The following is a 193,284-nucleotide window of genomic DNA, read 5'->3' on the forward strand; positions in this document are numbered from 1 at the left end:
ACGCTTCCGGATGATGCAAAGGAACAGTTTGAAAAATTGATTGATGCATTAGAAGATTTGGAAGATGTTCAGCAGGTATATCATAACGTTGATTTAGGTGAGTAAGGAGTGAGCAGGCTGTTATGGCCTGCTTTTTTTGTCCTGGAAATTGTTTTAGCTGTATGTAGGCGGCCGCCTATACGATCTATAAGATATTCTCATACTCTGGACTGTAACCTATGTGAAGGAGAGAGTGAATATGACTGATACAAGACATATGTATGGCGGACCTGGTTTTGGTCATTATCAGGGCTTTGGTATTGGCCACCCGGGTTATGGCATGTATGGAGGCCACCCGGGCTTTGGCATGTATGGAGGCTACCCAGATCACGGCATACATGGAGGTGTCGGCGGCTATCCGGGATATGGAACGTACGGAGGATCCGGCGGTTACCCAAGCGGCGGCTATGGAGGCTCTCCGGGAACTGGAAGCTATCCGAACATGCACCATGAAAATGATGGGCATCACCACTATTATCACCACCATCATCATGATGGAAAAGATAATCTTCATCACCATCATCACCATGTTGGAAAGGATAATTATCATCACCATCATGATGGTCATTATGGCCACCATCACCACCATATGGGCCACTGGGGAAAAGAAGGTTATAAATAAAGAAGATGATGGTATAAAGAGGACACTCTTGCAGATCAAGAGTGTTTTTTATCTTTTTTCTTGACTGTTCAGTCTGGAAAATGGTAACATTTGTTTCAGGAGGTGATCGTCTTTTGGGGAGGAATAAAGAATTTGATACGGCACTTGTTCTTCACAGAGCGATAGAGGTTTTTGGAGAGTATGGCTACGAAGGAACGTCTCTTCAGGATCTGCTCTCTCATTTAGGGATTGCGCGCCAAAGTTTGTATGATACGTATGGCACGAAGCGTGATTTGTTTTTGTCAGCTGTGAAAACATATCTTGAAGGGAAAAACACTGCCGTTATGGAAAGGCTTGAAGCGCCAGGATCTGTAAAGGAAGCCATTCGTGATATTTTTCAGGAAGGTGTCAATGCTCTGAGGGACCCTGAACGGGCGAAGGCGTGCTATATCATTAACAGCGCGATTGAACAGATTCCGCATGACCCTGAGCTTGCCCTGTATTTTGAAAGACAATCCAAGCAGCTTGAGGACGCTTTTTATCAGGCGCTTTTAAGGGCGAAGGATCAAGGAGAATTGAATGGCGAAGATCATGATATATCTGCGCTCGCCCGGTACCTGAATCAGAGCAGGCTGTCACTGACATTTATTGCAAAAGTGACGGCAGATATGGATCGTCTTCAGGACCATGTTGACGTGAGTTTATCAGTGCTTGATTAACATGTGGTAAAGAATTCTTTGCCCATGTGTGTATTTTTTGGACTGAATGGTCTGAAAATAAAAAAAGAGGTGATGATGAATGTTGATGAATGAATTTGAAAAAGCATGTGAAACATTGAGAAAGTTTATGGCTTATATGCTTGAGAAGGACATGAAGAGCTGGACGGAGCTTTGGGATGAGAATGCTGTATTTGAGTTTCCTTATGCGCCAGAGGGATCGCCAAAAAAAATAGAAGGAAAAGCGGCTATTTACGATTATATTAAGGATTATCCTAAGCAGATCCATCTTTCTTCATTTACGGCTCCGACAGTGTACCGTTCAGCGGACTCGAATACGATGATTGCGGAGTTTCAATGTGACGGGCATGTGATTGAGACTGGACTGCCTTATCGCCAAAGCTATATCAGTGTCATCGAAACGAGAGACGGCCGCATTGTGCGTTATAGGGATTATTGGAATCCGCTTGTTGTAAAAGAGGCCTTTGGAGGATCATTATTGCAAACAGAGGAGAGTGGAAAATGATGAAACAGAATCCGATTTTAATCACGGGCGGGACCGGCACAGTCGGCAGCCGAATCGCCAGCCGTTTAATAGAGCTGGGGCACAGGGTGCGTATTGCGAGCCGGAAAAAGGGCGCGCTTGCTGATGCTGAGTATGTGTATTTTGATTGGAAGGACGCCTCCAGTTTTACGCCTGCTCTGGAACAGGTAAAACAGATCTATCTTGTTGCTCCGGTCGGTGTATTTGATCCGGCTCCCTATGTGCTCCCCTTTTTAAAGGAGGCAAAGCGTCTCGGTGCAAAGCGTGTAGTGATGCTAAGTGCGTCTGTTGTCCCTGAGAATGGTCCCGTGTTTGGCGCGCTTCATCAGGCAGTGCGTGAGTTTCCAGAATGGACGGTGCTGCGGCCTTCATACTTTATGCAAAATTTCATCAATGTCCAGCATCGAATGTCGATTCAAACTGAGGGGCGCATCATCACGGCTTCGGGCGAGGGAAAGCTAGGATTCATTGATGCTGATGACATTGCAGAAACAGCCGTGCGTGCTTTGACTGATGCCGTCCCTCATCAGACACATCATATCCTGACAGGACCCGAGGCGCTGAGCTATGCCGAAGCGGCAGAGATGATCAGTGCAGCGGCAGGACGCCGGGTGGAGCATGTCAGCATTTCTCGTTCCGAGCTGCAGCATAAAATGGAGGCAGGAGGTTTGCCCGCGGATTATGCCCATTTTATGGCGAAGCTTGATGAGGCAATCAGCCATGGTGCGGAACATCGGGTAACGGATACAGTGAAGCGTGTGACGGGAAAAGAACCTCGTTCGCTGTCAGAGTTTGCGGCTGCTCATGCTGCATATTGGAAACACTGACCTCATTTTGGACTGAATAGTCTAGAAAGACCTTCGGCTTTTCCGAAGGTCTTCTTATTGAAAAAGCTAAGCCGTGTTTCAGTCATAATCATGCCCCCTGCCTCATACCTATTAAGGTCATTGTTTTTGAGAAAGGAGGAGCCGGAATGAAGGATATGCAGCCGTTTACGCCTGTCAAATCATATACGCCCTTTCACAGCCGTTTTGATCCCTGTCCGCCTATAGGGAAGAAATATTACAGAACGCCCCCTAACCTTTATATGACCTTTCAGCCTGAGCACATGGAGCAGTTTTCGCCGATGGAGGCTTTGAGGAAAGGCACCCTTTGGAAGGATCTCTATGATTTTTATGAAAACCCTTATCGAGGGGGAGACGCACATGGCAAAAAAGGTTGATGCCGAATATTATCGTCAGCTAGAGCAAATACAGGCTGCTGATTTTGTGCTTGTTGAGCTGAGTCTTTATTTAAATACACATCCTCATGATGAAGATGCGCTGAAGCAATTCAATCAATATTCCGGCTATTCAAGGCACTTAAAAAGACAGTTCGAATCCTCTTACGGACCGCTTCTGCAGTTCGGCAACAGCCCCGCGGGCAAGGATTGGGATTGGGGAAAAGGGCCATGGCCGTGGCAAGTATAAGGAGGAATGCCTGAATGTGGGTGTATGAAAAGAAGCTGCAATACCCTGTCAAGGTCAGTACGTGCAACCCGACGCTGGCGAAGTATTTGATTGAGCAGTATGGCGGAGCGGACGGCGAGCTGGCCGCAGCTCTCCGGTATTTGAACCAGCGTTATACGATTCCTGATAAGGTTATCGGCCTTTTAACAGATATCGGCACGGAGGAGTTTGCCCATTTGGAAATGATTGCGACCATGGTCTATAAGTTAACGAAAGACGCCACACCGGAGCAGCTGCGTGAAGCGGGGCTTGGCGATCATTACGTCAATCACGACAGCGCGCTTTTTTATCACAATGCGGCGGGCGTGCCGTTTACCGCGAGCTATATCCAAGCGAAGGGCGATCCGATTGCCGATTTATACGAAGATATTGCCGCAGAAGAAAAGGCGCGGGCGACGTATCAATGGCTGATTGATATTTCGGATGATCCTGATTTAAACGATTCCCTGCGTTTTTTGCGTGAGCGTGAAATCGTACACTCTATGCGCTTCAGGGAAGCGGTTGAAATTTTAAAAGAAGAACGGGATAAAAAGAAGATTTTCTAATAGGCAGATTGGCCTCTCTTTCATACACCCTTTTACATACAGAGAAAATGGTCTGTTTTTGCAGTTTGGTCTGCATTATAATCAAGGGTGTGTGCAAGCTTACTTTTTGATTGGGAGGCCTTTATGTCAGCTTTTAAGATTGAGAACGAAACGATTGCAGATGGATTTTACGCGTGTCCGGCCGTCTATGAGGATGCAGAATCGATTACCGGGTTGCTCGTCCGAACAGCTGAATGGCTCCGAGATCGGGGTTCTAACCAATGGAGCGGACTTCTGAAAGGGCAAGATATACATGATATCACGGGGTCAATTGAAAAGGGACATGTGTTTGTGTTTAAAAAAGATGAAGAGCTTGCGGCTGTCGTGATGCTGCTGCCTGAACCGAGCGAGTGGGACCGGACGCTTTGGGGAGACGATGGGCATGAGGAGTCCATTTATTTGCATCGCCTCGCAGTAAGCCGCCGGTTTGCGGGACAGGGGCTTGGAGCCCGCGTCCTTCAGTGGGCGGAGACGGGCATACACTTTCCGGGAAAAACACGGATCCGGCTTGACTGTGTCGCTGATAGCGACGCCCTGCATTCCTTTTATCGGCGTATGGGATATGAATTCATGGGTGCTGATGCGTCCGGATATCATTTGTTTGAGAAAGAGATTACGTCAGAATAAGCGTCCTTTGCAGGGGGCTTTTTTGTCTTTTCTAAAAGGGAGGGCAGGCGATGTTGTGGTCAATTTTATTTGTGACAGGGATTGTGACGGCTTGTCTGTTTGCTGGCGTATCCGTTTTGATGCGGATGAGATTTCCTGACAAAAGTCGGCCGGAATGGATGTTGGCCGGGCTGATCGTCCTTGGTGTGTTTGCGATCTGGTACAGCCTCGTATATGTACGCGGCTGGGAAGGGGCTGCGCTCGGAATGCTTGGATTCAATGTCATTTTCGGAGCCATTGCCGGATATTTGATCGATAAGGCCATTCGGCGTTACAGGAAAAGATAGGGCTGCTGCCGTCTCTCATCATGTCGAAATTTTCACAGAACGGCAGGAATTTTCTTTCGAAAGGAGAAATACATATTACTTTAAAATGAAAGCGTTTTCCAAGGCGGGAAGGTGATGTTGATGATACACAGTGTGACAAATGGGCTGAATCATTTTTGTACGTGGGTGATGAGACTGGCCTATTTGAATGTGCTTTGGATTTTGTTTTCTCTTGCAGGCCTGGTTGTGTTTGGGCTGATGCCCGCTACTGCCGCAATGTTTACAGTGGCGAGAGAATGGGCGAAGGGGAATACAGATGCCCCGGTGTTTTCTGTCTTTTTTCGGGCGTTTAAAAAAGAATGGCGGGCATCACAGATCCTTGGGCTTATCGTTGTGACGGCTGCCCTGTTTCTGTTTGCGGATATGCGGATAGCGGCTCAGATGGACCAGCCTGTGCTCGTCAATGTATTCCTGAGCATTAGTTTGATTTTCGCGTTTGTTGTGCTGTATGTGTTCCCGGTGTTTTCTCATTTTGATGTAAAAATCAGAGAGGTGCTGAGCATCAGCTTTTTGATTGCTTTCAGCCGTCCGGCGGTGACGCTTTTGATGGCAGCGGGCGCTGTCGGTGTGCTTTGTCTCGTTCTGTTTCATGTCACGTTTCTATTGTTTTTCAGCGGGAGTTTACTCAGCCTGATCTTAACGAAGCTGTCCTTTAAAGCGTTTCGGTCAATGGATCAGCGGCAGGAGAAAGAAAAGGCGGCATGAAGAAAAGAGTTGCTGGCTGGTACAGGCGGATGAAGATTAAGGATAAGCTGTTTGTGTTTCTATCGTTGATTATGGCCGTATCCTTTCTGTTTGTATACAGCGGGGTCCAGTATGCCTTTCATGTGTATGATGAGCAGATTTACCGCAAGTCCTCGGAGGTGCTTCGGATGTCTTCTGAAAGGATCGAAGACGAGCTGAAGAAGATAGAGGATGTGTCATATGAAATCATTACAGACGAACAGATTCAGCGCATCCTGAGCATGCAAAATCGGGATGATACGTATGATCAATATCAAATGAAGCAGGAGCTGTGGGATCAGCTTGCGGGATATGCCAGCGATGAAAAGTACATCGATTCCATTCATTTGATTGATGCCCGCGGCTCAGAGTATTCAGCCGGAAGCAGTTCTTCAGATCTTTTGCAGCAGGAGCAGGAAGAGGTATTTAAGCGAGCGAAAGCGAAAAATGGAAGAAATCTTTGGATGACGCTCGGCGGGTCAGATCCTATCCTGATTTCAGCACGGCAGATCAGGTCCTATCACCAGCTGAGTCTGAACGGCTTGGGCATGGTGCTGATCCAAGTCAATGTAAAACAGATGATTCGTGATGTGCCGAAGGATTGGGGCGATTCAGTCGGAGACATTATGATTGCTGACCAAGGCGGTAATTTGGTGTATACGGCACATGCATCAGCGCATGTTCCTGTGGCAGCAAAAGAGACGCTGAAGCACCCCGGTTATGACTTGATAAAAAAGAATGGCAAACGTTACTTTATTTCTTATCTTCAATCATCCTACCAAAATTGGAGCTACTATAACGTTATCCCCTTTGATCAGATGTTCGCGAAAATTTCCTTTATGAAAACAGTGATCGGCACATGCTTTCTCCTCTTTTTCTGTGTGGTTTTGCTTTTCGGAAGGAAAATCGCCAACAGTATCACGGAGCCGATTGAACAGCTTGTGACCGCGATGAAATCGGTACAGCACGGCGGCATTGAAGCGGGTGTGTCGCTTTCTCTGCCGGAACATACACAGGATGAGGCCGGCATGCTGAACCGCCATTTTACTGTCATGATGAAACGGATTAATGAGCTGATGGAAGAAAATGTGGAAAAACAGCTCATTATTAAAGAAACCGAATTGAAAGCACTGCAAGCCCAGATCAATCCGCATTTTTTATATAACACGCTCGAGTCCATCAATTGGCTGGCAAAGGCGAATCAGCAAAAGCAAATCTCAAAAATGGTGGAATCGCTCGGTTTTCTTCTGCGAAACAGCATACATATGAAAAAGGATATCGTGACCATTCAGGAGGAGGCGGACATTGTACGTCACTATATGACCATTCAGCGATTTCGATTTGAAGAGCGCCTGAATTTCACGTTGGATATTGACGATGAGGTGAAGCATTGCCTCATTCCGAAACTGACGCTCCAGCCGCTTGCGGAAAATGCGATTCAATACGCGCTTGAACCCTTTACAAGGCCATGCGCCATCCGGATTCAGGCGAAAAAGGCGAAGGAATGTGTCTGTATTACGGTCGAAGATAACGGCCCTGGCATGGATGGACGGATTCTTGAATCAACGGGCGGAAGAGGAATCGGACTGTGGAATATTCGCGAGCGCATCAGCCTGACATTCGGAGAGCCATACGGATTGCGGATTCATAGTGAGCATGAAAAGGGGACGAGGATTGTGATCACAATACCGTGCCGAAATGAGGTGGTGTGATGTATAAAATACTGCTGGCTGATGATGAGAGGATTATCCTTGATGGAATGGCGGGAATCATTGAGTGGAAGGCGCTTGGCGCTTCACTGATCGGTAAAGCGCAGAACGGACATGAAGCATATGAAAAGATTGTACATAAGCAGCCGCATATCGTCATCACAGACGTCAAAATGCCCGGCATGGACGGGCTTGAGCTGATCAAAAAGGTGTCAGCCGTCAGCCCGTCGGTGCAATTTATCGTCCTGTCCGGGTTTGGAGAGTTTGAGTACGCAAAGGAAGCCATGAAATATGGGGTGAAGCATTATTTGCTGAAGCCCTGCAATGAACAGCAGATTATCAGCTCGCTGGAGGAAATTATTGCTGAGCTGAAGCGGCAAGATGTGCACAAAAAGAAAACAGACCATCTGAAACACGAGCTGGACCATATCCGTTCCTTTGCAGCCGATCAATACTTGGAAGGCTTGATCGCCGGTGTGGCCCAGCTGTCTCCGCCGCCTTCACTTGCCGGAAAAAAGATCCGCCTCTTGATCTTAAAAGGGGAACAATCTATTGATGCCACAGCCAGAGAGGCACTCGGGTCGGCACTGACAGCGGTTTGCAGCAGCGGAGAATGGACCGTGCTCGCCGTAGAGGAGAACGCCGCTGAAAAGGCGGCGGAGGTTTTTGTAACCCGCAAGATGGCCATCAGTCAGGCGGGAGAACTCCGGCACGCGGGGCAGCTGTTTCGTGACACAGCCGAAGCGTCTGGTGACCTGCACGGGAGCGCAGTGATTTCAAAAATGATCAGGCTTATTGCCGACGAGCTCGGAAATCCGAATCTGTCCTTAAAATGGGCGGCGAAGGATATGCTGTTTATGAATCCTGATTATCTCGGGAAGTTATTTAAGCAGGAAACAGGTGAGAAATTTTCCCAATATGTTACACGAGTGCGTCTTGAACATGCGATGAAGCAGATGAAAATAAGGCGGGACGCGAGTGTATCAGAAATTGCTGAAGAAATCGGGTTTGGTGATAATCCGAAGTATTTCAGTCTTGTTTTTAAAAAATATACCGGTCTGACACCGTCAGAATTCAGAAGAAAACAGGGAGGCGCTTCCGCAGGATAGCCATCTCTGTTTTTTTGACTTTTCCCACTGTTTTTTGAGTGTTTCGCCTCATCTGAACGCTTTAAAATAAATGTAAGCACTTACATTAAAGGGGGGATTGGTTTGAAGAAGATTTGTTACGTGCTGTTATCGCTTGTCTGCGTCTTTTTTTTCAGCGGGTGTTCAGCGGGTGAAGAGGCCTCGGGGAAAAAAGAAGACATTACACTCAGAATCGCATGGTGGGGCGGGCAGCCAAGGCATGATTATACAACAAAGGTAATTGAACTTTACGAGAAAAAGAATCCGCACGTCCATATTGAGGCGGAATTTGCGAACTGGGATGACTATTGGAAAAAGCTTGCGCCCATGTCTGCCGCCGGCCAGCTTCCTGATGTCATTCAAATGGATACCGCTTACTTAGCCCAATACGGAAAGAAGAACCAGCTGAAGGATTTAACGCCGTATACAAAGGATGGAACGATTGATGTCAGTTCAATCGACGAGAATATGCTGTCGGGCGGAAAAATCGATAATAAGCTCTATGGGTTTACGCTAGGCGTCAACGTGCTGTCTGTGATTGCGAATGAAGATTTGCTGAAAAAAGCCGGTGTATCTATCAATCAGGAAAACTGGACGTGGGAGGATTACGAGAAGCTGGCGTATGATCTTCAGGAAAAAGCCGGCGTCTACGGCTCCAATGGAATGCATCCCCCTGATATTTTCTTTCCTTATTATTTGCGCACGAAGGGTGAGCGTTTTTATAAAGAAGACGGCACTGGCCTCGCGTATCAGGATGATCAGCTGTTTGTCGATTATTTTGAACGGCAGCTGAGGCTGGTGAAAGCGAAAACGTCCCCAACACCTGATGAAAGCGCACAGATTAAAGGGATGGAGGACGATTTTATCGTCAAAGGCAAATCAGCGATTACATGGAACTACTCCAATCAATATTTGGGCTTTGCCCGGTTGACAGACTCGCCGCTGTCTCTCTATCTGCCGCCGGAGCAAATGAAGGAAAAGGCGCTGACACTGAAGCCGAGTATGCTGTTTTCCATTCCGAAAAGCTCTGAGCATAAAAAAGAGGCAGCGAAATTTATTAATTTCTTCGTGAATAATGAGGAAGCGAACCAGCTGATTAAAGGCGAGCGAGGCGTTCCAGTCTCCGACAAGGTGGCGGATGCGATTAAACCGAAGCTGAATGAGGAAGAAGCCAACATCGTGGAGTATGTAGAAACCGCGTCAAAAAACATCAGCAAAGCCGATCCGCCAGAGCCTGTGGGAAGCGCGGAGGTCATCAAGCTGCTGAAGGACACGTCTGATCAGATTCTGTATCAGAAGGTATCCCCGGAAAAAGCCGCCAAAACGTTCCGGAAAAAGGCCAATGAGATATTAGAGAGGAATAATTGACGGGAAATGGGGCTGACGCTATGAAACAAAGCCGGAGTATGAGAAAAGACAATCTGGCGGGATATGCTTTTATTTCTCCGTTTATCATTGGGTTCCTATGCTTTACGGTGATCCCGATGGGGGCGTCCCTGTTTCTGTCCTTCACAAGCTATGACTTGTTTACGGCGCCGAAATGGATCGGGCTCGACAACTTTAAGGAAATGTTTACGGGTGACGAAAAGTATTGGCAGTCTCTGAAGGTGACGTTTACGTATGTACTTGCCGGGGTTCCGCTCCGCCTCGGCTTCGCGCTTTTTATCGCTGTCATTTTAAACAATGCAGCAAAAGGAACGGCCATTTATAGAACGCTCTTTTATCTGCCTTCGATCATCGGCGGGAGCGTCGCCGTGGCGATTATGTGGCGCAATATTTTTGGCAATGACGGGGTCATCAATGCGCTGCTGTTTTTTGTCGGGATTGATCAAAAAATTCTTTGGTACCAGAATCCGACAAGTGCACTGTGGACATTGATTCTGCTGTCCGTCTGGCAGTTCGGGTCGTCAATGCTGATTTTTCTGGCCGGGCTGAAAAACATTCCGTCTTCGTATTTGGAAGCGGCAAGTGTGGATGGGGCAAATCGGGTGCAGCGTTTCTTCAAAATCACGCTTCCGATCCTTACACCGATTATTTTCTTTAATCTTGTGATGCAGACGATTTCTGCTTTTATGACATTTACACCTGCCTATATCATTTCGAAGGGCGAGGGCGGGCCGCTTGACGGGACACTTCTCTATTCGCTTTATTTGTTCCAGCGGGCGTTTAACTATTTTCAAATGGGCTACGCATCGGCGATGGCGTGGGTCATGCTTGTCATTGTCGGGCTGATTACGCTCATATTGTTTAAAACATCGTCATATTGGGTTCATTACGAGTCAAAGGAGGAATGACGGATGGAGCCGGTCAACGAGCCTGTCAGGAAAGCCCCGGTTTTTGAAAGAAAAAAAGCCGGGCGCGTCAGTCCCAAACGCATACTGTTCCATGTTTGTACAGGAACACTGGCGGTGTTACTGCTGTACCCGGTCATTTGGCTGTTTGTCAGCTCGTTTAAAGAAAGCGCCAGTATTTTTACAACCTCTCATTCACTCATTCCAGACCCTTTTATTCTCAGTAACTATGCTGAAGGGTGGAAGGGGATCGCGGGACAGCCGTTTCTGACGTTTATTAAAAACTCGGCGATTATTGTCGGGCTGTCAACAATCGGTGCCGTCCTGTCATCGGCTGTCATTGCGTACGGATTTGCGCGTATTCCGTTTAAGGGAAAAAAATTTTGGTTTGCGTGCATGATGGGGACGTTAATGCTGCCTCATGAAGTGTTGATGATTCCGCAGTATATTATGTTTGCGAAATTAGACTGGCTGAATTCCTTTAAACCAATTGTCGTTCCGCAATTTTTCGGGCATGCGTTTTTTATCTTTCTGATGATCCAGTTTATCAGGACGATTCCCGAGGAGCTGGATGAAGCCGCGCGAATCGACGGATGTGGGCGCTTTGCCTGCTTTTGGCGGATCATTCTCCCGCTGATTGCCCCCGCGCTTGCGACGTCTGCGATTTTCTCCTTCTATTGGAAGTGGGAGGAGCTGATTCAGCCGCTCTTGTATTTGAATAAGCCGGAGCTTTACCCTGTTTCACTTGCGCTGAAGCTTTTTCTCGATACAGAGTCGGCTTCGAACTGGGGCGCGATGTTTGCCATGTCGGCCGTCTCGTTATTGCCTGTGATTCTTGTATTCTTTTTGTTTCAGAAATATATCGTTCAGGGCATCAGTACAACCGGATTAAAATAAAAAGGAGTGTTGCAGATGGCACAGCTTATCTTTGATGAAGAAAAGGTGACGTCCGTCATTGACCGGATCGTGAAACGGACATTTCAGATGGATTTTGCGTGGGATTGGCCGGGCGGCGTCGCGTTTTACGGCGTGGCGGAGGCCTATGAAGCGACGGAAAACGAGGAATATATCAATCTGTTAAAAACGTGGGTGGATGAACAGCTGGAGGATGGGCTGCCGCCGCTTTCGATCAACGGAGTTTCCATCGGGCATACGCTTTTGTTCCTCCACAAGGTGACGGGTGATGACGTGTATTTGGAAACAGCGGCCGAGATGGCGGAATATGTGCTGCATAAGGCGCCGCGCTTTGGCGAGGGTATCCTTCAGCATACGGTGAATGCGGCAGAATACGTATTCCCTGAACAGGCATGGGCGGATACGCTGATGATGGCTGGGCTGTTTATGCTGAGAATCGGGCGGGTCATGGAGCGTGAGGATTATTTTGAAGACGGCCTGCGCCAGTTTCACGGACATGAGGATGTGCTTCAGGACCCTGTCACGAATTTGTACTACCACGCCTGGGACAACAAAGCGCAAAATCATCTGTCGGGGATTTATTGGGGCAGGGCGAACGGCTGGGCGGCACTCACGATGGCAAAGGCGCTCCCGCTCATTGAGGTGACACATCCTTCCTTTATGATCATCGACGGATCGCTCAGAGACCAGCTGAGCGCGCTTGTCCGGCTTCAGGATGAATCAGGGCTGTGGCATACGATTTTGGATGATCCGGATTCTTATCTGGAGGTTTCGGCATCAGCGGGTATTGCTTCTGCTCTGATATCGAGCGGAAAGCTGTATACAAAATATGTGCAGAAATCGCTTGCCGCCATTTTGGATGCGGTGGAAGAGGACGGACGGGTCAGCAAGGTATCGGCCGGGACAGCCGTCATGAAAAATGCCGAAGGATACAAACAGGTGCCTTACAAACGAATACAAGGATGGGGGCAGGGACTTGCGCTGACGTTTCTTGCTGATGTTTTGAAAACGAAAAAACGCGTGTATCAGTAAAGACAGCGGCGGGGGGAAAGGGATGAAAAAACAGCCTCAACAGAAGGAACGGGTTTCTCGCTGGAAGGGAACGTATTTCAAAAGAAACTTTGTCTTCATTTTGCTGATTGCCTGTATTCCCGGATTGCTGACTGGCGGCGCAATCTACTTTCTTTCGATCGACAAGGTGGAGAAAGAGCTGCAGAGATCGCATGAAACACAGGTGGCGCGTGAGGTCAGCCGAATGGATGAGAAGCTGGGAGTGCTTGAACTGGCACTCACCCAGATGGCCTACGATTCTTCACTGATGAATGGATTGGCCGAGAGGGATTTGGAGAAAGACTTTACGTTCTCCTATCAATTAACGAAAAAGCTGTTTCTTTTGCGGGACCAGCAGCCGCTGATCGAGCAGGCTTCCATCTTTCTGAACAGCCCCCGGCCACTTGTGCTGAGCCCTGAATACAGCGCTTTGACAGAACAGGAGGCGCTTCGCAAGTATCGCTCGCTGCTTGCCTCAGACCACAGCATTTATTGGAAACGGTCGAGAAACCAAGCGATGCTGATCCAGCTCATTCCGGGCGCGGCGGAGAAACCGTTCGGCGCGATCTTGCTGGCGGTTGATCCGAAAGAAATGGAATCAATCCTGCAAAGCTTGTCCCCCTATCCTGATGGCAGTGCGCTGCTTTTAGATCAAAATCGAGAGGTGCTGTTTCATGAGGGGGAAAAAGATTTTGAAAAGACTTTACTTCATGAGATAAAAAAACAGCCTGCTGAGAACGGCCATTTTCAGATGGAATGGGAAGGCAAGGTGTATTCTGTCTCCTTTGGAGAAATGAACCGGATGCATCAGCAATGGACCTTTGTGTCAGCGGCGCCTCTTTCAGCTATTACAGCGCCGATGGTGTTTTTATCAAAAGTGATCATCGTGATGCTGGTCATTTGCATCGGTTTGGCGGTATGCATGACATGGTATGCATCAAAAAAAATCTATCGTCCCATTCAGCATTTGCTTGGCTTGTTTACCGGAGGAGAGAAGAAAGTATGGCAGGCGTCCGGGCAGGATGAATTCAAGTGGATTGAAAAGAGATGGCAGGATCTATCCCTTGAAAGCCGGAAGCTCCAAGAGCAGCTCCTGCGGCAGACGCCCCATATGAAAAAGAGTTTTTTGCAGCATCTCTTGCAGGGCGATTTTTACTATGACAACGAGGAAAGCCTCAGATTGCGGATGGAGGAGGCTGGCTGGAACATCGGCGGAAACGCGTTTCATGTGCTTGATCTACAGGTGACAGGGCTCCGTTGTGAAAAAAGCATCTTCCGTGAAGGTGATGAACAGCTTGCCGTGTTTACCCTGACCAATCTGGCTGAGGAATTGGCGGATAAACGCGTTTTTCAGCTCTCCATACTTGATATCGGCCGGCTTTCTGTCACCGTTCTTGTGATGAAAACAAACAGCTCTGATCTGAAGGCGTATATAACGGAGCTGGCACGCCAATTTGGGGATGTAACAGGACTATGCCTGACCTCGACATTGAGCAGCGAGACGGAGCGTGTCACGGAAATTCCTTCTTTATTTCAGAATGTGAAAAGCGGCAAATCCCGCAGGCAGTTTGCCAACCGGGATCAGGTCATTGATTTGCAGGCCGACTTCCCTCAGGATGAGCAGTTCGCTCCTTATTATCCTTTTGAACTGGAAAAACAAATTGTTCAGGCCATCCGGCTGGAAAGAAAACAGGAAGCCAAGGAACTGATAGATGGATGTATGAATGAACTGGCGGAAAAGGCGGTCATAGACAGGCATGTGCATTCCGCCCTGATTCAGCTGTTTTCCCGCATTCAGGAGGATATTTTACATTCTGGGCTCAATCCCAGCGAACTGTTTCAGCACCGGAATCCGTTTCTTGATATTTCAGAATTGCGCGAACCTAACGAAGCGGCGGCCTGGCTGATGGATGTAGTGGTGACGCCTTACCTTTCCAAGCTTGAGGGCAGAAAAAACAGACAGCAAAAGCAGCTGGCAGAACGTGTGATTGCGATGATTCACGAACAGTATATGGCGGATATTTCATTGGAAAGCTGTGCCGATGCGCTTGGCATGAATTCATATACGTTAAGCAAGGCATTTAAGCAAGTGACCGGCATTAATTTTATCGATTATGTGACCCAGATCAGAATCGAAAAGGCGAAAGAACTGCTGGTCAATACGAATAAAAAAATTCATGACGTGTCAGAAGAAGTCGGCTACCGCCACAATTACTTTAACCGGATTTTTAAAAAACAGGTCGGCATGCCGCCGGGTGTCTTCAGGCAAATGTATCAGGAAACGCCGTGAAAGGAGAGAACATGTGATGAAGAAACCAATTCAAGTATTTTTAGCGGGAGATTCCACTGTGAGTGACTGCCCGCCTCATGAAGCGCCGATGGCGGGGTGGGGGCAGGTATTCGGGCAATTGTTTTCTGAAGATGTGCTGGTCCGCAATCATGCCAAAGGAGGAGCGAGCACCAATTCTTTTGTGGAGGAAGGAAGGCTTCAAGCAATTGCCGAGCGCATCACACAAGGCGATTATTTGTTGATTCAATTCGGCCACAATGACCAAAAACCGCGGGGGACGAAGCCGTACTCCACATTTCAGCAGTTTCTTACCTTGTTTGCAGATACGGCACGCGAAAAGGGCGCGCATCCTGTGTTCGTCACATCGGTGCAGCGCCGCCGCTTTGATGAAAACGGACGAATCGAGCATTCCCTCGGTGAGTATCCCGATGCGATGAAAGCACTGGCGAAGGAGCTCGATGTACCTGTGATTGATCTGCTTGCGAAAACAAAGGTGCTGTATGAAGCATACGGGCCGGAGGAGTCGAAGCGATTGTTCGTTTGGTTTCAGCCGAATGAACATCCGAATTACTCGGACGGCATTGAGGACAATACGCATTTTTCGGAAGAAGGTGCAATGGAGGTTGCGAAGCTTGTGGCAGAAGGCATTGAAGAGCTCGGACTTCCGCTTAAGAACCACCTTGTGAGCCGGGAGGGGAAAGAACATGTATAAGGAAGGCGCGTGCCTGTACCGCAATCCGCTCCGGTCTAAAAGCGATGTGAAGGACTGGCGGATGGAGGGAGGCGGACAGATCTCATTTGACGATCACAGCTTGCACCTGTCACATGTTCAGGACGAAGCGCACTTTGTCTTTTGGTGTCCGGAAACCTTTCCAGACGGCATCATTGTGACATGGGACTTCTCCCCGATCGAGCAGCCGGGATTGTGTATGCTGTTTTTTTCTGCTGCGGGAATGGGAGGCGAGGATTTGTTTGATCCAAGTCTCCAGAAAAGAACGGGAAAATACCCCGAGTATCATTCGGGGGACATCAATGCGCTCCACCTGTCGTATTTCCGCAGAAAATACCCGGAGGAAAGAGCGTTCCGCACCTGCAATTTAAGAAAAAGCCGCGGTTTCCACCTCGCCGCAATGGGGGCCGATCCGCTGCCTTCTCCAGACGACGCTGATTCTCCGTATCGTATGAAGCTGATCAAAGACAAAGGCTATGTGCACTTTTCAATCAATGGTCTGCCCATTCTTGAGTGGATGGACGACGGCAGCACATATGGGCCTGTGTTAACAAAAGGAAAAATCGGGTTCCGGCAGATGGCCCCCATGAAAGCCGTTTACAGGGATTTTGCCGTGCATCAAGCGGTGAGAAGATGAAGACGACTGTAACGGATGCGCTTTATGCAGGCTGCGAAGCGGTGGTGAAAATAGCATGGCTCAACGGGCTGTGGCTGTTGTTTACACTTTTGGGCGGCGTTCTTTTCGGATGGGCGCCGAGCACAACCGCGATGTGTGCCGTTATAAGGAAATGGCTGATGGGGCAAAAGGATGTCCCGGTATTTCCGTTATTTCTCGATACCTATAAAAAAGAGTTTCTCAAGGTTAATGCGATCGGATTGGCGTTTTCGGCTCTTTTGCTCATATTGTCCGCGAACTATCATTATTTTTCTGCCAGTACGGATTGGCTGTCCTTTGCCGTAACAGGCTGCACGCTGCTTGCAGGGCTTTTGTATATCATCGCGCTGATGTATGTGTTTCCCCTTTATGTGCATTACCAGCTCCCGCTTCGGAAATATATACCGCAGGCACTGCTGTTTGGCGCCATGAGGCCGCTGACGACCGGCTGTATGCTGATCGGGTGCGGATTTGTCCTTTATTTGCTGTATACGCTTCCTGGCCTGATCCCGTTTTACGGCCCATGTTTATTTGGGCTTGTGTTGATGTTTTTTGCTCTTAGGGGATTTCAAAAGACGGAGGCCCAGCATCATCAAGCCGGGTAACAAAAAAGTGACAAATACGCAAAAAAGTGCAGTGTCTGAAATAGGCAGATGCAAAAAAGTGAAATTGAAGACAGCTCACACAGCGCATAAAATCCAATTTAAGTAAGCGCTTATAGATAAATGAGAAGGAGCTGTCTGATGATTACACGAAGGAAACGCATGTTTACCGCTGTTACGTTGCTGGTCTTGTTGGTGATGGGAACCTCTGTATGTCCTGTGAAAGCTGAAGGGGCAGCGCGGCAGATGGAAGCGCTGAACCGGGGGCTTGTAGCGGTCAAGACGGACGGGGGCATTTTTGTCAGCTGGCGGTTTCTTGGAACCGAAAACGCATCTGTTTTGTTCAATGTGTACAGAGACGGGCAAAAACTGAATGCTGCGCCTGTCAAAACCACGAACTATGTGGATAAAAACGGATCGGCGGGCTCAACGTATACGGTTCGGGCTGTTGTAAACGGTACCGAACAGCCGGCTTCTGAAAAAGCCTCCGTATGGGCGCAGCCGTATCATTCCGTCCCGCTGGATAAACCGGCTGGCGGCACGACGCCAAAGGGTGAAGGTTACACGTACAGCGCTAATGACGCAAGTGTTGGCGATGTGGATGGTGACGGGCAATACGAGCTGATCCTGAAATGGGACCCGTCTAACTCAAAAGACAATTCACAGGATGGCTATACGGGTGACGTGCTGATTGACGCGTATAAACTGGACGGCACAAAGTTATGGCGGATCAATCTCGGCAAAAACATCAGAGCGGGCGCGCACTACACCCAGTTTATGGTGTATGACCTTGATGGTGACGGAAAAGCAGAAGTGGCAATGAAAACGGCAGACGGGACAAAAGACGGCACGGGCAAAGTAATTGGAAATGCCAATGCAGATTACAGAAATGAACAGGGGCGTGTGCTTTCAGGCCCTGAATATCTCACTGTGTTTCAAGGTTCAACCGGGAAACAGCTTGTCACCGCAAATTTTGAACCGGCGCGCGGCAATGTGTCGGATTGGGGAGACAGCTACGGCAACCGTGTTGACCGTTTTCTCGCCGGCATTGCCTACCTTGATGGACAGCGGCCGAGCCTGATCATGACCAGAGGGTATTACGCTAAAACCATGCTAGTTGCCTATAACTTCAGGGACGGAAAGCTGTCAAAGCTTTGGACGCTGGACTCCTCAAAGTCAGGAAACGAAGCGTTTGCCGGACAGGGGAATCACAACCTGAGCATCGCGGATGTTGACGGGGATGGAAAAGATGAGATTATTTTCGGCTCAATGGCTGTTGATCATGACGGGAAAGGCATGTACTCGACCGGCTTAGGCCATGGGGATGCCCTCCATACAGGAGATCTTGATCCGGGCCGGCCGGGGCTTGAGGTGTTTCAAGTTCATGAGGACAAAAATGCAAAATACGGCTTATCTTTTCGGGATGCTGCAACCGGAAAAATCCTTTGGGGCGTTTATGCCGGCAAGGATGTAGGCCGGGGAATGGCTGCTGATATTGACCCGCGTTATCCGGGACAGGAGGTGTGGGCAAACGGTTCTCTTTACTCAGCGAAAGGGGTCAAAATCGGAAGCGGGGCTCCGTCCTCGACCAACTTCGGCATCTGGTGGGACGGCGATCTGCTCCGGGAACAGCTGGACAGCAACCGAATTGATAAGTGGGATTATCAATTCGGCGTATCGAAAAATGTGCTGACTGCATCAGGCGCAGCGGCTAACAACGGCACAAAAGCAACACCGGCGCTTCAGGCTGATCTGCTCGGTGACTGGCGCGAGGAAGTCGTGTGGAGAACGGAGGACAGCAGTGCTCTGCGCATTTACACGACGACCATTCCGACTGAGCACAGGCTGTATACGCTGATGCACGATCCGGTGTACCGACTTGGCATCGCCTGGCAAAATGTCGCCTATAACCAGCCGCCGCACACAAGCTTCTTTTTAGGAGACGGCATGGCGGAACAGCCAAAACCGAATATGTATACGCCTTAACTGAAAGGGGGGAAGGAACGGGCTGCGCGCAGCCCGTTCCCATCAAATGAAACCAAAAAAGAGGCAAATGGAATACTTGACCAGAGGTTTGATTGCGGTAAAGACAGATCAGGGCGTGTTTGTCAGCTGGCGTTTTCTCGGAACAGATCATGAGACGACGGCTTTTCACCTTTATCGGGATGGAAAGCGGATCACCCGCGATCCAATCGCTGAAAGCACTAATTTTCTCGATCAAAACGGAACGGCTGACTCTGTTTATCAAGTGGCGGCTGTCAATAAAGGACGGGAAGAAAAGCTTTCCAAGGAAGCTCGTGTTTGGCAGGAAAATGTTCTGGAGGTTCCGCTTGCCAGACCGGAAGGCGGTGTGACGCCGGATGGAAAGCCGTACACCTACAGCGCCAATGATGCCAGCGTCGGGGATGTGGACGGGGATGGAGAATATGAAATCATCCTGAAGTGGGACCCGTCCAATTCAAAAGACAACGCCCATGACGGTTATACCGGGGAGGTGCTCATAGATGCCTATAAACTGGACGGCACCTTTTTGTGGCGCATCAACCTCGGCAGAAACATCAGGGCGGGCGCTCATTACACGCAATTTATGGTGTATGACCTGGATGGTGACGGAAAAGCAGAAATCGCCATGAAAACAGCTGACGGCACAACAGACGGGAAAGGACATATCATCGGTGATGAGCATGCCGATTTTAGAAACGAACAGGGCAGAATTTTGTCCGGTCCGGAATATTTGACGGTGTTTAAAGGAGAAACCGGTGAGGCGCTCACAACCGTGGAATATGAACCGCCCCGCGGCAAGCTGGAGGATTGGGGAGACGGCTATGGAAACCGGATGGACCGTTTTCTCGCCGGGATCGCTTATTTGGATGGGGAGCGGCCGAGCCTTGTAATGGCACGCGGCTACTATACGAGAGCCGTGCTCGTGGCATACGATTTCAGAAACGGAAGGCTCAAAAAACGCTGGGTATTTGACTCCAACCAGCCGGGACATGAAGCGTACGCAGGACAGGGGAACCACAGCTTAAGCGTGGCGGATATCGACGGAGACGGAAAAGATGAAATCATATACGGCGCAATGGCTGTCGATCATGACGGAACCGGCCTGTACTCAACGGGGCTCGGGCACGGAGACGCGATGCATGTAGGGGATCTGGACCCGTCACGAAAAGGGCTTGAAGTGTTCCAGGTGCATGAGGACGCCACGAAGCCGTACGGACTGTCGCTGCGAGATGCCGGAACCGGTGAGATATTATGGGGCGTCCATGCTGGAACTGACGTTGGCCGGGGCATGGCGGCTCATATTGACCCAAGCTACAAAGGGTCGCTCGTCTGGGGAATTGATCCGCCGGGCAATGATGGCATGTCGTATGGGCTTTTTACGAGCAAAGGCGAAAAAATCAGCGACAAAGCACCCGCTTCAGCCAATTTCGCCATCTGGTGGGACGGTGATTTGGTCAGAGAACTGCTTGATCATGACTGGGACGGAACGATTGGCAGGCCAAAGATTGAAAAATGGGATGCTGAAAACGGCTGTCTGAAGACGATATTTCAGCCGGCCGGCGTGCTGTCCAACAACGGCACGAAAGGAAACCCGGTTCTTCAGGCCAACCTGTTCGGAGACTGGCGGGAAGAAGTGATATGGAGAACGGAAGACAGCAGCGCGCTCCGTATCTATACAACGACACATCTCACCCGCCACCGCTTTTACACGCTGATGCATGATCCAGTTTACAGGCTCGGCATCGCCTGGCAGAATACCGCCTACAACCAGCCGCCGCACACGAGCTTTTACCTCGGAACGGGAATGAAAAAACCGCCGAAGCCCGCCCTGTACATAGCGGGAAGTAAAGCGGAGGCGCCGCTGTAGGAGGACTAAGGGATAAGACGTAAAGGCTGAACGCTACGACAAGATGATTAGAGAACGGGCAGGACGAACCAATGCACAAACGCTGTACGCACCGGTTTTTTCAAGGGAAGAGCTATCCGTGATGGAAGCTGTATAAAAAACGAGGGGGAATGAAAAATGGCAAATCATATTTATCTTGCCGGCGATTCGACTGTTCAAACGTATGGAGACAGCACAAATCAAGGGGGGTGGGGGCAGTTTCTCGGCTCGCATCTGCCTGAGCATATTCAAGTGATCAACAGAGCGATCGGGGGAAGAAGCTCGAAAACATTTGTGGAGGAGGGCAGGCTTCAGGCAATCCTCGATGTGATCGAGCCGGATGATTGGCTGTTCGTGCAGATGGGCCATAATGACGCGTCGAAAAATAAGCCGGAGCGCTACACCGATCCCTACACTACTTATAAACAATATTTAAAGCAGTATATCGCAGGCGCGCGGGAAAAAGGCGCCCATCCGCTTCTCATTACCCCCGTAGCCCGCTTTCATTACGAAAACGGCGTGTTTTTGAACGATTTTCCAGATTACTGCATTGCCATGAAGCAGACGGCTGAAGAGGAGAATGTCCAGCTCATTGATCTGATGGAGAAAAGTCTCGCTTTCTTTACTGAGAAGGGCGAGGAAAAAGTGTACACCTATTTTATGATTTCAGAAGGGATTAATGATTACACGCATTTTACAAAAAAAGGCGCAAATGAAATGGCGAAACTTGTGGCAAAAGGCATAAAGGAGCTCGGCCTGCCATTGACAGAATTGATCATCAAAGAAAGGTGAAAATGGGATGAGAAAACTGTATCATGGCGCTTGCTATTATCCGGAATTATGGGATGGAGAGACGATTCAGCAGGACATTGACATCATGCGTGAAGTTGGCGTAAATGTTGTGCGGATCGGCGAATTTGCCTGGTCTGTCATGGAACCTGAAGAAGGAAAAATTGACGTCGGTTTTTTCAAAGAAATCATCGCCCGGCTGTATGAAAGCGGGATCGAAACGATTATGTGCACGCCGACGCCTACCCCGCCAATTTGGTTCTCACACGGCCGGCCCGAACGCATGCATGTCAATGAAAAAAGAGAGATCATGGGGCATGGCTCCCGTCAGCATGCCTGTACGAACAACCCGTATTTCCGAAAAAAAGCCGCCATCATCACCACAGCCATCGCCAAGGAGCTTGGCCGGCTCCCGGGGCTGATCGGATGGCAGCTAGACAATGAGTTTAAATGCCATGTTGCAGAATGCATGTGTGAGACATGTTTGCGCTTATGGCATGACTGGCTCAAAAATCGCTACGTGGTGATTGAGCGCTTGAATGAAGCTTGGGGAACCGATGTGTGGAGCGAAACCTATCAGACGTTTGAGCAAGTCCCGCAGCCGGGACCGGCCCCGTTTCTGCATCACGCTTCCCTAAGCACTATGTATCAGCTGTTTTCGATGGAGATGATCGCTTCGTTTGCGGATGAACAGGCCAAAATCATCCGCTGCTATTCAGATGCTCCGATCACGCATAACGGATCAGTCATGTTCAGCGTGGACAATGAGCGAATGTTTCAGAATCTCGATTTTGCCTCCTATGACACGTACGCTTCGCAGGAAAACGCCTCTGCCTTTTTATTGAACTGTGATTTATGGAGAAATTTGAAACAGGGGCGCCCGTTTTGGATTTTGGAAACGAGTCCGTCGTATGCCGCCTCGCTTGAAAGCTCCGCTTACCCGCACACAGACGGGTATTTGCAGGCCGAAGCCGTATCGTCCTACGCCTTAGGAAGCCAGGGGTTTTGCTACTGGCTATGGCGACAGCAGCGTTCAGGCAGCGAGATTTCCCACGGTTCGGTTCTCAGTGCCTGGGGCGAACCCACCATCGGCTACCAAAATGTGCTGGCGGTTGAGCGGGCAAGAAAGGAAATCGAGCCTGTTATTCTATCGACTGAACCCGTTCAAGCCGAGGCGGCGATGACTTACTCTGACAGAGCAAAAGCATTTATTAAAACTGAGCCTCACCGGGGACTCCGGCATCGTTCGCTTGTGACGCATTTTTATGAACGTATTCTCAACACAGGGATTCACCGTGACCTTATTCCGGAAGGCGCTCCGCTGGACGGCTACCGCTTGCTGTTTACGCCATTTGTGCCGTATTTGTCTGCTGAATTTATCAAAAAAGCTTCGGCATTCGCTGAAGCGGGCGGCATCTGGATCACAGGGCCGCTGACAGGAGGGCGCACATGCGAGCATACCATTCATACCGATTGCGGACTTGGCGAACTTGAGAAAACGTCAGGGATCAAAACACTTTTTACCTATCCGATGAATGAGAACGTGAATACAGGAAAAGCGTTTGGCATCACGGCGCCGCTCGGACTATGGAGCGCGGTGTGTGACACAGAGAGCGGAAACACCCTTGGCACGGTTGAATCAGGACCGGGGGCGGGCCATGCTTTTCTGAAGGAACGGAATTACGGCGAGGGGAAAATTGTCATGCTGGGCTCGCTTCCATCCGGGAAAGAAGGGGATGCGATGCTGGAAGCGCTCGTCAGGCATTATGCGGAGGAAGCTGTTATTTCCAGCCGGTCGGATGTGACACCCGGCACGATCGTTGCCCCGCGTATAGGCGAAAACGGCCTTGTGTGGATCGTTGTGAATATGGATGGAAAAGGCGGGAGCGTGACATTGCCGGAAGCGGGAATGGATTTGTTGACGAACTGTTTGACCAAAGCGGGGAGACTGGCAGTCGGACCGCATGAATACCGTGTGATTCAATTTGACAATCACAGCTGATTCTTTGCATCGAATCAGCTTTTTTCTATGGAGGGAGAGGCCGATGAAAAAGATCAAATGGTTATCAGAACAGCCAAAGTTGACAAGCGGCGTGACGTGGGGCGTGCCATGGAAAAAAGGAGAATTAAAAAAAGGAGACCGTCTGGCGCTTATGAATGAAAACGCGGAAACGCGATATGTGCAAAGCGAACCGTCGGCCTATTGGCGGGACGGGAGCATCAAGTGGACGAAGCACGCGGCGGTGTTTGGCGGTCAGGAAAACCAAAGCTTTACAGTTCGCAAAAGAGAAGTGCCGCAGCCAACTGAATCGCTCAGCATTCTTGAGACAGAGCATGACATCCAAGTGAATACAGGAGCACTCGTTTGTACCATTCATAAAACAGGATCTGATTTCATTCAATCATTGCAGATCAACGGAAAGCCGATCGCCGCAGGCGGGAGGCTCGTTGCAATAAGAGAAACGAGAAAGGAGTCAGCGGCGGAAACGGTTCTTTTGCATGAAAGGTCTGTCAGCTTTATCAAACGGGCGGCGATTGAGCAGAGTGGTCCTGTCAAAGCGGTGATCAAAATCGAGGGAGTGCATGTGCTCCATAAAACGAATGAAGAATGGCTGCCGTTTGTCATCCGATTGACGTTTTATGCCGGGCTGTCTGAGATCGGCCTTGTGCACACGCAGCTGATTGACAGGAGCGGTAAACAAGAATTCATAAAGGGGCTCGGCATCGAATTTGCCCTTTTTTTGGAGGGAGAGCCGTACAACCGCCATTTCCGCTTTGCGGGAGAGAAAGGGATGTACAAAGAACCCGCCCAGCTGTTTGGCACACGTAAATTCAATGAACGATATCCGCTTTATGAAAAACAAATCAATGGCGAAATGCTGTCTTCAGATGAAGAGCATAAGGAATGGTTTGCACATGGCACACAGAATGCGGTTTGGGACGATGTCAAGCTCGTGCAAGATTCCAGCGATCATTACAGCCTGTCAAAACGGACCGGAAAAGATTATGCGTGGGTTGGAATGCTGCATGGCAGCCGGGCGAAGGGGCTCTGCTATGCGGGCGGAAAAAATGGCGGTGTGGCTCTCGGCCTGCGGTATTTCTTTGAGAAATATCCTTCAGCACTGGAGATCACAGGTCTTGCCGGCAGCCGCCCCAAAATGACTATCTGGCTTTGGCCCCCGGACGGCGAAGCGATGGATTTGCGGCATTATACAGGAAACACCCACGTGGCCAGCGCGTATGAAGGCTTTGATGAAATGCGCTCTGATCCGACAGGCATTGCGAACACAAATGAAATCAGCCTGGCGTGCTTTTCGCACATGCCGTCTGACGAAGTCCTCAATGCGCTCGCTGACAAATGGCAGGCGCCGCCGCTCATTGTATGCGAGCCGGACGTTTATTACGAATCAAAAGCACTCGGGGTTTGGAGCATCATTGACACATCCCATCCGCTCAAAAAAGAGCTGGAGGAACATCTAGATGCGGCCTTTCTGTTTTATAAAAAGGAAGTAGAGCAACGCAGATGGTACGGTTTTTGGCATTATGGCGATGTCATGCATACGTATGACCCGATCCGGCATATGTGGCGGTACGATCTCGGCGGATACGCATGGCAAAACAATGAGCTCGTTCCGACCTTATGGCTGTGGCAGGCGTTTTTCCGCTCAGGCAGAGAGGATATCTTCCGAATGGCAGAAGCCATGACCCGCCATACGAGTGAAACGGACAGCTTTCACCTCGGTGAATATGCCGGGCTTGGCTCACGGCATAATGTTGTGCACTGGGGATGCGGCTGCAAGGAAGCGAGAATCAGCATGGCCGGGCTTTATAAATTCTATTATTATCTGACGGGTGATGAGCGGACGGGAGATCTTTTGACAGAAGTGAAGGATGCCGATTATGCCCTCGTCAAAACCGATCCGATGCGCGCTTTTTACGAGAAAGGCAAGCACCCGACTCACGCCAGAACGGGACCGGACTGGGCGGCGTTTTGCTCGAACTGGCTGGCGGAATGGGAGCGGACCGAAAATCCTGATTATCTCCACAAAATCCAAACAGGCATCAACTGTCTGAAGCGGCTGCCGCTCCGCTTATTATCTGGCCCGACATTTGAATATGATCCGGCGACCTCGATGCTTCATCATATGGGAGACGGCATTGCGGGCGGATATCATATGATCATTGCCTTCGGCGCGCCGCAAGTGTGGATGGAGCTGGCTGAGCTTCTTGATGACCGGGAATGGGAGGATATGCTGAGTGAATTCGGCGAATTTTACACACTCAGTGACGAGGAAAAACGGAAAAAAAGCGGAGGCGCTCTTCATGACGGGCATTTTCACTGGCCGATGTTCGCCGCCGGTATGACAGCCTACGCCGCAAGAAAAAAACAAGATCCTCATCTCGCCGCCAAAGCGTGGAATCTTTTGCTAGAAGATAAGCTCAGCCATACGCCGCTTCCGATCAAACCGGAGCGCATCGAGACATGGACGCAGCTAGAGGAGCTTCCATGGGTGACAACGAACACTGTCTCTCAATGGTGTTTAAATGTCATAGCGGCGCTGGAACTGATCGGAGATTCCCTTCCGGCAAAAAAAGAAACATCGGGCAAAAAAGGATAACAGCCGGAATTTCATAGGAGAAATGGTGCAAAAAATGAAGATTGCAAGAATTTATGTAAGCGCTTTATATTGAGAGGGGCAAAGGGGAAATGCAAATTGAAAAAAGGGGGACTTACGCAACATGAAAATAAGAATGCGAAAAAAATGGATGGCCTTGCCGCTTGCTGCCATGATGATCACCGGATGCAGCCATTCGGAAACATCCAATTCAGCAAGCGGTTCGAAAGATACGATCAAAATTATGGCGCCGCTTTTATCGCCGGAAAGCCCGAGTGATAAAAGCCCTTCATTAAAAGCGCTCGAAAAATACACAGGCAAAGAGATTAAGGTCACATGGGTGCCTGATTCATCCTACAACGACAAATTCAACATCGTCATGGCTTCAGGAGAGATGCCTCACGCGATTGTCATTAAAGATAAGTCAGCCGGCTTTATCAAGTCTGTCAAAGCAGGGGCGTTTTGGGAACTGTCTCCTTATTTAAAAGACTACAAGAATGTAAGCCAGGCAGATGAAAAGATTTTGAAGAACAGCTCGGTGAACGGCGAGGTGTACGGAATCTACAGAACGAGGGATCTGATCAGGGCGTGTATGATCATCAGAACCGACTGGCTGAAAAATGTCGGTCTGGATATGCCAAAAACGCTTGATGATTTCTATGAAGTGCTGAAAGCCTTTAAGGAAAAAGATCCTGACGGAAACGGCAAGGATGATACGTACGGCATGGTCGTGCCGAAATGGATGGGACTCGGCAACGGAAGCCCATGGGATGTTCTGCAAATCTGGTTCGGCGCTCCGAACCGCTACGGTGTTGAAAACGGAAAGCTGATTCCAGATTTTACAACGAAAGAATACATGGATGCGCTCACGTTTTTTAAAAAGCTCTATGATGAGGGCTTGATCAATAAGGACTTTGCTGTCATGGATTCTGCGAAGTGGAATGATCCGGTTGTAAAAGGAAAAGCGGGTGTCATCGTTGATACAGGCTCAAGAGCGTCTCAAATCCAAAGCGCGATGGAGGAGGCGGATGAGTCGAACAAGGATATCATTGATATCGTCGGCTCGCTTGAGGGACCGAATGGCAAGCGCACCTTCCCGACATCTGGTTATTCAGGCATGATCGCGATACCAAAATCAAGCGTCAAAACCGAAAAAGAGCTGAAAGAGGTGCTGTCCTTCCTCGATAAGATGAATGATAAGGAAGCGCAGATTCTCACGAACAACGGAGTGAAGGGCCGCAATTACGAGCTCAAGGACGGCGTATTCACCTCACTTGAAAAAAATAACAAATCTCTTCTGTATGAGCATGAAGGCTTGGCACAGTTCAGCATGTCGATTCCGAAAAGCGAGTATTACATCGAAGACCAGAAAACCAAGCTCTTCCAGCATCGCAAGGACATCATAACCGAAGGAGAAAAAATAGCCGTCTTTAACCCAGCTGAGTCGCTTGTATCTGATGTCTATACCCAAAAAGGAGCCCAGCTTGACAACATCATCCTCGACGCGAGAACACAATTTATCATTGGAGAAATTGATGAAAAAGGGTTCGCTGATGCAGTGGAGCTTTGGAAAAAAAGCGGCGGCAATGACCTGATGAAGGACTTGAACAAATTGTACCAATCGTCAAAATAAACCGATGCGCCTGCCTTTCGGCGGGCGCCCCGGTAACACGAAAGGAGAACAGATATGGAAACAGTGCCGAAGAAGGGAGATGCACCTGTTCTCACCGCTGGAAAAGGCATCAGCTGGATGGCTGCGCTCAAACGGGACAAATGGCTTTATCTTCTTCTTATTCCCGGTCTGCTTTATTTCTTGATTTTCAAATACTTGCCGATGTGGGGCGTGCTGATCGCTTTTAAAGACTACTCGCCATATCTCGGCTTCTGGAAAAGCGAATGGGTCGGCTTTGATTATTTCAAAGACTTTTTTATGAATCCGGATTTTTTCCGGCTGCTGCGCAACACCCTCATGCTGGCGAGCCTGGATCTTTTGTTTGCCTTTCCAGCGCCTCTCATTTTAGCCCTGCTTTTGAATGAGGTAAGAAAGGCCGCGTATAAAAGATGTATCCAAACCTTTATTTACGTACCCCATTTTGTATCATGGACAATTGTGGTCAGCATCACCTTCGTTTTCTTTACTGTCGATACAGGTGTGATCAACAAAATGATCATGAGCCTGACAGGTGAGCAGATTTCTTTCTTGTCGGATGCAGACTGGTTCCGGCCGATGATTGTGATGCAAAGCATTTGGAAGGAAACAGGCTGGGGAACGATTCTATTTTTGGCAGCGCTCGCTACGGTTGATCAAGAGCAGTATGAAGCGGCCATCATGGACGGAGCGGGGCGGTTCAGGAGAATGTGGCATATTACGCTGCCGGCGATCAGAAGCACCATTATCGTTTTGTTGATTTTAAGAATCGGCAGCTTTTTGAATCTTGGCTTTGAACAGGTGTATTTGATGACGAACTCACTCAACCGCAGTGTGGCTGACATCTTCGACACGTATGTGTACATGATGGGGATTACCCAAGGGGCGTATAGCTACAGCACGGCGGTCGGTTTGTTTAAATCAGTTGTCGGGATTATCTTGATTTTTGGCGCCAATTACATTGCGAAAAAGTTTGATCAGGAAGGATTGTTTTAGAGGAGGGAGAGGTATGGCTGAAATTCACACGATGCACAACACCAAAGCCGGACGGGTGTTTGACGTCTGCAACATTCTGTTTCTCGGCGGTGTCGGCGCGATTACCATTTTGCCGTTTTTATATATTATCGCCGGTTCCTTTGCGACAGAAGCGGAACTCGCCCAGCGGAGCTTCTTTATTTTCCCGAAAACCTTTACACTTGATGCTTACAAGTATGTGTTTTCGACACCGACGTTCCTTCGAAGCATGGGCGTGTCCATCTTCATCACGGTTGTTGGGACGGCTGTACAGCTGTTTTTCACCTTCACGATGGCGTATCCGCTGGCGAAGCGGCATGTGAAGGGACGGAATCTGCTGTTGAATCTGGTGATTTTCTCCATGCTGTTTTCAGGCGGCATGATTCCGACGTACCTTGTCGTAAAATCACTTGGCCTTTTGGATACGTATTGGGCATTGATTCTGCCGATGGCGATTAATCCGTTCAACCTTATTATTATCAAAAACTTCTTTCAGCAGCTGCCGCGCGAGCTGGAGGAATCAGCAAAAATTGACGGCTGTTCCGAAATCGGCGTCTTCTGGCGGATCGCCCTGCCACTGTCAAAGCCGGTCATAGCGACCTTTGCGCTGTTTTATGCGGTCGGGATTTGGAATGATTTCTTCCACGCTCTCTTATATATCAATGACAGTGCAAAATGGCCGCTGCAAATGGTGCTTCGCCAAGTCACAATTTTATCGGATTTAACGGCGACCAATGGTGATACGATGCAAAATGCAGTTCCGCCGGAGCAGGGAATTAAACTCGCTGTCATTGTCATTGCAACGCTGCCGATTTTGGCGGTCTATCCATTTTTACAAAAACACTTTGCAAAAGGAATGCTGATCGGTTCGGTGAAAGGCTGAGAAAGGGAGTGTTTCATATCAGTACATTAGATCAGATTAAGATTGCCTATATCGGCGGAGGGTCCCAAGGCTGGGCCAGAAGCCTGATGAGTGATTTGTCGATTGATGAACGGATGTCAGGCACGGTGGCGCTCTATGATCTTGATTTTGAAGCCGCTCAGAAAAATGAAGTGATCGGCAATCACAGCGGGAACGGCAGATGGAGATATGAGGCTGTTTCTACTTTGAAAAAGGCGTTATCAGCCGCTGATATCGTCATTATTTCCATTTTGCCGGGATCACTGGATGATATGGAAGTCGATGTCCACTTGCCTGAGCGCTGCGGTATTTATCAGTCTGTAGGTGATACTGTCGGGCCTGGAGGGATCATCAGGGGCTTGCGTGCTGTGCCGATATTTGCGGAAATTGCCCGGGCAATAAGAGACTACGCACCTGAATCATGGGTCATTAATTATACAAACCCGATGTCTGTCTGTACAAGAGTGCTGTATAAAGTGTTTCCCGGCATCAAAGCGATTGGCTGCTGCCACGAGGTATTCGGGACGCAAAAGTTATTGGCGGAAATGGTCACGGAAAGGCTGGGGATTGAGGTGCCGCGGCGTGAGGATATCCGCGTTAATGTGCTCGGCATTAACCATTTTACATGGATCACAAAAGCCTCTTACCGCCATATTGACCTGCTGCCTATATTCCGTGAATTCAGCGCGCACTATGGGGAATCAGGATATGAGCTGGAGGGGGAAAGCTGGAGGGACAGCGTCTTTTATTCGGCACACCGTGTTGCGTTTGATTTATTTGAAACGTATGGCGCCATCCCTGCTGCGGGAGACAGGCATCTGGCAGAGTTTCTTCCCGGCCCATACCTCAAACAGCCTGAAGTATGGAAATTTCATCTCACACCTATATCATTCAGAAAACAAGACAGAGCTGAGAAACGACAAGAAACAGAACGGTTGATCGTGCAACAACGGGGCGTTGCTGAGAAAGCTTCGGGAGAAGAAGGCGTGAACATCATAGCGGCTCTTCTCGGATTGAGTGAACTCGTCACAAATGTAAATATGCCGAATCAAGGCCAGGTCTCAAACCTTCCTATACAAGCCATCGTCGAAACAAACGCATTCATCACAAGGAACCGTGTCCAGCCGATTTTGTCCGGAGCGCTTCCGAAAGGTGTGGAAATGCTGGCGGCTAGGCATATATCCAATCAGGAGGCAGTGGCGGACGCAGGTTTAACAAAGGACACTGGCCTCGCGTTTCAAGCCTTCCTCAATGACCCGCTTGTCAAGATTGACCGCAGTGATGCAGAGCAGCTTTTCAATGACATGCTCCAATTCACCATGCAACGTTGAGCGGAGCTTTTCCGGTTTAGAAAGGAAAGCATTGACCATACTGATAGTATAATCAAGAAGTAGGTGCTATCAATATGGGAAATTATTTAAGCGTTGCGGTAGAACTGGTCTGCGGTCTAGGCATTTTATTTATCATCTTAAAGCTTCTCGGGAAAACCCAATTTTCTCAAATTACGCCGTTTGACTTTATCTCTGCTTTAATTTTAGGAGAATTGGTCGGAAATGCCGTTTACGATCATGAAATCAAAATCAAAGAAATTATTTTTGCTTCGCTATTGTGGGGCGTGCTGATTTATATTATTGAATTTATCACGCAAAAAATGAAATCATCGCGAAAGTTCTTGGAGGGCGAGCCGAATATCGTCATCCGCAAAGGGGAGCTTCAATATAAAGTATTGAAGAAAAATAAGATGGACATTAACCAGCTTCAAAGCCTTTTGAGGCAAGCGGGGAGCTTTTCGATTCAAGAAGTAGAATATGCGATTTTGGAAACAAACGGGATGGTCAGTGTGCTTCCAAAATCCGACTTTGACAAACCGACCAATAAGGATTTGCAGATTCCTTCGAAGTCCGTTTCTCTGCCGATCACTTTAATCATAGATGGAGAGGTTGTCCGGGATAATTTGAAGGAAGCAGGTGTGGATGAACAGTGGCTGAAACAAGAATTGAAAAAGAAGAACATTGATAAGACGGAGGACGTGTTATTTGCAGAATGGCATAAAAATAAGCCGCTGTATACCGTAACATACGAACAAAGCAGATCAACATGACTCTTAGAAAAAAGCTTGCAGCAAGGCGCAAGCTTTTTATTGATTGTATGTCCCTTGTTTGACAGCACGTACATGGTACATGCTCACTTCAGTGCTGATCAGATAGTCAGGCTTTGGTTTGCCTTTGTTTGCTTTATGGCCGGCGATATGCGCATCGCTTTTTTCCCATTGCTTCCAGTGATCCTCTGATTCCCAGCGAATCATGACAACAACTTCTTCATCCCCGCGGCGTACATTTTTCTCAAGCACTGTCACATCAATTAAACCTTCTTGTTTTTCAATGATTCCTTCAGCGCTGAAACGTTCTATGACTTTATCTGCAAAGCCTTCTTTAACCGTCATTTTTCTCAACTGTACAAACATTTGTCCCACTCCAATCATTCTCACATATGAATAATTGTAAATGAAATTCATTCTCAATGTCAAAGAAAGCGCAGGACGGAATCGAACCGCCGTGCGCAACAGTTTATTCTTTTAATAAAAACACATTTCCGTCTTCGTCCTTAAATTGAACGAAGGTGCCCCACTCCATTTGATTGGGCTCACCGAGAAATTCTACACCGTTTGTCTTCATTTTCTCGTATGTACCAAAGATGTCTTCGCATTCAAACACAATAGAAGCCTTCATTTGCTCTGAGCCTTTCATCATGGCTTTCGGGTAAATGACTAAACGAGTCTCGGCCCCTTTTGGCGCAACCTCCAGCCAGCTTGCTTCAGGTCCCATTGGGTGGTCCGCTGCAATATCAAAGCCTACCTTCTCTGTCCAAAATTGCTTCGCTTTCTGCTGGTCCTCGACATATACAGCAACAGTGCCAATTTGTTTGATCATAGGGAAACCTCCAAGTTGAAAAGATAATAATACTATAACCTGTTTACGGCCGAAGTAACATAAAAAAATCAGCCGGGAAACCGGCTGATTTTTAAAATGAGCAGCTTACAACATCGATGTGATTTGTATCTAAGGCGAAATAAACCCAGCGGCGACGTGAGGAATCCCAATAAAAGCCGCCGACGGATCTTCTGCCAAGGATGATCGGGTAAAACCAAAATGAGCGGCCATTGGTTAACCAAACATAGGTAAATCGGAAAAGGCAAGGACGAATGGTGATTGGTTCAACTAACAAAACGGCTCCTTGAGAACCCTGCGGTTTTGGGGGTTTTGCTGGTATTTGGGAAGGAGGAGGTCCCTGCGGCGCACCGCCGAAGCCTGGGCTGGCACCGCTGCCAATACCAGGGCCGGAGCCGCCGCCAAAGCCTGGAACAGCGCCACCGCCAATACCAGGGCCGGAGCCGCCGCCAAAGCCTGGAACAGCGCCACCGCCAATGCCAGGGCCGGAGCCGCCGCCGAAGCCCGGAACAGCGCCGCTGCCAATGCCAGGCCATGGATATCGGTATTCATATTCAAAAGCAGGCCAAGGCTCATAAAAATGCCCCGCAAACATATAAGGATCAACATAATACATGTGATAACGTCCTTTCTCATTGTAAACTGTACATTGCAGTTTATGCGGGCGGACTCTTATTGGTGCATTCGCCTAAGGATATGAAGCAGGAATGCTCTCAGAGAGCAGAATCATTTGATTTTTCTCTAGTCTTATTCACAATTCCGATTTATCATTTTATAATGAAAGTGCTTCTATTACGAAAAAGGAGACAGACCGTGAATATCGATCAATTATTATATCAATATATCATAGGCAACACTGCGGATATTACTGAGAAATGGTTCAGTTTGCGTTGCCAGCTAAAAGGCGAGCTATATTCCGCCAGCCATTTAAGTGAAGAAACGAAAACACTTTTAACCGAGCAGCATACATTTACCAATATAACAATCGCAAGCGCATTTCTGGAGGATCAAACCGATTTTCAAGAAAACATGACAAAATGGGCGCAAAACGTTGCGAAAAACAGGGTAGAGCAGGATGTTCAAGTTCATGAGGTCGTAGAAGCCATATCCAATTCAAGAATCTCATTCTGGGACGCAGTCGTCACATTTATAAAAGAGAATCAGGAGATTGTGACAAATGAGGATGCAGACCGATGGAACCGCATTGTGAATCAGTCGTTCGATAAGCTGATTATTGAATTCTCCGAGCAGTACCAAAAATTCATGCTGATGAGGCTTACATCTCAGCAGGAACTGATCTCAGAGCTTGGCTGCCCGGTCATTTCCATTGCCGATGGAATCGGGATATTGCCGCTTATCGGCTCCATTGATACAAAACGGGCACAGGTCATTTTAGAAACAGTGCCGGTCCGCTGTGTCGAGAGAAAAATCACAAGCCTCGTCGTTGATCTTTCGGGTGTTCCGATTGTGGATACCATGGTGGCTCAGCAATTGTACAACCTGTCTAAAACACTTTTCTTATTAGGCGTCAAAGCCGTATTTTCAGGGATTCGCCCGGATGTGGCCCAAACATCGATTCAATTGGGGCTTGATTTTAGTGAATATGAAACGTACGGCACGCTGAAGCAGGCATTAGAAAACATGGGTGTCCGCTGTATTGTTGAGGAATTGGAAGAAAACAAATAGGAAGTTTCCAGGCATATGATTGTCCGTCACCAGGTGATCATATGCCTTTTTGATTTGAACAGAAATCACCATTGATTTATCGAAAAAAACATAATATTATAATTCTTATAAGAATACTGTGAATTAAAACCTATTCAACAGGGGGGAAGGTCTTTTGGTTTCTAAATCAACGATTGATCCGGAAGTGATTGAAAAAATCATCAGCTCGCTGGAAACACTCGATTTCGGCACGGTTCAGATTACGGTTCATGATTCTCAGATTACCCAAATTGAGAAAATAGAAAAGCACCGTTTTTCGCTGAAAAGGAAAGAATCAAAATGATAATGTAAAGGGCGTTTGTTTTCATTAAATTCTCCTTAAAACATATACATATTTCATCCAATTTTTATATAATAGACCTTTAAGATCATTTTTTAGGAGGATTTTTGACATGCAAGCTACGGTTCACGAGAGTAAGCAATCGATCATGCAACGCATTTTGACAGTCTTTGTCTTCACATTGCTGATCGCGACTGTCGGCCTTTTTATCGGCCAATTTGTTCCTGTCGCTTTGATGCTGCCGCTTTCTATTCTTGAAGTGGCGATGATTATTCTGGCCTTCTGGATGCGCAGAAGAAAAGCGGTCGGGTATGCGTTTGTATATACATTCGCGTTTGTTTCCGGCATTACCTTATTTCCGATCGTCAGCCATTACGCTTCCATCGCCGGCGCCTATGTCGTGCTCGAAGCCTTTGGCTCTACATTTGTCATTTTTGCCGTCTTGGGCACAATCGGCGCAAAAATGAAGAAGGATTTATCCTTCCTGTGGTCGTTTCTGCTGGTTGCGGTGCTCGCACTCGCAGTGGTAGGGATTTTCAACATTTTCAGCCCGTTAAACTCAGCGGCGATGATGGCGTATTCCGTGATCGGAACCATCGTCTTTTCCCTTTACATTTTGTATGATTTGAACCAAATCAAACACCGCCACATTACGGAAGACTTGATTCCCGTTATGGCGTTATCGCTGTACCTTGACTTTATCAACTTATTCATCAACCTGCTCCGCTTCTTCGGCATTTTGAGCAGTGATGATTAATGAAAAAGCGCCTGTCATGAGATAGGCGCTTTTTTTCCATACATAAAAAGGGCAGATGGAGTGTTTATGAGTATCCTATCATTTTAAATACACTGGAGCAGGTCACAGTGCTGGAGCCATGGTACGAAGACGCGTCATCATCTGAGGAAACGCGGCTCACGCCGGCGCGCCGACCTTGGCGCAAGGAGCGGCAATGGCGATCGAGGATGTTATCGTCCTCGCCGAAGAATTCCAAAACCACGCCGATCACGAAACATCATTACAGGCATACTACAAAAGAAGAGCACCACGAGCGCTCAAAGTCCAGAACCTATCATCTGAAATCGTCCGCCGCAGGCTGAAAGGAGAGCCGGGAGCGGAAGAACTGATTGGGGAGTGCTATGCGGTGTTGAGGGAAGGATATTAAATAGGAAAAGTCCAGATAACTTGGCTTTTATATTTTCTTCTATAACTAATTAGTATATAAACTATTTTTTTCAATTGTAGTATAATTCATGTAAGATTACAAAATTTATCATATAAAAAATAATATCTAAGCTTTAAGTAAACTATAGATGTACTGTGTTACAAACACACGCACTGACGTGTTCGTTATACTTAGAAGGATTAACTTTAAAAATGTTGAAATTCAGGGATTGTAGGGGGCTATAACGTTGAATTTAATATCAAAAAGAAAGTTGTCAGAAGCTGTCGGTTGGTCAGAGAGTGGCGGGAGAAGGTGGATTAATTACTTTAGTGACTATATTCCACAAACTAAGAATGGAAATAGTATTTTATATAATGAAAGTTCAATAAAGGTTTTAAAAATTATAAAACAGCTCAGTGAAAGTGGTCTAACTCAAAAGGAAATTTTAAAATTAATCGTAGAAAAAGGACTGCCCAAGGATATTTACGAAGTTAATGAAATAACTAAGAATGTAAATTCTAACCCGAATGATATACCCTTATCAAGAGACATTATGATTCCCTTTTTGCTTGTAATTAGAGACAAAAAGCCCTACACTTCAAGCTATATAAACGAGGAGTTAACTAAATATTTTATGTTAACCGAAGAACAAAGATCGCGTTCTTACGAGAATAGTAAAGATTCTATTTTTATAACTAGGATAAGACAAGTAAGGTATGGATTAAAAAAATCCAATTACATAGAGGAAATAAGTCAATCAACCTACCAAATAACCCAAGAAGGGTTATCATTGATAAACGATAATCGTAATGAAATTCAAGAAGAAATTGAAGATATGGAGGAAGTAAAAGATCCATTTGAAGTAATGACAGAAAAGTTTGATGATATTAGAAAAGAACTGGCAAAATCAATTATTCAAAAAATTAAAAAAGCCCATTGGAAAAAACTTGAATACATTATTGTTGAATTACTAGTAGCTATGGGTTATGGTGACGGTAAAATTACCGGTAAAACAAATGACGGCGGAATTGACGGTATTATAAAAGAAGATAAATTAGGATTAGATAATATATATCTCCAAGCGAAACGTTGGGATAACCCTATTGGAAGAGAATTGGTTCAAAGTTTCTCTGGTGCACTTGATGATATGGGAGCTAAGAAGGGAGTTTTTATTACAACTTCATACTTTACGAAAAATGCAATCGAGTATGCAGAACGATTGCAAAGCAAGAAAATTGTTCTTATTGACGGTGAGACTCTTGCAAAACTTATGATTGATTATGATATTGGAGTTAATATTAAAGAAAAGTTTTTTGTGAAGAAAATTGATTTTAGTTATTTTGACGAGGAATAAAGATTTCTATTAGTTTGCTAATATAAGCATTTACTTTATTTAATTGAATCGAATCCGACATAAAGAAGGAGCCCAGTTTTTTCAAACTCCTTCTTTATTTGTGACAATCTCATTTAAACTTACGAATTGTAATACCTTTCCTAAAAACAAAATCCGTGATCCACATCAAGTATTGCTCAATGTAAAGATATACTCATAATGTTCTGTTTAGTATCAATCTCCTAAATTTTTTTTGCTTATTCTTTCTACAATCTCCCTCAAACCCTCAGGCTTATAAAACTCCACCGGCGAACTGCCCTTCTCAAACGAAATTGTCTCGGCTTCAATCAGCGCGACATAGCGCCCGTTTACTTTTGCGAGATGAATGGAATCGCCAAAATCCGCTAGCAATCCCTTAATCTCTGTTTCTCCGACTTTCATTTTCAGCTGGGCCTCTGGCGTGTGCTCGATGATTTGGGCGGAGGCTTCGATGACTTGATGGGTGTCGAGGCGCTCTTGGATTTCCCGTTTTTCGCTTGCTTCCCAAATTTCAATGTCGTGCTCGAACTGCTTGAGTTCTTCGCTGTTGTCTTCAAATGTCTCGTAGACGTGCTCCTGCACCATGTTCATGACCTGATTTTTCATGATTTCCGGCATCGATTCTCCGTACTCGACGAATTTCAGAAAGTCCTCAAAATAGCGGGCGTGCGAGGCCTGGTGGATTTTCAGTTCACCTTCCTCGACCATTCCTTCCTCTGGCATGTACGGGTATTGGATGCTTTTCATGTTTTTTGTCGTGATCGCCATTTCGACTTTTTTAATGAGAGAAGACGTGTCAGAGATGCGGGCGACCTTCGGCTCAAAATCACATTTCATAATAAAGACAAATGACTCGTCAAAGTATTTTCTCGGTACGGCCGAAGCGACGAGAAACACGCCGCCGCGAACCGCGCTTGTGTCAAGGTACGTGCGGACGAACTGCTCGCTCAGCTCATTGAAGTCTTCTTTTGTTTCTGCCAGACGCGCGCGGTTGAACATGTTGTAGTTTGGGTTGGAATCGAGCTCGTGGCCGGGCTCGACGATAAAATGGCCGATTTTCGTCGGCACCTGCTCGGACTGCGGATGGCGGTCTGCTTTCCGTTTGACGATTTTTTTCAGTTCCCCGTCGAGAAAGTCCTTCAGCTCGCTTTCTTCAAATTCGCCCGTATCAAGGGTCTGGAAGTGCTTGAACTGCTTGTTCGCCTGCTCATCTTTGCCTTCCACCTGTATGACATAAAAGGATAAAAACCGAATTTCAAAATCCATATATAAACTCACCTTATTCGCGTATTGTACAGCTTCTCAAGTATAGAAAAAACAGCGATCATGCGTCAATTGGGAGAACGGAATAATCATGACCATGAAAGGGAAATGTAGTCAAATAGAAGGCATCTCATACGGAAAGGAATGGTTCGATGAAGGAAACAAGCCCGATTCCTCAGCCGAAGACGTTTGGGCCGCTCGGCAATTTGCCTTTAATCGATAAAGACAAGCCGACGCTTTCGCTGATCAAACTGGCGGAAGAACAGGGCCCGATTTTTCAAATCCATACACCCGCGGGCACGACCATTGTAGTGTCCGGCCACGAATTGGTGAAAGAGGTTTGTGATGAAGAACGGTTTGATAAAAGCATTGAAGGCGCCTTGGAAAAGGTTCGCGCATTTTCCGGTGACGGATTGTTTACGAGCTGGACGCATGAGCCTAACTGGAGAAAAGCGCACAACATTCTGATGCCGACGTTCAGCCAGCGGGCCATGAAGGACTATCATGAGAAAATGGTCGATATCGCTGTTCAGCTCATTCAAAAATGGGCAAGGCTCAACCCGAATGAAGCTGTCGATGTCCCGGGAGATATGACCCGGCTGACGCTCGACACCATTGGGCTATGCGGGTTTAACTACCGCTTTAACAGTTACTACAGAGAAACGCCTCACCCGTTTATCAACAGCATGGTGCGGGCGCTTGATGAAGCGATGCATCAAATGCAGCGGCTTGATGTTCAAGATAAGCTTATGGTCAGAACAAAGCGGCAATTCCGCCATGATATTCAAACGATGTTTTCGTTAGTCGACAGCATTATTGCAGAGCGCAGATCGAATGGAGACCAGGATGAAAAAGATTTGCTCGCCCGCATGCTGAATGTGGAAGATCCGGAAACGGGTGAAAAGCTCGACGACGAAAATATCCGCTTTCAGATCATCACGTTTTTGATTGCCGGCCATGAAACAACGAGCGGCCTGCTTTCCTTTGCGACCTACTTTTTATTGAAGCACCCTGACAAACTGAAAAAGGCGTATGAAGAGGTCGATCGGGTGCTGACAGATGCAGCGCCGAGCTATAAACAAGTGCTGGAGCTTACATACATACGGATGATTTTAAATGAATCACTGCGCTTATGGCCGACAGCTCCGGCTTTCAGCCTTTATCCAAAAGAAGACACAGTCATTGGCGGGAAATTTCCGATCACGACGAAAGACAGAATTTCTGTGCTGATTCCGCAGCTTCATCGTGATCGAGACGCTTGGGGAAAGGACGCCGAGGAATTCCGGCCGGAACGGTTCGAGCATCAGGACCAAGTGCCTCATCATGCGTACAAACCATTCGGAAATGGACAACGAGCCTGTATCGGCATGCAGTTTGCCCTTCATGAAGCCACACTTGTGTTAGGCATGATTCTAAAATATTTCACGCTGATTGATCATGAGAATTATGAGCTTGATATCAAACAAACCTTAACACTTAAGCCGGGCGATTTTCACATCAGGGTTCAAAGCCGTCATCAGGAAGCCATTCATGCGGACGTTCAGGCAGTTGAAAAAGCCGCGTCTGATGAGCAAAAGGAGAAAACGGAAGCAAAGGGCGCATCGGTCATCGGTCTTAACAACCGCCCGCTTCTCGTGCTGTACGGCTCAGATACTGGCACCGCAGAAGGCGTCGCCCGGGAGCTTGCGGATACTGCCAGTCTTCACGGCGTAAGGACAGAGACGGCACCTCTGAACGACCGGATTGGAAAGCTGCCGAAAGAGGGAGCGGTTGTCATTGTGACCTCGTCTTATAATGGAAAACCGCCAAGCAATGCCGGACAGTTCGTGCAGTGGCTTCAAGAAATCAAACCGGGTGAGCTTGAGGGCGTCCATTACGCGGTATTTGGCTGCGGCGACCACAACTGGGCGAGCACGTATCAGTACGTGCCGAGATTCATTGATGAGCAGCTTGCAGAAAAGGGCGCGACTCGGTTTTCTGGGCGCGGGGAAGGGGATGTCAGCGGTGATTTTGAAGGGCAGCTTGACGAGTGGAAAAAAAGCATGTGGGCGGACGCCATCAAAGCATTCGGACTTGAGCTTAATGAAAACGCTGATAAGGAACGAAGCACGCTGAGCCTTCAGTTTGTCAGAGGGCTGGGCGAGTCTTCGCTCGCTAGATCGTACGAAGCCTCTCACGCATCCATTGCCGAAAATCGTGAACTCCAGTCCGCAGACAGCGATCGAAGCACCCGCCATATCGAAATTACATTGCCGCCGGATGTTGAATATCAAGAGGGCGACCACCTTGGCGTATTGCCAAAAAACAGCCAAACCAATGTCAGCCGGATTCTCCACAGATTCGGTCTGAAGGGAACCGACCAAGTGACATTGTCGGCAAGCGGCCACAGTGCGGGGCATCTGCCATTGGGCCGTCCTGTCAGCCTGCATGATCTTCTCAGCTACAGCGTCGAGGTGCAGGAAGCAGCCACAAGAGCGCAAATACGTGAACTGGCGGCATTTACAGTGTGTCCGCCGCATAGGCGCGAATTAGAAGAACTGTCAGCAGAGGGTGTTTATCAGGAGCAAATATTGAAAAAACGAATTTCCATGCTGGATCTGCTTGAAAAGTATGAAGCGTGCGACATGCCGTTTGAACGATTTTTAGAGCTTTTACGGCCGTTAAAACCGAGATACTATTCGATTTCAAGCTCTCCAAGAGTGAATCCGCGGCAAGCATCAATCACAGTCGGTGTCGTGCGCGGCCCTGCGTGGAGCGGCCGTGGCGAATACAGGGGCGTGGCTTCAAATGATTTAGCTGAGCGCCAAGCCGGTGATGATCTCGTGATGTTTGTCCGCACACCGGAATCCCGGTTTCAGCTTCCAGAAGACCCTGAAACGCCAATCATTATGGTCGGACCAGGCACAGGAGTCGCGCCATTCCGCGGTTTCCTTCAAGCCCGCGAAGTTTTAAAACGGGAGGGGAAAACGCTCGGTGAAGCTCATCTCTATTTTGGATGCAGGAACGATCGTGATTTTATATACCGCGATGAGCTTGAGCAGTTTGAAAAAGACGGAATCGTCACTGTCCACACAGCCTTTTCCCGTAAAGAAGGCATGCCGAAAACGTATGTCCAGCATGTCATGGCTGACCATGCAGAAACGTTAATATCGATCCTTGACCGCGGAGGCAGGCTTTATGTATGCGGTGACGGCAGCAAAATGGCCCCGGATGTGGAGGCGGCACTGCAAAAGGCGTATCAGTCTGTCCATGGCACCGGGGAGCAAGAAGCGCAAAACTGGCTGAGACATCTGCAGGATACCGGTATGTACGCTAAGGATGTCTGGGCAGGGATATAGATAAAGAAGACTGGAGACATCCGGTCTTTCAGCGTGTCGGCAAACCCTCGCATTCGTTGTCAGGACTGCGCTTCGGTGCTCAATGGGAAGTGGATCAACGGCTAAATTCTCAGGCGTCCTGCCTAAACGCCGTCGTCATCACATCCTGTGAATGCCCGCTCCTATGCTCGTCCTTCCTAGACTTCAAGGGTTTTCAATCACGCTGAAAAGATGACAAAATCCTAAAATGAAAACCATTTTAGGATTTTGTCAACAATCTGGAAGACTGGAGACATCCAGTCTTTTTTGTCCTTTCGAAAAAATGGTGATCGCGCTAAACATTGATGCATACAATAACTTCAGTCCGCCGGAAGGGCGGGCTGTCTGCAAAACCTATTTTTCGTTTTTGCTAGTTTATGTTATTCTTATACTCGGTATCTATTTCTTTTTTCAAAGGCACACATGACAAAAGAAATCCTTTTTTTATTTCCGAGAAAAAAATGTGAAACGAAATGAAGGTTTCTTTCGTCCAGTGATTGGTTTCCAAATGGTTGTAATAAAAATGATATGGTGCGAAACATAAATGTTCCGGCTTGCCGCGGTGTATTTATTGTTGTGTGATGCCTTGATTTTGTTTGGAAAGAAGGAATTGGAAGGCAGGATATAAAGAGCAGGTAAATATGAATGAAGAACTTAAAGTGTTTAAGAAAGTAGAGGTTGCCATGAAGAAACTTTTTTCTTACAAACTTAGCTTTTTTGTGCTGGCTGTTATACTGTTTTGGGCAAAAACGTATTTATCCTACAAGACTGAGTTTAATCTTGGGGTAAAAGGCACAACTCAGGAGATCCTCCTGATATTTAACCCATTCTCAAGCGCCGTCTTCTTTTTAGGACTGGCTTTGCTGGCGAAAGGGCGTAAATCAGCCATTATTATGCTGATTATCGATTTCTTGATGACATTTGTGTTATATGCAAATATTTTATTCTATCGTTTCTTTGACGATTTCTTGACGTTCCCGAACATTAAACAGTCCGGAAACGTTGGAAACATGGGAGACGGGATTTTCAGTATCATGGCCGGTCATGATATTTTCTATTTCTTAGATATTATCATTTTGATTGCGGTATTGATCTGGAGACCTGAATTAAAAGAATACAAAATGAAAAAACGCTTTGCGTCTTTAGTGATCCTTTCTGGGATCGCACTGTTTTTCATCAACCTGCACTATGCGGAAAAAGACCGTCCGCAGCTGCTGACAAGAACGTTTGACCGCAATTATATCGTGAAGTATTTAGGTCTTTACAACTACACCATTTATGACGGTGTGCAGACGGCTCAAACAGAAACGCAACGGGCCTATGCAAGCAGCGATGATTTAACAAGCGTCGAGAATTACACGACGTCTCATTATGCGAAACCAAACGCCGAGTACTTCGGCTCTGCCAAAGGCAAAAATATCATTAAAATTCACCTCGAAAGCTTCCAGTCATTCCTGATTGACTACAAGCTAAACGGTGAAGAGGTGACGCCTTTCTTAAATAAACTTGCGCACGGCGGGGAAGATGTGACGTATTTTGATAACTTCTTCCATCAGACAGGCCAGGGAAAAACATCTGATGCCGAGCTGACAATGGATAACTCGATCTTCGGTCTTCCTGAAGGCTCCGCGTTTGTGACGAAAGGCGAAAACACTTACCAGTCGCTTCCTGCGATTTTAGACCAGAAGGAAGGCTATACAAGCGCCGTCCTGCATGGTGATTACAAATCGTTCTGGAACCGTGACCAGATTTACAAACATATCGGATATGACAAGTTCTTCGACGCAAGCACGTATGATATGTCAGATGAAAATGTGATTAACATGGGACTTAAGGATAAGCCGTTCTTTACAGAATCGATTCCAAAGCTTGAGTCTCTTAAACAGCCGTTTTACGCGCATTTGATTACTTTGACAAACCATTATCCGTTTAACCTGGATGAAAAAGACGCGTCTCTTAAAAAAGCGACAACTGGCGATAACACAGTTGACAGCTACTTCCAGACAGCGCGTTACCTTGACGAAGCGCTTGAGCAATTCTTCAAGGAGCTGAAGGAAGCCGGCCTGTATGACAACTCAGTCATCATGATTTACGGTGACCATAACGGTATTTCTGAAAACCATAACCGAGCGATGAAAGAGATTCTTGGAAAAGAGATCACAGATTATCAAAACGCACAGAACCAGCGTGTGCCGCTGATGATCCGCGTTCCTGGCAAAAAAGGCGGAGTGAACCATACGTATGGCGGCGAAATTGACGTCATGCCGACACTTCTGCACTTAGAAGGAATTGATTCTCAGAAATACATCAACTTTGGTACTGACTTATTCTCTAAAGACCACGACGATACAGTGGCATTCAGAAACGGAGACTTCGTAACGCCGAAGTACACATCAGTCGACAATGTCATTTATGATACGAAGACTGGTGAAAAACTGAAAGCGAATGAAGAAACGAAGAATCTGAAAACAAGAGTGAACCAGCAGCTGAGCCTTTCAGACAGTGTCCTGTACAAAGACTTGCTGAGGTTCCATAAACTAAATGATTTCAAAGCCGTTGATCCGTCAGACTATCATTACGGCAAGGAGAAAGAAATCAAATAAGATGAAAAAGAGCCTTGAGCGGGCGCATTGCCTTCGCTCAAGGCTCTTTTTTTTGGTTATACAACCAACTTGAAAAAATAGATTCCATTTGGTCACCAAGGCTGGCTTTCTCTCATATCATTACAGTAGATTTTGAAACCGGTATTGAAATCGGACAAATTATCGGGGAAATGCCTTGATAGATTGTGAAGATGTACCAGGTTTCGAACTCAATATTCATAGAGATGAGGGGTAGAGATGAAAGCGGTCATTCTCTGCGGCGGAAAAGGAACGAGAATGAGTGAAGTCACGAATGACATTCCTAAACCGCTCGCCATGATAGGCGGCAAACCGATTCTATGGCATATTATGAAAATTTATCAGTACTACGGAGTAAACGAGTTTATTCTGCTGTTGGGCTATAAAGGAGAAAAAATCAAGGAATACTTTCTCGACTATGAATGGAAGCACAACAGCCTGACACTCGACAGCTCTACGGGAGAGGTACAGATCCTGGGGCAGCCTGAAACGTGGAAAATTACGTTTTTGGAGACTGGGGAAGATACGCTGACAGCCGGAAGAATCTTGCAGGCGAAAGACTATATCGGTGATGAAACATTTCTGCTCACCTATGGGGACGGGCTGGCCAATATCAATCTTTTCCATCTCATCAGCTATCATCAGACAAAAGGTGCTGCCGTGACTGTCACCGGCATTGACAAAGTCTCGCAGTTTGGCACCTTGACGGTTGAGGACGGCATGGCGAAAACATTTTCTGAGAAGACATCAAGTGACGGAATCATCAACGGCGGATTCTTCGTTCTCAGTCCAAAGGTTTTCGAGTATTTGCCGAAGGACGGGAACGCGATGTTCGAAGATGAACCGCTGAAGAACCTTGCCAAAGACGGGGAGCTTGCTGTGTACCGCCATTACGGATTTTGGACGGCCATCGATACGTATAAAAATCTCTTAGAAGTCAACAAAATGTGGAATCAAGGACAACAAGTATGGAAGGTATGGTGAATCGATTTGAGTTTCTGGAAAAATAAAAACGTATTTGTCACGGGATGCACAGGTCTTTTAGGAAGCTATTTGGTGAAAGAGCTGATCGATCAGGGCGCAAACGTGACAGGGCTTGTCAGGGATCATGTGCCTCAATCTAATCTTTATCAGGGAGAACATATCAAGAAAATGAACATCGTGCGGGGCTCTCTTGAGGACTTGGCTGTGATTGAACGCGCGCTTGGCGAGTATGAGATCGACACTGTCTTTCATCTCGCTGCACAAGCGATTGTCGGCGTGGCAAACCGCAACCCGATTTCTACCTTTGAAGCGAATATCCTCGGCACATGGAATATTCTCGAAGCCTGCCGCAAGCATCCGTTAATTAAGCGGGTCATTGTCGCTTCAAGTGATAAAGCTTACGGCGATCAAGAAAACCTTCCATACGATGAAAACATGCCGCTGCAAGGCAAGCACCCGTACGACGTCTCAAAAAGCTGCGCAGATCTGATCAGCCACACCTATTTTCACACGTACGGGCTTCCGGTCTGCATTACGCGCTGCGGAAACTTATACGGCGGCGGAGATTTGAACTTCAACCGCATCATTCCTCAGACGATTCAGCTTGTGCTGAACGGGGAAGCGCCGGAAATCCGAAGCGACGGCACATTTGTACGGGACTACTTCTATATTGAAGACGCCGTTCAGGCTTATCTGCTTCTTGCAGAAAAAATGGAAGAAAACAATCTTGCCGGAGAGGCCTTTAACTTCAGCAATGAGATCCAGCTGACCGTACTTGAACTGGTAGAGAAAATATTAAAGAAAATGAACAGTAATCTGAAACCTAAGGTGCTGAATCAGGGAAGCAATGAAATCAAACATCAATATTTATCCGCGGAAAAAGCAAGAAAGCTGCTGAATTGGACACCGGCCTACACTATTGATGAGGGACTTGAAAAAACGATTGAGTGGTATACGGAATTCTTCAAAAAGTAATGTGAAACGAGGTGAACAAGACTGTGACCAGCGCGTATTGCACCGTTTTATCAAAAGGAAGATTATATCAGGCAGTCGCTTTGTTTAAGTCGTTAGAGCAAGTTGATCAAGACAGTCCCATTTTTATACTTTGCATGGATGAAGATACGCACCGCGTGTTACAGAAGCTGAAGATGAAGCAGCTGAACCTTGTGCCGGTGGCCGCTCTTGAAAATGAAATGCTTCTAAAGCTGAAGGAAACTAGAGATCAAAGTGAGTATTGCTGGACGATGAAGCCGATCTTTCTGCAAGCTGTGCTGAACAGCAATCCTGAGCTGGAGCGCGTGACGTATATTGACGGGGATCTCTTTTTCTATGCAGATCCATCGCCGATTTTTGAAAACCAGCCGGACTGCTCGGTGCTGCTTTCACGGGGGGATATTGTAATCCCTTCTTTTGAGAAAGAGCAGATTGACATGCTGCAGCGTCTTTTAGGCAGATATAATTCCGGATTTATCAGCTTCAAGCATGATGATGCAGGCACGGATTGCTTGGAGTGGTGGAAGGAACGCTGTCTTGAGGAATGCAAAAATGCACCGGGTGAAGGGAAATTCGGTGATCAAGGCTATTTGGATTATATGTCTGAGCTGTTTCCGAATGTGTGTGACATTACGACACCCGGCGTGAACATCGGCCATTGGAATTATGGGCAGCATACCTTTTCTTGGAAAGATGGCCGGATCGTGCTGGAGGATGGCAGTCCGCTGATCTTTTATCATTTCAGCGGATACCGAATCGTCAGCATCAATGAAATCAAACAGATTCATGAAACAACCCGCACAGATCTGCCGTTTGTGCATGAACTGTATCAAGAGACACTGCCGCATATCATTCAGCACATGAAAACGTTAGACCCTGAATTTAACGGTTTTGCTTCAAAAGATGACAACAAATAAATGAGTAAATACAGGAAGTGAAAATGAAGTGAAAGCAAGCGTTATTATTCCTGCATATAATTCGAAGGAGCGTCTTTACAACAGCCTTCTGTCATTAAACCAGCAGGAGTGCGATGAAGAATTCGAAGTCATTGTAGCGGACAATGGCTCTGAGGACGGGACGCTCTCGATGCTTGAGTCATTTCAAGCTGATTTTCCGCTGATCTTTACACGGATTAAAGAAAACAGGGGCATTGCGTACGGACGAAATCAGGCGCTTCGCAATGCCAGAGGAGACATCCTGATTTTCCATGACAGCGATATGCTTGCGGCAAAGGACCTTGTGGCAAAACATATTAAAGCCCATGAGAACGAAGAGAATCTCGTCGTGTGCGGGTTGTTTTGGAAACGGATCTACAGTTTTTACTATGAACGATTTGAAGAAGAACATAAGGAACAGCTCGCAAAGCTCACAGGTGAAATGCCGAAGAAAGACAAACAAAAGCTGCTGGAGGAAGCGGACATCAAAAACGGAAGCTTTCTTGATAATAGCTTTGACCTCGATACCGACTTTATAGACGTGCTCAAGAAGATTTTAGATGAGTACGGCGATGACTTGAAAGGCTATCATATGCCATGGCGCTTTTTTATCACGAATAATTCCTCTGTGAAACGCAAGCATGTGGTTGATCTCGGTTTATTTGATGAAGGCATTGTGCGGTACGGGTTTGAGGATTATGACCTCGGGATCAGGCTTCATCAGGCCGGATTGACCTTCAGGCTTCGTCGCGATATTGTCAGTGTTCATCAGGAACATCCAAGCAATTGTAAGTCTGTAGACGATATTCGGGCAAACATTGCCTATATGTGCGATAAATACAATAACATCCGCTCCTTAGACGTTCATCTCGCATTTAATGGGCCGTTCCCGCCTGACATGACGAACAGAATCATGGCTGATATTCAAAAGCTGCTGGAATCACAGAAATATGATATGCTGCTGAATCTGTTTCTTGAGCTTCTACATGTTGTTAAAGAGCGCAACATTGATCCGGATTGGAGAAAGAAATCCCCAAGGGTGACGGCGAGAAGCTTTGATTTACAAACTGTCCGCAAGCTTCTGCCTAAGGCGAAGAAAAAGCTAGGCGTGAACGATTTTGCCAACGCACTGTATGCGCTTGTCAACGATTTGCTGCACGTGGATCTTAGATCATTGGATGTGGTATAAGTGAGTACATTTCATTTTTCAACGATAGTGTCAAGGACACATATCTTTAAGCTCATGCCTATGATTCATTCTCTCCATGAGCATTGCGGTGATTTTCATTTATATGTGCTGTGTGTCGACCAGAAAGCGTATGAATTGCTTCAGCACGTTCCATGGGAGCATGTAACCTTTGTGCAGCTGCATGAAATGGAAGACCCGGAGCTGCTGAAAGCGAAAAGCAACAGAACGTTTCATGAATATTGCTGGACGTTAAAGCCCGCCTTTTTGTTTCATGTGATGAGCAAGTGGGATGACGCTGAATACTTTGCCCATATGGATACGGATCTATTTTTCTTTTCTGATCCGGCACGTATTTTTGCAGAAAACCCAACGGCGTCTCTGTATTTGACTGATCATCGTAATTCGCCGCGCTTCATGTCCTACTACGACCGAACCGGACGCTTTAATACAGGCTTTGTCGGTGCCGGTCATACAAAGGAAGCATATGAAGCGGTGTGGCAGTGGAGACAGGACTGTATTGAATTTTGCACGGTCGAAATGGATACGGAACGAAAGACATACGGTGATCAAAGATATGTGGAGAAATGGCCGGCGCAGTTTAAGGGTGTTCATGTTGTCAAATCAATAGGAGCCAATACAGCGCTTTGGAATATCGAAAACTATAAGGTCGGGCAAAAGGACGGCCGCGTGTATATAGATGAAACGCCGCTGATTTTCTATCATTTCTCTGGGTTTACACTGGTGACAGAAAAAGAGTTTAATCTTTGCTGGTACTACCGGATTGAAGACGAAGCGACAATTGAGATGATTTATATGCCGTATATATTAAATCTGAAAAGATGGATTGATGAAATACAGTCGGCGTTTCCGGACTTTGCGGATGGCTTTATCCCGAAGCACGCAGTGCCTGACACTCATTTTATCCAGCTGGATTAAAAACCCCCTGCCGCCTGGGCAGGGGGTTTTTCAGCTATGCCATTCTCTCAGCTTCTGGTCACTTGGCAATAGGAAGGCAAGGATGCCGAGAACAGGGAGAAAGGCAATGGCGATCATCGTCGGGGTCAGTCCCGCGGCGTCAATCAGAGCGCCCAGCGCCACAGCGCCGATTGCGCCCATCCCGAAGGCAAGCCCGACGGTTAACCCGGACATTGTGCCGATTTTTCCAGGAACTAGCTCCTGTGCATAGACAACCGTTACAGAAAAGCTCGACATCAGAACCAAGCCAATCAAGGCAAGCACGCCATAGGCGAGAACCGGGCCGGCAAATGGCAGCAAGATCGCCAGCGGCGCCGAGCATAACAGCGAACCGAGGATAACGAAGCGTTTTCCAAAACGGTCTGCAAGCGGGCCGCCGAGAAACGTGCCGATCGCGCCGAACAGCAAGAAGACAAAAATATAGCTTTGTGCCTGCTGAATGCTTACGTGATAGGTATCCATCGCGTAAAACGTGTAAAAGTTACCGATCGCACTCGTATACCAAGAACGAGCAAAAATGAGAAATATAATAATAATAAGAGCAGATACAACAGATTTGGTGATGGCCGTGTTTTCAGCCGTTTTCTTTTGTTTGCCTGATTTCTGGGCAAGGCTGCCGAGACGTGAGGCGTACCATTTCGCAATATACATGAGAAACAAAACAGCAAGCGCGGCGACAAGCGTGAACCAAACAGCGCCGAATTGCCCGAGCGGCACAAGGATCAGCGCGGTGATCAGCGGGGCCATCGCCTGGCCTGAGTTTCCGCCCACCTGGTAAATCGACTGGGCGAGCCCGCGTTTTGTGCCGGCGGCCATATACGCCACACGGGAGCCCTCCGGATGGAAAATGGCCGAGCCTAATCCAATGAAAAACACACAGCATAGGATCGTTATGAATGACGGGGCAAATGCAAGGCCTAAAATGCCAAGCATGCTGGCGGTCAAACCGACTGGCAGCGCATACGGCCGCGGCCGTTTATCGGTATACCAGCCGACGACAGGCTGCATGACGGATGACACCATGTTTAATGTGAAAGCGATGATGCCGAGCTGTGTAAACGTTAGGCTCATGGAGCGTTCCAAAATAGGGAACATGGCCGGAATCACAGCTTGAAGCGAATCGTTGAGCATATGGCAAATTCCGATAATAATCAAAATCGGATAAACCGTGGTGCCTGGTTTTTGAACTGTTTTTTCTTTTACCGGGGCGGCGATAGCCAATTGAGTCTCCTCCTAACATATATAACCAAAGCATACCACCATATTATTCATAAGGTGAAGAATTTATCAAGAGGAAAAAAGATTCTTATAAATATTAGCAGCTGACGGTATTTTCGATATTCAAAATGTGATATAGCTCTTCAAGCTTACGAATCTCATAGATTGGTATGATCTCTGGCACATTCGGCTTCATGTCAGGGTTCATCCAACAAGTATCAAGTCCGGCGAGCTGTCCGCCTTTGATATCAGCAGTTAGTGAATCCCCGATGATTAATGTGTGCTCTGCTGAAAATTGAGGAATCCGTTCAAACACGTAATCGAAATATTCCTTCATCGGTTTTTGGAAGCCTGTGTCTTCAGAAACGAAAATGTCCTTGAAGAATGGACATAATCCTGAATCACGGAGACGCTTATATTGTGTGTGAGACACGCCGTTTGTCACGATGTACAAATCAAACTGTTGCTGCAGATTTGAGATGAGATCAAATGCACCGTCAATAAGCTGATGTCCTTCTTCAAGAAAGCGGCGGTATTTTTGCTCAAGCAAAGCGCCGTCCGCCTCGTAACCGTACTCCTTGAGCAAAGCGGAGAAACGTGTGTTTACGACTTCATCCCGTGTCATCTTACCTTCTTCAAAGGCTCTCCAGAGACCTTGATTGATGGTTTTATACTGCGCCTTCATGTCATTTGTTAAAGGAATGTTCTGATCTTCAAACAGCAAACGCAGGGCTGAAGCTTCTGCCGCTTGAAAATCAAGGATGGTATCATCTACATCAAATAATAAAGTGCGGTATCGTTTCATCTGTGTGTCTCCCTTTCTCATATGTATTCAAAGTATAGCACATAAAAAAAGGAAAAAGCCGGCGGGTGAGGCACCGCCGGCTGAAAAGAGATTATTTGTTTAATAAGCTGTGTTTTCTCGAATATAGGAAGTAAACCAGCGTTCCGACAGCGATCCAGATGACAAATGAAAGCCATGTGACGCCGGGAAGGCTGTACATGAACCAAAGGCAGATGCCTGCGCTGATAATCGGCACAACCGGAACGAACGGCACTCTGAAGGACGCCTTGATTTCAGGATGTTTCTTTCTTAGCACAATGACAGCAATAGATATGACTGTAAACGCGGCAAGTGTTCCCATGTTCACCAGGTGGGCCAGCGTTCCGAGGTTAATAAAGCCGGCGATTCCCGCTGCAACGATCCCTGTCAGCCATGTGTTGCGGAACGGGGTTTTAAATGACGGATGAACCTTTGCGAACAATCCAGGGAGAAGGCCGTCTCTGCTCATGGCAAATGTCAAACGAACCTGAGCGTACAGCAAAGCGAGCATCACCGTCGTAATCCCGATAATCGCACCGACAGAAATAATTCCGGCAACAGCGTCCTGTCCGACGAATTTCAGAGCAAAGGATACAGGATCTCCGACATTCAATTTGGCATAAGGCATCATGCCTGTCAGCACAAGCGATACCGCGATGTACAGAACCGTGCAGACGGCTAGAGCTGAAATAATGCCGACGGGCATGTTTTTTTGCGGATTTTTCACTTCCTCTGACGCGTTAGAAACCGCGTCAAACCCAAGGTACGCGAAGAATACTGTGGCAGCGCTAAGTATGACGCCTTTCATCCCGAATGGCATAAAAGGAGACCAGTTATCCGGTTTCACATAGCCGATGCCGACAATAATGAACAATAATATGATCGCGATTTTCATCAGTACGATGACGTTGTTAAAGCGTGTGCTTTCCTTGACGCCTCTGCTGACAATCGCAGTGATGAGGAGAATGATCATTGCAGCCGGAAGGTTAAATACGGCGCCCGGCGTGCTTCCCGGCGCTCCTGTCAGTGCAGCCGGAATATGAAGATTGAAGCCGGCAAGCAGTGATTGAAAGTATGAAGACCAGCCGGTGGCAACCGCCGACAGTGCAATGACATATTCAAGCATGAGATCCCATCCGATCAAAAAGGCGAGCAGCTCTCCAAGTGTCACGTATGAGTATGAGTACACGCTTCCCGAAATCGGAATGGAAGACGAAAATTCAGCATAACAGAAAGCAGCCAGCGCACAGGCGAGCCCCGCTAAAATAAACGATATGATGAGGGCGGGACCTGCACCGGTCGCTGCCACTGTTCCTGTAATGACAAAAATCCCTGTACCGATGACACAACCGATACCGAGCAAGGTTAAATCAAATGCGCTTAACGTACGGGCAAGGCTTTTTGACTTGCTCTGCGCACTCAATGTTTCAAGCGGTTTTTTTCTAAATAATGAACTCATCAAAAGTTCCTCCTAGAAATATTCAAAATATTCTAATCATTATATGCAGTTCTTGTTGTATTATATTGTCGAAATTTGACGCAGTCAATAAAATATTTTTCTGCTTTAAATGATAGAAGCGAAACAGCGTTGTCGTATCATAGGATAGTAATTTTTACTAATCGTATATTCAATTTTATGCAAGATGAACCGATAGAAAAAATAGATTCGCCCATATTTTGATTTGCGGTTATAAAGGAGATGCTGACCATGTTTCAATATGAAGAGTTGAATAAACAGTTTATCGGCGGGAAATGGCAGGAGGGCAGCAGCCCAAATGTATTGGAAAACAAAAATCCTTATACTCAAAAAACATTCACAACATTCCGTAAAGCGACTGCTAACGATGTAGATGAAGCGTACAGGGCAGCGGCGCTGGCGAAGAAAAAATGGGATGCGGTCAACCCGTTTGAGAAAAGGACCATTTTAGAAAAAGCCGTCACGTATATCGAAGAGAACGAAGAAGCCATCATTTATTTGATTATGGAAGAGCTTGGCGGAACAAGGCTCAAAGCAGCTTTTGAAATCGGTCTTGTCAAAAACATCATAAAAGAAGCGGCAACGTTCCCAATCCGCATGGAAGGCAAAATTCTTCCGTCAACAATAGACGGAAAGGAAAACAGATTATATCGCGTGCCTGCAGGTGTAGTCGGTGTCATCAGTCCGTTTAACTTCCCATTCTTTTTATCTATGAAATCAGTGGCGCCCGCACTCGGAGCCGGCAATGGCGTCGTATTAAAGCCGCATGAGGAAACGCCGATTTGCGGCGGTACGCTGATTGCGAAAATTTTTGAGAACGCGGGAATTCCAGCGGGGCTGCTGAATGTTGTTGTCACAGACATTGCTGAAATCGGCGACAGCTTCGTTGAGCATCCAGTGCCGCGGATCATCTCATTTACCGGTTCTACGAAAGTCGGCAGCTACATCGGACAGCTTGCGATGAAGCATTTTAAAAAGCCGCTTCTTGAGCTTGGCGGAAACAGCGCCTTCATCGTACTTGAGGATGCAGATATAGAATATGCGGTCAATGCGGCGGTGTTCAGCCGATTTACACATCAAGGACAGATTTGCATGTCAGCCAACCGCGTGCTTGTTCATTCTTCTATTTATGACAAGTTCCTTGAGCTGTACCAGGCAAAAGTGGAATCGCTGAAAGTCGGCGACCCAATGGATCCTGATACGATTATCGGGCCATTAATCAACAGCAGACAGACGGACGGGCTGATGAAGACTGTTGAGCAAGCAATTGAAGAAGGCGCTGTACCAGTGAAGCTTGGCGGATTTAACGGGACGATCGTGGAACCGACGATCTTAAAAGACGTCAAACCGTTCATGAGCATTGCCAAGGAAGAGCTGTTCGGACCAGTCGTCTCCTTTATGAAGTTTGATTCAGAAGACGAAGCGGTGGATATCGCAAACGAAACCCCGTTTGGCTTGAGCGGTGCCGTACATACGTCAAATCTTGAGCGCGGCGTGGCTTTTGCGAAACGCATTGAAACAGGCATGATTCACGTCAATGACACGACCATCAATGATGAACCGAATGTAGCCTTCGGCGGTGAAAAGCAATCAGGCCTCGGCCGTTTAAACGGTGAGTGGAGCCTCGAAGAATTTACAACGCTGAAATGGATCTCGGTCCAGCACGAAAAACGCAGCTTCCCTTATTAATGAAAAGGAGTGAATGGAATTGACCATAAATACGGAAAAAGAAACCGCAGATATTCTGGACGCATTTATCAAAGTAGCCCCTTATTTAAACAGCCTGGTTCAGGATGATATTACAATCGGCATTTATGATACGGAAAAACTGCTCGTGAATATACCGGCCAAAACCTTTTCGCTAAACGTAAAAGCCGGCGATCCGCTGCAGGAAGGGGATATCATCACAGATGCCATCCGCAGCAATCAGAAGAAGACGAGCATGGTTCCGAAAGAATTGTTCGGCTTTCCATTGATCGCGCGTGCCATCCCGCTGCACGACGAGAATGGAAGAGTCATTGGAGGCGTCGGCCTCGGAACGAGCCTTGAGGAGTCGTCAAAGCTGCATGATGTGGCGGAAAGCTTATCAGCTGTCGTTGAACAAACAGCCGCGGCTATTTCCGACATTTCTGAATCAATTAACGGGTTTTCAACTCAAATGTCGGGCATTTCTTCTCAGGCGAAAAAAGTAAGCGAAAGCGCCGGTGAAATCGCCGATATTTCAGTAACTGTTAAAGGCATCTCGGACCAAAGCAATCTGCTCGGCTTGAACGCCGCGATCGAAGCGGCAAGAGCAGGGGAGTCCGGAAAAGGCTTCTCTGTCGTCGCAGATGAGATCAGAAAGCTAGCAACGCATTCAAAAGAAAATGTCGGCCAAATTGACCAGATTACGAAAAAAATCCACAGCCTGCTGAAAGGGCTGGAGGAATCCATTGAGTCGATTAATCAGCATACAGACGGACAAGCCGCTGCCGTTGAACAAATTTCCGCCACAATGCAGGAGATTTCAGGAAGCGCACAGCATCTTGCAAAAATGGCTGAAAAAGCGCTTGAGGAAGAGTAAAAGACCGGGGACAAATGTCCCCGGTCTTTTTCTATCCTGCATTTCCATGAAATTCGTCTGACGTTTTACTAGTTTTATTCCAGCGGCTGATTTAAAATGTACACATGAACTTACGTGAGGATTGATAGGAACCATGAGCATATTAAAAGCGGAAAATCTTTATAAAACATACGGAGATAAAACATTATTTGACCATATTTCCTTTCATATTGAAGAGAATGAGAGAATCGGATTAATCGGGCCAAACGGAACAGGAAAATCAACGCTGCTGAAAGTGATTGCCGGCTTGGAATCTATCGAAGAAGGAGAAATCACGAAATCCGGAAGCGTGCATGTCGAATTTCTTCATCAAGACCCGGAGCTGCCTGCGGGGCAAACAGTGCTGGAGCATATCTATTCCGGTGAATCGGCTGTGATGAAAACCTTGCGTGAATATGAAAAAGCGCTGTATGAACTGGGGAAAAATCCCGAAAATGAACAGCGCCAGAAACACCTGCTGGCAGCGCAGGCGAAAATGGACGCGAACAACGCATGGGATGCAAACACTTTGGCAAAAACCGTATTGTCTAAGCTGGGCGTCAACGACGTAACAAAACCGGTCAATGAGCTCTCAGGCGGCCAGAAAAAACGGGTGGCCATTGCCAAAAACTTAATTCAGCCCGCTGATCTGCTCATTTTGGACGAGCCGACAAACCATTTGGATAATGAAACGATTGAGTGGCTTGAAGGGTATTTAAGCCAATATCCCGGCGCCGTCATGCTGGTAACGCACGATAGATATTTCTTAAACCGTGTCACCAACCGCATTTATGAGCTTGAAAGAGGCAGCCTCTACACGTACAAAGGCAACTATGAAGTGTTTTTAGAAAAACGCGCGGAACGGGAAGCACAGGCTGAGCAAAAGGAAACGAAGCGGCAAAACCTGCTGCGCCGCGAACTGGCCTGGCTCAGACGAGGAGCGAAAGCCCGCTCCACAAAACAAAAGGCGAGAATTGACCGGGTAGAGGCGCTTAACCAGCAGAAAGGCCCTCAGTCATCAGGTTCACTCGATTTTGCCATTGGCTCGCATCGTCTCGGAAAACAGGTTATTGAAGCGGAGAACGTCATGATCGCTTATGACGGCCGCATGCTCGTCGACCGTTTTAATGAGCTTGTCATACCAGGTGAACGGATCGGGATCATCGGGCCGAACGGCATCGGGAAAACAACGCTGTTAAATGCCCTTGCCGGCCGTCATACGCCGGACGGAGGTGATATTACGATCGGACAGACGGTCAGAATCGGCTACTATACTCAGGATCATAGTGAAATGAACGGTGAGTTAAAGGTCATTGACTATATAAAAGAAACGGCGGAGGTCGTAAAAACGGCAGATGGCGATATCATTACAGCTGAACAAATGCTGGAGCGTTTCCTCTTCCCACGTTCTATGCAGCAGACGTATATCCGCAAGCTGTCCGGCGGGGAAAAACGCCGTTTATACTTGCTTCAGGTTCTCATGCAGGAGCCGAATGTCCTGTTTCTCGATGAGCCGACGAACGACTTGGATACTGAAACATTAAGCGTTCTTGAGGATTATATTGACCAGTTCCCTGGCGTCGTCATCACCGTATCCCATGACCGCTATTTCCTTGACCGCGTCGTCGACCGTTTGATTGTATTTGAAGGAAATGGCGTCATTTCCCGCTTTCAAGGCTCCTACAGCGACTATATGGAGGAGTCAAAAGCGAAAAAAGCGGCCCCAAAACCGGCAGCTGATGAAAAACCGGCTGAAGCCGAGCCGAAGAAAAAACGGAAAAAGCTTTCTTACAAAGACCAGCTGGAATGGGATGGCATCGAAGATAAAATTGCCCAGCTGGAAGAAAAGCATGAGCAGCTCGAAGCTGACATCGCCGCAGCAGGCAGTGATTTTGGCAAAATCCAAGAGCTGATGGCCGAGCAGGCGAAAACGGCGGAAGAGCTTGAGGCTGCGATGGACCGCTGGACAGAATTGTCCCTCATGATCGAAGAACTGGAAAGCTAAAAAGCGTGGCCGCAGCAGGCCGCGCTTTTTTTCACATAATGGACAAAAACGAACCGGCCTGCTTATGTTAGGATAAAATTGTGTGTCAGCGGCACATGGAAAACTAACGGAGATGATGAAGTATGACATGGGCGATCGTGATGTTAATTCTCATGAGTCTGGTGAAAATCGTATTAACCTGTCTTCCTACAGGCGTCATAGAATGGCTGCTCGGCAAATTTGAAGTGCACGCCAAGCTGAGTGGCGAAAATGCGAGTCTCTCTCTAGATGGAAAACGCCTCGAGGGTGCAGAGAAGCAGAAAGTGATTGATCAATTTAACGAAGCTGTCTTCCTGGAAAAATATTATATCTATCCAGGTGATGAAGAGCGTTATTTACATCCGGAAAACGGCGGCACGCCGCTGGTGATAGATACAAAAAAAGGAAAAAAAGACGTGAAGCTGTTCGTGTACCGCTACGACGACCATATCGACGTCGTGAAACAGTACAAGAAGAAAGTGATCGCGTATCGAGTGCTTTCTGAAAGCCTTCAAAAAGAGTCTCTGTCAGTGGCGGGAAGTTTAGCTTAAACAGGAAAGTGAAAGACGGGTGCTGTATGCTACTCGTCTTTTTTATTGTTTTTTAAAACTTAACGTTTACGTTAAGGTTCAAAAGGTGTATAATGGTAACAGAAACGGCGAAGGGGGATTTACCTTGGAATGGATGAAGATTGATCAAGTGGCCAAAAGAAGCGGACTGACAAAGCGGACCATCCGGTTTTATGAAGAAATCGGCTTGATTCCGGCGCCGAAACGGACAGACGGCGGCGTAAGGCTTTATTCAGAGGATGATATGGAGGAGCTTGAGAAAGTCATCAGCACAAAAGAGGTGCTCGGTTTTTCCCTTCAGGAGCTTCAGCATTTCATGGAAACCAGCCGCCAGCTAGAGTTAAACAAAGAGGGGTATTTGTTGTCACTGGATCCTAAGGAACGGAAAGAAAAACTGGAGGAAATTCAGGAAACCCTGAATCACCAGCTGAGTTTGATTGATGAGAAAATCCGCACATTCCAAAGCTTTAAAGAACGCCTGCAAGGCATGAAAGGCAAAGCGGAACGCGCCATTCAATCAATCGAATGAAAAGTTTGTTAAACGCTATTTTTGTAGCGTTTCTTTTAATGGAATAAAGATGGAGGTTAGGTCAAATGGATAAGACAACACAAGTGAATCAGAAAACGGGTTTGCTCAGCCAGCCAAAAGCGGTATGGGCTGTCGCGTTTGCCTGTGTGATTTCCTTTATGGGAATCGGGCTGGTCGATCCAATTCTTCCGGCCATTGCCGCACAACTACATGCTTCACCTAGTGAAGTATCACTCTTGTTTACAAGTTATTTGCTTGTAACCGGATTTATGATGTTTTTCTCAGGAGCCATTTCCAGCCGCATCGGCGCGAAATGGACATTAATTCTCGGACTTATTTTTATTATTGTGTTTGCGGGGCTTGGCGGCAGCTCAAGCTCAATCGCTCAGTTAGTCGGCTATCGCGGCGGCTGGGGATTAGGGAATGCTTTGTTTATTTCAACAGCGCTTGCGGTCATCGTTGGTGTATCAGTCGGAGGAAGCGCCCAAGCGATTATTTTGTATGAGGCTGCGCTCGGTCTCGGGATTTCTGTCGGGCCGCTTGCAGGCGGAGAGCTTGGAAGCATTTCATGGCGCGCACCGTTTTTCGGAGTATCTGTCCTGATGTTTATTGCGTTAATCGCGATTTCTTTCATGCTTCCGAAATTGCCGAAACCGGCGAAACGCGTCGGTGTGTTTGATGCGATGAAGGCCCTCAAATATAAAGGCCTTTTAACAATGGCGGTATCGGCATTCTTATACAACTTTGGATTTTTTATTTTGCTTGCTTATTCTCCGTTCGTTCTGGATTTAGATGAACACGGTCTTGGATATGTCTTCTTCGGCTGGGGCCTTCTGCTGGCGATTACGTCAGTCTTTACGGCGCCGCTCGTGCACAAAGCGCTGGGCACAGTGCGTTCGCTCGTCGTTCTCTTTATCGCCTTTGCGGCCATTCTCGTTATTATGGGGATCTGGACAGACCATCAGACTTTGATTATTACATGTATCGTTGTCGCCGGTGCTGTCCTCGGTATGGTGAATACGATTATGACAACCGCTGTGATGGGTTCTGCGCCGGTTGAACGTTCAATCGCGTCTTCAGCCTACAGCTCAGTCCGCTTCATCGGCGGCGCGCTCGCTCCGTGGATTGCAGGAATGCTGTCAGAACACTTTACTGCAAGCACACCATATATAGTAGGCGGAATCGTCGTTTTTGTCGGCATGCTTGTCCTTCTCATGGGACGTAAACATCTTGCTGGAATTAAGGCGGGGCATTAATAACGAAAGACACTGCACAGATGCAGTGTCTTTTTTTAATCGTGGAATCTCCCCATTACTACCGTATTGTAGTGATTTCCGTCAGAAAGCAATTTCTCCTTTTTTAAGATTTCTTCTGCTTCCAATCCGTAAGTCTTATATAGTGAAATGGCTCTTTCGTTTGTTTCCAGGACATTCAGTGAGATTTTTTAAATTCCGTTGGCATCCGCTTCGGTCAGGCATTGATGCGGCTGGGATTTATCTTGCAGAAGCTGAGAATGTGTCCGTTCATTTACGATTGCCATTTCAAGTGATGGTTCATGCTGTAGAGGGGACGTTTGCCATAGATAAGGCAAAACCGACGAATATGATCAGAAATGTTTAGAAACGCTCTATCAATACATACACAGCGTCATGAAAAACAGCTTTTCGCCCGAGTGGTTTACCGCTTGGGCAGATGAGGAGGATTTTGAGCTGTCTGCCAAAAGAGAGCTGACACTTGATGAATTCACATCTCCATTGCAGCTCATTTTAAAAGACAGAGAGCTTTTGAGAATGGTTCAGAAAAAATGTCAGTAAAAAACCCGCCCTTTAGCAGGCGGGTTTTTTTATAAATTAAAGCACTTTCGTCGTCCAAGACTCGCAGTTCCATGTTTCTGTCACGATATCCATATAAAAGTCTGGCTCGTGGGAAATGAGCAGAATGGAGCCTTTGTATTCTTTGAGGGCGCGTTTGAGCTCTTCCTTGGCATCGACATCCAAGTGGTTTGTCGGCTCATCGAGCACCAGCAGGTTTGTTTCTGAGTTGATTAGCTTGCACAATCTGACTTTCGCTTTTTCGCCTCCGCTTAATACGGAGACGCGGCTTTCGATATGCTTTGTCGTCAGTCCGCATTTTGCCAGAGCGGCACGGATTTCATACTGCGTATAAGAAGGGAATTCGCTCCATACTTCTTCGATGCACGTATTGTTGTTTGTTTCCTTGACCTCCTGCTCGAAATAGCCGGTATAGATGTGCTCACCGCGTTCAACAGAGCCTTCGAGCGGCTGGATTTCACCAAGCAAACTTTTCAGCAATGTCGTTTTTCCGATCCCATTCGCGCCGTAAAGGGCAATTTTTTGGCCGCGCTCCATGCGGAGGTTGAGCGGACGGGACAGCGGGGAATCGTAACCGATCACGAGATCCTTCGTTTCAAAAATCAGCTTGCCTGACGTTCTCGCCGGCTTGAAGTGGAATTCCGGCTTTGGCTTTTCTGCCGCAAGCTCGATCATATCCATCTTATCGAGTTTCTTTTGGCGGGACATCGCCATGTTTCTCGTGCTGACGCGCGCTTTGTTGCGGGCGACGAAATCTTTCAGCTCTGCGACTTCCTGCTGCTGCTTTTTATAGGCCGCTTCAAGCTGCTGTTTCTTCACCTCGTAGACTTCCATAAACTGATGGTAGTCGCCGACATAGCGTGTCAGCTCTTGATTTTCAACGTGATAAATCAGGTTGATGACACTATTCAAGAACGGAATATCGTGGGAAATCAGGATGAACGCGTTCTCGTATTCCTGCAGGTAGCGTTTCAGCCATTCAATATGCTGTTCATCAAGATAGTTGGTCGGCTCATCGAGAAGCAGAATTTCCGGCTTTTCAAGGAGCAGCTTAGCGAGAAGGACCTTTGTGCGCTGTCCGCCGCTCAAATCGGTGACATCTCGCTCTAAACCGATATCGCTCAAACCGAGACCGCGGGCGATTTCTTCCACCTTGGAATCAATGACATAAAAATCATTGTTTGTCAGCGCGTCTTGAATGACGCCGACTTCTTCAAGCAGCTTCTCGAGCTCGTCGGGATCAGCCTCGCCCATTTTGTTGTAAATCTCGTTCATTTCCTCTTCCATCGCAAATAGATAATGGAACGCGTCTTTCAGGACGTCGCGAATGGATTTTCCTTTTTCCAGCACGGTATGCTGATCCAGATAGCCGACACGGACGTTTTTTGACCACTCGACTTTTCCCTCATCAGGTTCAAGCTTTCCGGTAATAATATTCATGAAGGTTGATTTTCCTTCACCGTTTGCGCCGATCAAGCCGACGTGCTCGCCTTTTAACAGGCGGAAGGAAACGTTATTAAAAATGGCCCGGTCCCCGAAGCCGTGGCTTAAATCCTTTACAGATAAAATACTCATGTTTACACCTCTATCGTTATCAAACACGCACAATCGGCGTGTAATATTCACCCTTTTGATTATAAAGGAGGATTCGGAATGTTGAAAGGTATAGGAAAGAAAAAGAAAAATTGCGTTCCGGGCGAGGTTTTGAGATACTATGGAATAGATTTCAGGAATTGAGGAGAACAAAATGACGCAAACTTGGCCATTTTTACATAATGCACAATCATTTATACAAGAGAATTGGAATGCTTCCGGCTTTCAAACGCCAACCCCTGTTCAAGAGCAGGCAGCCCAGCTGATCATGGACGGAAAGGATGTCATCGCGGAATCGCCGACAGGCACAGGCAAGACGCTGGCGTATGCGCTGCCGGTCTTGGAGCGGATCAAACCAGAGCAAAAGCATCCGCAGGCGGTGATTTTAGCGCCTTCCCGTGAGCTGGTCATGCAGATTTTTCAGGTGATTCAGGATTGGAAAGCGGGCTCAGAGCTGCGTGCGGTTTCCTTAATCGGCGGGGCGAATGTGAAGAAGCAGGTCGAAAAGCTGAAGAAACATCCGCATATCATAGTCGGCACGCCAGGCAGGGTATTTGAACTGATTAAAGCAAAGAAACTCAAAATGCATGAAGTGAAAACGATTGTACTTGATGAAGCGGATCAGCTTATCCTGCCGGAGCATCGCGAGACGATCAAACAAATTATTAAAACGACATTAAGAGACCGCCAGCTTCTATGTTTCTCTGCCACGCTTAAAAAGGAAACAGAGGATGTGCTCCGCGAATTGGCGCAAGAGCCTGAGGTGTTGAAGGTACAGCGAAGCAAGGCGGAGGCAGGGAAAGTGAAGCATCAATACCTGATTTGCGACCAGCGCGACAAAGTGAAGCTGCTGCAAAAGCTGTCAAGGCTTGAAGGCATGCAGGCACTCGTATTTGTGAGAGACATTGGCAACCTGAGTGTATATGCGGAAAAACTGGCATATCACCACGTTGAACTCGGCGTTTTGCACAGTGAAGCGAAAAAAATGGAGCGGGCAAAAATCATTGCCGCATTCGAAGACGGAGAGTTTCCTCTTTTATTGGCGACTGACATTGCCGCACGCGGTTTAGACATTGAAAACCTGCCATACGTGATTCATGCTGATATTCCAGATGAAGATGGCTATGTCCACAGATCAGGACGAACAGGCCGGGCCGGAAAAGAAGGCAACGTGCTGAGCCTTGTGACAAAATTGGAGGAATCTAAGCTGAAAAAAATGGCGAAGAAGCTTGGTGTTGAGCTGAGTGAAGCTGTGTATGCAGGCGGAAAACTGAAGACGAAATAAAAAGAAGGGCGAAAAGCCCTTTTTTTGTTGTAAAATAATAGAAAAAGTTTCGCGCAGGGGGTGGGAAGGTGGTTTCAATAGACAGGTTTCAAGCAGTGAAGGAGTCAGAGCTGAAAATTCTTGAACGCTGGTTTGAGAATGAGGATACCAGACGGAGAATGGATGGGATGCTGCCATTAGATGAGTGGTATGCACGAGTAAATAAAGATAAACACTATACTGTCATCATGGCATATGATGGACAGCTGCCGGCAGGGATGGCCGTGATTGAGTTCGGGGAGGAGCGGACGTATATTGGATTGATCGTCAATCCTGTGTGCCGGCTTCAAGGGTACGGAAAACGGATATTGCAAAAACTGCTGACCGAGCCTGATTTTACTAGCGTGCGGGAATGGGTGGCATGCATTGAAGAAGACAATCGAATCAGTTTGGCTTGCTTTCAAGCAGCAGGATTCACTTTGGAAGATACGGAACCAGATGAAGATGGTTTTCTTACGCTGATTCTTCGCAGCTGATCTCATCTAAACACAAAAGGAGGGCAAAAAGCCCTCCCGTTTTCATCTTCATTCAGCTCGGATCACTGACCTTGATCAGCTGTTTCCCTTTATTTTCTCCCTTAAATAAGCCGAGAAACGCGTCAGGAATGTTTTCGAAGCCTTCTGTGATGGTTTCCTCGTAATGGAGTTTACCAGCCTTCAGCCATTCGGCCAGCTGTTTTGCTCCCTCAGAAAAACGATCGGAGTAGTCGCTTACGATAAAGCCTTGCATCAGCGACTTCGTTTTAATGAGTTTTGATTGGACACGAGGGCCCATGTCATCTGCTTCGCTTTCTGCGTTATAGGAAGAAATGGCGCCGCACACCGGAATGCGGGCAAATTCATTGAGCAGATTCATCACCGCGTCTGAAATCGGTCCGCCGACATTGTCAAAATACACATCGACACCGTCAGGACAAGCGTTTTGAAGCGCTTTTTGGATATCATCCGCTGTTTTGTAATTGATGGCTTCGTCAAACTGCAGCTCCTGTTTTAAATAGTCGATTTTTTCATCAGAACCCGCGATACCGACAACTCGCGCGCCTTTGATTTTGGCAATTTGCCCGACTGTTGAACCGACGGCTCCAGCAGCTCCGGAGACAACCACGGTTTCGCCTTCCTTCGGGCGTCCGATGTCCAGCAATCCGAAGTATGCTGTTAAGCCGGTCATTCCCAAAATGCCGAGATAGGCCGAAGCGGGAGCAAGGCTTGTATCAATTTTTCGCAAGGCAGACTCGCTCACAGCGGAAAATTCCTGCCAGCTGAGATTTCCGATGACGATATCGCCTTTTTTCAGATGATTCCCGTCAGACACAACTTCACCGATAACCCCGCCAGAGAGTGCTTCATCCAAGGCGAACGGTTCAACATATGACTTCGTATCCTGCATACGTCCCCGCATATAAGGGTCAACCGATACATAAAGCGTTTTGACAAGCACTTCCCCTTGCTTGGGTTCAGGAACCGGAATGGTTTCAAAGCGAAAGTCTTCATGAACAGGAATACCTTGCGGACGTCTTGCTAATTGAATTTGCTGCTGAGATGCTGTCATTTTCATCCTCCTATCACTTGGTTGACACCACTGTAACATGGACAGGAGAGGAAATACAAAAGGTAAGCTGGTATACAAAAAAGGTTATAGATGAGCTTATGCTTTCTACAAGCTCTTTTGTTTTAAAAGTTCTCTTTAGTCATTTATCATTATTAGAAAACAGAACAGAAAAAGAGCTCCTGTACACCTAGCTAAGATTGGCTAGTGTGTATGTCGATTCTTTTTCATATTCTTGCAAGCATCTGCGAGGGGGAGCTTAGTCGTTCACATTTTGATTTCGCATCAATCTGCAATAGCAAAGTCTATGCGATTTTTATACATCAGTAAAGATTTATTCATTTTTTCCTTTTATGACGAGTTTTTCCGAAACAGATAATTGATGGCACTCAACCATTTTCTTTTGGTCAATTAAGTAATGTTTACTTATTAATTAAACACGCGAAAAAGCAAACGAAAACATAATTAAATTTTATATATTTATTAAAAGCTTATATGTTTATTTACCTTTTTTTTGAATTGTAATTGAGAAAATCCATATATTGCGGACACTAATAAAAGAATACCTGCTGAAACATAAACTAAACGAACTCCAAGGAAATCTGAAATAGCCCCTATAGCCAGAATTGAAAACATAAAAATGAACTGGACTAAAGAAGACCTTGCAGACATTATATTAATTCGAGTTTGCTCGGTTGTTATGTTCTGAATAAGTGTTTCTTGTGTAAGATCTCTTAATATATAAGCCGGCCCCATAAAGAGAACCAAAATTAGAGCTAAGTAGGAATTACTTATAAAACCATATATTAAAGTTAAACTTCCATATGAGACAGCACCAATTAACATAAAATTAATTAACTTATTTTGAAATCTCTCCGACAGCTTATATATTATAAATCCCCCTATCATCGAACCTAAATAATATGCTCCATTAATAAATCCCCACCATGATTCTCCTTTATACAAGACTTCGTTAACGAAAGCTAAAGAGACAGATCCTATCCAAATCATTCCTGCCCATGACTCAATTAAATCCATAATAATAATTGTTCTAAGTTTCTTTTGGCTAAATAAATACCGCCAACCACTTACTATACTCTTATTGGGAGAATTTTTTTCACGTATGACAGAATTAGCGTGGCCATGTGGTAGACAAAATAAAAGAGAAAGAAGAGATGTAAACAACAAAAAGATAGTAAGTATAATGGTATATCCCTCACCTAAAAATGCAATTATGAGACCACCTAAAGACCAGCCTACAAATTGAAAAGTTTGGTCCACTGTAGATAATAATCCATTTGCTTTTACTCTTTTATCAGGAGAGATTATTTCCCCTATAATTGCACTTTTTAAAGGTGAGAACCATCCATTAAAAAAGGAAATACAGCTAATAATAATAAAGACTAAAATGAGAGTTTGATTAGAGTAAGTTCTTAATAAAGCATAGAACAAACATATTAATAACAGCATTTGTATCAATTGAGAAATAATTATTGTAAGAGGCAGTTTTAATCGAATTGTTATTAACGGTAATATAGCACTTCCAAAAATACGAAAAATAATACTTATTAATGTCACCATAGAGGCGATGGTTGTCGAATTGGTCATTTTAAACAAAAACGAAATCACTACCATAGTATATAGAGAAAAACCTAAATTTGTAGTGGTCTGGCTAAATAAAATAGAATAATAACCTTTACTCATATGTATCCTCCCTTGGAATAATTTTTCTCGGTAAAGAGCTTAAACATATTTAAACACCTTAAAACAACAAAAGTAAAGGAAAAATTCCCTTGTAAACTATTTACTTTTATTCTATTTATTGTTATTGTTTATTTAAGTTCTCTGACTATTCTATCAATATTTAGGGAACCACATATCTTATTAAAGGGGGGAAAACCATGAGAAAATTAAGAAAAAACTGGAGAAAATCGATTGTTAGCCCGGTTCTTTATACTAATGAAAAATGGTAAACACTTAGGGAATAGCATTTAATGCTATTCCTTATTTCAACAAACAAATCGGGAGGTTATCGTAATTTGACTCTATTAATGCAAGATCATAAATCAATTTACAATAAAGATATAGAAATATTAATTGAAGTTGAAGAACTTATTACTTCTGTTCCAGAAAATAAAAAAAATGATTTTAAGAGTTTAATCGATAATAGAATTATGACTCTACTAAATAAAATTCAACATCCTGTAGCAGCTGAAAATGTGTTTGGGATGTGTATTGCTTATCCGAATACTTACATAAGGTATAGATTAATTGATTTCGTTGAAAAATGGGTACCTTATTTCTCTGCTGTAGAAACTATAATCAATCTAACCCAGGATCCGGATGATTTAGTTTCTTTTAAAGCTATGGATGTCTGTGCAAATCATAAAATTGAAGAATCTGTAGCATATTTGTCTTCGATCATTGATGATGTCCGGGAGAGTATAAGCTACCCTAAAAAACCTGTGGGATTAGGGGCCCAAAAAGTATTAAGTACATTATTAGATATATTCGGTGTTGAAAAACATGAAGAGCTAGTAATGCTAAAAAATTATTTTGATCAAAATGGTATCCTTCCTAATAACTTTGACTTTGAAGAAAAAATTCCTCAAAGTCTAATAGAGGAATTCGAAAAAACAGAAGAAGATGGGATGATTTTAATTCCGGGTGGCTTTTTTGAATTCGGTTTAAATGAAAATGAAATTCCTGACAAAACATTTAATTGGAAAGATGCTGTTCCTAGACAAAAAGTATGGTTACCTCCATTTTTTATCGATAAGTATCCTGTTACAAATAAAGATTATGATATCTTTACCGAGTTCATAGAGGAAAATGGGCATATATTCTGTCATCCTAATGAACCGCAGAATAAACAACATAGAAGAAATACATATTGGGATGATAGGTATTTAGATAATCATCCCGTTACAGGTATAGATTTTTATGATGCATTTGCTTACGCAAGATATAAGGGGAAAGAATTGCCAACCGAGTTTCAATGGGAAAAAGCTGCTCGAGGCGAAAAGGGTAATGTCTGGCCTTGGGGAGATAAATTTGATCCTGCAAAGGTTCAATATGCTGGAAGTCTTTATAATGAACCCATTACTTCTTTAAAGTGCTGGAGAGAAAATTTATTAAAAGCTCATGCTGATAAAGAATTAAATCATTTAACAAGTGATATTTTTGAGCAAAATGGTGAAAGTCCCTATGGAGTATGCGGTATGATCGGCGGAACATGGGAGTGGACTAGAAGTGAGCTTAAAACAAAGAGAGCTTTCCACCCTATTTTTGAGAATGTACCATTTAATAGTGTTAACTCATTTGCCGTTCTTAAAGGAGGATCATTCTTCTCTCATCCAGGCTTAATGTTCCCTTCTTTTAGAGCAAAAGATATTCCTTTCTGTCGACACAATGAAATGGGGATTAGATGCGTAAAGAATATTCCAGTATATAAAATTAGAGAATCAATTAATGGGCCAATTACTAATAAAGCAATTTATTAATCATTCTAGGTTAGAGACTTGATAAAAGTATACTAACATTGTGTAATAATGTTCAGCTTGTAGAAAAAACAATGTTTTTTCTACAAGATTTTATTTTAAATGCTTTTCATAATTATCAGGGATTGAGAATCAGAAAAAGAGCCATTAAGCTCGATCTTAGCTAGGTATTACGATCTTCTGTATATTATTGTGAGAAATATAGAAGATTCAGTTAGTTAGCATTTCGATTTTAAGCTGAGCCTGCAATAGCAAAGCATCTGTTTTGATTATTCTTTTTCTGATACATAAGCTAATTTTGTCGCTTTTCTTTTTTGTCTTTTCACGCATTTCGAGGATGACTTACTATAATTCTTTCAGCTTTTCTATGTGTTAAGATTCGAATAGATGAAATAACTTTAACAAGTTGGTCAATAAGAACAGATTTAACTTTATGTTAAAAGAGTATCTCGTATAGAACATAAGAAGAATGACGAGTTTTTTAAGATTATCATCAATTATGTGAGAATAAAATATTATAAGGGAAAATGAAGGCTGTCACGTTTCTCGACAGCCCTAGGGATTTCCTCTCCTTTTCATTTCGCCCGTAATTTCGGGCACAGTCCCGTCGGCAGGCACATTGGCTTCTGGTCGATCGGGCTTCTCATGATGCAGCATTCCAAGCCGAAGACTTCACGGAAAAATGGCTGGGTGAACACATCTTCCGGTGTTCCGGCGTTGTATATTTTTCCGTCCAGCACACTGATCAGATAGTCAGCGTATTGAGCGGCTTGGTTTAAATCATGGAGCACCATGACAACGGTGCGGCCATGGTCGCGGTTCAGCTTTTTCAGCAGTTCAAGCACTTCAATCTGATGTGAGATGTCTAAATACGTGGTCGGCTCATCAAGCAAAAGCAAATCAGTGCCTTGCGCAAGTGCCATGGAAATCCAGGCTCTTTGTCTTTGGCCGCCTGAAAGGGCATCCAGCGTCCGCTCCTTCAGTTCAATCATGCCCGTTGCTTCCAGCGCCCACTCTACCATGTCATGATCCTCTTGGGTATGCTTGGATAACAGCTTTTTGTGAGGATGTCTGCCAAAATAGCATAATTCCTCTACCGTCAATCCTTCAGGAGCCTGAGGAGATTGTGGAAGAATGGCCAGTTTTTTTGCGACTTCTTTTGATGGCTGGCGGTGGATGTCTTTTCCTTCTAGTAGCACTGTACCGCTTTTCGGAGCCATCAGCCTGGCGAGCGATTTGAGGATTGTTGATTTACCGCAGCCATTAGCGCCGATGAGCGCAGTGATTTTTCCTTCTTCTATCTTTAAGTCGACTCCGTCAATAATCACTGTACTGTCATATGAAAGAGTGAGCTGGTCTGCAGCCAGTTTTCCCATGGTATCCTCTCCCTACTGTTTCCTCGCTTCGAATTTCAATAAATATAAGAAATAAGGCGCGCCGATCACGGCTGTCAGTATTCCGGCAGGTATTTCAACCGGAGGCATGATGCCGCGCCCTAACGTATCTGCAATTAATAATATAATAGCACCAATCAATGCCGATGCAGGCAGTAAATATTTGGCTTTTTCTCCGGTAAGCCGTCTGGCGATATGCGGAGCAAGCAAGCCGATAAAACCGATTGAGCCGACGACGGCTACACAGCTTCCCGCCAGCGCCACCGCGGTGAAAATCAGGATGAATCTCAGCCGGTTTGCGTTTTCTCCGAGACCCTGTGCAAGCTCATCCCCGAGTGACATAAGATCCAGCTTCGGTATGAGTATGCAGACGATCGGAAAAAGAATCAAAAGCCATGGCGCAAGCAGGTTGACTTCTTCCCAGTTTCTTCCCCAGAGGCTTCCTGTCAGCCAAATGAGTGCAGCATTCACGTCGCCCGGAAACTTGACCATCATATATTGCATTCCGGCGTGGCAGACCGCGCCTAAAGCAATGCCTGATAAAGCCAGTGAAGAGGGCTGAATGCTCTTTTTTCGGGCTATCATTAATAATAGTACAGCAATAATGGCGGCTCCGGCAAATGCGGAGAACGGAAGCACGTATACCGGCGACTCAGGAAAGATGAGAATCACAGCCATCGCCGCAAGTCCGGAGCCTTTTGAAATGCCGACAACGTCCGGAGAAGCGAGCGGATTTCGGATCACACCCTGTAAAATCGCTCCGGCAGCGGCAAGCCCAGCACCGGCCAAAATCGCTAATATGATGCGGGGCAGACGATATTGCTGGATGATAAATTCAAAGGAATGATCCAGTCCCAGCAGATTCGTCACAACCGCATCAGGTGAAATGTATAATGCACCGATTCCAATGCTGATGACGGACAGTACGATCAAAATCACGGCCAATATGAGTATCGCCAGCAAGGGGCGTTTTTGTTTTCTGGTTGTTTTCTTCATTTCAGATGTCGCCCTTTCCTTGCCAAATATAAGAAAAACGGCGTTCCGATAATCGCGGTGACAATGCCGACCGGTGATTCATAAGGAAATGCAATCCATCTGGCCAGAACATCTGCGTACACCAGCAAAATGGCACCGAACAGTGCCGAAAACGGAAGCACGTATTGATAATGTTCTCCGATCAGCTTGCGGACAATATGCGGGACGAGCAGCCCGACAAAGCCAATCGGCCCGGCGACGGCTACGGAAGCGCCGGAAAGGATTAAAATAATCAAACTGATTAGAATCCGGATGCCGTTCATATTTTGTCCAAGCCCTTTTGCTGTTTCGTCTCCGAGACCGAGAACAGATACAGAACCGGAAAATACGAGGGCAAGCCCGATGCCAATGACAGAAAACGGAGCGATGGTTATGACATCCTGCCAGTTGCTGCCGTCGATTGCGCCTGTCATCCAGTACAGAACATCCTCACCTGACTCATTTAAAATAATGATGGCCTGTGTCATAGAGGAGAGGAACAAATGCACGGCCATTCCTGACAGCGCCAGCTTAACAGGTGTCATTCCGCCGGATGAGGCAATCATATACACAATCGCGCCGCCTGCTGCCGCACCCGCAAAAGCGAATATAACAGATGAATAGGGCGATGCCGGCAGAATGACGAGAGAAGCAACGACAAAAAGCGATGCACCCGCATTCACACCGAAAATTTGGGGTGAAGCCAGAGGGTTTCTGGTCATAGCCTGCATCAGCGCCCCTGCTACAGCTAGGCTGGCGCCGACAAAAACGCCGATTAAAGTGCGGGGAAGGCGAAGAGTAGAGATGATGAGCTGTTCCTTTGAACCGTCCCATACAAAAAGATATTTCAATGAATCTATGATGCCGATGTCTGAGGCTCCTACTGAAAGATTCAGCCCAAGCCCAAATATAAAAATAATCAGTGCAATGATGAACATCATCAGTCTTGATGATGAGCGCCGTTTGGCTGAATGATACAACAGTCTCACTTCCTTACTGCGTCTGGTTGCAAAAACGAAGAAGCAAGGATTCCCCTCGCTTCTCATTTGTCCTATTTATTATACACTTTTTTAAGCACATCTTTGGCGCTTGTTTCACTAGACTTGATGCCTCTGAATCTTGTCCAAGTGTCACGGTCCGCATCATAGACTTGTCCATTTTTCACCGCTTTGAGATTTTTCCAGAGCGGGTTCGTTTTCCACTCATCTACAATGGTTTTGCCTTCGTTGGCTGAGATGAACAAAATATCAGGATCGATTTTGCTCAATTGCTCGAGGCTGACCTCTTGATAGGCGTTATCTGACTTCACAGCGTGTGTAAAGCCGAGCATTTTAAAGATTTCTCCGTCATAGGATGATGATGTATGAAGCTGGAAGGAATCCGCTCTTGCAACGCCGAGAACGATGTTGCGGTTTTCATCTTTCGGAAGTTCGGCTTTTAGATCGTTGATGACTTTTTTGTGCTCGGCAAGCTTTTCTTTTCCTTCATCTTCTTTATTTAATGCTTTAGCAATGGTCGTAAAGCTGTCGATCGTTTCGTCATATGTCGCTTCACGGCTTTTTAATTCAATCGTCGGAGCGATTTGTTTCAGCTGTTTATAAATGTTTTTATGGCGCTCAGCGTCAGCGATGATTAAATCAGGCTTCAAGGAACTGATGACCTCAAGATTGGGTTCGCTGCGTGTGCCTACAGATGTGTAATCAATGGAGCTGCCGACAAGCTTTTTAATCATATCTTTTTTGTTGTCATCGGCGATGCCCACCGGCGTAATGCCGAGATTGTGAACGGCATCCAAGAATGAAAGCTCAAGCACAACCACCCGCTTAGGTGTGCCGCTTACTGTCGTTTTTCCTTCTTCGTCATGGATCACTCTGGAATCCTTAGACTCGCTTTTGCCGCTTCCGTTGTTATTCTGGCTTGATGAACAGCCGGATACAATGAGGCAGGCGAGCAATAAAACACTCATGATGGCAATCAACTTGTTAGAATAGGTGCGCATGTCATTCTTCCTTTTTTCAGATTTAGTAATGAGAATCATTATCACATGTAACACTATAATAGCATGGCTTATCATGTCAATATTTTTTTAGTAAAGAAAGCTGCGTTTTTACTGCTTTCTCATGAAAGCATCATCAGACACAAATAAGTGGTATGCAGCGTTACCGTGTCTTCGAGACAAAAACGCATGGGCGTTGGCTTTAGAGGTTTCGAACATATCAGCAGTGACATAAGGAAGGAGATTGCTGAGATAACCGGACAATTTCTTTTCTATTTCATCTGTTAGTGCAAATTCAATGTCGCCGATATTCATGATAATCGAGAAAACAAAGTCGATATCGATATGAAAATGTTCCTCGGCAAAAACCGCAAGCTCGTGAATTCCTGGTGAACATCCGGCACGCTTATGGAAAATCTGTTTGACTAAATCACTCACAATCCAAGCATTGTATTGCTGTTCTGGTGAAAAGTATTGCATTAGACATACCTCCTGCTCGTACGGATAAAGGCAGCGTTTCATGGTCGTGTGCTCCGTGCAGCGGCTTCTCTTTAATTTCGGATTTTTCTGAAAATAGATCCCGTTCCTATCACTTTACCATGGACGGAAAACAAATAGCTACTACCATTCTTCCTGTTTTTCTCTTTAATGTTCTGGAATCTGTTTCAGGTACAGACGATCGGGTATGAAAGAAATATAGAAAACATGAAGGAGGAATATCGACATGAAACCAGTTGTAAAAGAGTATACAAATGACGAACAGCTCATGAAGGATGTAGAGGAATTACAGAAAATGGGTGTTGCGAAAGAGGATGTATACGTCTTAGCTCACGACGATGACAGAACGGAACGCCTGGCAGACAACACGAATGCCAATACGATCGGAGCCAAAGAAACAGGTTTCAAGCACGCGGTGGGAAATATCTTCAATAAAAAAGGAGACGAGCTCCGCAATAAAATTCACGAAATCGGTTTTTCTGAAGATGAAGCCGCTCAATTTGAAAAACGCTTAGATGAAGGAAAAGTGCTTCTCTTTGTGACAGATAACGAAAAAGTGAAAGCTTGGGCATAAAGCAAGGAAAAAACCAAAAGGCTATGACGGCCTTTTGGTTTTTTTGCGGTCTTTGCGGTGGCATTTTGCAGAATGCCGCAATAGGATAGCGGAACATTTTCGGTTCTGAATGTCCCTCAATTTGCTATTATATTTTTGTGATAAATTGGAATAAAATCTCACAAAATAGAAAATGGGGGTACATAGTGGATGAAAAAAGTGATGTTAGCTACGGCTTTGTTTTTAGGATTGACTCCAGCTGGCGCGAACGCAGCTGATTTAGGCCACCAGACGTTGGGATCCAATGATGGCTGGGGCGCGTACTCGACCGGCACGACAGGCGGATCAAAAGCATCGTCCTCAAATGTGTATACCGTCAGCAACAGAAACCAGCTTGTCTCGGCATTAGGGAAGGAAACGAACACAACGCCAAAAATCATTTATATCAAGGGAACGATTGACATGAACGTAGATGACAATCTGAAGCCGCTTGGTCTAAATGACTATAAAGATCCGGAGTATGATTTGGACAAATATTTGAAAGCCTATGATCCTAGCACATGGGGCAAAAAAGAGCCGTCGGGAACACAAGAAGAAGCGAGAGCACGCTCTCAGAAAAACCAAAAAGCACGGGTCATGGTGGATATCCCTGCAAACACGACGATCGTCGGTTCAGGGACTAACGCTAAAGTCGTGGGAGGAAACTTCCAGATCAAGAGTGATAACGTCATTATTCGCAACATTGAATTCCAGGATGCCTATGATTATTTTCCGCAATGGGATCCGACTGACGGAAGCTCAGGAAACTGGAACTCACAATACGACAACATCACGATAAACGGCGGCACACATATCTGGATTGATCACTGTACATTTAATGACGGTTCGCGTCCGGACAGCACATCACCGAAATATTATGGAAGAAAATATCAGCACCATGACGGCCAAACGGATGCTTCCAACGGCGCTAACTATATCACGATGTCTTACAACTATTATCACGATCATGATAAAAGCTCCATTTTCGGATCAAGTGACAGCAAAACCTCCGATGACGGCAAATTAAAAATTTCGCTGCATCATAACCGCTATAAAAATATTGTCCAGCGCGCGCCGAGAGTCCGCTTCGGGCAAGTGCACGTATACAACAACTATTATGAAGGCAGCACAAGCTCCTCAGATTATGCCTTCAGCTATGCATGGGGAATTGGAAAGTCTTCTAAAATCTATGCCCAAAACAATGTCATTGACGTACCGGGACTGTCAGCTGCTAAAACGATCAGCGTATTCAGCGGGGGAACGGCTTTATATGACTCCGGCACGTTGCTGAACGGCACACAGATCAACGCATCGGCTGCAAACGGGCTGAGCTCTTCTGTCGGCTGGACGCCGTCTCTGCATGGTTCGATTGATGCTTCTGCTAATGTGAAATCAAATGTTATAAATCAAGCGGGTGCGGGTAAATTAAATTAAGAAAGTGAAAAACACAAAGGGTGCTAACCTTTGTGTTTTTTAATTAATTAAAATGTTTATTAACTTAGTTAAGGAGTAGAATGAAAAAGGGGATCGGAAAACAAGTATATAGGAGGAGACCTATTTATGGCTTCAGAAAAAGACGCAGGAAAACAGTCAGCAGTAAAGCTTGTTCCATTGCTTATTACTGTCGCTGTGGGACTAATCATCTGGTTTATTCCCGCTCCGTCCGGACTTGAACCTAAAGCTTGGCATTTGTTTGCGATTTTTGTCGCAACAATTATCGGCTTTATCTCCAAGCCCTTGCCAATGGGTGCAATTGCAATTTTTGCATTGGCGGTTACTGCACTAACTGGAACACTATCAATTGAGGATACATTAAGTGGATTCGGGAATAAGACCATTTGGCTTATCGTTATCGCATTCTTTATTTCCCGGGGATTTATCAAAACCGGGCTCGGTGCGAGAATTTCGTATGTATTCGTTCAGAAATTCGGGAAAAAAACCCTTGGACTTTCTTATTCACTGCTATTCAGTGATTTAATACTTTCACCTGCTATTCCAAGTAATACGGCGCGTGCAGGAGGCATTATATTTCCTATTATCAGATCATTATCCGAAACATTCGGATCAAGCCCGGCAAATGGAACAGAGAGAAAAATCGGTGCATTCTTATTAAAAACCGGTTTTCAGGGGAATCTGATCACATCTGCTATGTTCCTGACAGCGATGGCGGCGAACCCGCTGATTGCCAAGCTGGCCCATGATGTCGCAGGGGTGGACTTAACATGGACAAGCTGGGCAATTGCCGCGATTGTACCGGGACTTGTAAGCTTAATCATTACGCCGCTTGTGATTTACAAGCTGTATCCGCCGGAAATCAAAGAAACACCGGATGCGGCGAAAATCGCAACAGAAAAACTGAAAGAAATGGGACCGTTCAAAAAATCAGAGCTTTCCATGGTTATCGTGTTTCTTTTGGTGCTTGTGCTGTGGATTTTTGGCGGCAGCTTCAACATCGACGCAACCACAACCGCATTGATCGGTTTGTCCGTTCTCTTATTATCACAAGTTCTGACTTGGGATGATATCAAGAAAGAACAGGGCGCTTGGGATACGCTCACTTGGTTTGCGGCGCTTGTCATGCTCGCCAACTTCTTGAATGAATTAGGCATGGTGTCTTGGTTCAGTAATGCCATGAAATCATCCGTATCAGGGTTCTCTTGGATTGTGGCATTCATCATTTTAATTGTTGTGTATTATTACTCTCACTATTTCTTTGCAAGTGCGACAGCCCACATCAGTGCGATGTATTCAGCATTTTTGGCTGTCGTCGTGGCAGCGGGCGCACCGCCGCTTTTAGCAGCGCTGAGCCTCGCGTTCATCAGCAACCTGTTCGGGTCAACGACTCACTACGGTTCTGGAGCGGCTCCGGTCTTCTTCGGAGCAGGCTACATCCCACAAGGCAAATGGTGGTCCATCGGATTTATTCTGTCGATTGTTCATATCATCGTATGGCTTGTGATCGGCGGATTATGGTGGAAAGTACTAGGAATATGGTAGAAAGAAAAAGGCAGACGCGGTCTGCCTTTTTTTTATTTTCACTCCTTCGCAAGAAAACGGATTTTGAAAAATGAGAAAATTGCCTGTGAAAAATGGTATGATCTAGGTAGAAAGGACGGCTGGTGCTGTGGTGAAAAAGCGGTTCCATTTTTCCCTGCAAACAAAAATAATGGGGCTGATTGCGGCTCTGCTGGTCTTTGTCATTGGTGTGCTGACCATTACGTTAGCCGTTCAGCATACACAGGGGGAACGGAGACAGGCAGAGCAGCTGGCGGTTCAAACGGCGAGAACCATTTCCTATATGCCGCCGGTTAAAGAGCTCATTGAGAGAAAAGACGGACATGCGGCTCAGACGCAAGAGGTCATTGAACAAATGAAAGAACAGACTGGCGCGTTTGCCATTTATGTTTTGGACGAAAAAGGAGACATTCGCAGCGCCTCTGGAAAAAGCGGATTAAAGAAACTGGAGCGCAGCAGAGAAATTTTGTTTGGCGGTTCGCATGTTTCTGAAACAAAAGCGGATGGACGAAGAGTGATCAGAGGGAGCGCGCCGATTATAAAAGAACAAAAGGGATACAGCCAAGTGATCGGCAGCGTGTCTGTTGATTTTCTGCAAACGGAGACAGAGCAAAGCATCAAAAAGCATTTGAGAAATTTGAGTGTGATTGCTGTGCTTGTACTGCTGCTCGGATTTATTGGCGCCGCCGTGCTGGCGAAAAGCATCAGAAAGGATACGCTCGGGCTTGAGCCGCATGAGATCGCGGCTCTATATCGTGAGAGAAACGCAATGCTTTTCGCGATTCGAGAAGGGATTATTGCCACCAATCGTGAAGGCGTCGTCACCATGATGAACGTATCGGCGGCCGAGATGCTGAAGCTGCCCGAGCCTGTGATCCATCTTCCTATAGATGACGTCATGCCGGGAGCAGGGCTGATGTCTGTGCTTGAACAAGGAGAAATGCTGCCGAACCAGGAGGTAAGCGTCAACGATCAAGTGTTTATTATCAATACGAAAGTGATGAATCAAGGAGGGCAGGCGTATGGAATTGTCGTCAGCTTCAGGGAGAAAACAGAGCTGAAGAAGCTGATCGACACATTGACAGAGGTTCGCAAATATTCTGAGGATCTCAGGGCGCAGACTCATGAATTTTCAAATAAGCTTTATGCGATTTTAGGGCTGCTTGAGCTTGGGGAGTATGATGAAGCCATTGATCTGATTAAAGAGGAATATGCGATACAAAATGAACAGCATGATCTTTTATTCCATAACATTCATTCGCAGCAGGTGCAGGCCATTTTGTTAGGGAAAATAAGCAAGGCATCGGAAAAGAAGGTCAAGCTGGTGATTGATGAGAACAGCTCACTCGCGCCTCTTCCTGCACATATCGGCTTGTCCCATCTTATTACGATTATGGGCAATTTAATTGATAACGCTTTCGAAGCTGTAGCGGAGCAAAGCGTGAAGGAAGTTTTGTTTTTTATCACGGATATGGGCCATGACATTGTCATTGAAGTATCAGACACAGGGCCCGGTGTGCCGCCAGAGAAAATAGAAGCTGTGTTTGAGAGAGGCTATTCTTCAAAGGGGATGAGGAGAGGCTACGGTCTGGCCAATGTGAAAGACTCAGTGCGTGAACTGGGCGGCTGGATCGAACTGGCGAATCAAAAAACTGGCGGGGCGGTATTCACTGTGTTTATACCGAAGGAGAAACAAAGGGGGAATCCATTTGATTCACATCGCGATTGCGGAGGATGATTTTCGAGTTGCGCAAATCCATGAGAGATTGATTAAACAGCTTGATGGATTCAAGATTATCGGCAAGGCGGCCAACGCAAAAGAGACATTGGCGCTTTTGAAGGAACACAAGGCTGATTTGCTTCTGCTGGATATTTATATGCCGGACGAGCTTGGGACCGCGTTGATTCCTGATATACGAAGCCGATTTCCTGAAGTGGACATTATGATTATCACAGCGGCAACAGAAACCCGGCATTTGCAGGAAGCGCTAAGAGCAGGAATTGCCCACTATTTGATCAAACCCGTAACGGCTGACAAGTTCAGGCAGGTGCTGCTTCAGTATAAAGAAAAAAGGAAGCTGCTCATGTCTCAGCCGGAGGTCAGCCAATCCATGATCGACCATATTTTTGGGAACGGTGTGAAGACAGCTTTGCTGGCAGAGGATTTGCCGACTGGCATTAATTCGATTACACTGCGAAAAATTAAGGAAGCGCTTCAGACTGCGTCAGAAGGATTGACAGCGGAGGAACTTGGGGAAAAAATGGGGGCGTCACGAACAACTGCCCGCCGTTATGCCGAGTACCTTGTGTCAAAGGAAGAAGCAAGAGCCGAGCTTGAATACGGGATTATCGGCAGGCCGGAGAGAAAATATTATTTGGCGGCGGATTAGATATGAAAAAATCTATAATCATATTGATTATTCTATTGATCTTTATGCAGGGTGATATCAGGCAGGCGGCTGCGCCGCGCCTGCCGGACGGGCCGATAGAAATTGTCGTCCCTGCCGAACCTTCTGGCGGCTGGGATGTCACAGCGCAGGCGATCCAATCAGTTTTGAGGCAGAAGCAGATCGTGAAGGATGATGTTCATATCGTCTATAAATCCGGCGGCGGGGGAGAGAAAGGCTGGAAATATGTCAACAAAAGCAGCAAACAAACCATCAGCATGACGTCCAGCCTAATATTGAGCAATGATCTTCTCGGGCAAAGCAAATTAAAAATGGCCGATTTTACGCCGCTCGCCATTCTCTCCAAGGAATGGCAGACGGTTGCATTGCCAAAAGGGTCAGCGTTAACAAATGGCAAGGATGTGCTGAATGAGATCAACATGCATCCCGGCAAGGTGAGAATCGGCTTTGCCCCGGGGTTTGGCAATGATGATCAGCTCTCGTTCGTCAGAGCGGCAGATATGTACGGCATTGACCCGTTTGACATTCAATTCTCACAGTATGACAGCAGTGAACAGCTCATTCAGGCGCTGATCAGACATGAGATAGAAGCGGCTTCCATGACACTTTCTGAAGCGAAACCATATGAACGAAACGGCGATATTACGTTAGCCGCTGTAACGTCTGATAAAAGACTTCCCGGTTTTCCAAATGTACCGACGTGGAAGGAGCAGGGAATCCCGTTTGTTTTTTCTCATTGGAGAGGGATTTTGGGCCCGAAAAATATGTCTGAGGAAGAGATTTCTTACTGGGATCAAGCGCTAAAGAAGGTCACCTCTTCACCTGAATGGAAGCGGAAAATAAACGAACAGGACTGGGAAAGTTTTTATTTGAACAGCAGGGAAACGAAACGGTTTTTAGAAGAGCAATCTGCTTTTTATCAAAGCATCATGACAGGAAATTAAGATCCCGGCTTCCGGGATTTTTTTTCATGCCGAAATTTGATCAAAAAGAACAAAACGGTTTTAAAAAATTAAAAATACAAAAAAACCAAATTATTTACTTGCGGTTGGTTTTCTCATACGATGGCAAAAAGGCAAGACAAAAGGGGAGTAAGGGAGAAAAAAATGTAAGCGGATTCATTTAAGGGGGAATGGATGTGTTAGCAATCTTAGGCTTTCTCATGATGCTTGTGTTTATGGCATTGATCATGACAAAACGGCTTTCTGTTTTAACAGCATTAGTTTTGACGCCGATTGTGTTTGCGCTTATCGCCGGATTTGGATTTACTGAAGTTGGGGACATGATGATTTCGGGGATTCAGCAAGTCGCGCCGACTGCGGTCATGATTATGTTTGCGATCTTATATTTTGGAATTATGATTGATACAGGCCTGTTTGATCCAATGGTTGGCAAAATTTTAAGCATGGTCAAAGGAGACCCTTTAAAAATTGTTGTCGGGACAGCGGTCCTTACAATGCTCGTCGCCTTGGACGGAGATGGCTCGACAACGTACATGATTACGACAAGCGCCATGCTTCCGCTCTATTTGCTGCTAGGCATCCGGCCAATTATCTTGGCAGGAATCGCGGGAGTCGGCATGGGAATCATGAACACGATTCCATGGGGTGGTGCGACGCCGAGGGCGGCGAGTGCGCTGGGGGTTGATCCAGCTGAGCTTACAGGTCCGATGATTCCTGTTATTGCAAGCGGGATGCTTTGTATGGTGGCGGTTGCGTATGTGCTTGGAAAAGCGGAACGAAAGCGCCTTGGTGTGATTGAACTGAAACAGCCAGCCAATGCCAATGAACCGGCTGCTGCGGTTGAAGATGAGTGGAAGCGGCCGAAGCTTTGGTGGTTCAATTTATTGTTAACGCTTTCTTTAATAGGTTGTTTAGTATCGGGTAAAGTCAGTTTAACCGTACTGTTTGTCATTGCGTTTTGTATTGCGCTGATTGTGAATTATCCCAATCTCGAGCATCAGAGACAGCGCATCGCGGCGCATTCCAGCAACGTGCTGGCTATCGGTTCAATGATTTTTGCTGCGGGGGTGTTCACGGGGATTTTGACAGGCACGAAAATGGTTGATGAAATGGCGATCTCGCTCGTGTCCATGATACCGGAACAAATGGGCGGATTGATCCCGGCGATTGTTGCCTTAACAAGCGGCATTTTCACATTTTTGATGCCGAATGACGCGTATTTCTACGGGGTGCTGCCGATTTTATCAGAAACAGCTGTCGCATACGGTGTGGATAAAGTGGAAATTGCCAGAGCCTCTATTATCGGCCAGCCGATTCATATGCTGAGTCCGCTTGTGCCATCCACTCATTTGCTTGTCGGACTCGTCGGAGTTTCTATTGATGACCATCAAAAATTCGCATTGAAATGGGCGGTTCTCGCAGTGATCGTCATGACGGCTATCGCTCTATTGATCGGTGCGATCTCTATTTCCGTATGATAATTCAGGCGTAATGACACACACTAACGGCATACAACATTCCGGAGGTGTCATTATGAGTGATCCTTATATGCCGCTGACTTCAGTCAGAAGCGGAACGGGGTTCGAAGCGGCAAAAGGGGTGCACGGCCTGACTGTGCAAATTGCGAATGTCTATTTTATTCAGCTGCCTTCTGAACCTCACTCATTTGTTTTAATTGATGCCGGCATGCCCCAATCAGCCGGCGTGATTGTCAATGAAGCCAAACAAAGATTCGGTGAAGGGTTTCAGCTGAAGGCGATTATCCTCACACACGGGCACTTTGACCATATTGGGGCAATCGAAGAGATCCTTGAACATTGGGATGTACCTGTTTATGTCCATTCTCGGGAAATGCCCTATGTAACAGGTAAAGAGAATTATCCTCCGGCTCGTCCTGACAGCAAGAGCGGGCTGGTCGCCAAGCTGTCGCCGCTGTTTCCGCGGCACTCCATCGATATTTCCTCACATGTCCAGGCACTGCCGGAGGACGGTTCAGTCCCCTTTCTTGACGAGTGGATGTGGATTGCGACACCAGGACACACGCCGGGCCATATTTCGTTATTCCGCGATGACGGCCGCGTGCTTGTAGCAGGTGATGCTGTTATTACAGTGGAACAGGAGAAAATGGCTGACGTCTTGATACAAAAACAGGAGCTTCACGGGCCGCCGGCTTATTTCACGCCTGACACAGAGACTGCCGCGGAGTCCATTCTAAAGCTGGCCGGTCTTGAACCGGAAGCGTTATTGACAGGGCACGGCATACCGATGACCGGCAAAAACTTTCGAAGTGACCTAACTGAATTAGCAAATCGATTATCGTCTATTTGACACCCGCACCACGCGGGTGTTTTTTATTGTTTTCCAAGAAGTTGCAGAAAAATCATTTGTCTTGCCGCTTAAAAACGATACAATGAAAAGCATGAAGTGATGTGAAGGGGAGAGTTTGTTGGAAGAAAAAGAAATACTCTGGAACGAAGCGAAAGCGTTTATTGCCGCATGCTATCAGGAATTGGGAAAGGAGGAGGAAGTGAAAGACCGTCTCGAGGACATTAAAAGCGAAATTGACCTGACCGGAAGCTATGTACATACGAAGGAAGAGCTGGAGCACGGAGCGAAAATGGCTTGGAGAAACAGCAACCGCTGCATCGGCAGATTGTTCTGGAATTCGCTGAATGTTATTGACAGACGAGACGTCCGGACGAAGGAGGAAGTGCGTGACGCCCTCTTTCACCATATTGAAATCGCCACCAATAACGGGAAAATCAGACCGACCATTACGATTTTCCCTCCGGAAGAGAAGGGTGAAAAGCAAGTCGAGATCTGGAATCATCAGCTGATCCGGTACGCTGGATATGAGTCAGACGGAGAAAGAATCGGAGACCCGGCTTCCTGTTCCCTGACAGCAGCCTGCGAAGAGCTCGGCTGGCGCGGAGAACGAACGGATTTTGACCTGCTGCCGCTCATTTTTCGCATGAAAGGCGACGAACAGCCTGTCTGGTATGAGCTGCCGCGTTCACTTGTGATCGAGGTTCCAATCACACATCCGGACATCGAGGCGTTTTCTGATTTGGAGCTGAAGTGGTACGGCGTGCCTATTATTTCTGATATGAAGCTTGAGGTCGGGGGCATTCATTATAATGCCGCGCCATTTAACGGCTGGTATATGGGCACGGAGATCGGAGCGAGAAACCTCGCAGATGAAAAGCGGTACGACAAGCTCAAAAAAGTAGCGTCCGTGATCGGCATCGCCGCTGATTACAATACGGATTTATGGAAGGATCAAGCGCTAGTTGAATTGAATAAAGCTGTGCTGCACTCGTATAAAAAGCAGGGTGTCAGCATCGTTGACCATCATACAGCGGCAAGCCAGTTTAAACGGTTTGAAGAACAGGAGGAAGAAGCGGGCAGAAAGCTGACGGGGGACTGGACGTGGCTGATTCCGCCAATTTCACCCGCTGCCACTCATATCTTCCACCGCTCCTATGATAACTCAATCGTTAAGCCGAACTATTTTTATCAAGATAAGCCTTATGAGTAAACAATAGAAAATCGATGATGGCCTTCAAGGCTGCGGGATTCAGTCACAGAGATGTCGGTAACTTTTGAGAAAGGGCTTCCGTCCTTTACAGCCTCAACAAACGATTGCAGGGCGTTTTCCGGACCCTCTGCCAAAATCTCGACACGCCCGTCATCACGGTTTTTGACCCAGCCGGCCAGTTTTCGCTTATCAGCTTCCATTTGAACAAAATAGCGAAAGCCCACACCTTGAACCCGGCCGTCTACAATGATTCGGTATTGAAGCATGTAAAAACCACCTTTTCTTTTTATGATAATCAATCATTTTACAACCTGTAAAGGGGATGTGTTTGTATGAAACCAGAGCGCTATTCAGTTCTTTCTCTTAATCTGGGAAAACCGCAGACGCTTGAATATGACGGAAAGAAAATCGAAACCGGCATCATGAAGCGGCCGGCTGAATCAGCCGTCATGCTGCATCGGGAGAATTTTGAAGGAGACGGACAGGCGGACCTCGTCAACCACGGCGGACCTGATAAGGCTGTCTGTGTCTACCCGGCGGAGCATTATCCGTTTTGGGAAGAGTTCCTCTCAAGACCGCTGTCAAATGCCGCATTTGGAGAAAATCTGACGGTCGCGGGCCTGACTGAGGAGAATGTTTGCATCGGGGATGTGTTCAGGCTTGATGAAGCTGTTGTTCAGGTCAGCCAGCCGCGCCAGCCGTGTGTAAAGCTGGCGAAAAAGTTTGGTGTAAAAGAAATGGTGCTGAAAGTTCAGCAAACCGGATATACAGGATTTTATTTTCGCGTGCTGGAAGAGGGCAGGGTCGCTCCGGATGCAAAGCTCGAACTGCTGTCCAGAGGCGAAAAAGGCATATCCGTCCAATTCGCAAACCATATCAAATACCATGACACAAAAAATCTCACTGCCATTGAACGGATGTTAAGTGAAGAAGCATTGTCTGAAAGCTGGAGATCTTCCTTTATCAAAAAACGGGACAGGCTGCTTTCGATTCAATAAAAAAGCCGCGCATCTAAACGTGCGCGGCTTCACCATGTCAGGATTGTTTTTTCTTTGTTTCAAGCAGGTTGGCAAGAAAATAGGTTTTATAGCTTTGAAGCTTTCTTCCCTCATGGTGCGTGATCCCCTGCTTTTTTAGTTCTGCCACATACCAGCCTTTACTGCCGTAATGCATGTCAGAAAACTCCTTTCCCTATCTGATTTCGAAACGATTGGCATTGTAACATCTATAAAAAGATGCTGAAAAGAGATGCGGGGAAAACTGAGCCTTTCGCACTAGATGTACGAATGTTCTTCTGTATGTATATGCGGAGCAAAAGCCGAATATGATTTAATGGCCGGTTAGTTTGATCATGACAACGCCAAATGTCATAATGGCGAAAACAATGCCGATATATGTGAGCATCCCGTTTTTTTTCTTAACGCCGTAAACGGTCATAATGATGCCTTCAATGAAAAAAATGATGCCGAAAATAATAAACCACATGCAGATAAAGGCTCCTTTCACAGACATAATAGTAGTGTAGCATATCTGAAAGAGCCGGGCTGTGACAATATCAAGAAAGCCGGGCGCATATCGCCCGGCTCATGTTTTATTGTTTATCAACCAATTTGACCAGAAGCTGTGCCAAATGTTCTTTCTCATCTTCGTCTGCAACGCTCCAAAGCTCTTGCAGCAGCATTTCTTCACCGTTTTGCGGCTCTTCATGCTTTGCGAGGTAGTCTCCCAGGATCGCAGCGCTTTTTACAAGCTTGCCGTCATCCAATCCCAGCTTTTTGCCTCGGTTGACTTGTTTTTTCAAGTAGCCTTTAAATTCCTCAAAGTCTTTTAAAATGTCTTCTTTTATTGTGCCATGCATCGCGTTCATTTCGTTTTCAATTTGGATTTTTTCTTGATCTCTGTTCATTGCAAGACCTCCTCGTGCAGAATAATGATGTTTTACCTGCTATTGGAGGAGGTTAAACCTGCCGGAAGCCCGGAATGTGTTTTACAGTTTCGTCAGGATAATCGGTTCATCTTTTGTGATGACGATCGTGTGTTCAACTTGGGCAACCATGCTTTTATCCGGCGTCTTGAACGTCCAGCCGTCTCCAGCTTCAACAATCGTTTCTGCTTTCGTTGAAATAAACGGTTCAAGCGCGATGACTGTGCCATTTTTGAACAGTGCGTTATCAAACGGATCATAATAGTTCATGATGTGGTTCGGCGCTTCATGCAGGCTTCGGCCGATTCCGTGGCCGGTCAGGGTTTTGATGACGGTAAAGCCTTGAGAGCGTGCTTCATGATAAACGGCTCTTCCGATCTGGTTTTGGCGCTTGCCCGCTTTTGCCTGCTGAAGCCCCTTTTGAAATGCGTTTTCCGCGCATTGGCAAAGCTTATGAAGGCGTTCTTCTCCTTCACCGAGCACAAATGAGATGCCTGTGTCGGAATAGAAGCCGCCAAATTCAGCGGAGATGTCGATGTTGACAAGGTCCCCTGCTTTTAAAATTTTGGATGTGCTTGGTATGCCGTGAGCCACTTCATCATTTACGCTGATGCATGTCACACCTGGAAAATCGTATTCCTTCTCAGGAGCTGAAACGGCGCCATGCTCATCAAGCACAGCTTTTCCGATAAGGTCAAGGTCTTTTGTGCTCATGCCGGGCTCTGCCTTCCGCTTCATTTCTTCACGCGCAAGCGCGACGATTCTTCCGATTTTTTTCAGGCCATCTAATTCTTGATCGTTTGTTACAATCATCTGTCATTCCCGCTTTCTTTTTAAATAATCTAGATTAAGCTTACCACAACTGTCTTAAAAATAGGAAACACACGGGCCTGGGAAAAAAGAAATACCCCCGGGAAAATTGGTATAGATCACTAGATATCTTATATGGTATATTTGAAAAAAAAGGGTATGAGGGGGATGGGTATGCTTTCATTTTTACAAAAACTCGGGAAGTCATTTATGCTCCCGATTGCGGTTCTGCCTGCGGTTGGAATTATCCTTGCGCTTGGCAGAGAGGATGTATTTAATATCCCGTTTGTCTATCAGGCGGGGACGGCGGTTTTTGATCATCTGCCGCTTATTTTTGCGATCGGAATTGCCATCGGCATTTCAAAAGACAGCAATGGGGCCGCGGGTTTATCAGGGGCGATATCGTATCTGATGCTTGACGCGGCAACAAAGACAATTGATAAAACAAATAACATGGCGGTGTTTGGGGGAATTATTGCCGGTTTAATTGCCGGTTACACCTATAACCGCTTCAAGGATACCAAGCTGCCTGAATATCTCGGGTTCTTCAGCGGCAGACGGCTTGTGCCGATTATAACAGCCATTATTACGATCATTTTAGCGGGCATATTCGGAGTCGTCTGGCCGCCGATTCAATCGTGTATAAACTCGTTTGGAGAGTGGATGCTCGGGCTCGGCGGCATCGGGGCAGGCATATTCGGCCTATTCAACAGGCTGTTAATTCCGCTTGGCCTTCACCATGTGCTGAACAATATTTTCTGGTTCCAATTCGGAGAATATAACGGAGTGACAGGGGATCTGGCGCGCTTTTTCGCGAAAGATCCGACAGCGGGCACATATATGACCGGATTTTTCCCAATCATGATGTTCGGTCTTCCGGCGGCGTGTCTGGCTATGGTTGTGACTGCGAAGCCGTCTAAACGGAAAGCGACGGCTGGAATGATGATTGGGTTTGCTTTAACAGCGTTTATCACAGGGATTACGGAGCCGATTGAGTTTGCATTTATGTTTTTATCTCCGCTATTATACGCTGTGCATGCAGTTTTAACCGGACTGTCGTTATTCATCGTTAATTTGCTCGGCATACGCTCTGGATTTTCTTTTTCAGCCGGTGCCATCGATTATCTTTTGAGCTACGGAATTGCAGAAAAGCCGCTGCTTCTGCTTCTGGTAGGTATATGCTATGCGGCTGTATACTTTGTCGTGTTTTACGTCTTAATTAAGACGTTGAATTTGAAAACGCCGGGACGGGAAGATGATGACTTGGATGAGGTGCTGGATGAGAACACAGCACAGTCTGTCAATGAAAACATCATGCTGAAGGGGCTTGGCGGAAAAGAAAACCTGCAGACGATTGATCACTGTGCGACAAGGCTGAGACTGACAGTGAAAGATACTTCTTTAGTGGATGAAGCGTTATTAAAGAAAGCAGGCGCAAAAGGAGTCGTCAAATCGGGCGGGCAATCAGTACAAGTCATTATTGGCCCGAATGTCGAGTTTGCGGCAGAGGAATTACGTGTTGCGGTGAAATAGAAAAAGCAGAGAGGCTGGCCTCTCTGCTTTTTTCTTATTTATCTTCGTCTTCTGTTGACGTCTCTGAATCTTCGCCGTGTTTTGTGTAATCATAATCGGAAGGGTTCACCTTTGTAAAACCTTTCGGGTTGTAGAAACGCAGCAGGTCTCCGTTTATGATTTTATCGGACATTTCAAGTTCCTTCTTGACGAGCGAGTCTTCTGACTTGTCGACTTCGGATTCATCGAGTTCTTTTCCGGTTTTCGTGTCGTAATACTTACCGGATATTTTCGTGTATTTCGGTGAAATAAAGTCTCCGTTTCGGAACGGAATCACTTCACGGTGTTCTTTCGATAAAATATCAGAACCGGACATCAGATAGTCCTTCGTATCCACTCCGAGCAGATGCAGAATGGTAGGAGCCACATCAACGTCTCCGGCATATTTATGAACTTTCTCGCCCTTCACGCCGGCAGCGTGGATAAAGAGCGGCACCCGTTGAAGCTGGGCGTTGTCGTAATCAGTGATTTCATCTTTGCCAAGCACTTTCGCCATCGCTTTATTGTGGTTTTCAGAGATGCCGTAGTGGTCTCCGTACATCACAATAATCGATTTATCATATAACCCGTCTTTTTTCAGGTCATTGAAGAATTGTTCAATGGACTGATCAAGGTAATGGGCTGACTGGAAGTAGTTATCGACGACAGAGTCACCAAAGTCTCCAGCCGGGAAGTCTGTATCCCCCTCATCCATTCCGAATGGGAAGTGGTTAGACAGGGTAATGAACTTCGTATAGAACGGCTGCGGCAGGCTTTCCAGCAGCGGCATTGATTCTTTGAAGAACGGTTTGTCTTTCATGCCGTAGTTTTTCGTGTTTTCTTCGTTCATGTCATAGTAGGCAGAATCAAAGAATTTATCAATGCCTTCCGCTTTGTACATTTCGTTACGGTTCCAGAACGTCTGCGTGTTCCCGTGGAAAGTAGCAGATGTGTAATTCTTAGACTTCAGAATCGCCGGAACGGATTGCAGCGTGTTTTGCGCTTTGTTTACGAAAACTGAACCTTGAGCCAGCGGGTACAGAGAGTTTTCCATCATAAATTCAGCATCAGATGTTTTGCCTTGTCCTGTTTGGTGGAAAAAGTTATCAAAGTAGAACGTTTCGTTATCATGTGCCAGTTTATTTAAGAATGGTGTCACTTCTTTGCCGTCAATTTTATAGTCGATGATAAATGACTGCAAAGATTCAAGTGAAACGTAAATGACGTTTTTTCCTTCCGCTTTGCCGAAATACACGTTATTCGGCACATCGTAATTGGCTTTCATGTAGTTTTCTACTTCCGTCACGTCGCTGGAATCGGCAAGCGCGCGCTGGCTGTTGGACTTGATATTCTGTACAGCGTCATAAATCGTGAAATTGTATGTTCCCAAGTATTTCACAAGATAGTTCCGGTCGAATGATCTTGTCAGCAATTCAGGACGGTCTGATTCCGCAACTGCCAGGTTGATCAAGAACACAAGAATTGAAGACGCAAAAATAATTCGGAACGATTTTTTGCTTGACGTTTCGGCAGGCTTGTTTACTTTGATCGCCAAGATGATCAGGATGATCGTATCGATAAAGTAAAAGGCGTCAGTCGGTCTCATCAGCGAAAATGCGCTGTCACCGAGTTGGCCGCCGTTTGTTTTAGCCTGCATAATGACCGGAATTGTAATAAAATCATTGAAAAATCTGTAGTACACAATGTTGGCGTACAGTAAAAAAGACATTAAAAAATGAATCACTATAATGGCTGTCTGCTGTAATTTTTTCTTGAACAAGAGTCCAAAGCCAAGAAAGAACAAGCTTGAGCTAAGAGGATTCACAAAAAGCAATATTTTTTGTATCGTGTTGTCTATTCCTAAGTTGAAGTTCAGGACATAACCGACATACGTTTTGATCCATAACAGGACGACCGCAATTAAGAAGAAGGCCAGTCCTCTTTCTTTTATAAATGTTTTCATTGTTACACTCCTTTTTTCCGATCCAGTTCGAGCGAAACGATAGAAAAAACGAACGTATCCAATATAACACGAATCAGCAGATTAGAAAAGTGAAAATCGTATGATGGAGAAAGTGGCGAAAAACGCCGTCGAATCAACGTTTCGCTTTGAAATTACCAAATGTAAAACAAGGTATCTTTCTAGAAATAAAGGAATAAAATGGTACATTAAGAATTGTATGATAAAATATAAGGTATAGATAAAAAGAGGTGAAATGATGGATTTTTCCCATATTGTGTCTGAAGATAAAATTAAGCGCGCCATCAAAGACGGGGACTTTCAAAACCTCCCGGGAATGGGGAAGCCGCTGCCGAAGGATGACGCGGCACACTTGCCGGAATCGCTGCGCATGGGCTATCGTATTTTGAAAAACGCGGGAATGGCAGAGGACGAGGGCGCGCTCAAAAAAGAGCTTATGACCATCGACCATTTAATCGAAAAGTGCTATGACGAAAAAGAACGCGAGCAATTAATTAGAAAAAAATCTGAAAAGCAATTGCTGCTTGATAAGCTTGTCGACAAAAAAGGCATGTTTTCAAAGCCAGCATCCGCTTTTTATAAGAATAAAGTATATGACCGGCTTGGACGAAACAGACCTTCTTCCAGCTGATTTGTCTTGTCTGCAGGATGGCGATTGATAAAAGCCATCCTTTTTATGTTCCAAGTTCTATGTCAAAAGGTTTATGTTTTTCCATCTATGGGAAATGACCCATAAACGAAAAAAGGGTGATGGGATGGAACGACTATTAGTATGGATAGAGCATATATCTGATTGGCTGTGGGGTCCGCCGCTAATCATCCTGCTGACGGGGACGGGGTTGTATTTCACTATTTTGCTGAAAGGTTTTCAATTTCGCTATCCTTTATACATTTTCAAACAGACAATCGGCAGCGTAGGAAAAAAGCCGAAGGGAGAGGGCACAGTCACACCGCTTCAGGCATTGACCTCAGCCCTCAGTTCAACGATCGGTGCAGCGAACATTGTCGGTGTGCCTGCCGCTATTATGTTTGGAGGGCCGGGAGCGGTTTTTTGGATGTGGCTTATTGCCTTATTTGCCATGGCGATTAAGTTTTCTGAAAGTGTTCTTGCTGTTCATTACAGAGAAAAAAATGAGCAGGGTGAATACGTCGGGGGACCGATGTATTACATAACAAAAGGGCTGCGCATGAAATGGCTCGGCGTATTCTTCTCTGTTGCGCTGATTGTGGAGCTGATCCCGAGCATTATGGTTCAGGGAAATTCGGTTTCAGTCTCGCTTGCCGAGACGTTTTCTTTCAATAAAATATACGCAGGAATCGGAATTGCATTTTTGATTGGGTTAGTGGTGATAGGAGGGGTAAAGCGGATCGGAAAAGTAACAGAGTTTGTCGTGCCTCTTATGGCAGGGGCATACGCAGGTGCCGGTCTCCTGATTGTTCTCATGAATCTATCATCAGTGCCGGCGTTTTTCTCTCTCGTCTTTTCAAATGCGTTTACCTCTTCCTCAGCAGTTGGAGGGTTCGCAGGTGCTGCGTTGGCGGAAACCGTTCGCTGGGGATTTGCCCGCGGGCTTTATTCTAATGAAGCCGGAATGGGAACAGCCCCGATTGCACATGCGGCAGCAATGACTGATCATCCTGTGCGGCAAGGGTTTTGGTCAGTGATTGGCATTGTCATTGACACCTTGATCATCTGCACGACCACCGCTTTTGTCGTTCTTGCATCTGGTGTCTGGACAGGGAAGAACGCCTCAATTGACCCGGCAGCACTGACGACGGCTGCATTTCAGCATTATTTCGGTTCTGGCGGAGGGTACTTCGTTTCGGTTTCCCTAGTCTTCTTTGTCGTATCAACCATTATGGTTGTCATTTTTTACGGCGTAAAGCAAGCTGAATTTCTGTTCGGGCGGCTGGCAGGACACGTGATCAAATTCGTTTATTTAGCGGCTATTATCATAGGTGCCGCAGGCGGAGCAAAAGCCATTTGGGGTTTTTTGGACTTAGCATTGGCTTTTATTCTCGTCCCAAATGTGATTGCGCTGTTGTTATTGAGCAGAAAGGTAAAAGCGCTGTACACCGAATTCTTTACATCTGAACAGTACTACCTGAAAGATATAAGAAAAACAAAACAGAATCCTGTTTATCAAACAAAAGAAGCTAAAAACTCCTAGTGCTTTGCTTTGGCGCCGAACAACGCTTTGCTTTTTATGATCAAATAAATGAGTAAAGGCAGCAAAAGAGAAATCACTACATTAATGATTGGTTTGATTCTGTTAAAGTCGATTAGCTGATTTGTATTTAAAAAGAACCAAAAGCTGCATACGACTGAGAACATGCCGATTGGTGTATACATGGCTTTCGGGTCGATTTTTGAGTGTAAAAACGAAAGGCCGTATACCACGATATATAGGGAACCTGCTATCTTCACCATAATGACCGGAATCCAAAAGGCCGCGATGATCAGGTCTGAGCGATCCAGAAAATCCGTAATGCGGATCTGCCTGATGACCATATAAGCAGGATCAAAGAAAGTAGATGTCAGGTTGGGACCAAAGACAGAAATTGAAGAAAATAACATCACGGCCAGCAATAAAGCGCCCAGCAGTATCGCGAAAATGGTGTATTTTAGCGGGACGCTTCGGTTTGAGAAGAGAAGCGGAAGGATAATCAATTCCCCCATTGTCCCAAACGCGTAATAGCCTGATTGAAGATATGGGATTAGACCTTCAAAAACAGGCGTCAAGTTTTGAAGCTCAATTTGTGTGGCCAGCGTAAATGGAAGGAACAAGACCAGGATGCCGAATGGAAATAGGAATATCTGCGCCATTCTGGTCAATGTTTCTTTTCCCTCTCTGGCAATACAGATCGCCACAAAGATAATAACACCGCCAAGAACAGCCATTGGTGTTCTCGGGAGAAATAAAATGTTAATCAAATTGATGAAAAAACGTATATCATGAGTATTGATTAACAGGAAATACAAAGAAAACAGTAAAATGATAATCCGGCCTGCGATTGGTGAGGAATGGCTCAGCAGCTCATAGATATTTTTATCCTGATGCTTTTTCATCAGCCTATGCATGAGCCAGAGTGCCGGAATCACGATGACAACGCCGAGGATGTAGCTGTGCCAGGCATTTTGTTTTGCTGATTCGATCATGAGAATCGGAGCATGCTTTAATCCGACCGCTAACGTATACAGAGCTCCGAAAAATAATCCTTGGTATGCAGAGGTCTTGTCCATAAAGCACATCCTTTCTGTCATGTTCAAAACGGAATATATTTAAACAGGTGTCCCAGCCGCGGAAGCAGGGGATTCACTCTCATATAAATCCATAGAAAAGCACTTCCTGCAATCAGCAGGCTGAAGGCCCATTTTGTTAGATTGTTAGCGGAACGAAAATTCTTCCATTCATATGCGTATATGGCAATGCACACAATCAATGTCTGTACGATATAGCTGATCATGCTGACGCACCTCCATTAATGGCTGATCGTTTTGTATAGGACACCGCCCTGCTCAATCGTCACAATTGGGACGACGTGAACCTCCATATCCTTATATACCTCTTCCCATTCCTTTTTCAGCAGATTCTTCGTGGTTGCCGTGCTTCTGATGGTCCTGTCTTGAAAGCCGGCCGGGTCCGCCTTTAGCTTTTGCAAACGATGAACGGTGCTGATCACATCCTTCTTTATGGTTCTGTTTAATGCTTTTTGAATGATGTAATACTGGTCATTTTCTCTCGTCTCATAGGTTGATTGGTTTTCCATAATAATTCCTTTAGCTCTGATCTCGATTGTCATTGACAGCTTTCCGTTTTTTTCAGCGGCATGAAAGGATGCATTGGACTTTTGAAGCTGAATGGATGCTTGCCCCATTTGATTCGGCAGGTCTACTACGAATTCTGGCTGGCGGGCTTGATTCAGCAACATCAGGGCTGCTGTCATGTGTTCATCTTTGAAAATATCCATCAATCTGTCTTTTTTAAAGATCGCAAGCCCGTCAATTTTCAAATTAGATTTGCCTTTCCCTCCAGGTTTTGTTTTAGATGCAGAGATGACCGGTGCATACGGATCACTGCCTATTTCTACAAGATCAGACATGAATCTGCTTAAAAAAACGGGGCGGCTCGTTGCGATAATGGCCAGCTCCCGAATCATTTCCGCCGGAAACTGTTCAAGCTGAACATCGGTGTTTAAAATGTCCCGCGCTTCTCCCCGGCTGACTAAAATGAGCGCCGTTAATCTGTTCTGCGGATTTCGCGTTAAAATATCAAAGACTGGGGCAACGCCGTCTCTCGCCATATCCTCTCCAATAATGACTGTACGTCTGTGGGACGTATTGATTGTCCGTGACAAGGAGGTTTGCAGCTTGTTGTTCGCTTCTCTGATCGTAGTGCCGGAAGCTGAATCAACATACCATGTTTTTGAACCGGCAGTTCCGCCGCCGCCCCCTGTTTGTCCGCCTAATTGGCCGACCAAGGGAATCTGCATGGCCACTCGATACTGATCTTTTTTCTTATCAATGGCTGAGCTGACAACAAATGCAATGTCATTGATTTCTGTCCGGTCCCAGCACCCCGTTAGAAGGATACAAATGAGAAGCGGCAAAACACACTTATATATTGTTTTCTTCATCTTTTGGGTCCTCTCTTTTCGCTCCCTTCTGTCCGTTGCCGCGCGAATACGTGCCCGGCCTTCTGGTCATCGTCCACCAAGGCGCCCTGACAAAAATATCTTTTACTTCATCTCGTTTAAACGGAGAAATCCCGGATAAATAAGGAATGCCGAAAGATTGCAGCTTGCATAAATGGAGCACTAAGATAATCGTGCCAAGCATAATGCCGAAAATCCCGAAAATACTCGCCAAAAACATAAGCGGGAAACGAAGCATCCTGATGGAGATAGCTAAGTTAAACCGCGGAATTGTGAATGACGCGATCCCTGTTAACGATACTATGATCACCATGGGGGCAGACACAATTCCCGCTTCAACAGCGGCTGTCCCAATGACTAGGGCCCCGAGAATACTGACGGTCTGGCCGATGGTTTTCGGCAGGCGCACTCCCGCCTCACGGAGAGCCTCAAAAGAAATTTCCATAATCAATGCTTCTATGATGGCGGGGAAAGGAATCGGTTCACGAGCGGAGGCCACACTGAACATTAAGTTTGTCGGCATTAAGTCCTGATGGTATGTAATAACGGCAACATAAATAGCCGGCAAATATAAAGCAACGAATAAAAACATATAGCGAAGCCAGCGGATTAAGTTAGACATCAAATAACGCTCATAGTAATCTTCACTGGCCTGCATAAGCTGCCAAAACGTAATCGGGCCTGTTAAGACAAAGGGCGTATTATCTGTGAAAATGGCAAATCGGCCTTCGAGAAGCTGGGCGGCGACAGTGTCCGGCCTTTCTGTGTATTGCAGCTGGGGGAATGGCGAGTACGTGTCGTCTTCGATAAACTCTTCAATATATCCGCTTTCTAAGACAGCATCAATCTTTATCTTTTTGATTCTTTTTTTTACTTTGTCAATGACCTTTGGATCGGCAAGCCCGTCAATATAGGCCAAGACAACATCGGTTTTGGTTTTCGTGCCGATTTTAAACGAGATCATTTTAAGCTGAAACGTTTTGACGCGAAAGCGCACAAGAGCGGTATTGACCCTGAGGCTTTCAGTGAAGCCCTCTCTTGACCCTCTGATGGTCGATTCTGTTATCGGCTCTTCAATGCTTCTTCTTTGTCCGCCTTTTATATTTAAGATCAGGCCTTTTGAGTGCCCGTCGGCAAATAAAACCGCGTTCCCCTCAATGATGGATGCAGCCACTTTGCTCATACTCGTTTCTAATGCAACACTTGAAATTGATAGTGTATTTTGCAGCGCCTCTTCATGTTCATCTATTTGATCCGTCAAATGCATTAAGAAAGGGCGGAGGGCGTGATCCTGAATATGTTCAGATTTTACAATTCCTTCGATATAAACAATAAATCCGCACAGCCCGTTTCCAAAGTCAAATTGTCTAAATACGATGTCTGAGCAGCCTTCTGTTAATAAGGTCAGATTTTCGAGGTTTTCCTTCAAATTGGGAGAGATCGGTCTGTCCTGATTGTCTTCAAGCTCTTTGATGAGCTGAAGCGCTTTGTCGCGTTTATTCATAGAGGCTCACCCTGCTTTTTAATGTCATATTCAATAAGTGCTTGTGACTTTTAGGGTAACCTTGTCTGTTTCATATATTCCAGACTAGGATGAAAGCGCTATAAAAAAGTGTTGACTACCTGTATATACAGGAATACAATATGATTATAAGTTGTATATACAAGTTATAAAAACGGATACGGAGGGGTTGGCATGGGGGAACTGAACAAATCGGCACGTCAGATTGTCGAAGCAGTCGGCGGTGCTGAAAATATTGCAGCGGCAACTCATTGTGTTACACGTTTGCGTTTTGCTTTAATAGATGAAAGCAAGGTTGACCAAGAGATGCTTGATCAAATTGATGTGGTAAAGGGATCATTCTCGACAAACGGACAGTTTCAGGTCGTAATCGGCCAGGGAACTGTCAATAAAGTATATGCTGAACTGGTTAAGGAAACGGGGATTGGCGAGTCAACAAAGGATGAAGTGAAGAAGGCCTCAGAAAAAAATATGAATCCTTTGCAGCGTGCTGTGAAAACGCTTGCAGATATTTTTATTCCAATATTGCCTGCGATTGTCACGGCGGGTCTTTTAATGGGGATCAATAACATTTTAACGGCGGAAGGCATTTTCTTTAGCACAAAATCGATTGTGCAGGTTTATCCGCAGTGGGCGGATCTTGCTAATATGATTAACCTAATTGCAGGCACGGCCTTTACGTTTTTGCCTGCGTTAATCGGATGGTCTGCCGTCAAGCGGTTCGGCGGCAATCCGCTTCTCGGCATCGTGCTCGGGGTTATGCTCGTGCATCCTGATTTGCTGAATGCGTGGGGATATGGCGCGGCAGAACAAAGCGGAGAGATCCCGGGATGGAATCTATTCGGCCTAGAGGTGCAGAAAGTCGGCTATCAGGGCCAGGTGCTCCCAATTTTGCTTGCTTCTTATATGCTGGCGAAGATTGAGGTATTTTTAACAAAACGCACACCTGAGGGCATACAGCTGCTCGTTGTCGCACCAATTACGCTTCTCTTAACAGGATTTGCCTCTTTTATCATTATCGGCCCGATTACATTTGCGATCGGTAATGTACTGACTTCAGGGCTTATCTCGGTGTTTGGTTCTTTTGCTGCACTGGGCGGTCTGTTATATGGCGGTTTCTACTCAGCGCTCGTGATTACCGGTATGCATCACACGTTTCTTGCAGTCGACCTTCAGCTCATCGGTTCAAAGCTCGGCGGCACCTTTTTATGGCCGATGCTGGCGCTTTCTAATATCGCACAAGGTTCGGCGGCTCTGGCCATGATGTTTATCGTGAAGGATGAGAAACAAAAAGGCCTCTCCCTCACATCAGGGATTTCTGCTTATCTTGGCATTACAGAGCCTGCCATCTTTGGGGTGAATCTGCGATACAGATTCCCGTTTATCATTGCAATGGTCAGCTCTGGCCTGGCCGGAATGTATATTTCTTCTCAAGGTGTGCTGGCAAGCTCCGTTGGTGTCGGCGGCGTGCCGGGGATTTTCTCAATCATGAGCCAGTACTGGGGCGCGTTTGCAATCGGGATGGCTATTGTATTGATCGTGCCGTTTGCCGGAACATACGCGTATGCGAGATTCAAACATAAATAACAAATGGGGAGCGGGACGTGTTGAACGTTCCCTTTTCCCATTTTCAATTTAAATATGGTGGTGGAAACAGATGAAAACAGAACAAACGCCATGGTGGAAAAAAGCTGTGGTTTATCAAATTTATCCGAAAAGCTTTAACGATACGACGGGAAACGGTGTCGGCGATTTGAACGGCATTATTGAAAAGCTGGATTACTTAAAAACACTTCAAGTGGATGTGCTATGGCTGACGCCGATTTATGATTCTCCTCAGCATGATAATGGGTATGATATCCGTGACTATTACTCGATTTATCCTGAATATGGTACGATGGAGGACTTTGAGCGGCTAGTGTCCGAAGCACATAAAAGAGACCTGAAAGTCGTCATGGATCTTGTTGTCAATCATACGTCAACAGAGCACAAATGGTTTCGCGAGGCGATCTCTTCAATAGACAGCCCGTACCGTGATTTTTATATATGGAAAAACCCGCAGGAAAACGGTTCTCTTCCGACGAACTGGGAATCGAAATTCGGCGGCTCGGCATGGGAGCTTGACGAAGCGTCGGGCCAATACTATTTGCATCTGTTTGATGTGACGCAGGCTGATTTGAATTGGGAAAATGAAGAGGTCAGAAAGCATGTCTATGACATGATGCATTTTTGGTTTGAAAAGGGAATAGATGGCTTCAGGCTTGATGTCATCAACCTGATTTCTAAAGATCAGCGCTTTCCGAATGCGGAGGACGGCGGCGACGGCCGCTCTTTTTACACTGACGGGCCGCGTGTGCACGAATTTCTGCATGAAATGAACGAAAAGGTGTTTTCGCATTACGACAGCATGACGGTCGGTGAGATGTCTTCAACAACCGTAGACCACTGTATCCGGTATACGAATCCTGACAATAAAGAACTTGATATGACATTCAGCTTCCATCATCTCAAGGTTGACTATCCCAACGGCGAAAAATGGGCTTTGGCGCCGTTTGACTTTTTGAAGCTGAAGGAGATCCTATCCGACTGGCAAACGGGGATGCACGCAGGAGGGGGATGGAACGCTCTGTTCTGGTGCAATCATGATCAGCCGCGCATTGTATCAAGATATGGAGATGATGGCGCATATAGGGTGAAATCGGCGAAAATGCTTGCTACGGCCATTCATATGATGCAGGGCACGCCTTATATTTATCAGGGCGAGGAGCTGGGGATGACGAATCCGAAGTTTACTGACATCAGCTCCTATCGGGATGTCGAATCGCTGAACATGTATCACGCCTTTAAGGACAAAGGAATGGCTGATCAAGAGATCACAGCCATTTTACAGGCGAAATCCCGTGACAATTCCAGAACCCCCGTTCAGTGGGATGCTACGGAGAATGGCGGTTTTACAACGGGCACACCATGGATACCGGTTGCAGGAAATTACCGGGAAATCAATGCTGAAGCGGCGCTGAGGGATCAAAATTCGGTGTTTTACCATTATCAAAAATTGATTCAGATTCGCAAAATGTATGACATTGTGACAGAGGGAACGTATGAGTTAATCGCAAAGGATGACCCGAACATTTTTGCGTATCTCAGACACGGCAGCAATGAAAAGCTGCTCGTGATCAATAATTTTTACGGGACAGAGGCGGCCTTTACACTGCCGGACTCTTTAGCGCCTGACGAATGGAAGGCAGAGGTGCTGTTGACGAACGATGAAGCAAGGGAAGGGCTTCAGAACATGACGCTTCGCCCGTATGAGTCCATTGTTTATCGTTTAACGAAACCGTGTTAAACTAAGCTGGGTGGTTCAAAATGAGGGTGAATAAATTCATCACAATTTATAAAGACATCGCACAGCAAATTGAAGGCGGCCGATGGAAAGCGGAGGAGATTCTTCCGTCTGAACATGAGTTGACCGCACAGTACGGTACATCAAGAGAAACGGTCCGAAAGGCGCTTCATATGCTCGCGCAAAACGGTTATATCCAGAAAGTCAGGGGAAAAGGCTCCGTCGTGCTCAACCGTGAAAAAATGCAGTTTCCCGTTTCGGGCCTTGTCAGCTTCAAGGAGCTCGCGCAAACGCTTGGCAAAGAAACGAAAACAACTGTACACAAATTCGGGCTGGAGCCTCCGTCAGAGCTGATCCAAAAACAGCTCCGGGCCAATCTGGATGACGACATCTGGGAAGTCATCAGGTCTAGAAAGATTGACGGGGAACATGTGATTTTGGACAAGGATTACTTTTTCAGAAAGCATGTCCCTCACCTGACGAAAGAAATTTGTGAAAACTCCATATATGAGTATATAGAAGGAGAGCTCGGTCTTTCGATCAGTTACGCCCAAAAAGAAATTGTCGCCGAGCCGTGTACGGACGAGGACAGAGAGCTGCTCGATTTACGCGGCTATGACCATATGGTCGTGGTGAGAAACTACGTCTTTTTGGAGGATACCAGTTTGTTTCAATATACGGAAAGCAGACACCGTCTCGACAAATTCCGATTTGTTGATTTTGCGCGGCGGGGGAAATGAGAGAGGCGCCTGCCTGCGGCAGCGCGCTTTTTTGTTTGGTATCAAAATTGATACTATCCAACAAAAATGTGCGTACTTTTACTTTTTATCATAATGGCTACAATAGAGATGAGAGTAATCTAAAGGAGAGGTGTTTTACATGGCAGATCTAAAGACACAAATTCTGGATGCATACAATTTCAGGCATGCGACTAAGGAATTTGACCCGAATAAAAAAGTGTCAGACAGCGATTTTGAATTTATTTTAGAAACAGGAAGACTGTCTCCGAGCTCACTCGGCCTTGAGCCTTGGAAATTTGTCGTCGTCCAAAATCCGGAGTTCCGCGAGAAGCTTCGTGAATACACATGGGGCGCGCAAAAGCAGCTGCCGACCGCAAGCCATTTCGTCCTGATTCTTGCGCGTACAGCGAAGGATATCAAATATAATGCGGACTACATCAAACGTCATTTAAAAGAAGTAAAACAAATGCCTCAAGACGTGTACGAAGGCTATTTAAGCAAAACAGAAGAATTCCAGAAAAACGATTTGCATTTGCTTGAAAGTGACAGAACATTGTTTGACTGGGCATCAAAACAAACCTATATCGCGCTTGGCAACATGATGACTGCCGCTGCGCAAATCGGTGTTGATTCCTGCCCGATCGAAGGCTTCCAGTACGATCACATTCACCGTATTCTTGAAGAAGAAGGCCTTCTGGAAAACGGAAGCTTCGATATTTCTGTGATGGTGGCATTTGGCTACCGAGTGAGAGACCCTCGTCCGAAAACAAGATCTGCTGTTGAAGATGTTGTGAAGTGGGTATAAAAAAGAAAGCTGCTCGCTTAGCGAGCAGCTCTTTTTTTATGCCTGATTCGCTCTATTCTGTTTTCTCCTCTGATGTAAGTACATTGCCGTTCCGAGTGCGCTGATAAGAAATCCGGCCAACAGGATCGAGTACATGGATGTGGCTGTGTCCGGAAGCAGGCCGCCAGCCGGACCGTCTGTTCCTGATCCGCCCGAACCGTTTCCTCCAGAGCCGTTAGTCGGTTGAGTGCCAGGAGGCGTATCATTTCCTCCGTTTCCGTCAGTTGGCTGTTTTCCGCCTGGTTTGTCGGAGCCGCCGCCATGATTGCCGTCATCACCGCCTGTCGGTTGGTCGGACGGGAATGCCGGCGGTTTGTTGTTCGAACCGGAATTTAAGATCGTGTATTCGCTGAAGTGGTTTGTATATCCTGTCACCATATCATCGTCAACTGATCCGTTATCTGTCTTTGTGAAAGCTTTCTTTTTCCTGTCGACATGATAAATGGCAGGGTTATGGGCTTCTTCAATATCAAACATGCGAAGCGAAAGCTGAACGGGCTCCTTGAATGATTTTATTTCTTTTCCTTTTTGCTTTACTGTAAAGTCATATACATCTGCCAATGACACATTCAATTCTCCCGTCGACTTGATTCCGATTGCAGTGTCTGCAGTTTTAAGGTTCGCCATTGGCATCTTCATGCTGTACCAGTAGTTGAACACCGTCAATGAAGGATCTGACTCTCTTTCTTTCAAAAGTTTGACCTGATCTTTTTTTACTTTGAGATTGATAGGCTTCTCTTGTGATCCTTCATGTGTTCCGTAATAGACAAGCGGCGTGTTGGCATTTTTAGCGTAAATCTCAAATTTGTCTTCATCAAGTGTCCAGCTGCCGTCCTTCTGCTTTGTCGGCAGGAATACTTCTTTGATCCGTCCTTCAACTTTAGGAGAGACCTTGTTTCCTAGTTTTTTCAGCTGTTCGGTGAAAATCTCATAATCAACGTAGCCAAGGTCTTCACCATGGGAGGCTTCTGTAAAGACAGAATATCCGTCTCCTCCGGCACCAACAAAATTATTTGTTGCCACGCGGTAGGTATCATCCGTATTTATAGCAACTTTGTCTCCGTTAGGCGATTCAATTTTCACTTCTAACACACGGTGTCCAGGTTTGTTGTTTAATGTAAAGGTATATTCGATTCCGGCCACCTGAGGGAAAGCGCCGCCGCCATTTTCCACATTGCTTAGGCCTTGTTCAAGGGCTTCTTTAATTTGTTTTCCGGTTAAATCGGCCACGTAAAGCGTATTGCCGAACGGCATCACGTTGAGCACCTCGCCGAGTGTGATATCACCTTTGTCAATGCCGGCTCTGATGCCGCCGCCATTTGTTATCGCTATTCTGGCGCCGGCTGCTTCTTTCGCTTTTGCCAGCATACCGTCCGCGATGAAGTTTCCGAGATTCGTTTCTTTCGTGCGCACATGCTCACGCTGGCCGTCAAGCGCCACATCCGTATAGCCGACTTTTTCATTTTTTACGTCTTCTAATTCACTTTTGAACTGATCAAGCTCTTGTTTTGCTTCTGCGTTTTCTTCTGTATGCTCATCAATTGGCAGCACGCTCAGATTTGATTTGTCTGTTTGCACAACGCCATTTTCATCAAACGCGACATCAACGCGCCCCAAGAATTGGCCGTATTCTTTTGCCTGCGCCACGATCGTCGGTTCTTCGTTGTTCACGACCTCCATTTTGTCTACGAGGGTGTGAGTGTGTCCGCCGATGATCAAATCAATGCCTTTTACTTTTTTGGCTAGCTCAAGATCCCGGTTATGCCCGATGTGGGTTAAAGCAATAATTTTATTTACCTGTTCTTCTTCCTGAATCGCTTTGACGGTGTTTTGTGCTGTTTCAAAGGCATCATTGAATACGATGCTTTTGCCCGGGCTTGATGTGGTGGCCGTATCTTCCGTTGTCAGGCCGAATACGGCGACTTTCTCCCCGTCAACGTCTAACAGAATGTAAGGGTGAATGCCGGCCTCTTTCTTTTCACCTGCCGTAAAGGTTTGCGGCTTTTTGACAAATGATTTCAGCTTGGGCTCATTTGACACATCTACGTTTGCACTGACAATCGGAAATTCCGGCGCTTCAAAGTGATAGCGGTTCGCCGGATCAACGGTTGCGCTGTTTCCGCTTAGAAAATCAGAAAGCACCGTCGGGCCTTTGTCAAATTCATGGTTTCCGAAGGTCATGGCGTCATAGCCCATCATGTTCATCATTTTCAGATCGGCCAAACCGTTCCATTTAGTAAAATACAGATCGCCGGAAAACACATCTCCCGCATCAAGGAGAATATTGTGATTTGTTTCGCTGCGTACTTCGTTGATTTTCGTCATTCGTCTCGCTGCATCATCGAGATGTGCGTGCGTATCATTGGTGTGCATGACGGTCAGATCCCACAGTCCGTCTTTAGGAGGATCTGGATTTGAATCATCATCGAATTGCAGCTTATACACACCATAGCCTTCATTCGCAGACTTGCCTACATAAGCGACATCGTCTGCTTTATCGGCAAATGACTTGGCCAAAAGCGAGGATTCAAACGTCAGATTCGTGCCGGAAACAGGCGCGATTGACCAGTTGTTGTCTGCTTTTGGATTGACTGTTTTTTGTTCAATAATGTAATCCATCAGCACCTGCCTGTTTTCAACTGCAGAGCCGTGGACAATTTTATCGCTCGTCAGATGAGGGAACCCGCCGCCTCCGGACGCACGATAGTTATTGGTGACTACGAGAAATTCCTGGCTTGGGCTGATCGGCTTGCCTTCATAGGAAAGATTGATGATACGGGATGAATCCGCATTGATCACTTTTCCGTTCTCATTGTATTTAGCCGGTTTTGTCACATCGACCTGATATGTGACACCGTCAATCACATCAAAATTATAGGAGCGGAAATTCTCGTTCAGCAAGGCCTGATCGCCGCCTTTGGCTGGATCAATTTGATTGAATTGGCCTGCTGACATCTCCAGCCAGTCCTTCACTTCGCTGCCTGTCAGCTTGACGATTTGAACAGTATTATCGTAAAGGTACAAGTCACCGACATTTTTAATCGCAAGATCTCCGGCTGGAATGTTTGTATAGTAATTGGCTCCATTTCTGCCGCCTGCTTTAAACGGCGCTCCAGCGGATAAAATCGGCAGGTTCTTGTACTCGGTATCCTTCATTTCTTTTTCGGCATACCATTTTTGCGCGTCAGTCACGATCTGAATGGAAGGATCATCTTTGACCTGTGCAAAGAAGCTGTTAATATCTGCTTCGGTTTTGCCGACTGGCTTTCGGACATACTCCAGTGTGTTTTGGTGTGTTTGCTGAATGGTGTTTGTAACGGTTTCGTTTCTTGATGTGACGTTGCCAGCAATAGATTCAATACTTCCTTTGGAATCTGCTACCTTCCATGAGCCGTCCGCCTTTTCAAGCTTGAGGTCAATCACGCCTAAATATTTGCCCCAGCTGCTTGGCATGACGACAGGAATGCCGTTAATTGTTCCCTTTTCCACGTCGAATTGAGCAACACCCGCATACTCCGCGGAAGGAAAGAGTCCGTGCTGATGGCCCGAGATAATCGCGTCAATGCCTTTCGTTTTGGTGGCAAGGTCAAACACGGCGTTTTCTGCACCTGATGATTGTGACTGCTTTTCAATGCCGGTGTGGGCGAGGGCAATAATGACATCTGCGCCTTCCGCCTTCATTTTCGGGATCGTTTCATTGGCGGACTCTACGATATCCTGCACCTGAACCTGCCCCTCGAGATTCTTTTTGTCCCATGTCATGATTTGCGGCGGGACAAAGCCTATGTAACCGACTTTTACTTTCTGCTCATTACCGTTTTCATCAATGAGGGTTTTTTCATTAATCACATACGGCGTATAACGGTTTTCGCCGCTAGTTGTTTTGACGTTGGCATTTACAATCGGGAAATCGGCTCCTTTGATTGTGCCGTCGAGAAAGTCGAGCCCGTAGTTGAATTCATGATTGCCAAGCGTTCCGGCGTCGTATTTCAGCGCATTCATGACGCTGATAATCGGATGGGTTTTCGCGCCGGAGATAATATCGTCTTTTTGATATTTCACCGCGTATTCACCCAGCGGATTCCCTTGAATCAAGTCGCCGTTATCCACAAGAAGGGTGTTAGGGTTTTGCTCGCGGTGCTTTTGGATCAATTGCGCTGTTCTCGCCAGACCGAAATCCGCCGTTTCTTTGTCGCTGTAGTAATCGTAATCCATCATGTTGGCATGAATATCAGTCGTAGCCAAAATACTCAGATGCACCAGAGGAGCCGCGCTTTCTTCTGCATGAATGGGTGGTGTTGGGAGGATTAGGCTAAGTATCATAATTGGGGGCAAAAGAATACGGAGAATGTTTTCGACGTGTGTTCGTCTTTTCTGTATTCTCACCAGTTCTCCACCTTTCAACGAAATTTGTGTTACAGCTCCTATTGTAAGAATATTTTGTAACTATTTGTAGGTGTTTCTTTATGATTATTGTAAAAGGGAGAAAAATGAGTATTATGTAGCAGTATCAAACGACAAATACTGGGTATTTATGCTTATCGTTTATCACAATCGCGGAATGTTTATTTTAGTGTGGCTGGGGTAGAGTGTTTTATGTAGACATATAAAGCGGGAGGTTATGAATCATGGGAAAAAAAATTGCAGTGGTTTTAACAGATTATTTTGAGGACAGCGAGTACACTGAGCCTGCGAAAGCTTTTAAAGAAGCGGGACATGAACTGACTGTCATCGAAAATGAAAAAGGAAAAACAGTAAAAGGCAAGCAGGGAAAAGCGGAAGTGACGGTTGACGCGTCCATTGACGACGTAAACCCTTCAGACTTTGATGCGCTTTTGATTCCCGGAGGATTTTCACCAGACCAGCTTCGCGCTGACGATCGTTTCGTCCAATTTACAAAAGCGTTTATGACTGACAAAAAGCCGGTATTCGCCATTTGCCACGGCCCGCAGCTTTTAATCAATGCGAAAGCGCTCGACGGCCGAAAAGCGACGGGCTATACGTCCATTCGTGTTGACATGGAAAACGCCGGTGCCGACGTTGTGGACAAGGAAGTGGTTGTTTGCCAGGATCAATTGGTCACTAGCCGCACACCGGACGATATACCGGCATTTAACCGCGAGTCATTGGCATTGCTTGAGAAATAAGAAAAAACGGACGCTCTTGGGCGTCCGTTTTTTTGTTGCTTAGGCTTGAGCACCTGTCAGTTTCTTGTACCTGTAATACAAGAAAGCAGCTGCAGCCGTTCCGATGACCGCAATGCCGAAGTCGAATATGAAAATATGAGCGATGCCCCCCGCTTTTGCGATAAGCCCTGTTGCAATCGGCAGCAGAATCGATGCAAGACTTGAAGCGGTCGCTACAATACCGGTAACGGTTCCTTTTCGCTTCCAGAAAAGCTCTGTCATTAACGTAATGGTAATTTGAAACACACCCGCAGTTGAAAAGCCTAAGAAAAAGGCAGTGATGTCCAGCACAACTGGGATGTGAACGGTCAGCATGACTGCGAGCGTACATAAAGTAATAATAGGATATAAGAGCGTTATGAAGACAGGTTTGACCCATCTGTTCAGCAAAACGGCTAATAATAAAACAGATGCCAGAGATCCTATACTATAATAGCTCAGCAATTGAACGGATGCTGATTCAGCTAAACCGGCTGCCTTTTGTGCGTAGCTCGGGAGCCAGATTTGAGAAACCGTAAATAAAGCCGTGGATGTAAAACCGATGATAATCAGTGCAGTGCCTTCTTTCTGAAAAACGGGTTCAGACAAGAAAACGGGAGATTCCAGTTGGCCGCTATTCGTTGGTTTCTTATGTTTTTTAGGAAACGAAAGCGTTGATAAATAAATAATATTCAGGAGATAGACCGCTGCCGGCAGATAAAAAGCAAATCCGTAAAACATGCTGTGGTCTGCTAAAAATGTGATCAAAAGCGGCAAAAGTGCGGCCCCGACAGACATAAAGGCTTTGACCAAGACATTCGCCGAACCGGAAGCAGACGGAAAGAGCTCGGTTAGGGCCGGATATGTTCCGGCATCCATCGCTGAATTTGCGACTCCGGCTAATAAGGCGAACACAAACGCCAGCTCATAGCTCGATGATAAAGGAATACCGACTAAAAAGACGGCCATAATTCCCGCAGAAGCGACAACAAGCGGCTTTCTGCCGATTTTATCTGATAGAACGCCGGAAATGCCGTATGTCAGCAGTTTGCCAAACCCGATAGCGGCAATGACATAACTGATGCCGGTCGGATCGGTATTCCACTGTTTTGTTAATGAGGACATATTGGATGCGAGAATGATGTTGACCATCCCCAGAAAGAAGTAGTTGATATACATTCCGGATGCTGTTTTGATAGATGTCGTTTGCATGCTTGTACTCCTTCAAATCTTATTCGAACACTTTGCTGTTTACTGTTCTAAGGAAAATTGGTTTGGGGAAATGATAAAAAAGACTCGCCGAGTTTCGGCCAGTCTCCATTATTTACGAAGCGAGGCTAATTCTTGAGCAATCGCCTGCATTTCACTTGGGCTGAATGATTCTTTTCTCATCACCATGCTGTGAAGGTACGTGAGGTCTTCAATCTTCTCATCACTGAAATCCTCCGCTTTGATTACGCCGACGTTCAGCATGTTCAGCTTTTGGGAAATCTCTTCAATCATCTGAGTTAATGTTTCTGTATTTGGGCTGGACAAATGGTTCCATCCTTTCTATGCGCAATATAGGTATGTTTTATTCTAACAGAATTCCATCAGAAAAAAACCCTATTCTAAAAGCAGGCTTTTCATTCCAAAAAAGTGAAGACATCAGTTGAAAAGGAAATGAACATCCTACTAAGATATTCATGAAGGTTTCTCTTTAGAGAAATAGGGGCAAAGAATAGGGAGGTTGCACAACATGATAAGCGTGTTATTTGTTTGTTTAGGAAACATTTGCCGGTCTCCGATGGCGGAAGCGATTTTTCGGGACCTGGCAGCCAAAAAAGGATTAGAGGGGAAAATTAAGGCGGACTCAGCAGGAATCGGCGGCTGGCACATCGGCAATCCGCCGCATGAGGGAACGCAGGAGATATTGCGCAGAGAAGGAATCAGCTTTGATGGCATGCTGGCGCGTCAAGTCAGCGAACAGGATCTGGACGATTTTGATTACATCATTGCAATGGATGCAGAAAATATCGGAAGTCTCAGAAGCATGGCGGGATTTAAAAACACCTCGCATATCAAAAGGCTTTTGGACTTTGTTGAAGATTCAGATCTTGCCGACGTTCCCGATCCTTACTACACAGGGAATTTTGAAGAAGTTTGCCAATTAATCAAATCGGGCTGTGAGCATCTGCTTGCGTCTATTCAAAAAGAAAAACAATTGTGAGTGAAAGGAGAATTTGCATGAACAACGAACGTTTAATGCTGAAAGGGATATTTCTCGGAGCTGCGGCAGGTGCGGCGTTATCACTGCTCCATAAGCCGACAAGACAGGCGTGCGGCATGAGATGGCTGACATGCAAGCATAAACTTTCACTGTACAAAAGCAATCCGGAGCTTTTAAAAAACACTGTCATCACAAAAGTGGATGAGGCCAAAAAGCTCGCCCAAACGCTTTCAAAGGAAGTCGACTTTGTGAACCAGCAGGTGAAAGAGCTGAAGAAAACAACGCCGCAAGTGATGGAACTCGTGCAAGAAACGAAAGAGCATTTTTCAAAAAAATGATCAAACATGCGAGGTGAGACGACATGAGTTTTTTGAAAGAGCTTTTCAGCAGATACACCCTTCATGAAGGACAAAGTAAATCAGCGGAGCTGGCGTATTTTTTTCTATTGTCACTGTTTCCGTTTTTGATTTTTATGCTGACGCTCACCGCGTATCTTCCGCTTTCTACTGATGATGTTTTAGGAGTCATAGAACAATATGCTCCCGCCAGTGCGATGTCTCTCGTTGAATCCATTACCCATCAAACCTTAAATAATCGAAATGGCGGTTTGCTGTCATTCGGGATTATCGCCGCATTATGGTCTGCGTCTAATGGAATGAACGCGATCGTCCGGTCGCTGAACCACGCGTATGATGTGGAAGAAAACCGCTCTTTTATCATTGTTCGTCTTACCTCGATTTTTTTGACGATTGCCATGGTATTTACGATTTTAGTGGCTTTGCTTCTGCCGGTATTTGGCCGGGAGATTGGAAGGCTCGCTTCTGACTTTGTCGGCGCGTCGGATCTGTTTTTATCCGTCTGGGTCGCCATTCGCTGGGGTGTCAGCCCGCTTGTGCTTTTGATTGTTTTTTCCGCGCTGTATGTGATTGCGCCGAACAAAAAGCTGTCTCTCCGGTTTGTCATGCCGGGTGCGGTCTTTGCGACCATCGGCTGGATCGTTGTCAGCACATTGTTTTCATTTTACGTCAGCACGTTTGCGAACTATAGCGCCACTTACGGGAGCATCGGGGGAATCATCGTTCTGATGATTTGGTTTTACTTGAGCGGCATTTTAATTATCCTAGGCGGAGAAATCAACGCTCTTTTACATAAACGTAAAAAGCTTCCTGATGAAAATCCCTACCATTAGCGCACCCTATAAACGAACTTCGGTTCAAAAAGAAGTCGGGGGGATATCGTGATGACCAAGCATACGAAAAAAGGTGGAAGCCATAACAAACAAAATTCGAAAAGCAAATCGAGCAATAAAACAAGCGGAAGCGCCAACGGACAAAACGGCTACCATTAGCATAAAAGCCTCCTGACATGATGTCAGGAGGCTTTTTGATTAAGAAGATGAAGAATAGGTTTCAGCCGGTGACCAGCTTTTCGGTTTTCCCAGCACAAGGGCCAGCCACACAGCGCTAAGCGTGAGAGTAATGAAGTAGAACAAGTTTGCGCTTTCAAATGTCTGCATATACCAGCCGCCGGCAACCGGGCCGAGGATGCTGCCGAGACTAAATGTAATGCCGCAAAGCAGGTTCCCTGCCGGCAGGAGATGAGGCGGAAGAAGATCTGTCATATAGCTGATGCCAAGTGTAAAGGTTGATCCGACTGCCATTCCTGCAATAAAAAAGCAGCCGCCGATCACGTAAGGCGAAGGAAATACACCGGCGATGAAAAAGCAAAGAGCCCCAGTCAGTAAAATCACCAGCAGCACATTCCGCCTGCCGTATTTATCGCTGAGGATGCCGAGCGGAAACTGAAAAATAATGCTTCCAATCGCAAATGCGGGAAGGATGATCGCTACTGCGTCTACTGATATCCCCAAACGGAGCGCGTACACCGGAAAGCTTCCGTTCAGCGCCGTTTCCAAAAAGCCATAGCCAAATGTAGGCATAAAGGCAACCCACCCAAACAGCATGGCCTGATAAAATCGCCTGAAACTATTGTCTGATTTGGTTTCATGAGGACTGGTTTCCGGGTATGCATTTTGTAGAAAGAAAACAAAAAGCCACGCAAACAGACTGATGCAGCCGGACACGATAAAAGGAAGCGACGGACTCAGCTTAACAAGCGGCACCATGAACGGGCCTGCGGCAAAGCCAAGGCCAAAGGAAAGCCCGTAAATAGACAGGTTTCTTCCGCGATTTTGTTTTGATGACATGGAGGTCACCCACGTTTGCGTAGAAAAGTGAAGCATGTGGTCGCCGATTCCAATGAACAGGCGAAGCAGGAACCAGACCCAAACTGACTGAAGCCAAATAAATCCGAATAAGCTTAAAATGACAATGCTTCCGCCCATAACGATCAGCGGCTTGAATCCGAGCTTTCTGAGCGGCGCTTCCATAAACGGCGAAGCCAAAAGCACACCGATATACAGCCCGGTCGCGTGCAGGCCGTTGATAGCAGCGGATTCTCCATTTGTTTCAAAAATGATTGAAATGACAGGCAGCAGCATGCCTTGTGAAAACCCAGAAATGGATACGAGCAAGACAAGGATAAAGAAATGAAATCGTGACATCGGTCAGTTCTCCTTATGTGGAATCTATGTTGATCGTACAACGTTTTCCAAAAGCAGGCAACCTGAAAAAAGCCTATATCACGCTATACATTTGCCCTCGTGTAATCATGAAGGTTTTTGTGAAGAATAAAAATAAAACAAGTCATAAAAAAGGAGCTATTTCACCATGAATCGTATCTTTTTTATTTTAGTGGCGGCCGGTGTTCCGCTTTCTGTGATTGGCAGTTTGATGCATTGGCCTTCCGCGGTTCTATTTGCCGTTTATTGCGTGACGATTATCGCGCTTGCAAGCTATATGGGGAGGGCGACAGAATCACTGTCCATCATTGCAGGACCGCGTATCGGCGGTTTGTTGAACGCCACCTTCGGGAATGCGGTGGAGCTGATTATTTCCCTTTTTGCATTAAAAGAAGGCCTGACAGGAATCGTGCTTGCCTCTTTAACCGGTTCAGTGCTGGGGAACCTGTTGCTGGTAGCGGGCCTATCGTTTTTTGTCGGCGGTTTAAAATATAAGCGGCAGGAATTTAATATCCATGATGCCCGCCATAACTCCGGGCTTCTGATTTTTGCCATCATTGTCGCCTTTGTGATTCCGGAGGTATTCTCTGTTGGTATGGGAAACGCCAGCAAGCTCAATTTAAGCATCGGCATCAGCATCATTATGATTCTGTTGTATGTGGCGGCGCTGTACTTTAAACTTGTCACGCATCGGGGCGTTTATCAGCCGAATAATGCCGCTCAGACTGAAGAAGAGGAAGAGCCGGAATGGTCAGGGAAGGTTGCGACGATTGTCTTGTTTGCGGCAACGATTGTGGTTGCATACATATCCGAAAACCTGGTCCATACCTTTCACTCGGTTGCTGAACAGTTCGGGTGGAGCGAGCTGTTTATCGGGGTCATCATCGTGGCGATTGTAGGAAATGCGGCGGAGCACGCGTCAGCGATTATTATGGCCTTCAAAAATAAAATGGACATTGCGGTTGAAATTGCAGTCGGCTCTACGCTGCAGATCGCTATGTTTGTCGCACCGGTTCTCGTCATCTGTTCTATCTTTTTTCCGACAAGCATGCCGCTTGTATTTACATTGCCTGAGCTCGTCGCGATGGTATCAGCAGTTCTCTTGATGATTGCGATTTCAAATGACGGGGATTCCAACTGGTTTGAAGGGGCGACACTGCTTGCTGCATATGTCATTATGGCGATCGGCTTTTTCCTTCTTTAACCTGAAAAAATGATGGATAACAACAAAGCGGGATGAAAAGACTAAGGGAAAATGCCATAGAAAGAGTGATATGATGAAAAAGCTATTTCATTCCACACTTATCGTGTTGTTATTCTTTAGTTTTTTCGGCGTTCAGCCCATCCACGCGAAAAAGCAGTTTAAGGTTCCTAATTCTGTCGCAAGCATTTCAAAGGAAAACACGTATCCGAATGCTTCACAGGATCAGCCAATGCTTCAGCCGAGCAAGCTGGCAAAGGAATTGCTCGATCATTCTGAGGTGAAGATTGAAAATCCGCATCTCATCAAAATGCTGAATGAATCCAACATATCCGGCACACCGCTTGCAGTAGGGTACCGGGCGACAATATTTCTCGGGAAATGGGCGCTCGGCTATGAATCAAATGAAACAGTCGCAAACTGGGAATATAAAAAAATCAATACAAACCGTGCGGATAACCGCGGCGGGAAAGAAACGGCTGAAATGCATTATGCCCAGGAACAGCAGTACAGAGTGAAGGGCGGCCTGACAGCTAAAGTTCCAAATGCTGAAGATGTCAAAAGCATGATGATGCAAAAAGCAATGAAGAAAACGAACCTTCCGCTTGCATTTGAGACGGTCATTGGGGCTGGCACAAAACGGGATCAGATTTATAAAGTCGCTCCTAAAAAAATCGGTTATCTACATGCATATGCACCGGCTGTGAATGAAAAAGGAAAAGTGACTTACGGAGAAGTGTACTTAGTGCTGAAAGGAAATAAACGCAAACTCGTCGTGAAAAATGTCACGTCACAGGGCATCGGCGCGTGGATTCCGGTTCAAGATCATGTCACATTTGGCTTTCAGCTTTCCTCACTGCCAAGATAAATAAAAAACTGATTCCAACTCGGAATCAGTTTTTTTGTTTATTGGGTTCTCTCGATTCGGACCGCTTCCTCAAGCATTTGCACATTGTTTTGGTAGAGCTGGCGAACGAGAACCCGTCTGACTGCAAGGCTGGCACTGAAATAATCATCATCTTTCACCATGCCTTTAACCGTAAATTCGACGCCGCGATTGATTTTATTCAATGCGGTGATGCCGTGGATTTGAAATGGTTCTGTCGGATTGCCGAATTCATCCCGCTTCAATGAATCACGAAGCTCTACATTCAGCATGTCACATGCCTCTTCCAACACGCTGTACACGCGGTCCGGATCTTCTTTAAAGCTGATAAGAAAGGATTCGGTAATCCGCATAAAATCAATATTATAGTTCTCTATTTGTCTGACCTCGCCGTTGCTGATGGTGAGCAGCTTCCCGCTCCATTCCCGGATTTGCAGCGAGCGAAGGCCGATCTCCTCCACTGTTCCGTTGAACAAGTTGTTGACGGTGACATAATCGCCTTTGTGCAGCTGGCGTTCATATATTAAGAACACACCAGCCAGCACATCTTTGATCAGCGATTGGGCGCCAAAACCGATCACGATACCTGCTACGCCCGCCCCGGCCAATATCTTGCCGAAATCATGCACAAATAAAGAAATAACGTAAAAGATAAAACCAATTGTCGCCGTATACTGGGTGACAGAACGGACAAGGCTTTCAATCGTTTTTTCCTTTTTTTCTTCAATAAAGTCCGTCCGTTTAAAAAATAGCTGTACCAGCTGGTTGATGATAAAGACACCGATCCAAAGGATAACCGCAACGAGGAGAATATCGACGATTTTATTTTGAAAAATCTCCGTAAGTGTTTCTTTCATCCGCATCTAACTCCTGGCTTGGCGTTTTGTGAAGTCTGTATCCTGATAATAACTGTTTTTGACAAGAACATTCGGTCCGAGGCACCGGACATTCGGGCAGTGGCAACTCAGTTCTTTCGCAAGCTTGGTCTCTCTCCACTTTTCATAGGCGGAAGGGAGGCTGTCCGTCTGAATGTTGCCAAGCGGCGGGGTATCACCGAAATCGGTCACGATAATGTTTCCGTCGAAAATGTTCACATTCAGGCGGGACCGGCCGTCAGGGTCATTTCGCACTGTGACGTTTTTCGCCGCGCGAAGCCGGCGAAGCAGCTTTTGGTCGTCTTCGTCCGGACTGCAGGCATAAAACGGCAGTGTTCCGAACAGCATCCACGTATTTTCATCACGAATATCCAGCAAGCGGTGAATCGCCTGTCTCATCTCTTTCAGGCTGAGGGATTCAAGAGCGCTTGCGAAATCGCTTGGATACATTGGATGGACCTCGTGACGCTGACATTTCATATCTTCTGTGATTTGGCGGTGAATATGCTCAATATGCGGAAGTGTTCGTTTGTTCAGCATCGTTTCCGCAGATACCATTACTCCGGCATCCACGAGCGTGCGGCTGTTTTCGATCATTTTTTCAAAATAGCGCGCGCGCTGTTCGAAGGTCGGTTTTCTGTCCATCATGGCAAAGCCGATTTCAGCAAAATCTTCAACTGTACCCCAGTTATGAGAAATATGTAGCACATCGAGATATGGAATGATCCATTCGTACCGCTCGATGTCGAGGGTCAGATTTGAATTAATTTGTGTCCGCACACCCCGTTCATGGGCATATTTCAATAAAGGAACAACATATTCTTTTACTGATTTCAACGAAAGCATCGGCTCTCCGCCTGTGATGCTGATGGATCTGAGGCGCGGGATTTCCTCCAGCCGTTTTAACAGAAGATCTATTGGCAGAGCATTCGGGTCTTTAGGCTGCAATGTATAGCCTACAGCACAATGCTCGCATCTCATATTGCAAAGTGTCGTCGTTGTGAATTCAACGTTTGTCAGCTGCATGTCTCCGTATTGGTCAACATCCATATAGGCTTCCCAAGGGTCAAACTCGGGCGTAATCGGACGCAGCTTCGTGTTTTGTGTCATGACTATCTAACTCCTTTATAAATGGGCATACTAACGCTGCCAACAGTTAATTTTAGACCTGATTTGCCAAGATCGCAAGTGGCGCGGCGATTGAAAAACGGCAAAAAATGAGCTACCATAATAAAAAATGAATGGAGGAACAGAATGGGGAACGCCGTAAACAATAAAGATCAGCAGATTGATTATTTAAAGAACAGACTTGACATGTTTATGAACGTCATCGATTCATTAGACCCTGAAGCAACCGACGTTGAAGATATAGACAGGCTCATCAGCATGCTTGATGACCTGGAAGCCAAATACGAACGTTTTAAAAAAGATTGGGAATAAAACCGCGCGCCCGCCGCGGTTTTTTTATTGGCATAAAGCAACAGTATAAAACAAAGCCCCTATCTGTAAAATAAGAAAAAATGCAGAAGGAGCGCTGGCCATGAAGTGGATGTGTTCAATATGCTGCGCCGCCGTATTGCTTGCCGGAGGTGCAGCACAGGCGGAAGCGGTGCCGAATGAGCCGATTAATTGGGGCTTTAAACGAAGTGTCAATCATCAGCCGCCAGATGCCGGGAAGCAGCTGAACCGCTTAATTGAAAAATATGATGCGTTTTATTTAGGGAATACAAAGGAAAAAACGATTTACTTAACGTTTGATAACGGGTATGAAAATGGCTATACGCCAAAAGTGCTTGATGTCTTAAAAAAACATCGCGTAACAGGAACGTTTTTTGTCACCGGGCATTTCGTAAAGGACCAGCCTCAGCTGATTAAACGAATGTCAGATGAGGGCCATATTATCGGCAACCATTCCTTTCACCATCCGGATTTAACGACAAAAACAGCTGATCAGATTCAGGATGAGCTTGATTCAGTCAACGAAGAGGTTTATAAAATTACGGGAAAGCAGGACAACCTGTATTTGCGTCCGCCACGCGGCGTGTTCAGTGAGTACGTACTGAAAGAAACGAAACGCCTCGGCTATCAAACTGTTTTCTGGTCGGTCGCTTTTGTTGATTGGAAAATCAACAACCAAAAGGGGAAGAAATATGCCTACGATCATATGATCAAGCAGGCGCACCCGGGAGCCATTTACCTGCTTCACACCGTATCGAGGGACAATGCAGAAGCGCTGGATGACGCGATTACAGATCTGAAAAAACAGGGCTACACATTTAAAAGCATTGATGATCTGATGTTTGAGAAAGAAATGAGGCTGCCGTCTTTGTAAAAGAGAAAGACCTCTCCTGGAACGGAGAGGCTTTTCTTTATTTTATACATTTAATCAGTGCAGCCCAGTCCAGATCCCCGAAGCCTTTCTCAATCCCGCTTTCAAAATGGCTCTTGGCCAGCTCGGCAAGAGGAAGATTTGCAGAAACCTGTTTTGCGGCGGCGAGTGCCAGGTTGGTATCCTTCAGCCCTAAAGACATTTTGAAGCCGGCCGGTTCAAATTTCTGCTCGGCCATAATGGTTCCGTAATTTTGATAAACTGGAGAACCAAAGAGCGCGCTGGCGATTTCTAAAAATTGTTTTTGTTCTAAGCCGTATTTCTCCATCATTAAAAAGGATTCAGATAACGCCTCCAGCATGGACACGAGCAAGAAATTGATGCTGATTTTGGCTGCATTTGCCGTCTTGCTTTCTTCGCCGACGTCAAATACCTGCTGGCTCAGGCTGTCGAGCAGAGGCTTGGCAGCTTGCTTTGCTTCCGCCGGTCCGGCTGTTATGATACGGAGCGCGGCTTTGGCTGCGGCATCCGGTCTGCCAAGAACAGGAGCGGCGAGAAAAAATTGTCCTTTCTCTGCATGAGCTGCTGCGAGCTTTTCTGAGAACTCAACACTGATTGTGCTCATCGAGATGTGAATGCCGTTCTCTGCTAATCCTTCAAGCAGCCCGTCTTCTCCGAATGTCACGGTGCTGACAGAATCATCATCTGCAAGCATTGTGATGACAATATCAGCGGACTTTGCCGCCAGCCGCGGTGTATCAGCTGCCTGTGCGCCTTTTGTGACAAATTCTTCTGTCTTTTGTTTCGTCCGGTTATATACAGTCAATTCGTAGCCTGCTTGAAGAACATTTCGGGCAATGGGCTGTCCCATATTGCCGAGTCCGATGACAGCAATTTTCAATCTGATCACTCCCTGAATATTTTTTCCATTATAAACAATATGAACAGAATATGCATAGCGATCGGCTTACAACAAAAAAGAACAGCTGCTCGCTGTCCTCATTTAAAAATATTGAACCATCCTTTATGTACAAACCAAATCAGCATCCCGATCACAAGCGCGGCCATCAGGCCAAGTACAGCAAAATATCCGTATTTCCAATGCAGCTCCGGCATGAAGTCGAAATTCATACCGTATACACCGGCAATAAAGGTGAGCGGGATGAAAATGGTCGACACTATCGTCAGTGTCATCATAATCGCATTCATCCGGTTTGAGTTTAGCGTCACGTAGCTGTCACGCAAATCGGACGTCATGTCCCGGTTGGATTCCACAATTTCAGACAACTTTAACAAATGATCATATATGTCGCTGAAGTAGGCTTTCGTTTCCCGCTGCTCTTTCACATGGTCAAGGCTTAAAATCCGATAGAGCAAATCACGCATCGGGATAATTGTCCGTCTCAAATGCAATAGGTCTGTTCTGAGTTCAAACACCTCGTTCATCAGCGTTCCATACGTTTTGTGAGAGCGGCTTTCTTCGATTTCATTCAGCCGGTCCTCAATTTTATACACGAGAGGAAAATATTCATCGACAAGCTGATCCATGATCATATAAGAAATATGCCCAGGCCCTTTTTTCAATATGTCCGGTGAAGCATACAAACGCTCCCGGACTTTGGCGATACCGGGCGTTTCGTGTAAATGAAAGGTAACGATAAATTGTTCGCCTTGAAAAATATCGACTTCCTCCGTCTCAAGTGTTTCCTTATTCAGCGCATGAATCACGTAAAAACGATAGCCGTCATAATGGTCAAGCTTCGGCCGTTGCATGTGCTGGAAGCAATCCTCAATGGCAAGCGGATGAAAATGAAAAAAATCTCTCAATAACGCCGTTTCCGTATCCTCCGGGCCGTAAAAATCAACCCAGTACCATGCAATATCAGGCTGTTCCACTCGTTCGATCGGTATATTTTTCAGCAGCTGATGCTCTGTTGTGATTGCGGTAATGTTGATCATAAACAACCCTCCACCTGCCATTATATCATGCGGTCTTTATGAGAAAAGTATACGGTACTCTCTGCCTAATTCCAGCGGCATGTTATACTGAACAAAAACGGAAAAAGGATGGATCTCATGTGGAAGGAAAAAGTATCTGTCACGCCTCCGTATCATTTTGACCGCGTGCTGGACAGGCTGTCTTTAGACCCCCTCAATGCTGTTGATCGAGAGGCGAGGGAAGTCCGTGTGCCAATCAGAAATCAAGCAGGGGACGTATGTATTGTAAAGGTACAGGCGTTAGGCCATGCGGGCGAGCCTGAGTTCCTCGTCAGCGGGGAAACGGATCAGGAAGAAATGATGAAGGAAATCAAGCGGATTTTTCAATGGGAAAATCATTTGAAGCACGTTCTGGATCACTTTTCAAAAACGAGCCTGTCCGCCATTTTTGAAGAGCATGCCGGGACGCCGCTTGTTCTGGACTATAGCGTGTACAACTGCATGATGAAATGCATTATCCACCAGCAGCTTAATCTTTCCTTCGCTTACACGCTAACAGAACGATTTGTTCATGCGTTTGGCGAGCAGAAGGATGGCGTGTGGTGCTATCCAAAGCCGGAAACGATTGCAGAACTCGAGTATCAGGATCTGCGTGATCTGCAATTCAGCATGAGAAAAGCGGAATACACCATTGATACATCAAGGATGATCGCAGAAGGCACACTCAGCTTGTCAGAGCTGCCGCATATGGCGGATGAAGACATTATGAAGAAACTGATCAAAATCAGGGGTATCGGCCCGTGGACCGTGCAAAATATCCTCATGTTCGGACTTGGCCGTCCCAATTTATTCCCGCTTGCCGATATCGGCCTCCAGAATGCCATCAAACGCCACTTTCAGCTGGACGATAAGCCGGCAAAGGATGTCATGCTGGCGATGAGCAAGGAGTGGGAGCCTTATTTAAGCTATGCGTCTTTGTATTTGTGGAGGAGTATAGAATAATTCGTCTGACAATGAAGGAAATCCTGCAAACGTGTTATACTAGAAAGATGTGAAAAAACCATTTCACTTTCTGCCATCTGCAGAAAGCTTCATATAGAAACGGAGAGAACAACGTGAACCAACAAAAGAAACAGGCGCCCGTCGAACTGAAGGTCGGACAAACCTTTCCGCTGACGATTAAGCGTCTCGGCATTAACGGAGAAGGTGTCGGCTATTTTAAGAAAAAAGTCGTCTTCGTGCCCGGCGCGCTTCCTGGCGAAGAAGTTGTTGTGCAGGCCACAAAGGTCCAGCCGAAGTTTTCGGAGGGCCGCATTAAGAAAATCCGCAAGGCATCTGAGCACCGGGTGGCACCGCCTTGCCCCGTGTACGAACAATGCGGCGGCTGTCAGCTTCAGCACCTTGCATACAGCCAGCAGCTTCGGGAAAAACGCGATATCGTCATTCAGTCTCTTGAACGCCATACGAAGTTTAAAGTTGAAAACATGGAAATCAAAGAAACGATTGGCATGGACAACCCGTGGAATTACCGCAATAAAAGCCAATTCCAGATCGGGCGCTCGCAAAGCGGCAGCATCATCGCCGGCTTATACGGCCTTGATTCTCATGACATCGTTCCGATTAAAGACTGTATCGTTCAGCATCCGGCAACGAACAAAACAACAGGCATCGTCCGCCGCATTTTAGAGGACTTCAATGTGTCTGTTTATAATGAAAGAAAACGAAAAGGCGACGTTCGCACGATCGTGACGAGAGTCGGCTTTGAAACAGGCGAAGTGCAGGTCGTGCTTGTAACCGCAAAAGAAACGCTTCCGCACAAGGAAGAAATCGTCAAAGCGATTCAAAAGCGATTGCCAGAGGTCAAATCCATTATTCAGAATGTAAATGGTGCGAAAACTTCAGTGATTTTTGGCGAGAAAACAAAACCGCTCGCCGGAAAAACAGTGATTCAAGAAGTGCTCGGCGACGTATCTTTTGAATTGAGCGCCCGCGCTTTCTTCCAGCTCAACCCGGAACAGACCGTCAAGCTGTATGATGAAGTGAAAAAAGCGGCGCAGCTGACCGGAAAAGAAAAAGTCGTTGATGCGTATTGCGGCGTCGGCACTATCGGCATGTGGGTGGCGGACGGAGCGAAGGAAGTCCGCGGCATGGACGTCATCAAGGAATCAATTGACGATGCTAAGAAAAACGCCAAAAAACACGGCATGGCAAATGCCACATACGTAACAGGAACAGCCGAACACTGGCTCCCGAAATGGACGAAAGAAGGCTTCCGCCCGGACGTCGTCATTGTAGACCCGCCAAGAACGGGCTGTGACAGCACGTTCCTGGACACGATCAAAAAAGTCAAACCGAAACGCTTCGTCTACGTTTCCTGCAATCCATCCACGCTTGCTAAGGATTTGCAGACACTGTCGAAGGACTATCGCGTGGACTATATTCAGCCTGTCGATATGTTTCCGCAGACGGCGCATGTTGAAGCAGTGGCGAGACTTGTATTGAAATCGTCTCATTAATTCCTAATTAGATCTGGATTTCGGTAGAATGAACATTGCCGATTTCCGGGTCTTTTTCATGCATAGCCTGCCCGGACTATCTGTTCTTGAGATCACTAAAGATGGAAATTTGGTTGGAAAACTTTATGTTTACTCACACATAGTGTGTGGGTTTCAATTTTCACTTTTTGATCAGGTCATTTCTCGATTTTTCAGGAGTATAAAACCGAAATCAGGATCATGTACCTTACCGTATGCCCCAAACTGCCTTTTCTATTTTTCGGTTTACTTTTTAAGTGTAAAGAGTGAAATGTTCAAAATTTACTATAGATTGATAAGAAATGCTTTCGCATGCGATAAGTGTAAAAAGAAAGCATGGTCAGTTTTTAAATATTGAGATACAGGTATAGCTGTATCCTCTAATGAAAGGATTTGATTTTTGTTATGACAGAAAATTTCTGGCGTGAACTACCACGGCCATTTTTTGTACTGGCACCAATGGAAGATGTGACAGATGTTGTTTTCCGGCATGTAGTAAGTGAAGCAGGCAGACCGGATGTGTTTTTTACAGAGTTCACTAACTCAGAGAGCTATTGCCACCCGGATGGGAAGGATAGCGTGCGCGGCCGTTTGACTTTTACAGAGGATGAACAGCCAATTGTGGCCCATATATGGGGAGATAAGCCTGAAAACTTTCGTAAAATGAGTATTGGCATGGCAGAGTTAGGATTTAAAGGACTAGATATCAATATGGGCTGTCCTGTGCCTAATGTTGCGGGGAATGGAAAGGGAAGCGGCCTTATTTGCCGTCCTGCAGTTGCGGCAGAATTAATACAAGCTGCAAAAGCAGGGGGATTGCCTGTAAGCGTGAAGACAAGACTTGGATACACGGATGTGGATGAATGGCGCGAGTGGCTGACACACATTTTGAAACAGGATATTGCGAATCTTTCTATTCATCTGCGTACAAGGGCAGAAATGAGCAAAGTAGATGCGCATTGGGAGCTCATCCCGGAGATTAAGAAACTTCGTGATGAGGTGGCACCAGATACACTTTTGACAATCAACGGAGATATCCCTGACCGCCAAACCGGCTTGAAACTTGCTGAACAATACGGTGTTGATGGAATTATGATAGGGCGCGGTATTTTTACAAATCCATTTGCCTTTGAAAAGGAGCCAAAAGAGCATAGCAGCAAGGAATTGCTTGATCTCTTAAGGCTGCATCTGGATCTCCATGACAAATATTCAGCATTAGAAGCCCGTCCGTACAAGCCTCTTCCTCGCTTTTTCAAAATTTATCTCCGCGGGTTCCGAGGGGCAAGTGAATTAAGAAATCAATGCATGAACACAAAGTCAACAGATGAAGTGCGTGCATTGCTCGACGACTTTGAGAGAAAGTATCTTGATGGGATAGAGTAACTGCAGTGCTTGATTCAAAAAAGGTTAACACAATTCTTGACTAAAATACCTGGATTTTCGGTAAATCCGGGTCTTTTTTGTACGCAGCTTTACTCAGCCTGTCTTTTCTCTAATTTATTGTAAGAAAATAATGGTATATTTAGTGGAGATATCTTATAAAGGGGGAGAGAAAAATGAAACGGCTATGCATCATCCCCTGCGGCAAGAAAAAAATCTGGGACGTCCAGCCTGATGCCGGGCCGGTAAGAGCAGAGGACGCTTATCTCAGCCCGTTTCATCAGGCGTGCGAGCGGTATGCGAAAGCATTTTTCGATGAGTGGGTGATTTTGTCGGCGAAGCATGGCTTTCTTCGCCCTAATGATCTCGTTTCGGGAAATTACGATGTCACTTTTGGCACCGGTCATCCGGAAATCATGACAGCGGACGAGCTAGGCCGTCAATTTCACGAAAAAGGCTTTTCTGATATCGAAGAGCTAGTCATGCTTGGCGGAAAAAAATATCGAAGCATTCTAAACGCCGTCATCGGAGAACACCAGCATATCAGCTGGCCGCTATCATCATACAAAGGCATAGGCTACATGCTCCAAGCGCTGAACCGGGCTGTTGAAGAAAAGCATGAACTGTAGCACATACATATGTGGAAAAGAGTGGGGACATGAAAAAACTTGTGTTTGGCTTGCTTGCCATTGCATTATTCGGATGCGGACTATATATCTATCATTTATGGTTCGGTGACCCATTTTCGAAAAATGCTGCAGAACAGAAGCTAGTCTCTTATGTGAAACAAACCTATCCTAAGAAAGAAATCAAGATCACGAATGGGGTATATAACGCTAAAACCTCTGAATATGTATTCGAAGCAACCTCCCAATCTCATCGCTACCCAATGTGTACGAAGGGATTTCTGCATCCTAAAGTAACGTGCGATGGAATTGAAGAAGCGTATACCGAATCAGTATCAAAACATGTAAATGAAGAAGCAACGAAGGCAATCGAAGCAGATCTGAAAAAAGCGGTTCCTCGACTTATAAAAGCTGATGCTGCTTTGAGTATTGAAAACGGACAGTTCACGTTAGATACAAAATGGAACAAACAGCTGGCTGAAAAAGCCCCTATGAGCATGACGATTCAGTTAGACGCCAGCGGGTTATCAAAAATAGATGCCGCAAAGATGGCGGAAACGGTTAGAAAAACGCTTAATGAAAAGGGATATACATACTCAAACGGCACGATAGACTGTATGCAGAAGGACGGGAACGGCGGTATCGGATATGTTAAATATTCAATTGATTTTCTTTCAAAAACAGCTATTCAGTCAAACGATGCAGAGGAACTAGGAAGTTAAAAAGATTTCCAAGGAAATAAATACGTCGATCATTGTCAAAGGCCGGGTGATATCCGGTCTTTTTTTGCATGCTGTAAAACGAGACAAATGAATCAGTTTGAGACAAAACGAGACACACGTCTCAAACTGTCTCCAAGGTGAAGACGAGAAGACTGATTTTACGGGCTCAAAAGACTGGCACACTTCTTGCATTTATAATGGTGAACCCTAAATAGAAGGAGGCGCACAAAATGAAATTGTTAAAACGAGAAGGCTTGTCATTAACTGAGGAAAAAGCGCTGTGGATGTACCAAAAGATGCTGGAGATCAGGGGCTTTGAAGACAAAGTGCATGAACTGTTCGCCCAGGGAGTGCTTCCCGGATTCGTTCATTTATATGCCGGTGAGGAAGCCGTGGCTGTAGGGGTGTGCGCTCATTTACATGATGGCGACAGCATTACAAGCACCCACAGGGGACATGGACATTGTATCGCCAAAGGCTGTGACCTGGACGGCATGATGGCGGAAATTTTCGGGAAAGCGACCGGATTGTGCAAAGGCAAGGGCGGTTCTATGCACATTGCGGATCTTGATAAAGGCATGTTAGGCGCAAATGGAATCGTCGGGGGCGGCTTTACGCTCGCATGCGGATCAGCGCTCACGGCTAAATATAAACAAACTAAAAATGTAAGCGTTTGCTTTTTCGGAGACGGGGCAAATAACCAAGGCACCTTCCACGAAGGGCTGAATTTAGCGGCTGTATGGAACCTTCCTGTCGTATTTGTTGCTGAAAACAACGGCTATGGCGAAGCTACCCCATTTGAGTACGCATCAGCCTGTGATTCAATCGCCGATCGGGCGGCTGCTTATAACATGCCGGGGGTTACAGTTGACGGCAAAGATATTTTAGCAGTTTACCAGGCAGCCGAGGAAGCGATAGAAAGAGCAAGAAACGGCGGCGGCCCGTCTTTGATTGAATGTATGACCTACAGAAACTACGGCCATTTCGAAGGAGATGCCCAAACCTATAAAACGAAGGATGAAAGAGTTGAGCACCTTGAAGAAAAAGATGCCATTCAAGGTTTTAAAAACTACCTTTTAAAAGAAACAGATGCTAATAAGCTGTCAGACATTGAACAGCGTGTCAGCGAATCGATTGAAAAAGCCGTCTCGTTCAGCGAAGACAGCCCATATCCAAAAGATTCGGAGCTGCTGACAGATGTGTATGTGTCATATGAAAAAGGAGGAATGTAAGAGATGGCGAGAGTCATAAGCATGTCAGACGCGATCAATGAAGCAATGAAGCTTGCGATGAGAAGAGATGAAAATGTGCTTTTGATCGGTGAGGATGTCGCCGGGGGAGCGGCGGTCGATCATTTGCAGGATGATGAAGCATGGGGCGGTGTATTAGGGGTCACAAAGGGACTGGTACAGGAATTCGGGCGCACAAGAGTGCTGGACACTCCGATTTCTGAGGCGGGTTATATGGGTGCGGCTATGGCTGCGGCATCAACCGGTTTGAGACCGATTGCCGAACTGATGTTTAACGATTTTATCGGCACTTGCTTTGATCAGGTGATCAACCAAGGGGCAAAATTCCGTTATATGTTCGGCGGAAAAGCGCAAGTGCCGATTACCGTCCGCACCACATACGGAGCAGGGTTCCGGGCCGCTGCCCAGCATTCACAATCGCTGTATGGCCTTTTCACGAGCATCCCTGGACTGAAGACAGTTGTTCCATCCAATCCGTATGATGCCAAAGGTCTTCTGCTTGCAGCAATAGAAGATAATGATCCGGTGTTCTTCTTTGAAGACAAAACGTCCTACAACATGAAGGGCGAGGTGCCGGAAGATTATTATACAATTCCGCTCGGAAAGGCGGACATCAAACGTGAAGGCAATGATGTCACGCTATTTGCAGTCGGCAAGCAGGTCAATACCGCGCTTGAAGCAGCTGCACAGCTTTCAGAGAGAGGCATCGAAGCTGAGGTGCTTGATCCCCGCAGTCTGTCTCCTCTGGATGAGGATGCGATTTTCACATCGTTAGAAAAAACAAATCGGCTGATCATCATTGATGAAGCCAATCCGCGATGCAGCATTGCCACGGATATTGCTGCGATTGTCGCTGACAAGGGCTTTGATTTGCTTGATGCGCCGATTAAACGGATTACAGCGCCGCATACACCGGTTCCGTTTTCACCAGTGCTTGAAGATCAATATTTGCCGACACCAGATAAAATTGTCAGCGTCACGCTTGAATTGCTTGGCGAGCCGGCAATGAATTAAAGGGGGGACACAAATGGCGGTAAAAGTAGTGATGCCAAAATTGGGAATGGCCATGAAACAAGGGGAAGTATCGATATGGAATAAAAAAGTAGGCGACCCGGTTGAAAAGGGAGAAAGCATTGCCAGCATTCAATCGGAGAAAATTGAAATGGAGATCGAAGCGCCTGAAAAAGGAACGCTGATCGACATCAAAGTGAAAGAGGGAGAAGAGGTTCCGCCCGGCACTGCAATCTGCTACATCGGGGACGCAAATGAGTCGGTGCAGGAAGAGGCAAGCAGGCCTGCTGCTGAAGACAGCGTGCCGCAAGCCGTCCAGCCCGTCAAACAAGAAAACAAACCCACAGCCTCCAAAAAAAATCGCTTGAAAATATCTCCAGTTGCGAGAAAAATAGCGGAAAAAGCGGGGTTAGACCTGAAACTGCTGAAAGGCACCGGACCAGGCGGAAGAATCGTGAAGGATGACGTGACAAAGGCGCTGGCTGAACAGAAAAAAGCTCAGGCAAAACCTGTTTCTGATCAGAAAGCGCAGGAAACCCCGGTGACAGGCATGAGAAAAGTCATCGCTGCCCGAATGCAGGAAAGCCTGGCAAACAGCGCGCAGCTGACGATCACGATGAAAGCTGATATCACCAAGCTTGCCACTCTTCAAAAACAGCTTTCACCAACTGCGGAAGAGAGATACGGCACAAAACTGACGATCACTCATTTTGTCTCAAGAGCCGCCGTTCTCGCTCTGCAAGCTCACCCTGTGCTGAACAGCTTTTATCAAAATGAGCGCATCATCACACATCCCCATGTGCACCTTGGTATGGCTGTAGCCTTGGAAAATGGCTTAGTGGTGCCTGTCATCCGCCATGCTGAAAAGCTATCGCTGATTAAACTGGCTCAATCCATCTCAGAAAATGCCAAAAAAGCACGCGAGGGACGTGCGGGAAGCGAAGAACTGCAAGGATCTACTTTCTCCATTACAAACCTTGGCGCGTTTGGAGTTGAGCATTTCACACCGATACTAAATCCGCCGGAAACAGGCATTCTCGGCATCGGAGCAAGCTATGACACACCGGTGTATCAAGGGGAGGCGATCGTCAGAAGCACGATCCTGCCACTCAGCCTGACATTTGATCACAGAGCGTGTGACGGCGCCCCTGCCGCTGCATTCCTGAAGGCGATGAAAACATATTTGGAAGAACCCGCAGCATTAATTTTATAGGAAAAGCAGGTGAAAACGACATGACATTAGCCATTATCGGCGGCGGACCTGCAGGCTATGCGGCTGCGGTTTCCGCGGCACAGCAGGGCAGAAACGTGCTGCTCATTGACAAAGGCAAGCTTGGGGGGACCTGCCTGAATGAAGGCTGCATCCCGACAAAGTCTTTGTTAGAAAGCGCAAACGTTCTTGATAAAATCAAGCATGCCGACAGCTTTGGGATCGAACTTCCGGCAGGTGCGATATCAGTCGATTGGAGTAAAATGCAAAGCCGAAAACAACAGGTTGTCAGTCAGCTTGTCCAAGGCGTTCAGTACCTAATGAAGAAAAATCAAATACAGGTTGTAAAGGGAACAGCCTCCTTTCTTTCTGAAAGAAAGCTCTTAATCGAAGGAGAAAACGGAAAAGAAATCAGAGAGGCTGATCAAGTATTGATTGCCTCCGGATCAGAGCCAATCGAGCTGCCTTTCGCTCCGTTTGACGGCGAATGGATCCTCGACAGCAAAGACGCGCTTTCTCTTTCCGAGATTCCGTCTTCACTAGTCATTGTCGGCGGCGGTGTCATCGGGTGTGAGTATGCAGGGCTGTTCGCCAGATTGGGATCGAAGGTGACCATCATTGAAACAGCGGACCAGCTGATCCCGGCTGAAGATGAAGATATTGCCCGTCTCTTTCAGGAGAAACTTGAGGAAGATGGTGTTGAAGTGCATACCTCATCCCGGTTAGAACGGGTGGATCAAGTGGACAAAACGGCCATTTGGAAAAGCGGGCAGCGAGAGTTTAAAACGAAGGCCGATTATGTGCTGGTGGCGATCGGCAGAAAACCCCGTCTTGACGGGTTACAGCTGGAACAGGCCGGAGTTGATTTTTCTCCAAAGGGCATTCCGGTGAATGGGCACATGCAGACGAACGTGCCTCATATTTACGCGTGCGGAGATGCTATAGGGGGCATTCAGCTCGCGCATGCCGCTTTCCATGAGGGCATCATCGCTGCTTCTCATGCTTCCGGAAGGGATGTCAAAATCAATGAGAAACATGTGCCGCGCTGCATCTATACGTCCCCGGAAATCGCGTGTATCGGAATGACAGAACGACAGGCAAGAAGCATATACGGCGATGTGAAAATTGGCGAATTTCCTTTTTCCGCAAACGGCAAGGCGCTCATTAAACAGCAAGCGGAAGGAAAGGTCAAAATCGTGGCTGAACCGGAATTCGGCGAAATCGTGGGCGTCTCGATGATTGGCCCGGATGTAACCGAGCTCATCGGCCAAGCGGCAGCGATCATGAATGGTGAGATGACGGCAGATATGGCGGAGCATTTTATCGCCGCCCATCCGACTTTATCGGAAACATTGCATGAGGCGCTGTTAAGCACGATCGGCCTTGCGGTACATGCATAATAAAGGAAAAAGCAGGCGCATGGATATAAGGCGCCTGCTTTTTTATTGTTGAAAGCGCTTTATTTTTCCCCTACAATAGATGAAAACGGCGTGTAAGGGAGGAGCGATCAAGGAAATGAATTCGGTCCCAAACGATTTGCAAACCTGGAAACGTTTTGTGAAAGACGGTGTGCTTGACGAAGCCCGATTAAGAAAACGGATTGCAGAGTCATGGCATCGCTGCAAAAAAGCTGAGGTCAATCCTTATTTAGAAAAAGGCCCGAAGGTTTTACAGCAAACGGAGCTGGATCAGCAGTCAAAAAAGCATTCATTCTTCCTGACGACCGCAAAGCCTTACCTCGAAAAACTGCTGCCTGCCATAAAAGAAATGGAAATGATGGCGCTGTTAATTGATTCGGACGGTGTTGTTCTGGCATTGGATGGCCATCCCCGCGCGCTCTATGAAGCCAAACGCATCAACTTTGTTGAAGGGGCATGTTGGACGGAAACGGCTGTCGGAACAAATGCGATTGGCACGGCGCTCCACATCAGCGAGCCGGTTGCGATACAAGGATCAGAGCATTACTCCATTGCTTCCCATCTTTGGAACTGTTCAGCCGCTCCGATTCACCATGAGGATGGCAGCCTTGCGGGTGTGATTGACATATCGTGTCCGGCGGCAGGCGCTCATCCTCATATGCTCGGTATTGCCACTGCGATCGCCTATGCAGCTGAACGGGAACTCGCAGCTAAAAGCCGTGAGAAAGAGCTCGAGCTGATCAGCCGTTTTGGAGAGAGAGCTGCATCCAGTGTGCCGATGGTGCTATGCAATAACAAGCAGCACATCATCAGTGCGAGCATACCGATTCGAACCTCAATGCCGGATTGGCAGGGCCGGCACCTGTATGAGTTGAAGGAACGGGGCTACTCAATCGAAAAAGCTGTCACCATAGGAGATGGCGGCACTTGTTTTTATCTTTCGGAACAAAAGAAAAAGAAGGTGTTTCGATTCAATGGAGTGATCGGGAAAAGCGGCCGATCGCAAGCGATGCTGATGAACCTTGAACGTGCAGCTGCGGCAGATGCAACGGTCTGTTTGTCGGGCGAAACTGGTACGGGAAAGGAAGTCGCGGCTCGCGCGCTTCATGAGAACAGTGAGAGACGGCACGGTCCGTTTGTTGCTGTCAATTGCGGAGCGATTCCGTCTGATTTGATTGAAAGCGAACTGTTCGGATATGCAGAGGGCGCTTTTACGGGAGCGAAACGAAATGGCTATAAAGGCGCCTTTCAAAAAGCGAATCAAGGCACATTATTTTTAGATGAAATCGGAGAAATTTCCCACTCGATGCAGGTTGCACTTTTACGGGTGCTTCAGGAACGCAAGATAACGCCAATCGGCGGGACGAAAGAAATTCCGGTTGATATCAGAGTTATTGCCGCCACACATTGTGATTTACGCGAGCTTGCCGAAAACGGAAAAATCAGAGAGGACTTGTTTTACCGTCTTCATGTCTATCCAATTGAACTCCCTCCATTACGCGATCGCACCGAGGATATCCCGGACCTCTTTGAGTACTACAAACAGAAGAATCATTGGCCAGGCGAACTTCCTTCTGATTTTTGTGATGTGCTGAAGCAATGGAAGTGGCCGGGGAATATCCGTGAGCTGTTTAATGTGTTTGAACGTCTTTCTATCAGATTTCCGGACGGCCGGCTGGGGGGTGAACCGCTTTCCGCTTTACTGGAAGCCGCTGGATTGCCGGCCAGCTCTGCAGAAAAAAAGCCGGCTGCTGCCGGCGTGCTTACTTTTCGTGAGCAAATCCAAAAAGATATGATGATCAAAGCGCTTGAATCTGCAAAAGGAAACGTCTCTCAAGCCGCAAAAATCAGCGGGATCCCCCGAAGCACTTTCTACAAACGCCTGAAAAAATTCAACTTGTCCGCTGAATCATAAAGCATACTTCCTTCAGGAAATGGAAACGTTATGTATTGAAGGAGGGTGTTACGATGAATATTCAAAGGGCGAAAGAAATTGTAGAATCTCCCGACATGAAGAAAGTAACATATAACGGCGTTCCTATTTACATTCAGCACGTGAATGAAGAAACTGGAACAGCAAGAATTTATCCGCTTGACGAACCGCAAGAGGAGCATGAAGTGCAGCTGAACAGCTTAAAAGAGGATTAAACAAAAATGGCCCGCTTCATAAGCAGGCCATTTTTGTTATCCGCGCGGCGCAAATAAAATAACACAGACACCGATGAGACAAATGAATGCGCCGATCCAGTCATACAGATCAGGTGTTTTCCGGTCAACAAGCCATCCCCACAGGACCGCAAGCACGATGAATACCCCGCCATAAGCGGCATATACACGGCCGAAAGATGGGAAGGACTGAAACGTAGGAAGAATGCCGTATACAATGAGGATCAGCGCCCCGGCGATTCCGTAGCCGGCTGGTTTTGCCTCTCTCAGCCATAGCCAAACCAGATATCCGCCGCCAATTTCGGCAAGCCCTGCCGCGAGAAATAAAAGAATGGTAATCAGCATCATGAGCACTCCTCAATTTGCATTTATCTTTCATTATAGAGGAGGAGAGCTTTTAAAGCTTCGGATGATTCTCAAATTCCTTCAAATACGCTTTTCGCTGAACCTCTGTAAATTGGCTGATCCAATTGTTTTGAGCCTCTTCATTCAAATGGGGAAGGATATAGCGTTCAACCGCTTCGAAAAACAGCGGATTCGCGATGATGTTCCAGGTCGGGATTCGAACGATTTTGCCGTCTGTTTTCTCGATGATAATATCCTCAAAAAAGATCCCTTTCAAACTGTATTGATGGCGTCCCATATAAAGCCGCTTCACCTCGGAAAACAGCACGCTGCGCTTTCTCGAGAAGATTTCGCCACTAGGTCCGGTCTTTATGCTGAAAATGACATTTCCACGGCTTGTGAACGCAGGAAAAGCCATAAAGAATGTGATCAATCCATAAATTATCGCCAGTAATCCGCCGCCCAAATAAAGCAGGGCATATTTAGATTCAAACGTGAGAGCTTCAGACACCAGCCAGACTCCCACAATAAAGGCGCCCCCTGTAGCGAGGAACAGCCAAGCCCTTAGAAACATCATGCTTTTTACTTCAATCATGTGCTGCCCCTAAAGCTTTGGATGATTCTCAAATTCCTTCAAATACGCACTGCGTTGGATGTCTGTAAACTGTCCGATCCAATTGCTTTTCGCCTCTTCATTCAGATGTGGAAGGATATAGCGTTCAACCGCTTCGAAAAACAACGGATTCGGAATGATGTTCCAAGTGGGAATGCGAATGGTCTTCTGATCAACGGTTTGGATCAATATATCTTCTTGGAAAATTCCTTTTAGACTAAATTTATGGCGGCTCATCTCAATTTTCTTTATATCAGTAAACGTAACAGACACTTTGTCAGTGAACACTTCTCCATTTTTTCCTGTCTTGATGCGAAAAATGGTATTTCCCCGCGGGGTGAAAGCCGGAAAGAAGATGATAAATAAATATAAACAAAACAAGGTGAACAGAAAGCCAGCAGGAATGGCTAATAGGTAATATTTCGTTTGAAACGTAATACCCATATAAAAGAGCCACAAACATGCTAATCCCATACCGGCAGATCCGACAAAAGCCCATATTCTCAGGAACATTTTGCTTTTGACTTCAATGATTTCTTGGTTTTTCAATGCTTTTCTCCTTTTGTTAATTCAATTCTTATCATTTTGAAATGATTTGATTTACAACATCCTTATGAGCAGGGAGGATAGAAAATTCATTCTGGGTGATGCCTGTGACAAGCCAAGTATGGTGGGCCCCCGGCAGGACAAATGCCATGTCAGCCACTTCAGGAGTGTTATCTTTGCCATATGCCAGACGCATAAGTGTATCCATTTTCCCTTTCCGCAAAGCCAGATCATTTGCAAATCGGGTAACGTCCTCTTGGTGGTCATGTTTTTCAAGGAACTCTTTTAGATATGAAGGGTTGTCTGAAGAGCCCTCCAAGAGTTTTTCAAATTCATTTGATGTCAATGTCACAATCGATTCTCTTTTATCCTCTGTATCTATTATATGTAAAAACTCATCTGTCTTAGCAAGTAACCCTTCACTTGATTCCATTTTTGTAATGCGATGGACTTGTTCATCAAAAAGGAGTTCGTGAGAGTAGGTGCCGAATTTTGATACATGGCAGGACACATTCTGTTCGGCGCCTTGCCCGTTAAATTTAGAAAGCTTCACTGTATAGTCAGCGTCGTTTAATACATGGATAAACGGACAGTACTCGTCCTTTAACCGATATTGATGGTTCCGATATTCCGCTGCATCCTTAGCTAAGAGTGAGCGGCAAGCTGCTTCGAACAAAGCGCCGAGCTGTTCATCTTCTATTTCCGGAAAATAGGCCTGCTTCAAGGCCATCCCCTGTTCAAAAAACCCTTCGCTGTAAAAGCAAAATAAGAGTTCTTCTATGCTAATTGTAAACTGCTTCATTTTTTATTCTCCTATCCAAATGAAAATTTCCCTTTAAGGAAATGGGTTGCGCCGTGTATAAGCGAATCCGCTGTTTTCTTTGCTTTTTCCATTCCTTTTTTCGCGCTGTCTATCCCTTTATGTATCGATTTATTCGCCGCATCTATGCCGTCATTCACTGATTTGACGACTTTGCCGGCTGATTCCAGCCCTTTTTTGGCTGTATCAACAACAGCATGGATCGGTTCTTTCAGCTTTAAGGCTGCTTTTTCGGCAAAACCGGCTGTATATTTGGCGATTTGTTCTCCGACGACTCCGCCAATGTATGAACCTGCTGCCCCAAGAAGGACAGTACCCACAGGTCCTGCAAAGCTTCCAATTGCACCGCCGATGACAGCACCAGCTGTGGCACCGCCGGCAACAAAAATCGTATTATTCACAGCATTCCCGACGGCCTTGGCGTTTTCACGCTTGAGAACTTCGGGTTTGTCCTGGTATTTTGCATAATTTTCAGCAATTTTCACGCCTGCTCCGAATGTTTCGGTCGCACCGGTAATCAGTGTGGCGGTAATGGCGTTTCCTTTCGCGAATCTCAAGCCCGTTTTTCCCACGTCCTTCAAAGTGGAGCGTACGCCGGCTTCATTAAGAAATCCTTTTGTGTAGCTTCTGACGCTGTTTGAAAAATCCACCGTGTCCTGAGGGAAGTATTTTGTAAACTTTTTATGTACCAAATCTGAAAATGGACGGTTTGTCTTTTTCAACAAATATTTAGGATTCAAAAGCACTCTTGCCGCTTTTTGATAACGTGAGCTGTCAACGGCCCTGGAAATATCCAAGAGCAGTTTTGAGTGCTGGGCTGTATGCAAGCCGCTTGGCTGTTTCACAAATTTTGTAAGCCCTAACCCGTAATATTTTCCCTGCGTCAGCATAAGAGCGGTTAAGCTAGTCATCGTACCGTATTTGTCGTAGGCATTGTAGAGCTTTCGCAAAATATCATCTTGTTCCACAAATTTATCGCCCGTTTTTCTGATGAAAATCTCATTGTCACTTAGCTTAGTGACGAGCGCTTTTCCTGAGCTCCACGCATCGCCCACTCCGGAAAAACAGCTGCTGTAGCGGGGATCGCATTGCAAAATCATCTGCCCCAGCTCCACATGCAGGTCCTTATATTTGTTTTCCATATCAGTTAATTCAGTGACTACATCATTTGCAAGCTGTTCGAGCTTATCCGGATCAACTGCAATGTTTCCTGACACACCGTTCACCTCCCGAGTTTATGTCTTTCCTCTCTTGCTTTACGCTCCAGTTCTTCCATTCTGGCAATTTCAGCTTTTCGTTCTTCTATTTTGACCGCGGCAGCCTTCAGCTCTTGACTTGTTTCAAGCAGCTCCTGTTCGAATTGATCGTAGGCGGCTTTCGTTTCCTCGAAATCCTGGTCAAACGAATCTCTTGCTTTGCCCTGCCAAGCATCTCCCAATGCAGATAACCGGGATTCAAGCAGCATTTTGGAGCTTCTGACCTCTTCTGCGGCCGCACTATACTTGTTTGCCAGCTCAATGACTTTATATGAGTCCAACTTTTGTCCCCTGCCTTTTCTAAATTCACGCACAATTGGATGTTTTATATAAATGATTATAAATAATTCGGCATGTATCCGAATCGTACAAAAGAACCTTTTCATAAGAATTGGAAGGGCGTATATTCACTTAAAATTCACAGTTGGTGAGACTTTAAGATTACAAAAAAGGTAAAAAAAAGAATCTGCAAGAGGGAGTCAACTTAATATTAGGAGTTTCTACGTTTGGAAGACGAATGTTTTCGAGGTAACCGTATATAAAAAAGAGCCTAAAATAGGCTCTAAACAAATTGCGTATTGCTTACTAATCATTAAAAATAGATTTTATAATCTTATTTATTGCTAAATAAACAAAGAATATAAACAAGCCACTCATCACATACATAATTACCAGTAAAATCAATTTTTGTTTTAATGTCATGTCAGGGACTGCTGAGATCCCGAGTGTCATGCCAATCATAGGAAGCAAATAGAGAATTAAAAAGATTTTTTTCTTATATGTATTCCAAGTGTTTTTCATTGTCTATCTCCTTGTTCTTTTAAAAGCATCTTATTGGTAACTTTATAACCTGTATAGATTGTTACAGTAGTGATCAAATACAATAAAAAAAGTAAAACGATCCTTATACCGATTTGGATGCCAGGAAGCATAAAAGTAATTAATGTCATACAAATCATGAAAAACAGATAATATATTAAAATGAATGGTTTTTTATACTTTTTCCAAAATCGTACTATTAAATAGTCCATTTTATTAGCCTTTAAAAGTTTCTTGAAAAGCTTTTTCTTCTTGTGTTTGATATCCCTCAAAAAGAACTTCTTCTATCATATCGTGATTGAAGAACAAATTATAATTTTCATTGATATTACCTTCTGGATAAGGAACTGAAACATAATCGTACTTTTTTTGTGAAGAAGTTTGAAGCTGATTTCTCCCATAAATCATTACAGTTTTTCGTACATTTAAAATTTTCACCACACTACCGATAGGCAGCAATGTATTAGACATTAATTTCTCACTCTTTCTATATTAATTTTTTTTCTTAAGCAGGTGTGGATGTTTTTTTAACCAGAATTTTTTTCTGAAAATATGTAAGCATAAAGGTATAAGAAAAGTAAATACTGAAATAATAAAAGTAATTAAATATATTACTTCCTGAGGGGTTTCACTATCAATTAACCAATATAGCATGAATAAACTAAAGATACCGAAAGGAACTGGAAAAATAGAACCTATTAATAGTGCTTCATTAATTTTTTTTGGTAAAAACCCATTTTTTTCACTCATTTATATACCTCCTAGTCATCTTTTTCTGCTCCAAATTTTATCCCTAAACCAATACCTTCTGCAGCATAAAGTTCATTTTCAAGACCTGTCTTCACTTCTACCCCGACGCTGCCAATAGATGCAGTTACCCCAAAATAGGGATCATATTCAATTCCAAACCACTCTTCAAGTGGTTCATAGCCGAACCAATTAAATGGATGTATGGTAAGCTCTGCATCAGCAATACTTGCTGATGCTCCTATACCAACCGAGTAATTTTCAATGCCAGCTTTTGTTTCACCATGACCAATTTTAACCTTAAATAAGGCTGGAGATTTTTTATGGTCAAAGTTTGCATTAATTATATTAGCTTCTGCTGCACCGCCAATCATCTCACCAGATAAAAAAGAGTCCGTAAAACTTTGTAAATATGGTAATGACACTTCTATATTACCTTCAGCCATTCTAAAGAATAATTCTTTAGATTCTAACTTTTCTTCCTTATATGCACTATTTGTATCTATGAGACTTGCGCCAGCTTTAAAATTTACTTTTTGATTGCTTATATCTATATTGGCATATCCATTACCGAAACCTTTATAAATAGCTCCGTTAATTTCTTTATTCTTAGCATACTTTAAATTGTTAATGGCATCAAAAGTGTTATATATTTTTTGAGTAATGCCTTCATCATCACTTTTATTTTTATTAATACCATGATCTGCTTCGCTCTTTGAACCGATGTTCTTAGTTCCTATCGAAGGATCATCTGAATTTGAAATACCGAAAAATTCGATAATTTCTTGCTCATCTTTAGCATTAATTTTATCTAACATTTTAAACATCGGAGAGTCTTTATCTAGTTGTGTATTGTTAAAAGCGGTATAACTATTATTACTATTCAGTGAATCGTTGCTAAATTCGGGTTTTAGTACTGAGCCACTTATATAATTATTAATTTCAATTCTAGGACCACCGTATTTTGCATCAAGTTGTTTTAAATAATCTTCCATTGTGGTGATATCTTGATCGATTGAATCTAGAGAACTAGTGTTTTCACGATCAAAGGTATATAGATGTTCCAATGTTTCGTCTATATTACTTTCAGCCTTTTTTATTTTTTTGACAAAATTTTCGTCATTCAAATCTTTGAGACTTACAATGTGTTTAACTTTTTCAATCTCCTCATTTGCTTTATCTGTTAGAGATGTTATTGATCTCTTAGTAGCTGTTAACCCATTATTCAAATCATTCTCTAAAAAACTTTGCGAAATAAAACCTGTGTTTGTTGGTTCTAATGAATATAATGCACTCTTTATTTTATTTAATACTTCTTTATAATCACTGATTACACAAGAATAAAAAAGAAGAAAGGGAGTGTGACATTCACTAAAAAATGTTCGAATCGCAGTTCCGCCCTCTCCTTTAAGGGAATCATCTAATGATGCAATTCCTTGTGTACTTTTAATTATATCTGTTAATTTCTCAGCTTGTTTATCTAATTGTTTTATGGTCTTGTCTATAGAGATGAGAAATGAATGTACATCAAGAGTTTTCAAACAACGTTCCTTCCTTCTTTACATTATTTATTAGTTATTGATTTGGAAAGCACTTCATCTGTTTCTTGCATAGACCTAACTAATTGTTCTGTTTGTGAGATTTGTTTGTTTAAGGAAGAAGCATATTTCTCAGCCAGTTTATTTAATTTGTTATTCAGCGCATTCAGTTTCTTTGTGACATCAAGGTTATTGTGGTCTGTTAAATTAGTAGGAATAGATACTTTAATAACTTCAGTTGCATTTTTTAATTTTGTAATTGCTTTTTCAACTTCAGGTAAATCAAGTTTTATTTCATTGCTCATACAAATTCTTCCTTATCAGTGTGAATTTTTATTTTTTTGTTTTTCTATTTCTTTTTCAATAGAAGTGATCTGATTTTTCAACCCATCTATATCATCAATTAATGTATTAATTTTGTCTTCAATTTTAGTTATAACCTCATCTAATTGTTTACCTTTTAAATCTTGATATTCTGAGTTTATCTCGTCTCGAATAAGTTCGAATTTATTTGCTAAACTTCCCTGCCATGTATCCGAGGACAGAGATGGCTCAGTTATTTTATTTTTTGACTCCAAAAATTCTTGCTGGATATTTGTCAAGTTAGTTTTGCAAGCTTTGAGATCTTCTAAATTCTCCTTTTTTAAACTTAGTTGTGTTTTTACAAAGGATAATCCCAACATTTCACCAAACAACTGTAAACACCTCATTGTCACATAATATGTAATTCTTTTGAACCGTTATTAAAAACAAAAGGGAGACTTTCCTAATGTTACATGATGGTATGTAATGGATAAATAGGAAATATAGATTATATAATGATTTCTTTGTTATGTTGGTTTTAAATTAATGGAGGTGTTAAGTATGAATAGGCCTATTAAATCAGTTGTTTTTACCTATTGTAAGGATTCCCTGCAAATGAGAAATTTCCCGCTCTATGGGAAAAAACACTAAAGTTGATCAAATGACCTAAGTGCGCCAAACGTGTTACGGGACGGGCTATCTCATGGTATAAATGGAATTGTAAACGTTATCAAGGAGGTCGTCATATGAAGAAAAAATCATTCTCAATCGTAATAGCGGGCGGAGGGAGCACTTTCACTCCAGGGATCGTACTCATGCTCTTGGACCATTTGGAGGAGTTTCCGATCAGAAAGCTGAAGCTGTATGATAATGATAAGGAGAGACAGGATCGAATTGCAGGCGCCTGTGACGTTTTTATCAGAGAAAAAGCGCCGGATATTGAATTTGCAGCGACGACTGACCCGGAAGAAGCTTTTACAGATGTCGATTTTGTTATGGCGCACATCAGAGTAGGGAAATACGCGATGCGTGCGCTTGATGAGCAAATTCCGTTAAAGTACGGAGTTGTCGGCCAGGAGACGTGCGGGCCGGGCGGGATCGCATACGGTATGCGCTCGATCGGCGGTGTGCTTGAAATATTAGATTACATGGAAAAATACTCGCCTGATGCGTGGATGCTCAATTATTCCAATCCGGCGGCAATTGTGGCTGAAGCTACGAGACGCCTTAGACCGAATTCTAAAATTCTCAATATCTGTGATATGCCGGTTGGGATCGAAGACCGGATGGCGCAAATTCTTGGCTTATCCTCAAGAAAAGAAATGAAGGTCCGCTATTACGGATTAAATCACTTCGGCTGGTGGACATCAATTCAGGATCAAGAGGGCAACGATTTAATGCCGAAGCTGAAGGAGCATGTTTCTCAATACGGCTATATTCCGAAAACAGAGGCTGAAGCGGTGGAGGCGAGCTGGAATGACACATTCGCCAAAGCGCGTGACGTGCAGGCCGCAGATCCTGACACACTGCCGAATACGTATTTGCAATATTATTTGTTCCCGGATGATATGGTGAAAAAATCAAATCCGAATCATACGCGGGCAAATGAAGTGATGGAAGGTCGCGAAGCTTTTATTTTCAGCCAATGTGACATGATTACACGTGAGCAGTCCACGGAAAACAGCGAAATCAAAATCGATGACCACGCATCATATATCGTTGATCTTGCCCGGGCGATTGCCTACAACACAGGTGAAAGAATGCTGTTGATCGTTGAAAATAACGGCGCAATTGCGAACTTTGACCCGACTGCGATGGTCGAGGTGCCATGCATTGTCGGCTCAAATGGGCCTGAACCGATTACCGTCGGCACCATTCCGCAATTCCAAAAAGGGCTTATGGAGCAGCAGGTATCCGTTGAGAAGCTGACTGTTGAAGCGTGGGCGGAGAAATCGTTCCAAAAGCTGTGGCAGGCGCTAATCCTGTCAAAAACAGTGCCGAACGCGCGTGTGGCAAGACTCATTCTTGAGGATTTAATGGAGGCCAACAAAGACTTCTGGCCTGAGCTTGATCAAAGCCCGACCCGCATATCATAACTGAAATTCCCCCATTTTCGAATCTGTAATTGTATATAATAGAAAGAAAATGGGGGGATCTGATATGCAGCTCGAAGAACTGATCAATCAGCACTACAGCAAATTGAATGACAACGATTTTCATATTTTAAAATATATATTGAATCATAAGCACACATGCTATCACCTTGGAATCGACGCGCTGGCCAAAGCTTGCAGTGTATCGCGTTCCTCAATTTTACGGCTTGCCCAAAAGCTCGGTTTCAGCGGTTACAGTGAATTTCGCGTCTTTTTAAAGTGGGAAGATCAGCCGGAAGAAGGCGAGAGTATGAGTTTTCAAAAGCTGCTTGATGATATTGAAGCAAATTTGAAGTTCTTACGGACAAAGGACATGACGGACATGTGCCAGCTGATTGAGGCAGCGGACCGCATTTTCGTCTACGGTTCAGGAAATGCGCAAAAGATATGCGCCCGCGACCTGCAAAGAATGTTTATTCCGCGCCATCGCTATCTTATTTTAATTGAAGACACAAATGAATTTAATTTGATGCGCGATGATTTTAAAGTAAACGATCTGTTTATCATCATTTCTCTTTCCGGAGAAACACCGGAGTTGATTCCTCAGGCAAGAATGCTTTCTGCAAAGGGTATTCCCTTTATTTCCATTACGAATTTAAAAAACAATGTCCTCGCCCAGCTGACTCCGCATAATCTTTATGCGACAAGCAAACCTGTGACATTAAGCGATAAAACGGAAATTGTCGCTTTTGCACCGTTTTTTCTCGTTGGCGAAGCATTGTTCCGCGCATATGTTGATTACAAAGAGGCAGAAAAAAATGACAATGAGTAGCAGGGGGTTCTGGTATGATGCAAAAAATTCAGCGCTTTGGAAGCGCGATGTTTGTGCCTGTTTTATTATTCGCGTTCGCCGGCATTATCGTCGGCATCAGCACGCTCTTTAAAAATAAAACCCTCATGGGACCGCTCGCCGATCCTGACGGTTTTTGGTATCAGTGCTGGTATATCATTGAGCAGGGCGGCTGGACTGTCTTTAACCAAATGCCGCTCTTATTCGCCATTGGCATCCCGGTTGCTTTGGCGAAGAAAGCTCAGGCACGCGCTTGTTTGGAAGCGCTTACTGTTTACCTGACATTCAACTATTTTGTCAGCGCGATATTGACGGTATGGGGAGGAGCATTTGGCGTCGACATGAATCAAGAGGTCGGCGGAACGAGCGGATTAACGATGATTGCGGGCATAAAAACGCTCGACACCAACATTATCGGAGCCATCTTTATTTCTTCGATAGTCGTCTTTTTGCATAATCGCTATTTTGATAAAAAACTGCCCGATTTTCTCGGCATCTTTCAAGGCTCAACATATATCGTGATGATTTCCTTCTTTATTATGATCCCAATTGCCTTGGCTGTGTCTTATATTTGGCCGATGGTTCAATCGGGAATCGGCTCGCTTCAAAGCTTCCTGGTTGCTTCTGGGGCGGTGGGCGTTTGGATATACACGTTTTTGGAACGGATTTTAATTCCGACCGGCCTTCATCACTTTATTTACACGCCGTTTATTTATGGCCCGGCTGTAGCGGAAGGCGGGATCGTCACGTATTGGGCACAGCATCTTGGCGAATATTCGCAAAGCGCCAAACCGCTGAAGGAGCTCTTTCCGCAAGGCGGATTCGCGCTTCACGGCAACTCGAAAATCTTCGGTATTCCGGGTATCGCCCTGGCTTTTTATGTGACAGCCAAAAAGGAAAAGAAAAAACTCGTCGCAGGGCTGCTGATTCCTGTCACACTGACAGCGATTGTCGCCGGTATTACAGAGCCAATTGAGTTTACGTTCTTATTTATTTCACCTTTCTTATTTGCGGTTCACGCCGTGCTTGCCGCCACAATGTCGACAGTTATGTATATGGCCGGCGTCGTCGGAAATATGGGAGGCGGACTGATTGAGGCGGTGACCTTGAACTGGATTCCGCTCTTTGGCAGCCACGGTATGACATATGTGTATCAAATTTTGATCGGGCTCTCGTTTACAGCAATTTATTTTTTCGTCTTCAGATTTTTAATCCTCAAATTCAATATCGCTACACCAGGACGGGAAAAGGATGAGCAGCAGGAAACAAAGCTATATTCGAAAAAGGAATACAGAGAACGAAAAAACAAGGATGAAACGGCCTCCGCTGCTGAAACGGCTGATGACACCGCTTTTCTGTATATTGAAGCGCTGGGCGGAAAAGACAACATCACTGAAGTCACAAACTGTGCCACCCGCCTCAGAGTCAGTGTCAAGGATGAAACAAAGGTTGAACCCGACAGCGTATTCCGCGCGCTTGGCGCACACGGCGTTGTCAGGAACGGGAAGGCGTTTCAGGTAATTATCGGATTAAGCGTACCGCAGATGCGGGAGCGTGTGGAAAAAATATTGAATCAATAAAGACAGCCCTCCTTTTCGGGAGGGTTTTCGTTTGCCGTCAAAAAGACCGCCATAGTAAAGTAAAGAAAGAGACAATCGAGTAAAAAGGGGTTTGGAGGCTTTTACATGCAAAAGGCTTTGTCGTTTTTAAAACCATATTCATTGCTGGCGGGAATTGCTCTGATTCTTATGTTGACGGAGCTTGCAGTTGAACTGATGCAGCCTTTATTGATTGCAAAAATCATCGACGATGGGATATTGAAGCAAGATCTGCGGCATGTATGGATATGGGGCGCGGTCATGATCGGGCTGACCGTGTTATCCTTTGCGGCGGGGATGCTGAATTCCTTTTATGCCGCCCATGTCAGCCAAAGCTTTTCCTATGATACGAGAAAAGTGCTTTTTCAAAAAATCCAGTCCTTCTCCTATTCCACATTTGGACAGTTTTCGTCCTCTTCTTATATCACAAGGCTGACAAACGACGTCACACAGGTTCAAAATATGATTTTTATGAGTTTGCGGTTTATGCTGCGGGCTCCCTTAATGATTGCAGGCGGCATTGTGCTGTCGCTTGCCGTTAATGTGAAACTCGGCTTTTTTCTGCTTGTGACCATTCCGATCCTGATCTTGTTTTTGCTATGGGTATTAAGGAAAGGCGGGGCACTGTTCCGCTCAGTGCAGAAAAGGCTGGATCAAGTGAACACCATCATGCAGGAAAATTTAATTGCAATCAAGCTGATCAAAGCGCTGCTTCGCGGCAGCCACGAAGTCAAACGATTTATCAAAGCCAACACAAGGCTGATGGAAAAAACGGTTTCGGCCTTTCAGCTTGTGGAATTCACGATGCCTGTACTGATGCTTTTGATGAATCTCTGCATCCTTTTGATTTTGTGGGCGGGGTCCTACAGTATTACGAGCGGAAGCACTCAGGTTGGCGATGTTGTTGCGATAATTAACTACGCAACACGAATTACAGGTGCGCTTTCGATGTTTCCGTTTTTGATTATGATTTTCACCAGGGCGAAAGCTTCAGGGGATAGAATCGGCGAGGTGCTTGAAACAGAAGGCGACGAGCGGGAGGAAGGCATCATATCTGATCGTTTGTCAGGACGGATTGAGTTTCAGCATGTATCCTTTCGCTATCCTGAAATGGACAGAGAAGCGCTCAGGGATGTCTCATTTTCCGCAAAGCCAAGAGAAACGATCGCGATTCTCGGTGCGACGGGCTCGGGCAAGTCCACGCTTTTTCAGCTCATTCCGCGGCTTTATCAGCCGGATTCAGGCTGCATTTACATAGATGAAAAGCCGGTTCAAGATTTTCCGGCTGAAGGGCTGCGCAGACAAATTGGATATGTACCGCAGGAAGTCCTCTTGTTTTCCGGCACAATCAAAGAAAACATCGCTTGGGGCAAAGAAAATGCTTCACTAGATGAAATAATGGATGCGGCCAAACATGCGCAAATTCATGAAACGATTTTGAAGCTCCCAAATGGATATGACACTGTTTTGGGGCAAAGAGGCGTCAACCTGTCCGGCGGCCAAAAGCAGCGGATTTCCATTGCGCGGGCACTAATTCGAAAACCGGCTATCCTTCTATTAGATGACAGCACAAGCGCTCTTGATCTGCAAACGGAGGCGAAGCTGCTTGAAGCAATCAGCACATACCATTGCACAACTTTGATCATTACACAAAAAATAACCACGGCGATGAAAGCTGATCAGATTTTGCTGCTTGAGGACGGCGAACTGATTGAAAAAGGCACTCATAGTGAGTTGCTTTCTGCATCTCAGTTATACAAGCGAATTTACCAGTCACAATTCGGAAGGGAGGGGAGCGAGTCATGCTAAAAGACATCCGCAAGCCTTTCCAATATCCCAAACTGCCAATTGACAAAAAAGAAGGCGCGAAAAAGCGGGCGAAAGCAAAGGATACAAAGGGCACACTGAGACGAATCTGGTCTTACTTGGCTGAAAGAAAAGGACTGCTCATACTTGTCATGCTGATGGTTGTCATCAGCGCCATATTCGGGCTCCTTGGCCCCTTTGTGATCGGAAAGGCCATCGACCATTTTATCGTCGGGAAAACGGTCAGCGGCTTGATTCCCGTTTTGCTTCTTCTGCTCGCTATCTATATCATTCAGTCTCTGTCGCTTTGGTTTCAAAACTATTGGATGATTACGATCTCGCAGGGCACGGTTTTCAGAATGAGAAGCGAATTGTTCACCCATCTGCATGAGCTGCCGATTCCATTTTTTGATAAACAGCGGCACGGCGAGCTGATGAGCCGGGTGACGAATGACATCGAAAATGTCAGTTCTACCTTAAACACGTCAGTCATTCAAATTTTGTCAAGCGTGATCACCTTTGTCGGGACGATTGCGGTGATGCTGTACATGAGCCCGCTCCTTACATTGATTACGCTGACCATTATTCCGGTGATGGCAGCGAGCCTGAAATGGATCACCAACCGAACGGGAAAGCTGTTTAAAGAACAGCAGAAAAACCTTGGTGATCTGAATGGGTATATTGAGGAATCTGTTTCAGGCGCAAAGGTCATCAAAGCATATTCACGTGAGAAGCAGATTACTGCTGAATTTCTCGAAAAAAACGCTGCACTCAAGACGTCGGGCTTTTGGGCGCAGACGATTTCCGGGTTTATCCCGAAGGTCATGAACTCTTTGAATAACTTAAGCTTTACAATGATAGCGGCAATCGGCGGTTTGTTTGCGCTGAAAGGCTGGATCTCGATCGGCTCCATCGTCGTCTTTGCCGAGTATTCAAGACAATTTACACGCCCTTTAAACGATCTGGCCAACCAGTTTAATACGATGCTGTCCGCAATCGCCGGCGCTGAACGGGTGTTTGACGTGCTTGATGAAAAAGAAGAGCGCGAGGATGAAAAGAACGCCGTGCATCAGCCCATCCAAACAGGCAGCATTGAATTCCGGAATGTGTCCTTCGGTTACGATAAAGGGCAGCAGACGCTGAAGCATTTACAGTTTACCGTGCCTGCCGGGCAGTCCATCGCGTTTGTCGGGCCGACGGGGGCGGGGAAGACAACCGTCACTAACCTTCTCGCCCGTTTTTACGAGCCTAACGAAGGAAAAATTTTAATCGACGGTACAGATATTAAAACCCTTACTAGAGCAAGCCTGAGAAAAAACATGGGGTTTGTTCTTCAGGATTCTTTCTTATTTCAGGGAACGATCAGAGAAAACATTCGCTACGGCAGGCTTGATGCTTCTGATCAGGAAGTCGAAGCCGCTGCAAAAACAGCGAATGCCCATAGTTTTATTGAAAGGCTGCCAAAAGGGTATGACACCGTGCTGACGCAAAACGGTTCGGGCATCAGTCAAGGACAGAAGCAGTTGATTTCTATAGCGAGGGCGGTGCTTGCCGATCCGGTTCTTCTCATTTTGGATGAAGCGACAAGCAACATTGATACCGTTACAGAAGTCAACATTCAAGAAGCGCTCGCCCGTTTAATGGAAGGAAGAACAAGCGTCATCATTGCCCACAGGCTTAACACCATTCAAAGAGCGGACCAGATTGTGGTGTTAAAAGACGGTGAAATGATTGAAAAAGGAAGCCATGACGAGCTGATTCGGCAAAAAGGATTTTACAGTGACTTATATGAAAGCCAATTTGAGAAATAGACCTTTGTCCTGCACAGAGGTCTTTTTTGTTACAGTTTTATAGTACTTTTATTTCATTTTCGTAAAATGTAACAAAATTACTTGACGTAAACAAGTTATGTATATATACTAGCTTACATTAAGTAAGTGATAACATTTATCAAGGAGGATAAAATGAATAAATCATTTGAAATTGGCACATTACTTTTAAGAGTTATTACAGGTATTATCTTTTTTGTTCACGGTTTATCAAAGTTTCAGGGGATGGAGGGCACCATCCAATTTTTCGGCAGCATAGGCCTTCCAAGCTTTATGGCGTATGTCATCGCAGCGATTGAACTCATTGGCGGAGTGTTTGTCTTCTTCGGATTGGCTACACGTATTGTCGGTGTACTGTTCGCTCTTACACTGATCGGCGCCATCATCACTGTTAAGCTGAAAGCGCCATTCATGGGCAATGCAGAATTTGATTACCTTCTGCTTTTGACATCCATTCACCTGGCGCTTACTGGAAGTCGATTCCTGGCGCTGGACCCATTTGTGTTTAAAGGAAAAAAGAACGGAAACGTGTCAGCATAAGAAAAGAGGCATGCAGCATGACCAGCATTCATGAGGATACACACATTGGCTATGCCAAACTCACAATTCGCAGTCTGGAGCGTTCGCTTCAGTTCTACTGTAACGTCATCGGTTTTCAAGTCTTAAAAAAGACGGATCGCCAAGCTGAATTAACGGCTGACGGGAAACGCGTACTGCTTATTCTTGAAGAAAATTCGAGCGCTGTCGTCTTGCCTGAACGGTCTGTGACAGGCCTTTATCACTTTGCGATTCTTCTTCCGGACAGGAAAGAACTTGGGATCGCGCTCGCCCGCCTGATTGAACACGGCATTGCTATCGGACATGGAGACCATGCTGTCAGCGAAGCGCTCTACCTGTCTGATCCTGACGGAAACGGCATTGAAATGTACGCTGACCGCCCCCGCAGCACGTGGCAGCGTGATCGGGAAGGAAACTACGTCATGACGACAACCGCTGTTGACATTGAGGGCCTTCTGGAAGAGGCAGGAGATGAGCGGAAAACATCGCTTCCGAACGATACAATCATCGGACACATTCATCTGCATGTCAGTGATTTGAAAGAAGCAAAGGCGTTTTATACAGATGTACTGGGCTTTGACATTGTCGGAAACTATGCGGGCATGTCCGCCCTCTTCGTTTCAGCCGGGGGGTACCACCATCATATCGGCTTAAACATTTGGGCGGGAAGAAATGCGCCGCCTAAACCGACAAATGCCAGCGGACTAGACTATTACACTGTTGTCCTGCCTCACCAAGAGGAGCTGGATTTGGTGGCAAACCGAGTCAAACATGCCGGGTATTCAATTGAAGAGACGGAAAACAGCTTTCGTGTGAAAGACCCTGTTTCCGGCGCCTATATTACATTTGTGATTTAACTGTAATCCCCTTGCCGAAAAAACGGCAGGGGGATTTTTTATTTTCCAGAAACTCCTGTCAAAAATGCCCTCAGGCAGGTATGATAAGAAGGGAATTGGGTAACGGGAGTGATGAGCGTGAAGGCTCTTTTTTTTACGAGAATGTTCACCTTGATGGTGAGCTGTTTAATGTATCTGTCCATTGTGAAAGAGGATAACTGGTTTGGATATGTATTTATAGCAGCAGGTGCTGCCATGTATGCAGCCAATCATGTTTTGCTGACAAAAGAGACAAATGCCATCTGGTTCTGCCTGATTGATATTGCAATCGGCTTTTCGTTCGGATTTATCTTTCCCGGCACAGGTTTGTTCATTATTATGCTTTGTCCGGTTGCGGTCGCCTTTTTTCTGCGGGGGTTTCCTAAAAGAACAGCATGGTCTGTCTTATGTCTTTCCTCTATTTTATTTTTAACCGTCCTCATCCGTACATATGCGATGTTCGGCAATGAATTTGTCATTGATCATTTGACTAGCATGACATTCGTTGTCTTCTGCGGTGTCGTGGGCAAATTAATCCGCAAGCTGTTGGATGCGCAGGATACGGCAAAACAGCAGTTTCAGGAACTGACGGAGTCCCATCTGGCGCTGTCTGCTGCACATCAGGAGCTCCATTTATATGCGAAGCAGGTTGAAGAGCTGACTGCCATTTACGAGCGGAACAGAATGGCGCGGGAAATCCATGATACAGTGGGGCATAAAATGACGGCCCTTCTCGTCCAGCTGCAGCTTTTGCGTGAATGGCAAAAAAGAGACAGCCAAAAAGCGGATGAGACAGTAGGTGTCTGTGAAACACTTGCCCGTGAAGCGCTTGATGATGTCCGCTTATCAGTACGCACTCTGCAAACTGAAAACGATCCTTCGCTAATCGAATCGCTGAAACAGCTGACAGAGGACTTTTGCAAAAATGCAGGAGTCACAACAGAATTTGCGGTCAGCGGTGATCCTGCAATCATCCCGCTGTCTCTCCATCCGACCCTGATCAGAACGGTGCAGGAAGCACTGACCAATGCCAAACGGCACGGCGGCGCCGCAGCCTGTTCGATACAGCTTGCCTGCACAACGGACAGCATCAGCCTTGTCATTAAGGATGACGGAAAAGGCAATCCCGAAGCGGCACTTGGCTTTGGCCTCTTGAATATGAAAAAGCGGGCAGCGGAGCATGGCGGAATGATCCGCTTTGAAAGCGAACAGGATCAAGGATTTACTGTGAATGCAGAATTTTCACTTGCCAATAAAAAATGGAGCTTCAGACCCGTGCAGCAAAAGGAGAGTTTATCATGATTAAGATCATCATTACCGACGATCAGGATATCGTCAGAGAAGGGCTGGCATCCCTGCTTCAGCTCCGAGAAGAGCTCGATGTGATCGCAACGGCGCGAAACGGACAGGAAGCATTCGAAAAGGCGAAAGAGCTGGAGCCGGATATCGTATTAATGGACATCCGCATGCCGGTTTCCAACGGGGTGGAGGGAACAAAATTAATCACAAGCTTGCTGCCCGGCGTAAAGGTTTTGATGCTGACAACCTTTAAGGATTCAGCGCTGATTGCTGAAGCGCTTGAAGAAGGAGCAAGCGGGTACCTGCTGAAGGATATGTCGGCAGATACGATTGTAAAAGCGGTGATGACTGTTCATTCTGGCGGAATGGTGCTTCCGCCGGAATTGACTGCCCAAATGCTGAATGAATGGAAGCGTGAAAAACAGCTGAAAGGAATAAATGAGATAGAAAAACCTAAGGAGCTGCTCGGCCTGACCGAGCGCGAAATCGAAGTTCTGGCTGAGCTGGGGTACGGGCTGAATAACAAAGAAATTGCCGAAAAGCTTTACATTACAGAAGGCACAGTCAAAAACCACGTTTCAAATATTATCAGCAAGCTGGCTGTCAGGGACAGAACCCAAGCAGCCATTTACTCGGTCAGATATGGTGTATCTGTCTTTTGACATATGACGTTTTGCATATACGCTTCTCTGAAAAGGCCTTTTACAGGCCTTTTTTTCATGCCCTATGTTCTATCTGCCGCTACATGCCGCACGCCTTTCTTTCTTCTACAATGGCAATGGATCAAAAAAAGGAGTGAGACGACGTGCTGCAAGCAGAAAACATCAAAAAGGCATACGGAAAAAAAACAATCGTGAAAGGCATTTCTTTTTCCCTCAAAAAGGGGGAGTCGTTCGGTCTGCTCGGGCCTAACGGTGCGGGGAAATCCACAACCATCTCGATGATTTCCGGCCTTGTGCCGCATGACAGCGGGAACATCACGGTGGGCGGCTATGTTATCGGAAAAGAAACGGCCAAAGCGAAACAAAAAATCGGCATTGTTCCGCAGGAAATTGCATTATATCCGACGCTGACGGCTCATGAGAATCTTATGTTTTGGGGGAAAATGTACGGACTTACGCACGGTGAGGCCAAAAAAAGAGCGGCAGAGGTCCTTGAATATGTCGGTCTGGCTGAGCGGGCTAAAGATAAGATTGAAACGTTCTCCGGGGGGATGAAACGAAGAATCAACATCGGTGCGGCTTTAATGCATAAGCCCGAGCTGCTGATTATGGATGAACCGACTGTCGGTATTGACCCTCAATCGAGAAATCACATTTTAGAAACGGTCAAACAGCTCAACGAAACGGGCATGACGGTGATCTATACGAGTCATTACATGGAAGAAGTTGAGTTTTTATGCGACCGGATCGGGATAATTGATCAGGGGGAAATGATTGCGATTGGCACAAAAACTGATTTGTGCAGCCGCCTTGGGGGCGATACCATCATTCAGCTCACGGTCAGCGGGATCAATGAAGCGTTTCTTGTGGCGATCCGTTCCCTGGCTCATGTGAATGATGTAACAGTACATGACACAGAGCTCAATATTGACATTTCTGCGGCTCATCATGAGAAAGTCGTCACAAGTCTGCTTGCTGAAGCTGCTGCACATCATATAAACCTGCTGTCCCTTCAGGTGCAGGAACCGAATCTGGAGCGCCTGTTTCTGAATCTGACCGGCCGCACGTTGCGGGATTGAGGAGGGACGGCCATGAAAAAAAGCATATGGATCGCATGGAAAGATGTCAAAATCAGAATCACGGACAGAAAAGGGTTTATGATGCTTATCCTAATGCCGCTGATCCTAACGTGTATTTTAGGGGCGGCGCTCGGATCAGTTGTTGACGGAGGCAGCCGGATTGATGACATCAAAGTCGGCTACATTCAATCAGACCAGTCGGATGCAGCAAACATGTTTACAAAAGATGTTCTCAAAAAAATGAAGTCGATAAAGGCCACAAAAGCCGGCAGCGAAGACAAGATGAAGAAGCTGATTGATGAAAAGAAAATCGATGTAGGCATCGTCATCCCGAACCATTGGGAAGCCAGCAAAACCTCAGCTGTTGTTTATGCCGCACCTGATCAAACATTGAAAAGTTCCATCATCGAAACAGCTGCCAGCTCTTTTATAGAGCAATATAAAGCGGTAAAGGAAGCCGCGTCAGCCTCAATGGACTACATCAGCAAAACGGAAGCTGTAAAGCAAGGAAAACTTGACCCTGCACAGTTTGTAGAAAAGCTGGCAAAGACGCTAGAAAAAGAAACAGGTGACAAGCTTACTATTGCGGAAAAATCTGTCGGCAGCAAGGCCGTTACCAGTTTTCAATACTATTCGGCGGCAATGCTTTGCATGTTTATGCTGTTTCATATGACAGTCGGGGCGAAATCGTTTTTACAGGAAAAGGATACGGAGACGCTTGCCAGAATGCTGATGACGCCTGCGCAAAAATCCGTCATTCTCTTCGGAAAATGGCTTGGGACGTATCTGTTTGCCATCATACAATTTTTCATATTTCTGATCGTCACAATCAATGTATTTGGTGTGGACTGGGGCGGTAATCTGCTGTTCGTGAGTGTACTCGGGCTTTCTTACGCCGCAGCTGTATCCGGCATTTCAATGCTGCTTGCGTCGTGCATCAGCGATATGAAAACTGCAGATGCGATAGGCGGCTTCGGCATTCAATTGCTTGCGGTTCTCGGCGGGTCCATGCTGCCGCTGTACCAATTTCCGGACGTCTTGCAGTCTGTATCCAAAGCGGTGCCAAATCGCTGGGCGCTTGACGGCTTTCTTTCTTTAATGCAAGGGGGAGGCTGGGCTGACCTTCAAAAGCCTGTGCTTCTTTTTGCGGCGATCGGTCTTTGTTCACTTGTAATTGGTATCAGACGGCTTCATACAAGATAAGGAGGTACAAAAGGTGAAAAAAATCATAGCCATTTGCGGCATTGAGCTTTCTCTCATTTTTAAGAAGCCGCAGAACTATTTGATCATGTTTGCTGCCCCGCTTTTGCTTACCTTTGTATTTGGGAGTATGCTCGGCGGCAATGATGATAAGGTGCGGCTTGCAATCGTTGATCAGGACGATACGATTCTCTCACAGCATTATATTCGGCAGCTGAAGGCACACGATGATATGTATACATTCGAAAACATGTCTGAAAACAAAGCGTCAGAAAAGCTGAAACAAAAGAAAATTGCCGGGATCATCGTCATTTCCCGCTCGTTCCAGACACAGCTGGAAAAAGGCAAAAATCCTGAGCTGATTTTCCGTCATGGCCCCGAGCTGTCGGAAGCGCCGATGGTCAAACAATATGCAGAAAACACATTGGCAACGCTCAATATTCAGGTGACCGCGGCGAAAACGGCATCGCAGACAGCGGGAGAAAACTGGAAGTCGGCGTATAAAACGGTTTTCGCCAAAAAACATGAAGATACAGTTCCGGCTGTAAAACGACAGATGCTCAGTGATAAAAAAGAGGGTGCGGAAGCAAGTGACACAGCCTCCAGAGCAGCAGGGTTTTCCATCCTGTTTGTCATGCTGACCATGATGGGAGCGGCTGGAACCATTTTAGAAGCAAGAAAAAACGGCGTCTGGTCCAGATTGCTTACAGCCTCTGTCAGCCGAGCTGAAATCGGTGCTGGGTATGTGCTTTCCTTCTTTGTCATTGGCTGGATTCAATTTGGCATATTGCTTCTTTCCACCCATTGGCTGTTTGGCATCAACTGGGGGAATCCGGCTGCGGTTATTGTATTAGTGTCACTTTTTCTATTGACCGTTGTCGGCATTGGATTGATGATAGCGGCCAATGTCAGAACGCCAGAACAGCAGCTTGCATTCGGTAACTTGTTCGTCATCGCAACATGTATGGTGAGCGGGATGTATTGGCCGATCGACATTGAACCGAAATTTATGCAATCCATCGCTGAATTTCTTCCGCAAAAGTGGGCGATGAGCGGGCTGACGGAGATTATCGCTAACGGTGCCCGCGTCACAGATATTCTCGGAATCTGCGGCATTTTGCTTGCATTTGCTGCGATCACTTTCGCAGCGGGGCTGAAAGCGCTCCGAGCCTAAAAAACATCTGCCGTTTAGGCAGATGTTTTTTTGCATGTGGGTACATTCGTATGGGTGCAGCCTGAACTGCGGTTAATCCTTATCGATCATAGCTAAAATTGATTCCAGCCATGAAACGTAATTTTTCTCCCGCTCCAGCGCTTTCGTCAGCACAAGATAGTGGCCGAAGTCCGGTGAAGAAAATGACATTGGCTCTGCTGAAGCCATAAGCTTTTCATAGCTTCCCTGTAAGTCAGAAAGCTTGGCCTGGCGTTTTTGCAGCTGGTCTTTGAACAAATCAGAAGCCTCCTGGCGCGATAGACAAGAAATGAAATAAGCCTTCAGCATAAATTCATCCTTCACCGTCTCGGGTATCGGCTGGTGGCGGATCAGCCAGTCATGCAGCTCCTGCTTTCCGCAGTCTGTCAGGGTGTACATCTTTTTCTCCAGCTTTGTGCCCTGAATCGTTGTCCGAAACGTGATAAATCCTTCATCCGTCAGCTTTTTGAGCTCAGGGTAAATCTGGCTGTGCTTGGCGCTCCAAAACTGGCCGAGCTCCTCTTTAAAATAACTCGTAATATCGTATCCACTCAATTCGCCTTTTCGCAAAAGCCCTAATATGGCGTATTTTAATACTCTCATGCTATCCTCCGTGTCTGGCTGTTTCGTAAAACAGATGAGCCGGTGCTCAACTGTGATTCTAACTGCCTATTCCCCTTATTATAGAAAAGGGAGGAAGGGAACACAACCGGGCCACTTTGGAAATGAAAATAAAAGGGATGTCAGAAGGTATCCGATTTATCTCCGTCAATGATATAAAAGAGATTTAAATTTAATTTTCATAAAAAATATTAACTATATTGATTTTTTATGTATAATAGGAAATTGGTGGTATGAACATTTTAAGGGGGAATAAACGTGAAAAAAGTACTTATGTCATTCATTATTTGTTTATCGCTGATTCTATCTGTTTTAGCCGCTCCGCCGTCAAGTGCAAAAGCTGAATCAGTACATAATCCTGTCGTTCTTGTTCATGGAATAAGCGGGGCATCATACAACTTTTTCGCTATTAAAAACTACTTAATTTCTCAAGGCTGGCAAAGCAACAAACTGTACGCAATTGATTTTTATGATAAAACAGGAAACAACCTAAATAACGGCCCGCAGCTTGCTTCATATGTTGACCGTGTTTTAAAAGAGACGGGGGCCAAAAAAGTAGATATTGTGGCTCATAGTATGGGAGGCGCCAATACGCTGTACTATATTAAATATTTAGGCGGGGGCAATAAGATTCAAAATGTCGTAACGCTTGGAGGGGCTAATGGTTTAGTATCATCAACCGCGCTGCCGGGTACAGATCCTAATCAAAAGATCCTCTATACATCTATTTACAGTCTCAATGATCAAATTGTCATCAATAGCTTGTCTCGGTTACAAGGAGCGCGAAACATCCAGCTTTATGGCATCGGTCATATTGGCTTGCTCTCTAATAGCCAAGTGAACGGCTATATAAAAGAAGGGCTGAATGGCGGAGGCCTCAATACAAATTAATATCTTCATAAAAAACCTGCAGTCTCCGATACGGCAGGTTTTTTGCATTTTCTAGCAATCTCGTCTGAGAAAGATACACCAAAAAGCCATAGGGTCTTATGACCTTAGTCTATCATGCATACGTCAATTTATGACATCAGGCACTTTTTCAAATAGAGCGGACATGTTAAGGTACAACCATCGATTTCTATCAATTTGAAATAAAAGGAGCGCTGTTATGCAAATTAAAGAAATTTTTATGATCCGCTGCATTTCGTGCTTAAGTGTCGTCTTGCTCCATATCATTTCAATGGTCCTGATGCTTCAGGCAGAAGCTCTTGCAGATATTTCTCACACTGTTGATTCTTTCCGAACACTCCTGATGTTCAGCACGCCCGCTTTTATTTTCATCTCTGAATTTTTACTGGCCCGTTCTTATCCTGATGGGGTGCCTGACGGTTTTTTAAAGAAGCGGGGAAAAGTGATTTTTGTTCCTTTTTTATTTATCGCGGCCATCGATGCGCTGCTGATGACCAGTGCGATGGGGGGAGAGGTAACCTTTCTCGCGTTTGTGCAAAAATATCTGGCGAACGTATTCTTAGGAAACTTTATCGGATACTTCATTCTCGTCATCTTTCAATTTTACATGCTGCATATGATGTTTCATGAGTACTTGAAAAAAGCATCGCCGAAATGGGTGCTGTCTATCTCATTTGTGGTGACAGCCGCTTATTTAGGCTATTTCTCCGCAGCCAGCCCGGCTCCTGCTTCTGAAGAGGGAGGGGCATTTCCGTTCTTCTGGGTTCCGTTCGCAGGCTGGCTTTTCTACTTTTGTCTAGCCTACTATTGCGGAAAAGAATACAAGCGTTTTTTAGCGCTGCTGAACCAATACCGCTGGGTGGTGTACGGCGCCGCAATTGCTTCTGGGGCGCTGGTTGTCACTGTTTCTTATGTGGGTGAAATCGGCATGATCAGCTCGAAGCGGCCTGATATCATGCTGTATTCAACAAGCATGATTTTCCTGTGTTTTCACTTGTTTTCCAAAATGAAGCATGTGCCGAAAATCATGATGTTTATCAGCAACTATTCCTTTTCGATTTATCTGCTTCATGCCTATTTTATGATTATAGGCTACGTGTTGCTTTTGAATATGCCCGAAATTCCTGCCGTACCAGCTGTTCTCCTGTTGTTTGCCGTGTGCACAGCCGGCCCGATTCTGACCTCGTGGGCACTGAATAAATTCAAATACGGGTATTTATTTGTGGGGAAAATTTATCAGCCAAAACAGAAGAAGGTAACAGTCGAAGTGCGTGATCACGCAGGGTGAAAAGCAAGCGGCAGGAGGGCTCCTGCCGCGTTTCTTTACTTCTCATCCGCTTGCAGAACTGTTTTTAAATATAGTTTTGCAGACTCAGCAAGTCCAGATACATCAGCCTTTTCTTCATCGAAATACAGGGCGTTTTGAATGATGCCGTCATTCATATTGAGGAAAAACTTGGCGATAGTCGCAATAGGCTGAACCGGCTGAAACTCTCCCTGATCGATCCCTTTTTGCAATAGCCTTGAAAACCTTTCCACAAAAAGATCATACCGATTCTCCAAGTACTGCCTACGTTCTTCATTGCGCCAAGCTGTCACTAAATATTCAAATTGCACCGGCGCCAGCGTATCTGCTACATCACGCAGACCCTCAGTCAGTTCGTCCAAATAGATTGAAATGGCGGCCCAAACACTTTGGTGTTCAGCTGATTTATCAAGCTTTCGGAGTCCTTCATCCAGCCCTGTTTCAATAATGCGGCGAAACATCTCCTCAGTGCTTGAAAAATAAAGATAGACACCACCTCGGCTGAAACCTGATTCTTCCACAACGTCCTTCATTGTCGTTAATTCGAATCCTTTTCGTTTAAAAACCGTTTTGGCAGCCTCTAAAATCTCTGCCTGCCGTTTATCCTTGTGCTCCTTTGTTACTTTCGGTGACAAGATATCGCCTGCTTTCTGAAACTTTCTTACCTATAAGTGTAATCAACCCAATCATGATCAGCAAGCAGCCACAGACAAGAAAAGCAAGTGAAACACCGATCCATTCCGCCAGCACGCCCCCGCCCGCCATGCCGAGGATGGAGGCGAGGGTTGTCGCGCTCTGAATGGCGCCAAACACCCTGCCGCTGTAATCAACCGGCACTGTTGTTTGCACGAGAATTTGAAATGGAATATGGACCAGACCAAAAGCCGCTCCCATGATGAAAAAAGCGAAAATAAAAAGAGCAATGCCGGCAATTCCCATTCCGCTCAGAAATGGCACGCCTCCAGTTGCTAGTCCAAGCAGAAAGGTCCCAGCTGAGAAATAAAGCAAATAAGAAGTGATCTGCCGTCTGCCGGCAATGACCGCCGTAAGGAGCATTCCGGCGCCGCTTACGGCCATGCACCAGCCTGCAAGCTCGGGCGGAGCTCCTGAAAAGGAGCGGATAAGAATAATCGCTTGGGAATCACCAATCTGCAAAACAAAGAGAACGACACAAGCTGTGAGTAAACCTGTTAAAAGCAGCGGCATCCGTTTCAAAAACTGAAGGCCTTCCTTGATAGAAGTAAGTGCTGATGTTTTTTCTTGAGGTGTATTGGCTTTTTGTAAAAAAGCATCTCTGGGAAGGAAAAACAAAATGACAGCGGAAAGAAAGAAGGCGCCGGCGTTTATATAAAAAACAGAGTGTATCGAGAAAGCAGCGATCAGCGTGCCGCCAAGGGCAGGGCCGAAGATTTTTGAGCTGTTATCAATGATGCTGCTGACGGAAACGGCCTGCTGAATGTGTGCTTCCGGAGCCAATTCCTTAAGCTTTCCGTTTTTAGCAGGTAAAAAAAGTGAAGAAAAACAGCTCTGAACGGATAGCAATACGTAAAGCTGCCAAAGCTCACTGACATAAACGCAGCTGATAACAGTGAGGGCACGGCCGATTTCAGATAGAAACATAATCGTTTTTCTGTCAAAACGGTCGGCGAGTAGGCCCGATACAGGTCCAAGTACAATGACAGGCAAAGCAAATGACATCATTAAAAGCGACATATTTAATGGTGAAGCATCCAGCTGAAAAGCGGCTAAGGTTAGCACGGCCAAAATGTGAAGCCAGTCTCCAAGTGAAGAAATGGTTTGCGAGGCTAACAGTGTCATCAGCCCTTTTTGAGTGCAAAACAACGGTTTTTCCATGATTCATCCTCCTAAATAATAAAAATGACACGAGTGTCGTTTTTTTATTGTATGGGAAAAAGACGCAATACACAATCTTTTTCTTGTAAAATAAAGGAGAAGCTTGAATAGAAGGGAGAACATGCATGACATCAGTCAATCTAAGCTACCCAATAGGAGAATACAAGCCGAGGGAATCCATATCGAAGGAGCAAAAAGATAAATGGATTCAAGTGCTTGAAGAAGTGCCGGCAAAATTGAAGCAAGCTGTAGAGGGCATGACGGACAGCCAGCTTGACACACCGTACCGGGACGGTGGATGGACCGTTCGGCAAGTTATTCATCATCTGGCTGACAGTCATATGAACAGCTATATTCGTTTTAAATTGAGCTTGACGGAAGAGACACCGGCTATCCGTCCGTATGATGAAAAAGCATGGTCGGAGCTAAAAGACTCGAAAACGGCAGATCCGAGCGGCTCACTCGCGCTTTTGCAGGAGCTTCACGGAAGATGGACGGCTCTGCTCCGCACCCTGACGGATCAGCAATTTAAGCGCGGATTTTATCACCCTGATACAAAGGAGATCATTACCCTGGAGAACGCGCTCGGCCTGTATGTCTGGCACTCACATCACCATATCGCTCATATTACGGAGCTTTCCAGACGGATGGGGTGGTCTTAACGCTTTTGCCGGCGGAAAGCCGGAATACTGATAGCAGCAATCACCAGAAGTGAGATCACAGCAGCCGCTGCATATAAATGATCATAGCCGCTGGCGACACTCGCATGAATGGCGTCGCTTATCGCGGTTTTGACTTCAGGAACGGGAATGCGTTCGATTTGTTCTTGTAAAGAAGAAACATCAGAACTGTCGATCTCCGGAATCATCTGCATCGCCTTTTCCGAATATCCGCTGTCCGACAAGCGGCTGTTGATCTCATCACCTATTTGGTCAAACCCGGCTGTGATAAAACCTGCATAAAGAGTAGGCGCCAAGGTCAGTCCAATTTGCCTTACTAATGAAAGCGTGCCAAGAGCTGTACCCTTATTTGTTTTTGCCGCTTCTGATACAAGGACGTTCAGCGGAGCGCCTAACAGAAAGCCAAAACCGATCCCAGCTGCCACACTTGCGATCACAAACTCCCATTTTTCCGTCACCCAGAGCGGAAATAAAGCAAACCCCGCACATGAGATGATTCCCGAAAGAATAACGGTTTTTACAGGACCTTTTTTGTCGGTAAGCGCTCCGCCAAGCCAAGCGCCGATTCCGGAAGCCAACGCAAGCGGTGTCATCCAATAGCCTGCTTTTGCGGCAGGGACACCCAAATACTGTTCGACATATGACGGGATAAAAATGACTGCCGCCAAGAGCCCCCCGGATAACAAACCGATGATAAGCGTGCGCTGAAACATATGGTTTCGCAGCAGAGAATACGCCAAAATGGGATCGCCTCCTCGCATTTCAACTCTCTTTTCATACGAGATAAGCGCTGCAAAACAAAGTATGCCAAAAATAATACATCCATAAACCTCCGGATTCCCCAAGCTGTGTAAGAGATTTGCCCCGTCAAGGTTCGTCATGCCGTACATCACGGCTAAAATCGACAGGGATAGAAGGAAGATTCCGGCCGTGTCGAGGCGCTTAGCTTCAGGTGCTTTTGTTTCCGCGATAAAGTATGCGCCGAAAACAACCAATAGCACGGCAATCGGCAAATTAATCAAAAATAGCCAATGCCAAGACCCGGTCCAATCAAGCAGAAAGCTTCCGATATTTGGCCCGAGCACAGCGGCCATCCCGTTCATTGCGCCAAGCAGCCCAAGAGCCTTCCCCTGTTTTTCCTTTGGAAGAGTCGCGAGAATGTGAGAGCTGCCGATGATGAAAATCCCGCCGCCTCCAAGCGCCTGAATCAGCCGCGATATCAGAAAGAGCGGGAAGCTTTGGCTCAAAGCAACAAGCAAAGAACCAAGTCCGAACAGGCAAACCTCAATGAGAAAGAGTTTTTTTCTGCCGTAGCGGTCGGAAAGCTTTCCGACGATTGGCACACTGACGCTAAGACCAAGCGTATAAAGGGTAATGCCCCATGATCCCCAGGAAGGAGAAACGGAAAACGACTCGTTTATCGTTGTTAAAGCAGCTGAAATAATTCCGTTATCTAGCGCAGCCATAAATACACCAATCGTAAACAGGCTGATCGCCCACTTTTGGCCTTTCTGCTCTGTTAATGCTTCAGACATATTCATCAACCCCTTTTTTATTCACTCGAAATATATTATTCATTTTAAATGAACTAAATGTCAAATAAAAAAAGCCTGCTCCCGCAGTTTGCGGATGACAGACTTACAGATTTATTCTTTTTTCGCTTTTTCTAATGCTCTTGAAAGGATAGACAGCCCTTCGGAAACAGCCTGCTTTTCTTCAGGGGACAGCAGCTCTAATGAACGCTTCAATTTCAGGTGGCCTTTTTCATACAAACCCCGGAAAATCTTTTTCGCATTCTCTGTCAACTGAACAACTACAGAGCGGCGGTCCTCTTCAGAATGTGAGCGTTTGACAAATCCTGATTTTTCAAGCCGGTCAAGCAGCCCAGTTGTATTGGACAGGGAAGCCCCCATTTTTTCAGCAATGTCGCTCACTTTCAATGTTCCATGGTTGTTTAATAGCATCAGCACCTTCATTTGCGGCATGCTCATATCCAGCTTCATCCACTCGGACACATCACCGAGCCCGGCGGAAGTTAAGACTTTCATATAGAGCACCCATATTTCCCGTTCCTCCGATGAAAGAATGTTTTCGTTTAAGACTGTTGTATCGTGTAAATTATATTCCATTTCATCACTTCCTCATCATTCACTCCTCTTACCATATTACTCGATTTTCACTCCAGAAAGAAAGTGAGCAGAAACCGCATGCGGGACTTTGTCCGAAAAATAACGGTAGTGTATAATGAGTTGGAGATTATTGGGGGAGAGGATCGAACTAGAATATGATTGGAGAGACCATTGCTGATTAAAAAGAATGCTTTATCAATATTAAAAATCGTTTTTCCTATTGCTGTTTTGCTATTTGTTATTTATCAATCGAAAAAAGAACTGACAAATCTGTCATTCAAACGTACGCTCATGGTCATCAACGGACTGGAACGAACGGACTTATTCATGCTTGTGTTGATCGGCTTGCTGGCTGTTGCGGCTATGTCGCTGTATGATTACGTCCTGAAATACTCACTGCGCCTATCGATCACAAACGGAAAAGTATTCAGGGTTTCCTGGATCGCCAATTCATTTAATAATGTGCTGGGCTTCGGCGGTTTAGCCGGCGTCGGGTTAAGAATGATGTTCTATAAGGAGCATACGAAAGACCATAAGGCACTCGTGAAAGGAATCGCCTGGCTCACATCATCTATGCTGCTCGGATTATCTGTTTTCAGCATTTTCGTCGCTGCGAGAGTGCTGCCAGTGGATGAAGTGATTCATGAAAAGCCTTGGCTATGGGCGGTCGTTATCGGTTTTGCGCTGATATTGCCGCTGTCTTTGGCGGTGTCCAAAATAAAAGACCGCAAAGCTGGGGACGAAGAGAATGCGGATAAAGTGAAAAATCCGATTTTCGCATATATTGGAGCTTCAGTTGTTGAATGGCTCATGGCCGGGATCGTCATTTATTTTGCTTTGTTCGCTATGGGCATTCATGCAGATATCAGGTATGTGTTCGGGGTGTTCGTCATTGCGGCGATCGGAGGAATGATCAGCCTCGTGCCGGGCGGCTTCGGCTCGTTTGACCTTTTATTTTTGCTGGGGATGGAGCAGCTTGGCTATCATCAGGAGGCCATCGTTACTTCTATTGTGTTGTACAGGCTCGCCTATTCATTTATCCCATTTATCTTAGGACTGTTCTTTGCCGCAGGCGACCTGACGGAAAATACAATGAAGCGGCTCGAAACGAACCCGCGCATCGCACCGGCAATTGAGACGACAAACGTTCTGCTTGTTGTTCAGCGTGCGGTATTAGTGAGAATTTTGCAAGGCTCGCTTTCCCTTATTGTGTTCGTAGCAGGTCTGATTGTCCTGGCCTCAGTCTCCTTGCCGATTGACAGGCTGACGGTTATACCGCACATTCCGCGCCCGGCGCTTTTGCTGTTCAACGGCCTGTCCTTAAGCTCAGCGCTCATTCTGCTGATTTTGCCGATTGAGCTTTATAAACGGACAAAACGTTCCTATACGATGGCCATTACAGCGCTTGTCGGCGGCTTTGTGTTCAGCTTTTTAAAAGGGCTTAACATCAGCGCGATATTCGTACTGCCGATGATTATCGTATTGCTTGTGCTATTGAAAAAACAATTTGTCCGCGAACAGGCATCCTATACACTGGGACAATTGATATTCGCTGTGGCGCTGTTTACTGTGGCGCTCTTTAACTACAATCTGATCGCGGGCTTTATTTGGGACCGGATGAAGAAGGTGCTGCGTCACGAATATTTCGTCCACAGCACCTCGCATATTACACATGCAACCATCATGGCGATCATCATTGTGCCACTGTTCTTCTTGATATTTACAGTGGTCTATCATAAGAGAACGAAACCGATCGGAGAGAAAGCTGACCCTGAGCGTCTTGCTGCGTTTCTCAATGAAAAAGGCGGCAACGCGCTGAGCCATCTTGGTTTTCTAGGAGATAAGCGGTTTTATTTTTCCAGTGATGGGAATGCACTGCTTCTATTTGGGAAAATCGCCAGAAGGCTGGTCGTGCTCGGCGATCCATCTGGCCAAAGAGAATCATTCCCGCTCGTGCTGGAAGAATTTCTGAATGAAGCGCATCAGAAGGGATTCAGTGTTTTGTTCTATCAAATTGAACGAGAGGACATGGCGCTGTATCACGATTTTGGCTACAACTTCTTTAAACTTGGCGAGGAAGCATATGTAGATTTAAATACATTCACCTTGACTGGGAAGAAAAAAGCCGGCCTTCGGGCAATCAATAACCGCTTTGAGCGGGAGGAGTATACTTTCCATGTGGATCATCCCCCATTTTCTGATGCGTTTTTGGAGGAGCTGAAGCAAATCTCTGACGAATGGCTCGGCTCGAAAAAGGAGAAGGGATTCTCGCTCGGATTTTTTGATCCTTCCTATTTACAGAAAGCGCCGATCGCCTATATGAAAAATGCAGAAGGAGAGATCGTTGCATTCGCAAATGTCATGCCGATGTACCAGGAGGGAGAGATATCGGTTGACCTAATGCGCTATCGCGGCGACGCTCCAAATGGCATTATGGACGCATTGTTTATCCGTATGTTTTTATGGGCAAAGGAAGAGGGCTGCACGTCATTTAATATGGGGATGGCACCCTTGGCTAATGTCGGCACTGCCTTTACATCCTTCTGGTCCGAAAGGTTTGCCGCTGTCATTTTTAATAATGTCAGATACATGTACAGCTTCAGCGGCCTAAGAGCCTTTAAAGAAAAATACAAACCGGAGTGGCGAGGGAAATACTTAGCGTATCGGAAAAACAGATCTCTTTCTGTCACCATGTTCCTCGTTACACGTCTGATTGGCAAAAGCAAAAAAGACTCCGTCTAATAAGACGGAGTCTTTTTTTATTTCGTTTTTAAGAAATAGGTTTCAATATCATCAAGCAGGTAGTTTGCGGCTTTAATTCCGCCTGCGGTTGTCCATACGACGTCATCGACTTCATGCGCATTACCTGATTTCACGGCCTTTAGGTTTTTCCATAGTGAACTGCTTGTCCACTGATTGGCCCATTTTTCATTTTCCTTTGCATTATCGGCTTTATAAGTGAAATAAAACAGCACATCAGCATCCATATCAGGAATAGATTCTTTACTGTCAGTTGAGAACGTAAATTGGTCCTTTTGTTTCTTGAACAGCTCCACTTGTTTTTCAGGGCGTTTGAAGCCAAGCTGGTCTAAAATAATCCCTGAGAATGAATCGGTATAATAGATTCTTGATTCACCGGATAAAAAGCGTACGACTGAAACGGTTTTGTTTGTCTGGTCGCCCAGCTTGTTTTTTAAATCAGAAACACGTTTATCAAAATCGGCAATGACTTCCTTGCCTTTGTCCGCCTTATTCACCGCGTTGGCGTATAGAGTCAGGTTATCCTTCCAGTTCCCGGCCAAAGATTCAGCAAAAACAGTCGGCGCAATCGCATTTAACTGATCATAAATTTTTTCCTGGCGCACTTTGTTTCCAATAATCAAATCAGGCTTTAATTCTGCGATGGCTTCCACATTCGGTTCCGTTTCAAGACCGACGTTTTTAACACCTTTCATGTCATCTTTCAGATAGTCATACCACGGGTCGCCCTTCCATGACTTTACGGCTCCGACCGGCTTAATGCCAAGCGCTAAGAGCGCCTCTGTTCCTTCATTAGTTAAAACAACAATCCGTTTTGGATTGGCGGGGATGTTGTCTGATGTCCCCATTGCATGTTTGACCGTTCTTGTTTTGCTGCTTGACCCCTCGCTGTTGCTTGAACTTTCTGAACTATTACAGGCAGAAAGTACCATAACGGCCATTAAAAATACGAATAGCATGCTGATATGCTTTTTCATCTTTTTCCTCCCAATATTGAAATTCATTATCATTTAGATCATAATAAGCAGTGTTAAGAGTGTCAATCCCTAATTGAGGATTATTCTCAAAAACAAACATTACATAGTAAATAACTAGGAGAATTAGATCATGATCTGCAAAAAGGCATCTTCAAAATGGATTGTGTTAGTATGTCTGATTTTCATTTTACTGGCGGCTGTCTGCGCAAGCGTCGTGTACGGCTATACAGGTACGTCATGGAGACAGGTCTATCAGGCGTTTACTTCCTTCAACGGAACAAATGAGCATGTCATCATCAAGGATGTCAGGCTTCCGCGCGCTTTGGTTGCGACAGTCGTCGGCGCCTCGCTTGCAGCCGCGGGCGCTCTCATGCAGGCGCTCACAAAAAATCCGCTTGCGTCACCGGGGATTTTCGGGATTAACGCCGGTGCAGGTTTTTTTATTGTTGCCGGATCGTTTTTTCTGCATATTCAGTCACCTCAGGCATTAGTATGGAGCTCGTTTCTGGGGGCAGCATTTACCGCCGCGATCGTCTATGCAGCAGGCTCGCTTGGGAGGGAAGGGCTGACGCCAATCAAACTGACGCTGGCGGGAGCTGCCATGGCAGCCATGTTTTCTTCTCTGACACAGGGCTTGCTGTCTGTCAACGAACTCGAGCTTGCCCAGGTGCTTTTTTGGCTGACTGGCTCTGTGCAGGGCCGGAGTCTGGATCTGTTGATGACGATGTTTCCATATGCAGCGGCAGCGCTGGTAATCTGCTTCTTTCTCGGCCAAAAAATTAATCTCCTCGTTATGGGAGAAGATGTGGCAAAAGGACTCGGCCAAAAAACAGGCCTGCTGAAATTTGTGATGGCGCTTTGTGTTGTCATGCTTGCAGGGTCCGCTGTCGCCATTGCCGGGCCGATTTCTTTTATCGGCATCATTATTCCGCATTTTGCCCGCTTTGTCGTTGGTAATGATTATCGCTGGGTTCTGCCATTTTCCGCTGTTTTGGGTGCCATTTTGCTTGTTTGCGCGGATATCGGTGCGCGATATATCATTATGCCTCAGGAAGTTCCTGTCGGGGTCATGACCGCCATCATCGGAATGCCTGTGTTTGTGTACATCGCAAGAAGGGGGGCGAAGCTATGAAACTTCGTTTTGGCGTTACTGCGGCTGAAAAGAAAGCATGGATCGTCTTTTTAATTTTACTGGGGTTAACAGCTGCTGTACTCATCATAAGCGCAGGTCTCGGACAAAGGTTTATTCCTCCCTGGGATGTAGCAAAAACATTCTTTGGTGCAGGTTCCAAGCTGGATGAACTGATGATCATGTCGTTCCGCATGCCAAGAATTTTGACGGCTTTATGCGCCGGTGTCTGCTTGGCAGCGGCAGGCGCGATATTGCAGGGGCTCGTCAGAAACCCTCTCGCATCTCCGGATATTATCGGAATAACAGGAGGAGCGGCGGTAGCGGTCGTGCTTTTAATGATGTTCTTCTCAGACCGCAGCAGTTCACTTACGATCAGTCTGTCATGGCTTCCAGCAGCCGCATTTATCGGCGCATCTGCTGTCGGGCTCATCGTCTATTTACTGGCATACAAAAATGGCGCCTCCACATTTCGGCTGGTGCTTATCGGAATCGGATTTTCAATGTCGGCGCAGGCGATGACTACCCTGTTGATGATCAAAGGCCCGATTTACCGGGCATCACAAGCCAATGTATATATCACTGGGTCAGTTTATGGGTCAAACTGGCAGCATGTAAAAATAGCTATTATCTTATCTGTCATTCTCTTATTCATTTGTTTTGTCGCGCTAAAAAATATGAATATACAGGTGCTGGGTGAAGATATTGCGGCGGGTGCAGGAAGCGCTGTTCAGCGAAATCGTTTTTTCTTGCTACTTTTGAGTACGGCTCTTACTGGTTGTGCAGTTTCAGTTGCTGGCACAATCGGTTTTGTCGGGCTGATGGCGCCCCATATTGCAAGACGGCTTGTCGGCTCATCTTATGGCGCGCTGCTCCCAGCGTCGGCACTTATTGGAGCTCTGCTCGTTTTAACAGCTGATATCGTCGGCAGAACCTTATTTGCTCCGGTGGAAGTGCCGGCCGGCGTCTTTACAGCGGCTATCGGCGCACCTTATTTTATTTATTTGCTCTATAAAACAAGAAATTCTTGATCGTTACACCCATTTTCTTAAAAAAGAAAATGGGTTTTTTTGATAATGACTGAAGATTCGTAATTATTTTTGCTATACTGACAGAGACATTGATAAAGAAAGGGCGGCAGATGAATGAAAGAAGCAGAGGTATTAAAATATGAAGCATTTACAAGCAGTCCCGGCAAAGGAAACCCCGCAGGCGTCGTTTTGCGGGGAGACGTTTATACGGAAGACGAGATGCAGATCATAGCTGAGCGTGCCGGGTATTCAGAAACCTCCTTTATCCGAAAAAGCGAGTCGGCCGATCTTGAACTCCGTTACTTTACACCTGGACACGAAATGAATTTGTGCGGTCATGCGACAGTTGCGTCTCTTTACGCATTATGTGAGAAAGGAATGCTGGAGAGCGGTAAAACGTACAGCATCCAAACGAAAGCGGGTATCCTGCCTGTGAAAATTTCTGAAAAAGATGCCCGTATTCATATCACGCTTGAACAGGCCTCTCCGCAATTCAAACCATTTACAGGCGATCGGAAAAAACTTGCGGACGCACTGGGTATCACCGAAGAGGATTTTCATGAAGACCTTCCGATTGTGTTTGGCAGCACTGGTATATGGACAGCCATCGTTCCGCTTAAATCATTGGAGGCTTCCAAAAAAATGGTGCCAGATAACAAACAATTTCCGGAAGTGTTAATTGATCTGCCAAAAGCTTCAGTCCATCCGTTTACCTTTAAAACCATTCATCCCGACAGCGACCTGCACGGACGCCACTTTTCATCCCCGTATTCGGGAACGATTGAAGACCCCGTGACCGGCACAGCATCCGGCGTGATGGGGGCTTATATGAAACAATATGGCAATGCCGAGCAGCATAAATTTATCATTGAACAAGGGCAGGAAATTGGAAAAGACGGAAAAGTGGAGATCGAAATGAACGAAGCCGGCGGCCATGTGAAAGTGAACATGACAGGAACAGCCGTTTACTCAGAAACCCGTATTCTTAAAATCTAATACGGATGATGGTTTACAAAAAGATGCACTTTCCGTTATCATTATGAAATGATAATCATTTTCAATTGCATAGGAAGGTGAGACGGTATGCCTCAAACCGAACAAATACATCAGCATTCAGTACTGCGGGACATCATACGCAGCAGAAGATCGATTCGAAAGTTTAAACAAGAGCCAGTACCTTCAGCAGTCATTCTTGACATGCTTGAAACGGCAAAATATGCGCCAAATCACAGAGTGACAGAGCCATGGAGATTTATTTACGTTTCCAGTGAGACAGGTAAAGCGAACCTCATCAATACATTTGCAGCGTTCTCTAAGAAATCCAAGCCGGATATGACAGAGGAAAAGCTTCAAAATTTCAAAAACACACTTGGGCGCGTTCCGGGTTTTCTGCTCGTCGTGTTTCAGGAAGATGAAAACGAAAGAGCGCGAGACGACGACTTTGCGGCAACAAGCTCATTGATCCAAAACCTTCAGCTTCTTGCCTGGGAAAAAGGAATCGGCATGGTTTGGAAAAGCGGAAAAATCCTTTACGACAAAGAAGTCCATCAGGCCTTTGGTTTACAGGATAATGAACGATTCGCCGCCATCATACAAACGGGCTATCCTGACGAAGCGCCGAAAGTAAAAGAACGCACGCCGATCCGTGAACGCTTCACCGAAATGTAAAAAACCCCTTGTCTCAAACGGAGACAAGGGGTTTTTCATTAACGAGATTTCTTTTTCGCTCTGTTGTCGGCTGCTTTCGCACGCTCTTGCGCTTCGCGGTCATCTGCATCAGCAAGCTCGGTTGAATATTCTTCGTAAACGCCGTCAGTTTCCCTTTTTAATGCATCGGGAACTTGTGGAAGCTTTTGTTTGTTTTTATCACGGTTTTTGTGGATATGATTTCTGCCCATATCAAATTCCCCCTAAAAAGTGATATCAAACAAAGATAGTATTTGGTTTTAAGGGGCTATGTATTCCTACTTCCGCTTAGCAGCTTTTTCCGCTTTTTTAAATTCGCCTGAATAAAGAACTTCCTGCATTTTTTTCAGGTTGGCGCCTTGCTGATGCTTCTCCCTCTTTTTTTCCATAAAAAGGACCTCCTTCAACCATGTTATTCTTAAGGTTGACCCTTCCTGCTGTTTTTATACAGTCTTTCGGTCCGCTATCAGCTGTGAGAGTGCAAATTTAAGATCCGAATATGTAAAACGAAATCCAGAGGTTATCGCTTTTTTCGGAAGAGCGCGCTGTCCTTTCACAATCAAAAGACTCATTTCACCCAATGCTTTTGATAAAAAGAATTCCGGGACGGGGAGCCAGTGCGGGCGGTGCTTCACCCGTGCAATCGCTTTTCCGAATTGCTTCATGTCCACAGGATTGGGCGCAGTGACATTCATTGGGCCTGAGATGCCGGCATTTTCCACCGCATATCGGATCATCTGGGCCGCATCCTCGACATGAATCCATGACAGCCACTGCCTTCCCGTTCCGATCGTTCCGCCGGCCAGAAACTTATAGGGGAGAACCATAAGCGGTAAAGCGCCTTTTTCTCCAAGCATCACGCCAAATCTTGCATAAACCGTCCTGATGCCCATCGCCTCAATATGCTGTCCTTCCTTTTCCCACAGGTGTGCAGTATGACTGAGAAAATCCTCATCTGACGTTGCAGAATCCTCTGTAAAGGTTTTCTCAAGGCTTGTGCCGTAAATACCCACGGCACTGGCTTGGATCAATGTCTTCGGCTTCTCCTTCTGTTTCTGAATAAGCCGCTGCACTTCACGCGTCGCATTGATACGGCTGGAGAGAATGTGCTGCTTTGTTTTATTTGTCCAGCGGCCAAAAATCGATTTTCCCGCAAGGTTTATCCAGACATCAATATGAGGAAGTTCCTGCTCCGGGGCGGCTCCTTCCGTCAGCCATTGGACATATGTCATATTTTTTTGTTCAGTTTCCCTTGCGTTTCTTGATAAAATATAAACATGGTGTCCCTGGCGGGTAAGAACGCCTGTCAGATGCTGGCCGAGAAAACCGGTTCCGCCCGTCATTGCGATATTCATGAACATCTCTCCTCATCGTTCTAATAAATATACTTTACCTCATTGTAATAAAAGAAAACGCGTTTCAGGCCTGAGAAGGGAGATTAAGATGCCGTTTATTACAAAAATATCAACACAAAAAAAGAATACGGAACGCTTCAATATTTTTCTGGATGATAAATACGCCTTCAGCGTGGACGCGGATGTGCTCGTGAAATTTGAGCTCAAGAAGGGAAAAGAACTCGATGATCTTGACATCATTGAGATTCAATACGGCGATGAAGTGAAGAAAGGCTTCAACCGTGCGCTTGACTTTTTATCCTTTCGAATGCGGTCGACGAAAGAGGTCGAGGACCACTTAAAGAAAAAAGAAACCTCGCCCCCCGTCATTGCGGAAGTCATCCATAGGCTTAACGATTACAAGTACTTAAACGACCAGGAATTTGCCGCAGCCTATGTCAGCACTCACAAAAAAACAAACGGAAAAGGCCCTGATGTTTTGTTCAGAGAGCTAAGAGCGAAGGGAATTGATGACGATACAATTAAGGAGGCACTAAGTTCCTTTTCCTTTGAAGATCAGACAAGAGAAGCGGTCAAGCATGTTGAAAAGCTTCTCAAAAAAGATAAAAAGCTTTCGACGAAAGAATTCAAACAGCGCGCCCAGCTGCAGCTTCAGCGCAAGGGCTTCTCATTTGATGTTATCAGCGCCGCGATGGATCAGATTGAATATGAAAATGATGAAGACACAGAGAAAGAAGCGCTGCGCCTTCACGCGGAAAAAGCGTTTAGAAAATACCGCTATGACGGCTCATATGAAAGCGCCATGAAGGTCAAACAATTTTTATTCCGCAAAGGATTCTCACTCGATTTAATCGAGCAATTACTGCAGGAAGAGGAGTACTGAAATGGAGAAACGATACAGTCAAATGACACCTCACGAACTCAATACCGAAATCGCATTACTTTCTGAAAAAGCAAGAAAAGCCGAACAGCATGGAATCATAAACGAACTGGCAGTGCTCGAACGGAAAATTACGATGGCAAAAGCATATTTGCTGAACCCGGAAGATTACTCACCGGGAGAAACATATCGTGTGGAAAACACTGAGGACGAGTTTACCATCAGTTATTTAAATGGCGTTTTCGCATGGGGATACAGGACCTCTTCCCCTCAGCAAGAGGAAGCGCTGCCAATCTCAGTATTGCAAGAAAAAGAATAAAGCGTAACAGGAGGCTGATGATCAGCCTCTTTTTGTTTGCAGCACATTTACACGAATTCTTAAAGAAAAAATCATTGAATTCACTTGAAAAATCTTTTAAGATGAAACTCGTTGTTTTTTAAAATCAAAGGAGGCGATGACGTTGAGTATCAAAAACCCATCTGTAAAATTTATTATATTTGTTCTTATGATTTGTACATTTTCAATCGGCTATACAGAATACGCGGTGATGGGTATTTTGACGTCGATTGCCAATGACTTTCATATACAGGTTTCATCCGCAGGGCTTCTTGTCACGGCTTATGCGGCAAGCGTTTGTTTGACAGGACCGCTCGTCACCATCATTTCCGTCAAGCTTCCGAGAAAGCCTGTGCTTCTTGGGCTGATGGCGATATTTATCCTTTCAAACCTGATGAGCGCACTGGCGCCGAATTTTGCGGTATTGGCCATTTCAAGAATTTTATCTGCGTCCATTCACGGCGCTTTCTTCGCGATTGCCATGGTATTCGCAAGTGAAATGGTTCCGCCGGAAAAGCGTGCTGCAGCTGCTGCTTCAATGAACGGCGGACTGACAGTGGCTCTAATGCTAGGTGTTCCATTCGGCTCTTATCTCGGAGATGTCCTGAATTGGAGAGCGGTGTTTTCCATCATTACGGCTCTTGGTGTCATCGGATTTTTAGGCCTTATGGCTGCCGTGCCGAACAGAAAACCAAAAGTGATCCCAATGCTTATGAATGAGTGGGGAGTTTTTAAACACAAACAAGTGCTGTTTTCCTTCGCGATTACCATTTTAGGCTATTCCGGTGTCTTTATCGCCTACACCTTTATCGAACCCATTTTGAGGCATTCAGCCGGATTCAGCACGGTTGGCATTACAGGTGCTCTCTTTGCGTATGGATTGGGAGGCGTTGCCGGGAATTTCTTTGCGGGAAAAGTACCGCTGCCTTTGCTGACTCGGACGATGATCGGCGTAATGATCGGTTTAATCGGTGTTCTGGCTGTATTTCCTTACATCGCCATTTACCCGGCTGCAGCCATTGTGGCAACGTTCCTATTCGGGGCATGCGCATTTGGCACGCCGCCTCTTCTGCAAACAAAGGTCATTTCCTCATCTGAGGGCGGCACAACCATTGCCGCAGCTGTCAGCGTATCAGCATTTAACCTTGCCAATGCCCTTGGTGCATGGATCGGCGGAATGATTTTAAACGGAACAGGCTCTTATTCCTGGCTGTTTGCAGGAGGTGCGCTTATGACCGCATGCGGACTTGTGCTTTCTACCTTCGCACACTTATCAGAAAAGAAAAGCGTCTACGAATATCAAGTCAATAAAGGGTAAAAACAGCTGCAGTGTATGCAGCTGTTCTTCTTTACCGTTTGCCTGAGGCTCTCATTCTTTCTTGAGGATGCTGATTGATAGATCCGTCAGCACGCTTTGAAGCATAGTCGTCCTTTGCTCTCGGTTCACCCTGAAATTTGTTTTCGTTTTCGTAAGGAAATCCTTTTTCTTTATTTCGGACCATGTCATATCCCCCTAGGTTCGAGATCAAAAAGTTGCGTCTTTCCAGATGAAGACGTAAGGTTAGTATATGGAGAACACCACGTAATAAAGCGTTATTTTTTTCCTGGAGAAAGGAGACTGCACACATGAATATGTACATTGAGAAACTGACTAATCTGCTTCTGGAAAAGAACGAGATGATCAGCTATATACAGGCAAAAACGTGGGTGGAATTGTTATGGAGCGATTTCGAAGCAACCTATGCAAAAGCCGGACACGCCTATCAAGGTGAAAAAATGACTGAAAAAATCGTCACACAATGGATTGAAAACTATGGCGGCCAGCTCCACCTTTTTCAAAGCTCCCGTAACGACGTGAATGATTACTTACATCAAAGCAGAGGCCTTTTGCATTAAAAACCTGCCGTTAACGACCGGCAGGTTTTTTCATTTTCTTAAAATTACCTTAACAGGAAGAAATCATAAACAAAACATGTTTCACCAGCCTGTCAATCAGGGAATACCACTTATATCTTGTCAAAATGCGAGGAGGAGCTTTATATGAAAAAGAAACAAGTAATGCTCGCTTTAACAGCTGCCGCAGGACTGGGTTTGACAGCACTTCATTCCGCTCCCGCAGCAAAAGCTGCGCCCCTTCACGACATATCTGTCAGCATGCCATCATCCGATTCTTACATCATAAAAACAGGAAAGCTGAATGTCCGGACTGAGCCAAATCATAAAGGTGACATTCTCGGCACTGTATCATCAGAACAAAAAGTAAAAGTCTATGGATTTGTAAATGCCGATTGGGCTCAAATTCATTTCAAAGGAAAAAAAGCGTATATTTCAACCCACTTTTTAATGAAAACCGCAAGCCAAGCGAAAACAATGAAACAGACAGCCTTCTATGCACCGACGCCCGAAAATGGAAAAGCTAAACAGCTCTCATCTGGAACAGAGGTGATAATACTTGGGTGGGGATTCAGTGAAAACGGCGGATTTGACTTCACTTGGGCGTTCGTGGATTATGGCGGAGTTAAAGGCTATATTCACACAAAGGATTTACAAATGCGATAAAAAGGCAGGCCGAGGCTTGTCTTTTTGCCTATGTATGAAACATTTCTTCTTTCTGCACGTAACAATGAGAAAGGAGATGATGATATGACGGGTTTAGTCGGCGGAGGGCTTATGATCATTGCGGGCATACTGATCAAACTGTTTCCTCCCAAATCGATCAACAGTGTGTACGGATACAGAACGAGACGCTCAATGTCAGATCAAAGATTATGGAATGAAGCGAACCGTTACAGTGCATCATTAATGATCTTGTCAGGCTTGGTGATTGCGGGAATGGGTTTGCTGCTGGGATCAAACTTGTTTATTCTTCAGCTTATCCTGCTGATTGCCGCCTGTGTCATAACATTTATGCTAACGGAGAAAAGGCTGAAAATCATGACGCACAGTCAAGGAGGAGATAGAAGTGGACGGAGTTAAATGCCAGTTTGTCAATACGAACGGAATCACGCTCCACGTTGCAGCCGCAGGACCGGAAGACGGTCCGTTAATTGTCCTGCTCCATGGATTTCCTGAGTTTTGGTACGGCTGGAAAAATCAAATCAAACCGCTTGTTGATGCGGGTTACCGGGTCATTGCTCCTGATCAGCGGGGCTACAATCTCAGTGACAAGCCGGAAGGAATTGATTCGTATCGGATTGATACATTAAGAGATGATATCATCGGGCTCATTACACAATTCACTGATGAAAAAGCAATTGTCATCGGTCATGACTGGGGAGGGGCTGTCGCATGGCATTTGGCTTCCACACGCCCGGAATATCTTGAAAAACTGATCGCGATCAATATCCCGCACCCGCACGTCATGAAAACCGTAACGCCGCTTTATCCGCCGCAATGGCTGAAAAGCTCGTATATCGCATACTTCCAGCTCCCTGATATACCGGAGGCATCACTAAGGGAAAATGATTATGAAACATTAGATAAAGCGATTGGATTATCCGACCGTCCCGTGCTTTTTACATCCGAGGATGTCAGCAGGTACAAAGAAGCGTGGAAACAGCCGGGCGCGCTGACAGCTATGCTGAACTGGTACAGAGCCCTCAGAAAAGGAAGCTTGGCAGAGAAACCCTCTTACGAAACAGTACCTTACCGAATGATCTGGGGAATGGAAGACCGCTTTTTGAGCAGAAAGCTTGCGAAAGAGACGGAAAGGCATTGCCCGAATGGACATCTCATCTTTGTTGATGAAGCTTCCCATTGGATTAACCACGAAAAGCCAGCCATCGTCAATCAGCTGATTTTGGAATATCTTAAGAACCAATAAGCCAAAATTTCTCTCCATCCGTCTGTCATAATGGCAGACTTTTTCTGTGCGTTTTTTTCATAGTCTGTTTTAAACATGACAAAATAACATTAAAAATCATGAATGTCACCATAAAATTGTAACAAAAAACAGGTTTAAACGACTTTAAAAAAAGGAATAGCCTTACTGAAGATTTGTGTAAAACTCCCCTAAGGCAATACTTAAAAAGAATAATAAAAAGAAGGTGCCTTAATGAAGCAAGGATTAATCTCGATTATTATCCCGTCTTACAATGAAGGGTATAATGTCAAACTCATTCATGAATCTTTAAAAAAGGAATTTAAAAACATTCATTATGACTATGAAATATTCTTCATAAACGACGGAAGTGTTGATGACACGCTTCAGCAGATCAAAGACTTGGCAGCGACGTGCAGCCGGGTAAAATATATATCTTTTTCTCGAAACTTTGGAAAAGAAGCCGCAATTTTGGCGGGCTTTGAGCATGTTCAGGGCGAGGCGGTTATTGTAATGGATGCCGATCTGCAGCATCCGACATATTTGCTGAAGGAATTTATCAAAGGCTACGAAGAAGGGTACGACCAGGTCATTGCCCAAAGGAACAGAAAAGGGGACGGGTTTGTCCGCTCACTCTTATCATCAATGTATTACAAGTTCATTAATAAAGCGGTGGAAGTCGATTTGCGTGATGGTGTGGGTGACTTCAGATTGTTAAGCCGCCAAGCTGTAAATGCTCTTTTGAAGCTGAGCGAAGGAAACCGCTTCTCAAAAGGCCTTTTTTGCTGGATCGGCTTTGATCAGAAAATTGTGTTTTATGAAAATGTCGAACGGAAAAACGGCACATCCAAATGGTCGTTCAGCAGTCTGTTTAATTACGGCATGGACGGCGTCGTTTCATTTAATCATAAGCCGCTGAGATTATGTTTTTACACCGGCATTTTCATCCTGCTGCTTTCCATCATTTATATCATTGCCACATTCGTTAAAATTCTGACTAACGGTATTTCTGTGCCTGGGTATTTTACTATTATCTCAGCAGTGTTATTTCTCGGCGGAGTACAGCTGTTAAGTCTTGGAATAATAGGTGAATATATCGGCCGAATCTATTATGAAACAAAAAAACGCCCGCATTATTTGATCAAAGAAGCGAATATCCCGAACAAAGACCTGCCTGAAACGAACGAATTAAAAAGCATGCGGCGTCTGACAAAAATGCACTGAAAATACCAAGCGCCATTGGCAGTGCTTTTTTTGCGTGTCTATTATCTTAAAAGCAAGACTGGAGAATTTATATGAAAAGAAAACATATCATGATCTATGCGGCCAGTTTGCTGGTGTCCGTTTTGGCACACGCTTTTTTTGTGAAAGAATGGGCGGAAGGCAGGTATATGACAGGTCCGGGTGACGGGCTTGCGCAAATGATCGTATTTAAAAAATTATTATTTGACCAATATACAAACGGGAATTTTTTCTACAATTATTCATTCGGACTTGGCGGCGGCACATTCAGTCAGCTCGGCTATTATTTTTCTGCGTCTTTTCTTTTTCTTGCTGCGTCCGCCGCTGTTTGGCTGCTTCAAGCCGTCCAGCTGATCGGAGAAGCGGATACGCTTTTTTGGGCTGAGTCAGCTGTTTTTATCAGTATTTTCAAATTGAGTTTGATCATCTTTACGTCCGCTTCTGTTTTTCATTATCTTCTCAAGCACAGGGCGGCATCGTTCACGGGAGCCGTGTTATACGGCGTCTCAATTATTTATTTCCGTCACGAAGCGTATTGGGAATTTTTCACCGATACAATGGTTTGGCTTCCGCTGCTTGTGCTTGGCGCAGAAAAAATTATTAGAGAGCGGCGTCCGGCGTGGTTTATCGTTGCGTGTTCGCTGACGTTAATCAACAATTTTTACTTTGCATACATAAACCTTATATTCATCGGAATCTATGTGCTGTTCAGATGGCTGATTCGTTTGGAACCACATGAAGAGAAAAGATGGATTCAAATCAGATTATTTCTCGTTTCAGGCTTCATTTCTTTTGGCATCAGTGCGGCGGCGTTTGTGCCGGTAGTATACGGTTTTTTAAACAACCTGCGCCCTCCATACAGCCAGAAAATAGAGTGGCTCAATTTCGATGATAATATCTTATTTTCGAGCCGGATCATCATTGTGCCGGCCGCTTTTCTGCTGTTTTTGTTTATTATTTCTTTTTACAAAAACCGTGTGTTTCGTCTCTTTGCCGGGTTGAGCCAGCTGTTTATTCTGTTTCATTTCAGTCCGTATGCGGCAAGCGTCTTTAACGGTTTTTCCGCCCCGCAAAACCGGTTTGAATATGTTCTGGCCTTTACCATTGCGGGAGCAGCTGCGGCTGGTTTGTCACAGCTGTCTGAATTGAAACGGAAAGAACTGCTCCCTGCCGCAGCTGTCGTCCTGCTTCTTTACTTGTATCATATCCAAAGGTATAAGCTCGATATATGGAAGCCTGCGAATGAAAGTATTCTATTGCTCTTACTCATGACAATCGCAGCCTTGTTTGCTGCGGCTTTTGCGAAAAAACGGGCAAAAATGGCTGTGTACGGTATAATCATTCTTTCTTCGCTGTTTGTCGCCAACTCCTATCAAAAATACGCGCTCTCAGAAGGCGGCGATTTGGACAGTGTGACAAAAGAATATCTTACAAGTGAGGAATACAGAGGGCGGGAATCATCTGAGCTCATCAGACGTTTACAGAAGGAAGACGATGATCCGCTCATGAGAATCGACTGGATGAACGGGGTCCGCAATAATACGCCAATCATTTACGGGTTTAATGGCTTCAGCGCGTATTCCAGCATTTTAAACAAAGATCTGCTGGCCTTCTATTGGAATGATTTAAGCATCGATATGGGCAGGGAAAGCGTCAGCCGTTACGCGTCATTGGGAGACAGGGCGAATTTATACAGCCTGCTTTACGGCAAATATTATATGACCGAAAAAACAAACGAAGCCAGCGTCCCGTACGGCTTCAAAAAGCATTTAGAAACAGAGCATTATGCAGTTTATGAGAATCAGTACATGCTTCCATTCGTCAAAACAGCCGATGCCATATACAGCGAAAGTGAGCTGGACCGATTGCCCGTTCTTGCGAAAGAACAGGCGATGCTGAAAGGAGTTATATTAAAAGATCCATCAGGGAAAACGGAGCAGACACCAAAACCGTCCAATTTGATCACCAAGTCGGACATCACCGCAAAACTAGCCCAGTATCAAAACGGGCTGCTAACCGTAACTGGAGAAAACGGAGGAGAGCTGATCATCACCCCGAAACAGCCATCATCCGCTCCGGGAGACTACTATGTCAGCTTTTATTTGAAAAGCAAAGCAAAAGACAAAGGATTTACGTTAAAGGTAAATGATTATGTCACAACAAGGAAATCGAACAAATCGATATATAAAACCGGAGTAAATAATATAACGGTGAGAGTGCCTAAATCAGGCCATATCTCAATCAATCTTCCGAAAGGAACCTATGAGCTGAGAAACATAGCGCTCTATGAAGAAAATTACCAAACGCTGAAAAACGCTGTAATGCAAAATAAAACAGAGAAAGCAGACAAACTGAATTGGAACAAAAATCGACTGACCTTTGCCTATCATTTGTCAAAAGACCAGTACATCATGCTTCCGATCCCATATGAAAAAGGCTGGGAGCTTAAGATCAACGGAAAAACACAGAAGATCGAAAAAGCGGATTATGCTTTTATAGGCTTCAAGGCGCAAAAGGGAGACAATCACATTGAGCTGACTTACTATCCGCCATACTTCAAAATATCGGCGATCATATCTCTCGTCAGTCTGCTGCTTGCTGTTTTTTATATAAGACGTAAAAAGCCCGGCTCTATATAGAGCCGAGCTTTAATTTTTTCTGAAGTTTTTCTTCGCTGAATATCCATCCCGTATAGGACGAACGAATCGTGAGATCATGGCCGATATGAACAATTGCGACAAACGGATAATGGCCTTTGCTCCGATAACGCAGGTCGATAAATCTCACCTCATAATGATCTTTAAACGTATCCACTTCCCATCGGTAAACCGGAGAAAAGGACAGAAACGCTGCGATGTTATCATCCTGCTTTGCCGCTTGCATTACATCGGTTTCAGGAACAGGCACCCGATTAAATGTATCCAGAATCACGACATGTCCTTCCATGCTTCTTCCTACATAGAAAGCATGTGCTGTCGTCACTGCGATTCGCCATTGCCTGAATTTCATCGTTGGAGAAATAATAATGCTTTCAATCTCATCATGAATCATCTCATGAAGCTTCCGTTTAATTCTCAGCTGCATGATCAGGCGCACCAAATAATAGCCTGCCAATATGATATATAAGCTGAGAAACGTGATGCCGGGACTCCCGCCTGCATACCAAATCGCGATAGCTGCCAGATGGCTGATAAAAATAAACGGATCAAACGTATTAATCAGTCCGAGCGCAACCCATTTTTTCGAAAACGGACGAATGGCTTGTGTTCCATAGGCGTTGAATATATCAACAAAGACATGCAGAACGACTGCCAGCAGTGTCCACAGCCACAGGTGCAGAAAATCGGCCTGAGGATAAAATAAATACAGAATCGCCGGGATGATGACAGACCAAAACAAAACGGCGGGAATTGAATGGGTAAATCCTCTGTGATTCCTTATATAAACAGCATTGTTTTTAAGCTTTAACACAGTATCAATATCCGGAGCCTGAGAGCCCGCAAGCGTTGCGATCATAACAGCGTGAGCCATTGCCGGATCTGATCCGACAACAGGATCAAGCGTCGCAATACCGCCCAGTGCGATGCCCATAACGACATGTGTGCCCGTATCCATAGGTGACCTCCTTGCAGGATGATCCTGCACATTCACTTTGTAAGAAATTCCCCATTTTCATATACCCAATTTTTAAACTGATTCAATCGTTCTCATATGTTTCCGCTTTTTCTTTATTACTATTTAATGTAACATATTATCGTACTGTGCCCTTAGTGTACAACAAAAAACAGTCTAAAGAAAAGCGGGGCGCGAAAGACTGGGGAGAAACACATATGAACGTACTTGAAGACAAATTAAAACAAAAAGACATACAGCAATTTCGCGATGATTTAATCTCATGGTTTGAACGAGAGCAGCGCGTTTTGCCGTGGAGAGAGGACCAAGATCCTTATAAGGTGTGGGTATCTGAAGTGATGCTGCAGCAAACGAGAGTAGAGACAGTGATTCCTTACTTTCTCCGGTTTGTGGAACAATTCCCGACAGTGGAAGCGCTCGCTGATGCTGATGAAGAAAAGGTGCTGAAAGCATGGGAAGGGCTCGGCTATTATTCGCGAGTCAGAAACCTGCAAAGCGCGGTAAAAGAAGTGAAACAGGAATACGGCGGCATTGTCCCTCCAGACGAGAAAGGTTTTGGCGGGTTAAAAGGCGTCGGCCCTTATACAAAGGGAGCGGTGCTCAGCATTGCCTACAATAAACCCATTCCCGCGGTTGACGGAAATGTGATGCGTGTCATGTCCAGAATTCTTTCTATTTGGGATGATATTGCCAAACCAAAAACAAGAACGATCTTTGAAGACGCCATACGAGCTTTTATTTCCAAAGAAAAACCATCTGAATTTAATCAGGGCTTGATGGAGCTTGGAGCCTTGATCTGTACGCCAAAATCACCCTCATGCCTGCTATGCCCGGTTCAGCAGCATTGCTCAGCATTTGAAGAAGGCACTGAACGGGAGCTTCCGGTAAAAAGCAAAAAGAAAAAGCCCGGGATCAAAACCATGGCCGCGATCGTACTGACTGATGAAGATGGACAAGTGTATATCCACAAACGGCCGTCTAAAGGTTTGCTCGCCAACCTGTGGGAATTCCCTAATCTTGAAACACAAAAAGGGATCAAAACTGAGCGTGAACAGCTCATTGCTTTCTTAGAAAACGAATATGGCATACAAGCTGATATCAGTGATCTGCGAGGTGTAGTCGAGCATGTTTTCACCCACCTGGTATGGAATATTTCAGTGTTTTTCGGTAAAGTAAAACAAGTGTCGGATACCAGCGAGCTGAAAAAAGTAACGAAAGAAGAGCTCGAACAATTTGCGTTCCCGGTGTCACATCAAAAAATCTGGAAGATGGCAGTAGAAGCAGCCGCTATCTCGGCTGCTCCGTAAACCATTCTTAATCGTAAGAGACGCGCGTGCCGTGGCTGTAGTCCGCTTCATTGCGCTTCATTCCGCCGCGCGCTTCAATTTCTTGCGTTAATTCCCGGTATTTTGATTGGCCTTCTTCGTTCAAATAAGGCATAATTTGCTGAAAGGCATGATGAAAATAAGCGAGTTCACTGTTCTTCCAATCTTTTTTGGAAACCATGTTCAATTCGCTCATATCACGTCCGACATACATAACCGAAGACCCCCTTTAAAGTTCTTGCCATTATTGTTTGTGGAAATAAAAGAACTATACGCTACAAGGAGATGAGGAAAAATGGAACAAAATAAATGTGCACTCGTAACAGGAAGCAGCCGCGGTGTCGGAAAAGCGGCCGCGATCAGACTTGCTGAGAACGGCTATAACATCGTCATTAACTATGCACGCAGCAAAAAAGCAGCATTAGAAACAGCGGAAGAAATCGAAAAGCTTGGCGTTAAAGTGCTTGTCGTAAAAGCAAACGTAGGACAACCTGCAAAAATCAAAGAAATGTTTCAGCAAATTGATGAAACGTTCGGCAGACTTGATGTTTTTGTCAATAATGCCGCATCAGGAGTACTGAGACCTGTCATGGAATTAGAAGAAACACACTGGGACTGGACGATGAATATTAATGCGAAAGCATTGCTTTTCTGCGCTCAGGAAGCTGCCAAGCTAATGGAGAAGAACGGGGGCGGGCATATTGTCAGCATTAGTTCATTAGGCTCTATCCGCTATCTTGAAAACTACACCACGGTCGGTGTATCAAAAGCAGCGTTAGAGGCTTTAACCCGTTATCTTGCCGTTGAGCTTTCACCAAAACAAATTATCGTCAATGCTGTTTCAGGCGGAGCGATCGACACAGATGCGCTGAAGCACTTCCCGAATAGAGAAGATCTGCTTGAGGATGCGCGCCAAAATACGCCGGCGGGACGCATGGTCGAAATTAAAGACATGGTTGATACTGTGGAGTTTCTAGTGTCTTCCAAGGCTGACATGATCCGCGGACAGACAATTATCGTTGACGGCGGACGCTCACTGCTCGTTTAAAAATTTTTAAAAAAGAGGAATAGCTATACGATCACCTGCACATTCTAATGACCGTGGAGGTGATAACAATGGCTAACTCAAATAACTTCAGCAAAACAAACGCTCAACAAGTTAGAAAACAAAACCAACAATCAGCTGCTGGTCAAGGTCAATTTGGCACTGAATTTGCTAGCGAAACAAACGCTCAGCAAGTCAGAAAACAAAACCAGCAATCAGCTGGACAACAAGGTCAATTCGGCACTGAATTCGCTAGTGAAACTGACGTACAGCAGGTAAGACAGCAAAACCAATCTGCTGAACAAAACAAACAACAAAACAGCTAATCACTGAAACAGAAAAAAGCACTTCATCTTCGGGTGGAAGTGCTTTTTTCTGTTTGAAAAACGACAAAACTTGTGGAAGGTCTACAGAATGAGTCAAAGGGTTTGCTTTATGGAGATCGAAATGATTAAAGGAGGAAACGTTTATACTTTCATCAGGCTGAAGGAGGAACCGATGACGGAATTTGAAAAGCTGGTAAGTGAACAGATGAAAACGATGGATAAGCTTCTCGATCTCCAATCAGAGCTCGACCGCTGCAAACAAATTGAGGCGGAACTCCGGCATTTGGAAAGGGATGCAAGGCTGCGTGGGATTCAGGCTGAAATTGCGGTAAAACGGAAACACCTTGCCGATATACAGGATATGTTTCAAAAGCAGACAGAGCAGGTCATTCGTTCATATCGCAGCTCAGAAAAGCCGTCTTCCTTTGTGTAGTGCAGGAATGTGCCATTCCCCGGCCGGAATGGCTCTTTTATTTTCATTTTTCAATTTGTAACGTTATAATAGGTAAAAGACGTTGTCGGTAAGCAAATTTGGACATACTAACTGTAGGGCTTTATAGAAAGTAGGGGAGAAATATGGGCTATCCCAAGGAAGGAGAAACCATTCAAATTCACAGCTATAAGCACAACGGGCTGATTCATAGAATTTGGAATGAGACAACAATCTTAAAAAGTACAGAAATGTGTGTCATCGGAGCCAATGACCGGACGATGGTAACCGAATCAGACGGCCGGACATGGATAACCAGAGAGCCCGCAATCTGTTATTTTCACGCAAGACAATGGTTTAATGTCATCGGGATGCTGAGGGAAGACGGGGTTCATTATTATTGCAACATCAGTTCTCCGTTTGCCTATGATGGCGAAGCAATTAAATATATTGATTATGACTTAGATGTTAAGGTTTTTCCTGACATGACCTACAATATTCTCGATGAAGACGAATATGATGATCATCGGAAAGCCATGAATTATCCAAAAGAAATCGACAGTATTTTAAGAGACTACTTAAATACGCTGCTCCATTGGATTCACCAGCGTCAGGGACCGTTTGCGCCCGAGTTTGTCGATATGTGGTATGAACGGTATTTGCGCTATACAAAATAATGGTTACGTAGAAACCTGTTGCGGGGTACAACAGGTTTTTCACATGGGCTCACACACATCATGATAAAGAGAGAGGGGGAATCAACGTGGGGGTTATGAAACGCTATATGCAATTCGTCAAACCTTATAAGAAGCAAATTTTCGTTACAGTTTTAATCGGGATCGTAAAATTCTCCATTCCGCTTGCTCTCCCATTGCTTCTGAAGTACGTAGTTGACGACATTATTCAAGGAGGCGGCACGGCCAGTGACAAAACTACGTCATTGTTCACGATTATGGCGATCATGTTCGCCTTATTTTTAATTTTGCGCCCGCCTGTTGAATATTATCGGCAATATTTTGCCCAGTGGACTGCCAGCAAGGTGCTTTATGACATAAGAGCTAAGCTGTTTGACCATATACAAAAACTGAGCCTGCGTTTTTACGCGAATACAAGAACAGGAGAAGTCATTTCCCGAGTGATTAATGATGTAGAACAAACAAAGGATTTCGTTATCACAGGGCTGATGAATATATGGCTCGATATGCTGACGATTTTGATTGTAATCTCGATCATGCTCACACTGGACGTTAAATTAACGCTGATCTCTATCGTATTATTCCCATTATACGGAATATCAGTGAAGTATTTTTACGGCCGTTTACGAAAGCTGACAAGGGAGCGCTCACAGGCTCTTGCTCAAGTGCAGGGGCATTTGCACGAACGCATTCAAGGCATGCCTGTTATCAGAAGCTTTGCGATAGAAGATCATGAACAGGCTCAATTTAATGAGAAAAACGGGCATTTCTTAGATAAAGCCATCCGCCATACGAATTGGAACGCCAAAACCTTTGCGGTCGTTAATACCATTACAGATTTGGCGCCGCTCATCGTCATAGCGTGCGCCGGGTATTTTGTCATTAATGGACCGCTGACAGTCGGAACAATGGTCGCGTTTGTCGGATATATTGACAGAATGTACAACCCTGTTAGAAGGCTGATCAATTCCTCTACAACTTTGACACAGTCAATCGCATCAATGGACAGGGTATTTGAATTTATTGACGAGCCCTATGAACTCACTGACAAACCAAATGCGATAAAGGCCGATCAGATTCGCGGAGGAGTGGAGTTTCAAAACGTTTCGTTTCAATATGAGAAGGACAAAGAAAATATTCTTCATGATGTATCCTTAAAAGTAAATAGAGGAGAAACTGTAGCTCTCGTCGGCATGAGCGGAGGAGGAAAATCAACGCTCGTCAGCCTGATCCCAAGATTTTATGATGTAACAAGCGGCAGACTGCTGATTGATGGGACGGATATTCGCGATTATGAAGCAAGAAGCCTTCGCAACCAGGTTGGTATGGTGCTTCAGGATACCTTTTTATTTAGTGAAACGATTCGGGAAAATATCGCGATCGGCAAGCCTGATGCCACACTTGAAGAGATAATCGAAGCCGCCAAAGCTGCAAATGCCCATGAATTTATCATGAGTTTTCCAGAAGGATATGAGACCCGGGTGGGAGAACGAGGCGTTAAGCTTTCAGGCGGACAAAAGCAGCGGATCTCAATTGCGCGGGTATTCCTGAAAAATCCGCCGCTCCTCATTTTAGATGAAGCTACATCAGCTCTGGATTTGGAAAGTGAGCATTACATTCAAGAAGCGATGGACAAACTGGCGAAGGATAGAACAACTTTTGTTGTCGCCCACCGTTTATCGACGATCACCCATGCGGATAAGATTGTTGTCATGGAAAACGGTACAATCATTGAAATCGGAACCCATGATGAACTCATGGACTATGAGAGCCAGTACAAGCACTTATTTACCATTCAAAATTTGAACTAAAACATCAATCTTATATCCTTTTAACGAAGGATATAAGATTTTTTTGTATATAAAAAAACCCGGCTGTTTAACCGGGTTACTCTTCTGTTTCTATTTCGCAGTCTTTCGGATGATACGTTTGAAAACTTGTGATAAGTGTTTCCAAATGTTCAAGCTGCTCGCGATATTCTACGGCACTTGCCATAATATTAAGCATGTTGTAATCAATAAGCTCATCATCCGTATTCTGCTGATTTTTTAAAAATGACTTTGTTAAAAGCTGCTTATATCGAATGCCTTCTTCATCTGCGTCTTCATGCGGCTTGATTTTGCCGACAAACCTCATCAAAATCAGTTCATGCCAGTAAAGCAGGTAATCAAGCTCTTCAGTCAATGTTTCCTGAAACTCTTCCGGCATATGATAGATCTCGTTTTCCAAACGATGCAGTTTCTTCAATGTATCAAGCGCCCGATTTGCAGTAATAATGGCCTGTCTGAACAAGACAAGCTTTCTTGATTTTACATAAGTCGTTTTCTTAAAGTAGCTTCTCTCTTCTTTATATAGCAGATATGTCTGATCAAGCTTGATCATTTTTTCTTTCAGTTTTTCAATATCCTCTTTCAAAATCGAATGCTCTGTTGACTGCCGCATGGACAGCCTTATCCACTTCATAATTTCTTCGGTGTTTTCGACGGTATTATGAATCAGCTTTGTTTCGTACTTAGGAGGCAAAAACACAAGGTTGACGATAAAGGAAGAAAGCACCCCTAAGATGACTGTGCTTGTTCTGATCAGCGCGAACATTAAAAAGTCGTCACCGGCAGATTCTAAAATCGCAATAACTGTAACAAGAGCAATTGAAATTGTATGTTCAATTTTAAGTTTTAGCATGATTGTAATGACAATAACTGCTGTTAACCCGATCATAATCGGGCTGGGTCCGAAAATAAGGCCGAACACTGTGGCAATCACAGCTCCGATGATATTTGCTTGAACCTGGTCAATAATAATGAGAAAAGAGCGGTAAATCGACGGCTGGATCGCAAATATCGCTGCAATTCCAGCGAAAATCGGCGCGGGAAGCCCGATCCACGAAGCCAAATAAAGGGCAAGTGTAATCGCAATCCCGGTTTTGAAAATGCGGGCACCAAGTTTCATTGGTTTGTGCGTGCATTCCTTTCTATAGTAAATTGTGTGACATAGCAAATGGGCTAATCCTTAAAATTCCCGGTTAGTTTATTTGCTAAACAATTAAGTAATATACAGGGATCGATACAAATATTCAAGCTATTTTTCTAGAAAAAGACCAAAATCTTACACGTTGTTTGATTCCATAAAAAAAACAGGAGCCCAAAGCTCCTGTTCAAGGTATCTGATTCTAGTTTTTAAGATGTTTAAAAGCATCCTCGACCGCTGCAAGCGTGTCTTTAATATCCTGCTCTGTATGTGCTGTGGTAATAAACCAAGCTTCATACTTAGAAGGTGCTAAATTAATTCCGCGTTCCAGCATCAGCTTGAAAAACGTAGCGAATGTTTCTCCGTCACTCCGTTCAGCCTGCTCGTAATTTTCCACTTTCTCATCAGAGAAGTATACCGTGAGCGCACCTTTTAATCGGTTGACCGTAATGGTGATGCCGTGTGTTTCTGCGTGCTTCAAAATACCCTCCTCAAGCATAGCGCCAAGGTGATCAAGCTTTTCATACACGCCTTTTTCTTTGAGCACTTCCAGACAAGCGATGCCTGATAGGATGGAAGCGGGGTTCCCTGCCATTGTTCCTGCCTGATAAGCAGGCCCTAGCGGAGCTACCTGCTCCATGATTTCTTGTTTGCCGCCATAGGCGCCAATCGGAAGTCCGCCGCCGATAATTTTCCCGAGTGCTGTTAAATCTGGTTTCACCTGTAAGAGATCCTGAGCGCCGCCATACATAAAGCGGAAAGCCGTAATGACTTCATCGTAAATAACGAGAGCGCCTGCATTATGTGTCAATTCATTTACTTTTTCTAAGAAGCCCTCTTTCGGCTCCACGATACCGAAGTTGCCGACAATCGGTTCAACGAGAACCGCCGCGATTTCACTGCCCCATTTATCAAGAGCTGCTTTATAGCTATCGATATCATTAAATGGTACTGTGATCACTTCGTTTGCAATGCTTTTCGGTACACCGGCTGAGTCTGGTGTGCCGAGAGTAGACGGGCCGGAGCCTGCGGCGACAAGCACAAGGTCCGAATGCCCGTGATAGCAGCCCGCAAATTTAATGATTTTTGTCCGGCCTGTATATGCGCGAGCCACGCGAATGGTCGTCATAACGGCTTCTGTACCCGAATTGACGAATCTTACTTTGTCCATAGCGGGAATGGCTTCTTTGAGCATCTTTGCAAATGTAACCTCGTGTTTCGTTGGTGTTCCATACAATACACCGTTCTCTGCCGCTTTTTTAATCGCTTCTGTAATATGCGGGTGGGCATGTCCTGTAATAATCGGACCGTACGCCGCTAAATAATCGATGTATTTGTTGCCGTCCACATCCCAAAAATAAGCGCCGCTTGCTTTCTCCATTGCAACAGGAGAACCGCCGCCGACTGCTTTATATGATCTAGACGGGCTGTTTACACCGCCGACAATGTGCTGTAATGCCTCATTGTGAAGTTCAATTGATTTTGTATGCAAGAATAAAAACCTCCTATATCTCCATGCGTCCTTTCTATTGTAGCATGCTTCCGAACAAGAACAATGGCTTCGGGCTTCAGATTCAGCTGAGATGGTTGTAATCTGGACAAGAATTGGATACGCTTAATAAAAAAACATCCGGAGGTAACGTAATGACTATAGAAATCGGACAAAAAGCGCCTGATCTTGAGTTAAAAGGCGATCATGGGGAAACAGTAAAATTATCGGATTATAAAGGAAAGTACATCGTGCTTTATTTTTATCCAAAAGACATGACACCGGGATGTACAACTGAAGCATGCGATTTTCGGGACAGTCACGAAAGCTTCGCCGAACTGGATGCCGTCATTATCGGCGTCAGCCCGGACAGCCAGGAAAAACACGGAAAATTTAAAGAGAAGCATAACCTTCCATTTCTGCTTCTTGTTGATGACGAGCATAAGCTGGCGGAAGCATTTGATGTGTGGAAGCTGAAGAAAAACTTCGGAAAAGAGTATATGGGAATCGAGCGTTCCACTTTTTTAATTGATAAAGAAGGCCGGCTCATTAAAGAATGGAGAAAAGTAAAAGTAAAGGACCATGTAGCCGAAGCGCTTCAAACCCTCAAAGATATGTCGGAAAAGTAAATCTCTATGAGCCTATGCTTACTTTTACCCTGATATCAATTGACAAATTATCGTAGAAAGAGTTACACTAATTATAAACATTACAATGTAAGAATTTTTTTTAGAAGAGAGGTGCATGACGGATGGCTGCACATGAACTAAAAGAAGCCTTAGAAACGTTGAAGGAAACCGGAGTTCGCATTACTCCTCAACGTCATGCGATTCTGGAATATCTCGTTAACTCTATGGCTCATCCAACAGCGGACGATATATATAAAGCTCTGGAAGGGAAATTTCCTAACATGAGCGTAGCGACAGTATATAACAATTTGCGTGTGTTCCGGGAATCAGGTTTGGTAAAAGAGCTCACATACGGTGATGCTTCCAGCAGATTCGATTTTGTGACATCTGATCACTATCACGCGATTTGCGAAAACTGCGGTAAAATTGTGGACTTCCACTACCCGGGCCTTGATGAAGTGGAACAGCTCGCTGCCCACGTCACGGGCTTCAAGGTAAGCCACCACCGTTTAGAAATTTACGGCGTCTGCCAAGAGTGTTCGAAAAAAGAAAATCATTAAAAATAAGCTGACCGCACGAAACGGTCAGCTTATTTTATTTCGACATTTTCTTTTTATTATAAGACTCATCAAATTCTTTTCCTTCTAATCCCTTATCTAAAGTCAGCGGCTCTCGGCAATGCATGCACATATCGACTCTTCCTAAAACCTTTGTCTCTTTTTCACAGCCCGGACAAATGACGCGAACCGCTTTGGTCGAAAGCATTCCGATCCAAAAGTAAACAACCGTGCTGAGACCGATGGATAAAAGTCCAAGTATCATAAACAAACTAGATAGCAAAACTGACTCTTTAAAAAAGATCCCGATGTACATAATGATAAACCCAACGAAAACCAAACTTAACGCGAATGTTCTGATTTTATTAATTTTGCTGGAGTATTTCGCCATGTCCATCCCCCTCTGATTTAACTATAGCACAAACCCGATGGGATTTTCTTCATGTTTTCGGTTGAACTGGAATTTACTTATGGAGACTTACTGTGAAATTGTTTATAATAGTTCAATGTGTTTAGAAAAAAGGAATTTCGTTTTAACCATAGAATTGAATCAAATAGAGAATAAAAAAATTTGAACAATTGCATTGGAGGAATAGTGATGGAAAATCTTCTCCGTCCAATTTACCAAGAAAGAGCAAGTCACCCCAATACATTGGCTGTCATTATGATTGAGAGAAGAAACAAAACATCTTCCTTAACAGATAACTTTGATGCAGCTTTGCTGGTGATTGTAAAGGATGCTGATGAGCCAGTTTTTATAAAGCATTATGAATTTGATCATCAAACAGCTTCTTTGCATGTGGTAACAGATTCTCAGATTCAAGAATGGATTTTGCTTGGAACAAATAGAAGAATCATAGATTGGATTGTAAATGGCAGAGTCTTGTTTGACCGTAATGAATACGTAGTTGAACTGATTGACAGGCTGAATACATTTCCGTTTGCCGAACGTAAACTGAAGATCGGACTCGAATACGGCAAATTAATCAGAAGGTATGTTGAAGGGAAAGCTTTTTTTGAAGCCAATCAATTTTTAGATGCCTACAATGCCGTTGTTCATGCGCTGCATCATTTAGCACGTATTGAAGTAATCGACAGAGGATTCCATCCCGAAACCACGGTGTGGAGCCAAGTGCGCCAGATGGAGCCGCAAGTGTACAAGTTATATTCCGAGCTGATTGAAAGTCACGAGAGCCTGGAAAAAAGACTTGAATTATTATTCTTAGCAAATGATTTTCTCATCCATTCCAAAGCCGAGATCGGTTCGGCGCATCTTTTCGAAGTAATGAAAGAAAAAGACATTTGGCAATTCGGTGAGCTTCTTCAACATCATGACCTAAAGCACTTTACCCAAGATCTTGGCGTTATGCTTGATTACTTGACAGAAAAGGGACTTATCAACGTCTGCCAGATAGAAACGAAAGGACAGGCTGTCTATCACCGAGGATATTCTTTTAAAAAAGGTGTTGACTCTGATTCTTGACCGTGTTACATTATTAAACGTCGCTGATGCGCTTCTGAGAAAATAAGCTCACAGCGGCGGGAAAATAAATCAAAAAAACATTTGACAAAAGAAAGTCAAAATGTTATATTAATAAAGTCGCTTCAACAAGAAGTGGAAATGATCTTTGAAAACTAAACAAGACAAAACGTACCTGTTAATTCATTTTTAAAAATCGCACAGTGATGTGCGTAGTCAGTCAAACTAGGGCCTGCACGATGCAGGTCACACAGGTGTCGCCGCAGGATGCGGTGAACTTAACCTGTGATCCATTTATCGGAGAGTTTGATCCTGGCTCAGGACGAACGCTGGCGGCGTGCCTAATACATGCAAGTCGAGCGGACAGATGGGAGCTTGCTCCCTGATGTTAGCGGCGGACGGGTGAGTAACACGTGGGTAACCTGCCTGTAAGACTGGGATAACTCCGGGAAACCGGGGCTAATACCGGATGGTTGTTTGAACCGCATGGTTCAAACATAAAAGGTGGCTTCGGCTACCACTTACAGATGGACCCGCGGCGCATTAGCTAGTTGGTGAGGTAACGGCTCACCAAGGCGACGATGCGTAGCCGACCTGAGAGGGTGATCGGCCACACTGGGACTGAGACACGGCCCAGACTCCTACGGGAGGCAGCAGTAGGGAATCTTCCGCAATGGACGAAAGTCTGACGGAGCAACGCCGCGTGAGTGATGAAGGTTTTCGGATCGTAAAGCTCTGTTGTTAGGGAAGAACAAGTACCGTTCGAATAGGGCGGTACCTTGACGGTACCTAACCAGAAAGCCACGGCTAACTACGTGCCAGCAGCCGCGGTAATACGTAGGTGGCAAGCGTTGTCCGGAATTATTGGGCGTAAAGGGCTCGCAGGCGGTTTCTTAAGTCTGATGTGAAAGCCCCCGGCTCAACCGGGGAGGGTCATTGGAAACTGGGGAACTTGAGTGCAGAAGAGGAGAGTGGAATTCCACGTGTAGCGGTGAAATGCGTAGAGATGTGGAGGAACACCAGTGGCGAAGGCGACTCTCTGGTCTGTAACTGACGCTGAGGAGCGAAAGCGTGGGGAGCGAACAGGATTAGATACCCTGGTAGTCCACGCCGTAAACGATGAGTGCTAAGTGTTAGGGGGTTTCCGCCCCTTAGTGCTGCAGCTAACGCATTAAGCACTCCGCCTGGGGAGTACGGTCGCAAGACTGAAACTCAAAGGAATTGACGGGGGCCCGCACAAGCGGTGGAGCATGTGGTTTAATTCGAAGCAACGCGAAGAACCTTACCAGGTCTTGACATCCTCTGACAATCCTAGAGATAGGACGTCCCCTTCGGGGGCAGAGTGACAGGTGGTGCATGGTTGTCGTCAGCTCGTGTCGTGAGATGTTGGGTTAAGTCCCGCAACGAGCGCAACCCTTGATCTTAGTTGCCAGCATTCAGTTGGGCACTCTAAGGTGACTGCCGGTGACAAACCGGAGGAAGGTGGGGATGACGTCAAATCATCATGCCCCTTATGACCTGGGCTACACACGTGCTACAATGGACAGAACAAAGGGCAGCGAAACCGCGAGGTTAAGCCAATCCCACAAATCTGTTCTCAGTTCGGATCGCAGTCTGCAACTCGACTGCGTGAAGCTGGAATCGCTAGTAATCGCGGATCAGCATGCCGCGGTGAATACGTTCCCGGGCCTTGTACACACCGCCCGTCACACCACGAGAGTTTGTAACACCCGAAGTCGGTGAGGTAACCTTTTAGGAGCCAGCCGCCGAAGGTGGGACAGATGATTGGGGTGAAGTCGTAACAAGGTAGCCGTATCGGAAGGTGCGGCTGGATCACCTCCTTTCTAAGGATATTATACGGAATATAAGACCTTGGGTCTTATAAACAGAACGTTCCCTGTCTTGTTTAGTTTTGAAGGATCATTCCTTCGAAACGTGTTCTTTGAAAACTAGATAACAGTAGACATCACATTCAATTAGTAACACAAGATATCACATAGTGATTCTTTTTAACGGTTAAGTTAGAAAGGGCGCACGGTGGATGCCTTGGCACTAGGAGCCGATGAAGGACGGGACGAACACCGATATGCTTCGGGGAGCTGTAAGCAAGCTTTGATCCGGAGATTTCCGAATGGGGAAACCCACCACTCGTAATGGAGTGGTATCCATATCTGAATTCATAGGATATGAGAAGGCAGACCCGGGGAACTGAAACATCTAAGTACCCGGAGGAAGAGAAAGCAAATGCGATTCCCTGAGTAGCGGCGAGCGAAACGGGATCAGCCCAAACCAAGAGGCTTGCCTCTTGGGGTTGTAGGACACTCTGTACGGAGTTACAAAGGAACGAGGTAGATGAAGAGGTCTGGAAAGGCCCGCCATAGGAGGTAACAGCCCTGTAGTCAAAACTTCGTTCTCTCCTGAGTGGATCCTGAGTACGGCGGAACACGTGAAATTCCGTCGGAATCCGGGAGGACCATCTCCCAAGGCTAAATACTCCCTAGTGACCGATAGTGAACCAGTACCGTGAGGGAAAGGTGAAAAGCACCCCGGAAGGGGAGTGAAAGAGATCCTGAAACCGTGTGCCTACAAGTAGTCAGAGCCCGTTAACGGGTGATGGCGTGCCTTTTGTAGAATGAACCGGCGAGTTACGATCCCGTGCAAGGTTAAGCAGAAGATGCGGAGCCGCAGCGAAAGCGAGTCTGAATAGGGCGCATGAGTACGTGGTCGTAGACCCGAAACCAGGTGATCTACCCATGTCCAGGGTGAAGTTCAGGTAACACTGAATGGAGGCCCGAACCCACGCACGTTGAAAAGTGCGGGGATGAGGTGTGGGTAGGGGTGAAATGCCAATCGAACCTGGAGATAGCTGGTTCTCTCCGAAATAGCTTTAGGGCTAGCCTCAAGGTAAGAGTCTTGGAGGTAGA

The 193,284-nt window shown here is 45.6% G+C and carries 186 protein-coding genes, 2 rRNA genes and 5 pseudogenes (2 of these 193 running past the window's edge); 132 read left to right on the forward strand and 61 right to left on the reverse strand.

The window, feature by feature from the left end:
• The 31 genes and pseudogenes from NYE53_RS03805 to NYE53_RS03955 all read left to right on the forward strand — a co-directional run.
• Positions 1 to 105, forward strand: partial view of a YebC/PmpR family DNA-binding transcriptional regulator gene (locus NYE53_RS03805; RefSeq protein WP_003233863.1) — the 3' portion only. It extends 615 nt beyond the left edge of the window; only the last 105 of its 720 coding nucleotides appear in the window; its start codon lies off the left edge, out of view; its stop codon occupies positions 103 to 105.
• A gap of 133 nt (positions 106 to 238) precedes the next feature.
• A complete protein-coding gene (gene yeeK, locus NYE53_RS03810) occupies positions 239 to 661 on the forward strand; it encodes a spore coat protein YeeK (protein WP_339247345.1) in 423 nt (140 codons plus the stop codon).
• Positions 662 to 774: 113 nt separating this feature from the next.
• A complete protein-coding gene (locus NYE53_RS03815; protein WP_339247348.1) occupies positions 775 to 1,359 on the forward strand; it encodes a TetR/AcrR family transcriptional regulator in 585 nt (194 codons plus the stop codon).
• Between the two features lie 79 nt (positions 1,360 to 1,438).
• Positions 1,439 to 1,882, forward strand: coding sequence for a nuclear transport factor 2 family protein (locus tag NYE53_RS03820; RefSeq protein WP_327828754.1), 444 nt, complete (start codon positions 1,439 to 1,441; stop codon positions 1,880 to 1,882).
• Positions 1,879 to 2,744, forward strand: a pseudogene (locus NYE53_RS03825) (SDR family oxidoreductase); the annotation flags it as partial. The gene NYE53_RS03820 and the pseudogene NYE53_RS03825, both read left to right, overlap by 4 nt.
• 129 nt (positions 2,745 to 2,873) lie before the next feature.
• The gene (cotJA, locus tag NYE53_RS03830; RefSeq protein WP_003219489.1) at positions 2,874 to 3,122 is read left to right on the forward strand and encodes a spore coat-associated protein CotJA; all 249 of its coding nucleotides are present in this window, start codon (positions 2,874 to 2,876) and stop codon (positions 3,120 to 3,122) included.
• On the forward strand, positions 3,106 to 3,369 hold the full coding sequence (cotJB, locus tag NYE53_RS03835) for a spore coat protein CotJB (RefSeq protein ID WP_003219491.1): 264 nt from the start codon (positions 3,106 to 3,108) through the stop codon (positions 3,367 to 3,369). Before cotJA ends, cotJB begins: the two co-directional genes overlap by 17 nt.
• Positions 3,370 to 3,383: 14 nt before the next feature.
• Positions 3,384 to 3,953 (forward strand): spore coat protein CotJC, encoded by a 570-nt coding sequence (cotJC, locus tag NYE53_RS03840; protein WP_003233850.1) that lies wholly within the window; start codon positions 3,384 to 3,386, stop codon positions 3,951 to 3,953.
• Positions 3,954 to 4,076: 123 nt separating this feature from the next.
• Positions 4,077 to 4,619: a GNAT family N-acetyltransferase gene (locus tag NYE53_RS03845; protein ID WP_339247353.1), complete on the forward strand. Its 543-nt coding sequence runs from the start codon at positions 4,077 to 4,079 to the stop codon at positions 4,617 to 4,619.
• Positions 4,620 to 4,641: 22 nt separating this feature from the next.
• Positions 4,642 to 4,945 (forward strand): annotated as a pseudogene (locus NYE53_RS03850) (YesK-like family protein).
• Between the two features lie 114 nt (positions 4,946 to 5,059).
• Positions 5,060 to 5,689 carry a YesL family protein gene (locus NYE53_RS03855; protein WP_339247356.1) on the forward strand — a complete coding sequence of 210 codons (630 nt, stop codon included), beginning with the start codon at positions 5,060 to 5,062 and terminating at the stop codon, positions 5,687 to 5,689.
• Entirely contained in the window at positions 5,686 to 7,419 is a 1,734-nt protein-coding gene (gene yesM / locus NYE53_RS03860) for a two-component system sensor histidine kinase YesM (protein WP_339247357.1), read from the forward strand. Before NYE53_RS03855 ends, yesM begins: the two co-directional genes overlap by 4 nt.
• Positions 7,419 to 8,525, forward strand: a complete 1,107-nt coding sequence (gene yesN, locus NYE53_RS03865; protein WP_339247359.1) for a two-component system response regulator YesN — start codon at positions 7,419 to 7,421, stop codon at positions 8,523 to 8,525. The genes yesM and yesN overlap by 1 nt, the downstream gene beginning before the upstream one ends.
• Before the next feature lie 102 nt (positions 8,526 to 8,627).
• Positions 8,628 to 9,911 (forward strand): ABC transporter substrate-binding protein, encoded by a 1,284-nt coding sequence (locus NYE53_RS03870; RefSeq protein WP_339247362.1) that lies wholly within the window; start codon positions 8,628 to 8,630, stop codon positions 9,909 to 9,911.
• Positions 9,908 to 10,837, forward strand: coding sequence for a sugar ABC transporter permease (locus NYE53_RS03875; RefSeq protein WP_332276405.1), 930 nt, complete (start codon positions 9,908 to 9,910; stop codon positions 10,835 to 10,837). The genes NYE53_RS03870 and NYE53_RS03875 overlap by 4 nt, the downstream gene beginning before the upstream one ends.
• A 3-nt stretch (positions 10,838 to 10,840) precedes the next feature.
• Positions 10,841 to 11,731 (forward strand): carbohydrate ABC transporter permease, encoded by an 891-nt coding sequence (locus NYE53_RS03880; RefSeq protein ID WP_047182239.1) that lies wholly within the window; start codon positions 10,841 to 10,843, stop codon positions 11,729 to 11,731.
• Between the two features lie 15 nt (positions 11,732 to 11,746).
• Positions 11,747 to 12,781: a rhamnogalacturonyl hydrolase YesR gene (yesR, locus tag NYE53_RS03885; protein ID WP_015715473.1), complete on the forward strand. Its 1,035-nt coding sequence runs from the start codon at positions 11,747 to 11,749 to the stop codon at positions 12,779 to 12,781.
• Positions 12,782 to 12,803: 22 nt separating this feature from the next.
• Positions 12,804 to 15,089, forward strand: coding sequence for a transcriptional regulator YesS (gene yesS / locus NYE53_RS03890; protein ID WP_339247367.1), 2,286 nt, complete (start codon positions 12,804 to 12,806; stop codon positions 15,087 to 15,089).
• Between the two features lie 13 nt (positions 15,090 to 15,102).
• The gene (gene rhgT / locus NYE53_RS03895; protein ID WP_339247369.1) at positions 15,103 to 15,801 is read left to right on the forward strand and encodes a rhamnogalacturonan acetylesterase; all 699 of its coding nucleotides are present in this window, start codon (positions 15,103 to 15,105) and stop codon (positions 15,799 to 15,801) included.
• A complete protein-coding gene (locus NYE53_RS03900; RefSeq protein ID WP_251188042.1) occupies positions 15,794 to 16,456 on the forward strand; it encodes a YesU family protein in 663 nt (220 codons plus the stop codon). The genes rhgT and NYE53_RS03900 overlap by 8 nt, the downstream gene beginning before the upstream one ends.
• Positions 16,453 to 17,079: a YesL family protein gene (locus NYE53_RS03905; RefSeq protein WP_339247372.1), complete on the forward strand. Its 627-nt coding sequence runs from the start codon at positions 16,453 to 16,455 to the stop codon at positions 17,077 to 17,079. Before NYE53_RS03900 ends, NYE53_RS03905 begins: the two co-directional genes overlap by 4 nt.
• 120 nt (positions 17,080 to 17,199) lie before the next feature.
• Positions 17,200 to 19,062, forward strand: coding sequence for a rhamnogalacturonan lyase (gene rhgW / locus NYE53_RS03910; RefSeq protein WP_339247374.1), 1,863 nt, complete (start codon positions 17,200 to 17,202; stop codon positions 19,060 to 19,062).
• A 46-nt stretch (positions 19,063 to 19,108) separates the two neighbouring features.
• Complete coding sequence (gene rhgX, locus NYE53_RS03915) at positions 19,109 to 20,947, forward strand: rhamnogalacturonan exolyase (protein ID WP_339247377.1); 1,839 nt, start codon at positions 19,109 to 19,111, stop codon at positions 20,945 to 20,947.
• Positions 20,948 to 21,103: 156 nt separating this feature from the next.
• A complete protein-coding gene (locus NYE53_RS03920; protein ID WP_339247380.1) occupies positions 21,104 to 21,757 on the forward strand; it encodes a rhamnogalacturonan acetylesterase in 654 nt (217 codons plus the stop codon).
• A 7-nt stretch (positions 21,758 to 21,764) separates the two neighbouring features.
• Positions 21,765 to 23,756: a beta-galactosidase YesZ gene (yesZ, locus tag NYE53_RS03925; RefSeq protein ID WP_339247383.1), complete on the forward strand. Its 1,992-nt coding sequence runs from the start codon at positions 21,765 to 21,767 to the stop codon at positions 23,754 to 23,756.
• Between the two features lie 43 nt (positions 23,757 to 23,799).
• Entirely contained in the window at positions 23,800 to 26,373 is a 2,574-nt protein-coding gene (locus NYE53_RS03930; protein WP_339247385.1) for a hypothetical protein, read from the forward strand.
• A 121-nt stretch (positions 26,374 to 26,494) separates the two neighbouring features.
• Positions 26,495 to 28,003, forward strand: coding sequence for an extracellular solute-binding protein (locus NYE53_RS03935; protein ID WP_339247388.1), 1,509 nt, complete (start codon positions 26,495 to 26,497; stop codon positions 28,001 to 28,003).
• A gap of 54 nt (positions 28,004 to 28,057) precedes the next feature.
• On the forward strand, positions 28,058 to 29,014 hold the full coding sequence (locus NYE53_RS03940) for a sugar ABC transporter permease (protein ID WP_029317445.1): 957 nt from the start codon (positions 28,058 to 28,060) through the stop codon (positions 29,012 to 29,014).
• 13 nt (positions 29,015 to 29,027) lie between these two features.
• On the forward strand, positions 29,028 to 29,915 hold the full coding sequence (locus NYE53_RS03945) for a carbohydrate ABC transporter permease (RefSeq protein WP_003242715.1): 888 nt from the start codon (positions 29,028 to 29,030) through the stop codon (positions 29,913 to 29,915).
• Between the two features lie 8 nt (positions 29,916 to 29,923).
• Positions 29,924 to 31,264 (forward strand): alpha-galacturonidase LplD, encoded by a 1,341-nt coding sequence (gene lplD, locus NYE53_RS03950; protein WP_123374343.1) that lies wholly within the window; start codon positions 29,924 to 29,926, stop codon positions 31,262 to 31,264.
• 74 nt (positions 31,265 to 31,338) lie between these two features.
• Positions 31,339 to 32,034: a DUF421 domain-containing protein gene (locus NYE53_RS03955; RefSeq protein WP_069964043.1), complete on the forward strand. Its 696-nt coding sequence runs from the start codon at positions 31,339 to 31,341 to the stop codon at positions 32,032 to 32,034.
• A gap of 36 nt (positions 32,035 to 32,070) precedes the next feature.
• Here NYE53_RS03955 and hmoA read toward each other — a convergent pair whose 3' ends face one another.
• From hmoA to NYE53_RS03970, 3 genes are all read right to left on the reverse strand, one after another.
• Positions 32,071 to 32,397 (reverse strand): heme-degrading oxygenase HmoA, encoded by a 327-nt coding sequence (hmoA, locus tag NYE53_RS03960; RefSeq protein ID WP_003243958.1) that lies wholly within the window; start codon positions 32,395 to 32,397, stop codon positions 32,071 to 32,073.
• Positions 32,398 to 32,500: 103 nt separating this feature from the next.
• Complete coding sequence (locus tag NYE53_RS03965) at positions 32,501 to 32,863, reverse strand: VOC family protein (RefSeq protein ID WP_003233803.1); 363 nt, start codon at positions 32,861 to 32,863, stop codon at positions 32,501 to 32,503.
• Between the two features lie 91 nt (positions 32,864 to 32,954).
• Positions 32,955 to 33,497, reverse strand: coding sequence for a hypothetical protein (locus NYE53_RS03970; protein ID WP_031315514.1), 543 nt, complete (start codon positions 33,495 to 33,497; stop codon positions 32,955 to 32,957).
• Between the two features lie 197 nt (positions 33,498 to 33,694).
• Between NYE53_RS03970 and NYE53_RS03975 the strand changes: the two genes are divergently transcribed.
• From NYE53_RS03975 to NYE53_RS03995, 5 genes and pseudogenes are all read left to right on the forward strand, one after another.
• Positions 33,695 to 34,567, forward strand: a complete 873-nt coding sequence (locus NYE53_RS03975; protein WP_339247392.1) for an STAS domain-containing protein — start codon at positions 33,695 to 33,697, stop codon at positions 34,565 to 34,567.
• A 154-nt stretch (positions 34,568 to 34,721) separates the two neighbouring features.
• The gene (locus NYE53_RS03980) at positions 34,722 to 34,889 is read left to right on the forward strand and encodes a YezD family protein (RefSeq protein WP_003244522.1); all 168 of its coding nucleotides are present in this window, start codon (positions 34,722 to 34,724) and stop codon (positions 34,887 to 34,889) included.
• 109 nt (positions 34,890 to 34,998) lie between these two features.
• Complete coding sequence (locus NYE53_RS03985; protein ID WP_003244397.1) at positions 34,999 to 35,643, forward strand: Bax inhibitor-1 family protein; 645 nt, start codon at positions 34,999 to 35,001, stop codon at positions 35,641 to 35,643.
• Positions 35,644 to 35,711: 68 nt separating this feature from the next.
• Positions 35,712 to 36,049: pseudogene (locus NYE53_RS03990) on the forward strand (FAD-dependent monooxygenase); the annotation flags it as partial.
• A gap of 247 nt (positions 36,050 to 36,296) precedes the next feature.
• Positions 36,297 to 37,403, forward strand: coding sequence for a restriction endonuclease (locus NYE53_RS03995; RefSeq protein WP_080480836.1), 1,107 nt, complete (start codon positions 36,297 to 36,299; stop codon positions 37,401 to 37,403).
• 213 nt (positions 37,404 to 37,616) lie between these two features.
• Here NYE53_RS03995 and NYE53_RS04000 read toward each other — a convergent pair whose 3' ends face one another.
• On the reverse strand, positions 37,617 to 38,687 hold the full coding sequence (locus NYE53_RS04000) for a DUF3900 domain-containing protein (RefSeq protein ID WP_339247395.1): 1,071 nt from the start codon (positions 38,685 to 38,687) through the stop codon (positions 37,617 to 37,619).
• A gap of 149 nt (positions 38,688 to 38,836) precedes the next feature.
• On the opposite strand from NYE53_RS04000, the gene cypD reads away from it, so the two are divergent.
• The 7 genes from cypD (at position 38,837) to NYE53_RS04035 (ending at position 49,698) form a co-directional block, all read left to right on the forward strand.
• Positions 38,837 to 42,022, forward strand: coding sequence for a bifunctional P-450/NADPH--P450 reductase (cypD, locus tag NYE53_RS04005; protein WP_339247398.1), 3,186 nt, complete (start codon positions 38,837 to 38,839; stop codon positions 42,020 to 42,022).
• 701 nt (positions 42,023 to 42,723) lie between these two features.
• Positions 42,724 to 44,643 (forward strand): lipoteichoic acid synthase LtaS1, encoded by a 1,920-nt coding sequence (ltaS1, locus tag NYE53_RS04010; RefSeq protein ID WP_031315513.1) that lies wholly within the window; start codon positions 42,724 to 42,726, stop codon positions 44,641 to 44,643.
• Between the two features lie 237 nt (positions 44,644 to 44,880).
• Entirely contained in the window at positions 44,881 to 45,645 is a 765-nt protein-coding gene (locus NYE53_RS04015; RefSeq protein WP_161986688.1) for a glucose-1-phosphate cytidylyltransferase, read from the forward strand.
• A 6-nt stretch (positions 45,646 to 45,651) separates the two neighbouring features.
• Entirely contained in the window at positions 45,652 to 46,620 is a 969-nt protein-coding gene (locus tag NYE53_RS04020) for a GDP-mannose 4,6-dehydratase (protein WP_003233783.1), read from the forward strand.
• A 23-nt stretch (positions 46,621 to 46,643) separates the two neighbouring features.
• A complete protein-coding gene (locus NYE53_RS04025) occupies positions 46,644 to 47,555 on the forward strand; it encodes a putative nucleotide-diphospho-sugar transferase (RefSeq protein ID WP_144483507.1) in 912 nt (303 codons plus the stop codon).
• 28 nt (positions 47,556 to 47,583) lie between these two features.
• Complete coding sequence (locus tag NYE53_RS04030) at positions 47,584 to 48,762, forward strand: glycosyltransferase family 2 protein (RefSeq protein ID WP_339247402.1); 1,179 nt, start codon at positions 47,584 to 47,586, stop codon at positions 48,760 to 48,762.
• Positions 48,763 to 49,698, forward strand: a complete 936-nt coding sequence (locus NYE53_RS04035; protein ID WP_335450440.1) for a hypothetical protein — start codon at positions 48,763 to 48,765, stop codon at positions 49,696 to 49,698. It begins immediately after the preceding gene.
• Positions 49,699 to 49,728: 30 nt separating this feature from the next.
• Here NYE53_RS04035 and NYE53_RS04040 read toward each other — a convergent pair whose 3' ends face one another.
• The 3 genes from NYE53_RS04040 to NYE53_RS04050 form a co-directional block, all read right to left on the reverse strand.
• On the reverse strand, positions 49,729 to 50,958 hold the full coding sequence (locus tag NYE53_RS04040) for an MFS transporter (protein ID WP_133953938.1): 1,230 nt from the start codon (positions 50,956 to 50,958) through the stop codon (positions 49,729 to 49,731).
• Positions 50,959 to 51,052: 94 nt separating this feature from the next.
• Positions 51,053 to 51,760: a YjjG family noncanonical pyrimidine nucleotidase gene (locus tag NYE53_RS04045; protein WP_339247409.1), complete on the reverse strand. Its 708-nt coding sequence runs from the start codon at positions 51,758 to 51,760 to the stop codon at positions 51,053 to 51,055.
• A gap of 91 nt (positions 51,761 to 51,851) precedes the next feature.
• Positions 51,852 to 53,237, reverse strand: coding sequence for an amino acid permease (locus tag NYE53_RS04050; protein ID WP_339247410.1), 1,386 nt, complete (start codon positions 53,235 to 53,237; stop codon positions 51,852 to 51,854).
• A gap of 249 nt (positions 53,238 to 53,486) precedes the next feature.
• Here NYE53_RS04050 and yfmT point away from each other — a divergent pair, with 249 nt between their 5' ends.
• The 6 genes from yfmT to NYE53_RS04080 all read left to right on the forward strand — a co-directional run bounded on the left by yfmT (position 53,487) and on the right by NYE53_RS04080 (position 60,213).
• A complete protein-coding gene (yfmT, locus tag NYE53_RS04055; RefSeq protein WP_268556162.1) occupies positions 53,487 to 54,944 on the forward strand; it encodes a benzaldehyde dehydrogenase in 1,458 nt (485 codons plus the stop codon).
• Between the two features lie 13 nt (positions 54,945 to 54,957).
• On the forward strand, positions 54,958 to 55,818 hold the full coding sequence (locus NYE53_RS04060; protein WP_003233767.1) for a methyl-accepting chemotaxis protein: 861 nt from the start codon (positions 54,958 to 54,960) through the stop codon (positions 55,816 to 55,818).
• A 133-nt stretch (positions 55,819 to 55,951) separates the two neighbouring features.
• Complete coding sequence (locus NYE53_RS04065; RefSeq protein WP_339247415.1) at positions 55,952 to 57,841, forward strand: ABC-F family ATP-binding cassette domain-containing protein; 1,890 nt, start codon at positions 55,952 to 55,954, stop codon at positions 57,839 to 57,841.
• A gap of 122 nt (positions 57,842 to 57,963) precedes the next feature.
• Complete coding sequence (locus NYE53_RS04070; protein WP_106074008.1) at positions 57,964 to 58,410, forward strand: YfmQ family protein; 447 nt, start codon at positions 57,964 to 57,966, stop codon at positions 58,408 to 58,410.
• Positions 58,411 to 58,534: 124 nt separating this feature from the next.
• The gene (locus tag NYE53_RS04075; protein WP_014479143.1) at positions 58,535 to 58,957 is read left to right on the forward strand and encodes a MerR family transcriptional regulator; all 423 of its coding nucleotides are present in this window, start codon (positions 58,535 to 58,537) and stop codon (positions 58,955 to 58,957) included.
• 65 nt (positions 58,958 to 59,022) lie between these two features.
• Positions 59,023 to 60,213, forward strand: a complete 1,191-nt coding sequence (locus NYE53_RS04080; protein WP_076458612.1) for an MFS transporter — start codon at positions 59,023 to 59,025, stop codon at positions 60,211 to 60,213.
• A 35-nt stretch (positions 60,214 to 60,248) separates the two neighbouring features.
• Here the strand turns inward: NYE53_RS04080 and NYE53_RS04085 are convergent.
• A pseudogene (locus NYE53_RS04085) lies at positions 60,249 to 60,422 on the reverse strand (GNAT family N-acetyltransferase); the annotation flags it as partial.
• Between NYE53_RS04085 and NYE53_RS04090 the strand changes: the two are divergent.
• Both NYE53_RS04090 and NYE53_RS04095 read left to right on the forward strand, forming a co-directional pair.
• A complete protein-coding gene (locus tag NYE53_RS04090) occupies positions 60,392 to 60,577 on the forward strand; it encodes a hypothetical protein (protein WP_339248592.1) in 186 nt (61 codons plus the stop codon). The pseudogene NYE53_RS04085 and the gene NYE53_RS04090 overlap by 31 nt on opposite strands.
• A pseudogene (locus NYE53_RS04095) lies at positions 60,547 to 60,688 on the forward strand (hypothetical protein); the annotation flags it as partial. The gene NYE53_RS04090 and the pseudogene NYE53_RS04095, both read left to right, overlap by 31 nt.
• Positions 60,689 to 60,807: 119 nt before the next feature.
• Here NYE53_RS04095 and NYE53_RS04100 read toward each other — a convergent pair.
• Positions 60,808 to 62,364: an ABC-F family ATP-binding cassette domain-containing protein gene (locus tag NYE53_RS04100; RefSeq protein WP_339247418.1), complete on the reverse strand. Its 1,557-nt coding sequence runs from the start codon at positions 62,362 to 62,364 to the stop codon at positions 60,808 to 60,810.
• A gap of 172 nt (positions 62,365 to 62,536) precedes the next feature.
• Between NYE53_RS04100 and NYE53_RS04105 the strand changes: the two genes are divergently transcribed.
• Both NYE53_RS04105 and NYE53_RS04110 read left to right on the forward strand, forming a co-directional pair.
• Complete coding sequence (locus NYE53_RS04105; RefSeq protein WP_339247420.1) at positions 62,537 to 63,667, forward strand: DEAD/DEAH box helicase; 1,131 nt, start codon at positions 62,537 to 62,539, stop codon at positions 63,665 to 63,667.
• Positions 63,668 to 63,735: 68 nt separating this feature from the next.
• Complete coding sequence (locus NYE53_RS04110) at positions 63,736 to 64,182, forward strand: N-acetyltransferase family protein (RefSeq protein ID WP_335450418.1); 447 nt, start codon at positions 63,736 to 63,738, stop codon at positions 64,180 to 64,182.
• 52 nt (positions 64,183 to 64,234) lie between these two features.
• Here the strand turns inward: NYE53_RS04110 and NYE53_RS04115 are convergent, their stop codons facing one another.
• Both NYE53_RS04115 and NYE53_RS04120 read right to left on the reverse strand, forming a co-directional pair.
• The gene (locus tag NYE53_RS04115) at positions 64,235 to 65,254 is read right to left on the reverse strand and encodes an NADP-dependent oxidoreductase (RefSeq protein WP_339247421.1); all 1,020 of its coding nucleotides are present in this window, start codon (positions 65,252 to 65,254) and stop codon (positions 64,235 to 64,237) included.
• 480 nt (positions 65,255 to 65,734) lie between these two features.
• Positions 65,735 to 66,955: an MFS transporter gene (locus tag NYE53_RS04120; protein ID WP_339247422.1), complete on the reverse strand. Its 1,221-nt coding sequence runs from the start codon at positions 66,953 to 66,955 to the stop codon at positions 65,735 to 65,737.
• Positions 66,956 to 67,290: 335 nt separating this feature from the next.
• On the opposite strand from NYE53_RS04120, the gene NYE53_RS04125 reads away from it, so the two are divergent.
• The gene (locus tag NYE53_RS04125; protein ID WP_339247425.1) at positions 67,291 to 68,754 is read left to right on the forward strand and encodes a formylglycine-generating enzyme family protein; all 1,464 of its coding nucleotides are present in this window, start codon (positions 67,291 to 67,293) and stop codon (positions 68,752 to 68,754) included.
• A gap of 572 nt (positions 68,755 to 69,326) precedes the next feature.
• Here the strand turns inward: NYE53_RS04125 and yfmF are convergent.
• The 5 genes from yfmF to NYE53_RS04150 all read right to left on the reverse strand — a co-directional run bounded on the left by yfmF (position 69,327) and on the right by NYE53_RS04150 (position 73,635).
• Entirely contained in the window at positions 69,327 to 70,127 is an 801-nt protein-coding gene (gene yfmF, locus NYE53_RS04130; protein ID WP_124048443.1) for a Fe(3+)-citrate ABC transporter ATP-binding protein YfmF, read from the reverse strand.
• A 12-nt stretch (positions 70,128 to 70,139) separates the two neighbouring features.
• A complete protein-coding gene (gene yfmE, locus NYE53_RS04135) occupies positions 70,140 to 71,141 on the reverse strand; it encodes a Fe(3+)-citrate ABC transporter permease YfmE (protein WP_069703760.1) in 1,002 nt (333 codons plus the stop codon).
• On the reverse strand, positions 71,138 to 72,139 hold the full coding sequence (fecD, locus tag NYE53_RS04140) for a Fe(3+) dicitrate ABC transporter permease FecD (RefSeq protein ID WP_015482945.1): 1,002 nt from the start codon (positions 72,137 to 72,139) through the stop codon (positions 71,138 to 71,140). Before fecD ends, yfmE begins: the two co-directional genes overlap by 4 nt.
• A gap of 71 nt (positions 72,140 to 72,210) precedes the next feature.
• A complete protein-coding gene (yfmC, locus tag NYE53_RS04145; protein ID WP_070548703.1) occupies positions 72,211 to 73,158 on the reverse strand; it encodes a Fe(3+)-citrate ABC transporter substrate-binding protein YfmC in 948 nt (315 codons plus the stop codon).
• Positions 73,159 to 73,266: 108 nt separating this feature from the next.
• Positions 73,267 to 73,635: a YfmB family protein gene (locus NYE53_RS04150; protein ID WP_339247431.1), complete on the reverse strand. Its 369-nt coding sequence runs from the start codon at positions 73,633 to 73,635 to the stop codon at positions 73,267 to 73,269.
• Positions 73,636 to 73,879: 244 nt separating this feature from the next.
• Between NYE53_RS04150 and NYE53_RS04155 the strand changes: the two genes are divergently transcribed.
• From NYE53_RS04155 to nosA, 10 genes are all read left to right on the forward strand, one after another.
• Positions 73,880 to 74,227, forward strand: a complete 348-nt coding sequence (locus NYE53_RS04155; protein WP_003233729.1) for a general stress protein — start codon at positions 73,880 to 73,882, stop codon at positions 74,225 to 74,227.
• 189 nt (positions 74,228 to 74,416) lie between these two features.
• Positions 74,417 to 75,679 (forward strand): pectate lyase, encoded by a 1,263-nt coding sequence (locus tag NYE53_RS04160; protein WP_123374188.1) that lies wholly within the window; start codon positions 74,417 to 74,419, stop codon positions 75,677 to 75,679.
• A 126-nt stretch (positions 75,680 to 75,805) separates the two neighbouring features.
• Positions 75,806 to 77,242, forward strand: a complete 1,437-nt coding sequence (locus NYE53_RS04165) for an anion permease (RefSeq protein ID WP_015383080.1) — start codon at positions 75,806 to 75,808, stop codon at positions 77,240 to 77,242.
• Between the two features lie 127 nt (positions 77,243 to 77,369).
• A complete protein-coding gene (gene yflR / locus NYE53_RS04170) occupies positions 77,370 to 78,998 on the forward strand; it encodes a two-component sensor histidine kinase CitS (RefSeq protein ID WP_339247435.1) in 1,629 nt (542 codons plus the stop codon).
• Entirely contained in the window at positions 78,970 to 79,650 is a 681-nt protein-coding gene (gene citT, locus NYE53_RS04175) for a two-component response regulator CitT (RefSeq protein WP_339247438.1), read from the forward strand. The genes yflR and citT overlap by 29 nt, the downstream gene beginning before the upstream one ends.
• 2 nt (positions 79,651 to 79,652) lie before the next feature.
• A complete protein-coding gene (locus NYE53_RS04180; protein WP_339247441.1) occupies positions 79,653 to 80,612 on the forward strand; it encodes a tripartite tricarboxylate transporter substrate binding protein in 960 nt (319 codons plus the stop codon).
• A 26-nt stretch (positions 80,613 to 80,638) separates the two neighbouring features.
• Entirely contained in the window at positions 80,639 to 80,794 is a 156-nt protein-coding gene (locus NYE53_RS04185) for a hypothetical protein (RefSeq protein ID WP_339247443.1), read from the forward strand.
• Between the two features lie 12 nt (positions 80,795 to 80,806).
• The gene (gene citM / locus NYE53_RS04190; protein WP_003242978.1) at positions 80,807 to 82,108 is read left to right on the forward strand and encodes a citrate transporter CitM; all 1,302 of its coding nucleotides are present in this window, start codon (positions 80,807 to 80,809) and stop codon (positions 82,106 to 82,108) included.
• A 55-nt stretch (positions 82,109 to 82,163) separates the two neighbouring features.
• Complete coding sequence (locus tag NYE53_RS04195; RefSeq protein ID WP_339247445.1) at positions 82,164 to 82,958, forward strand: MBL fold metallo-hydrolase; 795 nt, start codon at positions 82,164 to 82,166, stop codon at positions 82,956 to 82,958.
• A gap of 118 nt (positions 82,959 to 83,076) precedes the next feature.
• Entirely contained in the window at positions 83,077 to 84,168 is a 1,092-nt protein-coding gene (gene nosA, locus NYE53_RS04200; RefSeq protein ID WP_017697495.1) for a nitric oxide synthase, read from the forward strand.
• Here nosA and NYE53_RS04205 read toward each other — a convergent pair.
• Positions 84,159 to 84,434, reverse strand: coding sequence for an acylphosphatase (locus NYE53_RS04205; protein WP_339247448.1), 276 nt, complete (start codon positions 84,432 to 84,434; stop codon positions 84,159 to 84,161). The two genes, nosA and NYE53_RS04205, sit on opposite strands and share 10 nt — an antisense overlap.
• A gap of 66 nt (positions 84,435 to 84,500) precedes the next feature.
• Here NYE53_RS04205 and NYE53_RS04210 point away from each other — a divergent pair, with 66 nt between their 5' ends.
• Positions 84,501 to 85,166 (forward strand): MOSC domain-containing protein, encoded by a 666-nt coding sequence (locus tag NYE53_RS04210; protein ID WP_339247450.1) that lies wholly within the window; start codon positions 84,501 to 84,503, stop codon positions 85,164 to 85,166.
• A gap of 37 nt (positions 85,167 to 85,203) precedes the next feature.
• Here NYE53_RS04210 and NYE53_RS04215 read toward each other — a convergent pair whose 3' ends face one another.
• From NYE53_RS04215 to map, 4 genes are all read right to left on the reverse strand, one after another.
• Complete coding sequence (locus NYE53_RS04215) at positions 85,204 to 85,341, reverse strand: YflJ family protein (RefSeq protein WP_003239885.1); 138 nt, start codon at positions 85,339 to 85,341, stop codon at positions 85,204 to 85,206.
• A 156-nt stretch (positions 85,342 to 85,497) separates the two neighbouring features.
• Positions 85,498 to 85,653, reverse strand: coding sequence for a hypothetical protein (locus NYE53_RS04220; protein WP_003244572.1), 156 nt, complete (start codon positions 85,651 to 85,653; stop codon positions 85,498 to 85,500).
• A gap of 106 nt (positions 85,654 to 85,759) precedes the next feature.
• A complete protein-coding gene (locus NYE53_RS04225; protein WP_003242951.1) occupies positions 85,760 to 86,074 on the reverse strand; it encodes a DUF3243 domain-containing protein in 315 nt (104 codons plus the stop codon).
• Between the two features lie 81 nt (positions 86,075 to 86,155).
• Positions 86,156 to 86,905 (reverse strand): type I methionyl aminopeptidase, encoded by a 750-nt coding sequence (gene map / locus NYE53_RS04230; RefSeq protein ID WP_123374182.1) that lies wholly within the window; start codon positions 86,903 to 86,905, stop codon positions 86,156 to 86,158.
• A 171-nt stretch (positions 86,906 to 87,076) separates the two neighbouring features.
• Here map and nagE point away from each other — a divergent pair, with 171 nt between their 5' ends.
• Positions 87,077 to 88,435, forward strand: a complete 1,359-nt coding sequence (nagE, locus tag NYE53_RS04235; protein WP_123374181.1) for an N-acetylglucosamine-specific PTS transporter subunit IIBC — start codon at positions 87,077 to 87,079, stop codon at positions 88,433 to 88,435.
• A gap of 34 nt (positions 88,436 to 88,469) precedes the next feature.
• Here nagE and ltaS read toward each other — a convergent pair whose 3' ends face one another.
• Positions 88,470 to 90,416, reverse strand: coding sequence for a lipoteichoic acid synthase (gene ltaS, locus NYE53_RS04240; protein ID WP_123374180.1), 1,947 nt, complete (start codon positions 90,414 to 90,416; stop codon positions 88,470 to 88,472).
• A gap of 100 nt (positions 90,417 to 90,516) precedes the next feature.
• On the opposite strand from ltaS, the gene NYE53_RS04245 reads away from it, so the two are divergent.
• From NYE53_RS04245 to NYE53_RS04255, 3 genes are all read left to right on the forward strand, one after another.
• Complete coding sequence (locus tag NYE53_RS04245; RefSeq protein WP_160244143.1) at positions 90,517 to 90,654, forward strand: hypothetical protein; 138 nt, start codon at positions 90,517 to 90,519, stop codon at positions 90,652 to 90,654.
• A gap of 18 nt (positions 90,655 to 90,672) precedes the next feature.
• Positions 90,673 to 91,065 carry a DUF1992 domain-containing protein gene (locus tag NYE53_RS04250; protein WP_003233692.1) on the forward strand — a complete coding sequence of 131 codons (393 nt, stop codon included), beginning with the start codon at positions 90,673 to 90,675 and terminating at the stop codon, positions 91,063 to 91,065.
• A gap of 124 nt (positions 91,066 to 91,189) precedes the next feature.
• Positions 91,190 to 92,605, forward strand: coding sequence for a sodium:alanine symporter family protein (locus tag NYE53_RS04255; RefSeq protein WP_015252561.1), 1,416 nt, complete (start codon positions 91,190 to 91,192; stop codon positions 92,603 to 92,605).
• On the opposite strand, the gene NYE53_RS04260 is transcribed toward NYE53_RS04255, so the two are convergent.
• The 4 genes from NYE53_RS04260 to NYE53_RS04275 are packed head-to-tail and all read right to left on the reverse strand — an operon-like array spanning position 92,602 to position 96,594.
• Positions 92,602 to 93,678, reverse strand: coding sequence for an endospore germination permease (locus NYE53_RS04260; RefSeq protein WP_217020665.1), 1,077 nt, complete (start codon positions 93,676 to 93,678; stop codon positions 92,602 to 92,604). The genes NYE53_RS04255 and NYE53_RS04260 overlap by 4 nt on opposite strands.
• A gap of 23 nt (positions 93,679 to 93,701) precedes the next feature.
• Positions 93,702 to 93,902 carry a hypothetical protein gene (locus tag NYE53_RS04265; protein WP_003233686.1) on the reverse strand — a complete coding sequence of 67 codons (201 nt, stop codon included), beginning with the start codon at positions 93,900 to 93,902 and terminating at the stop codon, positions 93,702 to 93,704.
• A 15-nt stretch (positions 93,903 to 93,917) separates the two neighbouring features.
• Positions 93,918 to 95,072, reverse strand: coding sequence for a Ger(x)C family spore germination protein (locus NYE53_RS04270; RefSeq protein ID WP_336155698.1), 1,155 nt, complete (start codon positions 95,070 to 95,072; stop codon positions 93,918 to 93,920).
• Positions 95,053 to 96,594: a spore germination protein gene (locus tag NYE53_RS04275; RefSeq protein ID WP_336155699.1), complete on the reverse strand. Its 1,542-nt coding sequence runs from the start codon at positions 96,592 to 96,594 to the stop codon at positions 95,053 to 95,055. The genes NYE53_RS04270 and NYE53_RS04275 overlap by 20 nt, the downstream gene beginning before the upstream one ends.
• Before the next feature lie 192 nt (positions 96,595 to 96,786).
• On the opposite strand from NYE53_RS04275, the gene treP reads away from it, so the two are divergent.
• From treP to NYE53_RS04295, 4 genes are all read left to right on the forward strand, one after another.
• Positions 96,787 to 98,199 carry a PTS system trehalose-specific EIIBC component gene (gene treP / locus NYE53_RS04280; protein ID WP_336155700.1) on the forward strand — a complete coding sequence of 471 codons (1,413 nt, stop codon included), beginning with the start codon at positions 96,787 to 96,789 and terminating at the stop codon, positions 98,197 to 98,199.
• 70 nt (positions 98,200 to 98,269) lie between these two features.
• Positions 98,270 to 99,958 (forward strand): alpha,alpha-phosphotrehalase, encoded by a 1,689-nt coding sequence (treC, locus tag NYE53_RS04285; protein WP_339247459.1) that lies wholly within the window; start codon positions 98,270 to 98,272, stop codon positions 99,956 to 99,958.
• Positions 99,959 to 99,978: 20 nt separating this feature from the next.
• Positions 99,979 to 100,695 carry a trehalose operon repressor gene (treR, locus tag NYE53_RS04290; protein ID WP_339247460.1) on the forward strand — a complete coding sequence of 239 codons (717 nt, stop codon included), beginning with the start codon at positions 99,979 to 99,981 and terminating at the stop codon, positions 100,693 to 100,695.
• Positions 100,696 to 100,834: 139 nt separating this feature from the next.
• Positions 100,835 to 101,500, forward strand: coding sequence for an NAD(P)H-dependent oxidoreductase (locus tag NYE53_RS04295; RefSeq protein WP_003243096.1), 666 nt, complete (start codon positions 100,835 to 100,837; stop codon positions 101,498 to 101,500).
• Positions 101,501 to 101,536: 36 nt separating this feature from the next.
• Here the strand turns inward: NYE53_RS04295 and NYE53_RS04300 are convergent, their stop codons facing one another.
• Complete coding sequence (locus tag NYE53_RS04300; RefSeq protein ID WP_339247463.1) at positions 101,537 to 105,925, reverse strand: multifunctional 2',3'-cyclic-nucleotide 2'-phosphodiesterase/3'-nucleotidase/5'-nucleotidase; 4,389 nt, start codon at positions 105,923 to 105,925, stop codon at positions 101,537 to 101,539.
• A gap of 242 nt (positions 105,926 to 106,167) precedes the next feature.
• Between NYE53_RS04300 and yfkM the strand changes: the two genes are divergently transcribed.
• Positions 106,168 to 106,686, forward strand: coding sequence for a general stress protein 18 (yfkM, locus tag NYE53_RS04305; RefSeq protein ID WP_003233673.1), 519 nt, complete (start codon positions 106,168 to 106,170; stop codon positions 106,684 to 106,686).
• 39 nt (positions 106,687 to 106,725) lie between these two features.
• Here yfkM and NYE53_RS04310 read toward each other — a convergent pair whose 3' ends face one another.
• Positions 106,726 to 107,916 (reverse strand): MFS transporter, encoded by a 1,191-nt coding sequence (locus tag NYE53_RS04310; RefSeq protein ID WP_251188079.1) that lies wholly within the window; start codon positions 107,914 to 107,916, stop codon positions 106,726 to 106,728.
• A gap of 108 nt (positions 107,917 to 108,024) precedes the next feature.
• Entirely contained in the window at positions 108,025 to 108,240 is a 216-nt protein-coding gene (locus tag NYE53_RS04315; RefSeq protein WP_015715504.1) for a DUF1128 domain-containing protein, read from the reverse strand.
• A gap of 202 nt (positions 108,241 to 108,442) precedes the next feature.
• Between NYE53_RS04315 and yfkJ the strand changes: the two genes are divergently transcribed.
• The 3 genes from yfkJ to NYE53_RS04330 are packed head-to-tail and all read left to right on the forward strand — an operon-like array spanning position 108,443 to position 110,102.
• Positions 108,443 to 108,913 (forward strand): protein-tyrosine-phosphatase, encoded by a 471-nt coding sequence (yfkJ, locus tag NYE53_RS04320; protein WP_251188080.1) that lies wholly within the window; start codon positions 108,443 to 108,445, stop codon positions 108,911 to 108,913.
• Between the two features lie 17 nt (positions 108,914 to 108,930).
• Positions 108,931 to 109,251 (forward strand): hypothetical protein, encoded by a 321-nt coding sequence (locus tag NYE53_RS04325; RefSeq protein WP_003233665.1) that lies wholly within the window; start codon positions 108,931 to 108,933, stop codon positions 109,249 to 109,251.
• Between the two features lie 23 nt (positions 109,252 to 109,274).
• Positions 109,275 to 110,102, forward strand: a complete 828-nt coding sequence (locus tag NYE53_RS04330) for a YihY family inner membrane protein (RefSeq protein ID WP_339247469.1) — start codon at positions 109,275 to 109,277, stop codon at positions 110,100 to 110,102.
• Positions 110,103 to 110,300: 198 nt separating this feature from the next.
• Here NYE53_RS04330 and NYE53_RS04335 read toward each other — a convergent pair whose 3' ends face one another.
• Positions 110,301 to 111,476, reverse strand: coding sequence for an MFS transporter (locus NYE53_RS04335; protein WP_003243008.1), 1,176 nt, complete (start codon positions 111,474 to 111,476; stop codon positions 110,301 to 110,303).
• A gap of 166 nt (positions 111,477 to 111,642) precedes the next feature.
• On the opposite strand from NYE53_RS04335, the gene cax reads away from it, so the two are divergent.
• Together cax and NYE53_RS04345 are read left to right on the forward strand one after the other, a co-directional pair.
• On the forward strand, positions 111,643 to 112,698 hold the full coding sequence (gene cax, locus NYE53_RS04340) for a calcium/proton exchanger (protein ID WP_003242902.1): 1,056 nt from the start codon (positions 111,643 to 111,645) through the stop codon (positions 112,696 to 112,698).
• A gap of 70 nt (positions 112,699 to 112,768) precedes the next feature.
• Positions 112,769 to 113,563 (forward strand): YfkD famly protein, encoded by a 795-nt coding sequence (locus NYE53_RS04345; protein ID WP_003233657.1) that lies wholly within the window; start codon positions 112,769 to 112,771, stop codon positions 113,561 to 113,563.
• A 38-nt stretch (positions 113,564 to 113,601) separates the two neighbouring features.
• Here NYE53_RS04345 and mscC read toward each other — a convergent pair whose 3' ends face one another.
• Positions 113,602 to 114,444 carry a mechanosensitive ion channel protein MscC gene (gene mscC, locus NYE53_RS04350; RefSeq protein ID WP_327828958.1) on the reverse strand — a complete coding sequence of 281 codons (843 nt, stop codon included), beginning with the start codon at positions 114,442 to 114,444 and terminating at the stop codon, positions 113,602 to 113,604.
• On the reverse strand, positions 114,445 to 115,566 hold the full coding sequence (yfkAB, locus tag NYE53_RS04355) for a radical SAM/CxCxxxxC motif protein YfkAB (RefSeq protein ID WP_003233655.1): 1,122 nt from the start codon (positions 115,564 to 115,566) through the stop codon (positions 114,445 to 114,447).
• Positions 115,567 to 115,710: 144 nt separating this feature from the next.
• Between yfkAB and NYE53_RS04360 the strand changes: the two genes are divergently transcribed.
• Together NYE53_RS04360 and pdaA are read left to right on the forward strand one after the other, a co-directional pair.
• Positions 115,711 to 115,896, forward strand: coding sequence for an SE1561 family protein (locus NYE53_RS04360; RefSeq protein ID WP_003223132.1), 186 nt, complete (start codon positions 115,711 to 115,713; stop codon positions 115,894 to 115,896).
• A 100-nt stretch (positions 115,897 to 115,996) separates the two neighbouring features.
• Positions 115,997 to 116,788 carry a delta-lactam-biosynthetic de-N-acetylase gene (gene pdaA, locus NYE53_RS04365; RefSeq protein WP_032726648.1) on the forward strand — a complete coding sequence of 264 codons (792 nt, stop codon included), beginning with the start codon at positions 115,997 to 115,999 and terminating at the stop codon, positions 116,786 to 116,788.
• Positions 116,789 to 116,825: 37 nt separating this feature from the next.
• On the opposite strand, the gene NYE53_RS04370 is transcribed toward pdaA, so the two are convergent.
• On the reverse strand, positions 116,826 to 117,686 hold the full coding sequence (locus NYE53_RS04370; RefSeq protein WP_128740130.1) for an NAD(P)-dependent oxidoreductase: 861 nt from the start codon (positions 117,684 to 117,686) through the stop codon (positions 116,826 to 116,828).
• Positions 117,687 to 117,784: 98 nt separating this feature from the next.
• Positions 117,785 to 118,744 (reverse strand): magnesium/cobalt transporter CorA, encoded by a 960-nt coding sequence (corA, locus tag NYE53_RS04375; RefSeq protein WP_014663214.1) that lies wholly within the window; start codon positions 118,742 to 118,744, stop codon positions 117,785 to 117,787.
• A gap of 117 nt (positions 118,745 to 118,861) precedes the next feature.
• Here corA and NYE53_RS04380 point away from each other — a divergent pair, with 117 nt between their 5' ends.
• From NYE53_RS04380 to NYE53_RS04430, 11 genes are all read left to right on the forward strand, one after another.
• Positions 118,862 to 119,725: a DNA-3-methyladenine glycosylase gene (locus tag NYE53_RS04380; protein ID WP_339247472.1), complete on the forward strand. Its 864-nt coding sequence runs from the start codon at positions 118,862 to 118,864 to the stop codon at positions 119,723 to 119,725.
• A gap of 113 nt (positions 119,726 to 119,838) precedes the next feature.
• Positions 119,839 to 121,239, forward strand: a complete 1,401-nt coding sequence (rlmD, locus tag NYE53_RS04385; RefSeq protein ID WP_071578304.1) for a 23S rRNA (uracil(1939)-C(5))-methyltransferase RlmD — start codon at positions 119,839 to 119,841, stop codon at positions 121,237 to 121,239.
• Between the two features lie 423 nt (positions 121,240 to 121,662).
• On the forward strand, positions 121,663 to 122,640 hold the full coding sequence (locus NYE53_RS04390) for a tRNA-dihydrouridine synthase (protein ID WP_021481196.1): 978 nt from the start codon (positions 121,663 to 121,665) through the stop codon (positions 122,638 to 122,640).
• Positions 122,641 to 122,813: 173 nt separating this feature from the next.
• On the forward strand, positions 122,814 to 123,266 hold the full coding sequence (locus NYE53_RS04395; RefSeq protein WP_198878913.1) for a DUF6884 domain-containing protein: 453 nt from the start codon (positions 122,814 to 122,816) through the stop codon (positions 123,264 to 123,266).
• A gap of 29 nt (positions 123,267 to 123,295) precedes the next feature.
• A complete protein-coding gene (locus NYE53_RS04400; RefSeq protein WP_339247475.1) occupies positions 123,296 to 123,985 on the forward strand; it encodes a hypothetical protein in 690 nt (229 codons plus the stop codon).
• Between the two features lie 230 nt (positions 123,986 to 124,215).
• On the forward strand, positions 124,216 to 125,217 hold the full coding sequence (gene acoA / locus NYE53_RS04405; protein ID WP_003242898.1) for an acetoin:2,6-dichlorophenolindophenol oxidoreductase subunit alpha: 1,002 nt from the start codon (positions 124,216 to 124,218) through the stop codon (positions 125,215 to 125,217).
• A gap of 3 nt (positions 125,218 to 125,220) precedes the next feature.
• Positions 125,221 to 126,249 (forward strand): acetoin:2,6-dichlorophenolindophenol oxidoreductase subunit beta, encoded by a 1,029-nt coding sequence (acoB, locus tag NYE53_RS04410; protein WP_087962013.1) that lies wholly within the window; start codon positions 125,221 to 125,223, stop codon positions 126,247 to 126,249.
• Between the two features lie 13 nt (positions 126,250 to 126,262).
• Positions 126,263 to 127,459: an acetoin dehydrogenase complex dihydrolipoyllysine-residue acetyltransferase gene (acoC, locus tag NYE53_RS04415; RefSeq protein WP_339247478.1), complete on the forward strand. Its 1,197-nt coding sequence runs from the start codon at positions 126,263 to 126,265 to the stop codon at positions 127,457 to 127,459.
• Positions 127,460 to 127,479: 20 nt separating this feature from the next.
• Complete coding sequence (gene acoL / locus NYE53_RS04420; protein ID WP_339247480.1) at positions 127,480 to 128,856, forward strand: acetoin dehydrogenase complex dihydrolipoyl dehydrogenase; 1,377 nt, start codon at positions 127,480 to 127,482, stop codon at positions 128,854 to 128,856.
• Positions 128,857 to 128,971: 115 nt separating this feature from the next.
• Positions 128,972 to 130,789, forward strand: coding sequence for an acetoin dehydrogenase operon transcriptional activator AcoR (gene acoR / locus NYE53_RS04425; RefSeq protein ID WP_339247482.1), 1,818 nt, complete (start codon positions 128,972 to 128,974; stop codon positions 130,787 to 130,789).
• A 53-nt stretch (positions 130,790 to 130,842) separates the two neighbouring features.
• Positions 130,843 to 131,022 (forward strand): small acid-soluble spore protein H, encoded by a 180-nt coding sequence (locus tag NYE53_RS04430; RefSeq protein ID WP_003244276.1) that lies wholly within the window; start codon positions 130,843 to 130,845, stop codon positions 131,020 to 131,022.
• A gap of 36 nt (positions 131,023 to 131,058) precedes the next feature.
• Here NYE53_RS04430 and NYE53_RS04435 read toward each other — a convergent pair whose 3' ends face one another.
• The 12 genes from NYE53_RS04435 to NYE53_RS04490 form a co-directional block, all read right to left on the reverse strand.
• Positions 131,059 to 131,388, reverse strand: a complete 330-nt coding sequence (locus NYE53_RS04435; protein ID WP_010886445.1) for a YnfA family protein — start codon at positions 131,386 to 131,388, stop codon at positions 131,059 to 131,061.
• A 49-nt stretch (positions 131,389 to 131,437) separates the two neighbouring features.
• The gene (locus tag NYE53_RS04440; RefSeq protein ID WP_268553784.1) at positions 131,438 to 131,980 is read right to left on the reverse strand and encodes a YfjD family protein; all 543 of its coding nucleotides are present in this window, start codon (positions 131,978 to 131,980) and stop codon (positions 131,438 to 131,440) included.
• Between the two features lie 9 nt (positions 131,981 to 131,989).
• Positions 131,990 to 132,547, reverse strand: coding sequence for a YfjD family protein (locus tag NYE53_RS04445; protein ID WP_003244496.1), 558 nt, complete (start codon positions 132,545 to 132,547; stop codon positions 131,990 to 131,992).
• 31 nt (positions 132,548 to 132,578) lie between these two features.
• Positions 132,579 to 133,346: a hypothetical protein gene (locus tag NYE53_RS04450; protein WP_339247486.1), complete on the reverse strand. Its 768-nt coding sequence runs from the start codon at positions 133,344 to 133,346 to the stop codon at positions 132,579 to 132,581.
• Between the two features lie 11 nt (positions 133,347 to 133,357).
• Positions 133,358 to 134,581 (reverse strand): hypothetical protein, encoded by a 1,224-nt coding sequence (locus tag NYE53_RS04455; RefSeq protein ID WP_003243998.1) that lies wholly within the window; start codon positions 134,579 to 134,581, stop codon positions 133,358 to 133,360.
• Between the two features lie 5 nt (positions 134,582 to 134,586).
• Positions 134,587 to 134,901: a WXG100 family type VII secretion target gene (locus NYE53_RS04460; protein ID WP_003243177.1), complete on the reverse strand. Its 315-nt coding sequence runs from the start codon at positions 134,899 to 134,901 to the stop codon at positions 134,587 to 134,589.
• 304 nt (positions 134,902 to 135,205) lie between these two features.
• On the reverse strand, positions 135,206 to 135,421 hold the full coding sequence (locus NYE53_RS04465; RefSeq protein ID WP_032726633.1) for a hypothetical protein: 216 nt from the start codon (positions 135,419 to 135,421) through the stop codon (positions 135,206 to 135,208).
• Positions 135,422 to 135,655: 234 nt separating this feature from the next.
• A complete protein-coding gene (locus NYE53_RS04470) occupies positions 135,656 to 135,910 on the reverse strand; it encodes a DUF4176 domain-containing protein (RefSeq protein WP_014476176.1) in 255 nt (84 codons plus the stop codon).
• A 21-nt stretch (positions 135,911 to 135,931) separates the two neighbouring features.
• The gene (locus tag NYE53_RS04475) at positions 135,932 to 136,189 is read right to left on the reverse strand and encodes a hypothetical protein (RefSeq protein WP_032726631.1); all 258 of its coding nucleotides are present in this window, start codon (positions 136,187 to 136,189) and stop codon (positions 135,932 to 135,934) included.
• Between the two features lie 11 nt (positions 136,190 to 136,200).
• Entirely contained in the window at positions 136,201 to 137,727 is a 1,527-nt protein-coding gene (locus NYE53_RS04480) for an LXG domain-containing protein (protein WP_339247490.1), read from the reverse strand.
• Between the two features lie 23 nt (positions 137,728 to 137,750).
• Positions 137,751 to 138,029, reverse strand: a complete 279-nt coding sequence (locus NYE53_RS04485; RefSeq protein ID WP_339247493.1) for a DUF5344 family protein — start codon at positions 138,027 to 138,029, stop codon at positions 137,751 to 137,753.
• A 15-nt stretch (positions 138,030 to 138,044) separates the two neighbouring features.
• Complete coding sequence (locus tag NYE53_RS04490; protein ID WP_050809178.1) at positions 138,045 to 138,419, reverse strand: DUF5082 family protein; 375 nt, start codon at positions 138,417 to 138,419, stop codon at positions 138,045 to 138,047.
• A gap of 354 nt (positions 138,420 to 138,773) precedes the next feature.
• Between NYE53_RS04490 and glvA the strand changes: the two genes are divergently transcribed.
• The 12 genes from glvA to lnrN all read left to right on the forward strand — a co-directional run bounded on the left by glvA (position 138,774) and on the right by lnrN (position 153,050).
• Positions 138,774 to 140,123, forward strand: a complete 1,350-nt coding sequence (glvA, locus tag NYE53_RS04495) for a maltose-6'-phosphate glucosidase (RefSeq protein ID WP_014476180.1) — start codon at positions 138,774 to 138,776, stop codon at positions 140,121 to 140,123.
• 64 nt (positions 140,124 to 140,187) lie between these two features.
• Positions 140,188 to 140,952, forward strand: a complete 765-nt coding sequence (gene glvR, locus NYE53_RS04500; RefSeq protein WP_339247495.1) for a MurR/RpiR family transcriptional regulator GlvR — start codon at positions 140,188 to 140,190, stop codon at positions 140,950 to 140,952.
• Positions 140,953 to 140,966: 14 nt separating this feature from the next.
• Complete coding sequence (malP, locus tag NYE53_RS04505; protein ID WP_003233606.1) at positions 140,967 to 142,550, forward strand: PTS maltose transporter subunit IIBC; 1,584 nt, start codon at positions 140,967 to 140,969, stop codon at positions 142,548 to 142,550.
• Between the two features lie 105 nt (positions 142,551 to 142,655).
• Positions 142,656 to 144,377 carry an ABC transporter ATP-binding protein gene (locus NYE53_RS04510; RefSeq protein WP_339247498.1) on the forward strand — a complete coding sequence of 574 codons (1,722 nt, stop codon included), beginning with the start codon at positions 142,656 to 142,658 and terminating at the stop codon, positions 144,375 to 144,377.
• Positions 144,371 to 146,185, forward strand: a complete 1,815-nt coding sequence (locus NYE53_RS04515) for an ABC transporter ATP-binding protein (RefSeq protein ID WP_339247501.1) — start codon at positions 144,371 to 144,373, stop codon at positions 146,183 to 146,185. Before NYE53_RS04510 ends, NYE53_RS04515 begins: the two co-directional genes overlap by 7 nt.
• Before the next feature lie 153 nt (positions 146,186 to 146,338).
• Entirely contained in the window at positions 146,339 to 146,743 is a 405-nt protein-coding gene (gene catD / locus NYE53_RS04520; protein WP_339247503.1) for a DoxX family oxidoreductase CatD, read from the forward strand.
• 17 nt (positions 146,744 to 146,760) lie between these two features.
• Positions 146,761 to 147,618: a catechol 2,3-dioxygenase gene (gene catE, locus NYE53_RS04525; RefSeq protein ID WP_339231777.1), complete on the forward strand. Its 858-nt coding sequence runs from the start codon at positions 146,761 to 146,763 to the stop codon at positions 147,616 to 147,618.
• Positions 147,619 to 147,735: 117 nt separating this feature from the next.
• Positions 147,736 to 148,938 (forward strand): two-component system sensor histidine kinase LnrJ, encoded by a 1,203-nt coding sequence (gene lnrJ, locus NYE53_RS04530; protein WP_072175501.1) that lies wholly within the window; start codon positions 147,736 to 147,738, stop codon positions 148,936 to 148,938.
• On the forward strand, positions 148,935 to 149,597 hold the full coding sequence (gene lnrK, locus NYE53_RS04535) for a two-component system response regulator LnrK (RefSeq protein ID WP_339247504.1): 663 nt from the start codon (positions 148,935 to 148,937) through the stop codon (positions 149,595 to 149,597). Before lnrJ ends, lnrK begins: the two co-directional genes overlap by 4 nt.
• A 143-nt stretch (positions 149,598 to 149,740) precedes the next feature.
• A complete protein-coding gene (gene lnrL, locus NYE53_RS04540) occupies positions 149,741 to 150,676 on the forward strand; it encodes a linearmycin resistance ATP-binding protein LnrL (RefSeq protein WP_251188100.1) in 936 nt (311 codons plus the stop codon).
• 12 nt (positions 150,677 to 150,688) lie between these two features.
• Positions 150,689 to 151,879 (forward strand): linearmycin resistance permease LnrM, encoded by a 1,191-nt coding sequence (gene lnrM, locus NYE53_RS04545; protein WP_339247508.1) that lies wholly within the window; start codon positions 150,689 to 150,691, stop codon positions 151,877 to 151,879.
• A gap of 13 nt (positions 151,880 to 151,892) precedes the next feature.
• Positions 151,893 to 153,050: a linearmycin resistance permease LnrN gene (gene lnrN, locus NYE53_RS04550; protein WP_339247509.1), complete on the forward strand. Its 1,158-nt coding sequence runs from the start codon at positions 151,893 to 151,895 to the stop codon at positions 153,048 to 153,050.
• 72 nt (positions 153,051 to 153,122) lie between these two features.
• Here lnrN and padR read toward each other — a convergent pair whose 3' ends face one another.
• The gene (gene padR, locus NYE53_RS04555) at positions 153,123 to 153,671 is read right to left on the reverse strand and encodes a transcriptional regulator PadR (RefSeq protein ID WP_339247512.1); all 549 of its coding nucleotides are present in this window, start codon (positions 153,669 to 153,671) and stop codon (positions 153,123 to 153,125) included.
• Positions 153,672 to 153,947: 276 nt separating this feature from the next.
• On the opposite strand from padR, the gene estB reads away from it, so the two are divergent.
• A complete protein-coding gene (estB, locus tag NYE53_RS04560; protein ID WP_251188104.1) occupies positions 153,948 to 154,580 on the forward strand; it encodes an esterase EstB in 633 nt (210 codons plus the stop codon).
• Positions 154,581 to 154,797: 217 nt separating this feature from the next.
• On the forward strand, positions 154,798 to 155,886 hold the full coding sequence (locus NYE53_RS04565; protein ID WP_038428639.1) for an acyltransferase family protein: 1,089 nt from the start codon (positions 154,798 to 154,800) through the stop codon (positions 155,884 to 155,886).
• A 35-nt stretch (positions 155,887 to 155,921) separates the two neighbouring features.
• Here NYE53_RS04565 and NYE53_RS04570 read toward each other — a convergent pair whose 3' ends face one another.
• On the reverse strand, positions 155,922 to 156,539 hold the full coding sequence (locus NYE53_RS04570; RefSeq protein WP_327828925.1) for a TetR family transcriptional regulator: 618 nt from the start codon (positions 156,537 to 156,539) through the stop codon (positions 155,922 to 155,924).
• A complete protein-coding gene (locus NYE53_RS04575) occupies positions 156,505 to 157,758 on the reverse strand; it encodes an MFS transporter (protein WP_339247514.1) in 1,254 nt (417 codons plus the stop codon). The genes NYE53_RS04570 and NYE53_RS04575 overlap by 35 nt, the downstream gene beginning before the upstream one ends.
• Before the next feature lie 125 nt (positions 157,759 to 157,883).
• On the opposite strand from NYE53_RS04575, the gene bstA reads away from it, so the two are divergent.
• Positions 157,884 to 158,420: a bacillithiol transferase BstA gene (gene bstA, locus NYE53_RS04580; protein ID WP_003233581.1), complete on the forward strand. Its 537-nt coding sequence runs from the start codon at positions 157,884 to 157,886 to the stop codon at positions 158,418 to 158,420.
• On the opposite strand, the gene NYE53_RS04585 is transcribed toward bstA, so the two are convergent.
• Positions 158,417 to 159,973, reverse strand: coding sequence for an MFS transporter (locus NYE53_RS04585; protein WP_095843588.1), 1,557 nt, complete (start codon positions 159,971 to 159,973; stop codon positions 158,417 to 158,419). The two genes, bstA and NYE53_RS04585, sit on opposite strands and share 4 nt — an antisense overlap.
• Before the next feature lie 111 nt (positions 159,974 to 160,084).
• On the reverse strand, positions 160,085 to 160,567 hold the full coding sequence (locus NYE53_RS04590) for a MarR family transcriptional regulator (RefSeq protein WP_003233577.1): 483 nt from the start codon (positions 160,565 to 160,567) through the stop codon (positions 160,085 to 160,087).
• A 171-nt stretch (positions 160,568 to 160,738) separates the two neighbouring features.
• Here NYE53_RS04590 and mprF point away from each other — a divergent pair, with 171 nt between their 5' ends.
• A complete protein-coding gene (gene mprF, locus NYE53_RS04595) occupies positions 160,739 to 163,309 on the forward strand; it encodes a bifunctional lysylphosphatidylglycerol flippase/synthetase MprF (RefSeq protein WP_014476202.1) in 2,571 nt (856 codons plus the stop codon).
• Positions 163,310 to 163,326: 17 nt separating this feature from the next.
• Here the strand turns inward: mprF and NYE53_RS04600 are convergent, their stop codons facing one another.
• Complete coding sequence (locus NYE53_RS04600) at positions 163,327 to 164,304, reverse strand: iron-siderophore ABC transporter substrate-binding protein (protein WP_014476203.1); 978 nt, start codon at positions 164,302 to 164,304, stop codon at positions 163,327 to 163,329.
• A gap of 130 nt (positions 164,305 to 164,434) precedes the next feature.
• On the opposite strand from NYE53_RS04600, the gene NYE53_RS04605 reads away from it, so the two are divergent.
• From NYE53_RS04605 to NYE53_RS04620, 4 genes are all read left to right on the forward strand, one after another.
• Positions 164,435 to 165,436, forward strand: coding sequence for an iron ABC transporter permease (locus NYE53_RS04605; RefSeq protein ID WP_003233570.1), 1,002 nt, complete (start codon positions 164,435 to 164,437; stop codon positions 165,434 to 165,436).
• Positions 165,433 to 166,464 carry an iron ABC transporter permease gene (locus NYE53_RS04610; RefSeq protein ID WP_003233568.1) on the forward strand — a complete coding sequence of 344 codons (1,032 nt, stop codon included), beginning with the start codon at positions 165,433 to 165,435 and terminating at the stop codon, positions 166,462 to 166,464. Before NYE53_RS04605 ends, NYE53_RS04610 begins: the two co-directional genes overlap by 4 nt.
• Positions 166,465 to 166,578: 114 nt before the next feature.
• Complete coding sequence (locus NYE53_RS04615) at positions 166,579 to 167,460, forward strand: PhzF family phenazine biosynthesis isomerase (protein ID WP_339247518.1); 882 nt, start codon at positions 166,579 to 166,581, stop codon at positions 167,458 to 167,460.
• Between the two features lie 87 nt (positions 167,461 to 167,547).
• Positions 167,548 to 168,132, forward strand: coding sequence for a nitroreductase (locus tag NYE53_RS04620; RefSeq protein ID WP_339247521.1), 585 nt, complete (start codon positions 167,548 to 167,550; stop codon positions 168,130 to 168,132).
• 38 nt (positions 168,133 to 168,170) lie between these two features.
• Here the strand turns inward: NYE53_RS04620 and NYE53_RS04625 are convergent, their stop codons facing one another.
• The 3 genes from NYE53_RS04625 to NYE53_RS04635 all read right to left on the reverse strand — a co-directional run bounded on the left by NYE53_RS04625 (position 168,171) and on the right by NYE53_RS04635 (position 169,505).
• A complete protein-coding gene (locus tag NYE53_RS04625) occupies positions 168,171 to 168,362 on the reverse strand; it encodes a YfhD family protein (RefSeq protein ID WP_003233561.1) in 192 nt (63 codons plus the stop codon).
• A gap of 66 nt (positions 168,363 to 168,428) precedes the next feature.
• Positions 168,429 to 168,539, reverse strand: a complete 111-nt coding sequence (locus NYE53_RS04630; protein ID WP_003223230.1) for a YfhE family protein — start codon at positions 168,537 to 168,539, stop codon at positions 168,429 to 168,431.
• 54 nt (positions 168,540 to 168,593) lie between these two features.
• Complete coding sequence (locus NYE53_RS04635) at positions 168,594 to 169,505, reverse strand: TIGR01777 family oxidoreductase (RefSeq protein ID WP_339247523.1); 912 nt, start codon at positions 169,503 to 169,505, stop codon at positions 168,594 to 168,596.
• 88 nt (positions 169,506 to 169,593) lie between these two features.
• Between NYE53_RS04635 and recX the strand changes: the two genes are divergently transcribed.
• From recX to NYE53_RS04650, 3 genes are all read left to right on the forward strand, one after another.
• Entirely contained in the window at positions 169,594 to 170,388 is a 795-nt protein-coding gene (gene recX / locus NYE53_RS04640; protein WP_339247525.1) for a recombination regulator RecX, read from the forward strand.
• A 1-nt stretch (position 170,389) separates the two neighbouring features.
• Entirely contained in the window at positions 170,390 to 170,704 is a 315-nt protein-coding gene (locus NYE53_RS04645) for a YfhH family protein (protein ID WP_003244592.1), read from the forward strand.
• Between the two features lie 142 nt (positions 170,705 to 170,846).
• A complete protein-coding gene (locus NYE53_RS04650; protein ID WP_003243500.1) occupies positions 170,847 to 172,040 on the forward strand; it encodes an MFS transporter in 1,194 nt (397 codons plus the stop codon).
• A gap of 31 nt (positions 172,041 to 172,071) precedes the next feature.
• On the opposite strand, the gene NYE53_RS04655 is transcribed toward NYE53_RS04650, so the two are convergent.
• On the reverse strand, positions 172,072 to 172,224 hold the full coding sequence (locus NYE53_RS04655; RefSeq protein ID WP_003223241.1) for a small, acid-soluble spore protein K: 153 nt from the start codon (positions 172,222 to 172,224) through the stop codon (positions 172,072 to 172,074).
• A gap of 124 nt (positions 172,225 to 172,348) precedes the next feature.
• Here NYE53_RS04655 and NYE53_RS04660 point away from each other — a divergent pair, with 124 nt between their 5' ends.
• From NYE53_RS04660 to NYE53_RS04685, 6 genes are all read left to right on the forward strand, one after another.
• Entirely contained in the window at positions 172,349 to 172,618 is a 270-nt protein-coding gene (locus NYE53_RS04660) for a YfhJ family protein (RefSeq protein WP_251218338.1), read from the forward strand.
• A gap of 144 nt (positions 172,619 to 172,762) precedes the next feature.
• Positions 172,763 to 173,281 (forward strand): SH3 domain-containing protein, encoded by a 519-nt coding sequence (locus NYE53_RS04665; protein ID WP_133953891.1) that lies wholly within the window; start codon positions 172,763 to 172,765, stop codon positions 173,279 to 173,281.
• Between the two features lie 84 nt (positions 173,282 to 173,365).
• Positions 173,366 to 173,698, forward strand: coding sequence for an SdpC immunity protein SpdL (spdL, locus tag NYE53_RS04670; protein WP_003242803.1), 333 nt, complete (start codon positions 173,366 to 173,368; stop codon positions 173,696 to 173,698).
• Positions 173,685 to 174,545, forward strand: a complete 861-nt coding sequence (ephM, locus tag NYE53_RS04675) for an epoxide hydrolase EphM (RefSeq protein ID WP_339247528.1) — start codon at positions 173,685 to 173,687, stop codon at positions 174,543 to 174,545. The genes spdL and ephM overlap by 14 nt, the downstream gene beginning before the upstream one ends.
• Positions 174,546 to 174,776: 231 nt before the next feature.
• A complete protein-coding gene (locus NYE53_RS04680; RefSeq protein WP_339247529.1) occupies positions 174,777 to 175,766 on the forward strand; it encodes a glycosyltransferase family 2 protein in 990 nt (329 codons plus the stop codon).
• Between the two features lie 71 nt (positions 175,767 to 175,837).
• Positions 175,838 to 178,423 carry a YfhO family protein gene (locus tag NYE53_RS04685; RefSeq protein ID WP_339247531.1) on the forward strand — a complete coding sequence of 862 codons (2,586 nt, stop codon included), beginning with the start codon at positions 175,838 to 175,840 and terminating at the stop codon, positions 178,421 to 178,423.
• Here the strand turns inward: NYE53_RS04685 and NYE53_RS04690 are convergent.
• Positions 178,416 to 179,399, reverse strand: a complete 984-nt coding sequence (locus NYE53_RS04690; protein WP_339247533.1) for a metal-dependent hydrolase — start codon at positions 179,397 to 179,399, stop codon at positions 178,416 to 178,418. The genes NYE53_RS04685 and NYE53_RS04690 overlap by 8 nt on opposite strands.
• Positions 179,400 to 179,614: 215 nt before the next feature.
• On the opposite strand from NYE53_RS04690, the gene mutY reads away from it, so the two are divergent.
• Complete coding sequence (gene mutY, locus NYE53_RS04695; RefSeq protein ID WP_339247536.1) at positions 179,615 to 180,724, forward strand: A/G-specific adenine glycosylase; 1,110 nt, start codon at positions 179,615 to 179,617, stop codon at positions 180,722 to 180,724.
• Positions 180,725 to 180,731: 7 nt separating this feature from the next.
• Here mutY and NYE53_RS04700 read toward each other — a convergent pair whose 3' ends face one another.
• Positions 180,732 to 180,956: a hypothetical protein gene (locus NYE53_RS04700; protein WP_003233542.1), complete on the reverse strand. Its 225-nt coding sequence runs from the start codon at positions 180,954 to 180,956 to the stop codon at positions 180,732 to 180,734.
• Between the two features lie 81 nt (positions 180,957 to 181,037).
• Here NYE53_RS04700 and fabL point away from each other — a divergent pair, with 81 nt between their 5' ends.
• The 5 genes from fabL to NYE53_RS04725 all read left to right on the forward strand — a co-directional run bounded on the left by fabL (position 181,038) and on the right by NYE53_RS04725 (position 185,049).
• On the forward strand, positions 181,038 to 181,790 hold the full coding sequence (gene fabL / locus NYE53_RS04705; protein WP_003223262.1) for an enoyl-[acyl-carrier-protein] reductase FabL: 753 nt from the start codon (positions 181,038 to 181,040) through the stop codon (positions 181,788 to 181,790).
• Positions 181,791 to 181,858: 68 nt separating this feature from the next.
• Positions 181,859 to 182,113 carry a gamma type acid-soluble spore protein SspE gene (gene sspE, locus NYE53_RS04710; RefSeq protein ID WP_014476214.1) on the forward strand — a complete coding sequence of 85 codons (255 nt, stop codon included), beginning with the start codon at positions 181,859 to 181,861 and terminating at the stop codon, positions 182,111 to 182,113.
• A 172-nt stretch (positions 182,114 to 182,285) separates the two neighbouring features.
• A complete protein-coding gene (locus NYE53_RS04715) occupies positions 182,286 to 182,546 on the forward strand; it encodes a YgaB family protein (RefSeq protein WP_003242708.1) in 261 nt (86 codons plus the stop codon).
• A 143-nt stretch (positions 182,547 to 182,689) separates the two neighbouring features.
• The gene (locus tag NYE53_RS04720) at positions 182,690 to 183,220 is read left to right on the forward strand and encodes a DUF402 domain-containing protein (RefSeq protein ID WP_003223272.1); all 531 of its coding nucleotides are present in this window, start codon (positions 182,690 to 182,692) and stop codon (positions 183,218 to 183,220) included.
• A gap of 86 nt (positions 183,221 to 183,306) precedes the next feature.
• Entirely contained in the window at positions 183,307 to 185,049 is a 1,743-nt protein-coding gene (locus NYE53_RS04725) for an ABC transporter ATP-binding protein (protein WP_009966836.1), read from the forward strand.
• A 76-nt stretch (positions 185,050 to 185,125) separates the two neighbouring features.
• On the opposite strand, the gene NYE53_RS04730 is transcribed toward NYE53_RS04725, so the two are convergent.
• Both NYE53_RS04730 and NYE53_RS04735 read right to left on the reverse strand, forming a co-directional pair.
• Positions 185,126 to 186,187: an aromatic acid exporter family protein gene (locus tag NYE53_RS04730; RefSeq protein ID WP_339247539.1), complete on the reverse strand. Its 1,062-nt coding sequence runs from the start codon at positions 186,185 to 186,187 to the stop codon at positions 185,126 to 185,128.
• 220 nt (positions 186,188 to 186,407) lie between these two features.
• Positions 186,408 to 187,697: a glutamate-1-semialdehyde 2,1-aminomutase gene (locus NYE53_RS04735; protein WP_015715541.1), complete on the reverse strand. Its 1,290-nt coding sequence runs from the start codon at positions 187,695 to 187,697 to the stop codon at positions 186,408 to 186,410.
• 152 nt (positions 187,698 to 187,849) lie between these two features.
• Between NYE53_RS04735 and bcp the strand changes: the two genes are divergently transcribed.
• Complete coding sequence (gene bcp, locus NYE53_RS04740) at positions 187,850 to 188,323, forward strand: thioredoxin-dependent thiol peroxidase (protein WP_003233532.1); 474 nt, start codon at positions 187,850 to 187,852, stop codon at positions 188,321 to 188,323.
• A gap of 122 nt (positions 188,324 to 188,445) precedes the next feature.
• Positions 188,446 to 188,883: a peroxide-responsive transcriptional repressor PerR gene (gene perR, locus NYE53_RS04745; protein WP_003223285.1), complete on the forward strand. Its 438-nt coding sequence runs from the start codon at positions 188,446 to 188,448 to the stop codon at positions 188,881 to 188,883.
• A gap of 34 nt (positions 188,884 to 188,917) precedes the next feature.
• On the opposite strand, the gene NYE53_RS04750 is transcribed toward perR, so the two are convergent.
• Positions 188,918 to 189,271, reverse strand: coding sequence for a YgzB family protein (locus NYE53_RS04750; RefSeq protein WP_014113119.1), 354 nt, complete (start codon positions 189,269 to 189,271; stop codon positions 188,918 to 188,920).
• A 207-nt stretch (positions 189,272 to 189,478) separates the two neighbouring features.
• Between NYE53_RS04750 and NYE53_RS04755 the strand changes: the two genes are divergently transcribed.
• The 3 genes from NYE53_RS04755 to NYE53_RS04765 form a co-directional block, all read left to right on the forward strand.
• Complete coding sequence (locus tag NYE53_RS04755; RefSeq protein ID WP_003243727.1) at positions 189,479 to 190,363, forward strand: nucleotidyltransferase-like protein; 885 nt, start codon at positions 189,479 to 189,481, stop codon at positions 190,361 to 190,363.
• 291 nt (positions 190,364 to 190,654) lie between these two features.
• Positions 190,655 to 192,204 (forward strand): 16S ribosomal RNA (locus tag NYE53_RS04760).
• Positions 192,205 to 192,374: 170 nt separating this feature from the next.
• Positions 192,375 to 193,284: ribosomal RNA gene (locus NYE53_RS04765) — 23S ribosomal RNA — on the forward strand (it continues 2,018 nt past the right edge of the window).
• Together the 16S and 23S rRNA genes form the textbook arrangement of a ribosomal RNA operon.

The organism is Bacillus sp. FSL R5-0523 (assembly GCF_037975295.1).
GTDB classification, from domain to species: Bacteria; Bacillota; Bacilli; order Bacillales; family Bacillaceae; genus Bacillus; species Bacillus subtilis.

Bases quoted from the DNA above. Each gene is read 5' to 3' on its own strand.
- yeeK (WP_339247345.1), top strand. From the start codon at position 239: ATGACTGATACAAGACATATGTATGGCGGACCTGGTTTTGGTCATTAT.
- NYE53_RS03820 (WP_327828754.1), top strand. From the start codon at position 1,439: ATGTTGATGAATGAATTTGAAAAAGCATGTGAAACATTGAGAAAGTTT.
- cotJA (WP_003219489.1), top strand. From the start codon at position 2,874: ATGAAGGATATGCAGCCGTTTACGCCTGTCAAATCATATACGCCCTTT.
- cotJB (WP_003219491.1), top strand. From the start codon at position 3,106: ATGGCAAAAAAGGTTGATGCCGAATATTATCGTCAGCTAGAGCAAATA.
- cotJC (WP_003233850.1), top strand. From the start codon at position 3,384: ATGTGGGTGTATGAAAAGAAGCTGCAATACCCTGTCAAGGTCAGTACG.
- NYE53_RS03845 (WP_339247353.1), top strand. From the start codon at position 4,077: ATGTCAGCTTTTAAGATTGAGAACGAAACGATTGCAGATGGATTTTAC.
- NYE53_RS03855 (WP_339247356.1), top strand. From the start codon at position 5,060: ATGTTGATGATACACAGTGTGACAAATGGGCTGAATCATTTTTGTACG.
- yesM (WP_339247357.1), top strand. From the start codon at position 5,686: ATGAAGAAAAGAGTTGCTGGCTGGTACAGGCGGATGAAGATTAAGGAT.
- yesN (WP_339247359.1), top strand. From the start codon at position 7,419: ATGTATAAAATACTGCTGGCTGATGATGAGAGGATTATCCTTGATGGA.
- NYE53_RS03880 (WP_047182239.1), top strand. From the start codon at position 10,841: ATGGAGCCGGTCAACGAGCCTGTCAGGAAAGCCCCGGTTTTTGAAAGA.
- yesR (WP_015715473.1), top strand. From the start codon at position 11,747: ATGGCACAGCTTATCTTTGATGAAGAAAAGGTGACGTCCGTCATTGAC.
- yesS (WP_339247367.1), top strand. From the start codon at position 12,804: ATGAAAAAACAGCCTCAACAGAAGGAACGGGTTTCTCGCTGGAAGGGA.
- NYE53_RS03900 (WP_251188042.1), top strand. From the start codon at position 15,794: ATGTATAAGGAAGGCGCGTGCCTGTACCGCAATCCGCTCCGGTCTAAA.
- NYE53_RS03905 (WP_339247372.1), top strand. From the start codon at position 16,453: ATGAAGACGACTGTAACGGATGCGCTTTATGCAGGCTGCGAAGCGGTG.
- rhgW (WP_339247374.1), top strand. From the start codon at position 17,200: ATGAGAAGGAGCTGTCTGATGATTACACGAAGGAAACGCATGTTTACC.
- rhgX (WP_339247377.1), top strand. From the start codon at position 19,109: ATGAAACCAAAAAAGAGGCAAATGGAATACTTGACCAGAGGTTTGATT.
- NYE53_RS03920 (WP_339247380.1), top strand. From the start codon at position 21,104: ATGGCAAATCATATTTATCTTGCCGGCGATTCGACTGTTCAAACGTAT.
- yesZ (WP_339247383.1), top strand. From the start codon at position 21,765: ATGAGAAAACTGTATCATGGCGCTTGCTATTATCCGGAATTATGGGAT.
- NYE53_RS03930 (WP_339247385.1), top strand. From the start codon at position 23,800: ATGAAAAAGATCAAATGGTTATCAGAACAGCCAAAGTTGACAAGCGGC.
- NYE53_RS03935 (WP_339247388.1), top strand. From the start codon at position 26,495: ATGAAAATAAGAATGCGAAAAAAATGGATGGCCTTGCCGCTTGCTGCC.
- NYE53_RS03940 (WP_029317445.1), top strand. From the start codon at position 28,058: ATGGAAACAGTGCCGAAGAAGGGAGATGCACCTGTTCTCACCGCTGGA.
- NYE53_RS03945 (WP_003242715.1), top strand. From the start codon at position 29,028: ATGGCTGAAATTCACACGATGCACAACACCAAAGCCGGACGGGTGTTT.
- NYE53_RS03955 (WP_069964043.1), top strand. From the start codon at position 31,339: ATGGGAAATTATTTAAGCGTTGCGGTAGAACTGGTCTGCGGTCTAGGC.
- hmoA (WP_003243958.1), bottom strand. From the start codon at position 32,397: ATGTTTGTACAGTTGAGAAAAATGACGGTTAAAGAAGGCTTTGCAGAT.
- NYE53_RS03965 (WP_003233803.1), bottom strand. From the start codon at position 32,863: ATGATCAAACAAATTGGCACTGTTGCTGTATATGTCGAGGACCAGCAG.
- NYE53_RS03970 (WP_031315514.1), bottom strand. From the start codon at position 33,497: ATGTATTATGTTGATCCTTATATGTTTGCGGGGCATTTTTATGAGCCT.
- NYE53_RS03985 (WP_003244397.1), top strand. From the start codon at position 34,999: ATGCAAGCTACGGTTCACGAGAGTAAGCAATCGATCATGCAACGCATT.
- NYE53_RS04000 (WP_339247395.1), bottom strand. From the start codon at position 38,687: ATGGATTTTGAAATTCGGTTTTTATCCTTTTATGTCATACAGGTGGAA.
- cypD (WP_339247398.1), top strand. From the start codon at position 38,837: ATGAAGGAAACAAGCCCGATTCCTCAGCCGAAGACGTTTGGGCCGCTC.
- ltaS1 (WP_031315513.1), top strand. From the start codon at position 42,724: ATGAAGAAACTTTTTTCTTACAAACTTAGCTTTTTTGTGCTGGCTGTT.
- NYE53_RS04015 (WP_161986688.1), top strand. From the start codon at position 44,881: ATGAAAGCGGTCATTCTCTGCGGCGGAAAAGGAACGAGAATGAGTGAA.
- NYE53_RS04045 (WP_339247409.1), bottom strand. From the start codon at position 51,760: ATGAAACGATACCGCACTTTATTATTTGATGTAGATGATACCATCCTT.
- NYE53_RS04050 (WP_339247410.1), bottom strand. From the start codon at position 53,237: ATGAGTTCATTATTTAGAAAAAAACCGCTTGAAACATTGAGTGCGCAG.
- yfmT (WP_268556162.1), top strand. From the start codon at position 53,487: ATGTTTCAATATGAAGAGTTGAATAAACAGTTTATCGGCGGGAAATGG.
- NYE53_RS04060 (WP_003233767.1), top strand. From the start codon at position 54,958: ATGGAATTGACCATAAATACGGAAAAAGAAACCGCAGATATTCTGGAC.
- NYE53_RS04065 (WP_339247415.1), top strand. From the start codon at position 55,952: ATGAGCATATTAAAAGCGGAAAATCTTTATAAAACATACGGAGATAAA.
- NYE53_RS04070 (WP_106074008.1), top strand. From the start codon at position 57,964: ATGACATGGGCGATCGTGATGTTAATTCTCATGAGTCTGGTGAAAATC.
- NYE53_RS04080 (WP_076458612.1), top strand. From the start codon at position 59,023: ATGGATAAGACAACACAAGTGAATCAGAAAACGGGTTTGCTCAGCCAG.
- NYE53_RS04100 (WP_339247418.1), bottom strand. From the start codon at position 62,364: ATGAGTATTTTATCTGTAAAGGATTTAAGCCACGGCTTCGGGGACCGG.
- NYE53_RS04105 (WP_339247420.1), top strand. From the start codon at position 62,537: ATGACGCAAACTTGGCCATTTTTACATAATGCACAATCATTTATACAA.
- NYE53_RS04115 (WP_339247421.1), bottom strand. From the start codon at position 65,254: ATGACAGCATCTCAGCAGCAAATTCAATTAGCAAGACGTCCGCAAGGT.
- NYE53_RS04120 (WP_339247422.1), bottom strand. From the start codon at position 66,955: ATGAGTAAAGGTTATTATTCTATTTTATTTAGCCAGACCACTACAAAT.
- yfmF (WP_124048443.1), bottom strand. From the start codon at position 70,127: ATGGGAAAACTGGCTGCAGACCAGCTCACTCTTTCATATGACAGTACA.
- yfmE (WP_069703760.1), bottom strand. From the start codon at position 71,141: ATGAAGAAAACAACCAGAAAACAAAAACGCCCCTTGCTGGCGATACTC.
- yfmC (WP_070548703.1), bottom strand. From the start codon at position 73,158: ATGCGCACCTATTCTAACAAGTTGATTGCCATCATGAGTGTTTTATTG.
- NYE53_RS04150 (WP_339247431.1), bottom strand. From the start codon at position 73,635: ATGCAATACTTTTCACCAGAACAGCAATACAATGCTTGGATTGTGAGT.
- NYE53_RS04155 (WP_003233729.1), top strand. From the start codon at position 73,880: ATGAAACCAGTTGTAAAAGAGTATACAAATGACGAACAGCTCATGAAG.
- NYE53_RS04160 (WP_123374188.1), top strand. From the start codon at position 74,417: ATGAAAAAAGTGATGTTAGCTACGGCTTTGTTTTTAGGATTGACTCCA.
- NYE53_RS04165 (WP_015383080.1), top strand. From the start codon at position 75,806: ATGGCTTCAGAAAAAGACGCAGGAAAACAGTCAGCAGTAAAGCTTGTT.
- NYE53_RS04180 (WP_339247441.1), top strand. From the start codon at position 79,653: ATGAAAAAATCTATAATCATATTGATTATTCTATTGATCTTTATGCAG.
- NYE53_RS04185 (WP_339247443.1), top strand. From the start codon at position 80,639: ATGCCGAAATTTGATCAAAAAGAACAAAACGGTTTTAAAAAATTAAAA.
- NYE53_RS04195 (WP_339247445.1), top strand. From the start codon at position 82,164: ATGAGTGATCCTTATATGCCGCTGACTTCAGTCAGAAGCGGAACGGGG.
- NYE53_RS04205 (WP_339247448.1), bottom strand. From the start codon at position 84,434: ATGCTTCAATACCGAATCATTGTAGACGGCCGGGTTCAAGGTGTGGGC.
- NYE53_RS04210 (WP_339247450.1), top strand. From the start codon at position 84,501: ATGAAACCAGAGCGCTATTCAGTTCTTTCTCTTAATCTGGGAAAACCG.
- NYE53_RS04215 (WP_003239885.1), bottom strand. From the start codon at position 85,341: ATGCATTACGGCAGTAAAGGCTGGTATGTGGCAGAACTAAAAAAGCAG.
- NYE53_RS04220 (WP_003244572.1), bottom strand. From the start codon at position 85,653: ATGTGGTTTATTATTTTCGGCATCATTTTTTTCATTGAAGGCATCATT.
- NYE53_RS04225 (WP_003242951.1), bottom strand. From the start codon at position 86,074: ATGAACAGAGATCAAGAAAAAATCCAAATTGAAAACGAAATGAACGCG.
- map (WP_123374182.1), bottom strand. From the start codon at position 86,905: ATGATTGTAACAAACGATCAAGAATTAGATGGCCTGAAAAAAATCGGA.
- nagE (WP_123374181.1), top strand. From the start codon at position 87,077: ATGCTTTCATTTTTACAAAAACTCGGGAAGTCATTTATGCTCCCGATT.
- ltaS (WP_123374180.1), bottom strand. From the start codon at position 90,416: ATGAAAACATTTATAAAAGAAAGAGGACTGGCCTTCTTCTTAATTGCG.
- NYE53_RS04245 (WP_160244143.1), top strand. From the start codon at position 90,517: ATGATGGAGAAAGTGGCGAAAAACGCCGTCGAATCAACGTTTCGCTTT.
- NYE53_RS04250 (WP_003233692.1), top strand. From the start codon at position 90,673: ATGGATTTTTCCCATATTGTGTCTGAAGATAAAATTAAGCGCGCCATC.
- NYE53_RS04255 (WP_015252561.1), top strand. From the start codon at position 91,190: ATGGAACGACTATTAGTATGGATAGAGCATATATCTGATTGGCTGTGG.
- NYE53_RS04260 (WP_217020665.1), bottom strand. From the start codon at position 93,678: ATGGACAAGACCTCTGCATACCAAGGATTATTTTTCGGAGCTCTGTAT.
- NYE53_RS04265 (WP_003233686.1), bottom strand. From the start codon at position 93,902: ATGATCAGCTATATCGTACAGACATTGATTGTGTGCATTGCCATATAC.
- NYE53_RS04270 (WP_336155698.1), bottom strand. From the start codon at position 95,072: ATGAAGAAAACAATATATAAGTGTGTTTTGCCGCTTCTCATTTGTATC.
- NYE53_RS04275 (WP_336155699.1), bottom strand. From the start codon at position 96,594: ATGAATAAACGCGACAAAGCGCTTCAGCTCATCAAAGAGCTTGAAGAC.
- treP (WP_336155700.1), top strand. From the start codon at position 96,787: ATGGGGGAACTGAACAAATCGGCACGTCAGATTGTCGAAGCAGTCGGC.
- treC (WP_339247459.1), top strand. From the start codon at position 98,270: ATGAAAACAGAACAAACGCCATGGTGGAAAAAAGCTGTGGTTTATCAA.
- treR (WP_339247460.1), top strand. From the start codon at position 99,979: ATGAGGGTGAATAAATTCATCACAATTTATAAAGACATCGCACAGCAA.
- NYE53_RS04295 (WP_003243096.1), top strand. From the start codon at position 100,835: ATGGCAGATCTAAAGACACAAATTCTGGATGCATACAATTTCAGGCAT.
- yfkM (WP_003233673.1), top strand. From the start codon at position 106,168: ATGGGAAAAAAAATTGCAGTGGTTTTAACAGATTATTTTGAGGACAGC.
- NYE53_RS04310 (WP_251188079.1), bottom strand. From the start codon at position 107,916: ATGCAAACGACATCTATCAAAACAGCATCCGGAATGTATATCAACTAC.
- yfkJ (WP_251188080.1), top strand. From the start codon at position 108,443: ATGATAAGCGTGTTATTTGTTTGTTTAGGAAACATTTGCCGGTCTCCG.
- NYE53_RS04325 (WP_003233665.1), top strand. From the start codon at position 108,931: ATGAACAACGAACGTTTAATGCTGAAAGGGATATTTCTCGGAGCTGCG.
- NYE53_RS04330 (WP_339247469.1), top strand. From the start codon at position 109,275: ATGAGTTTTTTGAAAGAGCTTTTCAGCAGATACACCCTTCATGAAGGA.
- NYE53_RS04335 (WP_003243008.1), bottom strand. From the start codon at position 111,476: ATGTCACGATTTCATTTCTTTATCCTTGTCTTGCTCGTATCCATTTCT.
- cax (WP_003242902.1), top strand. From the start codon at position 111,643: ATGAATCGTATCTTTTTTATTTTAGTGGCGGCCGGTGTTCCGCTTTCT.
- NYE53_RS04345 (WP_003233657.1), top strand. From the start codon at position 112,769: ATGATGAAAAAGCTATTTCATTCCACACTTATCGTGTTGTTATTCTTT.
- mscC (WP_327828958.1), bottom strand. From the start codon at position 114,444: ATGCGGATGAAAGAAACACTTACGGAGATTTTTCAAAATAAAATCGTC.
- yfkAB (WP_003233655.1), bottom strand. From the start codon at position 115,566: ATGACACAAAACACGAAGCTGCGTCCGATTACGCCCGAGTTTGACCCT.
- NYE53_RS04360 (WP_003223132.1), top strand. From the start codon at position 115,711: ATGGGGAACGCCGTAAACAATAAAGATCAGCAGATTGATTATTTAAAG.
- pdaA (WP_032726648.1), top strand. From the start codon at position 115,997: ATGAAGTGGATGTGTTCAATATGCTGCGCCGCCGTATTGCTTGCCGGA.
- corA (WP_014663214.1), bottom strand. From the start codon at position 118,744: ATGATCAACATTACCGCAATCACAACAGAGCATCAGCTGCTGAAAAAT.
- NYE53_RS04380 (WP_339247472.1), top strand. From the start codon at position 118,862: ATGTGGAAGGAAAAAGTATCTGTCACGCCTCCGTATCATTTTGACCGC.
- NYE53_RS04390 (WP_021481196.1), top strand. From the start codon at position 121,663: ATGACAGAAAATTTCTGGCGTGAACTACCACGGCCATTTTTTGTACTG.
- NYE53_RS04395 (WP_198878913.1), top strand. From the start codon at position 122,814: ATGAAACGGCTATGCATCATCCCCTGCGGCAAGAAAAAAATCTGGGAC.
- NYE53_RS04400 (WP_339247475.1), top strand. From the start codon at position 123,296: ATGAAAAAACTTGTGTTTGGCTTGCTTGCCATTGCATTATTCGGATGC.
- acoA (WP_003242898.1), top strand. From the start codon at position 124,216: ATGAAATTGTTAAAACGAGAAGGCTTGTCATTAACTGAGGAAAAAGCG.
- acoB (WP_087962013.1), top strand. From the start codon at position 125,221: ATGGCGAGAGTCATAAGCATGTCAGACGCGATCAATGAAGCAATGAAG.
- acoC (WP_339247478.1), top strand. From the start codon at position 126,263: ATGGCGGTAAAAGTAGTGATGCCAAAATTGGGAATGGCCATGAAACAA.
- acoL (WP_339247480.1), top strand. From the start codon at position 127,480: ATGACATTAGCCATTATCGGCGGCGGACCTGCAGGCTATGCGGCTGCG.
- acoR (WP_339247482.1), top strand. From the start codon at position 128,972: ATGAATTCGGTCCCAAACGATTTGCAAACCTGGAAACGTTTTGTGAAA.
- NYE53_RS04430 (WP_003244276.1), top strand. From the start codon at position 130,843: ATGAATATTCAAAGGGCGAAAGAAATTGTAGAATCTCCCGACATGAAG.
- NYE53_RS04435 (WP_010886445.1), bottom strand. From the start codon at position 131,388: ATGATGCTGATTACCATTCTTTTATTTCTCGCGGCAGGGCTTGCCGAA.
- NYE53_RS04440 (WP_268553784.1), bottom strand. From the start codon at position 131,980: ATGATTGAAGTAAAAAGCATGATGTTTCTAAGGGCTTGGCTGTTCCTC.
- NYE53_RS04450 (WP_339247486.1), bottom strand. From the start codon at position 133,346: ATGAAGCAGTTTACAATTAGCATAGAAGAACTCTTATTTTGCTTTTAC.
- NYE53_RS04465 (WP_032726633.1), bottom strand. From the start codon at position 135,421: ATGAAAAACACTTGGAATACATATAAGAAAAAAATCTTTTTAATTCTC.
- NYE53_RS04470 (WP_014476176.1), bottom strand. From the start codon at position 135,910: ATGTCTAATACATTGCTGCCTATCGGTAGTGTGGTGAAAATTTTAAAT.
- NYE53_RS04475 (WP_032726631.1), bottom strand. From the start codon at position 136,189: ATGAGTGAAAAAAATGGGTTTTTACCAAAAAAAATTAATGAAGCACTA.
- NYE53_RS04485 (WP_339247493.1), bottom strand. From the start codon at position 138,029: ATGAGCAATGAAATAAAACTTGATTTACCTGAAGTTGAAAAAGCAATT.
- glvA (WP_014476180.1), top strand. From the start codon at position 138,774: ATGAAGAAAAAATCATTCTCAATCGTAATAGCGGGCGGAGGGAGCACT.
- glvR (WP_339247495.1), top strand. From the start codon at position 140,188: ATGCAGCTCGAAGAACTGATCAATCAGCACTACAGCAAATTGAATGAC.
- malP (WP_003233606.1), top strand. From the start codon at position 140,967: ATGATGCAAAAAATTCAGCGCTTTGGAAGCGCGATGTTTGTGCCTGTT.
- NYE53_RS04510 (WP_339247498.1), top strand. From the start codon at position 142,656: ATGCAAAAGGCTTTGTCGTTTTTAAAACCATATTCATTGCTGGCGGGA.
- NYE53_RS04515 (WP_339247501.1), top strand. From the start codon at position 144,371: ATGCTAAAAGACATCCGCAAGCCTTTCCAATATCCCAAACTGCCAATT.
- catD (WP_339247503.1), top strand. From the start codon at position 146,339: ATGAATAAATCATTTGAAATTGGCACATTACTTTTAAGAGTTATTACA.
- catE (WP_339231777.1), top strand. From the start codon at position 146,761: ATGACCAGCATTCATGAGGATACACACATTGGCTATGCCAAACTCACA.
- lnrK (WP_339247504.1), top strand. From the start codon at position 148,935: ATGATTAAGATCATCATTACCGACGATCAGGATATCGTCAGAGAAGGG.
- lnrM (WP_339247508.1), top strand. From the start codon at position 150,689: ATGAAAAAAAGCATATGGATCGCATGGAAAGATGTCAAAATCAGAATC.
- padR (WP_339247512.1), bottom strand. From the start codon at position 153,671: ATGAGAGTATTAAAATACGCCATATTAGGGCTTTTGCGAAAAGGCGAA.
- NYE53_RS04565 (WP_038428639.1), top strand. From the start codon at position 154,798: ATGCAAATTAAAGAAATTTTTATGATCCGCTGCATTTCGTGCTTAAGT.
- NYE53_RS04575 (WP_339247514.1), bottom strand. From the start codon at position 157,758: ATGGAAAAACCGTTGTTTTGCACTCAAAAAGGGCTGATGACACTGTTA.
- bstA (WP_003233581.1), top strand. From the start codon at position 157,884: ATGACATCAGTCAATCTAAGCTACCCAATAGGAGAATACAAGCCGAGG.
- NYE53_RS04585 (WP_095843588.1), bottom strand. From the start codon at position 159,973: ATGTCTGAAGCATTAACAGAGCAGAAAGGCCAAAAGTGGGCGATCAGC.
- NYE53_RS04590 (WP_003233577.1), bottom strand. From the start codon at position 160,567: ATGGAATATAATTTACACGATACAACAGTCTTAAACGAAAACATTCTT.
- NYE53_RS04600 (WP_014476203.1), bottom strand. From the start codon at position 164,304: ATGAAAAAGCATATCAGCATGCTATTCGTATTTTTAATGGCCGTTATG.
- NYE53_RS04605 (WP_003233570.1), top strand. From the start codon at position 164,435: ATGATCTGCAAAAAGGCATCTTCAAAATGGATTGTGTTAGTATGTCTG.
- NYE53_RS04610 (WP_003233568.1), top strand. From the start codon at position 165,433: ATGAAACTTCGTTTTGGCGTTACTGCGGCTGAAAAGAAAGCATGGATC.
- NYE53_RS04615 (WP_339247518.1), top strand. From the start codon at position 166,579: ATGAAAGAAGCAGAGGTATTAAAATATGAAGCATTTACAAGCAGTCCC.
- NYE53_RS04620 (WP_339247521.1), top strand. From the start codon at position 167,548: ATGCCTCAAACCGAACAAATACATCAGCATTCAGTACTGCGGGACATC.
- NYE53_RS04625 (WP_003233561.1), bottom strand. From the start codon at position 168,362: ATGGGCAGAAATCATATCCACAAAAACCGTGATAAAAACAAACAAAAG.
- NYE53_RS04630 (WP_003223230.1), bottom strand. From the start codon at position 168,539: ATGGAAAAAAAGAGGGAGAAGCATCAGCAAGGCGCCAACCTGAAAAAA.
- NYE53_RS04635 (WP_339247523.1), bottom strand. From the start codon at position 169,505: ATGAATATCGCAATGACGGGCGGAACCGGTTTTCTCGGCCAGCATCTG.
- recX (WP_339247525.1), top strand. From the start codon at position 169,594: ATGCCGTTTATTACAAAAATATCAACACAAAAAAAGAATACGGAACGC.
- NYE53_RS04645 (WP_003244592.1), top strand. From the start codon at position 170,390: ATGGAGAAACGATACAGTCAAATGACACCTCACGAACTCAATACCGAA.
- NYE53_RS04655 (WP_003223241.1), bottom strand. From the start codon at position 172,224: ATGGTCCGAAATAAAGAAAAAGGATTTCCTTACGAAAACGAAAACAAA.
- NYE53_RS04660 (WP_251218338.1), top strand. From the start codon at position 172,349: ATGAATATGTACATTGAGAAACTGACTAATCTGCTTCTGGAAAAGAAC.
- NYE53_RS04665 (WP_133953891.1), top strand. From the start codon at position 172,763: ATGAAAAAGAAACAAGTAATGCTCGCTTTAACAGCTGCCGCAGGACTG.
- spdL (WP_003242803.1), top strand. From the start codon at position 173,366: ATGACGGGTTTAGTCGGCGGAGGGCTTATGATCATTGCGGGCATACTG.
- NYE53_RS04680 (WP_339247529.1), top strand. From the start codon at position 174,777: ATGAAGCAAGGATTAATCTCGATTATTATCCCGTCTTACAATGAAGGG.
- NYE53_RS04685 (WP_339247531.1), top strand. From the start codon at position 175,838: ATGAAAAGAAAACATATCATGATCTATGCGGCCAGTTTGCTGGTGTCC.
- NYE53_RS04690 (WP_339247533.1), bottom strand. From the start codon at position 179,399: ATGGATACGGGCACACATGTCGTTATGGGCATCGCACTGGGCGGTATT.
- mutY (WP_339247536.1), top strand. From the start codon at position 179,615: ATGAACGTACTTGAAGACAAATTAAAACAAAAAGACATACAGCAATTT.
- NYE53_RS04700 (WP_003233542.1), bottom strand. From the start codon at position 180,956: ATGTATGTCGGACGTGATATGAGCGAATTGAACATGGTTTCCAAAAAA.
- fabL (WP_003223262.1), top strand. From the start codon at position 181,038: ATGGAACAAAATAAATGTGCACTCGTAACAGGAAGCAGCCGCGGTGTC.
- sspE (WP_014476214.1), top strand. From the start codon at position 181,859: ATGGCTAACTCAAATAACTTCAGCAAAACAAACGCTCAACAAGTTAGA.
- NYE53_RS04715 (WP_003242708.1), top strand. From the start codon at position 182,286: ATGACGGAATTTGAAAAGCTGGTAAGTGAACAGATGAAAACGATGGAT.
- NYE53_RS04720 (WP_003223272.1), top strand. From the start codon at position 182,690: ATGGGCTATCCCAAGGAAGGAGAAACCATTCAAATTCACAGCTATAAG.
- NYE53_RS04730 (WP_339247539.1), bottom strand. From the start codon at position 186,187: ATGAAACTTGGTGCCCGCATTTTCAAAACCGGGATTGCGATTACACTT.
- bcp (WP_003233532.1), top strand. From the start codon at position 187,850: ATGACTATAGAAATCGGACAAAAAGCGCCTGATCTTGAGTTAAAAGGC.
- perR (WP_003223285.1), top strand. From the start codon at position 188,446: ATGGCTGCACATGAACTAAAAGAAGCCTTAGAAACGTTGAAGGAAACC.
- NYE53_RS04750 (WP_014113119.1), bottom strand. From the start codon at position 189,271: ATGGCGAAATACTCCAGCAAAATTAATAAAATCAGAACATTCGCGTTA.
- NYE53_RS04755 (WP_003243727.1), top strand. From the start codon at position 189,479: ATGGAAAATCTTCTCCGTCCAATTTACCAAGAAAGAGCAAGTCACCCC.